The 223671-nt window shown below is 68.5% G+C and carries 218 protein-coding genes, 6 tRNA genes, 1 other RNA gene and 2 pseudogenes (2 of these 227 running past the window's edge); 141 read left to right on the forward strand and 86 right to left on the reverse strand.

The window, feature by feature from the left end; translation table 11 throughout:
- The 3 genes in view from ACLFA2_RS13340 to ACLFA2_RS13350 are tightly spaced (at most 9 nt apart) and all read left to right on the forward strand, a layout consistent with a single transcriptional unit that may run on beyond the window.
- Positions 1-76, forward strand: partial view of an ABC transporter permease gene (locus ACLFA2_RS13340; protein WP_426621447.1) — the 3' portion only. Its footprint begins 653 nt before the window's first position; the window shows 76 of its 729 coding nt (coding positions 654-729); its start codon lies beyond the left edge, outside the window; the stop codon is at positions 74-76.
- A complete protein-coding gene (locus ACLFA2_RS13345; RefSeq protein WP_426621448.1) occupies positions 73-819 on the forward strand; it encodes a hypothetical protein in 747 nt (248 codons plus the stop codon). The genes ACLFA2_RS13340 and ACLFA2_RS13345 overlap by 4 nt, the downstream gene beginning before the upstream one ends.
- Before the next feature lie 9 nt (positions 820-828).
- Positions 829-1719 carry a rhodanese-related sulfurtransferase gene (locus tag ACLFA2_RS13350; RefSeq protein ID WP_021199151.1) on the forward strand — a complete coding sequence of 297 codons (891 nt, stop codon included), beginning with the start codon at positions 829-831 and terminating at the stop codon, positions 1717-1719.
- Between the two features lie 4 nt (positions 1720-1723).
- Here the strand turns inward: ACLFA2_RS13350 and ACLFA2_RS13355 are convergent, their stop codons facing one another.
- Genes ACLFA2_RS13355 through ACLFA2_RS13365 form a run of 3 tightly spaced genes read right to left on the reverse strand, consistent with a single transcriptional unit; the run spans position 1724 to position 6169 of the window.
- Positions 1724-3991, reverse strand: a complete 2268-nt coding sequence (locus tag ACLFA2_RS13355) for a transglutaminaseTgpA domain-containing protein (RefSeq protein ID WP_426621449.1) — start codon at positions 3989-3991, stop codon at positions 1724-1726.
- Complete coding sequence (locus tag ACLFA2_RS13360; protein ID WP_021199149.1) at positions 3978-5168, reverse strand: DUF58 domain-containing protein; 1191 nt, start codon at positions 5166-5168, stop codon at positions 3978-3980. The genes ACLFA2_RS13355 and ACLFA2_RS13360 overlap by 14 nt, the downstream gene beginning before the upstream one ends.
- Positions 5169-5179: 11 nt before the next feature.
- Positions 5180-6169, reverse strand: coding sequence for an AAA family ATPase (locus ACLFA2_RS13365; protein ID WP_021199148.1), 990 nt, complete (start codon positions 6167-6169; stop codon positions 5180-5182).
- A 143-nt stretch (positions 6170-6312) separates the two neighbouring features.
- Here ACLFA2_RS13365 and ffs point away from each other — a divergent pair.
- The 16 genes from ffs to ACLFA2_RS13445 all read left to right on the forward strand — a co-directional run bounded on the left by ffs (position 6313) and on the right by ACLFA2_RS13445 (position 25718).
- Positions 6313-6409, forward strand: an RNA gene (ffs, locus tag ACLFA2_RS13370) — signal recognition particle sRNA small type.
- 83 nt (positions 6410-6492) lie between these two features.
- Positions 6493-7104, forward strand: coding sequence for a rhomboid family intramembrane serine protease (locus ACLFA2_RS13375; RefSeq protein WP_426621450.1), 612 nt, complete (start codon positions 6493-6495; stop codon positions 7102-7104).
- Positions 7101-7823, forward strand: coding sequence for a hypothetical protein (locus ACLFA2_RS13380; protein WP_426621451.1), 723 nt, complete (start codon positions 7101-7103; stop codon positions 7821-7823). Before ACLFA2_RS13375 ends, ACLFA2_RS13380 begins: the two co-directional genes overlap by 4 nt.
- A gap of 65 nt (positions 7824-7888) precedes the next feature.
- On the forward strand, positions 7889-10021 hold the full coding sequence (gene pta / locus ACLFA2_RS13385; RefSeq protein ID WP_426621452.1) for a phosphate acetyltransferase: 2133 nt from the start codon (positions 7889-7891) through the stop codon (positions 10019-10021).
- Complete coding sequence (locus ACLFA2_RS13390; RefSeq protein WP_136024961.1) at positions 10018-11238, forward strand: acetate/propionate family kinase; 1221 nt, start codon at positions 10018-10020, stop codon at positions 11236-11238. The genes pta and ACLFA2_RS13390 overlap by 4 nt, the downstream gene beginning before the upstream one ends.
- Positions 11239-11350: 112 nt before the next feature.
- Positions 11351-12109, forward strand: a complete 759-nt coding sequence (locus ACLFA2_RS13395) for an HAD family hydrolase (RefSeq protein WP_021199143.1) — start codon at positions 11351-11353, stop codon at positions 12107-12109.
- The gene (locus tag ACLFA2_RS13400; protein ID WP_426621453.1) at positions 12106-14610 is read left to right on the forward strand and encodes a glycoside hydrolase family 65 protein; all 2505 of its coding nucleotides are present in this window, start codon (positions 12106-12108) and stop codon (positions 14608-14610) included. The genes ACLFA2_RS13395 and ACLFA2_RS13400 overlap by 4 nt, the downstream gene beginning before the upstream one ends.
- Before the next feature lie 45 nt (positions 14611-14655).
- Positions 14656-16983: a DNA polymerase III subunit gamma and tau gene (locus tag ACLFA2_RS13405; RefSeq protein ID WP_426621454.1), complete on the forward strand. Its 2328-nt coding sequence runs from the start codon at positions 14656-14658 to the stop codon at positions 16981-16983.
- Entirely contained in the window at positions 16983-17576 is a 594-nt protein-coding gene (recR, locus tag ACLFA2_RS13410; RefSeq protein ID WP_021199140.1) for a recombination mediator RecR, read from the forward strand. The genes ACLFA2_RS13405 and recR overlap by 1 nt, the downstream gene beginning before the upstream one ends.
- A complete protein-coding gene (locus ACLFA2_RS13415; RefSeq protein WP_031206964.1) occupies positions 17573-18490 on the forward strand; it encodes a DMT family transporter in 918 nt (305 codons plus the stop codon). The genes recR and ACLFA2_RS13415 overlap by 4 nt, the downstream gene beginning before the upstream one ends.
- A 271-nt stretch (positions 18491-18761) precedes the next feature.
- Entirely contained in the window at positions 18762-20042 is a 1281-nt protein-coding gene (locus ACLFA2_RS13420) for an aspartate kinase (RefSeq protein ID WP_029258718.1), read from the forward strand.
- A gap of 180 nt (positions 20043-20222) precedes the next feature.
- Positions 20223-21293 (forward strand): aspartate-semialdehyde dehydrogenase, encoded by a 1071-nt coding sequence (locus tag ACLFA2_RS13425; RefSeq protein ID WP_167255681.1) that lies wholly within the window; start codon positions 20223-20225, stop codon positions 21291-21293.
- A gap of 83 nt (positions 21294-21376) precedes the next feature.
- On the forward strand, positions 21377-22849 hold the full coding sequence (locus ACLFA2_RS13430; protein ID WP_021199136.1) for a malate:quinone oxidoreductase: 1473 nt from the start codon (positions 21377-21379) through the stop codon (positions 22847-22849).
- Between the two features lie 9 nt (positions 22850-22858).
- Positions 22859-23512 carry a thymidine kinase gene (locus ACLFA2_RS13435; RefSeq protein WP_426621455.1) on the forward strand — a complete coding sequence of 218 codons (654 nt, stop codon included), beginning with the start codon at positions 22859-22861 and terminating at the stop codon, positions 23510-23512.
- Between the two features lie 213 nt (positions 23513-23725).
- Positions 23726-24448 (forward strand): FadR/GntR family transcriptional regulator, encoded by a 723-nt coding sequence (locus ACLFA2_RS13440; RefSeq protein ID WP_426621456.1) that lies wholly within the window; start codon positions 23726-23728, stop codon positions 24446-24448.
- A 10-nt stretch (positions 24449-24458) separates the two neighbouring features.
- Positions 24459-25718 (forward strand): alpha-hydroxy acid oxidase, encoded by a 1260-nt coding sequence (locus tag ACLFA2_RS13445; protein ID WP_029258715.1) that lies wholly within the window; start codon positions 24459-24461, stop codon positions 25716-25718.
- A 42-nt stretch (positions 25719-25760) separates the two neighbouring features.
- Here ACLFA2_RS13445 and ACLFA2_RS13450 read toward each other — a convergent pair whose 3' ends face one another.
- From ACLFA2_RS13450 to ACLFA2_RS13475, 6 genes are all read right to left on the reverse strand, one after another.
- Entirely contained in the window at positions 25761-26603 is an 843-nt protein-coding gene (locus ACLFA2_RS13450; protein WP_029267272.1) for a DUF1295 domain-containing protein, read from the reverse strand.
- A gap of 52 nt (positions 26604-26655) precedes the next feature.
- Positions 26656-27411, reverse strand: coding sequence for an HAD-IIB family hydrolase (locus ACLFA2_RS13455; protein WP_029258713.1), 756 nt, complete (start codon positions 27409-27411; stop codon positions 26656-26658).
- Positions 27408-27884, reverse strand: coding sequence for a VanZ family protein (locus ACLFA2_RS13460; RefSeq protein WP_021199130.1), 477 nt, complete (start codon positions 27882-27884; stop codon positions 27408-27410). The genes ACLFA2_RS13455 and ACLFA2_RS13460 overlap by 4 nt, the downstream gene beginning before the upstream one ends.
- Positions 27885-27951: 67 nt before the next feature.
- A tRNA-Pro gene (locus tag ACLFA2_RS13465) sits at positions 27952-28028 on the reverse strand.
- Between the two features lie 56 nt (positions 28029-28084).
- On the reverse strand, positions 28085-29026 hold the full coding sequence (locus ACLFA2_RS13470) for a metallophosphoesterase (RefSeq protein WP_167255690.1): 942 nt from the start codon (positions 29024-29026) through the stop codon (positions 28085-28087).
- Entirely contained in the window at positions 29017-31581 is a 2565-nt protein-coding gene (locus tag ACLFA2_RS13475; protein WP_029258710.1) for a transglycosylase domain-containing protein, read from the reverse strand. The genes ACLFA2_RS13470 and ACLFA2_RS13475 overlap by 10 nt, the downstream gene beginning before the upstream one ends.
- An 89-nt stretch (positions 31582-31670) precedes the next feature.
- On the opposite strand from ACLFA2_RS13475, the gene ACLFA2_RS13480 reads away from it, so the two are divergent.
- Both ACLFA2_RS13480 and ACLFA2_RS13485 read left to right on the forward strand, forming a co-directional pair.
- Positions 31671-31895: a hypothetical protein gene (locus ACLFA2_RS13480; protein ID WP_021199127.1), complete on the forward strand. Its 225-nt coding sequence runs from the start codon at positions 31671-31673 to the stop codon at positions 31893-31895.
- Positions 31892-32350: a RidA family protein gene (locus ACLFA2_RS13485; RefSeq protein WP_426621457.1), complete on the forward strand. Its 459-nt coding sequence runs from the start codon at positions 31892-31894 to the stop codon at positions 32348-32350. Before ACLFA2_RS13480 ends, ACLFA2_RS13485 begins: the two co-directional genes overlap by 4 nt.
- A gap of 85 nt (positions 32351-32435) precedes the next feature.
- Here the strand turns inward: ACLFA2_RS13485 and acs are convergent, their stop codons facing one another.
- Positions 32436-34403, reverse strand: a complete 1968-nt coding sequence (acs, locus tag ACLFA2_RS13490) for an acetate--CoA ligase (protein ID WP_029267269.1) — start codon at positions 34401-34403, stop codon at positions 32436-32438.
- Between the two features lie 401 nt (positions 34404-34804).
- On the opposite strand from acs, the gene ACLFA2_RS13495 reads away from it, so the two are divergent.
- The 22 genes and pseudogenes from ACLFA2_RS13495 to ACLFA2_RS13600 all read left to right on the forward strand — a co-directional run bounded on the left by ACLFA2_RS13495 (position 34805) and on the right by ACLFA2_RS13600 (position 53379).
- Complete coding sequence (locus ACLFA2_RS13495; RefSeq protein ID WP_029258709.1) at positions 34805-35812, forward strand: TadA family conjugal transfer-associated ATPase; 1008 nt, start codon at positions 34805-34807, stop codon at positions 35810-35812.
- Positions 35812-36708, forward strand: a complete 897-nt coding sequence (locus ACLFA2_RS13500) for a type II secretion system F family protein (RefSeq protein WP_426622475.1) — start codon at positions 35812-35814, stop codon at positions 36706-36708. The genes ACLFA2_RS13495 and ACLFA2_RS13500 overlap by 1 nt, the downstream gene beginning before the upstream one ends.
- 57 nt (positions 36709-36765) lie before the next feature.
- Positions 36766-36891 carry a hypothetical protein gene (locus ACLFA2_RS13505; protein ID WP_426621458.1) on the forward strand — a complete coding sequence of 42 codons (126 nt, stop codon included), beginning with the start codon at positions 36766-36768 and terminating at the stop codon, positions 36889-36891.
- Between the two features lie 3 nt (positions 36892-36894).
- A complete protein-coding gene (locus ACLFA2_RS13510) occupies positions 36895-38364 on the forward strand; it encodes a recombinase family protein (RefSeq protein ID WP_426621459.1) in 1470 nt (489 codons plus the stop codon).
- A gap of 776 nt (positions 38365-39140) precedes the next feature.
- Entirely contained in the window at positions 39141-39497 is a 357-nt protein-coding gene (locus ACLFA2_RS13515; protein ID WP_426621460.1) for a hypothetical protein, read from the forward strand.
- On the forward strand, positions 39494-40951 hold the full coding sequence (locus tag ACLFA2_RS13520; RefSeq protein WP_426621461.1) for a DNA primase family protein: 1458 nt from the start codon (positions 39494-39496) through the stop codon (positions 40949-40951). Before ACLFA2_RS13515 ends, ACLFA2_RS13520 begins: the two co-directional genes overlap by 4 nt.
- Positions 40952-40962: 11 nt before the next feature.
- The gene (locus ACLFA2_RS13525) at positions 40963-41589 is read left to right on the forward strand and encodes a hypothetical protein (RefSeq protein ID WP_426621462.1); all 627 of its coding nucleotides are present in this window, start codon (positions 40963-40965) and stop codon (positions 41587-41589) included.
- Positions 41586-42041 (forward strand): hypothetical protein, encoded by a 456-nt coding sequence (locus ACLFA2_RS13530; RefSeq protein ID WP_426621463.1) that lies wholly within the window; start codon positions 41586-41588, stop codon positions 42039-42041. Before ACLFA2_RS13525 ends, ACLFA2_RS13530 begins: the two co-directional genes overlap by 4 nt.
- A gap of 2 nt (positions 42042-42043) precedes the next feature.
- On the forward strand, positions 42044-42229 hold the full coding sequence (locus ACLFA2_RS13535; protein ID WP_426621464.1) for a hypothetical protein: 186 nt from the start codon (positions 42044-42046) through the stop codon (positions 42227-42229).
- Positions 42230-42233: 4 nt separating this feature from the next.
- The gene (locus tag ACLFA2_RS13540) at positions 42234-44165 is read left to right on the forward strand and encodes a phage tail protein (protein ID WP_426621465.1); all 1932 of its coding nucleotides are present in this window, start codon (positions 42234-42236) and stop codon (positions 44163-44165) included.
- A gap of 16 nt (positions 44166-44181) precedes the next feature.
- Positions 44182-44562 (forward strand): hypothetical protein, encoded by a 381-nt coding sequence (locus ACLFA2_RS13545; RefSeq protein ID WP_426621466.1) that lies wholly within the window; start codon positions 44182-44184, stop codon positions 44560-44562.
- Entirely contained in the window at positions 44559-44741 is a 183-nt protein-coding gene (locus tag ACLFA2_RS13550) for a hypothetical protein (RefSeq protein WP_426621467.1), read from the forward strand. The genes ACLFA2_RS13545 and ACLFA2_RS13550 overlap by 4 nt, the downstream gene beginning before the upstream one ends.
- Before the next feature lie 125 nt (positions 44742-44866).
- A pseudogene (locus tag ACLFA2_RS13555) lies at positions 44867-44977 on the forward strand (DUF4244 domain-containing protein); the annotation flags it as partial.
- Positions 44977-45372: a TadE family type IV pilus minor pilin gene (locus ACLFA2_RS13560; RefSeq protein ID WP_021199121.1), complete on the forward strand. Its 396-nt coding sequence runs from the start codon at positions 44977-44979 to the stop codon at positions 45370-45372. The pseudogene ACLFA2_RS13555 and the gene ACLFA2_RS13560, both read left to right, overlap by 1 nt.
- A complete protein-coding gene (locus tag ACLFA2_RS13565; RefSeq protein ID WP_021199120.1) occupies positions 45372-45698 on the forward strand; it encodes a hypothetical protein in 327 nt (108 codons plus the stop codon). Before ACLFA2_RS13560 ends, ACLFA2_RS13565 begins: the two co-directional genes overlap by 1 nt.
- Positions 45699-45778: 80 nt before the next feature.
- Positions 45779-48652: a type I DNA topoisomerase gene (gene topA, locus ACLFA2_RS13570; protein WP_167255708.1), complete on the forward strand. Its 2874-nt coding sequence runs from the start codon at positions 45779-45781 to the stop codon at positions 48650-48652.
- On the forward strand, positions 48649-49278 hold the full coding sequence (gene tmk, locus ACLFA2_RS13575; protein WP_167255710.1) for a dTMP kinase: 630 nt from the start codon (positions 48649-48651) through the stop codon (positions 49276-49278). The genes topA and tmk overlap by 4 nt, the downstream gene beginning before the upstream one ends.
- A gap of 71 nt (positions 49279-49349) precedes the next feature.
- Complete coding sequence (locus ACLFA2_RS13580) at positions 49350-50507, forward strand: DNA polymerase III subunit delta' (RefSeq protein WP_347123270.1); 1158 nt, start codon at positions 49350-49352, stop codon at positions 50505-50507.
- On the forward strand, positions 50504-52057 hold the full coding sequence (locus ACLFA2_RS13585; RefSeq protein ID WP_029258703.1) for an alpha/beta hydrolase: 1554 nt from the start codon (positions 50504-50506) through the stop codon (positions 52055-52057). Before ACLFA2_RS13580 ends, ACLFA2_RS13585 begins: the two co-directional genes overlap by 4 nt.
- A gap of 70 nt (positions 52058-52127) precedes the next feature.
- A tRNA-Thr gene (locus ACLFA2_RS13590) sits at positions 52128-52200 on the forward strand.
- 67 nt (positions 52201-52267) lie between these two features.
- Positions 52268-52849 (forward strand): isochorismatase family protein, encoded by a 582-nt coding sequence (locus ACLFA2_RS13595; RefSeq protein ID WP_029267257.1) that lies wholly within the window; start codon positions 52268-52270, stop codon positions 52847-52849.
- Positions 52846-53379, forward strand: a complete 534-nt coding sequence (locus tag ACLFA2_RS13600) for a DUF1697 domain-containing protein (protein ID WP_426621468.1) — start codon at positions 52846-52848, stop codon at positions 53377-53379. Before ACLFA2_RS13595 ends, ACLFA2_RS13600 begins: the two co-directional genes overlap by 4 nt.
- Here ACLFA2_RS13600 and ACLFA2_RS13605 read toward each other — a convergent pair.
- Complete coding sequence (locus ACLFA2_RS13605) at positions 53360-53584, reverse strand: hypothetical protein (RefSeq protein ID WP_021199113.1); 225 nt, start codon at positions 53582-53584, stop codon at positions 53360-53362. The two genes, ACLFA2_RS13600 and ACLFA2_RS13605, sit on opposite strands and share 20 nt — an antisense overlap.
- 25 nt (positions 53585-53609) lie before the next feature.
- Here ACLFA2_RS13605 and ACLFA2_RS13610 point away from each other — a divergent pair, with 25 nt between their 5' ends.
- Complete coding sequence (locus ACLFA2_RS13610; protein ID WP_021199112.1) at positions 53610-54125, forward strand: CGNR zinc finger domain-containing protein; 516 nt, start codon at positions 53610-53612, stop codon at positions 54123-54125.
- A gap of 15 nt (positions 54126-54140) precedes the next feature.
- Here the strand turns inward: ACLFA2_RS13610 and ACLFA2_RS13615 are convergent, their stop codons facing one another.
- Positions 54141-54686 (reverse strand): type 1 glutamine amidotransferase domain-containing protein, encoded by a 546-nt coding sequence (locus tag ACLFA2_RS13615; protein ID WP_029267250.1) that lies wholly within the window; start codon positions 54684-54686, stop codon positions 54141-54143.
- 170 nt (positions 54687-54856) lie between these two features.
- On the opposite strand from ACLFA2_RS13615, the gene ACLFA2_RS13620 reads away from it, so the two are divergent.
- Positions 54857-55312 carry a hypothetical protein gene (locus ACLFA2_RS13620; protein ID WP_029267248.1) on the forward strand — a complete coding sequence of 152 codons (456 nt, stop codon included), beginning with the start codon at positions 54857-54859 and terminating at the stop codon, positions 55310-55312.
- Positions 55313-55338: 26 nt separating this feature from the next.
- Here the strand turns inward: ACLFA2_RS13620 and ACLFA2_RS13625 are convergent.
- Positions 55339-55411 (reverse strand) — tRNA-Lys (locus tag ACLFA2_RS13625).
- Positions 55412-55548: 137 nt separating this feature from the next.
- Positions 55549-56208 carry a fasciclin domain-containing protein gene (locus tag ACLFA2_RS13630; protein WP_021199109.1) on the reverse strand — a complete coding sequence of 220 codons (660 nt, stop codon included), beginning with the start codon at positions 56206-56208 and terminating at the stop codon, positions 55549-55551.
- A 196-nt stretch (positions 56209-56404) separates the two neighbouring features.
- On the opposite strand from ACLFA2_RS13630, the gene sigK reads away from it, so the two are divergent.
- The 4 genes from sigK (at position 56405) to ACLFA2_RS13650 (ending at position 59533) form a co-directional block, all read left to right on the forward strand.
- Complete coding sequence (sigK, locus tag ACLFA2_RS13635) at positions 56405-57004, forward strand: ECF RNA polymerase sigma factor SigK (RefSeq protein ID WP_029258697.1); 600 nt, start codon at positions 56405-56407, stop codon at positions 57002-57004.
- Complete coding sequence (locus ACLFA2_RS13640; RefSeq protein ID WP_021199107.1) at positions 57001-57792, forward strand: anti-sigma factor; 792 nt, start codon at positions 57001-57003, stop codon at positions 57790-57792. Before sigK ends, ACLFA2_RS13640 begins: the two co-directional genes overlap by 4 nt.
- Positions 57793-57821: 29 nt before the next feature.
- Entirely contained in the window at positions 57822-58451 is a 630-nt protein-coding gene (locus ACLFA2_RS13645; protein ID WP_021199106.1) for a hypothetical protein, read from the forward strand.
- 197 nt (positions 58452-58648) lie between these two features.
- Complete coding sequence (locus tag ACLFA2_RS13650) at positions 58649-59533, forward strand: aminodeoxychorismate lyase (protein ID WP_426621469.1); 885 nt, start codon at positions 58649-58651, stop codon at positions 59531-59533.
- A 217-nt stretch (positions 59534-59750) separates the two neighbouring features.
- On the opposite strand, the gene ACLFA2_RS13655 is transcribed toward ACLFA2_RS13650, so the two are convergent.
- The 8 genes from ACLFA2_RS13655 to ACLFA2_RS13690 all read right to left on the reverse strand — a co-directional run bounded on the left by ACLFA2_RS13655 (position 59751) and on the right by ACLFA2_RS13690 (position 68930).
- A complete protein-coding gene (locus tag ACLFA2_RS13655; RefSeq protein ID WP_426621470.1) occupies positions 59751-60599 on the reverse strand; it encodes a type IV toxin-antitoxin system AbiEi family antitoxin domain-containing protein in 849 nt (282 codons plus the stop codon).
- A gap of 231 nt (positions 60600-60830) precedes the next feature.
- The gene (gene pstB / locus ACLFA2_RS13660; protein WP_017828973.1) at positions 60831-61610 is read right to left on the reverse strand and encodes a phosphate ABC transporter ATP-binding protein PstB; all 780 of its coding nucleotides are present in this window, start codon (positions 61608-61610) and stop codon (positions 60831-60833) included.
- Between the two features lie 28 nt (positions 61611-61638).
- Positions 61639-62742, reverse strand: coding sequence for a phosphate ABC transporter permease PstA (gene pstA / locus ACLFA2_RS13665; protein ID WP_029267231.1), 1104 nt, complete (start codon positions 62740-62742; stop codon positions 61639-61641).
- Between the two features lies 1 nt (position 62743).
- On the reverse strand, positions 62744-63694 hold the full coding sequence (gene pstC, locus ACLFA2_RS13670; protein WP_021199103.1) for a phosphate ABC transporter permease subunit PstC: 951 nt from the start codon (positions 63692-63694) through the stop codon (positions 62744-62746).
- A gap of 92 nt (positions 63695-63786) precedes the next feature.
- Positions 63787-64893: a phosphate ABC transporter substrate-binding protein PstS gene (pstS, locus tag ACLFA2_RS13675; RefSeq protein ID WP_021199102.1), complete on the reverse strand. Its 1107-nt coding sequence runs from the start codon at positions 64891-64893 to the stop codon at positions 63787-63789.
- A gap of 150 nt (positions 64894-65043) precedes the next feature.
- On the reverse strand, positions 65044-66033 hold the full coding sequence (locus ACLFA2_RS13680) for an NUDIX hydrolase (RefSeq protein ID WP_021199101.1): 990 nt from the start codon (positions 66031-66033) through the stop codon (positions 65044-65046).
- Complete coding sequence (locus tag ACLFA2_RS13685) at positions 66030-68195, reverse strand: RNA degradosome polyphosphate kinase (protein ID WP_029258690.1); 2166 nt, start codon at positions 68193-68195, stop codon at positions 66030-66032. Before ACLFA2_RS13685 ends, ACLFA2_RS13680 begins: the two co-directional genes overlap by 4 nt.
- 51 nt (positions 68196-68246) lie before the next feature.
- A complete protein-coding gene (locus ACLFA2_RS13690; protein WP_426621471.1) occupies positions 68247-68930 on the reverse strand; it encodes a winged helix-turn-helix transcriptional regulator in 684 nt (227 codons plus the stop codon).
- Between the two features lie 71 nt (positions 68931-69001).
- Here ACLFA2_RS13690 and ACLFA2_RS13695 point away from each other — a divergent pair, with 71 nt between their 5' ends.
- The 3 genes from ACLFA2_RS13695 (at position 69002) to ACLFA2_RS13705 (ending at position 71183) form a co-directional block, all read left to right on the forward strand.
- Entirely contained in the window at positions 69002-69292 is a 291-nt protein-coding gene (locus ACLFA2_RS13695; protein ID WP_021199098.1) for a hypothetical protein, read from the forward strand.
- A 150-nt stretch (positions 69293-69442) separates the two neighbouring features.
- Entirely contained in the window at positions 69443-70045 is a 603-nt protein-coding gene (locus tag ACLFA2_RS13700; RefSeq protein ID WP_426621472.1) for an FABP family protein, read from the forward strand.
- Between the two features lies 1 nt (position 70046).
- Positions 70047-71183, forward strand: coding sequence for a YgfZ/GcvT domain-containing protein (locus tag ACLFA2_RS13705; protein WP_426621473.1), 1137 nt, complete (start codon positions 70047-70049; stop codon positions 71181-71183).
- A 2-nt stretch (positions 71184-71185) separates the two neighbouring features.
- Here ACLFA2_RS13705 and ACLFA2_RS13710 read toward each other — a convergent pair whose 3' ends face one another.
- On the reverse strand, positions 71186-72013 hold the full coding sequence (locus tag ACLFA2_RS13710; protein ID WP_021199095.1) for a class I SAM-dependent methyltransferase: 828 nt from the start codon (positions 72011-72013) through the stop codon (positions 71186-71188).
- Between the two features lie 59 nt (positions 72014-72072).
- Between ACLFA2_RS13710 and ACLFA2_RS13715 the strand changes: the two genes are divergently transcribed.
- Positions 72073-72822, forward strand: coding sequence for a phosphoglyceromutase (locus ACLFA2_RS13715; RefSeq protein WP_426621474.1), 750 nt, complete (start codon positions 72073-72075; stop codon positions 72820-72822).
- A gap of 72 nt (positions 72823-72894) precedes the next feature.
- On the opposite strand, the gene phoU is transcribed toward ACLFA2_RS13715, so the two are convergent.
- Positions 72895-73605 carry a phosphate signaling complex protein PhoU gene (gene phoU / locus ACLFA2_RS13720; protein ID WP_021199093.1) on the reverse strand — a complete coding sequence of 237 codons (711 nt, stop codon included), beginning with the start codon at positions 73603-73605 and terminating at the stop codon, positions 72895-72897.
- A 216-nt stretch (positions 73606-73821) separates the two neighbouring features.
- Between phoU and ACLFA2_RS13725 the strand changes: the two genes are divergently transcribed.
- Complete coding sequence (locus ACLFA2_RS13725) at positions 73822-75045, forward strand: sensor histidine kinase (RefSeq protein ID WP_021199092.1); 1224 nt, start codon at positions 73822-73824, stop codon at positions 75043-75045.
- The gene (locus ACLFA2_RS13730; protein ID WP_021199091.1) at positions 75042-75725 is read left to right on the forward strand and encodes a response regulator transcription factor; all 684 of its coding nucleotides are present in this window, start codon (positions 75042-75044) and stop codon (positions 75723-75725) included. Before ACLFA2_RS13725 ends, ACLFA2_RS13730 begins: the two co-directional genes overlap by 4 nt.
- Positions 75726-75795: 70 nt before the next feature.
- Here the strand turns inward: ACLFA2_RS13730 and ACLFA2_RS13735 are convergent, their stop codons facing one another.
- Positions 75796-76329, reverse strand: a complete 534-nt coding sequence (locus ACLFA2_RS13735) for a hypothetical protein (protein WP_021199090.1) — start codon at positions 76327-76329, stop codon at positions 75796-75798.
- Positions 76330-76466: 137 nt separating this feature from the next.
- On the opposite strand from ACLFA2_RS13735, the gene ACLFA2_RS13740 reads away from it, so the two are divergent.
- The 5 genes from ACLFA2_RS13740 to ACLFA2_RS13760 all read left to right on the forward strand — a co-directional run bounded on the left by ACLFA2_RS13740 (position 76467) and on the right by ACLFA2_RS13760 (position 81388).
- Positions 76467-76949, forward strand: a complete 483-nt coding sequence (locus tag ACLFA2_RS13740) for a CarD family transcriptional regulator (protein WP_017201416.1) — start codon at positions 76467-76469, stop codon at positions 76947-76949.
- 69 nt (positions 76950-77018) lie between these two features.
- Positions 77019-78215, forward strand: a complete 1197-nt coding sequence (locus ACLFA2_RS13745) for a bifunctional 2-C-methyl-D-erythritol 4-phosphate cytidylyltransferase/2-C-methyl-D-erythritol 2,4-cyclodiphosphate synthase (RefSeq protein ID WP_021199089.1) — start codon at positions 77019-77021, stop codon at positions 78213-78215.
- Positions 78216-78318: 103 nt separating this feature from the next.
- Complete coding sequence (gene cysS / locus ACLFA2_RS13750) at positions 78319-79719, forward strand: cysteine--tRNA ligase (protein ID WP_426621475.1); 1401 nt, start codon at positions 78319-78321, stop codon at positions 79717-79719.
- The gene (gene rlmB / locus ACLFA2_RS13755; protein WP_021199087.1) at positions 79712-80725 is read left to right on the forward strand and encodes a 23S rRNA (guanosine(2251)-2'-O)-methyltransferase RlmB; all 1014 of its coding nucleotides are present in this window, start codon (positions 79712-79714) and stop codon (positions 80723-80725) included. Before cysS ends, rlmB begins: the two co-directional genes overlap by 8 nt.
- A 21-nt stretch (positions 80726-80746) precedes the next feature.
- Positions 80747-81388, forward strand: a complete 642-nt coding sequence (locus tag ACLFA2_RS13760; protein WP_021199086.1) for an NAD(P)-dependent oxidoreductase — start codon at positions 80747-80749, stop codon at positions 81386-81388.
- 179 nt (positions 81389-81567) lie between these two features.
- Here the strand turns inward: ACLFA2_RS13760 and ACLFA2_RS13765 are convergent, their stop codons facing one another.
- Together ACLFA2_RS13765 and ACLFA2_RS13770 are read right to left on the reverse strand one after the other, a co-directional pair.
- Positions 81568-82872, reverse strand: a complete 1305-nt coding sequence (locus ACLFA2_RS13765) for a DUF4032 domain-containing protein (RefSeq protein WP_029258683.1) — start codon at positions 82870-82872, stop codon at positions 81568-81570.
- 83 nt (positions 82873-82955) lie between these two features.
- Positions 82956-84059 (reverse strand): ABC transporter ATP-binding protein, encoded by a 1104-nt coding sequence (locus ACLFA2_RS13770; RefSeq protein ID WP_021199080.1) that lies wholly within the window; start codon positions 84057-84059, stop codon positions 82956-82958.
- A 229-nt stretch (positions 84060-84288) separates the two neighbouring features.
- Here ACLFA2_RS13770 and ACLFA2_RS13775 point away from each other — a divergent pair, with 229 nt between their 5' ends.
- Both ACLFA2_RS13775 and ACLFA2_RS13780 read left to right on the forward strand, forming a co-directional pair.
- Positions 84289-85233, forward strand: a complete 945-nt coding sequence (locus ACLFA2_RS13775) for a DsbA family protein (protein WP_167255734.1) — start codon at positions 84289-84291, stop codon at positions 85231-85233.
- Between the two features lie 45 nt (positions 85234-85278).
- A tRNA-Thr gene (locus ACLFA2_RS13780) sits at positions 85279-85351 on the forward strand.
- A gap of 81 nt (positions 85352-85432) precedes the next feature.
- Here ACLFA2_RS13780 and ACLFA2_RS13785 read toward each other — a convergent pair.
- Positions 85433-85912, reverse strand: coding sequence for a tyrosine-type recombinase/integrase (locus ACLFA2_RS13785; RefSeq protein ID WP_426621476.1), 480 nt, complete (start codon positions 85910-85912; stop codon positions 85433-85435).
- On the opposite strand from ACLFA2_RS13785, the gene ACLFA2_RS13790 reads away from it, so the two are divergent.
- Positions 85907-86269: a hypothetical protein gene (locus tag ACLFA2_RS13790; RefSeq protein ID WP_021199077.1), complete on the forward strand. Its 363-nt coding sequence runs from the start codon at positions 85907-85909 to the stop codon at positions 86267-86269. The two genes, ACLFA2_RS13785 and ACLFA2_RS13790, sit on opposite strands and share 6 nt — an antisense overlap.
- A 58-nt stretch (positions 86270-86327) precedes the next feature.
- Here the strand turns inward: ACLFA2_RS13790 and ACLFA2_RS13795 are convergent, their stop codons facing one another.
- Positions 86328-87140, reverse strand: coding sequence for a M15 family metallopeptidase (locus tag ACLFA2_RS13795; RefSeq protein ID WP_152525867.1), 813 nt, complete (start codon positions 87138-87140; stop codon positions 86328-86330).
- A 128-nt stretch (positions 87141-87268) separates the two neighbouring features.
- Complete coding sequence (locus tag ACLFA2_RS13800) at positions 87269-87394, reverse strand: hypothetical protein (protein WP_021199075.1); 126 nt, start codon at positions 87392-87394, stop codon at positions 87269-87271.
- A gap of 504 nt (positions 87395-87898) precedes the next feature.
- Between ACLFA2_RS13800 and ACLFA2_RS13805 the strand changes: the two genes are divergently transcribed.
- Positions 87899-88171 carry a hypothetical protein gene (locus tag ACLFA2_RS13805; protein WP_426621477.1) on the forward strand — a complete coding sequence of 91 codons (273 nt, stop codon included), beginning with the start codon at positions 87899-87901 and terminating at the stop codon, positions 88169-88171.
- A gap of 115 nt (positions 88172-88286) precedes the next feature.
- Here the strand turns inward: ACLFA2_RS13805 and ACLFA2_RS13810 are convergent, their stop codons facing one another.
- Complete coding sequence (locus ACLFA2_RS13810) at positions 88287-88463, reverse strand: hypothetical protein (RefSeq protein WP_426621478.1); 177 nt, start codon at positions 88461-88463, stop codon at positions 88287-88289.
- A gap of 151 nt (positions 88464-88614) precedes the next feature.
- Positions 88615-89442 (reverse strand): M15 family metallopeptidase, encoded by an 828-nt coding sequence (locus tag ACLFA2_RS13815; RefSeq protein ID WP_426621479.1) that lies wholly within the window; start codon positions 89440-89442, stop codon positions 88615-88617.
- 469 nt (positions 89443-89911) lie between these two features.
- Between ACLFA2_RS13815 and ACLFA2_RS13820 the strand changes: the two genes are divergently transcribed.
- A complete protein-coding gene (locus ACLFA2_RS13820) occupies positions 89912-90190 on the forward strand; it encodes a hypothetical protein (protein ID WP_426621480.1) in 279 nt (92 codons plus the stop codon).
- A 31-nt stretch (positions 90191-90221) separates the two neighbouring features.
- On the opposite strand, the gene ACLFA2_RS13825 is transcribed toward ACLFA2_RS13820, so the two are convergent.
- Entirely contained in the window at positions 90222-90560 is a 339-nt protein-coding gene (locus tag ACLFA2_RS13825) for a hypothetical protein (RefSeq protein ID WP_021199067.1), read from the reverse strand.
- A 239-nt stretch (positions 90561-90799) separates the two neighbouring features.
- Between ACLFA2_RS13825 and ppk2 the strand changes: the two genes are divergently transcribed.
- Together ppk2 and ACLFA2_RS13835 are read left to right on the forward strand one after the other, a co-directional pair.
- Entirely contained in the window at positions 90800-91720 is a 921-nt protein-coding gene (gene ppk2, locus ACLFA2_RS13830; protein WP_426621481.1) for a polyphosphate kinase 2, read from the forward strand.
- Positions 91698-92651, forward strand: a complete 954-nt coding sequence (locus ACLFA2_RS13835; protein ID WP_426621482.1) for an aldo/keto reductase — start codon at positions 91698-91700, stop codon at positions 92649-92651. The genes ppk2 and ACLFA2_RS13835 overlap by 23 nt, the downstream gene beginning before the upstream one ends.
- A gap of 10 nt (positions 92652-92661) precedes the next feature.
- Here the strand turns inward: ACLFA2_RS13835 and ACLFA2_RS13840 are convergent, their stop codons facing one another.
- The 5 genes from ACLFA2_RS13840 to ACLFA2_RS13860 all read right to left on the reverse strand — a co-directional run bounded on the left by ACLFA2_RS13840 (position 92662) and on the right by ACLFA2_RS13860 (position 97061).
- The gene (locus ACLFA2_RS13840) at positions 92662-93336 is read right to left on the reverse strand and encodes a response regulator transcription factor (protein WP_021199064.1); all 675 of its coding nucleotides are present in this window, start codon (positions 93334-93336) and stop codon (positions 92662-92664) included.
- Positions 93333-94607 (reverse strand): sensor histidine kinase, encoded by a 1275-nt coding sequence (locus tag ACLFA2_RS13845; RefSeq protein ID WP_426621483.1) that lies wholly within the window; start codon positions 94605-94607, stop codon positions 93333-93335. Before ACLFA2_RS13845 ends, ACLFA2_RS13840 begins: the two co-directional genes overlap by 4 nt.
- A gap of 9 nt (positions 94608-94616) precedes the next feature.
- The gene (locus tag ACLFA2_RS13850; RefSeq protein WP_426621484.1) at positions 94617-95432 is read right to left on the reverse strand and encodes an ABC transporter permease; all 816 of its coding nucleotides are present in this window, start codon (positions 95430-95432) and stop codon (positions 94617-94619) included.
- Entirely contained in the window at positions 95429-96340 is a 912-nt protein-coding gene (locus tag ACLFA2_RS13855; RefSeq protein ID WP_021199061.1) for an ABC transporter ATP-binding protein, read from the reverse strand. Before ACLFA2_RS13855 ends, ACLFA2_RS13850 begins: the two co-directional genes overlap by 4 nt.
- A 94-nt stretch (positions 96341-96434) precedes the next feature.
- Positions 96435-97061 carry an SOS response-associated peptidase family protein gene (locus ACLFA2_RS13860; RefSeq protein ID WP_029267207.1) on the reverse strand — a complete coding sequence of 209 codons (627 nt, stop codon included), beginning with the start codon at positions 97059-97061 and terminating at the stop codon, positions 96435-96437.
- Positions 97062-97162: 101 nt separating this feature from the next.
- Between ACLFA2_RS13860 and ACLFA2_RS13865 the strand changes: the two genes are divergently transcribed.
- Positions 97163-98074: a DMT family transporter gene (locus tag ACLFA2_RS13865; RefSeq protein WP_426622476.1), complete on the forward strand. Its 912-nt coding sequence runs from the start codon at positions 97163-97165 to the stop codon at positions 98072-98074.
- Between the two features lie 4 nt (positions 98075-98078).
- On the opposite strand, the gene ACLFA2_RS13870 is transcribed toward ACLFA2_RS13865, so the two are convergent.
- Positions 98079-98717, reverse strand: coding sequence for a nitroreductase family protein (locus ACLFA2_RS13870; protein ID WP_426621485.1), 639 nt, complete (start codon positions 98715-98717; stop codon positions 98079-98081).
- Positions 98714-99118: a peptide-methionine (R)-S-oxide reductase MsrB gene (msrB, locus tag ACLFA2_RS13875; protein WP_021199057.1), complete on the reverse strand. Its 405-nt coding sequence runs from the start codon at positions 99116-99118 to the stop codon at positions 98714-98716. The genes ACLFA2_RS13870 and msrB overlap by 4 nt, the downstream gene beginning before the upstream one ends.
- 71 nt (positions 99119-99189) lie before the next feature.
- On the opposite strand from msrB, the gene ACLFA2_RS13880 reads away from it, so the two are divergent.
- The 4 genes from ACLFA2_RS13880 to groL all read left to right on the forward strand — a co-directional run bounded on the left by ACLFA2_RS13880 (position 99190) and on the right by groL (position 102853).
- The gene (locus tag ACLFA2_RS13880; protein ID WP_426621486.1) at positions 99190-100182 is read left to right on the forward strand and encodes a DUF2332 family protein; all 993 of its coding nucleotides are present in this window, start codon (positions 99190-99192) and stop codon (positions 100180-100182) included.
- 9 nt (positions 100183-100191) lie between these two features.
- Positions 100192-100449, forward strand: a complete 258-nt coding sequence (locus tag ACLFA2_RS13885) for a DUF3263 domain-containing protein (protein ID WP_021199055.1) — start codon at positions 100192-100194, stop codon at positions 100447-100449.
- A gap of 81 nt (positions 100450-100530) precedes the next feature.
- Positions 100531-101109, forward strand: a complete 579-nt coding sequence (locus ACLFA2_RS13890; protein ID WP_426621487.1) for a LytR C-terminal domain-containing protein — start codon at positions 100531-100533, stop codon at positions 101107-101109.
- A gap of 124 nt (positions 101110-101233) precedes the next feature.
- A complete protein-coding gene (groL, locus tag ACLFA2_RS13895; protein WP_021199053.1) occupies positions 101234-102853 on the forward strand; it encodes a chaperonin GroEL in 1620 nt (539 codons plus the stop codon).
- Positions 102854-102919: 66 nt separating this feature from the next.
- On the opposite strand, the gene ACLFA2_RS13900 is transcribed toward groL, so the two are convergent.
- From ACLFA2_RS13900 to ACLFA2_RS13910, 3 genes are all read right to left on the reverse strand, one after another.
- On the reverse strand, positions 102920-103207 hold the full coding sequence (locus ACLFA2_RS13900) for a WXG100 family type VII secretion target (protein WP_021199052.1): 288 nt from the start codon (positions 103205-103207) through the stop codon (positions 102920-102922).
- Positions 103208-103348: 141 nt separating this feature from the next.
- On the reverse strand, positions 103349-105043 hold the full coding sequence (locus ACLFA2_RS13905) for a sensor histidine kinase (protein WP_021199051.1): 1695 nt from the start codon (positions 105041-105043) through the stop codon (positions 103349-103351).
- Between the two features lie 61 nt (positions 105044-105104).
- Positions 105105-105797 (reverse strand): response regulator transcription factor, encoded by a 693-nt coding sequence (locus ACLFA2_RS13910; protein WP_021199050.1) that lies wholly within the window; start codon positions 105795-105797, stop codon positions 105105-105107.
- Positions 105798-105972: 175 nt separating this feature from the next.
- On the opposite strand from ACLFA2_RS13910, the gene ACLFA2_RS13915 reads away from it, so the two are divergent.
- A complete protein-coding gene (locus ACLFA2_RS13915; protein WP_426621488.1) occupies positions 105973-107022 on the forward strand; it encodes a CPBP family intramembrane glutamic endopeptidase in 1050 nt (349 codons plus the stop codon).
- A 10-nt stretch (positions 107023-107032) separates the two neighbouring features.
- Here the strand turns inward: ACLFA2_RS13915 and ACLFA2_RS13920 are convergent, their stop codons facing one another.
- Genes ACLFA2_RS13920 through ACLFA2_RS13930 form a run of 3 tightly spaced genes read right to left on the reverse strand, consistent with a single transcriptional unit; the run spans position 107033 to position 110705 of the window.
- Positions 107033-108673 carry a DNA repair helicase XPB gene (locus ACLFA2_RS13920; RefSeq protein ID WP_292762336.1) on the reverse strand — a complete coding sequence of 547 codons (1641 nt, stop codon included), beginning with the start codon at positions 108671-108673 and terminating at the stop codon, positions 107033-107035.
- Positions 108674-108709: 36 nt separating this feature from the next.
- Positions 108710-110419, reverse strand: a complete 1710-nt coding sequence (locus ACLFA2_RS13925) for a helicase-associated domain-containing protein (protein ID WP_426621489.1) — start codon at positions 110417-110419, stop codon at positions 108710-108712.
- Between the two features lie 10 nt (positions 110420-110429).
- A complete protein-coding gene (locus ACLFA2_RS13930; RefSeq protein ID WP_021200011.1) occupies positions 110430-110705 on the reverse strand; it encodes a hypothetical protein in 276 nt (91 codons plus the stop codon).
- Positions 110706-110822: 117 nt separating this feature from the next.
- On the opposite strand from ACLFA2_RS13930, the gene ACLFA2_RS13935 reads away from it, so the two are divergent.
- Positions 110823-111203 (forward strand): cold-shock protein, encoded by a 381-nt coding sequence (locus ACLFA2_RS13935; protein ID WP_021200010.1) that lies wholly within the window; start codon positions 110823-110825, stop codon positions 111201-111203.
- A complete protein-coding gene (locus tag ACLFA2_RS13940; protein WP_426621490.1) occupies positions 111187-111786 on the forward strand; it encodes a DUF3027 domain-containing protein in 600 nt (199 codons plus the stop codon). Before ACLFA2_RS13935 ends, ACLFA2_RS13940 begins: the two co-directional genes overlap by 17 nt.
- A 10-nt stretch (positions 111787-111796) precedes the next feature.
- Here the strand turns inward: ACLFA2_RS13940 and serC are convergent, their stop codons facing one another.
- Positions 111797-112909, reverse strand: a complete 1113-nt coding sequence (gene serC / locus ACLFA2_RS13945) for a phosphoserine transaminase (RefSeq protein ID WP_426621491.1) — start codon at positions 112907-112909, stop codon at positions 111797-111799.
- 100 nt (positions 112910-113009) lie between these two features.
- Between serC and ACLFA2_RS13950 the strand changes: the two genes are divergently transcribed.
- From ACLFA2_RS13950 to ACLFA2_RS13960, 3 genes are all read left to right on the forward strand, one after another.
- Positions 113010-113711, forward strand: coding sequence for a metal-dependent transcriptional regulator (locus ACLFA2_RS13950; protein ID WP_021200007.1), 702 nt, complete (start codon positions 113010-113012; stop codon positions 113709-113711).
- Positions 113712-114072: 361 nt separating this feature from the next.
- Positions 114073-114819 carry a M23 family metallopeptidase gene (locus tag ACLFA2_RS13955; protein ID WP_036271506.1) on the forward strand — a complete coding sequence of 249 codons (747 nt, stop codon included), beginning with the start codon at positions 114073-114075 and terminating at the stop codon, positions 114817-114819.
- Positions 114820-115128: 309 nt separating this feature from the next.
- Positions 115129-115626 carry an HNH endonuclease gene (locus ACLFA2_RS13960; protein ID WP_029258662.1) on the forward strand — a complete coding sequence of 166 codons (498 nt, stop codon included), beginning with the start codon at positions 115129-115131 and terminating at the stop codon, positions 115624-115626.
- 46 nt (positions 115627-115672) lie between these two features.
- On the opposite strand, the gene ACLFA2_RS13965 is transcribed toward ACLFA2_RS13960, so the two are convergent.
- The 9 genes and pseudogenes from ACLFA2_RS13965 to idi all read right to left on the reverse strand — a co-directional run bounded on the left by ACLFA2_RS13965 (position 115673) and on the right by idi (position 123685).
- A tRNA-Arg gene (locus tag ACLFA2_RS13965) sits at positions 115673-115745 on the reverse strand.
- A 40-nt stretch (positions 115746-115785) separates the two neighbouring features.
- Positions 115786-117972, reverse strand: a complete 2187-nt coding sequence (locus ACLFA2_RS13970; RefSeq protein ID WP_167255755.1) for an MMPL family transporter — start codon at positions 117970-117972, stop codon at positions 115786-115788.
- 27 nt (positions 117973-117999) lie between these two features.
- A complete protein-coding gene (locus tag ACLFA2_RS13975) occupies positions 118000-118893 on the reverse strand; it encodes a prenyltransferase (protein ID WP_021200003.1) in 894 nt (297 codons plus the stop codon).
- Positions 118890-119234, reverse strand: a complete 345-nt coding sequence (locus tag ACLFA2_RS13980) for a lycopene cyclase domain-containing protein (RefSeq protein ID WP_021200002.1) — start codon at positions 119232-119234, stop codon at positions 118890-118892. Before ACLFA2_RS13980 ends, ACLFA2_RS13975 begins: the two co-directional genes overlap by 4 nt.
- Positions 119231-119578, reverse strand: coding sequence for a lycopene cyclase domain-containing protein (locus ACLFA2_RS13985; RefSeq protein ID WP_021200001.1), 348 nt, complete (start codon positions 119576-119578; stop codon positions 119231-119233). The genes ACLFA2_RS13980 and ACLFA2_RS13985 overlap by 4 nt, the downstream gene beginning before the upstream one ends.
- Positions 119578-121254 (reverse strand): annotated as a pseudogene (gene crtI, locus ACLFA2_RS13990) (phytoene desaturase family protein); the annotation flags it as partial. The gene ACLFA2_RS13985 and the pseudogene crtI, both read right to left, overlap by 1 nt.
- Complete coding sequence (locus tag ACLFA2_RS13995) at positions 121176-122084, reverse strand: phytoene/squalene synthase family protein (RefSeq protein WP_167255757.1); 909 nt, start codon at positions 122082-122084, stop codon at positions 121176-121178. The gene ACLFA2_RS13995 and the pseudogene crtI, both read right to left, overlap by 79 nt.
- A complete protein-coding gene (locus ACLFA2_RS14000; protein WP_426621492.1) occupies positions 122081-123160 on the reverse strand; it encodes a polyprenyl synthetase family protein in 1080 nt (359 codons plus the stop codon). The genes ACLFA2_RS13995 and ACLFA2_RS14000 overlap by 4 nt, the downstream gene beginning before the upstream one ends.
- A gap of 3 nt (positions 123161-123163) precedes the next feature.
- Entirely contained in the window at positions 123164-123685 is a 522-nt protein-coding gene (gene idi / locus ACLFA2_RS14005) for an isopentenyl-diphosphate Delta-isomerase (protein ID WP_029258655.1), read from the reverse strand.
- Between the two features lie 88 nt (positions 123686-123773).
- On the opposite strand from idi, the gene ACLFA2_RS14010 reads away from it, so the two are divergent.
- Positions 123774-124421, forward strand: coding sequence for a MarR family winged helix-turn-helix transcriptional regulator (locus tag ACLFA2_RS14010; RefSeq protein ID WP_021199996.1), 648 nt, complete (start codon positions 123774-123776; stop codon positions 124419-124421).
- A 45-nt stretch (positions 124422-124466) separates the two neighbouring features.
- Here the strand turns inward: ACLFA2_RS14010 and ACLFA2_RS14015 are convergent, their stop codons facing one another.
- The 3 genes from ACLFA2_RS14015 to ACLFA2_RS14025 all read right to left on the reverse strand — a co-directional run bounded on the left by ACLFA2_RS14015 (position 124467) and on the right by ACLFA2_RS14025 (position 126447).
- Positions 124467-124952, reverse strand: a complete 486-nt coding sequence (locus tag ACLFA2_RS14015) for an Lsr2 family protein (protein ID WP_346380868.1) — start codon at positions 124950-124952, stop codon at positions 124467-124469.
- Entirely contained in the window at positions 124909-125766 is an 858-nt protein-coding gene (locus ACLFA2_RS14020) for a LuxR C-terminal-related transcriptional regulator (RefSeq protein ID WP_021199994.1), read from the reverse strand. Before ACLFA2_RS14020 ends, ACLFA2_RS14015 begins: the two co-directional genes overlap by 44 nt.
- A gap of 168 nt (positions 125767-125934) precedes the next feature.
- Entirely contained in the window at positions 125935-126447 is a 513-nt protein-coding gene (locus ACLFA2_RS14025; protein WP_426621493.1) for a methylated-DNA--[protein]-cysteine S-methyltransferase, read from the reverse strand.
- A 239-nt stretch (positions 126448-126686) separates the two neighbouring features.
- On the opposite strand from ACLFA2_RS14025, the gene ACLFA2_RS14030 reads away from it, so the two are divergent.
- Both ACLFA2_RS14030 and ACLFA2_RS14035 read left to right on the forward strand, forming a co-directional pair.
- Positions 126687-130355 carry an AAA family ATPase gene (locus ACLFA2_RS14030; RefSeq protein ID WP_426622477.1) on the forward strand — a complete coding sequence of 1223 codons (3669 nt, stop codon included), beginning with the start codon at positions 126687-126689 and terminating at the stop codon, positions 130353-130355.
- On the forward strand, positions 130348-130551 hold the full coding sequence (locus ACLFA2_RS14035) for a hypothetical protein (protein WP_021199991.1): 204 nt from the start codon (positions 130348-130350) through the stop codon (positions 130549-130551). The genes ACLFA2_RS14030 and ACLFA2_RS14035 overlap by 8 nt, the downstream gene beginning before the upstream one ends.
- Before the next feature lie 136 nt (positions 130552-130687).
- On the opposite strand, the gene mscL is transcribed toward ACLFA2_RS14035, so the two are convergent.
- Genes mscL through ACLFA2_RS14050 form a run of 3 tightly spaced genes read right to left on the reverse strand, consistent with a single transcriptional unit; the run spans position 130688 to position 132018 of the window.
- Positions 130688-131110 (reverse strand): large conductance mechanosensitive channel protein MscL, encoded by a 423-nt coding sequence (gene mscL / locus ACLFA2_RS14040; protein WP_021199990.1) that lies wholly within the window; start codon positions 131108-131110, stop codon positions 130688-130690.
- 24 nt (positions 131111-131134) lie between these two features.
- Positions 131135-131407 carry an FmdB family zinc ribbon protein gene (locus ACLFA2_RS14045; RefSeq protein WP_021199989.1) on the reverse strand — a complete coding sequence of 91 codons (273 nt, stop codon included), beginning with the start codon at positions 131405-131407 and terminating at the stop codon, positions 131135-131137.
- 14 nt (positions 131408-131421) lie between these two features.
- On the reverse strand, positions 131422-132018 hold the full coding sequence (locus ACLFA2_RS14050) for a 5-formyltetrahydrofolate cyclo-ligase (protein WP_167255761.1): 597 nt from the start codon (positions 132016-132018) through the stop codon (positions 131422-131424).
- 41 nt (positions 132019-132059) lie between these two features.
- Here ACLFA2_RS14050 and galU point away from each other — a divergent pair, with 41 nt between their 5' ends.
- The 7 genes from galU (at position 132060) to ACLFA2_RS14085 (ending at position 140206) form a co-directional block, all read left to right on the forward strand.
- Positions 132060-132947 (forward strand): UTP--glucose-1-phosphate uridylyltransferase GalU, encoded by an 888-nt coding sequence (gene galU, locus ACLFA2_RS14055; protein ID WP_021199987.1) that lies wholly within the window; start codon positions 132060-132062, stop codon positions 132945-132947.
- 43 nt (positions 132948-132990) lie between these two features.
- The gene (locus ACLFA2_RS14060; RefSeq protein ID WP_021199986.1) at positions 132991-133602 is read left to right on the forward strand and encodes a GNAT family N-acetyltransferase; all 612 of its coding nucleotides are present in this window, start codon (positions 132991-132993) and stop codon (positions 133600-133602) included.
- A 92-nt stretch (positions 133603-133694) separates the two neighbouring features.
- Positions 133695-134540 (forward strand): hypothetical protein, encoded by an 846-nt coding sequence (locus tag ACLFA2_RS14065; protein ID WP_167255763.1) that lies wholly within the window; start codon positions 133695-133697, stop codon positions 134538-134540.
- A 52-nt stretch (positions 134541-134592) separates the two neighbouring features.
- Positions 134593-134665: transfer RNA gene (locus ACLFA2_RS14070), tRNA-Ala, on the forward strand.
- A 142-nt stretch (positions 134666-134807) separates the two neighbouring features.
- Positions 134808-135521: a GntR family transcriptional regulator gene (locus ACLFA2_RS14075; RefSeq protein ID WP_426621494.1), complete on the forward strand. Its 714-nt coding sequence runs from the start codon at positions 134808-134810 to the stop codon at positions 135519-135521.
- Positions 135522-135680: 159 nt separating this feature from the next.
- Positions 135681-138812, forward strand: coding sequence for a LamG-like jellyroll fold domain-containing protein (locus ACLFA2_RS14080; RefSeq protein ID WP_426621495.1), 3132 nt, complete (start codon positions 135681-135683; stop codon positions 138810-138812).
- Positions 138809-140206 (forward strand): HupE/UreJ family protein, encoded by a 1398-nt coding sequence (locus tag ACLFA2_RS14085; protein ID WP_426621496.1) that lies wholly within the window; start codon positions 138809-138811, stop codon positions 140204-140206. Before ACLFA2_RS14080 ends, ACLFA2_RS14085 begins: the two co-directional genes overlap by 4 nt.
- Before the next feature lie 45 nt (positions 140207-140251).
- Here the strand turns inward: ACLFA2_RS14085 and ACLFA2_RS14090 are convergent, their stop codons facing one another.
- Positions 140252-141184 (reverse strand): arginase family protein, encoded by a 933-nt coding sequence (locus ACLFA2_RS14090; RefSeq protein WP_347123196.1) that lies wholly within the window; start codon positions 141182-141184, stop codon positions 140252-140254.
- Positions 141185-141186: 2 nt separating this feature from the next.
- Complete coding sequence (locus tag ACLFA2_RS14095) at positions 141187-142464, reverse strand: DUF445 domain-containing protein (RefSeq protein ID WP_347123194.1); 1278 nt, start codon at positions 142462-142464, stop codon at positions 141187-141189.
- A gap of 105 nt (positions 142465-142569) precedes the next feature.
- Here ACLFA2_RS14095 and ACLFA2_RS14100 point away from each other — a divergent pair, with 105 nt between their 5' ends.
- A complete protein-coding gene (locus ACLFA2_RS14100) occupies positions 142570-142842 on the forward strand; it encodes a metal-sensitive transcriptional regulator (RefSeq protein WP_021199979.1) in 273 nt (90 codons plus the stop codon).
- A gap of 63 nt (positions 142843-142905) precedes the next feature.
- Here ACLFA2_RS14100 and ACLFA2_RS14105 read toward each other — a convergent pair whose 3' ends face one another.
- On the reverse strand, positions 142906-144456 hold the full coding sequence (locus ACLFA2_RS14105; protein ID WP_021199978.1) for an amino acid permease: 1551 nt from the start codon (positions 144454-144456) through the stop codon (positions 142906-142908).
- 156 nt (positions 144457-144612) lie between these two features.
- Between ACLFA2_RS14105 and ACLFA2_RS14110 the strand changes: the two genes are divergently transcribed.
- The 12 genes from ACLFA2_RS14110 to ACLFA2_RS14165 all read left to right on the forward strand — a co-directional run bounded on the left by ACLFA2_RS14110 (position 144613) and on the right by ACLFA2_RS14165 (position 157002).
- On the forward strand, positions 144613-145968 hold the full coding sequence (locus tag ACLFA2_RS14110) for a glutamine synthetase family protein (protein ID WP_426621497.1): 1356 nt from the start codon (positions 144613-144615) through the stop codon (positions 145966-145968).
- Positions 145949-146701: a gamma-glutamyl-gamma-aminobutyrate hydrolase family protein gene (locus tag ACLFA2_RS14115; protein ID WP_426621498.1), complete on the forward strand. Its 753-nt coding sequence runs from the start codon at positions 145949-145951 to the stop codon at positions 146699-146701. The genes ACLFA2_RS14110 and ACLFA2_RS14115 overlap by 20 nt, the downstream gene beginning before the upstream one ends.
- A complete protein-coding gene (locus tag ACLFA2_RS14120; protein WP_426621499.1) occupies positions 146698-148059 on the forward strand; it encodes an aldehyde dehydrogenase family protein in 1362 nt (453 codons plus the stop codon). Before ACLFA2_RS14115 ends, ACLFA2_RS14120 begins: the two co-directional genes overlap by 4 nt.
- A 39-nt stretch (positions 148060-148098) precedes the next feature.
- Positions 148099-148878, forward strand: a complete 780-nt coding sequence (locus ACLFA2_RS14125; protein ID WP_021199974.1) for a 3-oxoacyl-ACP reductase — start codon at positions 148099-148101, stop codon at positions 148876-148878.
- Positions 148879-148911: 33 nt separating this feature from the next.
- Positions 148912-149640, forward strand: a complete 729-nt coding sequence (locus ACLFA2_RS14130) for a FadR/GntR family transcriptional regulator (RefSeq protein ID WP_136024173.1) — start codon at positions 148912-148914, stop codon at positions 149638-149640.
- A 137-nt stretch (positions 149641-149777) separates the two neighbouring features.
- Complete coding sequence (locus ACLFA2_RS14135; protein WP_021199972.1) at positions 149778-150938, forward strand: ABC transporter ATP-binding protein; 1161 nt, start codon at positions 149778-149780, stop codon at positions 150936-150938.
- Complete coding sequence (locus tag ACLFA2_RS14140) at positions 150935-152113, forward strand: polyamine ABC transporter substrate-binding protein (RefSeq protein ID WP_426621500.1); 1179 nt, start codon at positions 150935-150937, stop codon at positions 152111-152113. Before ACLFA2_RS14135 ends, ACLFA2_RS14140 begins: the two co-directional genes overlap by 4 nt.
- Positions 152106-152990, forward strand: a complete 885-nt coding sequence (locus ACLFA2_RS14145; RefSeq protein WP_426621501.1) for an ABC transporter permease — start codon at positions 152106-152108, stop codon at positions 152988-152990. The genes ACLFA2_RS14140 and ACLFA2_RS14145 overlap by 8 nt, the downstream gene beginning before the upstream one ends.
- On the forward strand, positions 152987-153862 hold the full coding sequence (locus ACLFA2_RS14150) for an ABC transporter permease (protein ID WP_021199969.1): 876 nt from the start codon (positions 152987-152989) through the stop codon (positions 153860-153862). The genes ACLFA2_RS14145 and ACLFA2_RS14150 overlap by 4 nt, the downstream gene beginning before the upstream one ends.
- A 2-nt stretch (positions 153863-153864) precedes the next feature.
- Positions 153865-155529 carry an amidohydrolase gene (locus ACLFA2_RS14155; RefSeq protein WP_426621502.1) on the forward strand — a complete coding sequence of 555 codons (1665 nt, stop codon included), beginning with the start codon at positions 153865-153867 and terminating at the stop codon, positions 155527-155529.
- Between the two features lie 448 nt (positions 155530-155977).
- On the forward strand, positions 155978-156748 hold the full coding sequence (locus ACLFA2_RS14160; protein WP_426621503.1) for a hypothetical protein: 771 nt from the start codon (positions 155978-155980) through the stop codon (positions 156746-156748).
- Between the two features lie 20 nt (positions 156749-156768).
- Positions 156769-157002 (forward strand): hypothetical protein, encoded by a 234-nt coding sequence (locus ACLFA2_RS14165; protein ID WP_021199966.1) that lies wholly within the window; start codon positions 156769-156771, stop codon positions 157000-157002.
- A gap of 138 nt (positions 157003-157140) precedes the next feature.
- Here ACLFA2_RS14165 and ACLFA2_RS14170 read toward each other — a convergent pair whose 3' ends face one another.
- Positions 157141-158544 (reverse strand): aspartate aminotransferase family protein, encoded by a 1404-nt coding sequence (locus tag ACLFA2_RS14170; RefSeq protein WP_426621504.1) that lies wholly within the window; start codon positions 158542-158544, stop codon positions 157141-157143.
- A gap of 15 nt (positions 158545-158559) precedes the next feature.
- Positions 158560-160044: a CoA-acylating methylmalonate-semialdehyde dehydrogenase gene (locus ACLFA2_RS14175; RefSeq protein ID WP_021199964.1), complete on the reverse strand. Its 1485-nt coding sequence runs from the start codon at positions 160042-160044 to the stop codon at positions 158560-158562.
- A 170-nt stretch (positions 160045-160214) separates the two neighbouring features.
- Between ACLFA2_RS14175 and ACLFA2_RS14180 the strand changes: the two genes are divergently transcribed.
- Complete coding sequence (locus ACLFA2_RS14180; RefSeq protein ID WP_426621505.1) at positions 160215-161687, forward strand: PucR family transcriptional regulator ligand-binding domain-containing protein; 1473 nt, start codon at positions 160215-160217, stop codon at positions 161685-161687.
- 31 nt (positions 161688-161718) lie between these two features.
- Here the strand turns inward: ACLFA2_RS14180 and ACLFA2_RS14185 are convergent, their stop codons facing one another.
- From ACLFA2_RS14185 to ACLFA2_RS14210, 6 genes are all read right to left on the reverse strand, one after another.
- Positions 161719-163113, reverse strand: a complete 1395-nt coding sequence (locus ACLFA2_RS14185) for an aspartate aminotransferase family protein (protein ID WP_021199962.1) — start codon at positions 163111-163113, stop codon at positions 161719-161721.
- Positions 163110-163577 (reverse strand): Lrp/AsnC family transcriptional regulator, encoded by a 468-nt coding sequence (locus tag ACLFA2_RS14190; protein ID WP_426621506.1) that lies wholly within the window; start codon positions 163575-163577, stop codon positions 163110-163112. Before ACLFA2_RS14190 ends, ACLFA2_RS14185 begins: the two co-directional genes overlap by 4 nt.
- Positions 163578-163660: 83 nt before the next feature.
- Complete coding sequence (locus ACLFA2_RS14195; RefSeq protein WP_021199960.1) at positions 163661-164818, reverse strand: acyl-CoA dehydrogenase family protein; 1158 nt, start codon at positions 164816-164818, stop codon at positions 163661-163663.
- Complete coding sequence (locus tag ACLFA2_RS14200) at positions 164815-165573, reverse strand: alpha/beta fold hydrolase (protein ID WP_021199959.1); 759 nt, start codon at positions 165571-165573, stop codon at positions 164815-164817. Before ACLFA2_RS14200 ends, ACLFA2_RS14195 begins: the two co-directional genes overlap by 4 nt.
- Positions 165574-165626: 53 nt before the next feature.
- Positions 165627-166547 (reverse strand): sugar kinase, encoded by a 921-nt coding sequence (locus tag ACLFA2_RS14205; protein ID WP_029267133.1) that lies wholly within the window; start codon positions 166545-166547, stop codon positions 165627-165629.
- Entirely contained in the window at positions 166544-167707 is a 1164-nt protein-coding gene (locus ACLFA2_RS14210) for an MFS transporter (RefSeq protein ID WP_051668061.1), read from the reverse strand. The genes ACLFA2_RS14205 and ACLFA2_RS14210 overlap by 4 nt, the downstream gene beginning before the upstream one ends.
- A 436-nt stretch (positions 167708-168143) precedes the next feature.
- Between ACLFA2_RS14210 and nrdH the strand changes: the two genes are divergently transcribed.
- From nrdH to ACLFA2_RS14255, 9 genes are all read left to right on the forward strand, one after another.
- Entirely contained in the window at positions 168144-168377 is a 234-nt protein-coding gene (nrdH, locus tag ACLFA2_RS14215; protein ID WP_017828869.1) for a glutaredoxin-like protein NrdH, read from the forward strand.
- Between the two features lie 6 nt (positions 168378-168383).
- Positions 168384-168818, forward strand: a complete 435-nt coding sequence (nrdI, locus tag ACLFA2_RS14220; protein WP_021199956.1) for a class Ib ribonucleoside-diphosphate reductase assembly flavoprotein NrdI — start codon at positions 168384-168386, stop codon at positions 168816-168818.
- 65 nt (positions 168819-168883) lie between these two features.
- Positions 168884-170959 carry a class 1b ribonucleoside-diphosphate reductase subunit alpha gene (gene nrdE, locus ACLFA2_RS14225; RefSeq protein WP_208323943.1) on the forward strand — a complete coding sequence of 692 codons (2076 nt, stop codon included), beginning with the start codon at positions 168884-168886 and terminating at the stop codon, positions 170957-170959.
- A 54-nt stretch (positions 170960-171013) separates the two neighbouring features.
- Positions 171014-171991, forward strand: coding sequence for a class 1b ribonucleoside-diphosphate reductase subunit beta (nrdF, locus tag ACLFA2_RS14230; RefSeq protein WP_017828866.1), 978 nt, complete (start codon positions 171014-171016; stop codon positions 171989-171991).
- A 277-nt stretch (positions 171992-172268) separates the two neighbouring features.
- On the forward strand, positions 172269-173291 hold the full coding sequence (locus ACLFA2_RS14235) for a LacI family DNA-binding transcriptional regulator (protein ID WP_167256050.1): 1023 nt from the start codon (positions 172269-172271) through the stop codon (positions 173289-173291).
- A 106-nt stretch (positions 173292-173397) separates the two neighbouring features.
- Positions 173398-174774, forward strand: a complete 1377-nt coding sequence (locus ACLFA2_RS14240; protein WP_426621507.1) for a glutamate decarboxylase — start codon at positions 173398-173400, stop codon at positions 174772-174774.
- Positions 174775-174785: 11 nt separating this feature from the next.
- Positions 174786-176306: an amino acid permease gene (locus tag ACLFA2_RS14245; RefSeq protein WP_426621508.1), complete on the forward strand. Its 1521-nt coding sequence runs from the start codon at positions 174786-174788 to the stop codon at positions 176304-176306.
- Positions 176307-176362: 56 nt separating this feature from the next.
- Positions 176363-177403, forward strand: coding sequence for a hypothetical protein (locus ACLFA2_RS14250; RefSeq protein WP_426621509.1), 1041 nt, complete (start codon positions 176363-176365; stop codon positions 177401-177403).
- Between the two features lie 83 nt (positions 177404-177486).
- On the forward strand, positions 177487-177987 hold the full coding sequence (locus tag ACLFA2_RS14255; RefSeq protein WP_426621510.1) for a GNAT family N-acetyltransferase: 501 nt from the start codon (positions 177487-177489) through the stop codon (positions 177985-177987).
- Positions 177988-177993: 6 nt separating this feature from the next.
- On the opposite strand, the gene ACLFA2_RS14260 is transcribed toward ACLFA2_RS14255, so the two are convergent.
- Entirely contained in the window at positions 177994-178605 is a 612-nt protein-coding gene (locus tag ACLFA2_RS14260) for a flavodoxin family protein (RefSeq protein WP_426621511.1), read from the reverse strand.
- Between the two features lie 90 nt (positions 178606-178695).
- On the opposite strand from ACLFA2_RS14260, the gene ACLFA2_RS14265 reads away from it, so the two are divergent.
- Positions 178696-178899: a hypothetical protein gene (locus ACLFA2_RS14265; RefSeq protein WP_136024181.1), complete on the forward strand. Its 204-nt coding sequence runs from the start codon at positions 178696-178698 to the stop codon at positions 178897-178899.
- A gap of 56 nt (positions 178900-178955) precedes the next feature.
- Here ACLFA2_RS14265 and ACLFA2_RS14270 read toward each other — a convergent pair whose 3' ends face one another.
- From ACLFA2_RS14270 to ACLFA2_RS14280, 3 genes are read right to left on the reverse strand one after another with little or no spacing between them, the layout of a single operon-like run.
- Positions 178956-179558 (reverse strand): GNAT family N-acetyltransferase, encoded by a 603-nt coding sequence (locus tag ACLFA2_RS14270; RefSeq protein WP_426621512.1) that lies wholly within the window; start codon positions 179556-179558, stop codon positions 178956-178958.
- An 8-nt stretch (positions 179559-179566) separates the two neighbouring features.
- Positions 179567-179956: an ImmA/IrrE family metallo-endopeptidase gene (locus ACLFA2_RS14275; protein ID WP_021199946.1), complete on the reverse strand. Its 390-nt coding sequence runs from the start codon at positions 179954-179956 to the stop codon at positions 179567-179569.
- A 45-nt stretch (positions 179957-180001) separates the two neighbouring features.
- Entirely contained in the window at positions 180002-180376 is a 375-nt protein-coding gene (locus tag ACLFA2_RS14280; protein WP_426621513.1) for a helix-turn-helix domain-containing protein, read from the reverse strand.
- 115 nt (positions 180377-180491) lie between these two features.
- Here ACLFA2_RS14280 and ACLFA2_RS14285 point away from each other — a divergent pair, with 115 nt between their 5' ends.
- Genes ACLFA2_RS14285 through ACLFA2_RS14295 form a run of 3 tightly spaced genes read left to right on the forward strand, consistent with a single transcriptional unit; the run spans position 180492 to position 182091 of the window.
- The gene (locus tag ACLFA2_RS14285; protein ID WP_426621514.1) at positions 180492-180701 is read left to right on the forward strand and encodes a helix-turn-helix domain-containing protein; all 210 of its coding nucleotides are present in this window, start codon (positions 180492-180494) and stop codon (positions 180699-180701) included.
- A 32-nt stretch (positions 180702-180733) separates the two neighbouring features.
- Positions 180734-181663 carry an aldo/keto reductase gene (locus ACLFA2_RS14290; protein ID WP_081860142.1) on the forward strand — a complete coding sequence of 310 codons (930 nt, stop codon included), beginning with the start codon at positions 180734-180736 and terminating at the stop codon, positions 181661-181663.
- 38 nt (positions 181664-181701) lie between these two features.
- Complete coding sequence (locus tag ACLFA2_RS14295) at positions 181702-182091, forward strand: PLDc N-terminal domain-containing protein (protein ID WP_021199942.1); 390 nt, start codon at positions 181702-181704, stop codon at positions 182089-182091.
- Here the strand turns inward: ACLFA2_RS14295 and ACLFA2_RS14300 are convergent.
- The 3 genes from ACLFA2_RS14300 to ACLFA2_RS14310 are packed head-to-tail and all read right to left on the reverse strand — an operon-like array spanning position 182088 to position 184353.
- Entirely contained in the window at positions 182088-183056 is a 969-nt protein-coding gene (locus ACLFA2_RS14300) for an epimerase (RefSeq protein WP_426621515.1), read from the reverse strand. The two genes, ACLFA2_RS14295 and ACLFA2_RS14300, sit on opposite strands and share 4 nt — an antisense overlap.
- Positions 183053-183685: a DUF4166 domain-containing protein gene (locus tag ACLFA2_RS14305; RefSeq protein WP_021199940.1), complete on the reverse strand. Its 633-nt coding sequence runs from the start codon at positions 183683-183685 to the stop codon at positions 183053-183055. Before ACLFA2_RS14305 ends, ACLFA2_RS14300 begins: the two co-directional genes overlap by 4 nt.
- A gap of 50 nt (positions 183686-183735) precedes the next feature.
- Entirely contained in the window at positions 183736-184353 is a 618-nt protein-coding gene (locus ACLFA2_RS14310) for a TetR/AcrR family transcriptional regulator (RefSeq protein ID WP_021199939.1), read from the reverse strand.
- Positions 184354-184461: 108 nt separating this feature from the next.
- Between ACLFA2_RS14310 and ACLFA2_RS14315 the strand changes: the two genes are divergently transcribed.
- Positions 184462-185268, forward strand: coding sequence for a sugar phosphate isomerase/epimerase family protein (locus tag ACLFA2_RS14315; RefSeq protein ID WP_426621516.1), 807 nt, complete (start codon positions 184462-184464; stop codon positions 185266-185268).
- Complete coding sequence (locus ACLFA2_RS14320) at positions 185268-186422, forward strand: Gfo/Idh/MocA family protein (RefSeq protein WP_426621517.1); 1155 nt, start codon at positions 185268-185270, stop codon at positions 186420-186422. Before ACLFA2_RS14315 ends, ACLFA2_RS14320 begins: the two co-directional genes overlap by 1 nt.
- A 105-nt stretch (positions 186423-186527) precedes the next feature.
- Here the strand turns inward: ACLFA2_RS14320 and ACLFA2_RS14325 are convergent, their stop codons facing one another.
- Together ACLFA2_RS14325 and ACLFA2_RS14330 are read right to left on the reverse strand one after the other, a co-directional pair.
- On the reverse strand, positions 186528-187499 hold the full coding sequence (locus tag ACLFA2_RS14325; protein WP_136024188.1) for an NYN domain-containing protein: 972 nt from the start codon (positions 187497-187499) through the stop codon (positions 186528-186530).
- 2 nt (positions 187500-187501) lie between these two features.
- The gene (locus ACLFA2_RS14330) at positions 187502-188488 is read right to left on the reverse strand and encodes a Gfo/Idh/MocA family protein (protein WP_426621518.1); all 987 of its coding nucleotides are present in this window, start codon (positions 188486-188488) and stop codon (positions 187502-187504) included.
- Between the two features lie 105 nt (positions 188489-188593).
- On the opposite strand from ACLFA2_RS14330, the gene ACLFA2_RS14335 reads away from it, so the two are divergent.
- From ACLFA2_RS14335 to ACLFA2_RS14370, 8 genes are all read left to right on the forward strand, one after another.
- Positions 188594-190006: an NtaA/DmoA family FMN-dependent monooxygenase gene (locus ACLFA2_RS14335; protein WP_029267109.1), complete on the forward strand. Its 1413-nt coding sequence runs from the start codon at positions 188594-188596 to the stop codon at positions 190004-190006.
- Positions 190007-190149: 143 nt separating this feature from the next.
- Positions 190150-191784 carry a TIGR04028 family ABC transporter substrate-binding protein gene (locus ACLFA2_RS14340; protein ID WP_347123126.1) on the forward strand — a complete coding sequence of 545 codons (1635 nt, stop codon included), beginning with the start codon at positions 190150-190152 and terminating at the stop codon, positions 191782-191784.
- A 16-nt stretch (positions 191785-191800) separates the two neighbouring features.
- Positions 191801-192790, forward strand: coding sequence for an ABC transporter permease (locus ACLFA2_RS14345; RefSeq protein ID WP_167256068.1), 990 nt, complete (start codon positions 191801-191803; stop codon positions 192788-192790).
- Positions 192787-193683: an ABC transporter permease gene (locus ACLFA2_RS14350; RefSeq protein ID WP_426621519.1), complete on the forward strand. Its 897-nt coding sequence runs from the start codon at positions 192787-192789 to the stop codon at positions 193681-193683. The genes ACLFA2_RS14345 and ACLFA2_RS14350 overlap by 4 nt, the downstream gene beginning before the upstream one ends.
- Positions 193680-195296, forward strand: coding sequence for a dipeptide ABC transporter ATP-binding protein (locus tag ACLFA2_RS14355; RefSeq protein ID WP_021199930.1), 1617 nt, complete (start codon positions 193680-193682; stop codon positions 195294-195296). The genes ACLFA2_RS14350 and ACLFA2_RS14355 overlap by 4 nt, the downstream gene beginning before the upstream one ends.
- The gene (locus ACLFA2_RS14360) at positions 195293-196333 is read left to right on the forward strand and encodes a putative FMN-dependent luciferase-like monooxygenase (protein WP_426621520.1); all 1041 of its coding nucleotides are present in this window, start codon (positions 195293-195295) and stop codon (positions 196331-196333) included. The genes ACLFA2_RS14355 and ACLFA2_RS14360 overlap by 4 nt, the downstream gene beginning before the upstream one ends.
- Positions 196330-196962: a CMD domain protein gene (locus tag ACLFA2_RS14365; RefSeq protein ID WP_167256074.1), complete on the forward strand. Its 633-nt coding sequence runs from the start codon at positions 196330-196332 to the stop codon at positions 196960-196962. The genes ACLFA2_RS14360 and ACLFA2_RS14365 overlap by 4 nt, the downstream gene beginning before the upstream one ends.
- The gene (locus ACLFA2_RS14370) at positions 196959-197567 is read left to right on the forward strand and encodes an alkylhydroperoxidase domain protein (protein WP_426621521.1); all 609 of its coding nucleotides are present in this window, start codon (positions 196959-196961) and stop codon (positions 197565-197567) included. Before ACLFA2_RS14365 ends, ACLFA2_RS14370 begins: the two co-directional genes overlap by 4 nt.
- Before the next feature lie 14 nt (positions 197568-197581).
- On the opposite strand, the gene ACLFA2_RS14375 is transcribed toward ACLFA2_RS14370, so the two are convergent.
- Both ACLFA2_RS14375 and hrpA read right to left on the reverse strand, forming a co-directional pair.
- Positions 197582-198526 (reverse strand): quinone oxidoreductase family protein, encoded by a 945-nt coding sequence (locus ACLFA2_RS14375; protein ID WP_426621522.1) that lies wholly within the window; start codon positions 198524-198526, stop codon positions 197582-197584.
- A gap of 38 nt (positions 198527-198564) precedes the next feature.
- Complete coding sequence (gene hrpA / locus ACLFA2_RS14380) at positions 198565-202515, reverse strand: ATP-dependent RNA helicase HrpA (protein ID WP_426621523.1); 3951 nt, start codon at positions 202513-202515, stop codon at positions 198565-198567.
- A gap of 63 nt (positions 202516-202578) precedes the next feature.
- On the opposite strand from hrpA, the gene ACLFA2_RS14385 reads away from it, so the two are divergent.
- Both ACLFA2_RS14385 and ACLFA2_RS14390 read left to right on the forward strand, forming a co-directional pair.
- Positions 202579-203781, forward strand: a complete 1203-nt coding sequence (locus ACLFA2_RS14385; RefSeq protein WP_426621524.1) for a heparan-alpha-glucosaminide N-acetyltransferase domain-containing protein — start codon at positions 202579-202581, stop codon at positions 203779-203781.
- 311 nt (positions 203782-204092) lie between these two features.
- The gene (locus tag ACLFA2_RS14390; RefSeq protein ID WP_426621525.1) at positions 204093-207302 is read left to right on the forward strand and encodes a LamG-like jellyroll fold domain-containing protein; all 3210 of its coding nucleotides are present in this window, start codon (positions 204093-204095) and stop codon (positions 207300-207302) included.
- Between the two features lie 57 nt (positions 207303-207359).
- Here ACLFA2_RS14390 and ACLFA2_RS14395 read toward each other — a convergent pair whose 3' ends face one another.
- A complete protein-coding gene (locus ACLFA2_RS14395; protein ID WP_315071255.1) occupies positions 207360-208145 on the reverse strand; it encodes an SDR family oxidoreductase in 786 nt (261 codons plus the stop codon).
- A 150-nt stretch (positions 208146-208295) separates the two neighbouring features.
- On the opposite strand from ACLFA2_RS14395, the gene ACLFA2_RS14400 reads away from it, so the two are divergent.
- The 9 genes from ACLFA2_RS14400 (at position 208296) to ACLFA2_RS14440 (ending at position 217150) form a co-directional block, all read left to right on the forward strand.
- The gene (locus ACLFA2_RS14400) at positions 208296-208904 is read left to right on the forward strand and encodes a TetR/AcrR family transcriptional regulator (RefSeq protein ID WP_426621526.1); all 609 of its coding nucleotides are present in this window, start codon (positions 208296-208298) and stop codon (positions 208902-208904) included.
- Positions 208905-208958: 54 nt separating this feature from the next.
- Positions 208959-209795, forward strand: coding sequence for an aldo/keto reductase (locus ACLFA2_RS14405; RefSeq protein WP_029267081.1), 837 nt, complete (start codon positions 208959-208961; stop codon positions 209793-209795).
- Positions 209796-209885: 90 nt separating this feature from the next.
- Complete coding sequence (msuE, locus tag ACLFA2_RS14410; RefSeq protein WP_029259601.1) at positions 209886-210455, forward strand: FMN reductase; 570 nt, start codon at positions 209886-209888, stop codon at positions 210453-210455.
- A 33-nt stretch (positions 210456-210488) separates the two neighbouring features.
- The gene (locus tag ACLFA2_RS14415; RefSeq protein ID WP_426621527.1) at positions 210489-212291 is read left to right on the forward strand and encodes a thioredoxin domain-containing protein; all 1803 of its coding nucleotides are present in this window, start codon (positions 210489-210491) and stop codon (positions 212289-212291) included.
- A gap of 68 nt (positions 212292-212359) precedes the next feature.
- The gene (locus ACLFA2_RS14420; RefSeq protein WP_426621528.1) at positions 212360-213103 is read left to right on the forward strand and encodes a formylglycine-generating enzyme family protein; all 744 of its coding nucleotides are present in this window, start codon (positions 212360-212362) and stop codon (positions 213101-213103) included.
- 140 nt (positions 213104-213243) lie between these two features.
- Positions 213244-214362: a histidinol-phosphate transaminase gene (gene hisC, locus ACLFA2_RS14425; RefSeq protein WP_426621529.1), complete on the forward strand. Its 1119-nt coding sequence runs from the start codon at positions 213244-213246 to the stop codon at positions 214360-214362.
- Positions 214363-214373: 11 nt separating this feature from the next.
- Positions 214374-215762, forward strand: coding sequence for an amino acid permease (locus ACLFA2_RS14430; RefSeq protein WP_231494457.1), 1389 nt, complete (start codon positions 214374-214376; stop codon positions 215760-215762).
- A gap of 2 nt (positions 215763-215764) precedes the next feature.
- Entirely contained in the window at positions 215765-216247 is a 483-nt protein-coding gene (locus ACLFA2_RS14435; RefSeq protein WP_426621530.1) for an Lrp/AsnC family transcriptional regulator, read from the forward strand.
- A 30-nt stretch (positions 216248-216277) separates the two neighbouring features.
- Positions 216278-217150, forward strand: a complete 873-nt coding sequence (locus ACLFA2_RS14440) for a hypothetical protein (RefSeq protein ID WP_426621531.1) — start codon at positions 216278-216280, stop codon at positions 217148-217150.
- Positions 217151-217176: 26 nt separating this feature from the next.
- Here ACLFA2_RS14440 and ACLFA2_RS14445 read toward each other — a convergent pair whose 3' ends face one another.
- Positions 217177-218730 (reverse strand): dolichyl-phosphate-mannose--protein mannosyltransferase, encoded by a 1554-nt coding sequence (locus ACLFA2_RS14445; RefSeq protein ID WP_029259606.1) that lies wholly within the window; start codon positions 218728-218730, stop codon positions 217177-217179.
- Positions 218731-218792: 62 nt separating this feature from the next.
- Between ACLFA2_RS14445 and rsmI the strand changes: the two genes are divergently transcribed.
- From rsmI to ACLFA2_RS14470, 5 genes are all read left to right on the forward strand, one after another.
- Entirely contained in the window at positions 218793-219620 is an 828-nt protein-coding gene (rsmI, locus tag ACLFA2_RS14450) for a 16S rRNA (cytidine(1402)-2'-O)-methyltransferase (protein ID WP_292766550.1), read from the forward strand.
- On the forward strand, positions 219617-220729 hold the full coding sequence (locus ACLFA2_RS14455) for a LacI family DNA-binding transcriptional regulator (protein WP_297556303.1): 1113 nt from the start codon (positions 219617-219619) through the stop codon (positions 220727-220729). Before rsmI ends, ACLFA2_RS14455 begins: the two co-directional genes overlap by 4 nt.
- 207 nt (positions 220730-220936) lie before the next feature.
- On the forward strand, positions 220937-222586 hold the full coding sequence (locus ACLFA2_RS14460) for an ABC transporter substrate-binding protein (RefSeq protein WP_021199909.1): 1650 nt from the start codon (positions 220937-220939) through the stop codon (positions 222584-222586).
- Positions 222583-223563 carry an ABC transporter permease gene (locus ACLFA2_RS14465; RefSeq protein ID WP_021199908.1) on the forward strand — a complete coding sequence of 327 codons (981 nt, stop codon included), beginning with the start codon at positions 222583-222585 and terminating at the stop codon, positions 223561-223563. Before ACLFA2_RS14460 ends, ACLFA2_RS14465 begins: the two co-directional genes overlap by 4 nt.
- Positions 223560-223671 carry the beginning of an ABC transporter permease gene (locus ACLFA2_RS14470; RefSeq protein WP_021199907.1) on the forward strand. It continues 803 nt past the right edge of the window, so the window shows 112 of its 915 coding nt (coding positions 1-112); it begins with the start codon at positions 223560-223562; its stop codon lies off the right edge, out of view. The genes ACLFA2_RS14465 and ACLFA2_RS14470 overlap by 4 nt, the downstream gene beginning before the upstream one ends.

Below are 223671 nucleotides of genomic sequence, written 5' to 3' on the forward strand. Positions count from 1 at the left end.
ACTCGGCGTCGGGCTCGTCTGGGCCGCAGCTCTCGTCGTGATCGCCTGGTTCAGGGGACGTCGGGGAGCCGCGTGATCGGCCGGGCGCTTCGCGCGCAGGCGCGCAGCTTCGCCGGTGACGTGGTCCTCCTCGGGATGGTGGCAGCGGCGCTGCTGATGTCGCTCGCCGTGGCGACGAGTATTCCGCCCGACCTCGCGGAGGCCCCGGCGGGCGTCCGATCCGTGTTCGCCGAGTCCTTCACCGTCGTGCTCGCGACGTACGGAGCGGTGCTCGCGGCGGTCTACGGCTCCTTCCGATACACGATCGACCGCCGGGACGGTGTCATCGCGCAACGTCTGATGATGCTGCCCCGGTGGACGATCTTCGTCGCCAGGATGCCGACCGCCGCTCTGGGAGGGGCGATCGTGGCGCTCACCGTCGTCGTCGTCGGGCAGATCGCGCTGAACGTGTCCCGGGGCGGTGCGACCCTCGATGGAGCGACTGTGGCATCGACTCTCGCCCTCGGGGCGGTCGCCGGATTCTGGGGGATGGGGCTGGGAGTCGTCGTACAGGTTCATCTCGTCGCTCTCTTCGTGGTGTCGATGTCGATGGGCGGGGCGCTGCTTCTCACGATGTTCTGGAGCTCCGGCGCCGGCTATCTCCCGCCCTTCGTGATGCTCCGAGCCCTCGGATTCGACGTGTCAGCCATGGGCATCCCGCCGAACGATCTTCTCGAGAGATCCCTGGCGCTCTGGGCGACTGCAGGCTGGGTGCTCGCCGCGCTCCTCGCCGGGGGAGCGGCTTTCATGAAGCGTGATGTCGGCGCGGAGACGACGTAGGATCCCTAGGTGGCAACACCCAAGATCGTCCTCTTCTACGCCTTCACTCCTCTTGCCGATCCCGATGCCATCCGCGTCTGGCAGCGAGACCTCGGTGAGGCGCTCGGACTGCGCGGACGTCTGCTCATCTCGAAGGACGGCATCAACGGCACCCTCGGCGGAGACATCGGCGCGCTGAAGAAATGGCTGCGCTCGTTCCGCTCGTACCGTCCGTTCGCCGACGCCGACATCAAATGGAGCGAGGGGACCGGTGTGGACGCCGAGGGACGCAGCCTCGACTTCCCCAAGCTCAGCGTCAAGGTGCGCGACGAGATCGTGTCGTTCGGTGCGCCGGGTGAGCTCCGCGTCGACGAGAACGGCGTCGTCGGCGGCGGCACGCGTCTGACGCCCGAAGAACTGCACGGTCTGATCGACGAACGTGGCGACGATGTGGTGTTCTTCGACGGTCGGAACGCGCTCGAAGCGCAGATCGGACGCTTCCGTGGCGCGGTCGTCCCCGACACCGAGACGACCAGGGATTTCGTCGAGCTTCTCGATTCGGGCGTCTACGACGACCTCAAGGGCAAGCCCGTGGTCACGTACTGCACCGGCGGCATCCGCTGCGAGGTGCTGTCGAGTCTGATGACCGCCCGCGGGTTCGGTGAGGTCTACCAGCTCGAGGGCGGCATCGTCCGATACGGCGAGAAGTACGGCGACGACGGCCTGTGGGACGGATCGCTCTACGTCTTCGACGGCCGGGGCTCCGTGGACTTCTCCGACCATGCCGCGGTCATCGGAGAATGCGTCGGATGCGGGGCGGCGACCAAGCGCACCGCGAACTGCCCCGATCTCTCGTGCCGATCGCAGTTCGTGGTGTGCGAGGAGTGCGGCGCTGTGCCCTGCACCTCCCACGCCGCCTGACGGGTCAGATCGTCACACCGGGCTCGGCGGCTCTCGGGGCGTAAAGGGAACGCGGCATCAGCACGGCCCGCACCCTGGTGGCCCGATCGGCGCTCTGCCGCAGGCTCGTGAGAACGTCGCCCAACGGCTCTGCGAGATCGTCGGATGCATCGACGGAGCGGGCGTAGTTCGAGCGCTCGACCGCATCGGTGAGGTGTCGTATCGCCTCGGCCCCCACGCCGTTCTGCCGCACCAGTCCTGCCGCGCGCGTGCGTGGCGTGTCGGCGTCGGACACCGGGATCTGCAGGTCGATCAGGGTGTCCCGGAGTTCCGCCCATGCCGCAGCGGAATCTCCTCGACGTGCCCTGTTCAGCCGCGCTCGGCGTTCCACGAGCCGGATCAGTGCGGGAAGCAGGAGCAGCACGACGATGCCGACGGCTGTGAAGACCACCGGCGTCGGGTCGAGGCGGCGCAGGTCGTCGCCGCTGGCCGCGTCGCCGCCGGCATCGTTGCGGTCGATCTCGGGACCCGAGGTCTGCTCGGCCTGCGGTGCCGTGGTCGGGGCCGGGGCGGACGGGCTTCCGGCACCTCCACCCTGAGTCGCTCCGGGGCGGAAGGCGGTGGGCACACCCAGAGACGCGGTGGGCTCGAACGGAACCCATCCGATACCGGGGAACAGCACCTCCGGCCAGGAGTGCAGCCGGTCGCTGGTCACGGAGAACACCGACTCGCTGCCGCGCTTCTCGTCGGTCAGCGAACCGGGAAGGTATCCGACGACGATGCGCACCTGCATGCCCAGGCTCTCCGCCATCAACGCGAACGCCCCCGCGAAATGGACGCAGTATCCCGACCGCGCCTCGAGGAACTCCGCGACGGCTTCCGCCCCGGTGCCGTCGAAGCCTTCCTCCACCGGGGTCTCCAGCGAGTAGGCGAACTGCGAGCGGAACCAGTTCTGCAGCGCGATGAGCCGGTCGTAGTCGGTGCTCGCCGCCGCGGTCACGTCTTCCGCGAGCTCACCGATGATCCCGGGGAGCTCGACCGGTTCGGCATCGGGATCGACGACGGGGGCGGCGGCATCGATCGCGCGGATCTGCTCGAGGGTGGGGATCAATCTCGACGACGTGACCGTGTAGTCGTTCCCGACGGCGTCCGCGCCGCGGGAGTACAGCGTGCGATTCTCGGGGGCGATCCTCCAGGCATTGCTGAGTCCCTGCACAGCGGTGGCGGGATAGGGCACCGGGAGCCAGGAACTCGACATCCGCAGCACGCGGATGGAGGTGTTCTGTTCTTCCGTCGCGATGTCCTCGCCCCATTCCGGGGGGCCGAATCCGTCGTTCTGCGCCTGCAGGTCGCCGTCGTCTGGCTGCCAGACGCGGCCGTCGAAGCGCGAGAGCGTGGTCAGACGCAGGTACGGTGCCGTGTCGCCTTTCGCGGCAACGGTGAGGACTTCGACCGGATTGGGCTGGCGCAGGTCGTCTCCGAGACGCAGCGAGGCGTCGACCGTGACGCCGACCCCGTTGCCGGCGAGGCTCGCGGTGACGGGCATCATCGGGGCGATGGCCACTGTCGTCGCCAGCGCGGCGGCTCCGAGCGCGACGGCCAACGACGTCGACGAGCGGCGCGGGGATTCCGGATGCCGGCGTGCGGTGTAGCGGAGGAGGAGCAGGGCGACCACGCCGAAGAGCAGGAACCAGGCCACGTTCGTGTCGCCGAGCGTGACGATCATCGGCACGGCGCCGATGACGCCGGTCAAGAGGACGGCCAGCACGGCCGAACGATGCGCGACGAGATGGTCGAGGAGGATCGCGACGACCGCGAAGCCGATGCCCATCACCGCCGCGAGGCCGGGGGAGGGATCCAACGGCGCGGATCCGAACACCACGGCCTCGACGGCGGAGGCCCCGAGCACGCCGAACAGCGTCAGCGTCGCCGATGTCGGGACGATCCCGAAGATGGCGGTGTCGCCGGCCACGAGCAGCGTCACGACGGCGATGGCGACCACGATCTGCACGGCGAAGGTGACGATGTCCTGCGCCCACGCCGCTCGTCGCCGCAGCAGGTGTCGCGTCAGCATCCCGGTGCCCGCCACGGCGACGATCACGGCGATCACGGTGAAGGACCACGCCCCGGGGCCGATCACCGAGGTGAACGGCCACATCGCCGTGAGCGCCGCCGTCGCCGCGAGTGCGCCGGGGCCGACGAAGCCGGCCGGCTCCTCGTGGTCGCGGTGCCAGAAGGCCGGCCTGCGCGTGGCGACGGTCGGCGCCGGCGGGGCCTGCTCAGCGCGGAACATCGCCGACCCCGATCCGGGCCGAGACGGCGTCTTCCCACGCCGCGGGGATGTCGTCCCCGAGCGGGGCCACCGTCCATCCATGGCGGACGGAGGCCTCGGTGGCGCCGGGGAGCAGCTCTGTGCTGAACAGCATCGGTGCAGCGGCACCTGCTGAACGCAGCAGGGCCGCATCCTCCTCGTCGAGGCGGCCCGTGATGTAGACGAGCGGACCGGGCGGGGTGCCGCCGACGAGCGCCATCAGGTCACGGCTCTCTCCGCGCGGGGTGACCGTCGCGAGCGCAGCGAGCAGACCGTCGCGATCGTCTTCATGCCCGCGAAGCGCGCCGAGCAGCGTTCCTGCGCTGTCGAGAACGTCGACGCTGTACCCCTCCGATGCGAGGTGCACGGCCGCGGAGGCGCACAGGGAGACCGCTGCTTCGAAGGCGGGATCCTCGTCGGTGCCCGGTGCGTCCCAACGGCGCCCGCTGCGGTCGAGCACGACCACTGCGTCGGGGCTGGACTCCTCCTCTTCCTGACGCACCATCAACTGACCGCGATGCGCGGTCGCCCGCCAGTGGATACGGCGCATCGAGTCGCCCGGGATGTATCCGCGGGGCGAGAGGTTGTCGCTTCCCTGCCCGAGCCGGGTGGAGGAGGTGTGGGCGGTGCCGCCGGCGGCACCGACACGCACGGCCAGCGGGGCGAGCGCGAACACCTCGGGAACGACCGTCACGCTCCTCGTCTCGCCGAATGCCTGCTCGCGCTGCGCCAGACCGAACGGGTCGACTGTGCGCAGCATCAGCGGCCCGAGGGGCCAGACGCCGCGTCGAACACCGGTGATGAGGTACGTCAGCTGGCCGGTCTCGGGGGGATACTCACCGCCGGAGTCTCCGGAGACCGCGTCGGGGAGCACATCGTGCCAGAGCCCCCGCGGCACCCGGATCGCTCGCAGCGAGAACCGCACCGTCACTCGTGACGTCTCGGACACGGTCAGCAGATCGGTCGAGATCTGGCGGGTGACCGTTCCGGATCGTCGTGGCAATCGCACCGCGATGAGGGAGAAGAGCGTGACGGCCGCGAGCAGCACGCCGATGTAGAGCAGGACGCGCGTGCCGAGGAGGTTCGCGGCGATCATGCAGCCGAGCGCGGCGACGAGCGCTCCGGCACCGCGGCCGGTGAGGGATCGACGTCTTCGCATGATGAGGTCTGTCAGGAACGCGTCGCGACGGGGACACGCACCCGCTCGACGATCTGGGTGAGGGCGGCCTCGACCGGCTGCGCGCCGGCGCGATGTGCGCCCCTGGCCGGGAGCAGGCGGTGCGCCAGCACAGGGATGAGCAGCGCGGTGATGTCGTCGGGGATCACGTACTCGCGTCCGTCGAGAGCAGCCCACACCTTCGCGGCCCTGACCAGCTGCAGGGTGGCCCGAGGGCTCGCACCGAGATGCAGGTTCGGGTCGGAGCGGGTGGCTTGGGCGAGCGCGACAGCGTACTCCTCGAGCGCGGGGGCCACGTGCACCGAGCGCGCCCAGGCGATGAGGTGGGCGATGGACGCCGCGTCGGCGACGGGCGACACGGCCGCGAGGGGGCTGACGACATCACGCTGGCGCAGCATGAGAGCCTCGGCGGCGGCATCCGGATACCCCATCGAGATCCGCATCATGAACCGATCGCGCTGCGCTTCGGGCAGGGCGTAGGTCCCCTCCATCTCCAGCGGGTTCTGGGTCGCGACGACCAGGAACGGCTGGGGCAGCAGGTGCGTAGAGCCGTCGACGGTGACCTGCCCCTCCTCCATCGCCTCCAGCAGAGCGGACTGCGTCTTGGGGGAGGAGCGGTTGATCTCGTCGGCGATCACGATGTGCGCGAACACCGCGCCGCGCTTGAATTCGAATTCGCGATCCACGGGGTTGTAGACGGACACCCCCGTGACGTCGCCGGGCAGCAGATCGGGCGTGAACTGGATGCGGCGCACCGTCGCATCCACGCTCGCGGCGAGGGCCCTGGCGAGCATGGTCTTGCCGACCCCTGGAACGTCTTCGATCAGCAGGTGCCCCTCGGCGAGGAGGCATACGAGAGCGCTGCGCACCGCGTCCGGCTTGCCGTCGATGACCTGGCCGATCGAGCCGAGGATCGCAGACGTCTGTGCGGCGAACCTCTCGGCATCCATCGATACCGGGGTCAGGGGGGCGTTCTCTGGCATGCGTTCCCTCTCACGTCGGCGCTGCGGTGCGCGTGACTCGATCGTAACCCTGCACGGGGTGCGCCGCTCTGGCAGGTTCCCCTGAGGATGCACGTGGAGACGTGCGCGGTTCGGACCATCGCGCCGGTCGGGTTAGGATGGTTGACGGCTCTCCGCGTGGCGGCATCCAGGCCAATTCCCCCAGGGCGGAAACGCAGCAAGGGTAACCGGGCTCTGCTGGGTGCGCGGAGAGTCATTTTCTTTGTGCGGGCGTCTCGTTCGTGTGCGGGCGTCTCGCCCCGGGCGCACAGCCCTCTCGTGGCTGCACCTGCGACAATCGTCCGGTGACCGTCACCCCGCCGCCGCAGACGCAGCATCCGCTCGGCCGATTCGCCTCGCCGGTGCTGCTGCTCGTCGCGATGTGGGTCGTGCAGTTCGCCGACGCGATCCTCCCCGGCTCGTTCACCGGATTCGGGCTGCGGTCCTGGGACGTCTCCGGACTCGGCGGCATCGTGCTCGGGCCGCTCCTGCACGCGAACTGGCAGCATCTCATCGCGAACTCCGTCCCGTTCCTGGTGCTCGGCTGTCTCGTCGCGGTCGAGGGCACGCGACGGTTCTGGACCGTCACCGCGATCGTCGCCGTCGTCGGGGGCATCGGCACCTGGGTGTTCAACGCTCCCGGCACTCTGACGGTCGGGGCGTCGGGGCTGGTCTTCGGCTACTTCGGGTATGTCGTGATGCGGGTGTTCGCCCCCGGCCGTGTGGCGCACCGCATCCTGTACGCCGTGATCGCGATCGTCGTGATCGTGCTGTACGGCGGCTCGATGCTGGCGGGCGTCTTCGGTGTGGCCGACGGCATCTCCTGGCAGGGGCATCTGTTCGGGGCCATCGGAGGTGGCATCGCCGCCCTCGCCGGTCGCCGGCCGCGAACCGCCGGCGGAGCCCTCGCGCCATGAGCGCCGCACCGGCATCGCGGGCCGGACGCAGGCCGGCGACGAAGAAGCCGGCAACCAGAGGCACGCGCACGAAGAGCACGACGAACACCAAGAAGACCAGGAAACGCCGCGGTCCCGGCGCGCGACGGCAGGCGGCGAATCGCCTGCGCCGGCGGAAGATCCTGCAGCGCATCCTGATCTCCGGGGGCGCCGTCGTCGTCGCCGTCGGTCTGTTCGTGCTCATCCCCCTGGGGCTCGCGCGCGATCCCGCGCCGATCTGCATCGACCGCCCGCAGACGTTTCCTGCGGAGGGCATCGAGGGATGGAGTGGTGAGCAGCTCGAGAACGCGGCGACCATCATCCGCACCGCCGCGGTTCTCGGCTACGCGCGTGAGGGGCAGATCCTCGGGGTGATGACGGCGATGGGGGAGAGCAGCCTGCGCAACATCGACTACGGCGACTGGGAGACGCGCGGATTCACCAACCCCAATGGAACCCGGACGACCAGCATCGGACTCTTCCAGCAGCAGGAGTGGTGGGGAAGCGTGGAGCAGCGGATGGATCCGGCGACCGCGACGACGCTGTTCTTCGATCGCCTCGGACGGCTCCCGGACTGGCAGACGATGGAGCCCTCCCACGCGATCCACCGGGTGCAGATCAACACCGACCGCGACTACTACTCGCGGTTCCAGGCGGATGCCACGGCGGTCGTCGATGCGATGTCCGGACCGTGCGAGTGACGTCGCGGCATTTGACCCGGTGAGACGCTCGGTGCGTTCATGGATGCCGCGCCTAAGCTGAAGTCGTGGCGCAGAGCATCTACATCACCTCGGCCGAAGGCCATACCGGAAAGTCGACGATCGCCCTCGGGGCGCTCGACGCTCTGATGCGCGTCTCGCCGCGGGTGGGCGTGTTCCGTCCGATCGCCCGCTCGGTCACCGCGCGCGACGAGATCCTCGAACTGATGCTCGCGCACGACGGGGTGAACCTCGACTACGAGGACTGCATCGGCGTCACCTACGACGATGTGAGGGCCGACCCGGAGGGCGCCCTGTCGACCATCGTCGCGCGGTTCAAGGCGGTCGAGGCCCAGTGCGATGCCGTCGTCGTCATCGGCAGCGACTACACCGATGTGGCCAGCCCTGCGGAGCTCGGTTTCAACGCCAGGATCGCCGCCAACCTCGGAGCCCCGGTGCTCCTCGTTCTCAGCGGTCGCGACCAGCAGCGCCAGGCCGAGCAGTTGGGCACCACCACGGCGCGGTCGGCCGCCGCGATCGCGCAGATCGCGGCGCTCGCCCTGTCCGAGTTGACGGAGGAGCGGGCGGAGCTGTTCGCCGTCGCGGTCAACCGCGCCGACCCGGAGGCGCTCGACGCCATCATCGAGGCGGTGCATGCCGCGCTCCCCGCGGAGAGCACGCCGGTATGGGCGATCCCCGAGGACCGTGCTCTCGTCGCGCCGTCGATCCGAGGCATCCTCGCGGCCGTCGACGGCACGCTGCTCAAGGGCGACGACGATCGTCTCACGAGGGAGGCGCTGACGATCGTCGTCGCGGGCATGTCGATGGTGAACGTGCTGCCCCGACTGACCGAGGAGGCGGTCGTGGTGATCCCCGCCGACCGCACCGAGGTGCTGCTGGCTGCGCTGCTCGCCGATTCGTCCGGCACCTTCCCCCGCATCGCCGGCATCATCCTGAACGGGCCGTTCCCACTGCCGGAGCCGATCGTGCGACTGCTCGACGGCTTTGCCTCGTCGGTGCCGATCATCACGACGGATCTCGGCACCTATGACACGGCGGTGCGCGTGATGAGCACCCGCGGACGCATCTCCGCCGATTCGCGCAGCCGCTATGACCGTGCGCTCGGCCTCTTCCAGGCGCATGTCGACATCGCCGAGCTCACCGAGCAGCTCGGTCTCGCCGAGGCTCACGTGGTGACGCCGCTGATGTTCCAGTACGGACTCATCGAACGCGCACGCGGGGACCGCCGCCGCATCGTGCTGCCGGAGGGGGACGACGATCGCATCCTGCGCGCCGCGGCCACGCTGCTCGCGAGAGAGGTCGCCGACCTGACGATCCTCGGCGACGAGGCAAGCATCCGCGCCCGCGCCGTCGAACTCGGCATCGACATCACGGCGGCCCAGGTGCTCAGCCCGACTGATCCCGAGCTGGTCGAGCGTTTCGCCGCGGAGTACGCCCGACTACGGGCCCACAAGGGCATCACGCTCGCCCAGGCGGCGGACACGGTGACCGACGTGTCGTACTTCGGCACGATGATGGTGCACCTCGGCCTCGCCGACGGGATGGTGTCGGGCGCCGCGCACACCACCGCTCACACGATCCGCCCGTCCTTCGAGATCATCAAGACCAAGCCGGGAGTGAACGTGGTCTCCAGCGTGTTCCTGATGGCGCTCGCCGACCGCGTGCTCGTCTACGGCGACTGCGCCGTGATCCCCGACCCGACCAGCGAGCAGCTCGCCGACATCGCGATCTCCTCCGCGACGACCGCCCGGCAGTTCGGCATCGATCCGCGCGTGGCGATGCTGTCGTACTCGACGGGGGAGTCCGGATCCGGTGCGGACGTCGACAAGGTGCGCGCCGCCACCGCCCTCGTGCGCGAACGGGCGCCCGAGCTCCCGGTCGAGGGGCCGATCCAGTACGACGCCGCCGCGGATGCGGCGGTGGCCAAGGCCAAGCTCCCCGGCTCCGCTGTGGCCGGACGGGCGACCGTGTTCGTCTTCCCCGACCTGAACACCGGCAACAACACCTACAAGGCCGTGCAGCGCTCAGCCGGCGCCGTCGCGATCGGCCCGGTGCTGCAGGGGCTCAACAAGCCGATCAACGACCTCTCCCGCGGTGCGCTCGTCGACGATATCGTCAACACGGTGGCGATCACGGCGATCCAGGCGCAGGGAGCCGAGCAGGCGGGAGAGGCGGCATGAGCGCCATCCTGGTCATCAACAGCGGCTCCTCCTCGTTGAAGTACAGCCTGATCGACATCGAGCAGGAGAATCTGCTCGCGAGCGGGCTGATCGAGCGCATCGGTCAGGAGATCAGCCCGGTCGCGCACACGGTGCGCCCCGCGGTCGACGGCGACGCCGTGCCGACCATGCTCGACGCCACCTACCGCAGTGAGAGGCCGATCGCCGATCACGCCGCCGCCTTCGAGGTGATGCGCGAGCAGTTCGTCACGCACGGTCCCTCACTCGACGAGCATCGCCCCGTCGCTGTCGGGCACCGCGTGGTCCACGGCGGCGCCCGCTTCTACGCCCCCACGCTGATCGATGCCGACGTGGAGCGGCAGATCGACGAGCTCGCGGTGCTCGCACCGTTGCACAACCCCGCGAACCTCGCCGGCATCCTCGCCGCGCGCGCCGTGTTCGACGGCGTTCCGCACGTCGCGGTGTTCGACACGGCCTTCCATCAGACGCTCCCTCCCGCCGCCTACACCTACGCGATCGATGCGGCGCTCGCCGCGGAGCACCGGGTGCGCCGCTACGGCTTCCACGGCACGAGTCACCAGTACGTCAGCGAGTCCGCCGCCGCGTTCCTCGGTCGTGACCTCGGGGATCTCCGGCAGCTGGTGTTCCACCTCGGCAACGGGGCCTCGGTGACCGCGATCGACGGCGGCCGCTCGGTGGAGACCTCGATGGGGCTCACCCCTCTCGAGGGGCTCGTCATGGGCACGCGCTCGGGCGACATCGATCCGGCCGCGCTCGTGCACCTGTCGCGCCGCGCCGGGCTGTCGATCGACGACCTCGATTCTCTGCTGAACACCCGCAGCGGACTCGCCGGTCTCGCCGGGCGCAGCGACATGCGCGACATCCTCGCGGGCGTCGAGGCAGGGGAGGACGCGGCGATGCTCGCGTTCGACGTGTACGTGCACCGGCTGCGCGCCTACGCCGGCGCCTACATCGCACAGCTGGGGGGAGTGGACGTCATCTCCTTCACCGCCGGCGTGGGCGAGAACGCCGCGCCGGTGCGTGCCGGTGCGATGGCGACGCTCGGCTTCGCCGGTGTGGAGATCGACCCCGCCAGGAATGCGGCACGAGAGCGCGGCATCCGCCGGATCTCCACGGATGCCTCTCCGGTGACGGTCCTCGTCGTGCCGACCGACGAGGAGCTGCAGATCGCGCGGCAGACGGCGGAGCTGCTCTGATCGCTGCGCCGATCCTCCCGCAGGGGTTACCCCGCGGTGCGCGACCGCATTACGCTTGCACAGTGGCACGGAGAGGTGCCGGCCCGACGATCGCCCTTCTCCTGGAGGCTCTGTGCCTGAAGCACTGCCCGACCTGTTCCACGCCGACGGCGTGCTCTTCGACCTCGACGGCGTGCTCACCCCGACGGCCGAGGTGCACATGCGCGCCTGGAAGGCCGTGTTCGACGATGTGTTCGCGCGATGGGGGATCACTCCGCCGTACACCGATGCCGACTACTACGACTACGTCGACGGCAAGAAGCGCTACGACGGCGTCGCGAGCCTGATGCACAGTCGCAACGTCGAGCTGCCGTGGGGCGACGTCGACGACGACCCCTCGGCCGAGACCGTGTGCGGTATCGGCAACCGCAAGAACGCCGCGTTCGCCGCATCGCTGCGCGGCCAGGGGATCGCGCCGTATCCCGGCTCGCTCGCACTCGTCGAGAGCCTGCATTCCGCCGGAGTCCCGCTCGGCGTGGTGTCGAGCTCCAAGAACGCCGAAGAGGTCCTGGGGGCCGCGGGCCTGCGCTCCTTCTTCCGGATCGTCGTCGACGGCGTCGTGGCCGAACGCGACGGACTCGCCTCCAAACCCGCCGCCGACATGTTCGCCGCCGGTGCCGTCGCCCTCGGGATCGACCCCGCCCGTGCGGTCGCCGTGGAGGACGCCACGTCCGGCGCCGCCTCCGCTGCCGCGGCCGGCTTCGCAACCGTGGTCGGCGTCGACCGTGGCACGGGTGCCGACGCCTTGCGCGCGGCCGGTGCCACCGTCGTGGTCGACGACCTCGCCGTCCTCCTTCCCTCTTCCCGCACCGACATCCCGGAGACCGCATGATCGACCGCGACCGCTTCCCCGTCGACCCGTGGCGTCTGATCGACACTCACTACTCGGAGGAGGGCGTCGGAGAGACGCTGTTCTCCGTCGGCAACGGCTATCTCGGCCTGCGCGGCAACCACATCGAGGGTCGCGGCGCGCAGGAGCACGGCACGTTCATCAACGGTCTGCACGAGACCTGGCCGATCCGTCACGCCGAGCAGGCCTACGGCTTCGCAGAGGTCGGGCAGACGATCGTCAACGCGCCGGATGCCAAGGTCATGCGCGTGTACGTCGACGATGAGCCGGTCTCGCTGGACGACGCCGATGTGCGCGAGTACCGGCGCACACTCGACCTGCGCACCGGCGTGCTGGAGCGCCACGTGGTCTGGGAGACGCCCTCGGGCAAGCGCGTGCGCATGCGCGACGAGCGCATCGTCAGCTTCGAGGAGCGGCACCTCGCGGTCCTGCGGCTCGAGGTCGTGGTGGAGAACGCCGACGCGCCCGTGACGATCAGCTGCCAGCTGCTCAACAGGCAGGACGGTGCGGGCGTCTACGCGGGCACACCGATCGGCACGAAGGCCGCGGCGTTCGACCCCCGCAAGGCCGAGAAGATCGCCGACCGCGTGCTGGAGCCGGCCGAGCACTGGCAGGACGGGCTGCGATCCGCGCTCTCCTATCGTGTCGCCGATTCGGGCATGACCGTCGCCGTGGTCGCCGATCACGTCGTCGAGACCGAGAACGAGTACAACGCCCGCACGCTGGTGGAACCGGACATCGCCAAGAACGTGTTCCGTGTGCAGGCGAAGGCCGGCGTGCCGATCACCTTGACCAAGCTCGTCAGCTACCACACGTCGCGAGGCGTGCCCCCGCGCGAGCTCGTCGACCGCTGCCGTCGCTCGCTCGACCGGGCGGCGGACGAGGGCGTCGAGACCGTGTTCCGTCGGCAGCGGGAATGGCTCGACGCGTTCTGGGAGCGCAGCGACGTGCAGATCGGCGGGCGCGACGACCTGCAGCAGGCCACCCGCTGGTGCCTGTTCCAGCTCGCCCAGGCCTCGGCGCGTGCCGACGGCGCCGGAGTCCCCGCCAAGGGCGTCTCCGGCTCGGGATACAGCGGGCACTACTTCTGGGACACCGAGATCTACGTGCTCCCGTTCCTCACATACACCTCGCCACGCTGGGCGTACAACGCGCTGCGCGCCCGTGTGCGCATGCTCCCGGCCGCACGTCGTCGGGCCGCGCAGCTCAACGAGGCGGGGGCGCTCTTCCCCTGGCGCACGATCAACGGTGAGGAGGCCTCGGCCTACTACGCGGCCGGCACGGCGCAGTACCACATCAACGCCGACATCAGCTTCGCCCTGGGCAAGTACGTGCGTGCGACGGGGGACGAGGAGTTCCTGCGTCGGGAAGGCGCCGACATCGCGATCGAGACCGCCCGGTTGTGGGCGACTCTCGGCTTCTGGCGTGCCTCCCGGTTGATCGAAGGCATGCCGGGGGAGGGGACCGAGACGTTCCACATCCACGGCGTCACCGGCCCCGACGAGTACACGACGGTCGTGAACGACAACCTCTACACGAACGTCATGGCGCGCTACAACCTCCGCTACGCGGCCAAGATCGTGCGCGAGATCAGGGAGAGCTATCCCGAGGACTACGTGAAGCTGGTCGACCGCACCGGCCTCGGCCCCGGCGAGGCCGAAGCCTGGGATCGCGCCGCAGAGGCCATGTACATCCCCTACAGCGAGGGACTCGGCATCCACCCGCAGGATTCGCTGTTCCTCGAGCGTGAGGTGTGGGACCTCGCCAATACGCCCGCCGATCAGCGTCCGCTCCTGCTGCACTTCCACCCCCTCGTGATCTACCGGTTCCAGGTGCTCAAGCAGGCCGACGTCGTGCTGGCGCTCTTCCTGCAGGGCAATCACTTCACGCCAGAGGAGAAGAAGGCGGACTTCGACTACTACGACCCGCTGACCACCGGCGACTCGACTCTCTCGGCCGTCGTGCAGTCGATCCTCGCCGCCGAGGTGGGGTATCAGGACCTCGCGCAGAAGTACTTCGAGCAGTCGCTGTTCGTCGACCTGCACGACCTGCACCACAACGCGGCGGACGGCGTGCACGTCGCTTCCGCCGGCGGGGTGTGGACGGCTCTGGTGTGCGGTTTCGGCGGGATGCGCGACTATGCCGGCGAACTGAGCTTCGACCCGCGGCTTCCGGCGAGCTGGCCGTCGCTGTCGTTCCCGCTGCAGTGGCAGGGATCGACGCTGCACGTGACGGTGACCGCGGCCGAGCTGCGCGTGCAGGTGAGGAACGGACCCCCCGTTCCCTTCAGCGTGCGAGAGACCGCGTACATCGCGACCGTCGACGACGAGGTCGTCGTGCCGCTCGCGGATCAGGGTCCCCTGCTCCCCGGTCGTCCGACGCTCCGACAGTTCGCCGACGCTCGACGCGAGGACGGCACGCGCATGTCGGCATCCGTTCCCGTGATCACGACGACGATCCCGGTGATCGAGACGATCGACTGATGCTCGGGCCCGCCGAAGGTCGGTGGCACGCCGTAGGCTGTTGAGGTGACCACAGCCCTCTACCGCCGCTACCGACCCGAGACGTTCGGCGAGATGATCGGGCAGTCCCAGGTGACCGATCCGCTCATGACGGCGTTGCGCGGTGACCGGGTCGGCCACGCCTATCTGTTCTCCGGCCCCCGCGGGTGCGGCAAGACCACGTCCGCGCGCATCCTGGCGCGGTGCCTGAACTGCGCCGAGGGGCCGACCGACGTGCCCTGCGGCGTCTGCCCGAGCTGTGTGGAGCTGTCGCGGGCCGGCGGCGGATCACTCGATGTCGTCGAGATCGACGCGGCGAGCCACAACGGCGTCGACGACGCGCGCGACCTGCGCGAGCGGGCGACATTCGCCCCCAGCCGCGACCGGTACAAGATCTTCATCCTCGACGAGGCGCACATGGTGACGCCCCAGGGCTTCAACGCGCTGCTCAAGCTCGTCGAAGAGCCGCCGGAGCACGTGAAGTTCATCTTCGCGACCACCGAGCCCGAGAAGGTGCTGGGCACGATCCGCTCGCGCACCCACCACTACCCGTTCCGACTCGTCCCGCCGGCCGCGATGCTCGAGTACGTCGCCAAGCTGTGCGCCGAAGAGGGCGTGATCGTCGAACAGGGTGTCCTCCCGCTCGTGGTCCGCGCCGGCGGCGGATCGCCCCGTGACACGCTCTCGCTGCTCGACCAGCTGATCGCCGGCTCCGACGCCCCCGCTGGTTCGGAGACGGTCACCGTCGGCTATGCGCGCGCCGTCTCCCTGCTCGGGTACACGCATGCCGCCCTCCTCGACGAGATCGTCGACGCGCTCGCCGCGGGCGACGCGGCGACCGCGTTCCCCGCGATCGACCGGGTCGTGCAGACCGGGCAGGACCCCCGTCGCTTCGTCGACGATCTGCTCGAGCGTCTGCGCGATCTCATCGTGATCGCGGCGGTCGGTGCCGGCGCATCCGCCGTCCTGCGCGGTATCGCCGAAGACGACCTGGAGCGCATGCGCGCCCAGGCCGCAGAATTCGGCTCCGCACGCCTCTCGCGCACGGCCGACGTGGTGAGTGCGGCACTCGACGACATGTCGGGAGCCACATCTCCGCGCCTGCATCTCGAGCTCATGGTCGCACGGGTGCTCGCGGGAGCGACGGATGCCGCCGTGGCTGCGCCCGCGCCGGCGGGGGAGCGTACCGCGGCTCCCGCCCGACAGGTCGCGACCCCGGCAGCGCCGGCGCCTTCCGCGTCATCCACGATCGCGGCTTCGGCGGGTTCATCGGCTCCCGCGGCCCCGGCGTCTGTGGCCCCGGCGGCTCCCGTCAGCCCGACCGCCTCCACGCACACGCCGGAGCCGGTCGTCGTCGAATCCGCTCCTGCTTCCGCTGCCCAGACTCGGGTCGTCGAGGAGGCAGCGAGCGAGAGCGTCGGTGCGGTATCCGACGGTGCCGCACCGGAACCCGCGGCTCCTGCGGAACCCGCGGCTCCTGCGGAACCCGCGGCTCCTGCGGCATCGCAGGGACCGGTCACGTTCGAGCGCATCCGCGCCGCGTGGCCCGCCGTGCTGACGCGGCTCGAGAGCATCAGCCGCACGTCCTGGCTGCTGGCCACGGCCGTGCAGCCCCTGGCGTACGTCACCGAGACCGAGGTGCTCACGCTCGGATTCACCAGCCAGCACGATGTCGCCAAGTTCAAGGGCACGACCCCGGGCTCAGGGCCTTCCGACCACCTGCGTTCCGCGATCCAGAACGAGCTCGGCGTCCGCGTGAAGTACCTCCCCGCCCCGATGCCGACCGGGGGTGCCCCGCGCCAGCCGGCGTCGTCCGGATCCTCGGCACCGACTGATTCCGCTCCCGCATCGGAGCCTGCGTCAGCGCGTTCCCCTCGTTCGCAGGTCCGTGGCGCGTCCGCATCGTCGGTGACGGAGTGGGCCGTCGCGTCGATTCCGACCGCGAACGAGGAGTCGGTGCGCGACGCTCCGATACCGTCCGCGCCGCTCCCCGTCGACGATGAGCCCGAAGAGGTCGAGGCAGCGGCCTCGGCACCGGTTCCCCCGTCCGACGGTGTCATCGATCGCGACGAACCGCCGCTGCCCGGCGACGATGAGGCTCCGGCCTACGACGATGAGCCTCCGTACGACCCCTCGTACGAGCCGCCGGCCGACCCGTCCGTGTCGCGCGGGGCTGCTCCTGACCGGTCGGCGCCGCAGACGCAGCGCACCGCCGTCGCCACTCCGCCGGTCGTCATCGAGCGTTCCCCCTCCGTCGGAGGAGTGCAGCGCTACGGTGAGGCCGTGATCCGCCAGGTGCTCGGCGCGACATTCCTGCGCGAAGAGCCCTACGAGCCCCCGACGAGGTTCTCCTGATGTACGACGGCATCGTTCAGGAGTTGATCGACGAGTTCGGTCGGCTCCCCGGCATCGGCCCGAAGTCCGCGCAGCGGATCGCGTTCCATATCCTGCAGACGCCGACGTTCGACGTCGCCCGTCTCGCTGAGCTGCTTAGTGAGATCCGTCTCCGCGTGCGGTTCTGCGAGATCTGCGGCAACGTCGCCGAGCAGGAGCGTTGCGCCATCTGCCGCGACCCGCGTCGCAGCCAGGCGCTGATCTGTGTGGTCGAAGACGCCAAAGACGTCGCCGCCATCGAGCGCACCAGGGAGTTCCGGGGCCTCTACCACGTCCTCGGCGGAGCGATCAGCCCCATCGCCGGCATCGGACCGGACGACCTGCGCATCGCCCAGCTCATGACCCGCCTCGCCGACGGCACCGTGCAGGAGGTCATCCTCGCCACCAACCCCAATCTCGAGGGGGAGGCGACCGCGAGCTACCTCAGCCGCCTGCTGACGACGATGCAGATCACGGTCTCCCGTCTCGCTTCGGGCCTGCCCGTCGGCGGCGACCTCGAGTACGCCGACGAGGTCACCCTCGGCCGCGCCTTCGAAGGCCGGCGCATCCTGTGAGCCCCCACACGGGCTTCTCACGTCGTGGCTGGCTCCTCTTCGGTGCCATGGCGCTGCTGTGGGGAGTTCCGTATCTGTTCATCAGCGTCGCGGTCGAGTCGTTCTCGCCACCGGCGATCGTGGCGGGGCGCACGCTCATCGCGGCTCTGCTGCTGCTGCCGTTCGCCCTCCGCAGCGGTGCGCTGCGTGCCGCTCTGAAGCACTGGCCGTGGGTGCTCGCGTTCGGCGTCGTCGAGATGGCGGGCCCCTTCCTGTTGCTCGGGCACGCCGAGATGACGCTGCCCTCCGGCATGACGGGCCTGCTGGTGGCGACCGTGCCGCTGTTCGCCGCTCTCATCGCCCTCGGCGGTGGCGACCGTGGCGTGCTGCGGCCGGCTCGCGGGATCGGTCTACTCGTCGGGTTCGTCGGTGTCGCGGTGGTGGTCGCGGGCCCCGGGCTCTTCGGTGGTGAGGTCAGTCTTCTCGCGGCCGGCGAGGTGCTGCTGGTCGCGGTGCTGTATGCGACCGCGCCCTTCATCGTCGCTCGCAAGCTCAACGATGTGCCGTCCCTCGGCACCATCACCCTCTCTCTTCTCATGATCGGGATCTTCTACCTTCCGATCGGGCTGCTCACTCAGCACGAGGTGCCCACTCTGCCGTCGATCGTCGCGCTGCTCGCGCTCGCCGTGATCTGCACGGCGGTGGCCTTCCTGGCCTTCTTCGCACTCATCCGCGAAGTCGGTCCGGTGCGCGCGCCACTGTTCACCTATGTGAATCCGGTGGTCGCGATCGTCCTCGGAGCCCTCGTCCTCGCCGAGCCGTTGACGCCCGGCCTGCTGCTGGGCTTCCCGCTGATCATCGTCGGGTGCTGGTTCGCCGCCACAGGCGGTCGACTGCGGCCGGTCTCTCCCCAGGCTCTCCCGCCCTCCCTCTGAGCCGCGCCCCGCACCTCCTGCCGTGCGCCGCGCCGCGCACCTCCCACTCCGAGTCGTCGAGTGCACGGCTTGCCGCCGAGTGCACGGCTTGCTCACGCGAACATCCTGTGCACTCGGCGACATCCCGTGCACTCGATGCACCGCGACGCGACTCACCGCGACGCGACGCACCGCGACGCGACGCACGCGGCCTGACACATGCGCAACGGGGCATACGCGCCGATCGTAGAATGAGCGTGGGCGGATCCGCCCGTCATCCCAGGGAGTGATCGTGGCCCTCATCGTGCAGAAGTACGGCGGCTCGTCCGTCGCCGACGCAGAGAGCATCAAGCGCGTCGCCAAGCGCATCGTCGATACGCGTCGTGCCGGGCACGACGTGGTCGTCGCCGTGAGCGCCATGGGCGACACCACCGACGAGCTGCTCGATCTCGCCAACGAGGTCGCACCGATTCCCGCGCCCCGTGAACTCGACATGCTCCTCTCCAGCGGAGAGCGCATCTCGATGGCGCTGCTGGCCATGGCGATCCACTCCATGGGCTTCGAGGCGCGGTCGTTCACGGGCAGCCAGGCGGGCATGATCACCGACTCGCAGCACGGTGCCGCCCGCATCGTCGATGTCACGCCCGTGCGTCTGCGCGAAGCTCTGGACGAGGGCGCGATCGTGATCGTCGCCGGGTTCCAGGGCTTCAACCGCGACACCCGTGACATCACCACGCTCGGTCGCGGCGGGTCCGATACCACCGCCGTCGCCCTCGCCGCCGCGCTCGACGCCGATGTCTGCGAGATCTACAGCGACGTCGACGGCATCTTCACCGCCGATCCGCGCGTGATCCCGAAGGCACAGAAGCTCGATCATGTCTCGAGCGAGGAGATGCTGGAGCTCGCCGCCAACGGGGCCAAGGTGCTGTACATCCGCGCCGTCGAGTACGCACGCCGTCACGGCGTCCTGATTCACGCTCGGTCGACGTTCTCGTCGGCCGAGGGCACATACGTTCTGGGCGAGGGTATGAAGAACCCCCGCGAAGCCGAGGGAGCAGTCATGGAAGAACCGATCGTCGCCGGCGTCGCCACCGACTTCAGCCAGGCCAAGATCACGGTCGCGGGCGTGCCCGATGTGCCGGGCAAGGCCGCCGAGATCTTCAAGATCGTCGCGAAGTCGGGCGCGAACGTCGACATGATCGTGCAGAACGTCTCGGCCACCGGGCGCACCGATATCTCCTTCACCGTCCCCAAGGCGGATGCGGCGGCCGCCCTCAAGGCCCTCGCCGGGGAGCAGACCGAGGTCGGGTTCCAGAACCTGATCCACGACGACCAGATCGGCAAGCTGTCGGTCGTCGGTGCGGGCATGCGCACGCACTCGGGTGTCTCCGCCACCCTCTTCGAGGCGCTGTCGGCCGGGGGGATCAACATCGAGATGATCTCGACCTCGGAGATCCGCATCTCGGTCGTGCTGCGCGACACCGACCTCACCGAGGCCGCGCGCACCGTGCACACCGCCTACGGACTCGACGGTGACGCCGAAGCCACGGTCCACGCCGGCACCGGCCGCTGATCTCCGCCGTTCATCGCCGTTTTCCTGCCGACTCCGTGCCCCCTCGGGACGCAGCGCCGGCAGTTCGTGAGACCACGGTAGACTCGCCGAAACCCTGACACCGGCGCCAGGCGCAGCTTCATCACCCCGACGCCGCGCCCGAAGCCTCGTACGCAGCACCGCACGACGCCAAGGAACATCATGACCCGCATCTCCGATTCAGGACTCTCCGTCGCCATCGTCGGCGCCACCGGCCAGGTGGGCACCGTGATGCGCGAGATTCTCGCCGAGCGGTCGTTCCCGATCCGCGACCTGCGCCTGTTCTCCTCGGCGCGCTCGGCCGGCACGGCAATCGAGTTCGGTGGAGCGACGGTCATCGTCGAAGACGTCGAGACGGCGGATGTCGCGGGTATCGACATCGCCCTGTTCTCGGCCGGAGCCACCGCGAGCCGCGCTTATGCGCCCCGCTTCGCCGCCGCCGGTGCCGTGGTCGTCGACAATTCCAGCGCCTGGCGCATGGACCCCGAGGTCCCGCTCGTGGTCAGCGAGGTCAACCCGCACGCGATCGACGAGCGCCCCAAGGGCATCATCGCGAACCCGAACTGCACCACGATGGCCGCGATGCCGGTGCTGAAGGCCCTGCACGCCGAGGCCGGTCTCGAGCGTCTGATCGTGTCGACCTACCAGGCTGTCTCCGGCTCCGGCCTCGCCGGTGCCCAGGAGCTCCTCGGCCAGGTCGAGGGCGTGCTCGCACAGGGCGACACCCTCCGCCTCGTGCACGACGGGTCGGCGCTCGACTTCCCCGAGCCCGAGAAGTACATCGCGCCGATCGCGTTCGACGTGATCCCGTTCGCCGGCAACCTCGTCGACGACGGCGACAACGAGACCGACGAGGAGAAGAAGCTCCGCAACGAGAGCCGCAAGATCCTCGAACTCCCGGACCTCCGTGTCGCGGGCACCTGCGTGCGGGTGCCGGTCTTCACGGGGCACTCGCTGTCGATCAACGTCGAGTTCGCCGGCGACATCACGCCCGAGCGTGCGCGCGAGGTGCTGAGCGTCGCTCCCGGTGTCGTGCTCGACGAGGTTCCCACCCCGCTGCAGGCCGCGGGGAAGGACCCGAGCTTCGTCGGTCGCATCCGCGCCGACCAGTCCGCCCCCGAGGGCAAGGGGCTCGTGCTGTTCCTCAGCAACGACAACCTGCGCAAGGGGGCGGCGCTGAACGCCGTGCAGATCGCCGAGATCCTGGCAGAGCGCCTGGCGGTCATAGCCTGACGGTATCCCCGCGATGTGGAAGCGGTCTGACCGGGCCGTGCCGCATGGTCGGCGGTGGCGTGCCCGCGAACTAGACTGGTTCGGTGACTGAAAACGTCGATGTCGTCCTGATCGGCGGTGGCATCATGAGCGCCACCCTGGGTACTCTCCTGCACGAGCTGCAGCCGGAGTGGAAGATCGTCGCCTTCGAGCGACTCTCCGAGGTGGCTCAGGAGAGCTCGAACCCGTGGAACAACGCCGGCACGGGGCACGCCGCACTGTGCGAGCTGAACTACATGCCGCAGCAGGGTGATGCCCCGCTCGACCCCGCCAAGGCGGTCTCGATCAACGAGCAGTTCCAGCAGAGCCGGCAGTTCTGGTCGTCGCTGGTGGAGAAGGGCGTGCTCGATGCGCCGTCGACCTTCATCAACGCGACGCCGCACATGACGTTCGTGCGCGGTGAGAAGGATGTCGCGTACCTCAAGAACCGGTACGAGGTACTCAAGAAGCAGCCGCTGTTCGCGGGCATCGAGTACAGCGAGGATTCCCGCGTCATCAACAAGTGGGCGCCGCTCCTCATGCAGCAGCGGGTGAAGGGCGAGCCGTTCGCCGCGACCCGCGTTCCCGCGGGCACCGACGTCGATTTCGGCGCCCTCACGCACCAGCTGTTCGACCACCTGACCGACTCCGGCGTCACGCTGCGCACCAACCACGAGGTACGCAGTCTGAAGAAGCAGAAGGACGGTACCTGGCTGGTCAAGTACCGCAACAGCATCGGTCACACCCCGAGCGAGGTCAAGGCGCGCTTCGTGTTCGTCGGGGCCGGCGGCTGGGCTCTCAAGCTGCTGCAGAATTCCGGCATCCCGGAGATCAAGGGCTACGGCGTCTTCCCGATCGGCGGCCAGTTCCTCAAGACCACCAACCCGACGATCGTCGCCCAGCACAAGGCGAAGGTGTACTCGCAGGCGTCGGTGGGTGCTCCGCCCATGTCGGTCCCGCACCTCGACACGCGTGTCGTCGACGGCGAGGCCTCGCTCATGTTCGGGCCGTTCGCGACCTTCAGTCCGAAGTTCCTGAAGAACGGGTCGATGCTCGACATCGTCTCGCAGGTGCGCGCGCACAACCTGCTGCCGATGCTGCAGGTGGCGGTGAAGAACCCCGATCTCATCACGTATCTCATCAGCGAGCTGCTGAAGAACCACGCCAAGAAGGTCGACAGCCTGCGTACGTTCATGCCGACCGCGAAGGACGAGGACTGGACGCTCATCGACGCCGGCCAGCGCGCCCAGGTCATGAAGAAGGACCCGAAGAAGGGTGGCATCCTGCAGTTCGGCACCGAGGTCGTCGCGGCGGCCGACGGGTCGATCGCGGGCCTGCTCGGAGCTTCTCCGGGAGCCTCGACCGCCGTGCCGATCATGCTCGATCTGCTCAAGAAGTGCTTCCCCGCGGAGTACCCGGGTTGGGAGCCCGAGCTGCGCGCGCTGATCCCCACGTTCGGTGAGAAGCTGAACGAGAATCCGGAACTCGCCGAGAAGTCGACCGCAGCGACCGCAGCCGCACTCGGCATCAACGTCTGAGGTCGCACCGTGGCGAAGCTCTACTTCCGCTACGGCGCGATGAACTCCGGAAAATCGACCGCCCTGCTGCAGGCCGCCTACAACTACGAGGAGCGCGGGCAGCACGTACTGCTCGCGAAGCCGGCGATCGACACCAAGGGGGCATCCGAGATCGAGAGTCGGCTCGGGGTCACCCGTCGGGTCGACTTCCTGATCGATCCCGATGACGATGCGCGCGCGATCTTCGCCGCACATCGCGGGCGCATGCAGCATACGTCGGATGATGAGCTGCTGCCGGAAGGGCCGAGCGACGTCGCCTGCCTGTTGATCGACGAGGCGCAGTTCCTCACGCCGACCCAGGTCGATGATCTCTTCCGCGTCGCGGTGGTCGACGGAATCCCGGTCATCGCCTACGGCATCCGCAACGACTTCCTCACTCATGCCTTCCCCGGATCCGCGCGACTGCTCGCGATCGCGCACTCGCTGGAGGAGCTCAAGACCATCTGCCGCTGTGGGCGGAAGGCCGTGTTCAACGGTCGCGTCGTCGGCGGACGGTTCGTGTTCGACGGCGACCAGGTCGCTATCGACGAGGGCGCGACCGGATCGGCCTCGCCGGAGCTGACCACCTATGAGTCGCTCTGCGGTACCTGCTACCTCGAAGAGTCCGGTGGTCGCCTGGGCTGAGGCCGGCCCGATCCGTCGAGGCGCCCGTCGGCCGCTGCCGTCGCGCAGCCGTGAACAATCCAGGAAGACAGTCGGCCCCGTGCCGCGGTGAGCCGTCTGCGACGCACGTCGTCGTCTTCTTCCTGAGGTGCGCACGCGGGGCGGGGATCGAGCGTGCCTGTTTGCGTGGTCTGACCACACGCGATACTCTGTGGTCAGACCACAGGAGGTTCGATGACCGACCAGCCGGCGCGCGCATGGCGACTCGTGCTCGAGCACATCGAACGCGACCTCCTCGACGGCCGTCTCGGCCCGGGTGATCGTCTCCCGTCCGAGCGTGATCTGGCATCCGACCTCGGCGTCGGACGCTCGAGCGTGCGCGAGGCGTTCCGGGTGCTCGAAGTGATGGGGCTCATCCGCACAGCGACCGGCTCGGGCCCGCAATCGGGCGCCATCGTCATCGCCACGCCCACCGGTGGCATGTCAGCGCTGCTGCGGCTCCAGGTGGCGGCGCAAGGCTTCCCGCTCGACGACGTCGTGCGCACGCGTCTGGTGCTCGAAGACGCGGTCGTCGCCGCGATGGCAGGCGCCCCTGAGCGCGACACGGACCGCGCCCATGAACTGCTCGCCGCGATGGACGCCCCGGGCCTCGCCCCGTCGGAGTTCCTCGCCCTCGACGCGCAGCTGCACCTCTCGCTCGCCGAGGCCAGCGGAAACACGGTCATCGCCGCGATGATGGCGGGTCTTCGTTCCTCGATCGAGTCCTATGTGCAGGCGGGCGTCTCCGCGATCGCCGATTGGGGGGCGATGGCGACGCGGCTTCGCGCCGAGCACCACGCACTCGTCGCGGCGATCGATGCCGCCGACGTCGAGACAGCGCGTTCCCTGGTCCACACGCACATCACCGGCTACTACACGTCCGCGGGCCTGACCCGTGAGATCCACCCCCAGATCTGAGAGGCACATCATGGTGCAGCGCCAATTCCCCAACCCCGTCGAGCTCCTCGAGCTGATGAAGTTCAAGAAGCCCGAACTCGACGGTCGCAAGCGACGGTTGGAGGGTGCTCTCACGATCGATGATCTTCGCCTGATCGCCAAGCGCCGCACGCCGAAGGCCGCGTTCGACTACACCGACGGCGCCGCCGAGGGCGAGCTGTCGCTCACGCGCGCACGTCAGGCGTTCCAGGACGTGGAGTTCCACCCCGGGATCCTGCGACCGGCGCCGACCGTCGACACCAGCGTCGAGATCCTCGGCGGTCCGTCCGCTCTGCCGTTCGGAATCGCCCCGACCGGGTTCACCCGTCTGATGCAGACCGAGGGGGAGACGGCGGGCGCGGGCGCCGCGGCCGCCGCCGGGATCCCGTTCACGCTCTCGACCCTCGGCACCACTTCGATCGAGGGCGTGAAGGCCGCCAACCCGCACGGACGCAACTGGTTCCAGCTCTACGTCATGCGCGACCGTGAGATCTCCTACGAGCTCACCCGTCGCGCCGCCGCCTCGGGGTTCGACACCCTGCAGTTCACGGTGGACACCCCGGTCGCGGGAGCGCGTCTGCGCGATAAGCGCAACGGGTTCAGCATCCCGCCGCAGCTGACCCTCGGCACGATCATCAACGCGATCCCGCGCCCATGGTGGTGGTATGACTTCCTCACCACCCCGAAGCTCGAGTTCGCCTCGCTCAGCACGACCGGAGGGACCGTGGGCGAGCTGCTGGACGCCGCGATGGACCCCACGATCAGCTATGACGATCTCGCCGTCATCCGCGATATCTGGCCAGGCAAGATCGTGATCAAGGGCGTGCAGAACGTCGAGGACTCGGTGCGTCTGCGCGATGCCGGAGTCGACGGGATCGTCCTCTCGAACCACGGTGGCCGCCAGCTCGACCGTGCACCGATCCCGTTCCACCTGCTTCCCGAGGTGCGCAAGGCCGTGGGCGACGACTTCACGGTGATGATCGACACCGGCATCATGAACGGTGCGGACATCGTCGCCGCGGTGGCGCTTGGAGCGGACTTCACGCTGATCGGACGGGCGTACCTCTACGGTCTGATGGCGGGCGGACGTCAGGGTGTCGACCGCACGATCGCGATCCTGCGCAGCGAGATCGAACGCACGATGCGCCTGCTGGGTGTCGCCTCGCTCGCCGAGCTCGAGCCCGCGCACGTGACCCAGTTGACCCGCTTGGTTCCCGTGGCCCGCGCCGCCGCGGAAGCCCGCGTGCACTGAGCCCTGCTCGTCCGGATCTGACCGGGAGGTGGCCACGTCGTCTCAGGACTGCGTGGCCACCGCCCTGGTGCGTGGGGGCCACGGCACCAGCATCGACGTGGTCTTGCGGTACTGGGCGTACGCCGGATACTTCGACGCGGTGATCGACTCGGTGAAGATCGTCGAGCCGATGAAGAGCACGGTCAGCAGAGCCGGACCGACGATCGTCGGATTCAGCACCCCGCCGATGACGCCGGCTCCGCCGGTGACCGCAGCCGTCGCTCCGATCGCGTAGAAGGCCCACCACTGCGCCTGCTCGAAGAAGAAGTTCGGGTGCCGGCTGTATCGGAAGAGGCCCGTCGTGGCGAATCCCGGTGCGAGCGTGCCACCCGCCTGCTTCTTCCGCTGATGGAACACCCACTGCTGCTGATCGGCGATCGTCTCTCCGACGAGGAAGGCGACGAATGCGGCGATGAACAGCGCGTCCCACCCGGTGAGGGCCGAAGGGTGCTGTGCGGCGACCAGCGTCGGCAGCGTGATGAGCACGAGCAGCGCCATCTGATAGCAGATGATGAACAGCGCGTTGAAGATCTGGAACTGCCAGGGCCGCATCCGCCCACGCAGGATGGCCCAGCGGTAGTCCTCCATCCCGGTGTAGCCACCCTTGCGGGCGAAGTTGAAGGTCAGGCGTGCGCCCCACGCGGTGGCGAGCACACCCATCACGACCACACGCGCCGACCCGTCACCGTTCACGAAAGCGCCGGCGACGAAGATCCAGACGTAGGCCACCGGCACGATCGACCACGCGCGGTCGACCCAGGAGGTGTCGCGGGTGATCAGGGAGAGCACCCAGCAGACGGCGCTGGTGGCCGCGGCGACGACGATGACGATCAGCAGGGCATCCATGACGCCATGCTAGGACTCTCGCGTAGGGTCGCGCAGCGCGACACCGCGAAGGTCAGAGCGTCAGCAGAAGCGCGTCGAGCTTGTCTGCGGTGTCTTCCCAGCCGTCGACGGCGATGGCGGGAACACCGATCGCGAGCACGGGGTAGTCGTTGCCCCCCTCATCGAGCCGGTCGCCGTAGAACAGCATCTCGGTGAGGGCGATGCCGGTGTGCGCGGCGAGTTGCCGCATCCCGAAGGCCTTGTCGATACCGGCTTGGGTGATGTCGATCGAGGTCGAACCGCCCGAGCGCACCTCGAGACCGGGAAGGCGTGCGGCGACCGCATCCCGCAGCGCAGCCCGCTTGGCGCCCGTCGGGTCCCAGTCGTGCTTCGCCTCGCGCGGCGCACGCTGACCGAGCGCCGAGAAGGTGATCTGCGATCCGCGGTCCTCGAGGATGTCGCCCCACGGCTCGGCCTCCCAGAGTCCGAGGCGCTCGGCCTCTTCGCGCAGAGCCGTGAGGGCCGCCTGCTTGTCGGCCTCGCTGAGATCGTGGGCGTAGACCGGGGCGAAGTCCGTGCCGTCGTGGCGGAGGTAGCGGGTGCCGCAGGTGGGCAGGAGGTGCAGCCGGGCGAGATCGGAGGGGTCAGCGTCTCCGAGCTGTGCGATCACCTGCGAGCGGAACTGCGCCTCGTTCCCTCCGGAGATGATGGCGACGTCGACGGTGCGCAGCAGAGTGCGGAGCAGCGCGGCGATCCGCGGGTCGATCAGGCCCTTGGAGGGGGCGAGCGTGTCATCGAGATCGAAGGCGACGAGTGTGGGCGCGGTCATGATGTCTCCAGCCTAGAAGGTGGACGCTGGGAGGATCTCGGGGCGATCAGCAGGGTGAAGGCGACCGCGACGGCGACGCCGATGATGGCGCCCGTCGAGTTGGCGACGACATCGTTCACGGTGGCCGCGCGGTGGGGGAGAGCCACACGTTGGGCGATCTCGATCATCGCTGACAGCAGCGGCCCCACCAGCACAGCGAGGAACCAGATACGACGGGGGAGGAGTAGGAAGGCGAGGATGCCGACCGGCACGAAGACGAGCACGTTCGCGATGATCTCGAGCCGGGTGAAGTCGAGCCACTCCCAGCCGAGACGGTGAGCTGTGGCGAGCACGAGGTCGAGCAGATTCGGCATCGACTCCTCGACCTTCGACGGCGTGAGGGTGAGAGCGGCGAGGCCGATCAGGAAGGGGACACCGAGGGCGATCGCCCAGGCCCGGGTGAAACGGCGCGGCGGCGGGAGCAGAGAGTTCATGCGTTCCCTTTCGTGCACGGTCCCGGTACAGAGAAGGCCGCCCCTGAGGGCGGCCTTCCGGTGTTACTGGTCGGGGTGACAGGATTTGAACCTGCGACCTCTTCGTCCCGAACGAAGCGCGCTACCAAGCTGCGCCACACCCCGTTTTGCAACCCTCCGAGTCTACAGGGAAATGTTCCCTGCGCCGAATCGAGGCCGGATCACACCTGTGCGGTCAGAGTGAGCAGCGTCGCCTCGGGGCGGCAGGCGAACCGGACCGGCGCGTAGATGGAGTGTCCACACCCCGCGCTGACGTTGAGCGGCACAGTGCGGCCGCCGTGCGACCAGGTGCTGAGCCCCTTGGCCTGCTTGAGCGGGATGTCGCAGTTCGCCACGAGAGCCCCGTACCCGGGAATGCACACCTGACCGCCGTGCGTGTGGCCACCGAGGATCGCATCGGCACCGAGATCGATGAAGCCGTTGAGCACCCGCTGATACGGCGCGTGCGTGACGCCGAGGACGGGCGTCGCTGCGTCGCGGGCACCGAGAGCCGCGATGGCATCGGGAAGCTCATCCAGACGGTCCCAATCGCGGTGAGCGTCGTCGACACCGAAGAGATCGACGTCGCTGCCCGCGATGTTCAGCCGCGCCGCAGAGTTGTTGAGCTCGGTCCAGCCCAGCTCGTCCGCGAAGTACCGATCCATCGCGTCCGTGTCGAGAAGCTCCGGCTTGTGGTGCTTCTTGGACGGTCCGAGGAAGTAGCGGAAAGGGTTCCGCGGAGACGGCGCGGCGACGTCGTTCGAGCCGTGCACGAACACGCCGGGGATGCCGGCGAACGGAGCGAAAGCGCGCCGGATGCCGTCGAGTCCGTTCTCGTGGCCGAGATTGTCCCCGGTGTTCACGATGAGGTCGGGCTTCAGCTCGGCGAGGGAGGCGAGCCAGTCCTGCTTGCGATGCTGCCACGGCGCCATGTGCGCATCGGAGATGTGCAGGATACGCAGCGGTGCGGCACCGGGCGGGAGAGCCACTATTGAGGCCTCGCGCACGGTGAACAGGTACCGCTCGATCCCGATCCCCCAGATGGCGGCGCCGGCACCCACGGCCCCCACCGCGCCGAGCGCGATGAGGGCCGGGTGTGCGCCGCGACGGGCCGCTACTGGCACGTCACACGCACGGCGGTGGACTTGCTGGCCGCGGTGCCGGGCGCAGGGTCGGATCCGCCGACGACGGAGGTCGGTGGATTGCAGGAGTTGTCGAATTCGATATTCGTGAATCCTGCGGCACCGAGCGCGGCAGAGGCTTGGGCTCTCGACATCCCGACGAGATTCGCCGGGACGGTCGTGCCCTGTCCGTTGCTGGTCGTGAGGGTCACCGTCGCGCCAGTGGCCGCCTCTCCGGTCGGATCCTGGCCGGCGACCAGGCCGACGGCGAGGTCGCTGTCCACTGCTCCTCCGACAGAGACCTGGAAGCCGGCGTCCGTCAGGATCGCGGTCGCTTCCTCGACGGACTTGCCCACGACACTCGGAACCGTCGTCAGCTGCTGTCGGGTGAGCTTGCCATCGGGCTTCGGGAAGGCGTCTCCACCGTACGCAGCGTTCGCTGCGGCCTGCGCGGCCTGCGCCACCGGGTAACGCATGTCGTTGAGGTTCCAGCCGTTGGCCCTCTTGCGGTAGATGTTCTCCTGGCCCTGCCAGCGGCCGGCCCAGACCGCCGTGGCGACCTTGGTGCTGGACTCGATCATCATCGTCGACCAGGTGTCGTGCGTTCCGGTCTTGCCGATCAGCGGCGTGCCGTCGTTGGGGTTCGCCCGGGAACCGGTGCCGCCGCCACCCATGACGCTCTGCAACGCGAAGGCGGCCGTCGCGGCGACCTCGGGAGAGATCACTCCGTCGGTGCACGACGATGCCGGCAGTTCGCGGTCCTGACCGTCGGGGCCGACGACGCGATCGATCGCGCGCGGTGTGCAGTACTTCCCACCGCTCGCGACGGTCGCGTAGGCGTTCGCCATCGCGAGGGGGGAGATGTTCTTCGGGCCGAGCACGTCGAAGGGCACGTTCTCGTCGGTGACCTTGTCGCCGTTCGCCAGCGTGACACCCATACGGTCGGCGACCTTGTTGATGTCGCAGATATCGAGCTTCGACGCCATCGCGAAGTAACCACTGTTGAGCGAGTTCTTCGTGAAGCTCAGCACGGATCCGGTTCCACCGCCACCGCCACCGAAGTTGCCGATCTCCTTGGTGTTGGCGTTCTGCTTGGCTCCGCAGACGGGGATCTTCAGGTTCGTCTGCACGCTTCCGTTGAGAACCTCGTTGACGGAGTGGCCCTTCTCGAGCCAGTCGATCAGCGTGAAGAGCTTGTAGGTCGAGCCGACCTGGAAGCCACCCGAGTTCCCGTGGTTCTTATCGCCCGCGAACACCAGGGAGGAGTAGGCCTGATCATCGGTGGGAGTCTCGGTGAAGGTCGTGTTCTGCGTCATGGAGAGGATTCGGCCGGTGCCGACCTCGACCGAGACGCCGGCCGCCCCGAAGTACTGGTTGTCGGCGTTGGCGGGAACAACCTCGGCCATCTTCTCGGCGGCAGGGTTCTGGATGCGGTAGTCCAGCGTCGTGTAGATCTTGAGGCCACCGCGGCGGAGCAGATCCGTCCGCTCCTGCTGGGTCTTGCCGAAGGCCTCGTCGTTCAGCACGATCGACTTCACGTACTGGCAGAAGTAGGCGCTCGTGCCTGCGGAGGCGCATCCCTGCGTCGGTGGGTTCAGCGCGGGGGCGATCTCCGAGGCATCGGCTTCGTCGTACTGCGCCTGCGTGATCTTGCCGTCCGTGAGCATGCGCCCGAGCACGTAGTGTCGGCGGTCCTTCGTGAGCGAGTATCCGTCCGCCGCAGTGTTCAGGGCGACGCCCTCGGCGTTGGTGGTCGTGCCCTGTTCGGCCTTGTCGATGCGATACGTGTTGGGGTTCTGCACGATGCCCGCGAGAGTCGCCGACTGCGCGACCGTGAGGTTCGCCGCGGTCGTCGAGAAGTAGTAGTTCGCGGCGGCCTCGATGCCGTACACAGTGCCACCGAAGTTGGCGATGTTCAGGTAGCCGAGCAGGATGTCGTTCTTCGAGAAGTCCTTCTCGATCTGGATCGCGTAGCGCATCTCCTGCAGCTTGCGCTCGATGCCCTTGGCCCCGGTCGCGTTGGTCGCATCCTTCCAGCACTGCTGGAGGTCCTCAGAGTAGGTGTCGGACGTGGTGTCGACCTCCTGCTCGCACTTCTGGATGAGGACGTTCTTCACGTACTGCTGGCTGATGGTCGACGCACCACGGCTGGACGTGCCGCGTACGTTGTCCACCAGAGCCTTCACCGTGGCGCCGATGTTGACGCCGCCGTGGCTGTAGAAGTTCTTGTCCTCACTCGAGAGGATCGCGTCGTACAGGTTCGGGGAGACCTGTTCGTACGTCACGGGGACACGGTTCTGCTCGTAGAACGACGCGAGTTCGACCTGGGATCCGTCGGGGGCGGTCGCGTAGATGGTCGACTGCTCCATCGGCGTGCTCGGGTCGAGGCTCTCGGGGAGCTGATCGAAGAGCGTGAGGGCCTGGGTGCCTGCGAGACCGGTCATCGCGAGGACCGGAGTGACGCTGGCCGTGACGAGGAGACCGGCGACGGCGCTCAGGCCGACGAGCCCGACGAGACCGCCGAGCACGCCTCTCACCGTGCGATTCTTTTGGGGCATACGCTTGATCGTAGGGGAGTTCCCTGAATACCGCCTTTGACGAGCCCGCCCCGGATCTCGGGTGTCGTGCCCCGATCGACAGGAGTGCCATGACCACGTGGGAGTACCTCACCACGCCGCTGCTGATCCACAACACCGCAGCCATCCTCAACAACTGGGGCAAGCAGGGCTGGGAGCTCGTCCAGGTCGTGCAGGGCCCCGAGGGCGGGCTCGTCGCCTACTTGAAGCGCCCCGTGACGTCGGACGCGTCGACGAACGCCGGTCTCGCAGCCGCAGAACAGGCCGCCCGTCAGTTCGAGGGAGGCCAGGCATGAGCGTCTCCGCCCGTCTTGCCGAACTCGGCATCGAGCACCCGGCCGTCGCTGCCCCGGTCGCCGCCTACGTCCCGGCGGTCGTGCACGGCGGTCTCGTCTACACCTCCGGGCAGCTTCCGTTCGTCGACGGTGCGCTTCCGGCCGTCGGCAAGGTCGGCGGCGAGGTCTCCGCCGAGGACGCCAAGTCCTACGCCCGCACCTGCGCGCTCAACGCCCTCGCCGCGGCAGCGGATGCGGCCGGCGGGATCGATCGCATCGTCGGTGTGCTCCGCGTCGGCGGCTTCGTCGCCTCGGCGGAGGGCTTCACCGGTCAGCCCGGCGTCATCAACGGCTCGAGCGAGGTACTCGGTGAGATCTTCGGCGATGCCGGGCGTCACGCCCGCGCGGCCGTCGGCGTCGCCGAGCTTCCGCTCGGCAGCCCGGTCGAGGTCGAGGTCGCCTTCCTGCTGGCCTGACACCCGGCGCGGCATCCAGCCGCCGGTGAACAAGAAACGCGCCTCCCCGTCGGGGGAGGCGCGTTTCTGTCTCGTCCGGGTGGCTCTACTTGACCTGCGCCGAGATGATGCTCATCACCGCGGTGTCGGCGAGGGTCGTCGTGTCACCCACCTCGCGGCCCTCGGCGACGTCGCGGAGCAGGCGCCGCATGATCTTCCCGGAGCGGGTCTTCGGCAGCTCACCCACGATGTAGACATCGCGCGGGCGGGCGATCGCGCCGATCTGCTCTCCCACCCAGAGGCGCAGCTGCTGGGCGAGGCCGGCAGGCTCGTGCGCGGCGAGATAGCTCTCCTTGATGATGACGAAGGCCACCACTGCCTGACCGGTCGTCTCGTCCGAGGCACCGACCACGGCGGCCTCGGCCGTCGCTTCGTGCGCGACCAACGACGATTCGATCTCCGCGGTCGACAGGCGATGTCCGGAGACGTTCATGACGTCGTCGACGCGACCCAGCAGCCACAGGTCGCCGTCGTCGTCGAGGCGCGCGCCATCCCCGGCGAAGTAGTAGCCCTGGTCTTCGAACTTCTCCCAATAGGTCTCCCGGTAGCGCTCGGGGTCGCCCCAGATGCCGCGCAGCATGCTGGGCCAGGGTTCGGTGATCACGAGGAGGCCGCCGCTGCCGTTGCCGACCTCGACGCCGCTCTCGTCGACGACGTCGATAGAGATCCCGGGCAGAGGCACCTGCGCGGAACCGGGCTTGGTCTCGGTGACTCCCGGAAGAGCGGACACCATGATCGCGCCGGTCTCGGTCTGCCACCAGGTGTCGACGATCGGGGTCTTGTTCGCCCCGATGACCTCGCGGTACCACATCCACGCCTCGGGGTTGATGGGCTCTCCCACCGAGCCGAGCAGTCGCAGCGACGACAGATCGAACTTCGCGGGGACGCTGCGCCCGATCTTCATGAACGAGCGGATCGCGGTCGGCGCGGTGTAGAAGATCGACACCTTATACTTCTCGATGATCTCCCACCAGCGGCCGGGGTGCGGGGCATCCGGTGTGCCTTCGTAGAGCACCTGGGTCGCACCGTTGGCGAGGGGGCCGTACGTGACGTAGCTGTGTCCGGTGATCCAGCCGATGTCGGCCGTGCACCAGAACACATCGGTCTCCGGGTGCAGGTCGAAGACGTACTTGTGCGAGTACGCCGCCTGGGTCAGGTACCCGCCTGAGGTGTGCAGGATGCCCTTGGGCTTGCCCGTCGTGCCCGAGGTATAGAGGATGAAGAGCGGATTCTCGGCGGGGAACGCCTGTGCCGTGTGCTCCGCGGAGGCGGCAGGGACGGCGTCGTGCCACCAGATGTCGCGGCCGTCGATCCAGTCGACCTCGTTCTCGCCACGGCGGACGACGAGGACGTGCTCGACGGTCTGCTGCTCACCGTCGCCGCGGTCGGCGAGGGCCTGGTCGACGGCCGGCTTCAGCGCCGAGACGCGGCCCTTGCGGTAGCCGCCGTCGGCGGTGATGACGAGCTTGGCGCCGGCGTCGTCGATGCGCGAACGCAGGCTGTCGGCGCTGAAGCCGCCGAACACGACGGAGTGGATCGCTCCCAGGCGAGCGACCGCGAGCATCGAGGCGATCGCTTCGGGGATCATCGGCAGGTAGATCGCGACGCGGTCGCCCTGGCCGATGCCGAGACCTTCGAGCACGTTGGCGACGCGCTTGACCTCGTCCGTGAGCTCGGCGTACGTGATGCGGCGGGAGTCGCCCGGCTCGCCTTCCCAGTGCAGGGCGACGCGATCGCCGTTGCCTGCTTCGACATGACGGTCGAGGCAGTTGTAGGCGACGTTCAGCTCGCCGTCCTCGAACCACTTCGCGAAGGGCGGGTTGCTCCAGTCGAGCACCTGGGTGAACGGCTTGTGCCAGTGCACCAGCTCTCGGGACTGCTCACCCCAGAAGGATTCGCGATCGGCGGCGGCACGCTCGTACAGCTCGGGCGAGGAGATGGTGTGGGCGACGAAGTCCTCCGACGGCGGGAACTTCCGGGTCTCGTCGAGAAGATGATCGATCTGGCTGCTCATCGGCAGGCGCTCCTTTGCGGCATACGGGTCTTACGAGCATGGTCGTGGGGGTGGCGACCAGGTCATGGCGAATCTATCTCCGCGGCCTCCTGTCGCATACTGCCGAAAGTCGGTAGTGCGGCCGGTTTTGTCAGGACGGTCGCCTTGCGTACACTCGACGACAGCCGAATTCTCATTCCGGCCTTGGCGTGCCCGATTCCCCCAATCGTGGTTCGTCGTGGGCGGCATCTCATTCCCCCCGTGAGATGCCGCCCATTCCTTTGGGAGCGCTCCCTGCCGTGCCGGGTTCCGCCGGAGGCGTCGCCTGCACCGTGGGCGGATGAGTGGTCTTATTCACAGGCGCTGAGCCGACCCGCGCCTCACGCCTTTCCCACACGACGGCCGCGCATAGCGTCGCGTCCATGCCTGATTCCTTCGTCATCCAGCCCAGGGGAGTTCGTTCGGCTGCGCCCGAAGGGGAAGCCCCGCCCGAGACCCGTCGCCTGGATCCGGCGTTCGGGCCGCTTCTCACCCACCTCGACGATGCCGTCACCGATGTGTTCGTGAACGGGGCGAGCGGGCTGTTCGTCGACCGCGGGAGTGGAGCAGAGCCCGCACCGGGGTGGAGGGCTTCGGAGCGGGAGGTCCGCGACCTCGCCGTCGCACTGGTCGGTCTCGGGGGACGCCATATCGACGACCAGGCGCCCTGCGTCGACGTCCGTCTCGATTCCGGCGTCCGGGTTCATGCGGTCCTCGCACCGGTATCGACCACCGGAACCGCCCTCTCGATACGCATTCCCCGCGTACGTGTCGCGGATCTCGACGCGCTCGCCGCTCTCGGTGCCTTCGATGCGCGCCAGCATGCCTGGCTGCTCGGGCTGGTGGCCGAGCGGGCGAACATCCTCATCACCGGGGGAACCGGAACGGGCAAGACGACGCTGCTGTCGGCGCTGCTGTCGGAGGTGTCGTCGACGGAGCGCATCGTCACGATCGAAGACGTCGCCGAGCTGCGTCCGCGTCACCCGCATCACGTCGCCCTCGAAGCGCGGCAGTCGAACCTCGAGGGCGCGGGCGGCATCTCTCTGGCGCGACTGGTGCGCGAGTCGTTGCGGATGCGTCCCGATCGGCTGGTGGTCGGGGAGTGCCGCGGTGAAGAGGTCCGGGAGCTGCTCACCGCCCTCAACACCGGTCACGACGGGGGTGCGGGCACTCTGCACGCGAGCGGGCTCCGCGACGTCCCCGCGCGGCTCGAAGCCCTCGGCGCCCTCGCCGGGATGGACGCGATCGCTCTCGCGCGGCAGGCGGTCAGCGCGTTCACGATCGTCCTCCACCTCGACCGCGCCCCCGGGGGCACCCGTCGCATCCGGCAGGCGGGGCGTCTCGTGATCGTCGGGGATCGTCTCGATGTCGAGGAAGTGCAGCCGTGGTGATGCGGTGGGGCCGTGTGGGGCGACGAGGGTCGACCGGCGCGACGGATGCCGCGACCTCGGTGCAGACGCTGGCCGTGCTGCTGCAGGCGGGGGCTGCGCCGGTCATCGCGTGGCGCCACCTGGCCGAGGCCGATGATCCGCAGGCGCGGGCTGTCGTCGACCGCCTCGATCGTGGTGTGCCGCTTCTCGAGGCCATCGAGGCTGAGGGCGGGGCGTGGATCGATCTGGCCGCCGCCTGGGAGATCGCGACGACGGTGGGGGCGCCGCTCGCCGAGGTTCTCCGCATGATCGCGGAGACGCTGCGAGACTCCGAGGCCGCGGCTGACGATGTGCGCATCGCACTCGCCGAACCCGCAGGAACCGCACGGCTGCTGCTGTGGATGCCGTTCGCCGGGGTGCTCCTCGGGTTCGCACTCGGGTTCGACACCATCGGAGTGATCTTCGGGAACGTGCTCGGCGCCGCCTGCGTCACCGTCGGCCTGCTCCTCGTCGCCGCGGCGCATCTGTGGACGACGCGCCTGCTGCGGCGGGCACGACCGGCGCCCGGCACCCCCGGGATGCACGCAGAGCTCGTCGCGGTCGCACTGTCGGGCGGGGCCTCGATCGATCGTGCGCATCAGCTGGTCTCGCAGGCGTCCCCCTCGGAGACCGGCGATGAACGCGTTCGCTCCGTGCTCGAGCTCTCTCGCGCCGCGGGGGTGCCGGCAGTCGAGCTGCTCCGGGCATCCGCGGCCCAGGACCGACACGCCGCCAGAGTGCAGGGGCGGCTCCGTGCCGCGAAGCTCTCGACACGCCTGTTGTTCCCGCTCGGGGTCTGCACGCTGCCGGCTTTCCTCCTTCTCGGTGTGGCGCCGCTCCTGCTCAGCGTCCTCGTATCCGCGCCGATGCCGCTGTGACGTTCCCGAACACCCGTACACCCCGATGCCCTGCATCCCACAGAAAGAAGGAACACGATGAAGAACATTCCCCTGCTGGATCGACGGCGCGCCGAGGCGTTGTTCGGCGACGACACCGGAGCCGCCACGGCCGAGTACGCGATCACGACGATGGCCATTGTTGTGAACATAGAGCAGACTTGATGCATGACCCCGAAACGCACCAAGGCCCTGCGCGCTGCGCTCTACGCCCGCCAGTCTGTCGCTGAGCCTGAGGGCATCGCCCGGCAGGTCGAGGCGTGCCAACAACTTGCGGATGCGCGCGACTACCTCGTCGTCGAGACCTACACCGACGACGCCGTCAGCGGATACAAGGCGCGCGGCGAGGGCACGGCGTTCGCCCGCATGCTCGAGGATGCTCGGGCGGGGCTGTTCGACGTGCTCATCGTGCGCAAGCTCGACCGCCTCGGGCGCTCGCTGTCAGCCCTCGAGGCGCTCAACGCGGCGCGGGTGCAACTCGTGACCACCGATGGCGCGGTCGACCTGACGAGCGCCTCGGGGCGCCTCATCGCCAACGTGCTCACCTCGGTCGCCCGAGCCGAGAGCGAGGTCAAGGCTGAGCGGCGAGTGTTCGCCAACGCCGACCGGCGCGGGCGCGGCATCCCGACCTCGGGGCGGGTGCCCTATGGCTACAAGTGGGTCACCACGGCCGAACGCCGCGAGCGCGGCACCATCGAGGCGTATGAGCTTGATGGCGAGCGAGCGCCCGACGTGCGCCGTATCTATGACGAGTTCCTCGCGGGCGTGCCCCTCGGCTCGATAGCGCGCGACCTGACCGTCGATGGCAGGCGCACCGCACCCACCAAGCGCCACCCCGAGGGGGTGCCGTTCACGCCCACCACCTTGCGGCGCATGCTGATGAGCCCTTACTACGCGGCGCTGTTGCCCCTGCCGGGCGACGACGGGGCGGTGTACGACCAGCGCGCCATCACCCGCGACACGTGCGAGCCCGGGGCGTGGCCTGCCATCGTCACGGCCGATGAGTGGGCTGAGGCCAAGACCCGGCTCGAGCACCCCGAGCGCAAGACCTCACCGGGGCCCACGCGCAAGTGGCTCTTGTCGGGCATCGCGCTGTGCGGGGTGTGCAAGCAACCCATCAGGGCAGGCGGGGGCGAGGCAGGCATCCACAGCTACAGGTGCGGGTCGATGGCCCATTTCATGCGCCGCGGGGTGCCCCTCGATGACTTCGTCGAGCGCCTCATCGTGGCTCGCCTCGAGCGCGATGACGCCGTCGACCTGCTCGTCGATCGAGAGCGCCCCGATGTCGATGCCCTGAGGGCTGAGCGGCGCCGCCTCGAGGTCAGCATCAGGCAGGCCGGTGACGACGAGCAGGACGGGCTCATCACGCGCCCCGAGCGGGTGCGCCTCACCAAGCGCGCCAACGCCCGCATCGCCGAGCTCGACGGCAAGCTACAGGCCGGCGCGAACGTCGAGCCGTTGCGCGACCTCGTCGGTGCGGCTGACGTACGGGGCGCGTGGGATGCGCTGCCCCTCGGTCGCAAGCGTGCTGTGCTCGAGGCGCTCATGACCATCGAGGTGCACAGCGTGGGGCAGGGCAACAGGCGCAATATGCCGGATGAGGCGATGGCCCGCACGCTCACCATCACCTGGCACTGAGGCGTCACTAGCTCGGGCCTGTAGATAGGGCTCGAGCTAAGAGCCCTCGGATGCGCCCTGTTAGCGACCGCGCCCGCTGTTGCTAACAGGGCATATTCCGAGGCCCTTAGCGCCGGCCACTCTTGTGCACCTGCCGCCCTGCGCTGAGCAGGCGCTCACCACCCGCGTCGCCCGTGCGATTCTCACCAACAACAGGCGCAGGTGCGCGCTGAGAGTAAGGCGATAACCCGCGTGATTCCGGGCATCGACCCCGCCCACCACCTGCCGCGCCTCGCGTGAGACAAGACCGCGTGACAGGCCCGTGTCTCACACCCTCGAGCCGAGCTAACGCGCCCTCGCAAGGCCCTCGTTAGGGCCAGCATGGCGGACATGGCGGATGGTTCCGGTAACCAGCTAGAAGCACTCATATAAGGGTAAGCAGAAGTATCCGCCATGTCCGCCATGCTCGGTGCGCCGAGGTGTCCCTAGAAACTTTTTCTGCGTGTATTTGCACGCAGCTTGGTAGTGGTTCGCCACTATCCCTACGCTTGAATCAGGCCCCGAGGTTCGCCTCGGTCAAGGTCTCCGCTGTTCCCCTCACCCATCGGGTGCGGGTCGCATGTGAGATTCGGGAATCCCTGGCCTAGATGAGCCCGAGGTCACTCCGCATTACCGGAGTGACCGACCATGACTGAGACCACGGGCGACAACACCATCGCCGACCTTGTCGCGTCTGCCCCGCCCCTGAGCGAGGGCGTGCGTGCCACCATCGCCGCCCTTTTCACGGTGGGTGCGCGATGAGCTTTGACAACCGCGACAAGGCCCGTGCGGCCGGCCTCAAGGGCAACGCATCACGCACCCCCGAGCAGGCCAGCGCCATCGGTAAGGCGGCCGCTCTCGCCCGCTGGGCCGGACACGACAAGGTCCGCGCCAGCTACCCGCTGCTGAGCGGCGCCGAGCTCGACCACTGGGTGTTGCAGATTCCGCTTGCTCAGCGCAGTGAGATGTCGCGCCCCCAGATTCGTCGCCGCGCCACCCTGCTCGCCCGTCAGGCGGCAGCGCAGGCCGCCGTCGAGGCCGCCAAGCCCCCGACCGACACCCCGTTCGCCCTGCTGCGCGATGAACTCGAGCGCCGAAAGGCGGGCAAGCGATGAGCCGCGAGGTGGTCGCCACCGAGCGCCACATGCTCGACGCGCTCAACGACACCGCCCGCGCCGACGAGGCCGCCGAGACCCTGCGTCACGGCCTTGTGAGCGAGAACGGCACGCAGTGGCTCGAGTGGGATGGCAAGCGCTGGCTCGAGGTGCCCGATGCCCGGGCGCTCGAGGTCGTGCGGCAGTGGCACTACGACTACAGCCGCGACGTGCTCGGCAACCTGCCGGCCAAAGACATCGGCCGCTTTCTCGGCATCGGGGCCATCAGCGCCACGCTCAAGCTACTGGCGGGCATCCTGATGCGCCGCGCTGACGAGTTCGACGCTCACCCCCACCTGCTCAACGTCGCCAACGGCGTGCTCGACCTGCGCACGGGCGAGCTGAGCCGCCACGACCCTCACCTGCTGCTCACCCGGCTCGCCCCGGTCGACTACAAGCCCGGCGCGACGCACAAAGACTGGCAGGCGGCACTCACCGCTCTGCCCAAGTCGGCGCGCGGCTACGCCCGCATGAGGTTCGGGCAGGCCATCACGGGGCACACGCCCGACGACGACACGCAGGTATTCCTCATCGGCGGCGGATCGAACGGCAAGAGCACGATGCTCGACGCGGTACGGCACGCCCTCGGCGACTACGCGACCGTCGTGCCCGACGAGGTGCTGCTCGCCCGCCCCGGCGACCACCCCGCCAGCCTCATGACGCTCAAGGGTGTGCGGCTCGCCGTCGCCGAGGAGCTGCCTGACGGGCACCGCATCAACGTCAAGCGCCTCAAGGACATCACCGGCACCGAGGTCATCACCGCGCGACGCATGCGGCAGGATTTCGTGAGCTTCCCCGCCACTCATTCGCTGTTCGTCAGCACCAACTACCTGCCCATCGTCAGCGAGACCGACCACGGCACCTGGCGCCGCCTCGTACCGCTGACGTTCCCCCGTGAGTTTGTCAGGGGCACCCCGGCTCGCAAGGGGCAGCGCAAGGGTGACAGGCACCTGCGCACACGCCTGCGCCGGGGCACTGGCGGGCGCTCCGAGGCCGTGCTCGCCTGGCTTGTCGCGGGTGCTCGGGAGTGGTTCGACGACGGCATGCGCCTGCCGCTGCCGCCCCAGCGCGTCGAGGATGATGCCCGCGCGTGGCGCAAGGAAACCGATGTCATCATGCGATTCGTCGACGACGCGCTCGCCATCGAGTCTGAGGCGTTCACGCTCTCGAGCGAGCTGTACGGGCTGTTCAGCGGATGGCAGGCGGTCAACGGCCTCGGCAAGTGGTCGATGCAGACATTCAGCGCACGCCTCGCTCAGCACGACGACCTCGCCGGCCGTGTCGAACTCACCAAGACCTACGCCGGCCGCGGCTGGCGAGGCATCGCCCTGCGCGACGACGCCCGCGTCAACGTCGAGTTCGCCCGACAGGTCGCGCACCTGACCCCCGCACCCACCACCATCACCACCGATTGAAAGGCACGACCATGACCGAAAAGACCCTGTACACCGAGCGCGTCAACGGCAAGCTGATCGCGCTGCCCGACCCCGTCGCACAGCCCGACATCGCGGCCGCGCTCGACAAGCTCAAGGCCATCAGCGCCGCACGCCGCGAGGCCCTCGTCGTCCGCGACTCGGCGAGCGCGAACCTCGCTCAGGCGATGACCAGCGAGCGCGACGACATCGCCAAGGCGATGCTCGACGACCTGTCGTTCGTGCCCGAGGGGGTCGCCGAGACCACCCTCGACGCGCAGACCGTGGCACGCACCGCACAGACCCGCCTCAGCGGTCTCGTCGAGGCGCGCAGGCTGGCCGTGGATGAGCTCGAGGCGGCCGTCGCGGCCAACGGCAAGGCGTGGGGCAAGTCGATGCGCGAGCGGGCCGCCAGCGCCGTGCTGACGCTCACCACCGCTCTCGACATGGCGGTCAAGGCACGACTCGAGCTCGACGAGGCGGTCGGCGTGCTCAAGATGCTCGAGGCCCGCAAGACCGGCGACGAGCCCGCCCTCAACCTGTCGATGCGGGGCGGCAACCACGCCATCGCCATCGGCACCGCCATCGACAACCTGCGCGAGGCGCTCGTGTCGGCTCAGCGAGAGGTCGAGGGGCTGTGAGCGAGGCGCGCATCGTCAGCGAGTGGCTGGCGGCAGGTCTCGCCGCCGAGGCCGCCGAGGATGAGGCCATCGCCGCTCGGCTCAGGGCTGTGCCCGACCCCGACCCGTTCGACGACGATTTCGGCACCAACGACCCGCACGAGCGCGTCATGTACGGGCTCATCACGGGCGAGCGGGCGGCCACGGCCGCCGAGGAACTCGAGCTAGACCTCGTCGAGCTCGAGGAGTTCAAGCGCCAGGCAATCGAGCGACGGGCGGCTGAGCTGCCTACCGTCACCGCGGCGTACGCGGTCATCGAGGCAGGCCTCACCGAGGTCACGCGCCGCGCCTACCTCGGGCTCGGCGAGGCGATGCCGGGCGAGCGTTCCGACCTGCTCAACGTGCTCGTCGGCATCTACCGCCTGCGCCTCGACGCACTGCCGTACCACCCCACCACCACGCGAAAGGCATGACCATGACCACCAAGACCCCCGCCCAGCTCCGGGCCCGTGAGGCCGCCCTCGTCGCCGAACTCGAGCGCCGCAAGACCTCGAGCGAGCGCCAGGCTGACGCCCTGCTCGGTGCTGAGGTCGACGACGACTACGACCCCAGCGTCGACACCAGCAAGCAGCAGGGCAACCACCTGCTCGGCGAGAGCTAGACCAATGGCGCTCACCATCGCTGAGGCTGAGGTCGACTTGACAGTCGACGCCTCAACTATGCCGGCCGGCGTATCCGACAAGCTCGAGGTCGCCGCGACCCCGGTGATGCACGGCACGGGCCTCGGGCTCGCCACCAAGCTCATCGGCGGATTCCTCGCGTTCAAGGGTGTGCAGGTCGTCGGCGATTGGCTGATGACAGCGGTGGATGGCGGCAGCGACCTCAATGAGGCGTTGAACAAGAGCACCGCGGTGTTCGGTGCCGAGGCTCGCACTGTCGAGCGGTGGGCGGGCTCAGCGGCTCTCAACGTCGGCATGACCGAGGGCGCCGCCCTGACGGCCGCCTCATCGCTGGGTGACATGTTCACACAGCTCGGGTTCACCTCGATCGCCGCGAGCGACATGAGCACCGCGACGGTGCAGGCGGCCGCCGACCTCGGCTCATTCAACAACCTCGAGACCGCTGATGTCGCCGACCGCATCAGCGCCGCGCTGAGGGGCGAATACGACAGCCTGCAATCGGTCATCCCCGGCATCAACGCGGCGCGCGTCGAGGCTGAGGCGATGGCGGCATCCGGCAAGACACTGGCGGGCGACCTGACCGCACAGGAGCGCGCGCAGGCAGTGCTCGCCATCGTCCACAAGGATGGCGCGGCCGCGATGGGTGATTTCGCCCGCACGAGCGACGACTACGCGAACAGCACCAAGATCGCGCAGGCACAGCTCAGCGACCTGCAAACCGAGGTCGGCACCGCGCTGCTCCCCACCGCCACCGATTTCATGACCCTCGTGCGTGATCGCATCATCCCCGCCTTTCAGGGCGCGGCTGGCTGGCTCACGGGCCAGCGGGACAACATCACGGGGTGGGGCATCGCGGCGGCCGCCAGCGTGGCGACGTTCACGACGCTCAACGCGCTCTATCCGCCCCTCAACGCCGCGTGGCAGGCGTACCGGCAGGGCACGCTCATCGCCACCACGGCGCAGTGGGCACTCAACGTCGCGGCATCCGTCAATCCGTTCGTGCTCATCATCACCGGCATCGCGCTGCTCGTCGGCGGGCTCGTCTGGCTCGCCACTCAGACGACGGTGTTTCAGGATGCCTGGGTGGCGGTCACAGGCTGGCTCGGCGAGGCGTTCACCTGGCTGTGGGCCAACGCCCTCGAGCCGGCCATCGCGGGCATCGGCGCCGCGTTCACCTGGGTCTACGAGAGCATCATCATGCCCGTGGTCACCGCCATCATGGTCTACATCGGGCTGTGGGCGGCCGCCGTCACCTGGCTGTGGGGCTCGGTGCTCTCGCCTGTGTTCGCCGCCATCGGCGAGGCGTTCACCTGGGTGTGGGGCAACGTCATTCAGCCCGTCATCGGCTACGTCACGCTAGCCCTGCAAGGGTGGGGCCTCATCGCCTCGTGGCTCTACGAGGCCGTCGTGCGCCCCGTGGTGGATGGCATGCGCACATCGTTCGAGTGGGTGCAGCGTTCCATCATCGCGCCGCTGGCATCGTTCCTGACGACCTCGATGTCGACGGTGGGAGACACGTTCCGCTCGGTGTTCGAGGGTGTGGCGGGTTTCTTCCGCACCGCCATTCTCATGGTGCTCGACGCCGTGCGCGCTCCCGTCAACGGCATCATCGGCATGGCCAACAGCGCCATCGACGGCCTCAACAGCATGAGCGTCGAGGTTCCCGACTGGGTGCCCATCGTCGGCGGCTCGACGTGGGGTCTCAACCTCGACAAGCTGCCGATGCTCGCCCGCGGCTCGCACTACGCGCCCGATGCGTTCATCGCAGGCGAGGCAGGCCCTGAGCTCGTCACCCGCCAGCCGCTCACCCTGGGCCCGACCATCACCGATGACGAGCCCATCAGGTTGCCCGAAGTCGTCACCGACGACCCCGAACTGGCAGGCCGCAAGCTCGCGCGCCTGTTCCTCGTCGCATAACGAAAGTGAGACCGCCATGCCTATCGACCCCCGCACCCCAGTCGGTGACTACGACCGCATCGCCCTCGAGCTCAAGGGCCTCAAGGATCGGCTCAGCGACCTCGAGGCACCGAACGGCACCCAGTTGTTCAAGACCGTCGCCAAGCTCGAGCTGCTCGTCAACGACATTCAGGCCCAGCTAGCCGAGTTCATCGCCAACGATGTCGAGGCCATCGTCGACCAGCGGGTCGCCATCGCGCTCGCCTCGTGGTTCTCGGGCTCGGTGTCGATCGGCGGCAACCTGTTCGTCAACGGCACGGTCACGGTGCCGGGCGCTCGGGCCACACCACTCAGCACGGCACCCAACCGTGTCGCCGCCTGGATCGCGGGCGACGGTCGACTCGGGCACACGTCATGAGTTACGCACTCGACGGGCACGTCACCCGCACGGATCGGTCATCCGACACCGGCACCCTCGTCGTGTGCACCTGTGGCGCGACGCTCGGGCCGATGATGAACCATGACACGGCCCTCAGCGTCGCTCGAGAGCACCGAGGGATGCACCGCGTGCACGGGCAGCGCCCCGCTGACCCGTAGACCCCCGGGCGGCCGGCCTTTCGGAGTGTTGCGACGGCCGCCCGGTTCCGCGTTTCGACGCGATGAGAGAGCCCCCTTAGCGAGTGGAACGCCGAGGGGGCTCTCGCCTTATCCGCCCTATCTGCGCAACAGTTGCTGCTGTGGCTTTCGCAGGACTCCTCGTCGTCATCATGCGATCGGACGAAGTGCGTGGCATTCTCACCGATCTCGTGCGCCGGGCGCTGACGGTGTCGTGATGAAGATCACGAGACGATCCCGGAACGCCCGTGGCGTCGGCGAGGTGTCGCCGGCGCCGCGACACGCGGGCGACCGCGGATCCGTCTCGGCGGAGTTGGCCCTCGCTCTTCCCGCGGTGGTGCTGGTGTTCCTGCTCGGCGCGGGAGCCCTCGGCACGGCATCCCGCCAGGTGGCGCTGCAGGATGCCTCTGCCGACGCGGCGCGCCTGCTCGGACGCGGCGAAGAACAGGGCACCGCGAAGCGCGTGGTGCAGTCCGCAGTCCCGGGAGCGGGGATGACATCCTCGCTCTCGGGCGACCTCGTCTGCGTCAGCGCGTCGCTCGACGTTTCCGTCGGATCGGTGCTCCGTCTGCCTCTTCGTGCCAGGAGTTGCGCGCTCGACGGGGGACTCTGATGGCAGGTTCGGCGCTCGCGGCGGGAGTTCTCGCCGTCGCGGCGACGCTGTCCCTCGGCCTCGCCGCTGTCGGCGGGGCTGCGGTGACAGCACAGCGGGCGGCGGGTGCCGCTGATGCCGCGGCGCTCGCCGTCGCGGACGCCGCGAGCGGTGCCGTGCCGACCGACGAGCAGCCCTGTGAACTCGGAGCGAGGGTCGCGCGGGCGTCGGATGCCGTGCTCACCGGCTGTGTCCTCAGGGGCTTCGTGGCGACCGTGGAGGTGCAGGCGGCGTACGCTGGACTCGCAGCCGTCTCCCGAGCCCGTGCCGGGCCACCCGAGGGATAGCGACGGCAGCGCGACCTCGCTCACTGTGAACGACCCCGCACAGTGGTGTGTATGGTGTGCTTCGAAGAAAGGACGCACCCTTGGCTGAAGGCAAGAAGCTCGTCATCGTCGAGTCCCCGACGAAGATGCGGTCTATTCAGGGATACCTCGGCGACGGCTACGAGGTGCTCAGCTCCGTCGGCCACATCCGCGACCTCGCTGACAAGAAGGACATCCCGGCTGCGGACAAGCAGGCCTACGGGAAGTACTCCATCGACATCGACAACGGATTCGACCCGTACTACGTCGTCTCCGATCGGAAGACCAAGACGGTCGCCGAACTCAAGCGCGCGCTGAAAAGCGCCGACGAACTCCTGCTCGCCACTGATGAGGACCGCGAGGGCGAGGCGATCGCCTGGCATCTGCTCGAGACCCTCAAGCCCAAGGTGCCCGTGAAGCGGATGGTGTTCCACGAGATCACCAAGGATGCGATCCAGGCCGCAGTCGGCAACACACGCGAACTCGACCACGACCTCGTCGATGCACAGGAGACCCGACGCATCCTCGACCGTCTGTACGGCTGGGACGTCTCGCCCGTGCTCTGGTACAAGGTGAAGACAGGCATCTCGGCCGGACGCGTGCAGTCCGCTGCGACCCGCCTGATCGTCGACCGGGAGCGCGAGCGCATGGCGTTCACCTCCGCCGAGTACTGGGACGTCGATGCGGCGGCTGCCGCGACCGGCACCTCGTTCAAGATCCGTCTGGTGCGCGTCGACGGTGGCCAGCTCGCTCGCGGTAGCGACTTCGATGACGACGGCAAGCTCAAGAAGGCCGTCGTCATCCTCGATGAGGCCGCAGCGTCTGCCCTGGCGAAGGCCGTCGACGCCGTGGGCGCCGGCACCGTCACCAAGGTCGAGGCGAAGCCCGGCACCCGCAGCCCCTACGCTCCCTTCACGACATCCACGATGCAGCAGGAAGCCGGGCGCAAGCTCTCGATGGGCGCGAAGCAGGCGATGGGTGTCGCCCAGCGCCTGTACGAGAAGGGCTACATCACCTATATGCGTACCGACTCCACGTCGCTGAGCACCCAGGCGGTGCAGGCGGCGCGGAGCCAGGCGGTGGCCCTCTACGGCGACGCCGCGGTGCCGCTGAAGCCGCGGGTGTACAAGTCCAAGAGCAAGAACGCACAGGAGGCCCACGAGGCCATCCGTCCGTCCGGTGACAACTTCCGCACGCCGGCCTCGCTGTCGTCGGAACTCGATCGCGACGAGCAGCGCCTCTACGACCTCATCTGGAAGCGCACCGTCGCCAGCCAGATGGCCGATGCCAAGTACGAGACCACCACGGTCACGATCGCCGTCGACGCCGCGGGCAAGAAGGCCGAGTTCACGGCCTCCGGGACCGTGTACACCTTCAAGGGCTTCCTGGAGGCGTACGAAGAGGGTCGCGATGAGAAGCGCGGCGACGCGGACGCCGCGGAGAACCAGTCGCTCCCCGCTGTCGCGGTCGGCGATCAGCTCGCGGTGTCGGATGCGGAGGCCAAGGGGCACCGCACCACCCCGAAGCCGCGATACACCGAGGCTTCGCTCGTGAAGGTGCTCGAGGAGAAGGGCATCGGTCGCCCCTCGACGTTCGCCTCGATCCCCGAGACGATCCTCGATCGTGGGTACGCGGTCAAACGTGGGCAGGCCCTCGTGCCGACCTGGCTCGCGTTCAGTGTCGTGCGCCTGCTCGAAGAGCACTTCGCCGAACTCGTCGACTACGACTTCACGGCTGCGCTCGAAGACGACCTCGACACGATCGCCCGCGGCGAGCAGAACCGGGTCGAGTGGCTCAAGTCCTTCTACTTCGGATCCGACAACCACGTGGGTCTGCGCCAGGTCGTCGACAACCTCGGTGAGATCGACGCTCGTGCACTGAACTCCACGCGCATCACCGACACGGCCACACTTCGCTTCGGCAAGTACGGCCCGTATCTCGAAGTGGCCGACCCCGCGAACCCCGAGGCCAAGCCGCGCATCGTCAACGTGCCGGAAGACCTCGCACCCGACGAGCTGACCGCTGAGAAGGCTCAGGAGCTCATCGACGCTCCCGTCGCCGGCGACCGCGTGCTGGGGGAGAACCCCGAGAACGGCAAGATCATCGTGGTGAAGGACGGCCGGTTCGGGCCGTACGTGCAGGAGAACGACCCCGTGTCGGAAGACGCGGCGGTCGACGAGACCACGGGCGAGGTCGTCGAGGCTCCGAAGCCGAAGCGCGGTTCGAAGAAAGAGGCTGCCCCGAAGCCCCGCACTGCATCGCTCTTCCGCTCGATGTCGGTCGACGAGATCGATCTCGACACCGCGCTGAAGCTGCTCAGCCTTCCCCGCATCGTGGGCGTCGACCCGGAATCCGGCGACGAGATCACGGCGCAGAACGGCAGGTTCGGGCCGTACCTGAAGAAGGGCACCGACTCGCGTTCGCTCGAGTCCGAGTCGCAGATCTTCGACGTGACGCTCGAACAGGCACTCGAGATCTACGCGCAGCCGAAGTACGGCGCAGGCCGTCGGGCCTCCAGCGCGCTCGCCGAATTCGAGGCCGACCCTGTCAGCGGGAAGCCGATCCGCATCCGCGACGGCCGTTTCGGCGCGTATGTGACCGATGGCGAGACGAACGTGACGATCCCGCGCGGTCAGACCGTCGACGACATCACCTTCGAGGTTGCGGTCCAGATGCTCGCCGACAAGCGTGCCAAGGGCCCGGCCCCCAAGCGCGGAGCGGCCAAGAAGGCTCCTGCCAAGAAGCCTGCAGCCAAGAAGACCGCCGCCAAGCCAGCTGCCAAGACGACCGCCGCCAAGAAGGCCCCTGCGAAGAAGCCGGCAGCGAAGAAGACCACCGCTGCCGCGTCCGCCGCTCGTTCGGCCGCGGCCAAGAAGGCCGCGGCGACGCGTGCGGCCAATGCGGCAGCGAAGGCGGCGGAGAAGGCGGACTCGTGACCTCAGGGCACGGGGTATGGATCACGTTCGAGGGCGGCGACGGCTCGGGGAAGACCACGCAGTCGAATCTGCTCGCCGAGTGGCTCGAAGGAGCCGGACGCACGGTGGTCCGCACGCGTGAACCCGGGGGTTCCGAGGTGGGACAGCTGATCCGAGACATCGTGCTGCACCATCGGGGCGACATCGCGCCCCGAGCGGAGGCACTGCTGTACGCCGCGGATCGGGCTCACCATGTCGCCACCGTCGTGCGACCAGCGCTCGAGCGGGGCGACATCGTGCTGCAGGATCGCTACCTCGATTCGTCCGTGGCGTATCAGGGTGCCGGCCGCGTGCTCGACGCGGCCGAGATCCGAGACCTGTCGCTCTGGGCGGCGGAAGGCGCGCTTCCGGACCTCACGATCCTGCTCGACCTCGACCCTGCGGCGGCGCGCACCCGTCTGGACTCCGCCGACAAGCCCTTCGACCGGCTCGAAGCCGAGAAGGCGGAGTTCCACGAACGCGTGCGCGACGCCTTCCTCACACTCGCGGAGGAAGAAGAGGAGCGGTTCCTCGTCGTCGATGCCTCCTCCGCGCCGGAGATCATCGCGGAACGGATCCGTGCGGGAGTCGACGCCCTTCTCGACTGAGCCGACCTGGCCGGTCGGCTCGACCACGATCTCGTGCGGTGGGCGTCGGTGGTCGCGATTAGGCTGAGTGCATGCCCCAGACCGTTCCCGCCCCTTTTCCCTGGGCGGATGTGTGGGGGCAGGACGCCGCCGTCGACACTCTCCGCGCCGCCGCATCCGATCCGTCCGCGCTCTCGCACGCCTGGTTGATCACGGGCCCGCCGGGCTCCGGGCGCTCCACCCTCGCGTACGCGTTCGCCGCGGCGTTGATCGCCGACCGACCTGACGACGAGAATGCGATGCGGCAGGTGCTCGCCGGTACTCACCCCGACGTCACGGCACTGCGTACCGACAAGGTCATCATCACGATCGCCGAAGCGCGCGGTCTGGTTGAACGCTCGTACTTCGCGCCCTCTGCGGGGCGCTATCGGGTCATCGTGGTCGAAGACGCCGACCGCATGGTCGAGCGCACCTCCAACGTGCTCCTGAAGGCGCTCGAAGAGCCGCCGGAACAGACGGTGTGGATCCTGTGCGCGCCGAGCGAGGCCGATCTGCTCCCCACGATCCGATCGCGCGTGCGGTCGTTGCGGTTGCGGGAACCCGATGTCGCCGATGTCGCCCGGCTCATCGGTCTTCGCACGGGCGTCGATGCGGGCGTCGCAGAGCAGGCGGCACGGCACGCCCAGCGCCACATCGGCATGGCTCAGCGACTGGCCACCGACGATGCGGCTCGGCGTCGGCGAGACGAGACCCTCCGCTCCGTCCTCGGCGTCAGGGGAGTCGGCGGTGCCGTCGAGGTCGCCGGGCGCATCATCCAGGCGGCGACGGAGGATGCGAAGGCGCTCACGGCCGAACGCGACGCTCAGGAGCGCGCTTCGCTGCTGCGTACCATCGGCATCGCCGAGGGGCAGGCGGTGCCGCCGGCGCTGCGCACGCAGCTCTCCGCACTCGAAGACGATCAGAAGAAGCGGGCCACGCGGAGCCTCCGCGACGGGATCGACCGTGTTCTCACCGATCTGCAGTCGCTGTTCCGCGATGTGGTTATGGTGCAGTTCGGACAGGGCCACGACCTCATCAACAGCGAGTTGCGCACCGAGCTGTCCGACCTCGCTTCCGCCTGGTCCGAGACCCGTACTCTTGTCGTACTTGACCACCTTGCCGAGACGCGGCAGTCGTTGGAGCGCAATGTCGCTCCTCTGCTCGCCCTGGAAAGCTTGCTCGTGACGATCACGAGCGGGAGGAAACCGTGAACAACCGATCGACTTCCCGCTGGCGTCGAGCCGCCGCGATCATCGCAGGGCTCGCAGCCGCATCCGTCGCACTCTCGGGGTGCCTGTACGCGATGATTCCCGAACAGTCCTCGCGGCCGGCGACGTCCAGCGAACCCGACACCGAGGGCGTCGCGGAGGATCTGCTGCCCTTCTACTCGCAGGATCTCACCTGGACCGAGTGTGGCGTTGGCTTCGACTGCACCGACGTGACGGCCCCTCTCGACTGGGAGGACCCGGGCAAGGGTGAGATCACCCTCTCGGTGGTCCGGCACCGTGCCGAGGGCACTCCCGTCGGTTCGCTGCTGACGAATCCGGGCGGCCCCGGGGCCAGCGGCGTCGACCTGATCCTCAACAGCCTCGACTTCGCGGTCGGCGCCGACCTCATCGAGAACTTCGATGTGATCGGCTTCGATCCGCGCGGAGTCGGTGACTCGACCGCGGTGAAGTGCTACGACGCCCCGCAGATGGACGACTACCTCTACGGCATTCCTTCCGCTGCCCGTGGGACGGCCGAGTGGGAGGCCGAGCTGCTCGACTCCCACAAGGCCTTCGCCGAGGCGTGTGATGCGAACAGCAACGGCATCCTGCCCTACATCACGACCGTCAACGCGGCCCGGGACATGGATCTGATCCGGGCGGTGCTGGGCGACAAGCAGCTGAACTACCTCGGCTACTCGTACGGCACGTTCCTCGGTGCGACCTACGCGAAGCTGTACCCCGAGAAGGCAGGCCGCCTGGTGCTCGACGGCGCCATCGATCCGGCCGTCCCCGGGCTCGAGGTCGGGGCGACCCAGGCACTCGGGTTCGAATCCGCGTTGCGCGCCTACATGCAGGACTGCCTCGACTCGGGGGAATGCCCGTTCAACGGCACCGTGGACGAGGCGATGGCCGATCTGGGCGCACTGCTGGCGAGCGTCGACAGCACGCCTCTGAAAAGCGGAGACGGCCGCATGCTGGGTGCCGACTCGCTGATGACGGCCATCATCGCCGCGCTCTACTCGCAGGACAGCTGGGGCTACCTCACGCAGGCGCTCGACGAGGCTCTTCAGGGCGACCCGACCTCGGCACTGTTCCTCGCCGACTTCTACAACGGCCGAGAGAACGGCACCTACACCGACAACTCCGCCGAGGCGTTCCGTGCCTACAACTGCATGGACTACCCGGTGGAAGACGACCCGGCCGCGGAAGCGGCGACGAACGCGAAGATCGCCGAGGGCGCCCCGACGATCGCGCCGTACTGGACGGGCCCCGACTCCTGCGCGGTCTGGCCCTACCCGCCCACGGGCACGCGGGGTGAGATCAAGGCCGAAGGCGCCGGTCCCATCCTCGTGATCGGCACCACGAACGACCCGGCCACCCCCTACGAGTGGTCGGAGTCGCTCGCGAAGCAGCTCGAAGAAGGCATCCTCATCACGCGCGTCGGCGAGGGCCACACCGGCTACAACAAGGGCAACGCCTGCGTCGATGATGCGGTCGAGGCGTTCCTGCTCGACGACGTCGTGCCGGAAGACGGTCTCCGCTGCGAGTGATCGCGGTCTCGATTCGCGAGTGAGCGCGAGACAGGGTAATATCGGTGATCGCGCCGCTCACGCGTCGCACGCCGCTTTAGCTCAGTCGGCAGAGCATTTCACTCGTAATGAAAAGGTCGTCAGTTCGATTCTGACAAGCGGCTCCGAAGGCCCCGTGATGCGAAGAACATCACGGGGCCTTTCCCGTTCCGCACCGCGTACCCTCGAAGCATGAGCAGAGCGCTTCTCATCGTCGATGTGCAGAATGACTTCACCGAAGACGGCGCCCTCGCCGTCGCGGGCGGCGATGCGGTGGCCGCAGCCGTCACGGCATTCCTCGCCGCCCACACGGGCGACTACGCGGTGATCATCGCCTCGAGGGATTGGCACGATGCCGACGGCGACAACGGCGGACATTTCGCCGACGGCCCCGACTACGTCGACTCCTGGCCTGTGCATTGCGTCGCGGGGACCACGGGGGCGGCGTACGACCCGCTGCTCGCGACCGATGCCGTGACGCACCACGTCCTCAAAGGGCAGGGGAGGCCGGCGTATTCGATGTTCGAGGGGCAGACAGAGGCCGGGGAGACGGTCGGCGCCATCCTGACCGCAGCAGGTGTGCTCAGCGCCGACGTGGTGGGCCTCGCGACAGATCACTGCGTCAGGGCGAGCGCCCTCGACGCCATTGCGCACGGCGTGCGGGTCCGCATCCTCACCGACCTCGTCGCCGGTGTCGCCGCGGAGACCAGTGATGCCGCACTCGCCGAACTCGTCCACGCGGGGGCGGAGCTGGTCGAGAGCGCCGACGCGTGAGCCGCAGCGTCCTGCTCCTGCGGGCGGTCAACGTCAGCGGCCGCAACAGGGTGCCGATGTCGCGCCTCCGCGAGCTGCTCACGGCAGAGACCGAGCTGAACGACGTCTCCACCTACATCGCGAGCGGCAACATCATCTGCGAAACACCGGAGCATCCGGCTGCCACGTGTGCGGCCGTCCGCATGGCCATCCACGATGAGTTCGGCGTCGACACCCCGGTCATCCACCGCACTCATGCGCAGCTGGTCTCTTCGGAATCCGCCCAGCCGTTTCCCGAAGGCGACGTGAAGTCCGTGCACGCGATGTTCCTGGAGGGTGCGCCCTCGGGCGACGGGATCGAGGCGTTGCAGCAGCGTCTCCGCGACACCGAGCGGATCGCGCTGATCGGCGACGACCTGTGGATCGATTACGGTGCGGGCGGCGTGCACTCCACGAAGCTCACCAAGACGGTGCTCGATCGCGCGCTCGGAGTGGCTGGAACGGCGCGTAACCTGCGGACGACGCGCACGCTCATCGAACTGACGGCGTGACGCCGCCCAGTTCGCCGCTCAGCGCTGCCGGAGGCGTCTGCGAATGCGCCTGCACGTCGACCCGGCGCGTGTCACAGGCGGTGCACCGCACGTAGAGCACGACGCCCTCGCTCGTCGGATGCCGGGACTCCACGAGCCAGGCGTGCTCGTGCGCCTCGGCGGCGGGGCGGATGCGGGGGACGGGAAGGGTGTTCAGCGAGGTCATGCTTCCAGCGTGATGTAATGGTCTTATGCATCTCAACCCTTACGGTGAGTACGCGGTGCTGCTCGCCGCGTCGCTGGCCAACGACTGGCCGGAGACCCGCGCTGGGATCGAGGAGCGCACCCTGGAGCTCGGGATGACGCAGACGTTCCCGCCCGCCGCCGACGACCACGAGAAGGTCAGAGCCGTCATCGACGACTGGCTGGCGATCGTGGATCAACCCGACCCCGACGCGCGGGCGGTGCTACTCAACGCACAACTCGCCGCCGCAGCCGCCTATCCGAGATTGACGAACCACGACGGCGAGGGGTGGCACCTGCACTACCGCGACGACGTCCCGTCCCTGCCCTACGTGCTCCGGGCGATCATCAGCCTCGGCACGTCGCTGCACCTGGTCACCCGGGGAATGAGCCGGCTCGGCCGATGCCAGGCCACGCCGTGCACGAACGTCGTCGCGGACGTGACCCGCAACGGCCGCCAGCGCTTCTGCTCCGTGCGCTGCGCGAACCGTGCGGCCGTGCGTCGGCACCGTGCGCGAGCCTGAGCCTGAGCCTGACCGTCAGGCGGTCTGTCCGGCGTGCTTCCCTTCGCCGATCTCCTCGACGAGCTTCGCGTTGAAAGCCGGCAGGTCGTCGGGAGTGCGGCTGGAGACCAGGCCCTCATCGACCACCACCTCCTCATCCACCCACGTCGCTCCGGCGTTGCGCAGATCGGTGGTCAGGCTCGGATAGCTGGTGAGCGTGCGTCCGTCGACGACACCGGCTTCGATCAGGATCCACGCACCGTGGCAGATCACGCCTACCGGCTTGTGCTGCTCGAAGAATGCTCGTGCCAGGTCGATCGAAGCCTTGTCCATGCGCAGGTGATCGGCGTTGACGACGCCGCCGGGGAGTACCAGCGCGTCGAAATCGTCCGCACTGGTCTCGGTTGCGCGCAGATCGACGGCTTGCTCATGGCCGTTCTTGCCGGTGATGGCAGCGCCGTCCGGAGCGATCAAGGTCGCGCTCGCGCCTTCTGCCGTCACGGCATCCCAGGGACTCGTGAGCTCACTGTCTTCGAATCCGTCTGTCGCGAGGAATGCCACGCGGCTGCCGCTGAGAGTCATCGTCCGTCCTTTCCTGGAGAGTCGTCCGCCGTTCGGGGACGACTCGACGATCTCCCGGATCGGGGGAGGAGGGAAGGGGGTGGCCGAGGTGATGAGCCGGTGATAAGGGGGAACGGTCTTCCACGGAGCGCTCGTCACAGGTGCGCGAGTCCCGGCAGTACGATCCAGATATGCGCGTCCGTCCTGCACTCGTCCTCCTCCCGGTACTCATCCTGCTCGCGGGGTGTGCCCCCGAGCCGGCGTCGAGCCCTTCGCCCTCCGCATCGAGGACCTCTTCACCCACGCCCACCCCGACCCCCTCGGCGATCGAGACCACGGAACCGCCGGCGACGGGAACGGAGTTCACCACGACTGCGCTCGTCGATCTCTGCACCGAGAGGACCCGAGCTCTCGCACCGGATGCCACGTATTTCGGAGACATGGCGACCACCGAATGGCTCGCGTCGTCGTCGCTCTGGTTCGTGGTCATCCCCAAGTCGCTCGACGGTGCGGACAGCGTCGCGGTGTGCGGCATCGGGGGAAGCCAGGAAGCGCCGGTCTTCGCTCTCGAAGGGGAGTCGCTGCCGGACGGTGTGGCCGACATCCGAGCGGAGCTGTTGTCGGGCGCGCCCGGCGGCGAGTCCTGAGACAGTCGCCGAGCGGCGACCTGCGGTGGGCCCCGTGGGGCTCGAACCCACGACCCGCGGATTAAAAGTCCGATGCTCTGCCAACTGAGCTAGAGGCCCCTCATCAAAGTCTAGTGCGCACGACGAGGGGCCGTCGGCGACACAGCACCGCCGACGGCCCCTTTTCCCTCTCGGGATCCTCCCCCTGCTTCCGAGAGGGCGTGTGCCGGGCGTCCTCCCACCCGGCGATCCCTGGCTCAGGAAGCCGGGGGCATCAGAACCGTGTCGATGAGGTACACGGTCGCGTTCGCGGTCTTGACTCCACCGCAGATCACCTTGGCGTCGTTGACCATCAGGTCGTCACCGCTGCCCGTGACCTCGAGCTCGGCGCCCTGCACGGTCTTGTGCATGCCGTCGATGTCGGCCGGGTCGATCTGGCCGGGAACCACGTGGTACGTCAGGATCGAGCTCAGCGTGGCGCTGTCGGTCTTGAGGGCCTCGATGGTGGCCGGGTCGATCTTCGCGAACGCGTCGTCGACCGGTGCGAAGACCGTGAACTCGCTGCCGTTCAGGGTGTCGACGAGGTCGACGTCGGGGTTGAGCTGTCCGCTCACCGCCGAGACCAGCGTGGTCAGCAGCGGGTTGTTCGAGGCCGCGACCGCGACCGGGTCCTGCGACATTCCCTCGACGGAACCCGCGCCGTCCGGCACAGCGTCGGCGTATGCCGCGCAGCCGGGGCCGACCAGGTTGGCTGCCGGGTCCATCTCCATCGGCGTCGACTCCGACGTCTCCGGTGCCTTCGGCTCGGAAGACGAGTCCGAGGTGCTGCCGCTGCCCATGGAACAGGCGGAGAGCAGGAACGCGCTCGCCAGGCCGAGGGTGATTGCCGCGGTGACCTTCTTCTTGGTGCTGAACATGTCGAGCTCCTTCAGAAAACTGAGCCACGGCCTCTCCGTGGCGTCGAGTGCTGTTCGGAGCCCGTTCGGGATCGGATGGGAAGAATCTCAGAAATCTTGGAAACAGCTCCGACGACGGCGCCGGAGCGCACGATTCGCGAGGTCGATTCCTTCACATTCGGGTGACGTCTGCACGTGATCGGGGAGGAGATGCGGCATGCTTATGGGGATGGTCATCGATGGGTTCGACGTTCCCGAGGACGGAGCGACGCAGGATGCTGTCGCCGACCTCCTCGTCCGCGTCGCCTCCGGTGATCAGGCTGCCTTCGCCACGCTCTATGACACGCTGTCCTCCCGCGTGTTCGGCCTCATCCTCCGCGTCCTAATCAATCGCGCGCAGAGCGAAGAGGTGCTCCAGGAGGTTTTTCTCGAGATCTGGCAATCCGCTTCCCGCTTCGCTCCGAACAGAGGTCAGGGACGAGCGTGGGTCATGACGATCGCTCATCGCCGGGCCGTCGACCGAGTGCGGGCATCGCAATCGAGCGCGGACCGGGACGTACGAGCAGGATTCAAGGACATCGGCGTCGCGCACGACAGTGTGGCGGAGCAGGTCGAATTGGGGATCGAGGGAGGGAAGGTCGTCGAGGCGCTTTCGGGGCTTCCGGAAGCTCAGCGCGAAGCACTCGTCCTCGCGTATTACGGCGGTTACAGTCAGAACGAGATCGCGGCCCTCGTGGGGGCGCCGCTGGGGACAATCAAGACACGGATGCGAGACGGACTCAGCCGTCTGCGTACGGCGATGGGGGTGACGGCATGAACGAGAAGGACTTCGAGCAACTCGCGGCAGGTGCCGCGCTGCACTCGCTCTCCGCTGACGACGAGCGTCGATACCGTTCAGCCCTCGCGGAGCACCCGGAATGGGAGGACACGGTGGATGCGGATATCGCGACGGCCGCGTCGCTCGCAGACCCTGTCGAGCCCGTCGCCGCTCCCGCACACATCCGATCCGCGCTGCTCGCGCAGATCGCGGACATGCCCCAGAACGGTGGATCGCGGACCGACACCGACGTCTCGTCATCGCACGAGGAACGTCCCGCAGTCGTCGACGTGTCCCACACCGAGCCTCAGCCCGAGCCGAAGAAGCAGCGTCGCTGGACCCGCACCGTCTTCGCCCTGGCGGCGTGCCTCGCCGTGCTGGTGGGCGTCGGCATCGGCGCGGTCGCCCTCAATCAGCAGCTGAACCCGCCCGCGAGTGTCATCGCGCTGCAGGAGATCGAAGCAGCCGACGACGCCCAGCAGGCGACGGTGACGCTCGACGACGGAGGAAGCGCGACAGCGCACTGGTCGGCTTCCACCGGCAAGGCCGTGCTCGTGGCCGATGGTCTCCCGAGTGCGGGTGAAGGCCAGACGTATGAGCTGTGGTTCGTGCGCGGTGACGCTCCCGTCTCCGCCGGAGTCTTCGATGTGGACGGTGGGGACGCCACCGCCCTCCTCGCCGGTGATATGCAGGCGGGTGACGCGATCGCGGTGACCGTGGAGCAGGCCGGCGGATCTCCGTCGGGCCAGCCGACGACCGATCCGGTGATCGTCATCCCCACGGCGTGAGCCGCACTGATCGCGCGTACCCTGGAGGGATGCCCGAGCAGTATCATCGCCCCGTGCGCCGCCCGACGAGCGCCTTCGACAACATCGTCGGCGCACACGACCCCGCCGAGGAGACGCGTATCGCGCATGCCACGGCATCCGCTCTGCTGACCCGCGTCCGCGCCGACGAGAGCGGAGCGAGCGCCGAAAGACTCGTCGCCTTCACCGCCGAACACGGAATCGACGAGATCGCGGAGCTGTGGTCGAAAGCACCCTCACGGACTCTCCCCGGCGCCCTGTGGCGCCTCTACGTGCTGCAGCTCGCGATCCACGGCGACCCGCAGACCGCTGCCCTCCTCTACGACCGCGGGCGCGTCGAATTGCCGTCGGCGGATGCGGCGATCGCCGGTGCGCCGGTGCCGGCGAGTCCGGACGAGCTGGTCGCTCTGATCGACACGATCCTGCGGGGGGCATTCCGTGGCGACTTCGCCGTGGCGCTCGACCGCGCCGCGGCCTTCTGCCGAGTGCAGGCCTCCGGGGCGACGCACACGGCTGACGACTACGAACCGACCGAGCCCGCACGATCCAGCGAACTGACCACGCGAGCGCTGCGACTGAGCAGTTACGGACAGGATCTGGCCGCATCCGCCGTGCTGTGGCGGATGGATGCGCTCGCCTGACGAGCATCGGGTGGCCCGATGGGAAGGCGATCCGGATGAGCGAAACCGCTCCGGGCAAGAAAAGACCGGGCCGCAAGAACGCCTCTCGGCGGAAGGCCGCTCGCAGCGGCAAAAATTGGAGCCCGGGGTTATGCGGCCCGGCCACTCTATTGTAACGCGATGCGGCGGACGGTATTCCCGCCCTCTAGGCTCGGATCATGACCGGGCGCTTCGCACTCATGATCGATCCCGTCGCCGCCGACGAACAGCGCAGCGACTTCTCCGAGACCTTCACGCAGGTGGACGCCGCCGCCCCCGCGCTCAGTGTGGGGGAGCTGAGCACACAGCGCGGTGACGGGGTGTTCGAGTCGATCGGCGTGATCGACGGGCACGCGCAGGAGGTCGTCCCGCACCTGGAACGCCTCGCCCACTCGGCACGGCTGTGCGACCTTCCGGTCCCGAATCTCATGCAATGGCGGCAGGCGGTCGATCAGGCGGCTGCGCAGCTCGGAGCGGGCGAGTCCGTCATCAAGCTCATCCTCAGCCGGGGAGTCGAGCACGGGCCCACCCCGACGGCATGGGTGACCGCGGCCCCGGCCACCGACTTCTCCACCGTGCGAGAGCATGGTGTGCGCGTCGTGACGCTCGACCGCGGGTACGACCTGGGTGCAGCGGAGCGGGCTCCGTGGCTGCTGCTGGGAGCGAAGACGCTGTCGTACGCCGTGAACATGGCGGCCCTGCGCGAGGCGCACCGGCGTGGTGCGGACGATGCGATCTTCCTCTCGAGCGACGGCTTCGTGCTGGAGGCTCCGACGGCTTCCCTGATCCTCCGCTTCGGCGACCGTTTCGTGACGCCGGCTCCGACGGGTGGCATCCTGCACGGTACGACGCAGCTCAGCGTGTACGAGCACCTCGCCGCCCAGGGTTTCGACGTCGGGTACGACCGCATCCCGGCAACCGACCTTCCGCAGGCGGACGCCGCGTGGCTCGTGTCGAGCGTGCGCCTCGCCGCGGCGATCACCGCCGTCGATGGCGTCTCCCTTCCGGTCGACCGCACGCTCACGGCCGCGCTGAACCGCTACCTGCTCTCGCCGCGCGACTGATCCCACCCGCCCACCCATTCCACTCCCGCCCGCCTGCCCTCCCGCCTGCCAACCTGCCAACCTGCCCGCCCGCCTGCCAAAACGGAGGGCGCCCGTCGGCGGCACGGCGCGTCTGGCCGCGACACGCCCCGGCTCTCGCTCCTGATCTCCGTTTTGGCGAGTGCCGACCAGGGCTGAGGCTGGCGAGTGCAGACGAGGGCGAGGGTTCGCGGAGTCATCACACCGGCGCGAGGTGAGCCCTGCGTGCGACAGCGCCGCGGATCGCGGCCTCGACGAGAGGCCAGTCGTCGACGATCAGCTCATACGTGAATCGCAGAGTCGTGTATCCGGCGGCCGCAGCAGCTGCGTCACGCCGCAGATCTTTGCTCCGCTCCTTCTCCCTGGCATGGTTCTCACGGCCATCGGCCTCGACGATCAGGAAGTCGCCGATGACGATGTCGACCTCCCCGACACCGGAGACGGGCACCTGGGTCCTGACCGCGATCCCGATCCGGTGCAGCCGAAGCCGGATGAGTGACTCGAGTCCGCTGTCGGCATCTGCACGAGCGAACGCGACGAGCCACCGCATCGACGTCGGAAGATGGCGGCAAAGCCAGTTCAGCCCCGCGGGGGAGAGCAGTGATCGACGCAAGGCCGATTCGAGCGCGGCGAAGAACGTGTCCTCGCCACAGCACCCCGCGATCTGAAGGAGCGCATTCGGGACAGGGGCAGCCTCGCCGACGCGCGCACGACCCTCATCCCAGTGCAGCACGCAGGCGTCGCACGTCGATCGTGGAGTTCCCGCGGCTCCCATCCAGACGTGATTCGACGAAGGAAGACGGAGCACCCAGAGCCCCTGCTCCGCTGCAGCTTGCGCACAGCCGATCGTGCCGCCGTGAGACGCCGCATGCACCCAGGCCTCCGTGGCGTCGGGGAGCGCATAGACGCCCTGGCGAGGTCGCAGCACTTCGCCGGAACGCACCGCGCGCGAGAGCTCTTCGCGGCTCACTCCCCGTCGTCGAAGCTCCGACGTCCGTGCCATCCGCCCGAGCGCACTCAGCACAGAAGCGGCGCGCACGAAGGACATCGCCTGATACTGCCCTGAGCGCGCCGTCGGTCGAGGCCGAAACCGTACGAGCTATGGACAACACGCGGCACCCCGCGACCGTGCAGGAGAAGTGCGCCTCGTTCGGGGAGGCCAAGACCCAGACCGCCGAACGACCGGACGGCGTGTCAACAGGTGACACGCCGTCGGCGACTCAAGTGATCTGGGTTTTGGCGAAGAAGCAGCAGGGGTGCAGCAGCAGGGACCCAGCGCTCAACCGAAGCGGCCGGAGACGTAGTCCTCGGTGGCCTGCACCGACGGTGTCGTGAAGATCGAGGTCGTGTCGTCGTATTCGATCAGCTTTCCGGGCTTGCCGGTGCCCGCGATGTTGAAGAACGCGGTCTTGTCCGACACGCGGCTCGCCTGCTGCATGTTGTGCGTCACGATCACGATCGTGAACTCGTTCTTCAGCTCGCCGATCAGCTCCTCGATCGCGTACGTCGAGATGGGGTCGAGAGCCGAGCAGGGCTCGTCCATCAGCAGCACCTGCGGCGAGACGGCGATCGCACGGGCGATGCACAGACGCTGCTGCTGACCGCCGGAGAGGCCGGAACCGGGCTTGTCGAGGCGGTCCTTGACCTCGTTCCACAGATTCGCACCGGTGAGCGACTTCTCGACCAGGGCATCCTGATCGCTCTTCGACATGCGGCTGTTGTTGAGCTTCACGCCGGCGAGGACGTTCTCCTTGATCGACATCGTGGGGAACGGATTCGGACGCTGGAAGACCATGCCCACCTGGCGCCGGACGAGCACCGGGTCGATGCCGGGGCCGTAGAGGTCCTTGCCGTCGAGCAGCACCTCGCCCTCGACGCGGGCACCGGGGATGACCTCGTGCATGCGGTTGAGCGTGCGCAGGAAGGTGGACTTGCCGCAGCCGGAGGGGCCGATGAACGCGGTGACGCTGCGCGGCTGGATGTCGAGGGAGACGCCCTCTACGGCGAGGAAGTCGCCGTAGTAGACGTTCAGGTCGTTGACTTCAATGCTCTTGGACACTGCAGTTCCTTGCTTGTCGGGTCGAGGCTCAGCGGCCGGTCTTGGGTGCGAAGATCTTCGCGACGAGGCGCGCGATCAGGTTGAGCAGCATGACGATGATGATGAGCGTCAGGGCTGCGGCCCAGGCCCGCTCCACGTATGCCTCAGCGGGGATGCCCTGGTACGCGTACTGCGAGTACGTGAACACCGGGAGCGTCTGCATGCGTCCGCTGAACAGGTTGTAGTTCATCGCGTCGGTGAAGCCGGCCGTCAGCAGCAGGGGCGCGGTCTCTCCGATCACGCGCGAGATGGCGAGCATGACACCCGTGGTGATGCCGGCGATCGAGGTCGGGAGGACCACCTTGACGATCGTGAGCCATTTCGGCACCCCGAGCGCGTACGACGCTTCGCGCAGCTCGTTCGGCACCAGTCGCAGCATCTCCTCGGTGGAGCGCACGACGACGGGGATCATGAGCACGGCCAACGCGACCGAGCCCGCGATGCCCATGCGCACGCCGGGTCCGAAGATCAGCGCGAAGACGGCGTAGGCGAACAGACCGGCGACGATCGACGGGATTCCCGTCATGACATCGACGAGGAAGGTGATGGTGCGGGCCATCCGGCCGCCCTTGCCGTATTCGACGAGGTAGACGGCCGTCATCAGACCGATCGGGATCGAAATGATCGCGGCGGCGAGGGTGACCAGGAGCGTGCCGATGATGGCGTGCAGGGCGCCGCCGCCTTCACCGAGCACTCCGCGCATCGATGACGAGAAGAACAGTCCGTCGAAACGGGCGACGCCGTTGGCGACCACGGTGATCGCGACGGACACCAGCGGCACCATCGCGATGGCGAACGCCGAGGTCACGATTCCGGTGATCAGGCGGTCCAGCGCCTTCCTGGAGCCTTCGATGATGCGCGACATCACGTAGATGAGCACCAGGTAGATGACCGCGCCGAGAACGACGGAGCCGGCGATGTTGAGGTCGGATCCGCTGGCGAGGGCCTCGAGAGCGAAGGGCGTGAAGCCGATGAGGAGGGAGAGGGCGAGGAGCGCCCACGGCGACCAGCGGGGGAGGTGTCCCGAGCTGAGCGACAGCTGGGTGGGGGCCGCGCTCGCCGTGCGAGACGATTCAGGGGCGGTAACGGTCATGTCAGTTCGCTCCCGAGAATTCCTTGCGGCGGTTCACGAACCAGCGTGCGAGAGCGTTCACCGCGAACGTCACGACGAACAGGATCAGACCGGTCGCGATGAGGATGTTGATGTTGACCTGGTACGCCTCGGGGAACGTCAGCGCGATGTTCGCTGCGATCGTGGAGGGGTTCGTGGAGGTGAGCAGTTCGAAGGTGACGGCCTTGCTCACCGAGAGCACCATCGCGACGGCCATGGTCTCGCCGAGCGCACGGCCGAGGCCGAGCATGGAGGCGGAGACGATGCCGGAACGGCCGAAGGGAAGAACGGCCATCCGCACCATCTCCCAGCGGGTGGCGCCGAGGGCGAGGGCGGCCTCCTCGTGAAGGCGAGGGGTCTGCAGGAAGATCTCGCGGCAGATGGCCGTGATGATCGGGACGACCATGACGGCGAGCACCATCGCGGCGGTCAGGATCGTCCGTCCGGTGGGGGAGACGACGCCGTCGAAGAACGGGATCCAGGAGGCGTTCGTGTTCAGCCAGACGTAGATGGGCTGCACAGCGGGAGCCAGGACGAGGATTCCCCAGAGGCCGAACACGACCGAGGGGACGGCGGCCAGCAGGTCGACCACGTAGCCCAGGCCCTGAGCGAGCCGCCGCGGTGCGTAGTGCGTGATGAACAGGGCGACGCCGAGCGAGAGCGGCACGGCGAGCAGGAGGGCCAGGAAGGCGGCCCAGACCGTGCCGAACAGGAGTGGGCCGACGTAGTCCCAGAAGTTCGTCTTGAGGAGCGAGGCATCCTCGGCTGTCGCGGTGAAGGCCGGAATGGACTGCACGATGAGGAAGATCGCGACCGCGGCCAGCGTGATCATGATCATGGATCCGGCGGCGACCGCCGTTCCGGAGAACCAGAGGTCACCGGCGCGCTTCTTCGCGACGATGCGCGTCGACGCCGGCGAGGTCGTGGCTGTCATGGGAGCTGCTTCCTGCTCAGTGGAGATCGGGTGTCTGACGCGAGCAGACGGTCTCCGGGATGCCGCGCGGCATCCCGGAGACCGTCACTGGCTCACTTGATGAGGTCGATCGCAGCCTGAGCCTGCGTGCGCAGGTCGTCCGAGATCGGGGCGCTGCCGGCGTTGGTCGCGGCGGCGTCCTGGCCCTCGGCGCTGATCGCGGTGGTGAAGAACGCCTTGGTCAGCGCGGCGACGTTCTCGTCCTCGTACTCGGCGCAGCCGATGAGGTAGCTGACGAGGAGCACGGGGTACGCGCCGTCGGCGGTGGTGGTGCGGTCGATCGCGAAGGCGAGGTCGCCGTCGGTGCGGCCTTCCTCGATCTTCGAGGCGTCGAGCGTGGCGGCGGCACCTTCGGCCGAGTGCGGCACGAACTTGTCGCCGACCTTGACGTTCACCGACGCGAAGTCGGCGGCCTGCGAGGAGTCGATGTAGCCGATGAGGCCCTGTCCACCCTTGACGGCGTTGGCGACGCCCGAGGTCTTCTCGGCGGACTCTCCGGCGAGGTCGGCCGGCCACTCCTCGACGCTGCCCGCGGTCCACACGTCGCCGGCGGTCTGCGCCAGGTAGTCGGTGAAGTTGCCCGTGGTGCCCGACTTGTCGGAGCGGTGGACGGGCGTGATGGCGAGATCGGGGAGCTTGGCGTCGGGGTTGTCCTTGGCGATCGCCGGGTCGTTCCAGTTGGTGATCTTGCCGGCGAAGATCGACGCGATGGTCTCGGGGTCGAGGTTCAGCTCGTCCACGCCGTCGAGCGAGAAGACGATGGCGATCGGCGAGATGTATGCGGGGATCTCGATGAGGTCGGAGCCGTCGACGCACGCGCCGAAGCCGCCGGCCGAGATCTCGTCGGTCTTGAACGCGCGGTCCGAGCCGGCGAAGTTGACCGCGCCCTGCTGGAAGGACTCGCGGCCACCGCCCGAGCCCTGCGGGTCGTACTCGACCTGGGCGTCGGGGTTGGTCTTCTGGAACTCGGCGGTCCATGCCTGGATGGCGACCTGCTGCGAGGAGGCGCCCGCGCCGACCAGGGAACCGCTGACGGCGGCGGTGCTGGAGGTGGGCTCGTCGGTGGAACCGGTGCCTGCTTCGTTCGCGGCACAGCCGGCGAGTGCGAGGGCGGCGACGGCGCCGATGGCGCCGATTCGTGCGATTCGGGAGATCTTCACTGTGGATCCTTCGATCTGGAATGGGTGGGGCCCGGTGCAGGGCACACAGTGACGCTATGGGCGACGGTTAACGAGACTCTCCCGAGCAGGTGAACGGCAGGTGAACGACGGGCGACTCTCTGGGGTGCTCCCGCGAGAAATCAGGGGACGTCAGACCTTGGGGATGTGCGTCTCGATCGCGATGATCCCGGATCCGGGGTTCGTGGCCGACAGATGCACGACCGAGAACGCGGCCGGCTCGAGGTCTGCGGCACTGCTGAGATACGACCCCTGGATGGTGCCTGTGGCCAGGGCGATCTCGGAGAGCAGACCCGGAAGCACCGGCCCGTGGCTGCACAGCACTGCAGGCTTGCCGGCGCGGATGCGGCGACCGATGACCGCGCGCAGATCGGACTCGCCGTCCTCCCAAGCGTCCTGGCTGATCTTCTCCGTCTTCACGGGCTTGCGATCGAGTGCGCGAGCGAGAGGAGTGATCGTCTCCACGCACCGCACCGCGTCGCTCGTCACGATCCTGCGCACGCCGAAAGCGCGCAGCGGTCCCACGATCGACTTCGCCTGCTTCCGTCCGCGGTCGGTGAGTGGCCGTGAGGCATCCGACCCGTCCCACTCCGAGCGGGGCGTCGCCTTCGCATGCCGCAGGGCGATCACCGGGAAGGTGCGCAGCACACCGTCGTCGACGAGGTTGGAGAAGAAGTCGAGGATCTCGAGGTCGACGGGGTAGCTCAGGCGCGCTCTCGCCTTCTTCACGCTCACCCACTCGAGCGCAGCGATCTCCCGGTTGGGAACGAACGTCGACTCCCGGATCGCGGCGTCGGTCGCCTCTGCGGCCCAGTAGTGCACGACCTTCTGCTTCTGCGACGCCAGGTGATAGCGGCTCACACCGACCGAGACCCCGAGCGAGACCCGGATGCCGGTCTCCTCCTGCACCTCGCGCACGGCTGTCTCGGCGAGCATCTCCCCAGGATCGACCTTGCCCTTGGGAAGCGTGATGTCGCGGTACTTGGTGCGGTGGATCAGCAGGATGCGCAGCTTGCCCTCGACGAGGCGCCACACCACGGCTCCCGCCGCGTACACGGCCTTGTCCGTCCACTTCGAGTTCGTCGTGGTGCCGACCGGGAGCTGCAGTTGCCGCGTGTTCATCGGACCGCCCGCGCGCGACGGCGCCGCTGGATCAAGCCCATGGTCTTATCCTGCAGGTCGATCAGGGGCTTGCCCTCCGCGTCGACGGCGTGGCGCTCCCAGACCCCTCCTGCACCGAGATGCCACGAGGTCGTGCCGGCATCCATCGCCAGGTCGAAGAACGTTCCGAGTTCCTTGAGGTGGGCGGGGTCGGTGACGCGCACCAGGGCCTCCACGCGGCGGTCGAGGTTGCGGTGCATCATGTCGGCACTGCCGATGTACACCTGAGGATCGCCGCCGTTCTCGAAGGCGAAGATGCGCGAGTGCTCCAGGTATCGACCGAGGATGCTGCGCACCGTGATGTTGTCGCTGATCCCGTCGAGGTCGGTGCGGAGACTGCAGATACCGCGCACCCAGACGTCGACCTTCACACCCGCCGCGCTCGCACGGTAGAGCGCGTCGATGATCTCCTCGTCCACCATCGAGTTCACCTTGATGCGGATGTGCGCGGGAATCCCCGCCTCGGCGTTCTTCCGCTCGGCATCGATCTGGCGGACCAGGCCCTTGCGCAGGTGCAGGGGCGCGACCAGGAGGCGCTTGAACTTCTTCTCGATCGCGTAGCCGCTGAGCTCGTTGAAGAGTCGTGTCAGGTCCTTGCCGACCTGCGCGTCGGCGGTGAACAACCCGAAGTCCTCGTAGATACGGCTGGTCTTCGGGTTGTAGTTTCCGGTGCCGACATGGGAGTAGTGCTGCAGCTTGCCGTCTTCCTCGCGGATGACGAGCGCGAGTTTGCAGTGGGTCTTGAGCCCGACGAGGCCGTAGACCACGTGCACGCCGGCCTTCTCGAGCTTGCGCGCCCAGACGATGTTGTTCGCCTCGTCGAAGCGGGCCTTCACCTCGACGAGGGCCAGCACCTGCTTGCCCGCCTCCGCCGCGTCGATGAGCGCCTGCACGATGGGGCTGTCGCCGGAGGTGCGGTAGAGGGTCTGCTTGATGGCGAGCACGTGCGGGTCACGGGCCGCCTGCTCGAGGAACGCCTGCACGCTCGTGGTGAACGACTCGTACGGGTGGTGCACCAGCACGTCCGACTTGCGGATCGCCTTGAAGATGTCCGCCCGGTTGCTCGATCCCGCGGGCTGGAAGGCCACGGCGGTGGTCGGCAGGTGCGGCGGATACCGCAGGTCGGGGCGATCGATGCGGGACAGGTCGAACAGACCGCGCAGGTCGAGCGGCCCGGGAAGCCGGTAGACCTCGAGGTCGGTGATGTCGAGTTCGCGGACCAGCAGGTCCATCGTGACATCATCCATGTCGTCGGTGATCTCGAGACGGATCGGCGGACCGAAACGTCGACGCAGCAGCTCGGCCTCGAGTGCCTGGATGAGGTTCTCGCTCTCGTCCTCCTCGATCTCCACGTCCTCGTTGCGCGTCAGACGGAACGCGTGGTGGTCGAGCACCTCCATGCCGGGGAACAGATCGCCCAGATGATTGGCGATGAGCTCCTCCAAGCGCAGGAAGCGCTTGATCTCGCCGCCTCCCGGAACCTCGACGAAGCGCGGGAGCATGGGGGGCACCTTGAGCCGAGCGAACTCCTGCCGTCCGGTGCGGGCGTTGCGGATGCGGATCGCGAGGTTCAGCGACAGCCCCGAGATGTAGGGGAACGGATGCGCCGGATCCACGGCGAGCGGCATCAGCACAGGGAAGACCTGGGCTCCGAAGTACTCCGACAGCGCGGAGCGCTCGCCGTCCGTGAGCTCGGACCACTCGGTGATCTCCACGCCGGATTCGGCCAGAGCCGGACGCACGAGCGAGGTCCAGGCATCCGCGTGCCGCAGCTGCAGGGCATGCGCCTCGCGCGAGATGTCGGCGAGCGCGTCGACGGGGGAGCGGCCGATGTTCGTGGGCACCGCGAGACCGGTCATGATGCGGCGCTTGAGGCCCGCGACGCGCACCATGAAGAACTCGTCGAGGTTGCTCGCAAAGATCGCCAGGAAGTTGGCACGTTCGAGTTCGGGAAGCGAGGGATCCTCGGCGAGCTCGAGCACGCGCTGGTTGAAGGCGAGCCAGCTGAGCTCGCGATCCAGGTAGCGGTGGTCCGGGAGCTGGGAGTCGTAGGACTCGATGGCGTCGAAGTCGTCGTCTTCGGCGTCACCCAGCCCGGCGTCGGCGAGTGCGGGATCGATCATGGGGTACATCTAAGCACCGAGAGGTGACGCCCGTGTGAACGGAGTCGATCGTCAGCCCGCGCTGGCGAGGCCCTCATCCTCGTTGACGTTGAAGCGGTAGCCGACGTTGCGCACGGTGCCGATGATCTGCTCCTGGTCGCCGAGCTTCGCCCTGAGCCGTCGTACATGCACGTCGACCGTGCGGGTGCCCCCGAAATAGTCGTACCCCCAGACCTCGCTGAGCAACTGCTCGCGGGTGAACACGCGAGCGGGGTGCGTCGCCAGGAAGTGCAGAAGCTGGAACTCCTTGTAGGTGAGATCCAGAGGCCTGCCGCGCAGTTTGGCGGAGTAGGACTGCTCATCGATCGTGACGCCGGATGCCTGCACGCGCGCGGGCTCGGCGACCTCGTCGCGTCGGGCGAGGGCGAGACGGAGTCGGGCGTCGATCTCCGCGGGCCCCGCCGTGGAGAGCAGGACATCGTCGATGCCCCAGTCTCCCGACAGCGCGCTCATCCCGCCTTCCGTGACGACGAGGAGCAGCGGCGCATCCTGCCCGGCGGTTCGCAGCAGGCGGCACAGCGACTTCGCGGCGACCAGGTCGTGACGGCCATCGACGATCACGACGTCGTACTCGGGGGCGTTGACCAGTTGCGAGGTCTCTGCGGGTATCTGGCGCGCGCGGTGGCTCAGCAGCTCGAGCGCGGGGAGCACCTGCTCGGAGAGCGGAGCGTTGGTCAGAACCAGCACCTGGGCCACGCGCACTCCTCACAGACGCGGATCGACGTCGTGCCGCCATGATACCGGGAGCGATGCGCAACAATGGAGACATGACGGATCCCGCACTCGCACCGCGCAACGCGTTCGTCGGTGTGCTCGTCGTCTGGGCCACCGCGTTCCTCGCCACCGTCGCCATCGGCATCTTCGTGCCGGAGGAATGGCGCGTGTCCTGGCTGCTGGTCGGGTTCGGCGGCGTCGTGCTCCTGTCCTTCGCCGTGCAGCTCTGGTACGGGCGCACGCAGGGTTTCATCTTCCGGGTGGCGGGGAGCGTGATCGGCGGTCTGCTGCTGATGGGCATCATCTCGGTCGGATTCGGTCTCGCGGCGCTGATCCCGTCCTGACACCGGCGCGGCGCGGTAAGGTGGAGCACATGGACCTCATGGCGCTCGAAATCTTCTTCATCGGCCTGCTGGGCCTCGCGAGCCTCGCTATCGTCTTCGTCTCGGCAGTGGTGCTGCGCAACCTCTTCCGCGGCCAGCGCTGACGCGACGATGCTCGAACTGCCCGTCGACCTTCCGGCCGATCTCGTCCCGTTCGCGTGGCTGATCGGCGTCTGGGAGGGAACAGGTGTCATCGACTACCCGGTGGGCGAAGATCGCCTGCAGGGCGAGTTCACGCACCGGGTCAGCTTCAGCCATGACGGGGGTCCGTTCCTGAACTACTCCGGCACGGCCACCTTCCTCACGGAAGAGGGCACCCCCGCGGCGGCGTTGCTGGCCGAGACAGGCTTCTGGCGGCTGGCGCGTCCGGCCACGACTGCGGATCCCGGTCCCGCGCTGCTGCCTCCGACCGCGCCCGCCATCGCACGCACCGTCGACGACGTGGAGGCGCTGCGCGCGCCGAGCGGCGGATTCCCCATCGAGGTCTCGCTCGCGCACGCCGACGGCGCCCTCGAGCTCTACATCGGCGAGATCAACGGTCCGCGCATCGACATCGGCTCGGACGCCGTCGTGCGCAGTGCCGGTGCGAAGGTACACACGGCGTCGTCGCGCATGTACGGTCTCGTCGACGGTCACCTGCTGTGGGCCTGGGACATCGCCGCCCTCGGCACCCCGCTGCGCTCCCATGCGTCGGCTCGACTGGCCAAGGTCTGAGATGTCCGTCTTCGGCGGGATCGACGGTGCCGTCACCGACGGCGATCTGATCGCGCACTTCGGCGATGCGTTCCGTGAGCAGCGGCGTCTCGCCGACGGCGCGGCCCTCGCGCCCCTCGGCGACCGCACCGTGATCGAGGTCGCGGGTCCCGAACGGCTGAGCTGGCTCGATTCGATCACCTCGCAGGCCGTCGGACGGCTCGCCCCCGGAGAAAGCACCGAGCTTCTGGTTCTCGACCCGCAGGGCCGGGTGGAACACGCGGCCGGCGTCATCGACGACGGTGCATCCGCATGGCTCATCGCGGATGCGGGAGACGCCGAGGCGCTCGCCGGCTGGCTGACGCGCATGAAGTTCCGCACCCAGGCCACCGTCGACATCCGCGCCGACCTCGTGCCGGTCGGGTTCATCGACGGCGGTGTCGTCGCTGCGGCGGCCACCGCCGCCGCAGCCTCGCCGCACGGCATCGCTCTCGTCTGGGCCGACCCGTGGCAGCGGATCAGCGTCGGCGGACACCAGTACTCCGAGGTCATCGAGCATCCGGCGGCCGACTATGCGTGGCGGGTGGCGATCCTGTCCGCGGACGGGGCTGAGGCCCTCGCCGCGTCCCTCGATCGGGAGGCGCTCGCCGGTCTCCTCGCTGCCGAGGCACTGCGCGTGGCTGCCTGGCGCCCGCGCTGGACGACAGAGGTCGACGAGCGTTCGCTGCCGCACGAGTCCGACTGGATCCGCAGCGCGGTGCACCTGAACAAGGGCTGCTACCGCGGACAGGAGACGGTCGCGAAGGTGCACAATCTCGGTCACCCGCCCCGCCGTCTGGCCGCCCTCCACCTCGATGGCAGCGATGCGGTGCTTCCCGAGCCGGGCGCGCCGGTGTACGCCGGTGACGACGAGGTCGGGCACCTGACCTCGGTCGCGCGTCACCACGAAGACGGTCCCATCGCTCTCGCGATCCTGTCGCGGCGCGCGCCGGTCGGGGATCTGGTGGTGCGTGCGGACGGCATCGACATCGCCGCCTCGCAGCAGGTGATCGTGCCGGCTGACGCGGGGGCCACCGCAGATATCCCGCGCCTCACCCGTCTGTCTCGCCGACCCACGGCACCGGACCCGCGCGATTCCGTCTCCGGCGCCGGAAGCTGAACTCAGGCGGGGAGCGGGGCGACCGCGGACCAGGGCAGTGTGAGCTCGCCCAGGCGCCACCGAGTGCGTCCGCCGAGCACCGGCCATCCCTGGTCCCGGAGTGCGCCCACGGCGGCGAGGAAGCGCTGCGTGGCGCCGAACGTCGAAAGCGGAGCCGCGCGGTCCCACTCCCGATCGAGATCGACGAGCAGGGAATGGATGCGCTCGCCCGGGACGTTGCGGTGGATCAGCGCCTTCGGCAGACGCTCGGCGACGATGCTCGGGCGCTCCAGATCGGCGAGACGCAGGGAGATCGTGAAGCGCAGCGGCGCAGCGTGCGCATCCACGTCGATCCAGCTCGACACCCGGCCGATCTCGTCACAGGTCCCCTCGAACAGCAGGCCGCCAGGGGCCAGGCGGGAAGCCATCAGGGACCAGGCATCCGCGACGTCCTGCTCGTCGTACTGCCGCAGCACGTTCATGGCGCGGATCACCGCGGCCGTGCGTCCCTCGGGGAGCGGAACCTCGAAGCCGCCGCGCGCGAAGGAGACGGGCAGATCGGGAGCGAACGGCGTTCGCCCCGCACGCACCTCGGCGAGCTGGGAGTCGGCGGTCGCGACGCGCGCGGGGTCGATCTCCAGGCCGCGCACCTCGACGTCGTCGCGCGCCCGGACCAGGCGGGTCGCGAGCTCGAAGGCGGTGACGCCGCTGGCGCCGTAGCCGAGGTCGACGACCAGCGGATCGGATGCCCGCCGCAACGCGGCGCTCGCCGCGATCCAGCGATCGTTGCGTCGCAGTCGGTTGGTCCCCGTGGTGCCGCGGGTCGGCCGACCGAGGGGAGATGACGCCATGTCTCCATCCTCCCAGCATCCGAATCGGGTGCCGTGCCCCGGGCGGATAAACTGACGGCATGACTGCGACGCGCACCCTCATCCTGCTCCGCCACGGCCGGAGCGAGTGGAACGAACTGAACCTGTTCACCGGTTGGGTGGACGTCCGCCTCAACGCGCAGGGCGAGAAGGAGGCCCGCCGCGGTGGTGAGCTGCTGGCCGAGTCCGGCATCCTCCCCGACGTGCTGCACACCTCGCTGCTGAGCCGCGCCATCCAGACCGCGAACATCGCGCTCGATGCCGCCGACCGGCTGTGGATCCCGGTGACCCGCTCGTGGCGCCTCAACGAGCGCCACTACGGTGCGCTCCAGGGCAAGGACAAGGCGCAGACGCTCGAGGAGTTCGGTCCCGAGCAGTTCCAGCTGTGGCGCCGCTCGTTCGACGTGCCGCCGCCCGTGCTCGACGACGAGAGCGAGTTCAGCCAGGTGAACGACGTCCGCTACGCGGGGATCGATGGCGAAGTGCCGCGCACCGAGTCGCTCAAGCTCGTCATCGACCGTCTGCTGCCGTACTGGGAGAGCGCGATCGTCCCCGACCTCGAAGCCGGCAAGACCGTGCTCGTCACAGCGCACGGCAACTCGCTGCGTGGTCTCGTGAAGCACCTCGAGGGCATCAGCGACGACGACATCGCCGAGCTGAACATCCCGACCGGCATCCCGCTGGTCTACGAGCTGGACGAGAACAACGTCCCCACCGGATCCGGCCGTTACCTCGACCCCGAGGCCGCCGCCGCCGGCGCCGCCGCCGTCGCGGCGCAGGGCAAGAAGTAAGAGCTTCCGCTCGGAACGCCGAAGCCCCCGATGCGCACGCATCGGGGGCTTCGGCGTTTCTCGATGTGCGGGTCAGGCGTGGCCGAACTCCTGCTGGCCCAGCTCCTGCTGCTCGACGGCGAGGGGGATGTCCTCCTCCTCGACGGCCCAATCGCCCGTGGCGAGGTAGACGACCTTCTTCGCGACGGCCACCGCGTGGTCCGCGAAGCGCTCGTGGTAGCGGCTGGCGAGCGTGGCATCGACGGTCGCCGTGGCCTCGCCCTTCCAGTTGTCGCTGAGAACCTTCTCGAAGACGGTGGCGTGCAGCTCGTCGACGTCGTCGTCCGCGTTGCGGATGGCGTCGGCGAAGCGCAGGTCCTGGGTGCGCAGCAGCTCGGAGAGCGTGCGGGCGACCTCGACGTCGAGCTCGCCCATCTTCACGAAGGTGCCCTTGAGGCCCTTCGGGATGGCGCGCTCGGGGAAGCGGAGACGGGCGAGCTGGGCGATGTGCTCCGACATGTCGCCCATGCGCTCGAGCGAGGCGCTCACGCGCAGAGCCGTGACCACGATGCGCAGGTCGCGGGCGACCGGCTGCTGGCGGGCGAGGATCTCGATGGCCTGCTCGTCGAGGGCGACGGCCAGCTCGTCGATCTTCGCGTCGTCGGCGATGACCTCCTCGGCCAGGGCCACGTCGCTCGTCGCGAACGCCCTGGTGGCCTTGTCGATCGAGACCGTGACGAGGTCGGCGATCTCGACGAGACGATTCTGAAGGTCCTCGAGGGACTGGTGGAAGACTTCGCGCATGTTGGGGCGCAACCTTTCATTCGGATCTCGGCTGTGTCAGCGCGAGACGGCGGGTCGTCCGCACGAGAGCAGGTCTGTGCTCCCGCACAAGCCCGAAGCGATTGTCTGCTTCGAAGGTTAACGAACGGTGCCCAGCACGTGAATAGTACTTCTCCTGTTCCCGCCAGGGCGCGGAAACCCGCCGGACGGACGGTGAACGCACTCTACGCTTGTGTCATGACCTTGCCGCAGCTCGCGCTGTCTTCGCTCGCCATCGGGCTGGTGATCGGCGTCGGCCTCTCCCTCCTCGTGGTGTGGGCATACCGTGCACGGGCGCGGGTGCAGGAGGAGACGTCGCTGGCGATCCCGGCCGGCATCACCGACGTCCTGCACAGCATGGACGATGCCGCGGCGATCGTCGACACCTCCGGCCTCGTGCTGGCTTCCTCGCAGGCCGCGACGCGTTTCGGCATCGAGGTCGGCTCGACGCTCGACCACCCGGAGCTCCGCCAACTGGTGCGCGGCGTCCGGGAAGCGGGCGGCTCCGTCACCGAGTCGATGCGCATCACACGTGGGGGACTGAGTCTCGACCCCCGTCTGGTCTCGGCCCGTGCCAGCGTGATCGGCACCCGCCTGGTGCTGCTGATCATCCGCGACGTCACCGAGCAGGAACGACTCGACCAGATGCGCCGCGACTTCGTGGCGAACACCAGTCACGAGCTGAAGACCCCCGTGGGCGCCGTGAGCCTTCTCGCCGAGGCCATCGAGTCGGCGGCCGACGATCCCGCGCAGGTGCGCATCTTCGCCGCACGCATCTCCGCCGAGGCCGGAAGACTCGGGCAGCTCACCGGGCGCATCATGAGCCTGTCCCGGCTGCAGGCCGAGGACGGCCTGACGAAGGTCGGTCCCGTCGCGATCGACGAGGTGATCGCCTCCTCGATCGAGGCCCATGTCGTGCAGGCGGATTCCGCCGGCGTCGAGCTCGCCAGAGGCGGGGACCGCGGCGTGTTCGTGCGCGGCGACGCGCAGATCCTGATCGAGGCGGTCGGCAACCTGATCGCCAACGCGATCGTGTACTCGCCCCGCGGCTCCCGCGTCGGAGTCGGCGTGCGGGCGGAGGCGGGCGTGGTCGAGATCGCCGTGTCCGACCAGGGCATCGGTATCGCCGAAGCCGATCGCGAGCGCATCTTCGAACGGTTCTACCGTGCGGATGAAGCCCGCTCCCGGCGCACCGGGGGTACCGGTCTCGGGCTCTCCATCGTCAAGCACGCGACGCAGCGGCACGGCGGAGAGGTGCGGCTGTGGTCCCGTCCGGGCCGGGGCTCCACGTTCACGATCCGTCTTCCCCGGATCGAGGCCCCCGACAACCTCGACGCGGGCAAGAAGAGCAAGAAGAAGCGTGCGCGCAAGGCGGCCAAGGCCGCGTCGTCCGCGCGCGTTCGAAACGGAGAGAGAGCATGACCCGAATCCTTCTCGTCGAAGACGAGCCCGACCTCGCCGACCCGCTCGCGTACCTGCTCCGGCGTGAGGGTTACGAGGTGGAGATCGCCGAGGACGGCCCCGGCGCTCTCGCGGCTTTCCGGGAGCGCGGTGCCGACATCGTGCTGCTCGACCTCATGCTTCCGGGGATGCCGGGCACCGAGGTGTGCCGACAGATCCGGTCCACCTCGGCCGTGCCCATCATCATGCTCACAGCGAAGGACTCCGAGGTGGACATCGTCGTGGGCCTCGAGCTCGGCGCCGACGACTACATCACGAAGCCCTACTCGTCCCGCGAGCTGCTCGCACGCATGCGTGCCGTGCTGCGTCGGGTCGTGCAGGCCGAGGGTGAGCTCGACGAGCGCGTGCTCGACGGCGGGCGGGTCTCGCTCGACATCGACCGGCACACCGTCTCCGTCGCCGGCGCGCAGATCAACATGCCGTTGAAGGAGTTCGAGCTGCTCGAGGTCCTGATGCGCAACTCCGGACGCGTCCTGACCCGCGGACAGCTCATCGACCGGGTCTGGGGGAGTGACTACTTCGGCGACACCAAGACCCTCGACGTGCACATCAAGCGCATCCGCTCGCGCATCGAGGAGAACCCGAGCGAGCCGGTCATGCTCGTCACCGTGCGAGGTCTGGGGTATCGCTTCGAAGGCTGATCCTCAGGCGGAACGGAGAAGAGGCCGGCACCCTGCGGGGGTGCCGGCCTCTTCTCGATGCGGTGACGCGTCAGTTCGCGGGCGCCGGAGCTGCCGTGTCGGTCGGCAGGGGTGTCGGGCGAGGGGTCGACTCCTTCTCGGAGGGGACCAGGTCTGCGTAGTACGGGAGAGTGCCGTCGAGTACGGGCACCTCGGTCTTGACGCCGGTGGAGTCTCCGGACTGGAAGTGCATCTCCACCGTGGCGCCGGGCTTGGTGTCGAGGCCGACGATGCGCAGCGGCTCCTCATCCGCGCCCAGGCTCACCGTGCCCCCTGCGGGGACGGTGACGACGAGCGGATCCAGGCCCTCGACGGTGATCGTCAGGGTCGCCTTCTCCTCGGAGGGGTTCACGATGGCGGCGACGAAGTTTCCGGTCGACCCGTCTTCGGTGGCAACCACGAGGGCGTTGCGCACGTCGATCGGGCCGTCGGCGTCGGACACGTTCACTCCGTCGGACGCGGCGTACTCGGTCTTGGTGGACTGCGGGGTGATGAACGTGCACCCGGTCGCACCGAGCAGAACGAGGGCGCTGAGGGCTGCAGACGCAACAAGGCGCGATTTCACGGGTCCTCCTGAGGTCCGGCGGGGATATCCGCATCCATTCTATGCGTAAGTCGTGAGGGCTCCTGCGGCACCGGAGGCGCGAACCTTAGCGCATGACCCCTGTGGTATCCTTGAGGTTGCCGAAAGGACACGTTTTTATGCTTTTTGAGGTTGGCGAGACCGTCGTCTATCCCCACCATGGCGCTGCGACCATCATCGAGGTCAAAGAGCGCATCATCAAGGGTGAGGCGAAGAAATACCTGAAGCTCAACGTCACCCAGGGCGATCTCATCATTGAGGTCCCCGCGGAGAATGTCGACCTGGTCGGCGTTCGTGACGTCATCGGCAAGGAAGGCCTCGATCATGTTTTCGAGGTGCTGCGAGCACCCTTCACAGAAGAGCCCACGAACTGGTCGCGTCGGTACAAGGCGAACCTCGAGAAGCTCGCCTCCGGCGATGTGATCAAGGTGAGCGAAGTCGTTCGCGACCTGTGGCGTCGTGACCAGGACCGCGGACTCTCCGCGGGTGAGAAGCGGATGCTGGCGAAGGCTCGTCAGATCCTCATCTCCGAGCTGGCGCTCGCCGAGAAGACCGACGAGGACAAGGCGGGCGCACTGCTCGACGAGGTCCTCGCGTCCTGAGCTGTTCCACGACGAAAGGCGGGTGCTTCGGCATCCGCCTTTCGTCGTCTTCGCCGGTAACGTGATGCTGTGACCATCCTCCCCGTCCCGCGTACCGCGATCATCGTCGTCGCCGCCGGCTCAGGCACGCGTCTGGGCGCACGCGCCCCGAAGGCCTTCGTCGGTATCGATGCCCGTCCCATCCTTCGCCATGCGCTCGACGGCGTCTTCGCCGCGGCCCCGGCCCAGGTCATCGTGGTCGCCCCGGAAGGGTGGGAGGGCGACGCCGAGACAGAGCTTCGAGAGGCCGCCGGCGAACGGGCCGACCTCGGGCGTGTGGTCGTGGGCGGTGCGACCAGACAGCAGTCGGTCGCGGCGGGTCTCGCCGCGCTCTGGGGTGACGTCGAGACGGTGCTGGTGCACGATGCGGCGCGCGCTCTCACCCCTCCGACGCAGATCGATGCGGTCGCCGCGTCGGTGACGGCAGATGTCGGCGTGATCCCGGCGCTGCCCGTCGTCGACACCCTCAAGAAGGTCGTGGACGGTGTCGTCGTCGCCGCCGTCGACCGTTCCGAACTCGCCGCGGCGCAGACGCCGCAGGGGTTCCCGAGGACGCTGCTCGAGTCCGCGTACGCCGCGGCACGCGACGGTGGCACCGAGTACACCGACGATGCGGCGCTGTTCGCTGCGGCGGGTCATCCCGTGCGCTACATCGGGGGCTCCGAGCGGGCTTTCAAGATCACCACGCCGGCCGACCTCGAGCGTGCCCGGCATCTGCTCGGCACGAGAGCCGCGGCATCCGGCATCCCCCGCGTGGGCATCGGGACGGATGTCCACGCTTTCGGCGGCGAAGGGAACCTGTGGCTCGCCGGGCTCGAATGGGAGGGGGAGCAGCCGCTGTCCGGTCATTCGGACGGAGACGCCGTCGCTCACGCGATGGTCGACGCGCTCCTCGGGGCCGCGGGTCTCGGCGACATCGGGGAGCACTTCGGCACCTCGCACCCCGAGTACGCCGGCGCGCACGCCGACGTCTTCCTCGCCCGCACCCGCGAGCTCCTTGCTGGAGCCGGATTCGACATCGGCAACGTCTCGGTGCAGTTCCAGGGCAATCGGCCGCGTTTCAGCCCTCGACGGGCAGAGGCCGAGGGCGTTCTGTCCGCTGTCCTCGGTGCCCCGGTGACGGTGACCGCGACGACGACGGACGGGCTCGGATTCCCCGGGCGGGGCGAGGGCATCGCGGTGACGGCCATCGCGTCGGTGATCCCCACCGGTCCCAGAGAAGGCTGACGATCAGGGGAGGAGGCCTCCCGGTCGGTCGCCGAACGTAATATCGGACGGCGAATAACGCTGCGGGGGCTGGCGCTCAGCGGTCGCCGAGTAGGCTTGAGCGGTGACAGTCCGCCTCTACGACACCCGCGCGCAGCAGCTGCGCGACTTCGTGCCTCTCGATCCCGAGAACATCACGATGTACGTGTGTGGACCCACGGTGCAGTCGGGGCCCCACATCGGGCACGTCCGGGCCGCTCTGAGCTTCGATCTGCTGCGCCGCTGGCTGGAGTACCGCCACGGTCGGGTCACGTTCGTGCGCAACGTCACCGACATCGACGACAAGGTGCTCGCCAACGCGACGGACTCCGAGCCGTGGTGGGCATTGGCGTACCGGATGGAGCAGGAGTTCACCGCGGCGTATGCGGGTGTCGGCATCCTGCCGCCGACCTACGAGCCTCGGGCCACGGCGTCCGTGCCGCAGATGCAGGAACTCATCGCGGTGCTGATCGAACGCGGCCACGCCTACCCGGCGCCCGACAGCTCCGGCGACGTGTACTTCGACGTGCGCTCCTGGGCGGAGTACGGATCGCTCACCCATCAGTCCCTCGACGCCATGGAGGCCGCAGAGGATGCGGACCCTCGGGGCAAGCGCAACCCGCAGGACTTCGCGCTCTGGAAGGGCAGCAAGCCCGAAGAGCCGGCCGATGCGACCTGGGCGTCGCCGTGGGGATCCGGGCGGCCCGGATGGCACATCGAATGCTCCGCGATGTCGAAGCGCTATCTCGGCGCCGAGTTCGACATCCATGGGGGAGGGCTCGACCTGCGCTTCCCGCACCACGAGAACGAGCTCGCGCAGTCGACGGCAGCAGGTGACGGCTTCGCGCGCTACTGGGTGCACAACGGGCTCGTGACCGTCGACGGCCAGAAGATGTCGAAGTCGTTGGGGAACTTCACGTTGGCGGCCGATGTGCTGGCCGCGCACGATCCACTGGTGGTGCGGTACGCACTCGCCGCCGCCCACTACCGGTCGAGCCTCGACCTCGGCGACTCGTCGTGGGCCGAGGCCGAGGCGGCTCTCAACCGGATCGGCACGTTCCAGCAACGTGCCGCACGTGTTGCCGGAGGGGGCATCGGGTTCCTCCTGTCGCAGAGCCTCCCCGCCGCGTTCGCAGAGGCGATGGATGATGACCTCGGCGTGCCCCAGGCGCTCGCGGTGCTGCACGAGACGGTGCGTGCGGGAAACGCAGCGCTGGACGCGGGGGAGGACACCGCCGCGCTCGACGCGCTGCGTGCCGTGCTGGCGATGACTTCCGTCCTCGGCCTCACACGGACAACCGGGGCGAAGGCCGACGCCTCGCAATCCGCTCTGGACGCCCTCGTCCAGACGATGATCACCCAGCGCGCTCAGGCACGCGCTGACAAGGACTGGGCGGCGGCGGATCGCCTCCGAGATGCGATCGCCGCCGCAGGAATCACGCTGGAGGACACTCCGGCCGGAACTCATTGGAGTATCGATGGCTAAGCCAGGGCGCCCCGGCGCGAGCAAGGGAAACAAGAAGGGCCCGACCAAGGGCACCGGCGGACTCGGGCGCAAGGCGCTCGAGGGGCGGGGACCGACGCCGAAGGCAGAGGACCGCGCCTGGCACCCGGCGGGCAAGCGCAAGGCCGCAGCCGAGCGCTACGCGGCCGCCACGGGCGGCAAGGGACGCCCCGGCGGCAGTCGGCCGGGCTCCGGTGGCGGGGGGAACCGTGCGCCGAAGGCCAAGGCGGGCGACGACACCGAGAATGTCACGGGTCGCAACTCGGTCCTCGAGGCACTGCGGGCGAAGATTCCGGCGACGGCGTTCTACATCGCGCAGCGCGTCGAGATGGACGACCGCGTGAAGGAGATGCTCTCGATCGCCACGCATCGGGGCATCCCCGTGATGGAGGTCACGCGTCCGGAGCTCGACCGTATGGCCGGGTTCGACGGCGTGCACCAGGGTGTCGCGATCAAGGTGCCGCCGTACGAGTACGCGCACCCGCAGGATCTGCTCGAGCAGGTCATCGACCGCGGAGAGGTCCCCCTGTTCGTCGCCCTCGACGGCATCACCGACCCCCGCAACCTGGGCGCCATCATCCGTTCCACCGCGGCGTTCGGCGGGCAGGGCGTCATCCTTCCCCAGCGTCGCTCGGCCGGCGTCAACTCGGCGGCTTGGAAGACCAGCGCCGGAGCCGTCGCCCGAACACCCGTGGCGCTGGCGACCAACCTCACCACGCAGCTCAAGGAGTTCAAGAAGCAGGGCGTGTTCGTGCTCGGTCTCGACGGTGACGGCGACGTGTCGCTCCCCGAGCTGCAGCTCGCCGATCGTCCCGTCGTGATCGTGGTCGGCTCGGAGGGCAAGGGACTGTCGCGCCTGGTGTCCGAGACCTGTGACCAGATCGTCTCGATTCCGATCTCCGCGGCCACCGAGTCGCTGAACGCCGGTATCGCGACATCCGTCGCCCTGTACCAGGTCGCGTCGCTCCGCGCCGCGAAGAAGAACTAGACGTCCGAGGGAAGGCTGACCGTGGCTCGCATCATCGTGATCGGAGGGACCGGGTACGCCGGTCGCCACATCGTCACGGAGGCGGTGAGTCGTGGCCACGCCGTCATCGCGATCTCGCGTTCGGAACCGACCGATCCGGTGGCCGGAGCCGCCTACCTGCAGGGCTCCGCGCTCGACCTGGCGCCCCTCGCGGACGCGTTCGTCGGTGCGGATGCCGTGGTGTCGGCGCTCTCTCCACGCGGCGACATGGAAGACCGTGCGCTCGAGGCGCTGTCGAACGTCGTCGAGCAGATCGCCGGTACGGCGACCCGTCTCGGCGTGGTCGGCGGTGCCGGAGGAAGCCTGGTGGCGCCCGGAGGCCCGCGTCTGTTCGATCAGGACTTCCCCGAGGAGTACAAGCACGAGGCGCAGGTCGGGATCGACTCGCTCGCGCTCCTCGAGGCGACCGACGCGGGACTGGACTGGTTCTTCATCCATCCGGCTGAGGTGTTCGGTCCTTGGGCGGAGGGCGAGCGTACCGGCCGCTATCGCGACGGGGGCGATGTGATCGTCCGCGATGCCGAAGGCAAGTCGTACATCTCCGGGGCCGATTTCGCCGTCGCCGTGGTCGACGAGATCGAGCAGGGCAACCACCACCGCGAGCGTTTCACCGTCGGCTACTGACCCCCACGCTCCGCCCACTCTCTCTCCCCCCCCCACGCCCGCCGGGCCGCGTCGAGATCACGTGAGCTCGCCGAGCGCACGGCTTGCTGGCGTCAACAGGCGGTGCACTCGAAGACAACCCGTGCACTCGACTACCCCCGCACTCGCCGACAACCCGTGCGCGGGGAGCGGAGGGGCGGTCAGACCAGGTCGCGCCAGTCGACGTCCTCATCCTCGTCGGCCACCGGGGTCACGCCGGTGATCACCGGAAGGCTCATCGTCTCGGTGGGCGGCCCCATGATGGTGGCTTCGTCGCGCCGGTGGCGCAGCACCTCGTTGATGTAGCTGGTGAGCACCTCGGCGAGTGGGATCGAGCGTCCTTCCGCCTGAGACAGGTACCAGCGGTGTTCCAGCACCTGGTGGAACACCTCAGCCGGCTCGAGCTTGGCGCGCAGCTCGTAGGGGATCGCGCGAACGACGGGCTCGAACACGCGGGTGAGCCACTCGTGCGCGTACATCTCTTCGTCCGCCCATTGCTTGGTCGAGCGCGCGCGGAACTCGTCGAGGTCGTTGAGCAGCCGTCGTGCCTGGTTCTCCTCCACGTCGAGCCCCGTGAGACGGATGAGGCGCCGCTGATGATGCCCGGCGTCCACGACCTTCGGCTGGATCTCGACGACGGTGCCGTCCGCGGTGGTCGACATCGACATCTCATCGATGTCGAATCCGAGGGCGTTGAGCCGTTCCACGCGCTCGGTGATGCGCCACGTCTCGGCGGCGGAGAAGGACTCCTGTGCGGTGAGCTCGGCCCAGAGCGAGCGGTAGGACGACACGATGCCGTCGGCGATCGCGACCGCATCCACCCCGTGCTCGAGGCGTCCGCCGGCGGCGAGGTCCATGATCTCGCCGGCGATGTTCGTTCGAGCGAGGTCGAGGTCGTAGGCGCGCTGCCCATCGGTCAGACCCTCCTCATGGAGCTCTCCGGTCTCCGCGTCGACGAGATAGGCGGCGAAGGCCCCGGCATCACGACGGAAGAGGGTGTTCGACAGGGAGACGTCGCCCCAGTAGAAGCCCACGTTGTGGAGGCGCACGAGCAGCAGCGCGAGCGCGTCGACCAGACGGTTGGCGGTGTCCGGGCGCAGGACGCGCGTGAACAGCGCACGGTACGGCATCGAGAAGCGCAGGTGCGAGGTGACCAGTGCCGCGGGGAGGGGATCGCCATGGGCATCGGTGCGCCCCGCGATCACAGCGACCCGGTCGACGCACGGTACGTCGAGCCGGGCGAGGTTGCCCAGCATGTCGTACTCGCGCTGTGCCATCTCGGCAGTGGTCTCCTTGACGGCGACGACGCGACCCGAGAGGTCGGCGAACCGGACGAGGTGGCGGGAGAGCCCCTTGGGGAGCGAGACGATGTGCTCGGACGGCCACTTGGCGAGCGTGGTGGACCAGGGGAGGGCGAGCAGTCCCGGATCGACCTTGCTGGCGGTGATCCGCAGCGAATCCTGCATGATGCTCCTGGTGGCGTACGAAGAGGAAAAAGAGACGCGGCGCAGGCGACCGAGGTCAGCCTGCGCCGCGTCTGTGGATCCGATCAGGCGGAGACGACCGGCTTGTCGTTCAGACGGTCACCCGACTCGATGTCGAACGCGTGCACGTGGCCGGCCGAGGCGGCGAGCGTGACGGTCTCGCCGGCGTTCGGGTGGTTGCGACCGTCGACGCGAGCGACGAGGTCGGCGCGCTTGCCGTTGATCTCGGTGTGACCGTAGAGGTAGCCGTCGGCGCCGAGCTCTTCGACGAGGTCGACCGTGACCGAGAGGCCCTTGCCGTCGGCGGGGCCGACGACGATGTCCTCCGGACGCACGCCGACCGTCACCTGCGAACCGTTGGCGCGACCGACGGTGTCGCGGTCGAGCGGGACGACCTCGGTGCCGAAGCGGATGCCGCCCTCGGCGAGGTCGGCCGAGAACAGGTTCATCGCGGGCGAGCCGATGAAGCCGGCGACGAAGACGTTGTTCGGCTTCTCGTACAGGTCGCGGGGCGAGCCGACCTGCTGGAGCAGACCGTCCTTGAGGACCGCGATGCGGTCGCCCATGGTCAGCGCCTCGGTCTGGTCGTGGGTGACGTAGACCGTGGTGACGCCGAGACGACGCTGCAGCGATGCGATCTGGGTACGGGTCTGGACGCGGAGCTTGGCGTCGAGGTTCGACAGCGGCTCGTCCATGAGGAACACCTGCGGCTGACGCACGATCGCACGGCCCATGGCGACACGCTGACGCTGACCACCGGAGAGGGCCTTCGGCTTGCGGGTCAGGTAGGGCTCGAGGTCGAGGAGCTTCGCGGCCTCGAGCACGCGTGCGGCGCGCTCTTCCTTGCCGACGCCGGCGATCTTGAGCGCGAAGCCCATGTTCTCGGCGACGGTCATGTGCGGGTACAGGGCGTAATTCTGGAAGACCATCGCGATGTCGCGGTCCTTCGGCGGGACGTCGGTCACGTCGCGGTCGCCGATGAGGATGCGGCCGGCGTTGACCTCTTCGAGGCCGGCGAGCATACGCAGAGATGTGGACTTACCGCAACCGGAAGGACCGACGAGGACGAGGAACTCTCCGTCACCGACCTCGAGGTTCAGCTTGTCGACGGCCGGACGGGTTCCACCGGGGTACAGGCGGGTGGCTTCGTCGAAAGTCACAGATGCCATTGTGTTTCTCCTTCACCGGCAGGTACGTGCCGGACGATCCGTAGTGATGAAGCGGTGGGATGAGCCACCGTGACCCGTCTTTGGGTCGAGATCAGTATGACATGAACGGCTGTACCTGGGTATTTCTCAGCCTCACTGGTTAGCATCGATCTCGGCCGCGCCCAGCGGCGATCGTCGCTCAGCGGCGGTCGGGGCCAACCCGGACCCCCGCAGACTCACAAGAGGAACGATGTCGAGCGACGAAACGCCGAACGTCCCCACACCTCGCAATTCTCGCGAGGCCGTGCGGGAGAAGGCTCAGAAAGTGCACGCCCAGCAGTCGAGGGCGCGCCTCATGCGACGGATCATCATCGGCGCCGTCGCCGTCGTCGCGGTGGGGGCGATCGGCACCGCCGTGACCCTTGCGGTGTCCGCTCAGGTGTCGAAGCCGAAGCTCACCCCGACGGGGATGGAGTCGGATGGCGTCGTCGTCACCGACATCACCGCCGTTGCCGGATCCGATGAGGTCCCCGCGACGCCCTCGGCAGAGCCGACCGATGCGGGCGCTTCGACTGAGCCGACCCCCAGCGCGACCTCCTCCGACAAGGTCGACATCCACGTCTACGTCGACTACCTCTCGCCGGACGCCGGAAAGTTCGAGCGGGCAAATGCGCGTCAGCTCGCCGGTTGGATCGAGGAGGGGGCGGTCACCGTCAGCTACCACCCGGTCGCCTTGCTCACCGCGAGCTCGAACGGCACCAAGTACTCGTTGCGTTCCGCCGCGGCCGCCGCGTGCGTCGCCACGCACTCGCCTGCGCAGTTCTACGCCTTCAATCACGACCTGCTCGACGACCAGCCCGAGGTCGGCAGTGACGGGATGTCAGACGAGGACCTGGCGAATCTGGCAGCCGCCGTCGGCACCGACAACACCAAGGCCGTCCGGTCGTGCATCGAGAACGGTGACTTCGTCGGTTGGGCGAAGGAGGCGACCACGCGCGCGCTCGACGGACCGCTCGCCGGCTCGAAAGACCTGATGCTCAACACCGCGCCCATGATCGTCGCGAACGGCGAGGCGTACGTCGGTGCGTTCGACGACCCGGCCGAGTTCTCGCAGTTCGTGCTGAGCGTCGCGAGCGATGCCTCCCGTGAGACGCCGTCTCCGACGCCCACGTCGACCACCACGCCCGCCCCGTAGTTCGAACCGGGGTCGATGCCATCGCTAAGCTGATGGATGGCATCCGCCGACTTGGCGCAATTGGTAGCGCACCGTACTTGTAATACGGGGGTTACGGGTTCGAGTCCCGTAGTCGGCTCAAGAAATACCAGTTCAAAACAAAGAAAATCGCCCCGGCTCCTTCGTGGAGTCGGGGCGATTCGTTGTTTATCCATGGTTTTCAGGTGAACAGCTTGGACAGAACAAGTCCGGCCGCGGGGCCGCGGTGCACCTCGTCGGCGTAGTGCAGGCGCGTGGTGCGCTCGTCCTCGTGGCCGAGTTGCTCCTTCGCTGCCTGAATGCCGAGCTCGTCACGCATCACCGTCGCGACGGTCTTCCGGAAGCTCTTCGGCGTCGTGCCCTTCCAAGGCGTATCGCGCAGCGCCTCGCGCCAGGAGGTGCGGTAGTTGTTCGGGTGGCGGAATGTGCCGACTCTCGATGCGAACACGAACGCCGAGTACGACGCGACGCGACGGCGCAGCAGCATGTCGACGACATGGTCGGGCAGCTCCAGCTCGCGATAGCCGGCATCCGACTTCGTGAACTCCTGCACGAAGAACTTGCCATCGCGGTCCTGCGCGATCGTACGGCGGATCGTGACGCGCTTCGCATCGAGGTCGAGCTGATCCCACTGCAGCGGGCCATCAGGACGGCGGTGCAAGTCATCGTCGGCGCCGCAGCCGTCCTCGCGACGATCGTGATCGTCGCGCCACAGATCATCGACGCCGTCGCCGACGTCGTGCCCGGCCCCACCATCGCCTGGGCGACCGCCGCGATCGCGGCCCTCGCCGCGGTCAGCGCTGCAATCGCGCGCGTGATGGCGATCCCCGCTGTCGACGAGTGGCTGCGCAAGTTCGGTGCAGGCTCCGCGCCGGCCGGCGCAGTCGCGTACCGCGGCCAAGACGGCAACTCCACTGGCCTAACCCGCCGGCAGCGGCGCGCGATGCACGACGGCACCGACGATAAGGCGCACCTCCGCTCCGCGATCTCTGACCACAACGATCGCCTCGGGCTCTAAATGAGAGACCCCACCTGGCTTCGGCCGGGTGGGGTCTCCGTGGTTCGAGGACGGTCGGTTACTGGCCTAGGTACCAGCTCTTCCACTGATTGAAGGATCCTTGCGTGAGGAACGCCGCGTTTCCGTGTTGGCCGGCGAGCTGGTTCGCCAGGGCCTGGTCAGTGGTCTCGAGCCAAGCCGCGTTGCCGACTCCGTCACCAGCGAGCGCGAAGGTGGTGACGCCGTTGACGGTCGTGTAGTACAGAGAAGCCATGTTGTTGTTCCTTCGATGGATGTCAAAATCGGGGTTGTCTTCAGGTGTGGGAGTTGTCCCGGTGTAGCTGCCGTTGTACTCCCAATGCCAGTTCTCGATCCGGCTGAAATACCGGCCGGTCCATGACCAGCCGAACGCGAGCGCGTTGGCTTGGAGCCATCGGTGACCAGCGCTCGCGGAGCTGCTGTACACCTCGCCTCCGAAGTCGGCTGCGATCGCCCAACCATGGTTCGAGGTGCCGGGGTATACGGCGAGGTTGCCGCCATTCAGGTAGTCGTTCCATGCTCGCCATTGACCGGCGAGATCGCGATAGCCGTCGTTGAGGATCAGCGTCCTTCCCAATGCGCCCCGATAGGCTGCGCGAAGGGCAACCATTGCGACAGCAGCATCGTTTCGGAAGCGATGGCCGTCGACCGAGGTGAGCTGGTCTAAAGGGATCTGGCCGTTGGCGTACCCTCCCCACGCGGAGGCGGGCTCGGGGTCGAGGACGGACGCCCCGACGAAAGCCGTCGCGGCGACGCCGCCAGCTGCGAGGAGAAGCGAGCGTCGAGTAATCGTTCGACCGCCTCCCTCTAGTTCCGAAGGATTCCTGAAATCGCGTATCAGTGGTGGACTCACGGGTACAACGTATTGAACCTCATGACGAAAGCGCTGTCCCCTCTTTGGCCTACAGACACGTCAGGACTGACCTCGATAGGTTGAGAGACCCCCACCTTGCTTCGGCCGGGTGGGGGTCTTCTGTCGTTTCAGGCCGTGCGCACGGACAGCAGCTGCCAGCCCTCGGGGACCAACGCGATGAGCGCGTCCATGTTCTCCGCTTCGATCTCCCGGAGGCCGTCGCGTCGCTGGAACTTTCCCTCAACGGAGCGCATCGATCGGCTTTCTCCATCGTCGCCATGGCCGACACCAGGTCCCATCCGGCGGGTGCCTGAGCGGTGAGCTACGCGCGCACGTCGGCGAGATCTTCACCCTTGAGCGTCACAGAGTGGGCTTCGACAGGGCGGATGAGTCCGATGAGCATCAGACCAGCCTAGGAGAGTTCGTCATCGGCGAGGGCCACGGCGTTACCCCACACCTGTGAGACTCGGGGCGGCCGATCTGGGATTGGCTGGCAGGGTTGGCGTTGGCCGTTCCTACCGTGTTCGTGACTCACCCCAAACCTGGCCCCTTCGGGTGCCTTCTGCTGGACATGTCCGTACTCGATGGGACGGCCGACGTCGACCCGGCCCACATCGGTGGCTTGATTAGAAGCCTGTCCAACCGATCAAGGTTGTGACCCCTCACAGAGTTGCCCCGAAGTGATTTCCTCCCGGATCAACGCCGGCCGCGTGCGGCCAGCCCTGAATGATCCATCGAGAGGAAAGGAGGCGGCCGCGGTGACTATCGTCGCGCAATCCCGCTCCTATGTCATCGGCGTGGACTGCCACGCCCGCACCCACACTTACGCCATCATCGACCCGCGAACCGGCGAGCAGCTCGGCTGCGAACAGTTCCCGACGACCCCGCCCGGCATCCACCGGGCAATTAGCTGGGCGGCCCGCCGCACGGGCGGCGACGCGTCCACGCTCTGGGCGATCGAGGGGCACAGCAAACGAGAGATCCTCCGCATCATCAAGCGCTACCTCGCCCGCAGGCTATTCGAATGCTGAACACACTCCACGCCGCCCCCGCGCCAGCTTGACATCCATCGAAGCGTCCAACATCGAAACGTCTCCTGCTCAGCACGGAACTCGATGCCAGCGGCGAGGGACTGGAAAGAACGAGCTAGGCGTCGACGCGCACCGCCTCGCGGACGCGGCGCCGCGGTGCATGTGGGTAGATGGCCATAGGCTGCTCACGCACGTCCATCTCGCGGTCGGTGAGCGATTGCAGCGGGCCGTGCTTCTCGGCCTCGAGGATCGATCGCGCCTGCGATTGCATGTCACGGTAAGCGGAGAGCATCACCCCAGGGTTCCCCATCGCCGGCGATTCCTTGATGACCGGATCCGCGCATTGGTGAGGATAGTCCAGGCGGGTAGTGCTGAGGTCGCTCAAACGAAAACGCCCTCACCCGGTCTCTCGCTGGGTGAGGGCGTTCGTCTTCGTGCTGAACCTATGCCGTGGGAGCACCAATGTACTGTGCAAGGAACGTGAAGGTTTCCCACGTCACCCCCGGGACCGCCGAGAGTTCGGGCAGAGGCAACAGGTCGGTCGCTCCGTACTGGCGCAGTGTGTTCACCTGCATGCGGAAGTCGTTGTACTGCTGCTGGCTCCCAAAGTCGGTCTTGCCTCCGTACCGCAGATGCACGATGACGCCGCTCGGGACCTTGACGATAGCTTCCATGCTTCCAACCTCCGGTTGTGCGGGAGACGGCCCCCCGGTGAATGTTCCGTTGAATTCCCAATGCCATGCCTCATCCGGTCCGCCCGGGTCTCCGGGCTCAGCCCATTGAGGATGGATCCATCCGTACGCAGGGCCGTGGGCCTTGAGCCATAGATAGATCGGATGCGAGTAGCCGATCTGTACTCGGCTCGTGTTCGCGACGTCAATCGCGATTGCCCAGCCATGATTCGAAGTGCCTGGTTCGGCGGCCTTGTCGCCGTACTTCTTCTTCGCCCGGACCTGCTCGTCGTAGTCCCGATATCCGTCGTTGATCGTGATGTTATGGCCGAAGCTCGATCGGAATGCCTCGTTCAAGGTCACGAGTGCGGCGCAGGCGTCTCTTCTGAGAATCCGCACAGTGTCCCACGGGATCGGCTCGAGCACGGACGTCGGGATGTTCCCGTTGCTGTACCCGCCCCAAGCGGCGTGGGCCACGTCTCCCTCAAGCAGAGACCCTCCGACTGACGCCGCGATTGCCGCGATCGCCGATGCCGTCAGGAAGCCGCGACGCGATATGGGTGCACGCCGGGGAGGTTCATCTGCTGTCGAGGGGAGCATTCGTGCACCATATCGAGATATTCAGGTTGAGCCAAATTCCACGGATGTCAAAGAAAGGCTCAGGCATCATCACACTGATGACGGTCGGGCTGAAGTCACGATCGTTTTGCGAGTCGGGACCGGGCACGCATCTCAGAGCCCGGAAACCGGCTGGATCGCCTGCTCGAACAGAGAGGTCAGCGCAGGCCCTGCGACGGCCCAAATGAGATCCAAAAGCCCTGTGGAGCTCGTGCTGGTGGGACCGCCCCTCGCCAGCTTGACATTCATAGAAGCGTCCAGCATCGGAACGTCTTCTCTTCCGCGCGGAACTCGACGACGGCGGCGAGGGGAGTGGAGCGCACGATCTGGGCACTGCCCACGGAAGTGCCCACGCTCTGCGCGCGGAAACGGATCAGCTGCAGAATCCGGTTGCCGGCAGCGTGTCCGTGGCCCCGACGGGATCGCGGGTGGAGGGTCGTAGGCTGGTCTGATGCTCCACGGACTGATCCGCCCGCTCGAAGCCCACAGCGTCACCCTCAAAGGCGAAGATCTCGCCGAGGTCCGTGCACAGCTCACCGCCCAGGCGCCTGCGGGATGGGACCTGGTGTCGGCCATGGCGACGATGGAGAAGGCCGGATCGATGCGATCCGTCGAGGGCAAGTTCCTGCGTCGCGACGGCATCCACGAGATCGAGGGTGACGACATGGCCGCGCTCGAGTCCCAGGTGCCGGAAGGATGGCAGCTGCTCTCCGTGTGGCGGGCGAGCTGACGCGCGTCCGCACGTCGCTCATTCGGAGAGTTCAGTCCAGGTGAGGTGAGCCCGCGTCGCCGGTCGGCGGCGCTTCGACCACTTCCTCGATGAGGCTGATCCCGCCCGTGGAGCTCGCCGACTGCATGAGGTCCTGAATCCATTTCGGGTTGAGCTGAGGGGCCTCTGGCTCGTCGAAGGTGAAGCGCAGGGGGATCGATGGGTGCAGCCAGATGGTCGAACGGCCGGGGGCGTCGCCGTCGGGGTGCCGCCACGACAGGGTGAAGCTCTCATTGCGCCGCAATTTCGTGGCGATGACCACTTTGAGATGTGCGAGTGCGCGGTCCTCGATGTGGATCTCGTCACCGCTGCCGTACTGGATCGTTCCCATGAGTGAACGATAGCCGCGACTTCGACCTCGTCGCGTCTCCGGTGACGGGCTGGGTGCGAGAAGTACATTCCGGAGTATCGCGCTACAAGGTGATATGTTACTAAGCGTTGAGTTTCCTGGTGGATTGAACGAGATCACGCCGGGTCGATGACGGCGCAGGTGGCCGACTCCCCGCCGCGGCCACCTGCGCTTTGCCTCATGCGTCGCGCGATCCAGAAGCGCCAGGGGAGGGGGAGGCGATGGGCAGCTCGTCCGAACTCCCGACGGTCACGTCGGAGCGGCAGCCCGGCTACCCCCACGCGCAGGCGCTCACACGGGAGGCATACGCGCGCGAGAAACGACTGCTGCAGATCGAACTCCTCAAACTCCAGGCGCACATCACGCGCTCGTCGGGACGGGTCCTCATCTTGTTCGAGGGGCGGGATGCGGCGGGCGCGGGCGGTGCGATCGCACGCTTCATGGAGCACCTGAACCCCCGCGGCGCTCGTGTCGTCGCGCTCGACAAACCCAGTGATGTCGAGCGGACGCAGTGGTATTTCCAGCGCTACGTCGCGCATCTGCCGTCGGGCGGTGAGATCGTGCTGATGGATCGCTCCTGGTACAACCGAGCGGGCGTCGAACGCGTGATGGGGTACTGCTCGTCGGCGGAGTACGAGGAGTTCATCCAGACCGCGCCGGAGTTCGAGCGCATGCTCGTCGGTTCGGGCATCCGCCTCATCAAGCTGTGGTTCTCGATCGGCGAGGCGGAACAACGGCGCCGGTTCACCCGCCGCGGCGAGGATCCGCTCAAGCAGTGGAAGCTCAGCCCCACCGACCTCACGAGCGTCGACAGATGGGAGGACTACACCGAGGCAGCGGCGGCCATGTTCTTCCACACGGACACCCCGGCCCTCCCGTGGGTCGTCATCTCGTCGAACGACAAGAGGCGCGCGCGGCTGGAAGCGATGAGATGTGTTCTCGCACGGTTCGACTATCCGGGCAAGGACCCGATGGTCGCCCACGCTCCGGATCCGCGGATCGTGGGCCGCCCCTCGCAGATCCACGACGCGGGGGGAGGCATCGCCACCGTGACGTTCATGGAGCGCAACACGGCGTCGTCCGGGAATGCGGGAGGCGGGATCACCGGTTGCTCTCATCATGACCCGCATCGGTACCAGTGATCTTGACGTCCTTCCGCTCTCGCTCGGCGGCAACGTGTTCGGCTGGACAGCCGACCGCGACACGTCCTTCGCCGTCCTCGACACCTTCGTGGACGGAGGCGGAGACTTCATCGACACCGCCGACTCGTACAGCGCCTGGGTGCCGGGAAACGAAGGAGGAGAGAGTGAGACGATCGTCGGCGAGTGGTTGGCCTCGCGCAAACCTGCGGGTGTGGTCGTCGCGACCAAGGTCAGTCAGCACCCGCAGTTCCGCGGCCTCTCCGCCGCGAATGTCCGCAAGGCCGCCGAGGCCTCGCTGAAGCGCCTGGGCATCGATGAGATCGACCTGTACTACGCGCATTTCGATGACGAGACCGTTCCGCTGGAGGAGACCGTCAGCGCATTCGGGCGACTGGTCGAAGACGGCCTGGTCCGGCACATCGCCGTGTCGAACTACTCCGCCGAGCGTATCCGCGAGTGGGTCGAGATCGCCCGTCACCTCGGAGTCGCGCTGCCGGTCGCGGTGCAGCCGCACTACAACCTCGTGCACCGCAACGAGGTCGAGGACACGATCATCCCGGTCGCCGAGGAGTTCGACCTCGGACTCATCCCGTATTACTCCCTGGCCAGTGGCTTCCTCACCGGCAAGTACCGCTCGACGGACGCCGCGGGTCAGACTTCGCCCCGGGCGCAGGGCGCCGCGAAATACGCCACCGAAGCGGGCCTGCGGATCATCGACGCGCTCGAGGAGATCGGCGATGTGCACGGCGCTTCGATCGCCGCGACCTCGCTCGCGTGGCTTCGCGCACAACCGACCGTGGTCGCACCGATCGCGAGCGCGCGAACCGTGGAACAGGTTCCCGACCTGCTCGCCGGGGCGCGTCTGGAGCTCTCGGACGATGAGGTGCAGCGGCTCGACCGCGTCTCGGAATGGGCGCCGTCGCGAGCCTGATGAGATCGGGCTAGTCGCCGACGAGCCCGAGCCGATGCGCCAGGATGACCGCGTGGATCCTGTCCCGCGCGCTGAGCTTCGCCAGCACACGACCGACGTGGGTCTTGACCGTGGACTCGCCGACGTACAGACTCTGAGCGATCTCTGCGTTGGTGAGTCCGCGGCCGATCGCGAGGAAGACGTCCCGCTCACGTTCCGTGAGCGATTCGAGAGCAGCGCTCTCCTCTGCGGCCGGAGTCGCGGGCGCTCCGCCGAGCCGAGGCGTCACGTGCTCCAGCAGCGCTCTCGTCACACGCGGGGACAGCACCGCATCCCCGCGGTGGACGGCGCGCACCGCGGAGATCATCTCGTGGCGCTGGGCATCCTTCAACAGGAATCCGCTCGCGCCCGCGCGGATGGCTCCGAACGCGTATTCGTCGAGATCGAAGGTGGTCAGAACGAGCACCTTGGTCTGCGGACGTTCTCGGACGATGGCCTCGGTGGCGGCGATGCCGTCCAGCTCCGGCATCCGGATGTCCATCAGCACCAGGTCGGGAGCGAGCAGCGCGCTCTGCGTGATCGCCGCTTTCCCGTCGCCGGCTTCGCCGATGACGACGATGTCCTCCTCAGACTCCAGCACCATGCGGAAGCCGAGACGGATCAGCTCCTGGTCATCCACCAGCAGCACTCTGATCGCCTGCGTCATGCGTCGTCCTCCATCGTCTGTCGCGGTGCGGCGGGCCTGCTTCCCGATGTGGGAAGCACCGCCCGCAGAATCCATCGTCCTCCATCCGCAGGTGCGGATCGCACCGTCCCATGCACATGGGCGGCACGCTCAGAGAGCCCGCGCACACCGAATCCGTCTGAGCCGATCTCACCCGAGACGCCGTCGTTGACGATCTCGATCACGACCGTGTCGGCCGTGTACTCCAGCCGCACGGTGATGCTCTTCGCGGTCGGGGCGTGGCGCATGGCGTTGGTCACGCCCTCCTGCACGATCCTGCCGATCGCATGCGCGACGGCGGGGGAGACATCGGCCTGCCCGATGACGGTGAGCGTCGCCGGGTAGCCCGCGCGCTGAGCCGTCTCCACGGTGTCACGCGCGGGTACGGGTTGCATCGGCGCCAGGGGCAGCGGCGATTCGTCGTCGCGCAGCACACCGAGCATCGAACGCATCTCGGTGAGAGCGCCTCTGGCGGTGTCCGCGACGGATACCGCAGCCCTCCGGGCCTGTTCTCGATCGGGGGTGGCGGCCGCCCCTTCGGACAGTGCGACGATCACGGTGAGGGAGTGGGAGACGATATCGTGCATCTCCCGTGCGATGCGGGCGCGTTCCGATGCGGCGGCGAGTTGCGCCTGCTGATCGCGCTCGATCAGGAGTTGACGGGATCGGTCGATGATGGCGAGGAGATAGCGCTTGCGGCCGCCCACATTGACCCCGACGAGCGTGCCGATGAGCCCGAGCGCGACGTAGCCGAGGGCGGTATCGATGCCGACCTGGAACAGGGTCGTGCCGGTCAGCATGAGGATCGTGGTGAGTCCGAGGAACCAAGCGGCACCGATCCCGTAACAGATCCAGGCCAGACGCGCCGATCTGTAGACCGCCACGCCGTAGCAGGCGACGAGCAGGAGGACGATGCCTCCGGACATGCCTGTGAACAGTCCGACGGTCCCCAGGATCACCGCGGCGACGAAGGGACCCAGGGGTGCCCGTCGACGCCAGAGGAGAGTGCTGCATCCGATCGCGACCATCACCAACGTCGCGATGTTGATGGCGATGTATGTGCCCTCCGGGAGCGAGGTGTTGGGGTACGGCGCGGCGGGGGCGAGGGACAGGAACAGGCAGATCAGCGCGAGCAGGATGTCGGCGAACAGCGGATGGCGGGCCCAGAACCGTCGGAACAGGCCCGGGGCGCGCGGAAGCCGCAGCTCCTCGTCCTCGCGGACCGAGTCGCTGCGGCTTCGCGTTCTGCTCACAGGCCGACTTTACGCGTCGCGGGTGCGCAGCACGCCCCACGCGACGGCGGCACCACCCACGACCCAGCAGCCCAGCGTCAGGAACGCAACCGGAGCGTCGAGCGCGGCACCGGCTCCGGGCATGATCGCACTCCGTGCGGCCGCGTCCGGAAGGTAGGCGGCGGCCTGCAGGACCCATGCCCATGTCTCTCCGGCGAAGGAGAAGAAGTTCGCCACGATCGGCAGGACGAACAGCACACCGACGGTCGCGGCGATGGCGCCCGCACCGGAGCGCAGGACGAATCCGAACGCGACGCCGATGAGGGCGAAGACGGCCATCGACAGGGAAGCCACCACGATCGGAAGCACCGACGCTGTCGGGTCCGACCAGTCGATGCCCTGGTCACGCGGGGCGACGATGAGGGAGACAGCCACCGCGGAGACGACGAAGATCACCAGCGACGAGACGAACAGGAACAGTGCCAGCACCGTCGACTTCGCGGCCAGCACCGAACCGCGAATCGGGTTCGCAGTGAGCGTCGAACGGATCATCCCCGTGGAGTACTCGCCGGTGACCGAGATCGCGCCGATGATGCCGGCGAGCAGCATCGTGAACTGGATCGGCATGACCACGGCCTGGATCGGGCTGAAGTCCGGCACGTCGACAGCGAGGGCGATGAGCACGGCGATGCCGACCGTGAGGGCGGCGGTGATGCCGATCGACCACCACGTCGAGCGCAGGGTGGCGAGCTTGATCCACTCGCCGCGCAGTGCGCGCATGAATGTCAGCCGACGACCGGTTTCGACGCGTGTCCGCGTGGGAGCGGGAGCCTGTGTCGTGGTCATGAGATCTCCTTGGTGCGGTACTCGACGGAGTCGCCGGTGAGGGCGAGATAGGCGTCTTCGAGTGATCCGGTGGTCGGGGTGAGTTCGTGGAGCGGGATGCCGCGGTCGGCGGCCAGATCGCCGATCCGCGCGGCGGGCAGCCCCACGATGTCGAGCAGATCGGGAGCCGAGCTCACGATCTCCACCTCCGGCCCTCCGACGGCGGCAGCCAGGTCGGCTGGTCTCGGTGTGCGGACCCGCACCGTGTTCCGAGTCCAGGAGCGCACGAGCTCCGCGAGCGGGGCATCCGCGAGCACCCGACCGCGGCCCATCACGATGACGTGGTCGGCGGTCTGCGCCATCTCACTCATCAGGTGGCTCGAGAGCAGCACGGTGCGCCCCTCTGATGCCACGTGACGGACGAACTGGCGCACCCAGCGCACCCCCTCGGGGTCGAGGCCGTTCACCGGCTCGTCGAGGATCAGCGTGTGCGGGTCGCCGAGCAGCGCCGAAGCGATGCCGAGGCGCTGCCCCATTCCGAGCGAGAATCCGCCCGCGCGTTTACGTGCCACCGACCCGATGCCCGCAAGGTCGATGACCTCATCGACTCGGGAGGAGGGGATGCCGTGTGTCGCGGCCATGGCGCGGAGGTGGTTGCGAGCGGTGCGACCGGTGTGCACCGCCTTGGCGTCGAGGAGGACACCGACTTCGGTGAGAGGTGCGCGGAGCTTGCGGTACTCGCGTCCGGCGATGGTGGCACGCCCCGACGTCGGGCGGTCGAGGCCGACGATCATCCGCATGGTGGTCGACTTCCCGGCGCCGTTCGGGCCGAGGAAGCCGGTGACGCTGCCCGGCTTGACCGTGAACGACACGTCGTCGACGGCGGTCTTGTCTCCGAACCTCTTCGTGAGGCCTTCTGCTGTGATCATGGGCACAACGTTACGGAGCGCCCCGGGTGTCGCGCGTCCCCCTCAGGTACACATCTGACGGCGAAGTGTCCGACCCGCGTGGGACATCAGAGGGTCAGGCGCGAGGGCGAGCCTGCACCCGCGCGGCCATCTCGTCTGAAGCGATGACGGCCTCGTCGATGATCTCCCGCGACGCCGGTGCGGTCAGCCAGTCATGGCTCAGGGTGGACGGGACGAGGAGGGGCATCCGGTCGTGCAGGTCGACGAGGTGAGGGGGAGCGGGACGCATCACGATGGAATAGCACGTGAACCACTCGCCGTCGGCCGTGCGGCCGCGCTGCGTGACCGCAGCCATGCCGAACAGAGTGCCGTCGTCGACGATGAACTCGTTCCACTGCCGAGACGGCTTCTGCATCTCGTACCAGCTCGTCGCGGGGACGATCGCTCTCGACTTCGCCCCGCCCGGACGCTCCTGCAGCCGCTCCGAGCGGGTGTTGATCGAGGGGAACTTAGCCGGCTCGCCGTCGACGAGGAACCCCCACCACGCGGGTTCGAGGGTCGGGGCGGTGTCTGGCTGCACGATCAACGGGTTGAGGTTGCGCAGGTTCTTGCCCGTCGGTCGGACGGTCTCGCCGGCGTTCTCCTGCGCCCACACGCGGAGGCCCTCGAGCACCGCATCGTCGGCGGCGGCGAGGAGTTCGGCATCGGTGAATCGGGGATCGAGTCCGTAGCTCGCGCACATGCCGCCAGCGTAGTCCCGGCCTCGGACATTCACGGGAGAGGAGCGGCCGGCGGCTCGGGTAGGGTCGACAGGTGCCAGAGACCCGTCGACTTCCCGCTCCGCTGGCCCTCGGAGGAGCGGTCGCGATCGGTGTCATGACGGCGATCCAGGCGCGGATCAACGGGGTGCTCGGTGTGCGCGTCGACGATGGGATCGTCGCCGGCTTCCTCTCGTTCTCCGTGGGACTCGTGGCGCTCGCCGTCGTGATCTCCGCCCTCCCGTCGGCTCGGCGAGGCGTCGCACGCCTGTGGAGCGGCATCCGACACCAGACGATCCCCGTCTGGATGCTGCTCGGGGGAGCGTGTGGCGCACTCACCGTCTCGACGCAAGGTCTCACCGCCGGTGTGCTCGGCGTCTCCCTGTTCACCGTCGGTGTGGTGGCGGGGCAGACCGTTCACGGCCTCGTGCTCGATCGGATCGGATTCGGGCCCGCAGGAGTCGTGGCGGTCACGCCAGGGCGGGTGCTCGGGGGGCTGCTCGCGCTCGCCGCGGTCGGCATCTCGCTCTCCGGCGACGTGCTGGCCACCGCGCCGCTGTGGATGCTGCTGCTCCCGTTCGCCGCGGGTGTCGGGATCGCCTGGCAGGCAGCGACCAACGGGCGCCTGGCCCAGCGGGCGCGTTCGCCCCTCGCCGCCACTCTGATGAGCTTCATCGCCGGCACCGTGGTGCTCGCCCTGGCATCCGGGGTGAGCATCGCGTTCCGCGGCGCACCGGCGGGGCTTCCCACCGAGCCCTGGCTGTACCTCGGAGGGTTCCTTGGTGCCTCCTACATCCTCCTCGGCACGTTCATCGTGGCGCAGACCGGGGTGCTGCTCATGGGCCTGGGGCCGGTGCTCGGGCAATTGGTCACGTCGGTCGTGATCGACGTCATGTGGCCGCCCGCGGCCGGACCAGCGCTCTGGCAGGTGCTCGCGATGGTCGTCGTGGCCGTCGCGTCGGTGGTGGTCGCGGTCCCGTGGCCGCGTCGCCGCTGAAGGGTTACTTCTTCTCGGCCTTCTTCGCCTTCTTCGCTTTCTTGGCGTTCTTCACCTTCTTCACCTTCTCGGTGTTCGTCGCCGTCTTCGGGGCATTCTCGGCATTCGCCTGCGGCATGCGCGTGACGAGCGCGCGTGCATCTATGGGCTTGCGTCGACCGGGCTTCTTGTCTTCGGGCTTGCCTCCCACATACAGCCAGCCGAGGAGCTCCTCGTTCTCGGCGAGGCCGTGAGCTCTGGCGACCGCCTTCGCGCGCGTGTAGTGGCCGGTGCGCCAGATGACGCCCCACCCCGCTTCGTCGAGGAGCAGGCTCAGCATGTGGGCGACACCGGAGGCGACGGCCTCCTGTTCCCAACGGGGTACCTTCTCGCTCTTCCGGTAACTGGCGACGACGGCGATGAGCAGAGGGGCACGAAGCGGCTTCGACGAGGGCGAGGAGTCGCCCTGGGCTTCGGCGATCGCCGCGCCCAGCACCTCGCGATCCGCGCCGCGGAGTTCGATCAGCCGCCAGGGGCGCAGAGAAGAATGATCGGCCACACGGCCGGCCGCCGAGATGAACGTGAGAAGTTCGTCGCGAGTCGGGGCGGTGTCTTCGACCTTCGACCAGGACTGCCGTGCCAGGACAGCGTCGAGGGCGCTCACGAGGCTTCGGGAGTGAAGTTCAGTGCGATCGAGTTCATGCAGTAGCGGTCGCCGGTCGGCGTGCCGAATCCGTCGGGGAAGACATGGCCGAGGTGCGATCCGCAGTTGGCGCAGCGCACCTCGGTGCGCACCATCCCGAGGCTGTCGTCCTCGATGAGTTCGACCGCATCGGGGCGGATCGACTCGTAGAAGCTCGGCCATCCGCATCCGGAGTCGAACTTCGTGCCGCTCTTGAAGAGTTCGGCATCGCATGCGCCACAGGTGTACAGGCCCGCCCGCTCCTCATCGAGCAGCTCGCCGGTCCAGGCCCGCTCGGTCGCGGCCTGGCGCAGCACCGCGTACTGCTCTTCGCCGAGCTCCTCGCGCCATTCTTCTTCGGTCTTGTCCACGCTGTACGACATGTGTCCTCCTGAGTCCCGTCCATTCTCCCCCGTGCGACGGGGTATCGGGTGCTCCGGGTCAGAATGGACGCATGACGGATGCCGTGCAGGAACGTTACGCACGATTCGCCCGTGACGAGGCCCCCGGCCGCAGCGCGCTGTACGCGGAATGGGCGGCCGGCGTGGCGGCCGATGTCGAGGTGAGGCGCATCCTGCTGCGGATTCCCGAGACCCGGAGGCAGCCGCCCCTCGTGTTCGCCGTCACCCGTCTGCTTGGGGCCGAGCTCGCCGGTTATCCGCAGTGGCGGGACTTCGTGCTGCGCAACACCGACGAGGTGGTGGCGGAATGCGGCCGTCGCAGCCTGCAGACGAACGAACCGCTGCGCCTCGCCGCGCTGCTTCCCGTGCTGTCCGAGATCGAGGGTCCGATCGCGTTGCTCGAGATCGGAGCCTCCGCCGGGCTGTGTCTCTATCCCGACAGGTACTCGTACCGCTTCGTCGATGAAGAGGGTGCGCTCCGCGTCGGCCTTGATCCCGTGGAGGGACCGTCGACCGTCGTGCTGGAGAGCCGGGTGACCGGCGCGATGCCCCCGCTGCGGATGCCGCAGGTGGCGTGGCGGGCGGGCATCGATCTGGCGCCGCTCGACGCGGCCGACCCACGTGACCGGGGATGGCTGCGGGGACTCGTGTGGCCGGGTGAGGAGGGACGGGAGCAGCGGATCGATGCTGCGCTCGAGATCGCGGCCTCCGATCCCGCACTGCTCCTCGTCGGAGACGCTCTGGAACGCATCGATGCCCTGGCGGCTGCCGCGCCTGGGAATGCCACGCTCGTCATCACCACACCCGGAGTGCTGGTGCACATCCCGCGAGCGCAGCGGAACGCGCTGGTCGCCCGCATAGCCGCGCTGGACGCCCGCTGGATCACGATCGATCCGCCGGGCGCGCTCGACGTCTGGGTGCCGTCGGTGGATGCGGACGGCTGGCCGGGCTTCGTCGTCGCCATCGACGGGAGGGTGCGCGCCGCCGCCGATCCCCTCGGAGGCTGGTGGGAGTGGCGAACGTCTCCCTCGCCCGTCGCGTCCTAACCTGGACTCATGCTCGGAGACCTGACGGAGCGCGATCGCGCGATCCTCGCCATCGAGGTCGCCTGGCCGCGGCACGGCTCAGCCAAGGAAGAAGTCATCCGCGCCCAGCTGGGCATGAGTTCGGCCCGCTATTACCAGCTCCTCGGGCGGCTCATCGAGTCGGAAGCCGCTCTGGAGTACGATCCGATGCTGGTGCGGCGGCTGCGCCGCATCCGGGATTCACGCGCCAGGCAGCGCTCGGCTCGCACACCGGGTTTCGTCGGCTGAGAAGAGCCGTCGGCGGCTTCCCGAATCGGGTGTTCCGCGCCGCGGATCGGAATGCCAGGAAGGTGACGCTAGCATCGAGGGGTGTCCAAGCCCTCCCGCGATCGCTTCGATGACGTTCCCCGTTCCTCCGGACGTGTGGGAGCGCATCGCGCCGAAGCTCCGGGGATGAACGGCTGGGTCGTGCTGCTCTGGTCCTTCGTCGCCGCCCTCGTCCTCATCATCGCCGGGATCTTCGGTTCCCTCGTGGTGATGGGGCGCATCTCGCTCTTTCCCGAGGCGGTGTCCACGCCGGTCCCCACTCCGGTCGAGACGGGTGTGGTGGACACCTCGGTCTCCGTGATGATCCTCAACGGCACGCCGGACGAGGGGCTCGACACGCAGATGCGGGACGTCCTCGTCAACAATGGATGGGCGCCGGACATCGTCTTCGCCGGAGACAGCTCGAGTCAGGACTTCGCCACCACCACCGTCTTCTACGTCAACGATGAGGATGAGCTCGCCGCGATCGGATTGGCGAACCTCCTCGGTGGCGCTGCCGTGCAGCAGAGCGACTATTACTCCGGTCAGACGGAGGACGGTCTGAAGCAGTTCACGGTGGTGATCGGCCTCGATCGATCGAGTTCCGCGCCCGAGACGCCCGGGGAGACCCCGGCCCCCTGACCTCCGCGTGCGCCGCTCCTCCGGCGGCTTGCACTCGAAGGTGTCGAGTGCCAGAATGGCGTTAGCACTCTCTTACTCTGAGTGCTAAACCCAACGTCTACGTCCAGGAGGGACGAAAAAACTCATGGCAAAGATCATTGCTTTCGATGAGGAGGCCCGCCGCGGCCTCGAGCGCGGCCTGAACATCCTCGCCGACGCGGTCAAGGTCACCCTCGGCCCGCGTGGCCGCAACGTCGTTCTCGAGAAGAAGTGGGGAGCCCCCACGATCACGAACGACGGTGTCTCCATCGCCAAGGAGATCGAGCTGGACGACCCGTACGAGAAGATCGGCGCGGAGCTCGTCAAGGAGGTCGCCAAGAAGACCGACGACGTCGCAGGTGATGGCACCACGACCGCCACGGTCCTCGCTCAGGCTCTGGTCCGCGAGGGTCTGCGCAACGTCGCGGCCGGCGCCGACCCCATCTCGCTCAAGCGCGGCATCGAGAAGGCCGTCGCCGCGATCACCGAGGAGCTGCTCGCCAGCGCCAAGGAGATCGACTCGAAGGAGCAGATCGCTGCCACGGCTTCCATCTCCGCTGCTGACCCCGCGATCGGCGAGCTCATCGCCGAGGCGATCGACAAGGTCGGCAAGGAAGGCGTCGTCACCGTCGAGGAGTCGCAGACGTTCGGTACCGAGCTCGAGCTCACCGAGGGCATGCGCTTCGACAAGGGCTACCTGAACCCGTACTTCGTCACGGACCCGGAGCGCCAGGAGGCTGTCTTCGAGGACCCGTACATCCTCATCGCGAACCAGAAGGTCTCCAACATCAAGGACCTCCTGCCCATCGTCGACAAGGTGATCCAGGACGGCAAGGAGCTCGTCATCATCGCCGAGGACGTCGAGGGCGAGGCTCTCGCGACGCTCGTCCTGAACAAGCTCAAGGGCATCTTCAAGTCGGTCGCCGTCAAGGCTCCCGGCTTCGGCGACCGCCGCAAGGCGCAGCTGCAGGACATCGCGATCCTCACCGGTGGACAGGTCATCACCGAAGAGGTCGGCCTCAAGCTCGAGAACGCCACGCTCGACCTGCTGGGTCGTGCGCGCAAGGTCATCGTCACCAAGGACGAGACCACGATCGTCGAGGGTGCCGGTGAGGCAGACCAGATCGAGGGTCGCGTCACGCAGATCCGTCGCGAGATCGAGAACACCGACAGCGACTACGACCGCGAGAAGCTGCAGGAGCGCCTGGCGAAGCTCGCCGGTGGTGTGGCCGTCATCAAGGCCGGAGCCGCGACCGAGGTCGAGCTCAAGGAGCGCAAGCACCGCATCGAGGACGCTGTCCGCAACGCGAAGGCGGCCGTCGAGGAGGGCATCGTCCCCGGTGGTGGCGTCGCGCTCATCCAGTCCGGAACGAAGGCGCTCGACGCGCTCTCGCTCACGGGTGACGAGGCGACCGGCGCGAACATCGTCCGCGTCGCGATCCAGGCTCCGCTGAAGCAGATCGCGCTGAACGCCGGTCTCGAGGCCGGTGTCGTCGCGAACAAGGTCGCCGAGCTCCCCGCGGGCCAGGGCCTGAACGCGGCTACGGGCGAGTACGTCGACATGTTCGGCGCCGGCATCATCGACCCCGCGAAGGTGACCCGCTCGGCGCTGCAGAACGCAGCCTCGATCGCGGCGCTGTTCCTCACCACCGAAGTCGTCGTCGCTGACAAGCCGGAGAAGGCCGCTGCTCCCATGGGTGACCCGTCGGGTGGCATGGACTTCTGATCCTGCTCTCATGACAGAACGCCCCCGGCTTCGGCCGGGGGCGTTCTGCGTCGATATGCGTGTGCGTCAGCGGAACAGGCTGGCCGAGTACTGATCGGCGTCTGCGTACTGGGTCGCGACCGCGCCGAGCGACGTTCCGATCGATTCGAGCACCTGCTCCACATGGAGCTGCGCGCCCTGCCACTGCTCGGCGCACGTCTGGAAAGCATGGGATGCCGTGCCGGACCACGTCGACTGCAGCTGTCGGAGCTGCGCCATCAGAGTTGCGGACTCGCCCTGCAAGCGCTCGATCGTTGCGCGGGTGGCGCCGTGGGCCGCGTAGACGGCCTCGGTGTCGACGGTGAAGACAGACATGGGAACTCCTTCTCGTAGGGGTTCCGAGGCTAAGCGAGCGTCGGCGTCCTTATCCTCTCCGGGTCGCTGTCATCCCGTGCGCTGTGAGCAACGGGGCAGCCGGGCAGGCGGTGCAGAAAGCGCCCGGCGTCGGAACGGCCGCTACGGCAGGTCGAGTCGATCCAGAGGCTGCGTGTCTTCGAGGAGATGCGCAGGCGTGGCGCGCGCCGGTGCGAGCGGGAGAGTCACAGTGAACGTCGCACCCCCACCCGGAGTCTCCGATACATCGACGCCGCCGTGGAGCGCTTTCAGGATCGACGCGACGATCGCGAGTCCGAGGCCGGAGCCTCCGGTCTCCCGCGCGCGGGAGGTGTCGGCACGCCAGAAGCGTTCGAAGATCTGCTCCCGGATCTGCGGCGGGATGCCCTCGCCGTGATCGACGATCGCGATGCTCGCGGTGCCGGCCGCCCGGTCGGAGTCGACCACGATCTCGATCGGCCCGTCCTCGGGGGAGAAGCGGCGCGCATTGCCCAGGAGATTCGTGACGACCTGGCGGACCTTGTTCTCTTCGCCGAGCACGATCGGCGGGGTGCGCACGGGCAGATCGGGAACTTCGGTGAAGTCGATCGCGGGAGTCTGGTCCGGCTGCCGAGGGCGTCGGCGAAGACGCGAGAGCGTGGCTCGGGAGAGGCCTCGCGGCGTCGGCGGCTGCGGTGGTTGGAGCGGTGGGATCTCGTGCAAAGGTACCGCGGTCTTGCTGTCCGCGGTGCGGTCGATCACCGTCACGGTCCGGCCGGGGGCCGCGGCACGCAGATCGAGCGCTGCATCCCGCGCGATCGGCCGTAGGTCGAGGGGGACGATCTCCGGTTCGCGCTCCTCGTCGAGCCGGGCGAGAGCGAGGAGGTCCTCCACCAGGACCCCCATCCTGATCGCTTCCTTCTCGATGCGCTCCATGGCCCGCGCCGTGTCCTCCTCGCCCTTGATCGCGCCCATGCGGTAGAGCTCCGCGTAGCCGCGCACGCTCACCAGGGGGGTGCGCAGCTCGTGGCTCGCATCGCCGATGAAGCGCCGCATGTGCTGCACGGTGCGGTCCCGCTGTGCGAGCGAGCGATCGACCCGGTCGAGCATCGTGTTGATGGCGGTGTTCAGCCGTCCGACCTCGGTGGTCGGCTCGAGGTCGGTCAGCCGCTGCCGGAAGTCGCCGGCCGCGATCGACATGGCGGTGGCCTCGACCTGACCGAGCCTGCGGAACGTGAGGGTCACGAGCCCGCGCGTCAGCAGCGCGGCGATCAGGATCGTGATCAGGGCGATCGAGATGTAGATGCCGAAGTACTGGCTGATGATGCGATCGGCGGGTGCGAGAGGAAGAGCGACCAACTGGATGCGCAGGACACCGCCTTCCGAGGGGACGACGGCGACCGCCGCGTGGAACAGCTCGCCTTCGGCTCCCGTCATCTCGAGCGGGATCTGATCCGTGTTGGCGGTCGCCTTCGCGAGCGAGTACTGCGAGGGGAAGAGAGGCGCCTGGCCTGAAGTGCCTCGTGCCGTGGCGCGGAGTTCACCCGTCGCATCGTAGATCGCGAAGGAGAAGTCTCGAGGCTGCTCATCGCGCGGGCTGTAGGTGGTGACGCCGTCGACCGTCACCGTGTCGAAGTAGCGGTCGACGAGATCGCTCGAGACCAGGGCGGGCAACTGGGCATCGATGTTCGCGACCAGGGCGTTGCGCAGGATCGGCACCGTGCCGATACCCGCGACGAGCAGCCCGAGCGCCAGCACCGCCACCGTGACGCCGGTGACCTTGGCCCGAAGGCTGATGCGCCGCCACCAGCCGGTGACCGCATCGGGCTTGTGCGCCATGCGGTCCTCCCCGGTGCGGCGGCTGCGCCGCGAGGCGGCGTCGTTGGTGGTGCGGTGGTCGTCAGACCGTCTTGCCGACCTTCAGCATGTAGCCGAAGCCGCGCTTGGTCTGGATGAGCGACTCCTCGGTGTGCGGGTCGATCTTGCGACGCAGGTAGGAGATGTAACTCTCGACGATGCCGGCGTCACCGTTGAAGTCGTACTCCCACACGTGGTCGAGGATCTGCGCCTTCGACAGCACGCGGTTGGGGTTGAGCATCAGGTAGCGCAGCAGCTTGAACTCGGTCGGGCTCAGCTCGATCGGTTCCTTGCCGACATGAACGTCGTGCGTGTCCTGGTCCATGGACAGCTCGCCGGCGCGGATGATCGACTCCTCGTCGGCCTGCATCGTACGGCGGAGGATGGCCTGAGCCCTGGCGACGATCTCGTCGAGGCTGAAGGGCTTGGTGACGTAGTCGTCGCCACCGGCGTTGAGTCCCTCGATCTTGTCCTCGGTGCCGTCCTTCGCCGTGAGGAACAGGATGGGCGCCGTGAATCCCGCACCGCGGAGGCGCTTGGTCACGCTGAACCCGTTCATGTCGGGCAGCATGACGTCCAGGATGATGAGGTCGGGTTCCTCTTCGAGGACGGCCGAGATCGTGGCGGCGCCGTTGGCGACCGTCTTCACCTGGAATCCGGCGAAGCTGAGACCCGTGGAGAGCAGGTCGCGGATGTTGGGTTCGTCGTCGACGACCAGGATGCGCGGAGCAGTCATGTCCCCATTATGGTGACTTCGGCCATGGGGATGCTGACTATTGTGCGGAACGGCGTGGAGTCGCCCCTTCGGGAAGCGTGCGCACGCATCCTCCGATGCTGTGTGCACAGTCCGTAGGAGCGAGATCGTCCCGGGGGTGGATGCGCCGCACAGGTGCACGGGGGAGGATCGATGCATGAGCTGGAACGAGGACGTCACCGTCGCCCCCGGAAGCCCTGAAGCCCCCGGAAGCCCCGTCACCCTGCCGGACGCGCCTGATGTCGATCAGGTCGCCTATCATCGGCTGGCGCATCTGCGTCCGCGGTATCGCTGGTGGCGCATGCTGCTGACCGGACTCGTCGGCATCGCCCTCTACGTCGCGATCCTCGTGATCGTGATCGTGCCGTTGGCCATCGTGTCGATGTTCGTCCCCGGGTGGGGTGTCGAATCGCAGACGCTCCTCACCACCTCGCAGTTCTTCGACCTCGACCGGCCGTGGCTGCTCGTCGCACTGGTGCTGCCGCTGATCCTGATGATCCCCGCACTGCTGCTGGCCTCGCGCATGGTGGAGGGTCGCGGTGTGGGGCTGCTGTCGTCGGTCACCGGACGGCTGCGGATGGGGTGGCTCGGAAAGAGCCTGTTGCTGGCGCTCGCCGTGTTCGCCGTCTACTTCGTTGCGGTGCTGGGTTGGTCGGCCCTGAGCGGCGATGCGGTCGTCGCGGACTTCTCCCACCCCGGGCTCTGGACGATGGTGCTGCTCGTGCTGCTGCTCATCCCTTTTCAAGCCGCCGCGGAGGAGTATGTGTTCCGCGGATACCTGATGCAGTTGGTCGGGAGCTGGCTCCGTCATCCCGCCTTCGCGATCCTGCTGCCCGTGCCGCTGTTCGTGCTCGGTCACGGCTACGACATCTGGGGTGCGGCGAGCGTGGGCATGTTCGCGATCGTCGCCGCCTGGCTGACCTGGCGTACGGGGGGACTCGAAGCCGCGATCTCTCTGCACATCGTCAACAACGTGCTCATCTTCCTGCTCGGATCCGTCACGCTGGTCGATGCCAACGCGACTTCGGGGACGGCCGTCGACCTGCTCGCCTCGGCACTGGCCATGGTCGTCTACGCCCTGCTCGCCGACCGCTGGGCTGCAAGGCTCGGGATCGCACGCACGGCCCGGGCCGCATCAGCGCCGGCTGGAGTGCTCGGAACCCATCGACTGGGCGGCGTACTGCACGGCCACACCACCGGAGCATGATCTCCCGAGGTCAGGCGGCGATCGCGTCCGAGTCCATGATCGTGTAGCTGTAGCCCTGCTCGGCCAGGAAGCGCTGACGGTTCTGGGCGTAGTCCTGGTCGATGGTGTCGCGGGCCACGAGGGTGTAGAAGCTCGCGGTGTGGCCCGACTGCTTCGGGCGCAGCAGGCGGCCCAGACGCTGGGCTTCCTCCTGACGCGATCCGAACGACCCGGACACCTGGATCGCGACGGAAGCCTCGGGGAGGTCGATCGAGAAGTTCGCCACCTTCGACACCACGAGCAGCGAGATGTCGCCTTCACGGAACGCACGGTAGAGCTCTTCGCGCTCGTCGACCGGGGTCGCGCCGGTGATCTGCGGGGCGTTCAGAGCCTCGGAGAGCGACTCGAGCTGATCGAGGTACTGCCCGATCACGAGGATGCGTTCGCCCTCGTGCTTCGCGATGAGCTCGCGCACGGCCTGGACCTTCGCCGGGGCGGACGCCGCGAGACGATACCGCTCATCGTCGGTCGCCGCGGCGTACTCGAGCCGGTCGTCCGGCGGCAGATCGACGCGCACCTCGTAGCAGGCGGCGGGGGAGATGAAGCCCTGCGCTTCGATCTGCTTCCAGGGGGCGTCGAAGCGCTTCGGGCCGATCAGGCTGAAGACGTCGCCCTCGCGACCGTCCTCGCGCACGAGGGTGGCGGTGAGGCCGATGCGGCGGCGCGCCTGCAAGTCGGCGGTCAGCTTGAAAACCGGCGCGGGGAGCAGGTGGACCTCGTCGTACACGATGAGCCCCCAGTCGAGCGCGTCGAGCAACGCCAGGTGGGCGTACTCGCCTTTGCGCTTCGCGGTGAGGATCTGGTACGTCGCGATGGTGACGGGCTTGACCTCTTTCGCCTGGCCCGAGTACTCGCCGATCTCCTCGGGGGTCAGACTGGTGCGCTTGAGCAGTTCGTCGCGCCACTGCCGCGCCGACACCGTGTTCGTGACGAGGATCAGCGTCGTCGTCTTGGTCGCGGCCATCGCGCCGGCGCCCACGATCGTCTTGCCGGCACCGCAGGGCAGCACGACCACGCCCGATCCGTCCTTCGCGAAGGCGTCGACGGCATCCTGCTGGTAGGGACGGATGTGCCAGCCGTCCTCGGCGAGGTCGATCTCGTGCGGGGTGCCCGGGGTGTATCCGGCGAGGTCTTCGGCGGGCCAGCCGATCTTCAACAGCTCCTGTTTGATCTGCCCGCGCGCCCAGGCATCGACGACGAACGTCTCCGGTGTCGGGTGCCCGATGAGCAGCGGCTGGATGCGCTTGTTGTTCGCGACCTGCGCCAGCACCGCGGGGTCGGAGGAGCGCAGGATGAGCGTTCCCTCCTCATCGCGTTCGATGACCAGACGCCCGTAACGGTTGACGGTCTCGCGCAGATCGACGGAAACCGAGGGGGGCACCGGGAAGCGCGACCAGCGGTCCAGAGTCTCGAGCATGTCCTCGGCGGTGTGCCCTGCGGCGCGGGCGTTCCACAGACCCAGACGCGTGATCCGGTACGTGTGGATGTGCTCGGGAGCCCGTTCCAGTTCGGCGAAGATCGCCAGTTCATGCCGGGCACTCTCGGCGTCGGCATGGGCGACTTCGAGCAGCACGGTGCGATCGCTCTGGACGATCAGGGGGCCATCAGACATAGCTCACCAGTTTAGCGGTCGTGCGGGGTGCGAGGCCTATGACGCGACGATCGTCGCTGTGAGGATGCTCGACACAGGAAGTGTCCGTTCGACATCGGCTGCACGGTCGCGCCCGCGGAGTCGGCCACCGCCCATCCCGGTCGCTTCCAGGAGGAGCTGTCGGGTGGACCCGTCCGGCATCCCCACCGTGACTTCGAGGACCGACTTCGCCCGCACGGCCGCTTCGAGCTCGCGGTCGAGCCACGCGGCGTCGGCATCGGGCCCCTGGTGGGACCGGAGCCGCGTGATCAGCGGCATGAGGTCTGTGGAGTCTCCGCTCGGAGCGGGGGCAGGGGGAGCGGGGTGGCGCTCCCGCACCAGGAGGGATCCGTCGGGGCCGACGAGCGTCGCGGGGTACCGCGCGTCCGTGAGAGCCCAGTACACCGTGTCGCGTCCGACGCGTGTGGTCAGGGAATCGAGATGCGCCGACAGGGCCAGCGGACGCAGCGACTGGTCCACCGCCATCGCCTGGATGAGGTGAGCGTCGGAGCTCTCGATCCGCGTGCGGCCGGTCTCGTCGTCCGTCGAGACGCGGACCAATCCGTGACGCTGCGCTGTCTGCGCGATCAGGTAGCCGAGGGGCTGCGGGATTCCCGTGAGGGAGACGGAGGTGAGGAAATCGAGGATCGACGCCTCGGTCTCGCCGGCGACGAACGCGTGCGCCACGGACTCGGAGGTGAAACGGTACGACGACGCCTGGGCCGCGGACTCACGGGCGGCGATCGTGCGCAGCCGCACATCCAGCGCCGGCTGCAGCGGACCCGGTGCGATCGCGGTCAGGTCGTTCTGCAGGAAGATGCGATCGACCTCGGCCGGCAGCAGTCGCGCGAGAGCCTCGGCCTCCGCGTCGCCTCCGCGTCGCAGGCTCACCGCCCATGCGGGTTCGGTGCCGTCTTCGGCGATCAGGCCGAGGAGCGCGGCCGCATCCTGCAGGACGTGCGCACGCTCGGCCCAGGTGGGATCCCAGGGGTGGGCGAATGGCCAGGCCTCCGGAGGAACCCATCCGCCGCCTGCGGAACGGACACCACGGGGAAGGGCGTCCCGGAACGCGGTGACCAAGACAGCCCATCGGTCCGCTGCCGACGAACGCAGCCATTCCTCTGCGGACTGGCTCGATCGCAGCCGCCGGTCTGCGGACACGGCGAGCCCGGCCTGGAGGGCGATCACGGCGAGGGTGTCGACGATCTCGGTGGGGACGCCGGCCTCCGCCAGCTGGCGCTTCTCACCCGCGCTGACGCCGCCGCCGGTGAGGAGGGCGAAGGGGCTCTCCCTCGCGATCAGGAGCAGGTCGGCGAGGACGGCGACTGTCGTGAAGGCGCGCTCGGCCGCGTGCGCCGCGGCGGTCTCCGAGGACGGAGACGCCGGTGCCGCGGCGGGCGGGAGGGGGATCGAGCGCCCGGCGATCGCGGTCACGACCGGTGGATAGGGGGTGCCGTCCGGGCGGAGCAGTGCGAGCGCCGTCAGCTGTTCCCGGTCCTGCCCGGCTTCGCCGCCGGACGCGGCGTCGAGCAACGCGCGCGCTTCGGATGCCGTGAGCGCGGGCAGGACACGCGACAGCGACGCCGGATCGAGCAGTGCCTCGGCGGCGTCGAAGAAGTCGTGCCACGGGGCGTCGGCGCGCACGGCCCGTGCCGCGAAGAGGCGGAGGAGGTCTTCGTCGCGCGCCGCCGCCAGCCAATCGGCCAGCGGTCGCGCGTGAGTGCTCATGGGCGTGGCCTCAGGAACGCGACGACGCGCGGCCCTTCCGGATGAAGCTCATCGTCAGGAGCGTGATGATCATGAGGAACGCCACCGGCAGTCCCCAATAGGGGATCGCGGCGATCACGGGCCAGATACCCTCGCCGAATGCGGCCTGCCCCATCCCGAGCGCCGTGCCGATGATGATCGCGAAGAAGCACACCACCGACGCGGCGGCGATTCCGAGCGCGGTGAACGCCAGGATGCGATCCAGCCGGCGGATGGGAACCTCCGGTTCCGAGTTCTGCGTGCTCATCCGCATCAGCCTACTCGCACTGAGGCTTCTGCTCTGCGCGCGCCGCGACCGGTAGGCTGGGGACACGCGCACGAGCGCGTCCACTGTTCTGCATATCGATCTCAGCGAGGTTCTCCCATGCCCACCGGCAAGGTCAGGTTCTACGACGAAGACAAGGGTTTCGGCTTCATCGCCAGCGATGACGGCCAGGACGTCTTCCTGCACGCCTCCGCGATGCCTGCCGGCACCGCGGTGAAGGCCGGTGCGCGCGTGGAGTTCGGCGTGGCCGACGGCAAGCGCGGGCTGCAGGCGCTGTCGGTACGTGTGCTCGAAGCGCCGCCCAGCCTCTCGAAGGCCAAGCGCAAGCCGGCTGACGACATGGCCATCATCGTCGAGGACCTCGTGAAGCTCCTCGACGGCATCGGCGGGGATCTGCGCCGTGGACGCTACCCCTCCTCCGCTCAGGGTCGCAAGATCGCGGCCGTCCTGCGCAAGGTCGCTGATGACCTCGAAGCCTGACGCCGACGCGCGTCTCCTCGACGCCCATGATCTCGCGCTGGCCGCGCTGGCCGAGATCACTCCGGCGTCCACCGTCGGCCCCGCCGCCGGATATCTCGCCGAGGACGACGGGTCGGTGTCGCTGCGCTTCGAGAACCGGCTCGCCGGCTACCCGGGGTGGTACTGGACGGTGACCGTCGCTCGCGTCGAAGGCGAGGAACCGACGGTACTAGAGGTCGAGCTCCTTCCCGGTGACGGCGCTCTCCTGGCCCCGGAGTGGGTGCCGTGGGCCGAGCGTCTCGCCGAGTACCGCGCGCATCAGGTCGAACTCGCCGAGGCGGCCGCCGCCGCCGGGGACGACGCAGCCGGCGAGGAAGCGCTCGACGCCGACGGGGACGGTGTCCTCGAGGACGACGACCTCGACGATGACGATGACGATGACGACGGTGAGGCCGACATCCTGCACGCCGGCGACCTGGACGGCGTCGACATCGACGAACTCGATGAGGGCGCCGCCGACGACGAAGAGTCGGAAGACGAAGAGTCCGACGACGACGCCGACGCCCTCGATGAGGACGCCGGCGAGGTCGACGAGGAGGAGTGACGCCGGGCGCTCAGGCGCCCAGGTTCTCCAGGACATACTCGATCGATCGGGTCAGCTGGCGCACGTCATCCGGCTCGATCGAGACGAACGTCGCCACCCGCAGCTGGTTGCGCCCGAGCTTCCGATACGGCTCCGTGTCGACGATGCCGTTGGCGCGGAGGGCCTTGGCGATCGCCGCGGCGTCGATGCTGTCGTCGAAGTCGATCGTCGCGACCACGGGGGAGCGGTGCGACGCGTCCGTGACGAAGGGCGTGGCGACCGAAGACACCTCGGCCCAGTCGTACAGAACCGAAGACGACTCGGAGGTGCGTGCGGCCGCCCAGCCGAGCCCGCCGTTGTCGAGGATCCAGCGGAGCTGGTTGTCGAGGAGGTGCAGGGTCGTGAGCGCGGGGGTGTTCAGCGTCTGGTTGAGGCGCGAGTTGTCGACCGCGTTCTTCAGGCTCAGGAACTCCGGGATGTAGCGACCCGATGCCGCGATGCGCTCGATGCGCTCGACGGCAGCCGGCGAGACCGCGGCGAACCACAGGCCGCCGTCGGAGCCGAGGTTCTTCTGCGGCGCGAAGTAGTACACGTCGGCCTGAGCGGAGTCGAAGTCGATGCCTCCCGCGGCACTCGTCGCATCGATGACGGTCAGGGCGCCGTCGGCGGCTATGCGCTGGATCGGAGCGGCGACGCCGGTCGAGGTCTCGTTGTGCGGCCAGGCGTACACATCCACGCCCTCCACGACCTCGGCGACGGTGAGCGAACCGGGCTCGGCTTTGCGCACATCGGGCGCCTCGAGCCAGGGGGCGCCTGCGGAAGCGGCGAACTTCCCGCCGAACTCGCCGAAGACGAGGTTCTGGCTGCGCTGCTCGATGAGGCCGAAGGCCGCAGCGTCCCAGAAGGCTGTCGATCCGCCGTTGCCCAGGATGATCTCGTATCCCTCGGGAATGCGGAACAGAGCGGCGAGCTGCTCGCGGATGCTGCCGACGAGGTTCTTCACGGGCGCCTGTCGATGGGATGTCCCCAGGATCGAGGCTCCCGACGTGACCAGCGCCTCGAGCTGCGCAGGGCGCACCTTCGAGGGACCGCAGCCGAAGCGGCCGTCGATGGGCAGGAGGTCACGGGGAATCTCGATCGCCATGCGTCGATTCTAGGGGGCGCCCGGCATGTCTCCGGACCGCAGCGAGTCCGATGTCGGTCCGGGAATGTAGGCTTGCCTAAGAACCTCGGAGGGCCTGCACATGACCGACCTGATCGACACCACGGAGATGTACCTCCGCACCATCCTCGAACTCGAGGAGGAGAACATCGTGCCGCTGCGCGCGCGCATCTCCGAGCGCCTCGGCCACTCGGGGCCGACTGTGTCGCAGACCGTCGGTCGGATGGAGCGCGACGGGCTCGTCATCGTCTCGGAAGACCGCACGCTCGAGCTCACCGACGCCGGCCGTCGCAAGGCGGTCGACGTGATGCGCAAGCACCGTCTCGCCGAGCGTCTGCTCTCCGACGTGATCGGACTCGACTGGGCGTTCGTGCATGAAGAGGCCTGCCGGTGGGAGCACGTGATGAGCGAGCAGGTGGAACGTCGCCTGGTCGAACTGCTCGGACACCCGACGGAATCGCCGTACGGCAACCCGATCCCCGGTCTCGACCAGCTCGGCGACGTGCCGGCGCGCACCTTCGACGAGGGGGTCATCGGTCTCGTCCAGCGTCTCAATGCGGCGGGGGAACCGGTCGAGGGCACGGTCCGTCGTCTCGCCGAGCCCGCGCAGGTCGACCCCGAGCTTCTCGAGCAGCTGCGCGATGCGGGAGTCGTTCCCGGAGCGCACGGCGACTTCCGCTTCAGCGAGGGTTACGTGCTCATCCAGATGGATGGCAAGGAAGACGGCCTCGAGCTCCCGGTGGAGCTGGCGTCGCACATCTTCCTGGTGGGCGAACCGGCCTGATCCCGCGAGGAATCCGGGTGCGACACCGCCACGCAGACGGGGGGTCGCGGGCTTCTGCGAGGATTGCCAGTTTCCCAGGGTGACATGATCGTTATCTTCCGGTAGCCTCGGTCAAGTCGCCAGCGAAGAAGCCCGCTGGAGATGAACCCGCGAAGATCGCCTTCCAGGCTCGTCGTCTTCACGGCAGGAACGCACAAAGTACCCGAGCTACATTCGTGCCACGAGAGCAGAGTGCCGACGAGCCAGCGCTGACCCGAACAGCGTGAGGGCCCAGGAGGACCAAGTTTTGGCCGCAGACATCGAACCGCCCGCGAAGAAGACATCTGAAGACCGCGTACCCGCCCGCCGCACCGGCGCGAGGGTGAGTGCTCGCAAGGCCGTCAAGCCACTCCGATCCATCGCCATCTTCGGGGCCGTCGGCGCACTCGTCGCCGGCATCGCCCTGCCCGCTTTCGCCTCGTCGAAGCCGAGCGAGGCCGCGCCGACGACCGTGCAGCAGCTCGCTGCCGTCGACGCACAGTCGCTCGTCGTCGCCTCCCAGGCCACCGCGGCGCCGCTCGCTCGCGGCACGTTCAGTGCGACGACTCCCGAGGAGATCGCGAAGAAGAAGGCAGAAGAGGCTGCTGCCGCCCGTGCCGCTGCCGCTGCCGCTTCCACCGCATCGACTTCCTCCCGCTTCAACACCGCGGGCTACGCGCTCACGTCGCCGGGATCGGGTGAGGTGCGCTATCCGCTTCCGATGGGATCGTGGAACGTCAGCCGTACCGTGGGCGGTGGGCACAACGGTGCCGACATGCTCGCCCCGGCCGGCACCCCGATCTATGCGGCTGCCGCCGGTGTGGTCCGCGCCTCCGCAGAGAGCATCGGCGGCTACGGCGTGGCCGTGATGCTCGACAGCGTCGTGGGTGGCCAGCGTCTGCAGACCACGTACGGCCACATGCTCTACGGTTCGCGTCAGGTACAGGTCGGCCAGACGGTCTCCGCCGGACAGCTGATCGGCTACGTCGGCAGCACTGGTCGCTCGACCGCGAACCACCTCCACTTCGAGGTCTGGATCAACGGCGGACTCGTCGAGCCGATGTCCTGGCTCTCCGTCAACGCCGGCTGATTTCCGGACACGCCTCTTTCCATTCACCCGCCGTTTCGCCCTGCACCCAGGGGGATGGGTTAGCCTGATCCCGTTGTCGTACAGGTGGGAGAGGCTGATGGAGCGAATACCGACCATCCGAACCATGGATGCCCTCGGTCGTCACGTCCTTCTGCATAGCCCGCAGGGATGCCACGGCGTTGCCGTGCGCGAAAGGCGCTGTCTTTAGACGGCGCCTTTTTTCGTCCCCGCGTTCGATCTGCCTCCTGCACGACCTCGTGTGAGTCGAGAGTGCCGGGAAGCCGTCCCGGCGGATCGAGAGGATGACGAATGCGCACACTGGTCCTGAATGCCGGATACGAACCGCTCGCGATCGTGTCGTTCAAACGAGCCCTGGTGCTGGTGATGAACGACAAGGCGACCGTGATCGAACGTGTGGAGGAAGACCCCGTCTGGGGCACCCACGGCGTCTACGATCGCCCGGCGGTCATCATCCTGGCGCGTTATGTGCGCGTTCCGACGAGCAGGCGGGTGCCGGTCACGCGTCGCGGTGTGCTGCGCCGCGACAACCATCGCTGCGGTTACTGCGGCAAGGCGGCGTCGACGATCGATCACGTGCTGCCGCGTTCGCGCGGGGGAGCGGACTCCTGGGAGAACCTTGTCGCCTGCTGCCTCCGTTGCAACAACGTCAAGAGCGATCGCACACCGCAGGAGATGCGCTGGCAGTTGCGCTTCACTCCGCGTCCTCCGCACGGCACCGCCTGGACGGTGCGGGGGACCGAACGCAGCGATCCACGGTGGGAGCCCTACCTGGCGCTCGCCGCCTGAGACGTCGAAGAGGGGCCACCCTTCGGATGGCCCCTCTTCGACGTCGTGCCCGCGACAGGATTCGAACCTGCGACCTGCCCTTTAGGAGAGGGCTGCTCTATCCCCTGAGCTACGAGGGCGTGCACCCAGTCTAAGCGACCGGATGCACGCCGCTACGTCTCAGTCCTCTCCGCGCCGCCACAGCTTCGACGGCCACCAGATGGCCTTGCCGATGTCGTAGGTCAGGGCGGGAACCAGCAGCGAGCGGACGACGAAGGTGTCGAGGAGCACGCCGAAGGCCACGATGAAGGCCAGCTGCACGAGGAAGAGGATCGGGATCACCGACAGTGCGGCGAAGGTCGCGGCGAGGACGAGACCCGCCGAGGTGATCACCCCGCCCGTGATCGAGAGCCCACGCAGGATGCCCTCCCGCGTCCCGTGCGCCTTCGACTCCTCACGGACGCGCGTCATGAGGAAGATGTTGTAGTCGATGCCGAGCGCGACGAGGAACACGAACCCGAAGAGCGGAACCGCGGGGTCGGCGCCAGGGAACGCGAAGATCCCGTTGAAGACGAGGGCGGAGACCCCCATCGCCGTGCCGAAGGACAGCACCGTCGTGAGGATCAGCAGCACCGGTGCGAGGATCGACCGCAGCAGCAGCATCAGGATGAACATGATCACCACGAGGATCACCGGGATGATGAGGTTCCGGTCGTGGATCGATGCATCGTTCGTGTCGATCGACGTGGCCGTGACACCGCCTACGAGCGCGCCCATGCCGTCGAGTTCGCCACGCAGCTCGCGCACGGTCGACGCGGCGGCGGCGGAGTCGGCGGCATCGGTCAGGGTGCCCTGCAGGAGCACCTCTCCGTCGACCGTCGTCGGCTCGGGTGCGGGCGTGCCGGGTGCTCCGATCGCCGAGATGCCGTCCTCGGTGACGGGGGCGCTGCCGCTGGGCGAATCGGCGGCCGTCACGGAGACCCCGTCGACACCGTCGTTCGCGAGCAGGACGTCAGCCGCATCCTGCAGCCGATCCTCCTTCACCACCACGTATACGGGGCTTCCGGATCCACCGGGGAAGTGCTCGCCGAGCGCGACCTGTCCGTCACGGGCCTCCGACGCGCCGAGCACCAGGTCGGACTGCGGCACGCCATCGGCGTCGAGCTGGGTGATGCCCGCCGCCCCGGCCAGGAGCACGAGCGTCGTCACGATCCAGATCACCCGTGGGCGGCGCTTGATGAGGCCGGCGAGACGTGCCCACAGGCCCGTCGTGCGCATGCCGTGCTCGGCGGCGACGACCTCCGGTTCGAAGCGGGGGCGTCGCGGCCAGAACACCGCGCGGCCGAAGAGCAGCAGCAGCGACGGCAACAGGGTGAGAGCCGAGAGCATCGCGAACACGATGCCGATCGCCGCGACCGGCCCCAGGGTGCTGTTCGACTTCAGATCGCTGAGCAGCAGACAGAGGAGTCCGGCGATCACGGTGCCGCCCGACGCGACGATCGGTTCGACCGAGCCCTTCCATGCCGCCATGACCGCCGTTCCCTTGTCCTGCGCGATGCGCAGCTCCTCGCGGAAACGCGCGACGAACAGCAGCGCGTAATCGGTGGCGGCGCCGATCACGAGGATGAAGAGGATCCCCTGTGTCTGACCGCTGAGCAGCAGCACCTCGAACTTCGCCAGCCACCACACCACGAGCAGAGCGACGCAGAGGGCGAACAGGCTCGTCGACAGCACGACGAGTGGCAGGAGGAACGATCGGTAGACCAGCACCAGGATGACGAGGACCGCGAGGAGGGCGACGCCGAGGAGCAGCCCGTCGATGCCGGCGAAACCGGCCACCAGGTCGGCGCTGAAGCCGGCGGGTCCTGTGATGTACACGGTGACCCCGTCGGGGACCGCGTCGCGCAGTTCCTCGCCGAGAGCCGTCGTCACGTCCGCGAGCTCGGCATCGGCGTCGATCGGGATGAACGCCTGCACCGCCTGCCCGTCATCGGAGGGGAGCGCCGGAGAGACCTCGTCGCCGACGCCTTCCACCTTCGGCGCATTCGCGACGGCGTCGGAGATCGCGTCGATCTCCGACGCCGTGAGCGCGTCGTCGGACGTGAACACGGCGATCGCCGGGATGGAGTCGCTGTCGTTGAACTCCCCGAGAAGCTTCTGCACCTGGGTGGCATCCGCCGATTCGGGGAGGTAGGTCGTCTGCTCGTTGGAGGACACCTCGTCGACCTTGCCGAACAGGGGCCCTCCGAGTGAGGCACCCACCAGCCAGACGAGGATCAGCGCCACGGGGAGGAAGATCCGCACCCAGGAGTGTCGTCGTGAACGCTCCCTCGCGGGCGGGGTCGGCGTGGCATCGGGGCGGGACATCGGGTTCCTTTCGGGCGGAGCTGGGGGTCAGGAGATCCAGGCGAGGATGAGGATCATCGTCGCGAGGAAGCCGGCGAAGTAGTTCAGGGCGATGAAACGTCGCCAGGCGCGGTTCGTGGAGGCGGAGGTCTCGTCGGTCACGTTCCACCACGGCGCCGCGTTGACGATGTAGGGCAGCGCGAGGGCGGCGGCGAGCGTGCCCGGCCAGGGGGTCAGCAGCATCGCCGCCCCCGCGATCACCCACAGCGACACCGACAGTCGCACCGTCGCGCGTGCGCCGATGACCGTCGCGATAGACGAGATCCCGGCTTCCCGGTCAGGGCCGATGTCCTGCACAGCTCCGAAGGCGTGGGCGGCCATGCCCCACAGGAAGAAGGCGCCGAGCGTGATCGCCGCGCCGACGGTCACGGGCGCCTCGGCCAGGGCGAGCCCGACGATGGCGGGGCTCACGAAGTGCGTACTGGAGGTGACGGAATCCAGGAACGGGCGCTCCTTGAATCGGAGGACAGGCGCGGAGTAGGCGATGACCGCGAACACGCTGACCGTCAGCCAGAGCCACGACGCCGGGTTTCCCACCACGACGAGGTAGACCAGGAAAGGGATGTTGGTCGCCGCGGCCGTCCACAGCGTCGCTCGATGGATGCGAGGGGCGAGGAGAGCCCCTTCGATGCCGCCCTTGCGCGGGTTCGCCAGATCGGAGGCGTAGTCGAAGACATCGTTGATCCCGTACATCGCGAGGTTGTAGGGGATCAGGAAGTACAGCGTGCCGATCACGAATGTCAGATCGATCTCGCGGGTGCTGAGGAGGTAGGCGGCGGCGAAGGGGAAGGCGGTGTTGATCCAGCTGATCGGACGCGACGACAGGATGATCTGGGCGATGTCTCGTCCGATGCTGCTCGGCGGAGCTGCGGCGGTGCTCATCGTGAAGTCTCCTCATCGATCGGTCGACGATCGTGCGCCCGCCGCCGGGCACGCATCGCGGTCCACAGGGCCGGGAGGAGCAGCGCCCCCGCGAGCGGATAGGCGAAGTCCTCGATCGGAGCCAGGCCGACGTGCACGCCGAGCAGCGGATCCTGCGCATAGTGGAACAGGCCGCTCGCGATCATCGCGGTATCGAACGCCGCGGTGAGCACGAACAGCACGACCACGGTCAGCAGCACGGCGAGCGGGCGCGGGCCGCGCGTGCGGGAGGCGAGCGCGAGCCCGATTCCGCCCAACGTGGCGACAGCCACGAAGCAGGCGGAGAGCTGGAGGTAGGTCATGATGCCTCCGCCTCGTCGCGCCGCCGCGCTCGGCGTCGGGAGATGACCCGGGCGGATCCGGTGTAGATCACCATGGTGCACACCACGAGGAACACCAGGAACACGGGTTCCTCGATGGGAAGCTCGGGGGCCAGGAGCAGACCCGACGCGATCGCGCCCTCGCCCCGGAAGAAGATCCCGTTGGCGATGCCCGCCACGTCCCAGAGCAGGAAGAAGACGAGGCCGACGGCCGTGACGACCGCGGCCGACACCGCGTCGCGCCAGAAGAAGAGGCGGAACCGCCAATCCAGCAGCAGCATGCAGCTCAGCGACAGGAGGAGGGCCGCCAGATACACGACGCCCATCAGGGCGCCTCCGTCATGGCAGCGGAAGAGCCGGGAACGGGGAGCGGGCCGGGGGAGTGGTCGCCGCGGACGCGCTTGAGGACGATCTCCGCACTGATCAGGCACATCGGGACACCGACGCCGGGCGCGGTGGTGGCCCCCGCGTAGAAGAGGCCCTGCACGCGCCGAGAAGTGTTCTGCGCGCGGAACATCGCGCTCTGCGAGAGGATGTGCGCCGGCCCCAGCATTCCTCCGCGCCAGGAGTGATAGTCGTCGCGGAAGTCTGCGGGACCGGTCGTCTCGCGCACGACGATGCGTTCGCGGAGGTCGGGGATCCCCGCCCACGCCGCGATCTGATCGATCGCCGCATCCGCGGCGCGCTCGATCTCGGGCGATCCCGCTCCGTCGGGTCCGCCGTGTCCGAGACCGACGTCCGCCGGGACCGGGATCAGCACGAATAGGTTCTCGCTGCCGGCAGGGGCCACGTCGGGATCCGTTGCGCTCGGCCGGCACACGTAGATCGATGCCGGCTCGGGAACGGTCGGCGTGGCACCGAAGATCGCGTCGAAGTTCGCGTCCCAGTCGTCGGTGAAGAACAGGGAGTGGTGCGGCAGCTCGGGGAGTGTGCCGCGAACCCCGAGCATCACGAGGATGCCGCCCGGTCCGCTGGTGCGCCGTGCCCACCACGACTCGGGGTAGGTCTGCAGCGAGGGGGGAAGCAGCGCCGTCTCGGTGTGGTGCAGATCGGCCGCCGAGACCACCACATCGGCGCTCTCCGTGTGCGTGGAGCCGGAGGCGTCGACCCAGCCCACGCCGGTCACGTGGGTACCGTCGCCGCCGTCCTGGGTGCGGATTCCGGTGACCTCCGCCCCGGTCTCGATGCGGACCCCCGCGTCGCGCGCCAGCGCCTCGATCCGCTCGATCACCCGCCAGAAGCCGCCCTGCGGATAGCTGACTCCCTGGTCGAGATCGAGGGCGCTCATCAGGTGGTACATCGCCGGCGCGCTTCGCGGGTCGGTGCCGAGGAACACCGCGGGATAGCCCAGGATCTGTCGGACCACGGGGTGCGTGAAGCGCCGGGCCGCGAAGGACTGCAGGCGTGTTCCGAGCAGGGCGGAGAGGCGCGGCAGTGCTCGGAGGACCTCGGGGGCGAGGAGCGAACGCATGCGCGTGAAGGGGTTGTAGAGGAAGTACTTCTGCGCCATCGCTCCGGCATGCTGCGCGGAGTCGAGGTAGGCGTCCAGCGTCGCCGTGGAGCCGGGCTCCAGCGCTTCGAAGAGTCCAGTGACCTGATCGCGTCCTGCGGGGACGGTCACGGGACCGGATCCGCCACCGACCGCATCCGGGTCGCGGAACACCCGGTACCCCGGATCGAGGGGGATGAGATCGAGCTGCGCATCGGTCGTGGTGCCCATCATCTCGAAGAAGTGGTCGAAGACCTCGGGCATCAGATACCAGGACGGCCCGGAGTCGAAACGGAAGCCGTCACGTTCGATCGTCCCGGCGCGGCCACCGACGCGATCGTTCTTCTCGAGGATCACGACCTCGTGCCCGTCCCGGGCGAGCAGTCCCGCGGTCGCGAGACCGGCGACTCCGGCACCGATCACCACAACCCGGCTCATCGGTCCCGCTCCATCGCTGTGACGAACACGGACCGCGCGGCGAGAGCGGCTTTGATCGGATCCGGAACGCGTACCCGGCGTCGGTAGAGGACGTCGGCGGGGGTCTGCGCCACACGGCGGGTCAGAGCGGCGAACAGAGCCAGGGCGCTGCGCACCGCCGCGCGGGCGTCCTTCGGCAGCAGGGGGATAGCGTCACGCGCGTCGGCCAGTTGCCGGAACACGGTCTGCACCCATGCGTCCCGGTCAGCATCGGTCAGACGCGCAGCGCCGCCGAGGTAGCCGCGGTGCAGGCGGTCGGTGTCATCGGCGAGGTCGCGCAGGAAGTTCACGTTCTGGAAGGCCGCACCGAGCTGACGGGCGCCGTGCCGCAGCGTCGCGAGGTCTTCGGGCGCACGTTCGGTATCCCGGAGGAACACCCGCAGGCACATGAGACCGACGACTTCGGCGGAGCCGTAGACGTACGCCGCGTGGGCTTCGACGTCATAGGCGGCGAAGCCGGCGTCTTCGTCGATGTCTGCGCGCATCGAGTCGAAGAACGGCTGCGTCAGGTCCTCGCCGATCCCGCACTCGCGCGCGGTCCGCGCGAACGCATGCAGGATGAGATCGCTGCTGTAGCCGCTGCGCATCGAACGATGCGTCTCCGCGATGTAGGAGTCGAGCGCGGCGGATTGCGCGGTCACGTCCAGACCAGCTTCGGCGGCGACGCCGTCGACGATCTCATCGGCGATGCGCACCATCGCGTAGATGTTGCGGACGTGCTGGCGATGACGGCGTCCGAGAAGACGGGTCGCGAGTCCGAACGACGTCGAATAGCTGCGGATGACATCGGTCGTCGCGATCTCCGCTGTGCGGTTGAAGCGCCGGAGGGCGGTGCTGTCCCGACGATCAGCCGCGTCCGCGTTCATCGACTGCGACTTCCGACTCGGGAGGCGAGGGTGCGCAGTACCTGTCCGGCCGCCGGGGGCAGACCATCGGCTTCCGCTTCGAGGAGTGCGGCGTCCGTGGCATCGAGGTGCTCCTGCACCAAGCCTCGGACGAAGGTCTCCGAGCCGCATTCGCGCAGTCGATCACGGGCAGCGGCACCGTCGGTCGGGCTGAGATCCGGTCTTCCGAAGTGCAGTTCGATGTCGTCCCACTGGCTCGTCATGCGGGCGTAGGCGATGATCGCGGTCTCCTTGCCTTCGCGTAGATCCGAGAACGGGTCCTTGCCGTGCTCTTCCGGGTCTCCGAACACGGAGAGCAGGTCATCCTGCAGCTGATAGGCGAGGCCGAGGTGCAACCCGATCATGGCGAGATACTCCTCGGTCGCAGCCGACGAGGCGGCGAGCACCGCCGCAGCGCGCAGCGGGAGCACGAAGGAGTATGTCGACGTCTTGTATGCGCTCGTGGAGAGGATCGTGCGCAGATCGGGGGCGATGATGCCGTCGCTGAGGGCGACGTCGGCGTGCTCGCCGGCCACCGTCTCGAAGATGGTCTGTTCGAGCAGGCCGAGCAGACGATCGCGGGCTTCGGGCATCACGTCCGCTCGGGCGAAGCCCAGCACCGCCGAAGACAGGAGCAGGTCTCCGAGCAGGATCGCGCTCGATCGGGCCCAGTGCAGGGCGGCTTCGGTCGGTCGCGCCGCGTGCTCGGCGACGAGCGCACCGATCAGATTGGGACGCCGTCGTCGCATCAGATCGCCGTCGATGACATCGTCGTGCAGCAGGAAGGCGAAGTGGAGAAGTTCGACATGGGCCGCGACATCGATGGCCGTGCGCGTCTCATCGGCGGTCAGGGGAGCGGGGGCCAACGCGTGCGTCAGATCCAGGAGGAGCCGGGGGCGGATGAGCTTTCCGCCGAGGGCGTGCTCCTCCGCGGCCCGCCACAGCCCCACGAATTCGTTCCCGTACCGCTCTGCGGCGGCGCTCCTCTCGGAGAATCGATGACGCAGCGCCTGCTCGATCCGCGTCGCGAGCGATTCCTCGGTCGTCGTCACGCTCATGCGTCACACCTCGCCGAGTTGTCGCAGCTGCGGCAGCTGCTCTACGAGCCAGGGGCTGAACGCGAAGGGTGCATGCGTGACAGCCTCGATCAGCGAATCGACTTCGACCCAGATCCATTCCGACACCTCATCGGGATTGGCGGCCGGGTCGCCGTCGAGGATCGTGACGTGCACGGGGCAGATCTCGTTCTCGACGATGCCACTCGCATCCACCGCGCGATAGCGGTAGTCGGGGAGTGCCATGCGGATCTCGGTGAGGTGGATGCCGAGCTCGCCGACGCCATGTCGGCGCACGGCCTCGTCCATCGTCTCGTCCGGTCGTGGATGACCGCAGAAGCTGTTCGTCCAGACGCCCGGCCACGTCTTCTTCGCGAGCGCTCGACGAGTGAGGAGCAGCCGCCCCTCCCTGTCGAGGACATAGCAGGAGAAGGCGAGATGCAGGGGAGTGTCTCTCGTGTGGACTTCGCTCTTCGGGAGCGTGCCGAGAGCTGTCCCGTCTTCGGCGAGGAGGGTCACGTCGTCCATGGCATCTCCCAGATCTCGAGCGTTCATATTTAGCTAACTTGGTGAGTAGTCAACTTAGCATGAAACTGTTGGTGTGTAACATGATCGCATGACCACGGAGCCCGGCACCAGCCCGCACGCGGGCGCGGAGGATTCGCTCCCCGTCGGCGACGGCGGATCGCGAACGTCCGCGGATACGCCTGACGGGCTCGTCCATTCGGCGATCTACGACGTCGAGGCAAGTGATCCCCGCAGCGTCCTGATCGATCGCAGCGGTGTTCCGCCGGAGGAGTTGAAGCAGATCGCCCGGGTGATGGAGTCGCTCGCCGGACTGCGCGAAGCCGAGCAGGCGCTGTCCCAGGCGTCACGTCGATACATGCGTCTGAATGAGACGGACATGCGTGCGTTGCACTATCTGATCGTGTGCGCGAACCGGAACCTGGTGGCGACGCCGGGGGGAATCGCGCACCACCTCGGTGTCTCGACCGCGGCGACCACGAAGCTCCTCGATCGCCTGGAGCAGGGAGGGCACATCACGCGTGCCCCCCACCCCACCGACCGCAGGGCACTGCAGATCTCCATCACCGCGGAGACGCGACGTGCAGCGATGGAGACGGTCGGGCGTCAGCAGGCGAAGCGCTTCTATTCTGCCGCCCGCCTGAGTCCCGCTGAAAGGGAAACCGTGATCCGATTCCTCACGGATATGACGGAGGAGATCACGCTCCGCGACGAAGCCTGGGTGCAGGAAGGGGCGTAAAGTTCCCCCGCTTCAGCAGGGGAACTCGACGATCTCGGTCTGCGATCAGTGCGCCGCGTTGTACGCGTCGACGATCTGCGCGGGAATGCGGCCACGCTCGGAGAGCTTGTGTCCGTTCTCGTTCGCCCACGCGCGGATGGCCGCGACCTCAGGGTTTCGTGCAGGTCGCTTGCGAGTCGATGTCGCGCGCGGAGAATTCGACGAGCCGGCCTTTCGGCCTGCTGCCACATAAGGCGCCAATGCCGAACGCAATTCATCCGCATGCGCGGCATTCAGATCGATCTCGTATGCCGTGCCGTTGAGCGAGAAATGCACCGTCTCGCCTTCGCCCACTTCCAGGACGCTGCCATCGATGTCGTCGACCAGCTGATGCACAATTCTTCTCGCCATGATCGCGACCTTACTCGCTCCGAGGAAATGCGACAAGTTGCGAATAGCGAGCCGCGGTAATGTGACGCGCAATACGCAATAAATCAATTCTGTGTGGTCAGGGGAGAAGTCCGGCGCGGCGAGCCCTCGCCACGGCGGCATGACGAGTCGAGGCGTCGAGTTTCGACATCGCCGTGCCGAGGTAGGCCTTGACGGTCCCCTCGCGCAGACCGAGCTGCGCGGCGATCTCGGCATTCGTCGAACCGAGAGCCGCGCATGCGAGCACATCGGTCTCTCGCGGAGACAGGTGGACGGTGGGGATGGGGCTCGTCGCGGGTGATGCGATGTCGCCGGCGAGGGTCATGAGGCGTCGTTCGACCTGCGCGATCCGGTCGCGGACATCCGCGTCTTCCACGGAGGCGGCGATACTCCGCAGCTCTGCGAAGCTCTGCCTCAGCTCCTCGCGCTGTGCCGGCGCCACGACCTCGTCGCCGCGCGTGGTCTCCTGCAGACGGCGCTGCACCTCGTCGCGGATGCGCAGCTCATCGGCGACAGCCTGCGCGACCTGCATGGCGGGTGCCGTGGTCACACCGCCCACCCGCTCCTCATCCCATCCGCCGGCGTACAGCACTCCGCGGGAACGGCCGTGGACCACGATCGGCAGCGCGAGAAGGGTGCGCAGGCCCTCGCCGAGGACGAACACGTCGTAGTCGTGCGTGATCTGCTGTGACGACCCGTAGTCGCTCGTCATCCGGGGGCGGAGCTCCATCATGGCCCGCCCGCCGAGCCCGCGCTCGGGTCGCACCCGGAGCCCGTCCAGCGACCGCGTGCGCGCACCGACGATGCTCGTGACGCTCACGACGCCTTCTTCGATGAGACCGCCGAACGCGACGGGGAAGCGCGTCCGCCTGGCGAGCTCGCGCACGGCGTTCGCGACGAGATCCGCCTCGGATTCGCGGGTGACGGGTGAGGACACGACTACCTACTTCCGGGGTGACGCTGTTCCCCGTTTCGTAGCGTCGACGATATCACCCGTGTCATCGTCACCGTCGTCGTCGCGGACGGCGTCGGATCCATCGGCTCCCAGGGGAAGCGTGTGGACCCGGCGGCCTACTCGCCGGGTCCACGACGTGGCCTGTCGACCTCAGTGCGCCTCGAGGTCGAGCAGGAACCGCTTGCGTTCGGGGTGCGCTCCGTACTGCCCTGCGCTGCCGTCGGAGCGCACCACCCGATGCACCGGCACGATGATCGAGAAGGGGGTGATGCGGCACGCGGTGCCGACGGCGCGCGCAGCCCCGGGGTGACCCGCGAGGATCGCCACCTCCCCGTAGCTCATGGTCTGGCCCCACTCGATGCTGCAGATGGTCTGCAGCGCGGCGAGGGCGAACCCGTCGACGAGCCGCCAGTCGAGGCGGATGCGCCTGTCGAAACGCACCGGCTCGCCGTCGAAGTAGTCGGACAGGAGATGAGCGAGTTCGTCGGCGGCTCCGGGGTCGGGCTCTGGCACTGCTCTCAACTGATGGGACACGCCTTCGAGCAGCCAGGGCACGCGCGGGTCCTCGGACTCGGAGAGGTCGAATCGCACGATGCCCTCGTCGGAGAACACCGCGAGAGCATCCCCGAACGGCGTCGGGGCGAAGTCGTAGCGGAACGTCATGCCCCCATCCTGTCCGCTCGGCTCGACGCGGAATCGCATACTTGACGTTCCGAGTGGAGAACGCGACCCGGGTTCACATCGGGCAGGAGAAGTGCGCCACCCCCTACGCAGCGCAGAATCGCCGGAAATTCGGCGGAAACCCGCCTGGGATACCCCGTCTCCGCAGGTCGCACGCCTAGGGTGTCAGTGTGTGGCGACGTGAAGACAAGTCTGCGGACGACACAGCGGTGGATGCTGCTGTGTCGATCAGCGATCTGCACGGAACCACGACAGGCCTCGACATCGCACACGCCGCAGAGGCCGAGCGGACGCGTCTGAGGGCCGAGGCAGCCGATCTCGGTGGCCCTTCGCCGCTCGTGAGCTTCCGTGACAGCCCGGAGTCGGGCATCGATATCTCCAAGGCGCACCCGGGGAGCTTGCCGCAGTTCATCACCGGCAAGTCGACTCTCCTCTCGAATCTCTTCCGCGACGAGGTCGGGCTGCGGACAGCTCGGCTCGCCGCGGAGCGCATCACCGCGAAGAACACCGAGCTCCGTACCGTCCGCGGCATCGAAGCCGTGCACCTCGCCGTCGGAGTCGCCCGGTGGCGCATCGGGGGAGCGGGTTTCGCGGCCCCCGTGCTGCTGCGTCCGCTGGCGATCCGCCGCCACCACTCCGATTTCGAGTTGAAGCTGCAGGGCACCTTCGAGGTGAATCCCGAACTCGTGCGGATCGCTCGCGACCACTTCGGCCTCACGATCGATGCCACCGCGCTCGCCTCGTTGGCCTACGACGGCGGCATCTTCAAGCCGCAACCCGTGATCGACAGTCTGCGCGCGATGACGCGTTCGATCGACACGTTCTCGGTCGAACCGCGTCTGGTGGTCTCGACGTTCGCCGATGTGTCAGGACTGATGTCCCGCGACGGGGGCAGCCTCGATCATCCGGTGCTGAACGCCCTGGCCGGTCACGTGGGAGACCGCGAGCGCGTCACCGCTCCGCGAGCCATCCCGCATCACATCGGCCCGGATGATCGCGCACCGGCCTCGGACAACCTCCTCCTGGATGCGGACGCGGAGCAGGAAGCAGTGCTGGCCCGTATCGCGGCAGGGCATTCCCTCACCGTCGCGACCCTTCCCGGAACCGGGGGGACCCAGACCGTGATCAACGCGCTGGGTGAACTGGTGCGCGGCGGCAAGCGCGTGCTCGTCGTCTCCGCGCGGCGCTCCACCTTGGACGGGGTGCGTCACCGACTCGCCGGGATCGGCCTCGACAGCCTGGCGATCTCGCCGGCGAGCGTGCGGCGCGATCTGGTCAGGGCCATCGGACGCAATGAGAAGGCCACGGCGCCCAAGGTCAGCGAGGTCGACGATGCACTCGTGCGTCTGCGGACCGTCCTGCGCGACTACCGTCAGGCGCTCAGCGCACCCGTCGCCGGCCTGGACGCCTCGGTGCTCGACGCCACCCGTCAGCTGACACGGCTGGCGTCGCTTCCCGTGCCGCCGTCGACCACTGCTCGACTCGGCCCCGATGCCCTGCGTCGACTCGCCGCCGATCGCACCGAGGCCGCCGAGGCGCTCGCCCAGGCGGCCCGTCTCGGGGAGTTCCGCTTCGGCCCGAACGACTCGCCGTGGTACGGCGTCACCTTCTCCAGCACCGAGGCCGCTCGTGCCGCCCATGAGCTCGCCGGTCGACTGCACGCGAACAGTGTTCCCGCCCTTCTCGAGCGCGGCTACGAGCTGATCGCTCAGACCCACATGCGGCCGTTCTCGACCATCGACGAACTGGGTGAGTACCTGCGTCTGCTGCAGGGGATCCGCGACTCGCTGGACCGGTTCAGCCCGACGGTGTTCGAGCGTCCGCTGGGCGAGCTCATCCAGGCCCACGGTTCACGCCGCGACGCTCCCGGGTTGTCCGGGGCGAACAGACGTCGGCTGCGGCGTCTCGCGAAGGAGTACGTCCGTCCGGGCGTGCACGTCACCGAGATGCACGAGGCGCTGCTGCGCATCCAGGCGCAGCGCACGCAGTGGCAGCGGTGCGTCGAGGCGGGTGTCGCGCCCGAGATCCCCCTCGGTCTCGCCGACGTGTACGTGGCCTGGCAGCGGGTGGAGGCCGAGCTCGCCGAGCTCGACGCCGCACTCGGACGACGCGAGCCATTGGCGTCGCTCCCGGTGGCGCGACTCGTGCGCACGCTCGCGGGGCTGGCCGCCAAGTCCGATGTCTTCGAGAACCTCGTCGAACGCGCCCAGTTGCGCGACCGACTCGCTCTGCTCGGGCTGGAGCCGCTGCTCGCCGAGCTCTCCGTGCGCCATGTCTCCGAGTCCCAGGTGGGGGAAGAACTCGAGTTCGCGTGGTGGCAGTCCCTCCTCGAGCGCGCGTTGCAGGACAACCGCGCCCTCCTCGGCGCGAACACCGCAGTCGTCGATCGGCTCGAACGCGACTTCCGGCTGGTCGATGAGGCGCATGCCGCCATGGCCGGACCGCTGCTCGCCTGGCAGCTGGCCAACCAGTGGCGGATCGCGATCGTCGACGAGCCGCAGCAGTCGCAGCACCTGCGCCGTGCGCTGACGCAGTCGGCGACCACGACCGCGCAGGTCGTCAGCGCCGCGCCCACCCTTGTCGACGTGCTCGCCCCGGTCTGGATCTCGTCGCCGTACCTGGTGCCGGAGATTCCCGACTCGGTGGAGTTCGACACGGTGATCCTGGTCGATGCCGCAGCGATCAACCTCGCAGAGGCCGCCCCGGCGATCCGGCGCGCGCGCCAGATCGTCGCGTTCGGCGACCCGGTGACGCAGCGTCCTACGCCGTTCCGCATCGCGGTGGACCCGGAGGAGTCGTGGGAGGCCGAGGTACCGTTCGACGACGTCTCGGCCTTCGAGCGGCTCTCCGGGCTCCTGCCGGTGATGACGCTCACCCGCAGCTACCGTGCGGGCGGCGAAGACCTCGCGGAGCTCATCAACGACGCGTTCTACGGCGGCGAGATCGTGTCGCTTCCCTGGGCGGGCTCGTATCTCGGTCGCGGCAGCCTCACGGTCGACTACGTGGAGGGCGGCACGGGAACACCGGACCCGATCTCCGGCGCCGTCGAGAGTCCGGACGCCGAAGTGGCGAGGGTCGTGACGCTCGTGGTCGAGCACGCCGTGCATCGTCCTGCCGAATCGCTCATGGTCGTGACCGCGAGCGCGCGCCATGCCGAGCGCGTACGCGCCGCCGTCACCTCGGCGTTCGCCGGGCGCTCCGACGTCGCGGACTTCGTCGGACGCGACACGGTCGAGCCGTTCGCGGTGCTGACGCTCGAGGAGTCGGTCGCCGAGAGCCGTGACCGCGTCATCTTCTCGCTCGGCTTCGGACTCACCAAGCACGGTCGGGTGCTGAGCGACTTCGGCGATCTCTCCACTCCCGACGGAGAGCGACTCCTCACTGTCGGGATGACGCGCGCGCGCCGCTCGATGGTGCTCGTCTCCTCGATCCGTCCCTCCTCCTTCGACGACGGACGCCTGGAGCATGGAGCGGCGACGCTGATGTCGATCCTCGGCGGACTGGCCGCCCGCAGCCGAGACGCGCGCCTGGAAGACCTTGCCGATCCTCTCACCCTCGCCCTCGCGCGGGAGTTGCGGCGTCTGGGCGCCTCGGTGGACGTCGACTATCGCGGATTGCTGCCCCTGGTGGCCCAGCACGGCGGCAAGGCGGTCGTGATCGAGTCCGATCCGGAGACGCGGGGCGAGTCTCTGCGGGAGACGCTGCGGCTGCGACCGCACGTGCTGCGTCGTCTGGGCTGGCACTATGTGCGCGTGCACGCCTTCGATCTCTACAGCGACCCCGTGACCGCCGCGACGCGGATCGCCGCGGTTCTCGGCATCTCGGAGTCGACGCCGCGCGCGGAGAACGACACGCAGCCGATCGACATCGTCGACACCCGCGATGACTGACCAGTCCGACACCCCGACGCCGCGCCAGCGCGTGGTGCGGGTCACCGGTTCACGGCGTGCCCGCCTGACCCCGGTGCCGGGGAGCGACCCGGCACCGGAGTCCGGCCCCGCCGAAGTGCCTCCGCGGTCGCGGCCGAAGGGCGCCAAGGGGCCGAACGACGACCAGCTGATCCAGGATGTGCCGCCGCACTACTGAGGCGCCGGAAGAACGGAGTCGCCGGATGACGGGGCAGTGCTGTCGCTGAACGCCGTGTCCGGTCGTCCGGGCAACGGAACCAGAAACGCACGGCCCTCCGAAGAGGACCGTGCGTCTCGGGTGCGAGCGGAGGCGGTCAGGCTCCGCGTTGTGCCTTGAGCAGGTCGCGGATCTCGACGAGCAGCTCGGACTCGGTCGAGGCGGCCGGCTCCTCCTCGGGCTCCTCGGCCGGAGTGCCCTTGCGGGCCTCGACGCGGGCCTTGAACGTGTTCATCGGCAGCACGAAGACGAAGTAGACGACGGCGGCGACGGCGAGGAAGCTGATGATCGCCGAGATCAGCTCGCCGATGGGGAACGTGACGGTCTCGCCGTAGATGTTCGTCACGGGGATGCCGAACTGACCGGCGGCATCCGCCTTCAGGAAGAGCGCGATGAGCGGGTTGATGATGCTGTTCACGACGGCCGTGACGATCGCGGTGAAAGCCGTACCGATGACGACAGCGACGGCCAGGTCGATGACGTTGCCGCGGAGCAGGAAGTCCTTGAAACCTTTGAGCATGGGATCCCCCAACAGATCGGGGCCTCAGGAAGAGGCCGGAGTCGACGCAGCCGCCGGTTTGGCGCTCGTCGTCGATTCCGTCTTCGATGATGCCGAACCATCCTTCGATCCACCGGATTTGGCGCGCGAGTCCGTGCGATAGAAGCCGGAGCCGTTGAAGGTCACGCCGATCGAGCCGTACTGCTTGCGCAACGCGCCACCGCATTCGGGGCACACGGTGAGAGCGTCGTCGGCGAAGCTCTGCACGGCGTCGAACTTGTGTCCGCACGAGGTGCAGGCATAGGCGTAGGTGGGCATGGGGGTCCTTGCGATCAGCGTCGCCGCGGCGACAGGGTGAGGGTCTGCGACGGGGTCACGACGCCATTCACGGGCTGGTCGTGCACCTCGCGCGGAAGTTCGTCGAGTACCTCGGAATCATAGATCACGGCATAGACGGGCGGGCACTTCTCCATCGAGCCGATGGTCTTGTCGAAGTAGCCGCGTCCCCAGCCCATGCGCATCCCGGTGCGATCGACAGCGGCAGCGGGGACGATCATGAGATCGACGTCGTTGACGGCGATCGGGCCCAGCACCTCGCCTGTGGGCTCGGGCAGACCGAACAGCCCCTCGCTGACCTCGTCGTCGTCGGTCGCCACGGCCCAGTCCAGCAGCCCATCGGCGCGAGTGACGGGGAGGAGCACGCGGATGCCGCGCCGCACGGCCCTGGTCACGAATTCACGGGTGCCCGGCTCGGTGGTGGTGGACAGGAAGCACGAGATGGAGCGGGCGCCGAGCTCGTCGATCAGGGCGTCGAGGCGTTCGCCGATGGCCGTGGCCGCGGCGTCGCGCTGCGTGTCGGAGAGGAGCTGGCGTCGTTCGCGGAGTTCGGCGCGGAGTGCACGCTTCGCATGTTCGACGTCGTTCGACATGGCTCCGAGTCTACGTCGGCGCTCACCACTAGGCTGGCAAGATGGCTGACCACAAGATCAAAGCCGTCATTCCCGCCGCAGGCCTGGGGACGCGATTCCTCCCTGCGACGAAGGCGATGCCCAAAGAGATGCTGCCCGTCGTCGACAAGCCGGCGATCCAATACGTCGTCGAAGAGGCGGCGAACGCCGGCATCGACGACATCCTCGTCATCATCGGCCGCAACAAGAACGCCATCTCCAACCACTTCGACTCCGTGCCGGAGCTCGAGGTGAAGCTCATGGAGAAGGGCGATACCGGTCGTCTCGAGCGCGTGATGAAGTCGAGCGATCTCGCCGACATCCACTTCGTCCGCCAGGGCGAGCCGAAGGGGCTCGGTCACGCGGTCCTGCGTGCGCGCACCCACGTCGGCGACAGCTCTTTCGCCGTGCTCCTCGGAGACGACCTCATCGACGAGCGCGACCCGCTCCTCACCGACATGATCGCCGAGCACGAGCGTTCGGGCGCGGCCGTGATCGCGCTTATGGAGGTCGACCCCGCGAACATCCACATGTACGGTGCGGCCGCCGTCGAGCCGCTCGAGGGGTCCGACGCCGTCCAGGTGACCGGTCTCGTCGAGAAGCCCGCGCAGGAAGACGCGCCGTCCAACCTGGCCATCATCGGCCGCTACGTGCTCCCGGCGTCGGTTTTCGACATCCTCGAGCACACCGAGCCGGGCAAGGGCGGAGAGATCCAGCTCACCGACGCGCTACAGGTGCTCGCGACCGATCCCGACGGCCCCGGCGTGGTCGGCGTCGTCTTCGGTGGACGCCGTTACGACACCGGCGACCGCGTCGACTACATCAAGGCGATCGTGCAGCTCGCCGCGGACCGCGATGACCTCGGGCCCGAGCTGCGTCCCTGGCTCAAGGAGTTCGCGGAACGCCTCTAGGCGACTCTGCGGGCGTCGGTGCGGCATGGATCTGGCGACGGGAATGCGACACGGACCCATAGAACTGCGGCTCGTCCGTGCGAAGGATGCGCGACCGCTGCAGCATGAACTGCTCGCCAACAGGTCGTGGCTCCAGCCGTGGGAGGCGACCGTCCCCTACGGCTCGGTGTCGTTCGACATGAGGCTCAGCATCCGACGCCTGCTCCAGCAGTATCGTGACGGCTCGGGCTATCCGTTCGTCATGGAGTACGACGGCGAGGTCGCGGGACAGCTCAACGTGTGGGGAGTGTCCCGCGGCTCGCTGTGCTCGGCCACGATCGGGTACTGGGTGAGCGAGCGGTTCGCCGGCCGGGGGATCACTCCGACTGCCGTGGCGATGGCCACGGACGCGTGCTTCACGGAGTACGGACTGCACCGCATGGAGATCTGCATCCGGCCGGAGAACGCGGCGAGTCTGCGCATCGTGCAGAAGCTGGGGTTCCGGTACGAGGGGCTGCGTCGTCGTTACATCCATATCGACGGCGACTGGCGCGACCACTATGCGTTCGCCCTGACGAAGGAAGATGTGCCGCAAGGGGTGCTCGCACGCTGGCTCAGCGGTCAGGTGCCGCCCGACGCCGCAACGGTGCCCCCCTCCGACCGCATTTCGCAGTGAAAAGGGTCATCTGGTCCTGATCCGGACGGACACGCCGCGACACGCGCCTTACTGTACGGCCCAGCCAGCTTCCAGCCCTTAGCGTTGTCGGTATGGACGGGCCGGTGCTGAGCGGGGGAGTGATCGTGCTCGTCGCCGTGCTGCTCTGGATGCTCTATCTGCTGCCATCCTGGCGGGGGCGATTCCAATACAACGCCGCTGAACGCAACGCGGTGCGGCTGAACCAGGCCCTGCGTGTGCTCGCCGAGACGAGCGAGACTCCCGGTGAAGTGCGCTTCGAGTTGAACGCGCGCACCGCGCTGGCCCAGCAGAAGCTGGCCAAGCGGGTGCAGTCCGAACGTGAGGCTGCCGAACTCGAGTCCCTTCGTGAGCAACTCGCGGCGACCAGGGCCGATCCCGTGATCCGACGGGCACGGGCACGTCGACGTGTCCGTGTCGCCGCGACCAGCACCCTCCTCGTCGGACTCGTCATCGCCGGGCTCGGCGTCTGGCAGCTCCTGGCTGCCGGGAGCTCGGCGCTGCTGTGGATCGGTGGCGCCGCCGTCGTCGTCGCCGGCATCGCCCTGCAGCGCATGGCCGCGGTCGCCGGCCGTGTCGCACGCGCCACGCACGTGGTGGCCACGCCGGCCGCCCCGCGCGTCGCCCCCGAGCTGCACGATCAGGGTCGGGCGACCTGGACACCGCGTCCGCTGCCGGAGCCCCTGGTATCGGTGGCCGGATCTCGGGCGCAGGCCGCGCAAGCTCAGCTGGAGGCGCAGGAACAGCGTCGCAAGGCCGCGCGCGTCGCCGCCCTGCGCGAACGCGCCGAGCAGATGGCGCCCGAGGCGCCGGTGCCCCTTCCTGCGGCCTCGTCGCCGTATGCGCGGATGGGCTTCGTCGACGACGCCGAGATCGAAGCGCACGTGCGCGAGTTGCTCTCGCGCCGCGCCGCCGGATGACCGTCCGCGGCGCGAACAGCTTCTCCGTCGTGATAGCGTAGATGTCGTTCACGGGCCTATGGCGCAGTTGGTAGCGCGCCTCGTTCGCATCGAGGAGGTCAGGGGTTCGAATCCCCTTAGGTCCACCGAACACTGAAGCCCCCAGGCACATGCCCGGGGGCTTCAGTCATCTCCGGGGTGCCGGCGCATGGGCGTTAGAGTGAGCTGTGCCGTCGCAACCCGGGAGCGCTCCGCTCGACAACACCGTGATGCGATCGCATGCGGCCGATGAGTGAGGTGCTCGCGCTCCTTCGCGCGCAGATCCTCGACGGCACCTACGCCGGGGGTGCAGGGCTTCCCAGCGAGATGGAGCTGGCCGCCCTCCACGGGGTCTCTCGACGGACGATCCGCACCGTGCTCGCCACCCTGGCGCGCCAGGGCCTGGTCGAGTCGCACCGGGGCTCCGGGTGGTTCGTGCAACCCAGCCAGCCGCAGGGGTTCGACCGGATGCGCTCGTTCACCCAGTGGGCGCGTGGCCGCGGGCGCACCCCCGGTGGACGCATCGTGGCCCGCACGACGCGGAAGGCCACGGCGCGAGAAGCGCGACTGCTCGGGATCCGCACGGACGCAGACGTCCTGACCTTCACCCGTGTGCGGACACTCGACCAGCGCCCCGTGATGGTGGAGCGCTCGACCTGGGCGCCCTGGGTGGTGCCGCATGTGACCGGCGTCCCCGACGATGTCGTCTCCACGACACGAGTGCTCGCAGACGCCGGGATCGTGGTCTCGTCGGGAAACCACCGGATCGAAGCGGTGGCTGCGGCGACCGAGGATGCGCGTCTGCTCGGTGTGCGGAGATCCAGTCCGCTCCTGCAGGTGCGACGCGAAACCTTCGCCTCGAACGGCCGACCCGTCGAATGCGCCGAGGATCGCTACGTTCCGCACACGATCTCCTTCGAAGCGCAGGCCTTCGGAGCGGCCGCGCTCCCCGGCGAGGACTGAACGGGTCGCGCGACTGCGCCCACTGTGCGCACCGGGTCGCCCGGATCGCCGCGCGGGCGGCCGATGACACGTCTGCGTCGGCCGGTGTTCACCCCGGCGTCATCTTGCGGCGGTCGATTGGGGAAGTCCGATTTCTTCTCGTCTCACAGAGGATGCTCCGTGTCTCGTCGTAAACCGCCCGCCCCCGATCCGTCCCTTTCCCGCCGCGGATTCGCGCGGCTCCTCCGCCCCGCATCGCTCGTCGCCGTCGCCGCCTGTATCGCGGGGCCTGTGCTCCCGGCTGCTGCGTCCGTGGCCGCACCGGTCGTCACCACGTCGAACGCGAGCCTCGCCGTGACCGATCCCGAAGACGTGTCGCCCGCCACCGAGACGGGCGGCACCATCATCCGCCTCGAGCGCGAGGCACCGACCAGCGGTCGGGTCGGGAGTGCTGTGCTGCTTCCTTCGGCCTCCGCGGCCGATGTCGACGGCTCCGCGAGCGAGCTCGTCGTCACGGTGGAAGACCCTTCCGGTGTCGTCACGATGGTCATGCCGGAGGAGTCCGGCGGGTATCGATTCACCCCGACCGTCCCCGGTGATTACGTCGTCGGCTACTCGATCAGCGATGCCGCAGGCGGCGTGAGCACGGAGACCCGCACGATCACGGTGACCGGGGCTCCGGATGCGGCCGTGGCTGCGGCTCCGAGCGTCGCAGCGGCGCCGGCGGTCGAGGCCGGAGGACCGGACGTGCGCTTCGCGGCGATCGGGGACATCCACGTCAACTGGGACGAGCTCGCCGAGGCCTACGACTTCTGGGCACAGGAAAACGTCCAGACCGCCCTGTTCGTCGGCGACCTCACCAACAGTGCGACGCCGGGCGAATTCGCCGGACTCAAGCAGACGATGGATTCCAAGGCAGGCCTCGGTATCCCGGCGATCGCGTCGCTCGGAAACCACGACGTCTCGGGTATCTCCTCGTACGACCTGTTCACGCAGGCGACGGGCGGCCAGAAGCCGAACGCCGACTACACCGTGAACGGCTACCACGTCATCACGGTGTCGCCGGGCAGTGGCACCATCGACCCCGACACGGGCAAGCCCTCGGGAGCGAGCGGTGGCAACTACGCCTACGCCCAGTCCTGGCTGCAGCAGAGGCTGGCCGCCGCCACCGCCGAAGACCCGAACAAGCCCGTCATGGTGCTGGTGCATCACCCGCTCCAGTGCACGCACTACGTCTCGAACGAGTGGTACGGCACGGGCCTGTCCAGCGGCTGCGGCGACGGCTTTCAGTCCGTGTTCGACGACTTCCCCCAGGCGGTCGTCTGGGGCGGCCACATCCACACGCCGCAGAACATCCCGACCTCGATCTGGCAGGGCCAGGAGAACCGGTCCGGCGATCGGTCGACTCAGGGCTTCACCACCGTGAACGCGCCTCCGCTGGCGTACTACGAGTTCGAGTCGGGCGTCGTGAACTCGAGCCCGACCAGCCGCGGCAACGACACCACGCCGGATGACGCGGGCAACAACCGCCAGACGGCCATCGTCGAGATCACCGGCACCACCGTCACCATCAAGAACTACGACCTGCTCGCCGATCAGTGGATCGACCAGACCTGGACCTGGGACGTGGCCGACTCGGTCGATGAGACCAAGTCCTATGACGAGCGTTTCCCGTTCAACAACTCTCACCGCGCAGCGCAGTCCGCCGGCCCGATCTGGCCGGAGGGTGCGGCCGTGACCGTGGCCGACATCGCGAGCACGAAGGCGATGGCCTCCTTCCCGCAGGCCGTGCCCGCGCCGAACTCCGTCGGCGACATCGTGCACAAATACCGCTACTCGACGGTCGACGTCGCCACCGGCGAGGAGGTGAACTCGTTCCTGCAGTGGTCGGGGTTCTACAACCTGCCGATGCCGGTCGACCGCAGCCACGAGGTGTGGAACCTGCTCCCCGGACGGGAGTACGAGGTGCGGGTCACCCCGATCAACGCCTGGGGCAAGGAGGGTGCCGCGCTGACGACGCGGTTCACCAGCACCGAAGGCAGCGGCGGTGAGGGGCCCTTCGACCCCAGCAGTCTGACCTTCGACGACCTCCGCGCCGCCCTGCCCACGGCTGATCTCCTGGATGTCGGCTTCGCGGGCGGCACGGCGAGCGACTCCTCTCCGGCCGCGCGTCCGCTCACCGCAGGCGCCGATGCCCGGATCGAGAACGATCCCGGCGTGGGATCCGATGTCGTGATCGGCGCGGAGGGAGCTGCCACCGGCATCCGCACTCCGAAGTGGACGGACGCGGAGTATGCAGCGCTGCAGGATGGTTTCACCCTCGATGCGACCTTCCGTCTCGACGCGATCGCCGGCGGATACGTCGACGTGTTCGGCGGCATGCAGAGCGGGGGCATCGGTCTCGAGGCCGTCGGCACCAGCGCGACGACGTACGAGCTGCAGTTCTGGTACGCCTCGCCTCGTCCGGCGGTCAGCCTGAAGTACGGCCAGTGGTACCACGTGACCGCCTGGTATGACGGCCAGGATGCACGGCTGTACGTCGACGGTGTCCGAAAGGCCGAGTCCGAAGGAGTGTCGTTCTCCGTCAAGCCCAGCGCGGCCGACGCGCGCTACATGGTGATCGGCGGCGACGCGAACACGTCGGGCGCGCTCGACGACGCCACCATGGACGGACGGATCGCCGGAGTCGAGGTCTACAGCGCTCCGCTCTCCGACAAGGACGTGTACCGGGTGGCGACGCGGGAGCTCACCGCACTCGACACCATGCCGCCGCTCGTGCGCGTCGCCCCGGAACCTGCGGGTGAGGCCACGGTCGGAACCGCCTACACCGCCCCGCGCGCCGAGGCCGTGGACAACTCGGGACGCGTGAGCACGATGCTCGAGGTGACCGACCCGTCGGGTGCCCCCGTGGCGGTCGACGACCCGGCGTCCGGCCTGCGGGCGCTCGCCGCGGCTGCCGGAGACGGATACACGTTCACCCCGACCGCGACCGGCACCTACACCCTGAAGTACATCGCGACCGACGCGGCCGCCCGGCAGAACCAGGTCACGTTCACCGTGACCTCGACAGCCGGCTCCGACGGCGGCAACCCCGGCGGCAACCCCGGCGGCACCCCCGGTGGCACCCCCGGTGGCACCCCCGGTGGCGGCGCGAACCAGGGCGGCGGTTCCGCCGGCGGACAGTCCGATCCACTGGCGGCGACCGGTGGCCCGGCCCCGACGATGCTCGCCTTCGCCGGACTGCTGCTGCTCGCCGGAGGCGGCGTTCTGCTCCGCCGACGGATGCTGCGCCACCCGGAGGGACAGGAATGAGGAACCGGCGTCGGCATCCGGGTGCGCGTCAGCGCCCCCGACTGGCGATCCGCACCCTGGTCGCCGGAGTCGTCGCCCTCACCGGGGTCGCCGTCAGCGTGATGCTGACGGCGGCCCCGGCCGCGGCGCACAGCTATGCGGCGACGGTCTTCGCCGATGTGTCCGAACCCGAGCGCGGCGTCGTGCGCACCGTGCTCGACATCGAGTACGTCCTGCTCGCGACCGACGGAGCGCGGGCGATGGGCGACACGGCCTTGGAGCAGGAGGCCTACGCCGACGTGCAGGCGAGCGGCCGGGATCCGGAGAAGCTCACGCCCGCGGTGCTCGACGATCATGCCGACTCCGTCGAGGGATACGTGCTGCCTCGGTTCTCGGTGAGCGTGGCGCAGGACGAGGAACCGTCGCTGGCGTGCCCCAACGCCGTGGTGGCGCCCTACGAGATCGTCATCCGGGACGGCGTACCGCATGCGCGCCTGGTGATCGAAGCCGACTGCACGGCGCAGGTAGAGGCGATGCCCGTGCCGTATCGGATCACGACCGAGCTGTTTCCCGGAACGGCTCCCGGGGGCATGACGACGACGATCGTCGACTACGACGTGCGTTCGGGGGCGGGTGTGGCCAGCCTCGACACCGACACGAACCCCTCGATGGTCACCACGACCGACTGGGGCTCTCGGATGGGTGAGTTCCTCGTGCTGGGGGCGGAGCATCTGCTGCTCGGCCCCGACCACCTGCTGTTCCTGCTGGCGCTGATCATCGGATCTCGACGGCTCCGGGATATCGTGCTGGCGGCGACGGCGTTCACGGTCGCGCACTCGGCGACCTTCATCCTCGCCGCCCTCGGGGTGGTGAGCATCCCCGCCTGGATCGTCGAGCCGGCCATCGCCCTGTCGATCGCCGTCGTCGCGCTCTGGGAGATGCGGCGGTTCCGGCGTGCCGGACAGGCGGATGCGATAGGGGTGGGCGGGACGCTTCGGCCCTTGTCCGGGAAGGCCCAGGGTCCTCTCGACGAGCAGCCGCTCGTCGGAGGCGGCGGGAGCGCTGTCGCCGTGCGGGAGCAGATCCTCGCGGCGCCGGCATCCGCACCGGCGGTCGACGGCTTCACCCGAGGGGATCTGCTGCGCATCGGCGTGGTCTTCGCCTTCGGGCTGATGCACGGCGTGGGCTTCGCCGGAGCGTTGGGAATCGACGAACCGTTCTCGTGGGATCTGCTCGGGGCGCTCCTCGTCTTCAACGTGGGTATCGAGCTGGCGCAGCTCCTGGTGATCGCGGTGGTGTTCCCGCTGTTTGTGCTGCTGCGCCGTCGGCTGCCGTCGGCGGGCTTCTGGATCGCGGCTGTGGTCGCCGCGATCGGGCTGTTCTGGTTCGCCGAGAGGCTGATCGCCGGAGTCTGATCCGCGTGCGCCCGCCTCCGACACGGGGGTGGGCGCACGGTGGTCTCAGCCGCGAGCGGCGAGCCCGGTGAGCAGTTCCAGCACGCACAGCGCCGCGAGCCGCACGGTGCGGGCATCGTCGGCGTCGGCGGTCGCATCGACCTCCGCGAGGTCGGCACTCACGACGCGGGCGTCCGCAGCCACGGCACGTGTGAGGGCCCGAAGCTCCCATGCCTGCAGGCCGCCGGGAACGCTCGCGGGGCACCCGGGCGCGACGGAGCGGTCGCACACGTCCACATCGATGTCGAGATGGACGCGCGGATCGGCTCCGGCGCCGGCGACCTCCACCGCCTCCGCGACCACGTCGTCGATGCCGCGGCGGCGCAGTTCGTCGAGTGTGATGACGCGGATGCCCCAGTCGGCGGCGCGCCGGGCGTAGGCGGCCGAGTTCGCGAAGTCGGCGATCCCGATCTGCACGATCCTCGTCGGGTCGATCCGAGACGTGTGCAGCGAGGATGAGCCGGGGACGTCCTCCACCAGACGCCGCACGGGCGTGCCGTTGGAGACGCCGTCGCGCAGGTCGAAGTGCGCGTCGAAGGTGATCAGTCCCGTCGCCTCGGCGCCGAGTGCCACGGGATATGTGAGCGAGTTGTCGCCGCCGAGTGCGATCACGAGTCTCGTGGCCGCGGCGAGATCGCGCACGCGGGAGATGACCCTCGCTTCGCCGGCGGAACCGTCCGGGTCGGCGACGTCACCGGCGTCGGCGATGCGCAGCACGTCATCGAGCTCGACCATGGGAGGCCCCATCACAGTCGTCCCGTAGCGGGGGAGGGCGTCGCGGATGGCGGCCGGAGTCGCGTGGGCTCCGGTCGGTGAGAGCGAGGTGCGCCAGGTGGGTACGCCGAGCAGCACGGCGTCGGCGGCGGTGTCGAAGGCGGCCCAGGATCCGGCGCGCGGCCAGAGCGGGTCGTGACTCAGCTGTCGGGAGGAGGGGGACATGGTCAGACTCCGGGGATCAGGGCGTGGGCGATGGAGAAGATGGCGAGACCGGCCAGGGCGCCGACGAACGTGCCGTTCAGGCGGATGTACTGCAGGTCGCGGCCGACCATGAGCTCGATCTTCTCGGTGGTCTCGGCCGGATCCCAGCGCTCGACGGTGTCGGTGATGATCGAGGCGATGTCGTGCCGGTAGCGGTCGACGAGGAAGACCGCGGCGTCGGATACCCACGTGTCGACCCGATTCTGCAACGCGGTATCGGTCGTGAGGCGCTCGCCGACCTCCTGCAGTGCCTGCACGGCGCGGCGGCGCAGACCGCTCTGCGGATCGGCGAGGGCCGTGAGCAGGCCGTTCTTCGCGGTGTTCCAGGCCTCGGCGGCCAGGGCGCCGACACGGGGGCTGTCGAACAGCGAGGCCTTGGCGTTCTCGAGCTTCGCGCGCGTGGCCGGATCGTTCTGCAGGCTGTCCGCCAGACGCGCCAGGTAGCCGTCGACGGCGAGACGAGCCGGATGGCGCGGGTCGGCCTGCACGGCGTGCACGAACTTGACGGCCTCGTGATAGACGGTGTCGTCGATGAACCGGTGCGCGAGCTTCGGCACCCACCCGGGGAGGCGTCGGGAGACGAGGCCGCTGAACGACTCGGCATTCGCGTCGAGCCAGCGCGCGATGCTGTCGGCGGCGAGGTCGACAGCGCCATGATGGGCATCCGCCTCGACGATCTTCTCCAGCCACGCTCCGGCGGGCGGACCCCATTCGGGATCGACCAGGTGCTCGCGGGCGAGGTCGGTGATCAGGTCGCGTACGTCGTCGTCGCTCAGCGCATTGAGCACGGCCGTGGCGATCGTCGCCCCCTCGGTGCCCACCCGCTCGGCGTGCGGGGCCTCGCGCAGCCATTCACCGGCGCGGAGCGCGATCCGCGTGCTCGACAGCTTGGTGCGCACCACGTCGGCTGCGAGGAAGTTCGTCTCCACGAACTCCCCGAGGGAGCGGCCGATCTCGTCCTTGCGGTTCGGGATGATCGCGGTGTGCGGGATGGGCAGCCCGAGCGGACGGCGGAAGAGCGCCGTCACCGCGAACCAGTCTGCGAGGGCACCCACCATGCCGCCCTCGGCCGCAGCGCGCACATAGGCGAGCCCGTCGAACCGCTGTTGGAACGCGAAGGCGAACACGAACACGACGGCCATGAACACCAGAGCCCCGAGGGCGACGGCCTTCATGCGTCGGAGCGCGCGGAGGCGTTCCTGGTCGGCGGGCGAGAGCTGCGTCATCGGTGTTCGCGGCATGACGTCATCCTTTCACGGTGCTGCCCCGACGGTCCCGACCGGCGACGGTGCGGTGTCTCGGTGCGCAGACAGCCGCACACCCGGAGAGACGAGTACCCTCAAGGGGTGATCGAAGACATCAAGAAGCGTGCGCTGCACCGCACCAGCATCCTCGAGGGGCAGATGCGCGGCGTCGCGCGGATGATCGAGAACGAGGACTACTGCATGGACATCATCACGCAGTCCCGTGCGATCCAGCGCTCGTTGGAGTCGCTGAACCGGCTGCTGCTGGAGAACCACCTCCGTACGCACGTGACGCACATGTTCGACGAGGGCGGCGAGGAGCGCGACAAGGCCGTCGTCGAGCTGCTCAAGGCCTTCGACTTCGACCGCAAGTAGAGCGCTCCGGGGTCGGGCACGACACAGCGCCCCGACCGACTCGTCGAGGCGCTGTGCGCGGACTCACCGGCCGCTGTCGTCGAACACCTCACCCTCCATGGCGTCATAGCCCTCGGTCTGCGGATCGCCGTGCGAGCCGCCCGAGATCGCGTACTCCTCCTCCGGGGAGAGCACCAGACGGTGGCGGAAGAAGAGCCCGAACCCGAGCAGGATCACGACGTACACGATCGCGATCGCGATGATCGCCGGTCCGAACGTCGGATTCAGCAGGAATCCGACGAAGATGAGCGCGGCGATCACCAGCGCGACGGCCGCACCGGGGATGCCCCACGGGCTGCGGTACGGGCGGTCGACGTTCGGATACTTCTTCCGCAGGATCATGAACGACACCAGCTGCAGGCCGTAGGCGAGCACGGCACCCCAGACCGCGATGTTCAGCACGATCGCACCGGCGACCGAACCCGCGCCCTCGGCGTCGACGGCCGCGAGCACATCGAGCACGATGAGGGCGACGAAGCCGATCGCCGCACCCACGACGAGAGCCACCCAGGGGGTCTGTCGTTTGCCGGTGAGGGACAGGAACCGCGGGTAGTAGCCCGCACGGGACAGTGAGTACATGTTGCGGCCGTAGGCGAACATGATGCCCTGCAGGGACGCGAGCAGTCCGATCAGGGCGAAGAGGGCGAGCACCGCGGCGAGCTGGTCGCCGACGATCGCGCGGAAGCCGTCGAGCAGGGGCTCGCCGGCGGTGCCCGTGGCCTCGGCCCCGATCACGCCCGTGTTCAGGAACAGCACGAGCAGACCCGTGACGATGAGGGTGCCGCGAGCCCAGAATCCGGCCTTGGGGATGTCGCGGGTGGGATTGTGCGATTCCTCCGCGGCCAGGGGCAGCTCTTCGATGCCGAGGAAGAACCACATCGCGAACGGGAGGGCGAACAGGATCGGCAGCACCCCGTGTGGCAGGAACTCGGTCTGGCCCGGATCGGGCGCGATGTTCCAGAGAGCGTCCCAGCTGAAGGCGCCGGAGAAGATGGCCATCAGGGAGAAGACCAGGATGATGCCGATCGAGATGATCGACACGACGATCGCGAAGCGGAAGGAGATCGCCGCGCCCGCGGAGTTCAGCGCGATGAAGACGACGTAGAGGATCAGGTACCAGAGCCACCCCGGCAGTTCCAGCCCCAGCAGCTCGCTCGTGATGCCGTTCGCATACGACGCCGAGAAGTAGACGATCACCGCCGTGGTCGCCACGTACTCGATGGTCTCGGCGGCGCCGGTCACCAGGCCGCCCCACGGGCCCATCGCGGAACGGGCGAACGAGTAGGCGCCGCCGGTGTGCGGCATCATCGCGGCCATCTCGCCGATCGCGAAGATCATGCCGTAGTACATGAGGACGAGGATCACGAAGGCGATCAGCATCCCGCCGAAGCCCGCGAAGTCGATACCGAAGTTCCATCCGGAGAAGTCGCCGGAGATGACGGCTGCGACCGCGAGCCCCCACAGTCCCCAGACGCCGGCGGATCTCTTCAGCGTCCGTTTCTCGAAGTACTCGCTTCCGGCACGTGTATAGGTCGCCCCAGCGACCTTGCGGGACTCACTGCTCTGCTCAGACATCCCCTCTCCGTTCGCATGCACACAGGCGCCGGGTGCACCTTGCGGATGATTGTGGCAGTCAATGGTGGTTTCGTCTACCTTTAGACGCCGAGGTGATCTACTCTGAGGGCGAAGCCGGTCGGCCGATCGCTTCACCACGACGACGGGAGCGAGAAGATGTCGGGAAACCTGAGCATCGAGCAGCTGGATGCCGGCATCGCCGCCGGCGAGATCGACACGGTGATCGTCGCCTTCGCCGATGCGCAGGGACGGCTGGTCGGCAAACGGGTCTCCGCGAGGCTGTTCCAGGAGGACATCCTGCATCACGGCGCCGAAGCCTGCGACTACCTGCTGTCGGTCGATGTCGACATGAACACGGTCGACGGCTACGCGATGTCGGGATGGGATCGCGGGTACGGCGACATGGTGCTGCGGCCCGACGTCGCGACCCTCCGCCGCATCCCGTGGCTCGATGGAACCGCGCTCGTGATCGCCGATCTGGTGTGGGGGAACGGTGAACCGGTGGGGCCCTCACCGAGAGCCATCCTCGATCGGCAGCGCGACCGTCTCGCCGAGCGGGGCTGGACAGCGTTCTCGGGCACCGAGCTCGAGTTCATCGTCTTCGACGACACCTATCGCGAAGCCTGGGCCCGCAAGTACGAGGGGCTCACACCGTCGACCGATTACAACGTCGACTACAACCTGCTCGCCTCCACGCGCCTCGAACCCCTGCTGCGCGACATCCGCAACAGCATGGACGGCGCGGGACTGTACTGCGAGGGCGTGAAGGGGGAGTGCAACCTGGGGCAGCAGGAGATCGCGTTCCGCTACGCCGAGGTGCGCGAGACCGCCGACCAGCATGCGCTCTACAAGAACGGCGCGAAGGAGATCGCGGAGCAGCACGGACAGGCACTCACCTTCATGGCCAAGTTCAACGAGCGCGAGGGCAACAGCTGCCACATCCATCTCTCCCTACGTGCCGCCGACGGCACCCCGGTCATGGCGGGGGACGGCGAGCATGGGTTCAGCCCGATCATGGAGCACTGGATCGCCGGCATCCTCGCGACCCTGCGCGAATTCACCCTGCTCTACGCGCCCAACATCAACTCGTACAAGCGGTTCGCGAAGGGCAGCTTCGCCCCGACCGGCGTCGCCTGGGGCATCGACAACCGCACCTGCGCGCTGCGCGTGATCGGCTCCGGCTCCGGCCTGCGGGTCGAGAACCGGGTGCCGGGCGGCGACGTGAACCCCTACCTCGGCATCTCGGCGATCATCGCCGGGGGCCTGTACGGCATCGAGAACGAGCTGCCGTTGCCCGAGTGCTTCACAGGCAACGCCTACGAAGCCGGCGTCGAGCACCTGCCCACCACCCTCCGAGAGGCGGCGCAGCTGTTCAGCGAATCATCCATCGCCCGCGCGGCGTTCGGCGACGACGTCGTGGACCACTACCTGAACCAGGCGCGCATCGAGGTCGAGGCCTACGACGCCGCCGTCACCGACTGGGAGCGCATCCGTGGTTTCGAGCGGCTCTGACCTGGCCCCGCTGATCGGTGTCACGACCTATCTCGAGCGGGCGCAGCAGGGGGTGTGGGATGTGCGGGCGGCGTTCCTGCCCGAGCAGTATCTGACCGGGGTGACGGATGCCGGCGGCATCGCGCTGCTGCTGCCGCCGCAGGACCCGGCGTCGGCGGAGGCCGCCATCGCCGGCATGGACGGCCTGATCCTCTCCGGAGGCGCGGATGTCGCCCCCGAGCTCTACGGCGAGGAGCGGCATCCGCTCACCGATCCCGCACGCGTCGACCGCGACGCGTGGGAGCTGGCGCTGTTCCGTGCGGCCGAGCGACGACGCATCCCGGTGCTCGCGATCTGCCGAGGGCTGCAGCTCGTCAACGTGGCACGGGGAGGCACACTCCAGCAGCATCTGCCCGAATCGCTCGGCACCGAGCGGTACCGCCTCGGCGGCGGCGTCTTCGCCGAGAACGACATCGAGGTCTCGGACGACACCGCGCTCGCCGAGGTGCTCGGTGCGGGCGGCGTGCGCGTGCACAGCTACCACCACCAGGGCATCGATCGCCTCGGGGAAGGGCTGGTCGCGGCTGCGCACTCCGACGACGGACTCGTGCAGGCGTTCGTCGACACCTCGGCCGGCCACATCGTCGGCATCCAATGGCATCCGGAGGAGAACGCCGACGACCGGCGCCTCTTCGCCGATCTCGTCTCAGAGGCTCGTGCGCTCGCCGCGCGGCGGAAGGAGGGCGCCCGATGAGCGCGTTCACAGTCATCAACCCGTCGACCGGGAAAGCGATCCGCGACGTCGCCCGTGCCGATGCCGCCGAGACCGATGCCGCGATCGCCCGCGCCGTCGCTGCTCAGCGCCGATGGGCGGCGCTCGCCCCGGTCGCGCGGGCCGATGCCCTCCGGTCGTTCGCCCGTGCGGTCGAGGGCGCGGCCGAGGAACTGGCGCAGCTCGAGGTACTCAACTCCGGGCATCCGATCGGCTCCGCCCGCTGGGAAGCCGGCCACGTGGCCCAGGTGCTCAACTACTACTCCGCCGACCCGGAGCGGCTGTCCGGGCATCAGATCCCGGTGGCCGGTGGCCTCGACGTCACCTTCCACGACCCCTACGGCGTGATCGGCGTCATCGTGCCGTGGAACTTCCCCATGACGATCGCGTCCTGGGCGTTCGCGCCGGCGCTCGCCGCGGGCAATGCCGTGGTGCTGAAGCCGGCCGAGCTCACACCGCTCACCGCGATCCGCCTGGGCGAGCTCGCGCTCGAGGCGGGGCTCCCCGAGGGGCTGTTCCAGGTCGTCACGGGCTCGGGCTCCGTCGTCGGTCAGCGCCTGGTCGAGCATCCGGATGTGCGCAAGGTGGTCTTCACGGGCTCGACTGGGGTCGGGATCGAGGTCGCCGCCGGATGCGCCAGGGCGCTCAAGCCCGTGACGCTCGAGCTCGGCGGCAAGAGCGCGAACATCGTCTTCGCCGATGCCGACCTCGAGCGGGCGGCGGCGGGAGTCCCGGGCTCGGTGTTCGACAACGCCGGCCAGGACTGCTGCGCACGCAGTCGGCTCCTGGTGCAGCGCTCGGTGTACGACCGCTTCCTCGAGCTGCTCGAACCGGCCGTGACCGCGTGGCGCGTGGGCGACCCCGCGCGTGAGGACACCGACATGGGGCCGCTCATCTCGGCGGGGCACCGCGACACCGTCGCCTCGTTCCTCGACGGCGCCGACATCGCGTTCCGCGGGAGCGCGCCCGAGGGAGACGGCTTCTGGTTCGCGCCGGCCGTCGTGCTCGCGGCTTCCGCCGACCGCATCGCCCAGCAGGAGGTGTTCGGTCCCGTCCTCGCGGTGATGCCCTTCGAAGACGAGGCCGACGCGATCCGCCTGGCGAACGACACGGCCTATGGTCTCGCCGGCTCGGTGTGGACCGAGAGCCTCGGGCGCGGGGTGCGTGTCGCGCGTGGTGTGCGCAGCGGCGTGCTGTCGGTGAACTCTCACTCCTCGGTGCGGTACTCCACGCCCTTCGGCGGCATGAAGGCGTCGGGGCTGGGGCGCGAGCTCGGGCCGGACGCCGCGGAGCACTTCACCGAGACCAAGAACGTCTTCTTCGCGACCGATGAATCCTGATCGTCGTGCAACCCACCCCATCCGGAACGGAGAACCCACATGAGCATCGATCTGACCCAGCGACTGAAGGACCGCGTCGCCATCATCACCGGTGGCGCGAGCGGAATCGGGTTCGCCACCGCGCAGCGCTTCGCAGCGGAGGGTGCGTTCGTCGTGATCGCCGACGTCGATCCGGCCACGGGCGAGACGGCGGCTGCCGAGGTGGGTGGGGTGTTCCGCCGGGTCGACGTCGCCGACGAAGACCTGGTAAATGCGCTGTTCGACGGCGTCGCCGAGGAGTTCGGACGTATCGACATCGCCTTCAACAACGCGGGCATCTCACCGGCGGACGACGATTCGATCGAGACGACCGAGCTCCCGGCGTGGGATCGGGTGCAGGACGTGAACCTCAAGAGCGTGTACCTGTGCAGCCGCGCCGCGCTGCGGCACATGGTGCCGGCGGGACGCGGGTCGATCATCAACACCGCCTCCTTCGTCGCGCTGCTCGGTTCGGCGACCTCGCAGATCAGCTACACCGCGTCGAAGGGCGGCGTGCTGGCGATGTCCCGCGAGCTGGGGGTGCAGTTCGCGCGCCAAGGAGTGCGGGTGAACGCGCTGTGCCCCGGACCGGTGAACACCCCGCTGCTGCAGGAGCTGTTCGCGAAGGATCCGGAGCGGGCGCAGCGGCGCCTCGTGCATGTGCCGATGGGACGCTTCGCCGAGCCGACGGAACTCGCAGCGGCGGTCGCCTTCCTCGCCTCGGACGACTCGTCGTTCATCACGGCGAGCGCCTTCGTCGTCGACGGCGGGATCACGAACGCCTACGTCACCCCGCTGTGAGCGCCCCTCACCTCGCTGTGACAGGGTGAAGGCATGAGCGAGCACCCCCACGACGGCGACCTCGTCGAGGTGCGCAGAGCGGTCTACCGGCCGTTGCGGCGCGGCAACGCCCTGGAGGACACGGTCGCCCGGCTCGTGCAGACGATCCGTCTCGGCGTCGTCGCTCCGGGGGAATCGCTGCCGCCCGAGCGCGAGCTCGCGGCATCGTTCGGGGTCAGTCGCGACACCGTGCGCGAGGCGATCCGCGAACTCGCGGACACCGGCTACCTGCTCCCACGGCGCGGCCGGTACGGAGGGACGTTCGTCGCCGATCCGCTGCCGCACCCGACCGTGTCGGGCACCGTGACCGCGGAGGAGATCGACGATGTGCTCGGGCTGCGCCTGGTGCTCGAGACCGGTGCCGTGCGTGCCGCGGCGAGCCGATCGCTCGACGCCGCGACGCGCGCCGACCTCTGGGCGCGGCACGAGGCGGCTCTGCCGGCCGGGCCGGATGAATACCGGCGCCTGGACACTTTGCTGCACCTGTCGATCGCCGAGGCCGCGGGCATCCCCTCGCTCGTCGCTCTGGTCGCCGAGAACAGGGCGGATGTGAACGCCTGGCTCGACACCTTCCCGCTGATGCCGCGCAATATCCAGCACTCGGGCGCGCAGCACGAGGGCATCGTCTCGGCGATCCTCGCCGGACGCCCGGATGCGGCCGAGGCCGCAATGCGCGATCACCTCGCCGGATCCGAGGCGTTGTTGCGCGGCTTCCTCATCTGATCAGCGCTAATCGGTCGCGACTTCGACGATTCGCAACGGATATCGTTGCGAATCGATCAAGAGACTTCCGATTTCGCTATACCTGGCGACTTTCCTGTGTCAGACTCGCGGCAAGCGAATCTCAATGGGGAGGCTCCATGCCCGACACCACCCGAACGTCGACGGCGACACTCGACGCCCCCACCGTCACCGGTGCGGTCCGCATCGATGGCGTGACCAAGCGGTACGGCACCGCCATCGCGGTCGACGACCTGAGTCTCGACGTGCAACCGGGCGAGTTCCTCTCGCTCCTCGGTCCGTCGGGCTGTGGGAAGACGACCACGCTGCGTATGATCGCGGGCTTCGAGTATCCGGATGCCGGGGACATCCTCATCTCCGGCCGCAGTGTCCTGAACCTGCCGCCCTATCGGCGCGAGGTCAACACCGTCTTCCAGGCCTACGCCCTGTTCCCGCACCTCACGGTCGCCGAGAACGTCGCCTACGGTCTGCAGCAACGGCGCGTTCCCAAAGCCGAGCAGCGGGAGCGGGTGAGTGAAGCGCTCGACATGGTGCAGCTGCGGGCGTTCGCCGATCGCAAGCCGACGCAGCTCTCCGGCGGCCAGCAGCAGCGGATCGCGCTGTCGCGGGCGCTCATCAACCGGCCGAGCGTGCTCCTGCTGGATGAGCCGCTCGCGGCGCTGGACCGTCAGCTGCGCGAGGAGATGCAGCTCGAGCTCAAGCTTCTGCAGGCCCGCCTCGGTACGACTTTCGTGTTCGTCACGCACGATCAGGCCGAGGCGCTGTCGATGAGCGATCGGATCGCGGTGATGCGCGCGGGACGGATCGAGCAGCTCGATGCGCCCGCGGCCATCTATGCGGAGCCCGCGTCGGCCTACGTCGCCTCGTTCATCGGGCAGCAGAACTTCGTGCACGGCACGGTGCGTGCCGACGGTGAGGCCGTCGACACGGCGATCGGCGTGATCGCCGGTCGCTGGGGTGGCGAGCGGGTCGCCGCCGGTCAGCCGGCGGTCGCTGCGATCCGGCCCGAGTACGTCCGCCTGGAACAGGGCGAGGGTGCAGGGGTCCGCGGTCGTGTGCTCGGGGTCTCGCATCTCGGCGAGACACTGCAGGTCGCGGTGCGCATCGGCGAGGATGCCACGTTCCTCTCGCGCATGCCGGCGCCCACCGCGCCGGAGGTCGGAGTCGACGACGAGGTCCGTTGCGTCTGGAATCCCGCGGATGCACGGCTGTTCGCCGCGGACGGCATCCCCACGACGGCGACGCACGTGATCACCCTGCCCAAGGACGGCGGCCGGTGACCGGTACGCCTCCGGTGCGGGTGCTCGCGCACCGGAGCGCCGCGCGGGTGATCCGCACCGAGCTGACCAGGCGCGGCTTCCTCGCCACCGCCATCATGGCGGGCGGCGCGGTCGTGCTCAGCGCGTGCGCACCGGGCCAGAACGCCGCGGCCGTGCACGCCAAGGGGGGACCGCTCGAGGACAAGCTCTCGATCTACAGCTGGGGCGACTACGACGCGCCGGAAGTGCTCGAGCAGTTCACAGCCGAGAGCGGCCCGCGCATCGTGCTCGACGCCTTCAACTCGAACGAAGAGCTGATCGCCAAGCTCGTCGCGGCGCGGGGCACCTCGGGCTACGACATCGTGGTGCCGACCGGCGTCTTCGTCGGACCGATGGCCGAGAACGGCCTCCTGCAGAAGTTCAACCTCGACCTGTTGCCGAACATGAAGCACGTGGCGCCGGAGTTCCGCGGGCGCTCGTGGGATCCGGGCAACGAGTACTCCGTGTGCAAGGCATGGGGGACGACCGGTTTCGTGTACGACAAGAGGGTGATCTCCCGAGAGCTCACGACCTGGAACGACTTCATCGACGCCGCACAGAACGAGGCCTCCGGTTCGACCTCGGTGCTCGACGATCCGGCGCCGCTGCTCGGCATCTACTTCTGGGCGAACGGTATCGACTGGACCACCACGGACCCGGACGACCTCGACGCCGTCGAGAGGTTCCTGGTGAAGGACCTCGCGCCGCACATCTCGGCGTTCGACTCGTACCCGGGAGGTTCGTCGATCCCGCAGGCCTCGCACGCGCTGCTGCAGTCCTACAACGGCGACGCGAGGCTCGGCATCTTCGAGTCCGACGACCCCGATCGGTGGCAGTGGGTGCTGGGGAGCCCCGCGACCGAGCTGTGGATGGACAACTGGGCGATCGCCGCCGGTGCCCCGCACCCGGAGGCGGCACACGCATTCATCGACTTCGTGCTGCAGCCTGACGTGCAGCTCGCACAGGTCGACTACATCGGCTACGACACCGGCATCTCGGGGATCCGGGAGGAGGCGGAGGCCGCGGGGCTGGAACGGCTCGACATGGTGTTCTTCGACGAGGAGCAGGTGGCCACGATGCACGAGGGCAAGCTGACGGACGCACAGGACCGCGTCGTCTCGATCTGGAACTCGATGAAGGCGGCTGCCGGTGCCTAAGCTCAAGTTCGGTCTCGCCATCCCGGCCTGGGCGTGGTTGCTCGTCTTCTTCGTCGCCCCGATCTTCATGGTGATCGTGTTCAGCTTCGGATACAAGCCGAGCATCTTCGCCACGCATGCGCTCGACCACCTCTCGTTCGACCGCTACCTCGAGGCGCTCTCGCCGACCTTCTTCAGCACGTTCCTGAACACGCTGTGGATCGGCATCCTGGGCACGGCCCTGTGCCTCGTGATCGGCGGACCGGTCGCCTACTGGATCGCGGTGAAGGCACCGCCCTCGAAGCGGGGGTTGCTTCTCGCGCTGGTGATGGTGCCGTTCTGGACCAACTTCCTGGTGCGTACCATCGGCTGGCAGGTGATCCTCGCGCCCGAGGGCTGGCTCTCGCAGCTGCTGCAGGGGATCGGGGTCATTCCCGGTCCGCTCGACCTGCTGTACTCGCGCGGCGCCGTGCTCCTCGGCGTCGTCTACAACTACCTGCCGCTGATGATCCTGCCGCTGTTCGTCGCCTTCGACCGGGTGTCGGGGCCGCTGCGCGAGGCGAGCAAGGATCTGGGTGCGAACAGCATCACGACCTTCCTGCGGGTGACGGTGCCGCTGGCCCGACCCGGCATCATCGCCGGCGTGCTCCTGGTGTACATCCCGCTGATGGGCGACTACATCACCGCCACCGTGCTGGGCGGAGCGAAGGGCAACATGATCGGGCAGGTGGTGGCGAGCCAGTTCCAGACCGCGCAGAACTGGGCATTGGGCTCGGCGATGGCCGTGCTGCTGATCATCGTCATCATGCTCTCGATCGCGGTCGCGGCCGGACTCCTCTGGCTCGTGACCCTGCCGCTCAGACAACGCAACCGACTCGTCCTGGGGGAGGGATCATGACCGATACGAAGACCGCCATGACGGCACCGCGCGTGCGCCGCGGCGCAGGACGCTTCGTGCTGCCGATCTGGGCGGCGCTGGTGTTCCTGTTCCTGTTCCTGCCGATTCTCGTGATCATCGCGTACTCGTTCAACGTCGGGCGCCTGCTGGTGTCCTGGGACCACTTCGGCTTCGACTCGTTCCTCGCGATCGTGAACAAGCCCGCGATCCGCGATGCCGTGCTCGTGTCGGTGCGCACCGGTCTGCTTGCGGCTCTGCTCGCCACCGCGCTGGGCACGCTGGCGGGCATCGCGATGGCACGCAATCCCGGCAGGTGGGTGTGGTGGTTCCTCGGGCTTCTGCTGCTCGTGTCGGTCACGCCCGAGATCGTCGACGCGGTCGCGCTGCTGCCGTGGCTGGTGTTCCTCGGGCAGGATGCCGGGATAGGCATCTTCAACGACGGCACGATGAGACTCGTGGTGGGGCAGTCGCTGTTCTCGATCGCCATCGTGTCGTACATCGTGCGGGCGCGGCTGGTCGGGCTCGACGCCCGCCTGGAGGAGGCATCGGCCGACCTCTACGCGCCGCCCGTGCGCACGTTCCTCAAGATCACGCTGCCGCTCGCGATGCCGGCCGTGCTCGCCGGGTTCCTGCTCTCGTTCACGCTGAGCCTCGACAACACGGTCGTGTCGGCGTTCGTGCAGGTGTCGGGAACGACGCCGTGGCCCGTCTACGTGCTCAGCGCGCTGCGCAGCGGCTTGCGTCCGGAGATCGCCGCGGTGTCGACGATCATGCTCGTACTCACGCTGTTGGCGCTCGCGCTGGTGGCCGTGGTTCTGAAGAGGGCGGGGGACTCGGCGACCGAGATCGCCCGCACGATGGCAGGGGGTTGAGCGTGGGATACGCAGATCTGGTCTTCACGGGTGGCGTGCGCGGAGGGCGGGTGTTCCTTGCCGATGCCGCGCGCACCACGGCGCACGCGGTCGCCGTGACGGACGGGTTCATCAGCGCGGTGGGGCACGACGTCGCGGCGCTGATCGGGCCGGAGACCGAGGTGATCGACCTCGCCGGCGGACTGCTGGTGCCCGGATTCCAGGACGCGCACGTGCACCCGGTGTGGGGCGGGTTGGACATGCTCCGCTGCGATCTGTCCGCTCTGGCCACCCGCGAGGAGTACCTCGACCGGATCGCCCGGTATGCGGCCGCGCACCCGGACGACGAGTGGATCCTCGGGGGCGGATGGCAGATGTCGGCGTTCCCCGGAGGCACACCGACGGCAGAAGACCTCGACTCCGTCGTGCCCGATCGCCCGGCGTTCCTGCCGAACCGTGACGGACACGGTGCCTGGGTCAACTCCCGTGCGCTCGCGCTCGCCGGCATCACCCGCGAGACGGCCGACCCCGCGGACGGGCGGATCGAGCGCGATGAGACCGGTGCCCCCAGCGGCACGCTGCACGAGGGCGCGATGGGCCTGGTCAACCGGCTCCTGCCGACCGAGGCGCCCGAGCGACTCGTGGAGGCGCTCCTGCAGGGGCAGCGCCACCTGCACTCCTACGGGGTGACGGCCTGGCAGGACGCGATCGTCGGCACCGAGTACGGCGATGCGGGCGATCCGCTCCCGGCCTATCGGACCGCCGCCGCATCCGGGGCGCTCACCGGTCGCGTCGTCGGCTCCCTGTGGTGGGATCGATCACGGGGCCTGGAGCAGATCGATGACATCGTGCGCCGTCGGGACGAGAGCACGGTCGGGCGCTTCCGGGCGCGCAGCGTGAAGATCATGCAGGACGGCGTCGCCGAGAACTTCACGGCCGCGATGCTGGAACCGTACTGCGACGGCCACGGGCACCCGCGCGAGGATTCGGGGATCTCCTTCGTCGAACCGGAGCTGCTCAAAGAAGCCGCGACCCGGCTCGACGCCCTCGGCTTCACGCTGCACTTCCACGCGATCGGCGACCGCGCCGTGCGCGAGTGCCTCGATGCGGTCGAGGCCGCGCTCGTGCAGAACGGTCCGCGCGGCAACCGGCACCACATCTCCCACATCCAGGTCGTGCACCCCGACGACATCCCGCGGTTCCGGGCGCTCGACGTCACCGCCAACATGCAGATGCTGTGGGCGACGCTCGAGCCGCAGATGGTCGACCTCACCATCCCGTTCCTCGGAGCGCAGCGCAGCGCGTGGCAGTACCCGTTCGGCGACCTGTTGCGTTCCGGTGCCGCGCTCGCGGCGGGCAGCGACTGGTCGGTCAGCACGCCGAACCCGATGGCGGCGATCCACGTGGCCGTCAACCGCCGTTCCGCGCCGACCGAGTGGGAGGGCGACTACGAACCGTTCCTCCCGGAGCAGGCGATCGACCTCGCCACGGCCCTCGTCGCCTACACGGCGGGATCGGCGCGGGTGAACCACCTCGACGACACCGGGACGATCGCGGTGGGGATGCGGGCCGACCTCGCCCTGCTCGACCGGGATCCGTTCGAGCATCCGGCGGAGGAGATCGGTCTGACCGAGGTGCGCGGCACCTGGGTCGGGGGAGAGCGGGTGTTCGACTCCGTGGGCGACTGAGTGACACCACACCGACAATTACGCCGAGGGAAATCGGGGGGAGTAGCTCAGGGCCCCTCGGTCGCTCACCGCCCCCCGGACCAGGTGCGTTGCGATCTCCTCGGCGGCCGCCGGACGCACAACGATCTGCGTGCGAAAGGTGGGGCCGGCGTAGACCTCGGGAAGCCACCAGTCGAACACATCGACGTGAGAGTGGAGTTTGCCGCCTAATCGTATATCGGTCGCTCTTCGCGATGTGGTGCGGGTTTCGCTGGTCCGTCCCCCGAATGGTGGACAGACAGGTTCTGCTGGAGTGCGGGATGCTTGTGCGCGCGGCGGGTCGAGTGATCGGAGAAACACAGTGAGATATCGAACAAAGGTTTCGGCTGGGGCGGTGGTGGCCTCCCTGGCTCTGATCTGTACGTGGGTGGGTCCGGCATATGCGTCCGAGGATGTTGACACGGTTTCGGTGGCAGACGTTGAGCGGGCTCTTGCCGGAGTGAGGGCAGGTTTGGTTGAGGATGCGGCGGCGTCTTCGCGTACAGATGATGCGGTGGCGGTGCTCGATGTCGGAGGAAGCACGGTTACCGTGCCGCGGGATGCGTCCGAGGGAGTGAAGCTCGCCGTCGGGGATGCTGTGGTGGGCATCAGCCTTCCTGCTTCGGAAGGGGGTGAAGCGGGCGTCTCATTGGAATCGGGGGCTGTCGCATACCCCTCGGATAACGGTGTGGCTAACACGGTCGTGCCATTTTCAGATGGTGTGCAGATGCTCACCACGATCGCTTCATCGAAAGCTCCCGAGCGCTTCGCCTACGGAATCGACGTTCCTGTCGGCGGTTCGGTGATGTTGGTCGAGGACGGATCAGCGGTGGTTGCGGATCGAGATGGCATCACGGTGATCACAACGAATGTGCCATGGGCGGTCGATGCGAACGGCGCTGCAGTTCCGACTCGATACGAAGTTGATGGCACTCAGCTCGTGCAGGTCGTTGAACACACTGCCCGCGATGTGGCCTATCCGGTCGTCGCCGATCCGACCTATTGGTGGGGAGGGAAAACGTGGATCCCCGCGAACAAGGTCTCGATCAGTCAAACTGCGTCCATCCTGTACGCACTGATTCCAGGATTTGTTGGCCCGGTAGCTCTCTACAACGTGGGGCTGGGGCTATGCAACCAGACCGGTAAGGGCATCTGGGTGTACTGGACCTGGGCGGGTCACATCTGGTGTACAGGACCGTAAGGAGATAAGGAGCTTCAACCATGGTCTCTCTCAATGAACTTGGCCCTATGGCGAAACGGAAGCGCAGTCTTCTCATCATCAGCTGGGTGGCGCCTGTCCTCGCGCTGGTCGCAGCCATCGTTTTCTGGAATGACCCTCCAATGCTGAGCGCGATCGCTGCAGCGATCTTGCTGCTCATGATGACGGCGCTCTATCTTGTAGAAAGAAGATTCTCCAGAGCCCTTATCGCGGCTCTGAGGCGTCAACAAACATGAAGTGACGAACGAGAAGGGGTGAGAGCGGCTGCGCTCACCCCTCCGCTGTTCCGGACTAGCGGCTAGTGCCCTCGTTGAGGTTCGCGTGGGTCGTAGCGAGGGCTGTAGTCGGGCTCGTAGTACGAGGGTCGAAGGTCGTCATCTGAAAACCCGTGTTCTCGCGGCGGCCTCGTCGGCCACGGAGAGCGCTTCGTCGAGCACGGTGAGTCCGCGCACCAGGTCTTCTTCGCTGATCACCAGCGGCGGGGCCACGTGCATGCGGTTGAAATGCGTGAACGGCCAGACGCCGGCCTTCTTGGCGGCAGCGGCGAAGGCGCCCATCGGAGCGGCATCCGCGCCGGAGGCGTTGAACGGCACGAGGGGCTCGCGCGTCTCCTGGTCACGGACCAGCTCGACCGCCCAGAACAGTCCGAGGCCGCGCACATCGCCGACGCTCGGGTGCTTCTCGGCCCAGGAGCGCACGGTCGGACCGACCACGCGTTCGCCGAGGTCGCGCACGCGCTCGAGGATGCCGTCGCGACGGAACACCTCGAACGTCGCGACACCCGCCGCACAGGCCAGCGGGTGCCCCGAGTAGGTCAGCCCGCCGGCGAAGGGCATCGTGTCGAAGGCGCTCGCGATGCGGTCGGAGATCACCACGCCGCCGAGGGGCACGTAGCCCGAGTTCACGCCCTTCGCGAAGGTGATCAGGTCGGGGCTGGCGTCGAACGCGTCGATGCCGAACCATTCGCCCAGTCGCCCGAATCCCACCATGACCTCGTCGGCGATGTAGACGATGCCGTAGCGGTCGCACAGCGCGCGCACGCCCTGCAGGTATCCGGGCGGCGGCACGAGCACGCCGTTGGTGCCGACGACCGTCTCGATGATGATCGCCGCGATCGTCTGCGGCCCTTCGAGCTGGATCGTCTGCTCGAGATGCGCGAGTGCTCGTTCGGACTCCTGCTCCGGGGTCTCGGCGTGGAACGGCGAGCGGTACAGGTACGGTCCGAAGAAGCGCACGGCGCCGGAGTCGACGGTGTCGTTCGCCCAACGCCGCGGGTCGCCGGTGAGCGAGATCGCGGTCGATGTGGAGCCGTGGTAGCTGCGGTACATCGACAGCACCTTGCGACGGCCGGTGAACTGGCGGGCCATGCGCACCGCGTACTCGTTGGCCTCGGCGCCGCCGTTGGTGAAGAACACCTTCTCCAGGCCCTCCGGCGCGACCTCGGCGATCAGTCGCGCGAGTTCCCCGCGCACGTCGTTGGCGATCGCGGGCTGGATCGTCGCGAGACGCCCGGCCTGCTCTTGGATCGCCGCGACCAGGTCGGGATGCTGGTGCCCCAGGTTCAGGTTCACGAGTTGGCTCGAGAAGTCGAGGTACGCATTGCCCTGGTAGTCCCAGAACGTCGAGCCCTCGCCCGCGGCGACGGGATGCGGATCGATCAGGCCCTGCGCGCTCCAGGAATGGAACACGTGGCCGCGGTCGTCCGCACGCACCTGCGCTTCGGCCTCGGGCGCGGGGAGCGGGTGCGAGACGCCGTGGCGGTCGGTGAAGTTCGTCATCGTGGTCGCTCCTCGTCAGTGGTTGCTCGGGAAGCCCAGGTCGACCTGGGAGGGCGTGTGGTCGGGCCACCGGGTGGTGACGACCTTGGAGCGTGTGTAGAAGTGCACCGACTCGGGACCGTAGATGTGGGAGTCTCCGAACAGCGAGTCCTTCCATCCGCCGAACGAGTAGGCGCCGATCGGCACCGGGATCGGCACGTTGACGCCGACCATGCCGACCTCGATGTCGAACTCGTACTGCCGGGCCGTGCCGCCGTCGCGCGTGAAGATCGCGGTGCCGTTGCCGTAGGCGTTGGCGTTGACCAGCTCGACCGCCTCGGCGTAGGTCTCGACGCGCACGACCGACAGCACCGGGCCGAAGATCTCGTCGTCGTAGACCTTCATGCCGGGCGCGACCTCGTCGATCAAGCTGACGCCCAGGAAGAAGCCCTCCGAGTCGAACTGCTTCTGCGTGCCGTCGACGACGACCTTCGCGCCCTCGCCCTCGGCGCCCGTCACGTACGAGGCGACCTTGTCGCGGTGCTCGCGGGTGATGAGCGGACCCATCTCGCTCGCGGCATCCGTGCCGGCACCGATCGTGAGGCCGCCGATGCGATCGGCGATCGCGGTGACGAGGTCATCGGCGATGTCGCCGACGGCGACCAGCACCGAGACGGCCATGCAGCGCTCGCCGGCGGAGCCGTAGGCGGCGGAGACCGCTGCGTCGGCAGCCGCGTCGATGTCGGCATCGGGCATGACGACCATGTGGTTCTTCGCGCCGCCGAGCGCCTGCACCCGCTTGCCGGCGGCCGAGGCGCGCTGGTAGATCGAGCGGGCGATGGGGGTCGAGCCGACGAAGCTCACGGCATCGACCCGGGGCGACTCCAGGATCGCGTCGACGGCCTCCTTGTCGCCGTGGACCACGTTGAGCACGCCGTCGGGCAGCCCGGCCTCGGCGAAGAGCTTCGCGAGCCACACGGAAGCCGACGGATCCTTCTCGCTCGGCTTGAGCACGACCGTGTTGCCGCAAGCGATCGCCGAGGCGACCATCCACAACGGCACCATGACCGGGAAGTTGAACGGTGTGATCGCCGCGACGACGCCGACCGGCTGCTTGACCGAGTGCACGTCGACACCGCGCGACACCTGCTCGCTGCGTTCACCCTTGAGCAGATGCACGAGTCCCGCCGCGAACTCGACGTTCTCGATGCCGCGCGACACCTCGCCGGCAGCGTCCGAGAGCACCTTGCCGTGCTCGGAGGTGACGATCGCGGCGAGTTCGGGTGTGCGCTCCTTGAGCAGCTGCCGCAAGCGGAAGAAGACGTCGGCGCGCTTGATCAGGCTCGTCTCGCGCCAGGCGGGGAGCGCGGCCGCCGCCGCGGCGATGGCGGAGTCGACCTCGGCGGTCGAGGCGAATGCGACCTGCTTCGACACCTGGCCGGTGGCGGGGTCGAAGACCTGGCCGGTGCGGGCCGCTTCTGCGGCCTCCACTCCGTTGATGACGTGACGGACGATGTCCACGATGTTCCTCCGAGGCTGAAGAATACGGATTCGAACACTCTGACTGAACGTTCGATACGCTGATGTTCCTCAATGATCACAGAGCGGAAGAGCGTCGAGTGGTGTCAGAACGTCAGGACTTGAGCCCGCATCGGACAGATCGTCCGAGTCGGGCAGGGGGTGTGCTCACGGTGGCCGACGTTCTCGCCGATTCTGTGCTGCAGGCGGGCGCACCGGACGTGGTCGTGGGCGGCGCCGCTCTCGATGCCGACGTGCGCTGGGTGCATGTCTCCGACAGCGCAGGAGTCGCCCGACTGCTCGACGGCGGCGAGCTGCTGCTCAGCACCGGGGCGGGATGGCCGACGGCTCCGGACGAGCTGCGCGACTTCGCGAGAGCCCTGCACCGTGCGGGGATCGCGGGCATCGTCGTGGAGCTCGGGTCCGGCCAATCGCAGATCCCCGATGCCGTGACCGAGGTGTGCCGGGACGTCGGTCTCGCCCTGATCGCCCTGACCAGCGAGATCAAGTTCGTCGCGGTGACGGAGTCGGTGCACAGATCGCTCATCGCCGCTCAGACGGATGCGCTGCACGAACGCCAGCGCCTGCACGAGCTCTTCACCGCGTTGAGCCTGCAGGGCGCTCCAGCCGACGTCGTGGTCGCCGAGACCGCGCGAGCGCTCGGTGCGCCCGTCGTGTTGGAGAACCTCGCGCACGAGGTGATCGCGCTCGAGACCCTGCGGATGCCGGTCGCGCAGGCGCTCGGACAGCTCGACGCGGCCGATCGCATCCCGGTGCAGGCGCGGGGCGTGCGGTGGGGAACCCTGCTCGCCCTTCCGGGCCCCGTGCACCCGGCGGGCCGGCACACGGTGCTCGAACAGGGGGCGACGGCACTGGCCTTCGGCTGCCTGGCGGACGGGGGCGACACCGAGTGGTCGCTGCTCGCGCAGCGGGGCATCATCGACGATCTGCTCGGCGCGCGGTTCGCGAACCCGGCCGACATCGCCGCCCTTCTGGCTTCGGGCGGGTTCGCTCTTTCGGGTCGGCATTGCCACGGCTTCGTCGCCCGCGGGGCGGAGTCGGCGGCCGAGCTCGCCTACCGGGCTCGGCAGGCCGGGGCCGCCGTGGTCGCCGCCCGCGTGGGAGAGGATGACGTCGCCCTGCTGTCGCTCCCCGAGTCCGCGCTGCTCACCGATGCTCTCGCCGTGCGCATCGCCGGGCCCGCGCGCACGGTCTTCGTCGGCCCTCCCGCCGAAGATGTCCTGGGGCTGCTCGCCTCATTGCGCGCGGCGAGAGACCTCGCGGCGAGCGACCGCTCCGAATCCGGCCCGCGCGTGCGACGCGTCGACGACCGTCCGCTCGAGCGCTTCGTCGCCTCGTTGCGTGACGATCAGCGCCTGCTCGCGCACAGCGAGCGGATGCTCGCCCCGGTCGTGGCGTACGACCGCGACCGGCGCGGAGACCTGCTCGACGTGCTCGCGGCGCTCGTCACCCACCCCGGAAATCGCTCCGCGGCGGCGGCCGCGAGCCACCTCTCGAGATCCGTCTTCTACCAGCGGCTCACCCTGATCGGTGATCTGCTCGACGTCGACCTCGACGACGGGGAGACGCTCGCCGCGCTCCACCTCGCGCTGCTGGCGAAGCGGAGCGCGGTGCCGGTGGCCTGACCCGTATCCGCCCGATCGGTGCGCGCGAGGGTCAGAGCACCGACTGCGCGCGTGTCAGCACGTCGCGCAGGATCTGCTCGATCTCGCGGAATTCCGAAGGCCCGACGGTGAGCGGCGGCGCGAGCTGGATCACGGGGTCGCCGCGGTCGTCGGCGCGGCAATACAGACCGGCCTCGAACAGGGCGGGGGAGAGGAAGCCGCGCAGCAGCCGCTCGGACTCGTCGTCGTCGAAGGTCTCCTTGGTCGACTTGTCCTTCACGAGCTCGATGCCGAAGAAGTAACCGTCGCCCCGCACGTCGCCCACCAGCGGCAGGTCGAGCAGCTTCTCGAGCTCGGTGCGGAACAGCGGGGAATTCTCGCGCACGTGCGCGTTCAGCCCCTCCTCGTCGAAGATCGCCAGGTTCTCCAGAGCGACAGCGGCCGACACCGGGTGTCCGCCGAACGTGTAGCCGTGCGGGAAGGACAGATCGCCCTTCGAGAAGGGCTCGTAGATACGGTCGCTGACGATGGTCGCGCCGATGGGGGAGTAGCCGCTCGTCATGCCCTTGGCGCACGTGATCATGTCGGGCACGTAGCCCAGGCCCGTGCAGGCGAAGGTGTGACCGAGGCGGCCGAAGGCGCAGATGACCTCGTCCGAGACGAGCAGCACGTCGTGGCGGTCGCAGATCTCGCGGACGCGGGCGAAGTAGCCGGGAGGGGGCGGGAAGCATCCGCCGGAGTTCTGCACCGGCTCGAGGAACACGGCGGCCACGGTGTCAGCGCCTTCGAAGAGGATCATCTCCTCGATGCGGTCGGCCGCCCAGCGTCCGAACGCCTCGAGGTCGTCGGCGGGTCCACCCATCTCGGCCGCGCGGTAGAAGTTGGTGTTGGGCACGCGGAAGCCGCCGGGGGTGACGGGCTCGAACATCGACTTCATCGCCGGGATGCCCGTGATCGCCAGCGCGCCCTGCGGGGTGCCGTGATACGCGACGGCGCGGGAGATCACCTTGTGCTTGGCGGGCTTGCCCTGCAGCTTCCAGTAGTGCTTCGCGAGCTTGAATGCGGTCTCGACCGCCTCGCCGCCCCCGGTGGAGAAGAAGACCTTGTTGAGGTCGCCCGGCGCCTCGTCGGCGAGACGGTCGGCCAGCTCGATCGCTGCCGGGTGCGCATACGACCAGAGGGGGAAGAAAGCCAGCTCGGAGGCCTGCGCCGCCGCGGCCTCGGCCAGCCGACGCCGACCGTGGCCGGCGTTCACGACGAAGAGTCCGGCCAGGCCGTCGAAGTACTCCTTGCCCTTGGCATCCCAGATACGATGCCCGTCTCCCTTGACGATGATGGGCACACCCGACTCCGCCATCGTCGACTGCCGGGTGAAGTGCATCCAGAGATGGTCCTTCGCCATCGTCTGCAGTGCGGACTCGGAAGGGATGGTGCGTGCGGTGCTCATCTGGTCCCCCAGTTGTAGAGCTGCTTCTGCAGCTTGGCGTAGATGAAGGTTTCGGTGGAGAGGACGCCATCGATCGGGCGGATGACGTCGTTGATCAGCGCGAGCAGGTCGTCGTCGTCCTCGCAGACGACCTCGGCGAGGACGTCGAACGAGCCGATCGTGATGACCACGTAGTCGACGGACTCGATCGCGGCGATGGCCTCGGCGACACGGCGCGCGTCGCCGGACACGCGGACGCCGATCATGGCCTGGCGGTGGAAGCCCAGCTGCATCGGGTCGGTGACGGCGACGATCTGCATCACGCCCGACTCGGTGAGCCGCTGCACCCTCTGGCGCACCGCGGCTTCGCTCATCCCGACGGTGCGGCCGATCTCCGAATACGAACGACGGCCGTCCTCTTGGAGCAGCTCGACGATCGTCTTCGAGACCGCATCGAGGGAAGGGTGCTTCTTCGCCGGACTCATGGTGCGATCTTCGCACTCCGCAATGCGCTCGGCAACCGATTTCGCAGAATCTGGCGATTCGTCCAGCGGAATCGGCAGGAAATTCAGCTCTCGAGCGGACCCAGCCAGGCGTTCGCCGCCGTCGAATGCGCGGATTCGGGGTCGGAGGGGTGGAACGCCCCGGCCAGCACGTCACGGTAGAGACGCGAGAGCTCGTTGGCGGAGAAGTACGACCCGCCGCCGGCCACGAGCATCGCCTCGTCGACAACGTGCTTGGCCATCGTGATCGCCCGGTGCTTGACGCCGGAGAGCTGCGGGAACCAGCGCGCGCCGTGATCGACGCCGTCGTCCACATCACGGGCGAGGGAGGCGATCTGCGGCGGCAGGGCGTCGTAGGCGATGGCCATGTCGGCGATGCGCCAGCGGATGTCGGGGTCCTGGCTGTAGGCGAGGCCGGTCTTCTTCGAGTGCCGCTTCTGCGCCGTCGTCACGGCGAGCTCGAGCGCTCGCCGGGCGATGCCGGTGTAGACGGAGGCGAGCAGGATCTCGAACACCGAGAAGATGCCGAACACGATCGGATCGGGGCTGGGCCCGGGGTCGATGCGCCGCACCACGTGCGCGGCATCGGCCACGGCGCCGTTCAGCCGGGTGGTGCGGCTCTGCGTGCCCCGCATGCCGAGGGTGTCCCAGTCGTCGGACGTCGTGACGGCGTGCGTCCGCTCCACGAAGGCGAACACGAGCTTCGGCCCATCGGGGCTGGTGGTGTCGAGGCCGTGCAGCCCCAGCCGCGTCCAGACCGGAGCGAGGGAGGTGAAGATCTTGGTCCCGGTGAACGCGTAGCCGCCGTCGCCGTCGGGCACGGCCGCGGTGTCGCTGCCGAACAGCACCAGGTCGTTGCCGCCCTCGCTGATGCCGAAGGCGAAGACCTCGCCTGCCGCAGCGCCGTCCTGCACGAACTCGAGGCCGGGGACGCCTCTGTCGGAGAAGACCTTCGCCACGCCGGTCCACACGAGATGCATGTTGATGGCCAGCGCCGTCGCCGGCGCGGCACCGGCGAGACGCTGCTGCAGGATCGCGGCCTCGGCGAGTCCGAGCCCCGCCCCTCCGCGCTCCTTCGGCACCAGGATCGACAGGTAGCCGGCCGCGCGCAACTCGTCGAGGTCCTGCTGGGGGAAGGTGTTCTCGCGGTCGTGGATCGGTGCGCGCTCGCGGATGCGCTCGAGAAGGTCGTCGGGCAGGAGCGTCGCAGGGTCGAATGTCATGCCAGAGCCTCCAGAAGCTGACGGACGGATTCCTCCGGGCGGTCGCGGTGCAGGGAGTGTCCTGCACCCTCGACGACGGAGAGGGTGATCAGGGGGTTCGCCGCGAGGACCTCGTCGGCGAGTTCTCCCGTGAAGATGCTGTAGACCGCGGGGTCGGCGCCGATCACATGCGTGGGCACGGTCAGACGCGCAGCCTCTGCCCGTACGTCCCAGGGCTGATTCTGGGTACTGGTCTGCTCCACCGCCCACGCGCTCGCACGCAGCACCGCGTCGACCTTGAGCTCCTGATCCTGCGGATGCCAGTGCGGATGCTCCGCCTGCACCACTTCGAGGCGGGTGTCGGCGAATGCGCGCTCCTGGCTCCGTCGCACGATCGCCGCATCGCGCCCGCCCACATGGATCGCGGGGTCGATCAGCACCAGCCGTCGAGTCCATTCCGGGGTCGATGCCGCCGCGACCGTGCTGGATGCGCCGCCGAGCGAATGGCCGATGACCGCGTCCCACGCGCCGCCGCCGTCCGGGAGGGTGGCGGCGAGATCGGCACCGTACGCGGCCACCGAGTAGTCGAGAGCGCGCGGTGCATCGCCGTGACCCCGCAGGTCGACGGCGGTCGCGTGCCATCCCGCTGCGGCGAGAGCGTCTCCGAGACGCCACATCAGTGCTCCTGAGGAACCGAGACCGTGGACGAGGAGAGCGCGACGGGATGCCGACGGGGAGCCCCACGAGATACGGGGCAGGGTGAGCGGGGCGGGCATGGCACCAGCCTACGACCGGTGGTGTTCAGGCGGCCGGGATCACCCGAGCCGCGTCAGGCGAGCGGCACCAGCGGTGGGAGGTCGGCGGCGATCGTCAGCACGCGCTCCGCGGCCGCGTGGCCGGCGGAGAGGCGCGCGGCGAGGTCGGCTCCGTCGAGGGTCGCCGCCAGGAAGCCGGATGCGAACGCATCTCCCGCGCCGACCGGCTCGACGACGTCGACCACGGGAGCGGGCACGAAGATCGGCTCGTCGTCGCCATGGAAGGCGGTGGCGCCGACATCGCCGTCCTTGACGACCAGCAGCGCGCAGTTCGGGAGGAAGGCGCGGATCTCGGCGGGTGTCGCGGTACCCCAGATGCGTTCAGCCTCGTCTCGGCCGACGAAGGAGATGTCCGCGGTGTCGGCCAGGCGGGCGAGCGTCTCTGCGGCCTCCTCCCTGCTCCACAGTGGACGCCGGTCGTTCACGTCGAACGACACGAGGGCTCCCGCGGTGCGGGCGTCGGAGAAGAGCTGGTCGACCGTCTCGCGGCACGACGCGGACAGCGCGGGGGTGATCCCGGTGGTGTGCACGATCCGCACCCCGTCGAGACGCCGCGCGGTCAGGAACCCCGGCTCCATGCGGGAGGCAGCGGATCCCCGACGGTAGTAGTAGACGGAGGAGGATTCGGCGCCCGGGTCCTTGAACATCACTCCGGTGGGTGCGGCATCGTCGCGCTCGACCCACAACTCCACACCCCGCCGCTCGAGCTCTGAGGCGACCCTGTCGCCGAGCGGGTCGTCGCCCAGGCGCGACGCCCAGGCGACGCGGTGTCCGGAGGAGGCGACGCCGGCGGCCACGTTGGACTCGGCGCCGGCCAGGCCGATCGACGCCTGCGCGGCGTCGGCGAGCGGGGCATCCGTCGGAGTGATCAGCGCCATCGTCTCGCCGATGCAGACGATCTCGGGGGCAGAGGTCGAAGAGATGGGGGAGCTCATGAGGGGGTGACCGCCAAGGGTTCGGTGTCGGGATGCGGGCTCGCGTCGCGGTGACGCAGATCGGGGAAGGAACGGACGAAGACGACGGCCACGAGCAGTCCCACCGCGGCGAAGATCGTGGCGGCGAGGTAGGCGCCGCGCCAGTCGCCGACATCGACGAGAAAGCCGGCGACCGCGGATCCGGCGGCGGCGCCGATGAGCTGGCCGGTGCCGGCCCAGCCGAAGGCCTCAGCGGTCTCGCTGAACTTCACACTGGCCGAGGTGATCGCGAAGAGCACGGCGAGAGCCGGAGCGATGCCGATGCCGGCGAGGATCAGGGTGCCGCCGAGCCAGAACACGTTGAGCATGACCATCGTCAGGCCGAGGCCGATCGTGACGATCAGCAGACGGCGCGCCATGGCCCACGGCCCGATGGGGATGTGACCGAAGGCCAGACCGCCGGCGAGGCTTCCCGCCGAGAACACGGCGAGCACGAGACCGGCCGCGAGGCTTCCGTGCTCGAACGTCGCGACGACTCCCACCTCCACAGCCGCACAGGCTCCGATCAGGAGGAAGCCGATCACGGTCGCCAGCAGTACGGGCGGCTTGAGCACGACCTTGCCCAGAGCGTTGCGGCTCCGGGGGATGCGGACCCGTCCGACCTCGGGGGAGAGGATGAACCAGGCGCCGCCGCCGACGAGGATGATCGCCACCAGCAGCAGGCCCTCCGGCGTGCCGATCTGGGTCGAGACGAGCGTGATCACGACGGGGGCCAGCACCCAGATGATCTCCTGCAGCGACGCGTCGAGGGAGAACAGCGGCGTGAGGTTCGAGGAGTTGACGAGCTTCGGGTAGATGGTGCGCACCGCGGCCTGGACGGGCGGGGTGGAGAGTCCGGCGACCATGCCGAGAGCCATGTAGCCCGGTACCTCGAGCGGCAACAGTGCGAGGCACAGCACCGCCACGACGCACACCGACAGTGTGAGCGTGAGCACGCGTCGCATGCCCCAGACGCCCATCCAGCGGCTGGTGATGGGACCGGCGATCGCCTGGCCCACACTGGTCGCGGCGAGGACCAGGCCTGCCGATCCGTACGACCCGGTCTGCTGCTCGACGTGCAGCAGGATCGCCAGCGACATCATTCCGTTGGGGAAGCGTGCGGTCAGCTGAGCAGCGATCATGCGCGCCACTCCCGGCGTGCGAAGAAGATCCCGATATCCCGCCACCAGACCACGGTACCGGGCCGCGGGGTCGGCCGCCGAAGAGGTCGATCCGCGACACGCCCGCGACACGCCGAAGGTCGATTTCCACAGGAATCCGAATGTCGGTGGGGCGTCGTAACGTCCCCCCTGTGGATGGATCGCTCACAGGGGCTTCCCAGCCGCGATTTCACGCGGTTCGAGTGCCTCCGGACGAGGGCTCGGCCTGTGGAAGAAACGGTGGAGAACCTGTGTTGTATCTGTAGAGAACGGTGGATAACTACACGGATGTAACTACTACCCCTTGTGGTCGCCCCCAATGTCGGTCCCCATATGTAGTATTGAAGTCCCGGCAGGGGGTCTACCGGGAAACAGCCTGATGAGAAGCGGGCCAGAGATTTGAGGGGTTACGAAAAAGATGTCGATCACGGTCTACACAAAGCCTTCCTGCGTTCAGTGCAACGCCACCTACCGTGCCCTCGATGCCAAGGGCATCGAGTACGAGATCCTCGACCTGTCGGAAGACCCGACGGCGCTCGAGCAGGTCAAGGCGCTCGGCTACATGCAGGCACCCGTCGTCGTCACCGACGAGGGTCACTGGTCGGGTTTCCGTCCCGACAAGATCGACGAACTCGCCTCCCGTCTGGCGTGACGCCGCATGAGCGCCGTCGCGACCGCAGCGCCGCTCCTGATCTACTTCTCGAGCGTCTCGGGTAACACCGCGCGGTTCATCGAGAAGCTCGGACTCCCGTCCCGACGCATCCCCCTCCACCGACACGAAGAAGACCTCGTCATCGACGAGCCCTTCGTGCTGGTCACCCCCACCTACGGCGGGGGAGCGGGGCGCGGCGTCGAGAAGGGCGCCGTTCCGAAACAGGTGATCCGGTTCCTCAACGATGAGCGCAACCGGCGCCACATCCGCGGCGTGATCTCCGCGGGCAACACCAACTTCGGCGACGCCTTCTGCCTCGCCGGTGACATCATCAGCCGCAAGTGCAACGTGCCTCACTTGTATCGGCTCGAGATCTTCGGCACACAAGACGATGTGGATCGCGTGAGCGACGGATTGGAACGACGGTGGCAGCTTCAGTGACCGAGACAGTGGCATTCAAGGCGAATCCCTCTTACGAGGGTCTCGACTATCACGCCCTCAACGCGATGCTCAACCTGTACGACGCGAACGGGAAGATCCAGTTCGACGCCGACAAGCGCGCCGCGCGGGAGTACTTCCTGCAGCACGTGAACCAGAACACGGTGTTCTTCCACTCGCTCAAGGAGCGTCTGGACTACCTCGTGGAGAAGGAGTACTACGAGGGCGCCGTCATCGAGAAGTACTCGATGGAGTTCATCCAGAAGCTCAACGACCTCGCCTACGGCAAGAAGTTCCGTTTCGAGACGTTCCTCGGCGCGTTCAAGTACTACACGAGCTACACGCTGAAGACGTTCGACGGCAAGCGCTACCTCGAGCGCTTCGAGGACCGCGTCGTGATGACCGCCCTCGGCCTCGCCGACGGCGATGAGAAGCTCGCGGTCGCGCTCGTCGAGGAGATCATCTCCGGTCGCTTCCAGCCGGCCACCCCGACATTCCTCAACGCCGGCAAGGCGCAGCGCGGCGAACTCGTCAGCTGCTTCCTGCTGCGCATCGAAGACAACATGGAGTCGATCGCCCGCGGCATCAACTCGGCCCTGCAGCTCTCCAAGCGCGGCGGCGGCGTCGCCCTGCTGCTGTCGAACATCCGCGAGTCGGGTGCGCCGATCAAGCAGATCGAGAACCAGTCCTCCGGCATCATCCCCGTGATGAAGCTCCTCGAAGACAGCTTCAGCTACGCCAACCAGCTCGGTGCGCGTCAGGGCGCCGGTGCGGTGTACCTCAACGCCCACCACCCCGACATCATGCGCTTCCTCGACACCAAGCGTGAGAACGCCGACGAGAAGATCCGCATCAAGACGCTGTCGCTGGGCGTCGTGGTTCCGGACATCACGTTCGAACTCGCCAAGAACGACGAGGACATGTACCTGTTCTCGCCGTACGACGTCGAGAAGGTCTACGGCGTTCCGTTCGGCGACATCTCGGTCACCGAGAAGTACCGCGAGATGGTCGACGACCCGCGCATCAAGAAGACCAAGATCAACGCGCGCGAGTTCTTCCAGACCGTCGCCGAGATCCAGTTCGAGTCCGGCTACCCGTACGTCATGTTCGAAGACACGGTGAACAAGGCCAACCCGATCAAGGGTCGGATCAACATGTCCAACCTCTGCAGCGAGATCCTGCAGGTGAACACGCCGACCACGTACAACGACGACCTGTCGTACGACAACATCGGCAAGGACATCTCCTGCAACCTCGGCTCGATGAACATCGCGCTGTCGATGGATGCCGATGACCTGGGGCAGACCGTCGAGACGGCGATCCGCGCCCTCACCGCGGTGAGCGACCAGAGCCACATCGGCTCGGTGCGGTCGATCGAGGACGGCAACGACCGCTCGCACGCGATCGGCCTCGGCCAGATGAACCTGCACGGATACCTTGCCCGCGAGCATGTGTACTACGGCTCCGAAGAGGGCATCGACTTCACGAACATCTACTTCTACACGGTGCTGTTCCACGCCCTGCGGGCGTCCAACAACCTCGCGATCGAGCGCGGCACGACGTTCGACGGGTTCGAGGACTCGAAGTATGCGTCGGGGGAGTTCTTCGACAAGTACATCGACCAGGCGTGGGTTCCCGCGACCGAGAAGGTCAAGGAGCTCTTCGCCGGCAAGCACATCCCGACCCAGGACGACTGGGCCGAGCTGAAGGCGTCGATCCAGAAGCACGGCATCTACAACCAGAACCTTCAGGCCGTCCCGCCGACCGGCTCGATCTCGTACATCAACAACTCCACGTCGTCGATCCACCCGATCGCGTCGAAGATCGAGATCCGCAAGGAAGGCAAGCTCGGTCGCGTCTACTACCCGGCGGCGTTCATGACGAACGACAACCTGGAGTACTACCAGGACGCGTACGAGATCGGCTACGAGAAGGTCATCGACACCTACGCGGCCGCCACGCAGCACGTCGACCAGGGTCTGTCTCTGACCCTGTTCTTCAAGGACACCGCCACCACGCGTGACATCAACAAGGCGCAGATCTACGCATGGCGCAAGGGCATCAAGACGATCTACTACATCCGTCTGCGTCAGCTGGCGCTCGAGGGCACCGACATGGCCGAGTGCGTCTCGTGCATGCTCTGACCTGACAAACTGTCGACCCGAGAACGCGGCTGAAACCCGAGAAACGACGAAGAAATGACTCCCGAAAGACTCAAGCTGGTCTCCAGCGTGCAGGCGATCAACTGGAACCGCATCCAGGACGACAAGGACCTCGAGGTCTGGAACCGTCTGGTGAACAACTTCTGGCTGCCCGAGAAGGTGCCGCTGTCGAACGACGTGCAGTCGTGGAACACGCTCACCCCCGACGAGCAGCTGCTCACCATGCGGGTGTTCACCGGTCTCACGCTGCTCGACACGATCCAGGGCACCGTGGGCGCGGTGTCGCTGATCCCCGACGCGATCACCCCTCACGAAGAGGCCGTATACACGAACATCGCGTTCATGGAGTCGGTGCACGCGAAGAGCTACTCCTCGATCTTCTCGACCCTCGCGTCGACGAAGGAGATCGACGAGGCGTTCCGCTGGTCCACCGAGAACCCGAACCTTCAGAAGAAGGCTCAGATCATCATGGACTACTACCAGGGCGACGACCCGCTCAAGCGCAAGGTGGCCTCCACCCTTCTGGAGTCGTTCCTCTTCTACTCGGGCTTCTACCTGCCGATCTATTGGTCCTCGAAGGCGAAGCTGACGAACACGGCCGACCTGATCCGCCTCATCATCCGCGACGAGGCCGTGCACGGGTACTACATCGGCTACAAGTTCCAGAAGGGCCTCGAGAACGAGACCCAGGAGCGCCGCGATGAGCTCAAGGACTACACGTTCTCGCTCATGTACGAGCTCTACGACAACGAGGTGCAGTACACGCAGGACCTCTACGACGGTGTCGGTCTGACCGAAGACGTGAAGAAGTTCCTGCACTACAACGCCAACAAGGCCCTCATGAACCTGGGCTACGAGGCGATGTTCCCCTCCAGCGTCACGAACGTGAACCCGGCGATCCTGTCGGCACTCTCGCCGAACGCCGACGAGAACCACGACTTCTTCTCGGGGTCGGGCTCGTCGTACGTCATCGGCAAGGCCGAGGCCACGGAAGACGACGACTGGGACTTCTGAGAAGTCAGGGACGACGCCCGAGCTTCGGGCGCAGCCGGATCACCAGCGGGTGAGAGGGCCTCGGGATCATTCGATCCCGAGGCCCTCTCTGCATCGTCGAATCCCTTCGCTCATCCATGCACGGGTGCGGGATCGTGGCCCACTGCGCCCACGAGGCCGGGCGCGGTCGTCGTTCTTCGTTCGTGTGCTCGGCACGCGCGTGGCGCGGCGGCGCCGGGCTGCGTCAATGCGTGACAGAAGCGGCACCAGACCGTGATTAAACGATTATGCTGAGGGGATGCCCGAACCTTCCGCACAACGCGTTCGCATCAGGGACGTCGCTCTCGCCGCAGGTGTCTCGGCGGCCACCGTCTCGCACGTCTACAACGGGCGAGGGAGAGTGTCCGAGCGCACGCGCGCCCGTGTGAAGGCGATCGGCGACCGGCTCGGCTACCAGCCGAATCAGACGGGTCAGGCACTGCGACTCGGGCGGACGAACGTGATCGCGGTCGTGGCGAGCTTCCGCGATCCGCGCGTCACGGAAGCCTCGTTCATGCCGTGCTTCCGGAACATCCTCGCGGGGGCGGCGTTGGAGGCCGGCGCGATGGGTTTGGCGGTCACGGCAGGCCGCGCGGGGGTCGACGGTCAGATCACGACCACGCTCTCGTATGACGGGATCATCGTGGTCGACCCCATGCCCAGCGACCCCGTGGTGGAGCGCGCGCTGAGTCTCGGTCGACCGGTCGTCGCCGTCGGCGGATACGACGAGCGTCCGACGGCTCGCATCCAGCAGATTCGGCTGGGCATACGGGATGCGCTTCCGGCCTACCTCGACACAATCGCAGATGGTGACGAAGAAGTCCGGCCTGCGATCTTCGTCGGGGCGCGACTGGATCACTTCACCAACGATGCCATCGCCGGGTTTCAGCGCTGGTGTGCGCGGCGGGGGATCACGCCGCGGGGAGGGGCGTTGGAGCCGGGGGAGTCGCTGGACGACGCTGCCACGAGGATGCTCTCGGGCGCACTGCCGCCCACGGTGGTGCACTGCATGAACGAGTCATTCAGCGCAGCCATCCTCCGAGCGGCCGAACGGGCTGGGCTCGATGTGCCCGGTCAGTTGCGTGTGACGACGGTCGGTGATCCCGGCGGGCTCGCTGCGCAGCATGGCGTGGACTATTTCGCCACCGATCCGTTCCGGAACGGCTCCCTCGCGGTGAAGGCCATGGCCGAGCTCGTAAGCGGCGAGACCCCTGCTGACCTCCTTCTCGAGCTGCCTTCGGTGGCGGTTTCCGCCTCGCCTTCGTCGTACAGGCTTGCGTGATCCCCTGAGGACGTCTTACCTTGTTTCCATCGACCCAGGTGGCGGTTAACCGATTTTGCAGGTCGGTTCCATGTGCCGCCGCGATGCACGCAAGCAAGGAGACGACATGACTGATCACGAGACCTCCAGCCCGGCAACACCGATGTTCGCGAGGCCGGCTGAAGCTGCCGGCGCCGCACGTCATGTCATCCCTGCCGGTGAGTCGCTTCCGGACACGGCGAAGCAGATCGTGGAGGACGAGACGATCCTCGACGGGAACGCGCGGCTGAACCTCGCGACGTTCGTGAGCACCTGGATGGACGATGACGCGAAGCAGGTGTACGCCGCGTCGTTCGACAAGAACATGATCGACAAGGACGAGTACCCGCAGACGGCGGCGATCGAGGACAACTGCTGGCACATGCTGGCGAACCTGTGGAACGCGCCCGATGCGGAGAAGAGCATCGGCACCTCGACGATCGGCTCGTCCGAGGCGTGCATGCTGGGCGGTCTCGCCTTCAAGCGGCGGTGGCAGCAGGCCAGGCGTGCAGCGGGCAAGGACACCTCGACGCCGAACCTCGTGATGTCCTCCGCCGTGCAGGTGTGCTGGGAGAAGTTCTGCAACTACTTCGACGTCGAGCCCCGCTACGTGCCGATCAGTTCGGAGCACAAGACGCTCGACGGGCATGACCTGGCGAAGTACGTCGATGAGAACACGATCGGCGTCGTCGCCATCATGGGTGTCACCTACACCGGCATGTACGAACCCGTCGCCGAGATCGCCGCGGCGTTGGACGAGATCCAGAAGAACACCGGCCTCGACATCCCGATCCATGTCGACGGTGCCTCCGGCGCGATGATCGCGCCGTTCCTGCAGCCGGATCTGGTCTGGGACTTCCGTCTCGAGCGTGTGCACTCGATCAGCACCTCGGGTCACAAGTACGGTCTCGTGTACCCGGGGCTCGGGTGGGTGGTCTGGCGTGACGCCCAGTGGCTGCCGGAGGACCTGGTGTTCCAGGTCAGTTACCTCGGTGGGGAGATGCCGACCTTCGCGCTGAACTTCTCGAGGCCCGGCGCCCAGGTGGTGTTGCAGTACTACCTGTTCCTGCGCTTGGGATTCGAGGGATACCGGGCCGTGCAGCAGGCCTCGCAGGACGTCGCGAAGTACCTCTCCGCGGGGATCGCGAAGCTCGACGCGTTCGAACTCTGGAACGACGGCAGCGACATCCCGGTGTTCGCCTGGCGCCTCAAGGACGGGCACACGAAGAACTGGACTCTCTACCATCTGCAGGACCGGTTGCGGATGAAGGGCTGGTTGATCCCCGCCTATCCGATGCCCGCCGACCTCGAGCAGATCACGGTGCAGCGCATCGTCGTCCGCAACGGGCTGAGCATGGACCTCGCGATCGAACTGCTGCAGGCGATCGAGACCGAAGTCGCGTACCTCGACGCGCTCGAGTCGCCGATGCCGATCGAGAAGCCGCAGTCGGCCTTCCACCACTGAGAGAAGCCGCCATGTCCTCGCCTCAGAGTTCCGCTCCGTCGCCGGCACCGGCCGAGTCGTCCGCGACCGCATCGAACCATCCGCTCGCACCCCGTTCCGCGGTGACCTCCTTCCTGGGAGTGGGGCAGCTCGCCCTCCTCACCCTGGTCGTGGTCGCGAGCCTGCGATCGCTCCCGGCGATGGCCGTGTTCGGCCTCGGCAGCATCACGCTCTACATCATCCCCGCGATCCTGTTCCTCGTGCCGACAGCGCTGGTCGCCGCCGAGCTCGCGACCGGCTGGAAGGGAGGCGTGTACATCTGGATCAGGGAGGCGATGGGCAACCGCTGGGGGTTCACCGCCGTGTGGTTGCAGTGGATCCAGAACGTGGTCTGGTACCCCACCCAGCTCGCCTTCATCGCCGGAGCGCTCGCGTTCGTCTTCTTCGACCCCTCCCTGTCGAGTTCCGGCTTCTTCACGGCCGTGGTCATCCTGGTCCTCTACTGGGGATCCACTCTCATCGCGTTGCGAGGCGGCAACCTCTTCGCCAAGCTCGGCTCGTGGGGCGGCATTCTCGGCACCCTGCTCCCCGCAGCCCTCCTCATCGTGTTCGGAGCGATCTGGGTGTTCAGCGGAGAGAAGAGCGAGGTACCTCTCACGCCCGATGCAGTGATTCCCCCCTTCACCGGCATCGCATCGATCGTGCTGATCGTGTCGAACTTCCTCGCCTACGCCGGCATGGAGGTCAACGCCGTCCACGTGAACCAGATGAAGGACCCGGGCCGGGGCTTTCCTCGCTCCATCTTCATCTCCGCGGTCCTCATCCTCATCGTGTTCATCCTGCCGACGATCGCCATCGCCGTGGCGGTCCCGCAGAAGGAGCTGGGCCTGACCAACGGCATCATGCTCGCGTTCCAGGAGTACTTCTCGCACTGGGGTGTGGGTCAGTGGGCGACGGCGGCGGTGTCCGCGCTGATCGCCGCCGGCGCACTGGCGTCCGTGATCACCTGGATCGTCGGACCGTCCAAGGGCGTTCTCGCCGCGGCGGAGACGGGGCTGCTGCCTCCACTGCTCCAGAAGAAGAACAAGGCCGGTGTGCAGTCCGGAATCCTGATGCTGCAGGGCACGATCGTCACCGCCCTGGCGGCGATCTTCATCATCGTCCCCAACGTCAGTGCGGCGTTCGTCGCCCTGATCGACATGGCCGCAGCCCTGTACCTCATCATGTACATGATGATGTTCGCCTCGGCGATGGTCCTGCGGCGGACGCAGGCGAGCGTGAAGAGGGCCTACCGTGTTCCTGCGATCAACCTCGTGGCGGGCATCGGATTCCTGGCGAGCCTCGCGGCCTTCGTGTTCGCCTTCATCCCGCCGGAAGGGTTCACGGCGTTCCCGCCGGCCCTGTATCCCTGGATCGTGGCGGCGGTGATCGTCGTGCTCGGCGCTCCGCCGCTCGTCTTCTACGCGGTTCGCAAGCCCGCCTGGGACATGCGCACCGAGGAGCAGAAGAATGCCCACGGGACCCACGAAGAAGACGAGCACGCGCAGACGTAGGCGAGCGCGCGTGCTCCGGAGCACGTCGACACGCGCCCGGACCTAGAATCGACCCGATGATCGACGAGACCGCCACCGAGACGCGCGTGCGCGCGAAGGTGAACCGGACGTTCGTGCGCGAGCCGATCGTCGTGGGCACGGTGCTGCTGATCGCAGCCATCGGGTTCACGCTCGCGGGTGATGACCTCAGTTTCTTCCCGTTCCTGCTCATGCTGGTCGGGGGCTGGTGCTTCGGCTTCGCGTTCGTGAACGTCACCCTGGGCATGGTGCCGGCGCGCAACGGGGCGATCCTGCACCTCGGTGTCGCCATCGTGCTCGGGGCCGTCCTGGTTCTCATGGTGGAGTTCGGGGGAGACCTGCTCGACCGCTTCCCCGAGGCGGTGCGCGGGGTCGCCGTCGTCCTGCAGCTCGCGGGGATACCGGCGACCGGGTGGATCTGGCTCGGACTCCTCAGTCGCGTCACCGATCTCTTCGCCCGCCGGGACGCGAAGAAGAAGCCGCTGCCGGTGACGCCGGACTGGGAACGGGAGGAAGGCGGCGACGGGTCGATCGTGCGCTTCCCCGCCATCGAGCTGCGGATGCGCACGCTCACGCAGGCGATCGTCGGGATCGTCGTGGTCGTCGGACTCCTCGGCGTCGCGCTGCTGATCGGACTCGACGACATCGTGATGCGGATGGGGCCGCGGATCGCGATCGTCCTCATGGGAATCGTGCTGGGGCTTCCCGTGTACCTCCTGTTCATGGCGATCCTGCGCCGACGCACAGCGCAGTGCGCGGTCGCCTTCGGGAACGACGAGTTGCGTGTACGGGTAGGCGATCAGCTCCACACGATCCCGTTCCGGAGGCTCGAATTCCTGCGCTGGCGGTGCCGCAGCGACTACGCGCGGATCGAGGTCCGTGGCGCCGGTGTCGACCTGTCGCTCTTCGCCGGGCTCGCCACGCCGCCGCGCGGCTTCTCCGCCGAGCTTCCCGCAGTGCCTCGGCGGGTTTTTCGACGACTCGAGCTGGCGGGACTCATCCTCGAGAAGGCTCGGCGGGACGAGGTCGTCACGTTCCGGAGTGCGTCGGAGCCGGCGTCACGCGCACCCGCACACTGAGCGCACCCGACGCTGAGCACACACGACGCGGAGCCCACCTTCACATTGAACGCGGTGTCGGAGGCCTGTGGCAGCATCCGAGCATGGAAGACCTGAGACTCCGGATCTGGTCCGAGAACGACCTCGGACTGCTGCACGCGGCCAACACCCCGGAGATGACGGCGCACATCAACGGCCCGGAGAGCGTCGACCAGATCATCGAGCGGCACGCCCGTTACCTGCGGCTGGTCGCCTCCGGGGAAGCACGGATGTTCGTCATCGAAGACGAGGGAGCGCGAGCACTCGGATCGATCGGGTACTGGCACGTCGAATGGCGTGAGGAGCCGGCCCTCGAGACCGGATGGTTCGTCCTGCCCGAGGCGCAGGGGCGCGGCGCGGCATCGGCTGCCCTCGCTCTTCTCATCGACGACGCCCGTGCGCATCGCGAGGGACGACGTTTCCTGACCGCATTTCCCGGGGTCGAGAACCCGGCATCGAACGGGGTGTGCCGCCGCAACGGATTCACCCTGGCGGGGAGCTTCACAGAGGAGTTCCGCGGTGCCGAGCTGACCGTGAACGAATGGGCACTCGACCTCACGGAGTGACCGAGATCACTCCGCGGGATACTCCTGCGCCTTGAGCAGTCGGGCCAGGTGTGCGGCGTTCCTCGTCGCCGTCCCGATGGCCGACGCGACCTTCTCGGGTGTCTCATCGAGATCCTTGTAGTCGACGGTGTGCATCGCCTCGCCGTTCCAATAGACCGAGCCCTGTGCGGCGACCGTGTATCCCACGTCGTTCAGCGACTGGAAGAGGATCGCCGCGATGTGGTGCGCGCCGTCTTCATTCCCGACGACGCCCGCGATGGCCACCTTGTCGAACAGGGTGGGGCGGCCGCGGGCGTCCGTCTCGCCGAGCTCCGCATCGAGGCGTTCGAGCACGCGCTGTGCGACGCTCGAATGCTGCCCCATCCACGTGGGGGTGACGAGGACGAGGATGTCGGCGTCCAGCACTCGCCGACGGATCTGGGGCCATTCGTCGTCGCCACCCATGTCCTTCTCGACACCGGGGCTGAGGGAGAGGTCGACGGCGCGGACCACGTCACCGGTGACGCCGTTGTCGGCGAGGCCGTCGAGCAGCTGCGTCGCGAGGAGATCGGAGCTGGAGGGCGCGGGCGACGGCTTGAGTGTGCAGGAGATGGCGACGGCGGTCAGTGGTGTCTTCATGCTCCGAGCAGACCAGACGAGGAAGAACATGCACAGGGGGTTTCCGAGTCCGGGCTATCCTGGTAGACGGCACCGACGACAGGAGATCCCGTGATCCTCAGCTTCCTCTTCTTCATGATCCTCTTCATCGGAGGGATCCTGCTGATGGGCATCTCGTTCGGGCTGCCGGCGTTCCAGGCTCTCGCCTTCTGCGGTGGGCTCCTGCTGGTGACCCTGGCCATGGCCTTCATCTTCCGCCAGGGCGGCTCGGCCACCCGCCGGTCGAACAACTGGTCGGGCAACGCCACCGAGTGACTCCCCGCGGTCCGCGGGTCGTCAGGCGTGGCGGCTGACCGCCGACGGTCGACGGTTCACCGTGGTCTGGCGAGCCTCGCTTCGAGGTTCGCCCTGACAGCGGGCCACTCCGGCTCGATGATGGAATACTCCACGCTGTCGCGCAGCGCGCCGTTGCGGTAGCGGCTCATGGCCCGCATGACGCCGTCCTGCTTGGCGCCGAGCCGCTCGATCGCCGTGCGCGACTGGAAGTTCACCCATTGCGTGGTCAGGCCCACGCGGAAGACTCCCAGCGTCTCGAACGCGTGCCGGAGCAGCAGCAGCTTGGACTCGGCATTCGTGCCCGTGCCGTGTGCCGACGGTCGGTTCCACGTGAAGCCGATGTGCAGCCGGGGAACGTCGGCGACGATGTCGTAGTACGACGTGAGTCCCAGGATGCGACCAGTGGCGTCGAACGTCGTGAAAGGGACCATCTCGCCCTTCTCGACGAGCCCGAGCCGGCGCTCGACCTCCGCGGCGACACCATCGGGTGCGGGTACCGAGGTGTACCAGGCCGTCTTCCACAGGTCGCCCTCCTCCACGGCCTCGATCAGTCCATCGACATGGGCGCGTTCGAGGGGACGGAGTTCGACGAGTTCGCCGGTCAGGGTGACAGGGGAGGGCGTGACGAGGAAGGGCATGACGATATTCAACCAGCGACGAGGATCGTCTGACGCAGCAGCCGCTGGTAGGCCGTGACGAGCTCGATCGTGACCTCCAGCTCGAAGGCCAAGCTCGCGAGATGCGGACCTCGAACCGCTTCTGCTTCCGCGTAGGCGCGCGGCGTGATGAGCTGCGACGCCGCCCATTCATCCGCCTGGCGCTCCTGCTGGGCGCGGATGGCGGGGGTCGGGGCGGGAACGTGGCCGAGAGCGGCGTGTCCGAGCTCGTGCGCGAGCACGCTGCGAGTGGTGCGGACGCTCATGCCGGGGCTGAGGCGGATCGTGCGAGTCGCGGGGTCGTAGCCCCCGCGCGTTCGACCGGTCCGCTCGACGACGCGAACCCGCTGTTCATCGGCGAGCCGGAGAAGGTGGTGCATGGTCACTCCTCCCGTGCCGATCTCGCGCCGGGAGCGGTGCCCGGCCTAGTCGTAGAGGTCGTCGGTGTCGGCGTCGTGGCGGACACCGGATTCGAAGGCGACCTCTCGGGTATCTTCGCGCGGGCCGGCGACATCGGGCGCGCGTCGGATCGGCGTGATGCGCGCGACGGCCTCTCCGTCGGCGCGGAGACGTTCTTCCGCGCGTGCCAGCAGCACGTGGGGTTCGACACCGAGATCGGCGCACACCGCGTAGACGACGGGGACCGGGATCGCACGCTTGCCCGTCACGTAGTTGTCCAGTGCGCTGCGCGCGATCCCGATGGTGCGCGCCATGGCGGCGATGCTGCTGCGCGACGCGGCGATCTCGGCACGCATCTGGCGCCCGACAGCGTCGTTGAAATCCTCGGCAGGTGTCTTCACCCGGCTCACCATAGCAGCGAGACGACGCCAAAATGCTGCCATTCTGGTCCATTCGACCGCCATGCGGGTTCGTTCGTGGCGGTAGTGTAGGCGTATGGGGACAGAATTGCGTCATTTGCTGGCATCCGAAGTCGACGGGGCCCGCTTCCACGCCGGAGTGTCCTTCTCCGAGCTCTCCGCGCGCTCGGGCATCGACCCCGATGCCCTGGGGAATCTGCTCGACGGCATGGAGGACTTCACGGTGGTCGACCTCGCGCGCATCGCCGGAGTCCTCGGCGTTCCGGTCACGGCGCTGATTCCCGGCGCCGCGACCGACGATTCCTGACGACGTCGGTGCGGGGCGGTAGCGTGATGCGCATGAAGACAGTGCCGTTCGGATCAGCCACCGCCCCCGCCGTGATCGCCGGCATGATGCGCATCGACGACAAGGACGATGCTCACATCCGCACGCTGTACGGCACCGCGCGGACGGCGGGCATCGACTTCTTCGACCACGCCGACATCTACGGCGGCAGCATGCACCATTGCGAGGCGCGGTTCGCCGACGCGTTGCAGCTCACCCCATCCGAGCGTGACGAGATCGTGCTGCAGACGAAGTGCGGCATCGTGCCCTCGCAGGGGATGTTCGACTTCTCGTACGCGCACATCCTGGCGCAGGTGGAGGGCTCGCTCGCGGCGCTGCGCACGGACCGCCTCGACGTGCTCCTGCTCCACCGCCCCGACGCGCTCGTCGAGCCCGACGAGGTGGCGCGCGCGTTCGACGACCTGGAGCGCGCGGGCAAGGTCAGGGCGTTCGGCGTCTCGAACCACACGCCTCGCCAGATCGACCTCCTCCGCACGGCGGTCCGGCAGCCGCTGGTCGCGAATCAGCTGCAGCTGTCGATCACGCACGCGCCGATCATCGCGCAGCCGGTCGCAGCCAACATGGCCGGGCAGGAGCAGAGCGTGGTGCGCGACGGCGGTGGCATCGTGGAGTACTGCCGCATCAACGACATCACGATCCAGGCCTGGTCGCCGTTCCAGGACGGGTTCTCCCACGGGGTGTTCCTCGGCAACCCCGAATACGCGGAACTGAACGCCGTGATCGATCGCCTCGCAGCGGCGTACGACGTCGCGCCGATCGCCATCGCGACCGCGTGGATCACTCGCCACCCCGCCGGTATGCAGGTCGTGCTCGGTACCACCACACCCCAGCGGGTGCAGGACGCGGCGGCCGGAGCCGACATCACGCTCACGCGGCCCGAGTGGTACGAACTGTTCCGCGCCGGCGGGCATCTGCTGCCGTAGCCCGAGCGGCACGGCGCGGCGTCGTCTACCCTGAACTCATGTCGTTCCTGTTCTCGCTCCTCGTCATCGCGCTGATGATCGGTGCACTGATCGACATCATCACGCGGGACAGCTCGCTGGTGAAGTTCCTGCCGAAGCTGGCGTGGATCATCATCGTGATCCTGCTGCCGTTGATCGGTGGCCTGCTGTGGTTCGGGCTCGGGCGTGACTACGGCGAGTCCGGCATCCAGATGCCGCGGATGCGGAGAGCCGAGCGACCCGCGACGCCGACCGATGTGCGTCCGGCGCCACCCAGGGACACCCGCACGACGGAGCAGCAGATCGCCGACCTCGACCGTGAGATCGAGGAGTGGCGATTGCGCCAGGAGATCGAGAAGAAGCGCGGCACCGACGGCGAGGGGCCCGCCGGGGCGGCGAACGCCGGCTAAGCAGCGGGTTCGCGGTCGAACGACTCGCGGATCGCCTCTTCGAGGGTCGGGTATCGGAACTCGAATCCGGCCGTGGTGAGCTTCTCCGGCAACACCCACCGACTCTTCAAGATCAGCTCGGTCTCGGTGCGCATGCCGATCGCTCCGAGTTCCAGCATCCACCGCGGCATCGGCACACCGATGCGCGCGCCCAGCACCCGACGCACCGTCGCCATGAATTCGACGTTGTCGACCGGGTGCGGAGATGCGGCGTTGACGGGCCCTTCGAGGGAAGGCGTCTGCTCGAGGAACTCGATGATGCGGGCCACGTCTTCGATGTGCACCCAGCTGAAGCGCTGGCGGCCGCGACGGGCGCCGGGGAAGTGGCCGGTGCCTGCGGCCCGACGCGCAGCGCTGACCGGCCATCGTCCGTCGTACTGGGGTCCGCCGAGCCCGAGCCGGGCGAGGTCTTTCACCGGACCGAGGACACCGCCGTGGCCGAGGACGATGGCGCTGCGCAGCGCGACGCGTCGCGTGGAGGGGAGGTCGTCGGCGAACAGGGCCTTCTCCCAGGCCTTGGCGACCTCGACCGAGAACCCGGTGCCGATCTCGCCGGTCGACTCGGTCATGGCACGGTCTTCCGCATGACGGTAGATGGTCGCGGTCGAGGAGTTCACCCAGAGCGCCGGCGGCGTCGAGGCGCGGGCGATCGCGGTGCTCAAGGATGTCGTCGTGTCGAGGCGTGAGCGGAAGATCTCCGCGCGATTCTCCGGTGTGTAACGACAGTTCACGCTCTTGCCGGCCAGGCCGACCACGAGGGCCGCGCCATCGACGGCGCGGTCGATCTCGACCTGGTCGCCCCAGCGGATGTCGGCGCCCGAACGGGAGATCGTGACGACTTCACGGCCCTCGGCGCGGAACCGCGGCAGCAGGAATCTGCCCATGAAACCCGTGGACCCGCCGACCACGACCCGTCCTGCGCTCATGCCATCTGCTCCGTCTCGGAATGGTGGATGCGATAAGTGAAGTCGCCTCGATACTCGTACACGCGGCCCAGCAGCGGCGCGTCGACGGTCAGCGACATGCGCTGACGGTCGAGGGCGTCGTCGAAGCGTTCGGTGAGGCGGATCACGGGGGTGACCGCACGCGGGAGGCGCACCCGAAGGCGTCCGAGACGCAGGCCGACCGCGCGACTGGTGAGGTGCAGGGCCCCGTGGTGGACGTCCACATCGAAGCAGGCGGCGAGGAGGGCGGGCTCTCCGAGCTCGTCGACCACGCGACCGTGTCGCGTGAGTGCGGCCGCGTCGCGCATGGTCCACGCGCCGTGACGAAACTGGAAGGTGCGCTCTCCGATGGCCCTCGACGCGATGGTCCGATTCTCCACGCGGAACGGCACATCGCGCTCCCACCCTGCGGCGACCACCCCGCGGCGCTCGAGCAGCCGGAGCAACGGCCACAGCCATCGCCGCGGGGTGCCGACGCGCCCGAACACCCCATCGCCGATGCCGACGGCGCCGTCGGGGATCGCCTCGAAGTACGTGCGAAGCCGGGGATGCAGCTCATCGATGCGCTCGCCGAGCGCCCGGGCGTAGGGAGACTGCGGCACGGGCGTCACGTTTCGAGCCTAGCCCGGTCGTCGGGGTCCCGATCCGCGCCCCGTCCTGTTCAGGATGCGGGTCTCAGCAGTCGATCGAGGAGCGCGAGCGCTTCGTGCTGCGGTGCGGTCTCATCGAGCAGCCACTGCGTCTGCAAGCCGTCGGACGCCGCGACGACGAGGGCGGCGACCGCATCCGGGTCGATGTCGTCGCGGATCCGGCCGTCCTCCTGCTGGCGTCGGACGACGTCGGCGAGTCGGGCGCGGAGGCGGCTGAAGCGACCGGTGGCGAACGTGCGGGCCGCCGGGTGTCCCTCTTCGAGAGCGGTGGCGACGAGGGTCGAGTAGAGCTGGACGAGGCCGGGGATCGCGCGGTTGGTCCGCGCGGATTCGATCATCATCTCGACCGGTGTCGCATCCTCCGGGGGAGAGCCGGACTGCCGGGACGGGGCCGTGCTCTCCTCGTAGACGGCGACGAGGAGCTCTTCCAGCGAGCCGAAGTAGTGCGTGAGCGCCGCATGGGTGACCCCGACCTCGCGAGCGATCGCCCGCAGGCTCGTGCGGTCGGCGCCGCGCTCGGCGAAGACCTCGATCGCGCGATCGAGGATCTCCTGTCGTCGAGCGATCCCCTTGGCGTACGCGCCGCGTGGGCGGGGAGGATCGGCGTGATCGGACGTGTCGGGGGGCATGTGGCGAGTCTAGTCAATCACAACTTCCGCATGGAGGTATTTGGTGATAGCGTGCCTGCACGGGACACCGGTCCCGCCACGTCACCGATGACCGAAGGAGCACGACCGATGACGATTCGGACTTCCCTGCAGCTGTTCACGATCAAGGACGAGCTGGAGGCCGACCTCGAATCCTCCCTGGCGGCGGTCGCCGCCCGCGGATTCACCGCCGTGGAGCCCTATGACTTCGTCCGCCGCGCCGAGCCCCTCGCTGCCGCACTGTCCACCGCCGGGTTGGTCGCCCCGTCCGGCCACGCCTTCCTGGCGTCGGAGTCGTTCGTGAACCCCGACGGCAGCGGCACCACGGTGCCGGTGCCGTCGCCCGCAGAGGTCTTCGCCGCAGCGAAGGTGCTCGGCATGGACACGGTCATCGATCCGTACACCGAGCCCGCGCGCTGGGAGTCGGTCGAGCAGATCGAGCAGACCGCGCGACTGCTGAACGAGGCGGCGGAGATCGGTGCGACCGTGGGCGTGCGCGTCGGATACCACAACCACGCACACGAGCTGGAGGCCGTGTTCGACGGCGTCACCGGATTGGAGGTCCTCGCGGGCCTCCTCGACGAGCGCGTCGTGCTCGAGGTCGACCTGTACTGGGTCGCCCGCGGCGGCGTCGACCCCGTCGCGCTGCTCGAGCGTCTGGGCAGCCGCGTCGTGGCCGTGCACGCCAAGGACGGCACGCTCGACCCCGCGCTCGCCGGCGCCTACCCGCCCGCCGACCAGGTGGCCGCGGGCGAAGGATCCGTTCCGCTCGTCGAGGCCATCGCCGCGGCTCCGGCCCTCGAGCTCGCGATCGTGGAGTTCGACCACTACAAGGGCGACCTGTTCGACGCCATCGAGCGCAGCCGGGTGTACCTCGACGAGAAGGTCGCCGGCTGATGGCGGGCGCCACCCGTTCGTTCGAGGACGGCCCCGTCGGCGTCGGCATCATCGGCGCCGGGAACATCAGCGATCAGTACCTGTCGAACCTCACGACGTTCCCGGATGTGCGCGTCCTCGCGATCGGCGACCTGCTCGAGGACCGCGCGCAGGCGCAAGCCGAGAAATACGGCGTCCCGCGCTCCGGAGGCGTCGACGCGGTGCTCGCCGATCCGGAGATCGACATCGTCGTGAACCTCACGATCCCTGCCGTGCACGTCGAGGTGTCCGAGGCGATCATCGCGGCGGGCAAGCATGTCTGGACCGAGAAGCCGATCGGCGTGAGCCGTGAGGAGTCCCGCCGACTGCTGGAGAAGGCGGATGCGGCCGGTCTCCGCATCGGAGTCGCCCCCGATACCGTGCTCGGACCGGGTGTGCAGACGGCGAAGCGGGCGATCGCGCGCGGCGACATCGGCCGTCCGCTGTTCGCGCAGACCACGTTCCAGTGGTCGGGGCCGGAGATCTTCCACCCGAACCCCGCATTCCTGTACGCCAAGGGCGCGGGCCCGCTGCTCGACATGGGCCCCTACTATGTATCGGCCCTCGTGCACGTCTTCGGCCCGGTCGCCTCGGTCGCGGCCCTCGGGCTGCAGGGGACGCCGACGCGGCGTGTGCAGGTCGGCGAGTTGGCCGGTCAGGAGTTCCCGGTCGAGATCCCGTCGACCCTGAGCGTGCTGATGGACTTCGAGCAGGGAGGCCAGGCGCAGAGCGTCTACAGCACCGACTCGCCCGTCATCCGGCAGGGGATCGTCGAGATCACCGGCACCGAGGGCACCATCGTGATCCCCGACCCGAACACCTTCGGCGGCGCGATCTCGATCACCCGACCGCTCACGCGTCTGTTCATCCCACCGGAGCCCGTCCAGCAGGACATCATCGACGTCGAGCAGGAGGGTGTGCTCTCCGGCCGCGGCGTGGGGCTGCTCGACATGGCACGCTCGATCGCCGCCGGTCGCCCGCACGTGGCGACGGGGGAGTTCGGCTACCACGTGCTCGACACGCTCCTGTCGATCGAGGAGGCCGCCGAATCGCGCAGCTTCGTCGAGGTCGAGAGCACGCTCGATCAGGTCGGTTCGATCGCCTCTGACTTCGACCCGTTCGAAGCGACGCTCTGATCGCAGCCGGTGGCGGTGGCGGCGGAGGTTCGGATCACCGAGCCTTCGTCGCCACCGACCGGATCAGGGGGCAGGTTCGCGCGTGCTGATCAGGCAGCGCGTCGATCAGGCGGCGGGCTCGCGCAGACGGACGAGTCGCTCGTGCCCGGTCTCCTCGAGTTCGGCGATGTCGTCGCGCGACTTGAGGAAATCGGAGAACGAGCGGTAGCCGAGGGCCTTCTCGCTGAAGGACGGATCCATGCGGCGCATGTGCGTCTTGACCGCTGAGCTGTGCAGCCACTCGTCGGCGTCGGCCTTGTCGTGGCCGAGACGCAGCGCGCGCTCGAGCAACTGGGTCGCCTCGCCCTGCTCGTCGAGCTTGGGCTCCTCGACCTTGGGTGCGGCCGCCTTCGACTTCGCCCGGCGCGGGGTCTTCGCCTTGACCGCGTCTGCGACATCGGGCACAGCCTCGGGCGCGGGCTCCGCGACGGCCTCGGCCTTCGCGGCGACGGCGGGCGCCGCCTTCACGGGGCGGACCACACCGGGAAGCGAGTCGTAGGATTCGAACTCGTCGCACGCGGCGGCCAGCGACTTGGCTGTGGAGCCCGACACTCCGACGCCGATCACGTAGCGTCCGAGACGCTTGCACCGCTGAGCCAGCGGCACGTAGTCGCTGTCGCCCGCCACGATCACGACGTGCGTGAGGTCGGGCAACCGGAACATGTCCTCGACCGCATCGACGGCGAGGCGGATGTCGGCGCCGTTCTTGGCGTAGGCGGCTGCCGGGAACAGCTGCACGAGGTCGACGGCGCGCGCCACGAGCTGCGAACGGTACTCGGCGTTCACGGGAGACGACCAGTCGGCGTAGGCCCTCGTGAGCACCAGTGTGCCGAACGAGGCCGCGTAGTCGATGATGGCGCCGACCTCGATCATCGCGCGACTCAGTCGGTCGGTGACCTCGGGATCGTTCGGGTTCTCGCTGATCCGCTGACGGTCCTTGCCGTAGGCGTTGCGTCCGTGCACGCGGTCGTACCAGGAGATGACGATGTTGTCGAAATCGAGGTAGACGGCCACGCGGGCATCGGTGGTCTCGGCCATGATCAGACCTCCTCACGGGGATAGCGGACGCCGATCTGCGCTCTGATCTCGTCGAGAGCGCCCAAGATGGCGACGCTCTCGGCGATGGGCAGGATGTCGCCCTCGAGGATGCCGTCGCGGACGAGCCGCTCGGCGGCGAGTGCCTGGTACTGCATCCCGCGGCCCTCGACCTCGGACGTGTAGGTCTCGTGAACGGTGCCGTCGGGGAGGACGACCCGGAACGTGGTCGGGCTGTACCAGACCGCATCGATGTCGATGCGGGCGGCCGTGCCGATGATGCTCGCGACGTTGGGTCCGGCGGCGCGCGATGACGACAGACTGGTCGAGATCGCTCCGCCCTCGTGCGTCATGACGGTCGCGACCTCGGAGTCGGCTCCGGTCTCCACGAGCCGGCCGACGGCGTGGAGCGTGGTCGGTGCGCCGAGGATGTCCCAGATGAAGGAGATCGGGTAGATCCCGAGGTCGAGGAGCGCGCCGCCGCCGAGCTCGAGGGCATTGAGGCGGTGGGTGGGGTCGGAGGGCAGCAGTTGCGTGTGGTCGGCGTTCACTGCGCGGATCTCGCCGAGGACGCCGTCGGCGATGAGCTCGCGGATGCGGACCATGTGCGGCAGGTAGCGGGTCCACATCGCCTCCATGACGAGCAGGCCGCGTTCGGCCGCAAGCGCCTGCAGATCCTCCGCCTCCGCGCGGTTCAGCGTGAACGCCTTCTCGGCGAGCACGTGCTTGCCGTTCTCGAGCGCGAGCCGGGCGTTCTCGTGATGCATGGGGTGCGGCGTCGACACGTAGATGATGTCGACGTCTGGATCGGACACCAGCGCCTCGTACGAGGGGTGCGCGCGGGGGATGTCGAAGCGGGCGGCGAACGCGTCCGCCGACTCCTGCGAGCGGGACCCGACGGCCACGAGGTCGAGCCCCGCGGTTCTCAGATCGGACGCGAATGCGCCGGCGATACCGCCGGTCGCGAGGATTCCCCACCGAAGACCTGTCATGGTCTCAGCGTAGGGGGTGTGCCGGCTGTGACGGACTGTTACATCCCGTGACGCCCGGCATCGGCGCCCTGGCAGCGGAGGCTCGACGGCTCCTACCGTGACGCCATGACCGAACCCCTCATCATCGGCGCCATGGTGCGCACCCTGGGCGCGTACCCCTCGGGCTGGCGGCAGCCCGGCGCGCATCGTGATCCCGCGTCCGACGCCGACATCCTGCGGCACATCGCGCGGGAGGGGGAGGACGCCGGCCTCGACTACCTCTTCTTCGGGGACTGGCTCGCCACCGGCCCGGATCTGGAGTTCCGCGACCCATACCTGCTGGCCCGCATCGATCCCGTGAGCGCCGTGCTCTTCCTCGCGGGGGTGACCTCGCGGATCGGCCTGATCGCCACGGTCAACACCACGTACGCCGACCCGTACACGACGGCACGCTCGCTGGCGTCCCTCGACGTGCTCACCCGAGGCCGTGCCGGGATCAACCTCGTCACCGGCGCCGAGCCGCGTGCAGCGGGCAACCACGGCCGCGAGGAGCACGCCGACAACGAGTCCCGCTACGACCGGGCGGAGGAGTTCGTCGAGGCACTGCGCCGACTGTGGGACTCGTGGGGCGAGGACGCCTGGATCGCCGACGCCGACCGCGGGGTGCTGATCGACCCGGAGGCACTCCGCGCCGCCGACCTGCGGGGAACGCAGGTGCGCGTCACGGGACCGCTCAACGTCGCCCGCCCGCCGCAGGGACAGATCCCGATCGTGCACGCGGGGACGTCGCCGCGCTCCAGGGCGCTCGCGGCCACCGAAGCCGATCTCGCGCTGACGGCCGCGCCCACGCTGGCCGATGCGATCGCGACCCGTCGACTGCTGCGTGACATCGCGGCGGAATCCGGACGATCGCCGGATGCGCTGAAGGTGATCGCCCCGGTGCTTCCCGTCGTCGCGGACACGGATGCCGACGCGCGACGCATCGTGGAGCGGCTGCTCGCCCTGGTGCCGCTGGCCGAGGGGCACCAGGCGGCCAGAACGGCGTTCCCGTCGAATCGCACCGTCGCCGCGCTCGCCGATGCATTCGACGTCCCGCTCGACGACCCGCTGCGCACCTCGACCTTCGACGCCCCCGTGACCTCTGCGGAGGCCCTGCGGCTGGGAGAGCGCGGCGCCGCGCTGATCGAGCGCCTCGGCATCATCGCCGGGCTGCGCGTCTCCGCATCGAAGGTCTCGGGATCGGGCATCGGGAACGGCGATCCGCTCACATGGCGGCACCTGGTCGCCGCGCATGCGGTGCCGGCGGCGTTCGTCGTGGGAGACGCGGCGACGATCGCCGATCATTTCGAGACCTGGCGTGAGGAGGGCGCCGCGGACGGGTTCAACGTGCTGTCGGCGTTCCAGCCCGCGCAGTTCGAGGCTTTCACGCGACAGGCGGCTCCCGAGCTGCGTCGTCGCGGCCTGCTGCGAGACGCGCAGGAGAGCACCCGAGCGACCCTCCGCGACCGTCTGCGCATTTCCTCGTATGTCGACGCGTGACCACGCGTGTCGCCACGCGACATCCGGAGTCGGCCACCTCGCGCCGGAGGAACCGCGATTCCTACGGTGAAGTCACCTCACCACAGCACCAGAAGCACACCACAGCACCCGAAGCACCGCACCCGAATCCTGGAGGCCCACCCATGAACCGTCGTCTCATCCGCGCCGCTGCCATCGCGCTGCCGCTCGTCCTCGCGGGCAGCCTCGCCGCCTGCGCGTCGACGCCCGCACCGGCGAACTCGCCTGCCGAAGGCGGCGACCCCGTCACGGGAGGAACGCTCACCTACCTCGAGCACCAGGCGTACACGAACCTCTACCCGCCGCAGGCCGGCTTCTACCCGAACGGCGGCATCGTGAACAACATCGCGGCCCGTCTCACCTGGCAGAATCCGGAAACGCTCGAGATCGAGCCCTGGATCGCCTCCGACTGGACCGTGAACGACGACGCCACCGAGTACACGTTCAACCTGAACCCCGACGTCACGTTCTCGGACGGCACGGTGCTCGACGCCGCGGCCGTGAAGAAGAACTTCGATACCTACGGGCTGGGCGATGCCGAGCGGGGACTCACTGTCTCCGAGGCGATCAACAACTACGCCAGCAGTGAGGTGGTCGACGAGGACACCGTCACATTCCATTTCTCGGCGCCGTCGCCCGGGTTCCTGCAGGCGACCTCGACGATCAACTCGGGCCTCCTGTCGCCTGCGACCCTCGACGGCACGATCGAGGACTTCGGTGCGGGCAACGCGGCCGAGATCATCGGCTCGGGGCCGTTCACCGTCACGGGAGAGAAGCTCGGCACCGAGTACACGCTCACCGCCCGCGACGACTACGACTGGGGCCCCGACAGCGTCGACAACGACGGCCGCCCCTACCTGGATGCCGTGCACGTGCTGATCACGCCGGAGGACTCGGTGCGCATCGGCTCGCTGCTCGCCGGCCAGGCCGACTACGTCCGCTACGTGCAGGCGTTCGACGAGGACCGCGTCGAGGCGGCCGGCTTCACGCTCTACGCCCCGCAGACCCGCGGGGTGAACAACTCGATCGCCCTCCGCCCCGAGAACCCGCTGCTCTCCGACATCCGCGTCCGGCAGGCGATCATCTCCGCCGTGGATGCGCAGGAGGTCGTGGACACGCTCTTCACCGAGAACTACCCGGTGGCGACCTCGGTGCTGTCCTCTCAGGCCCTCGGCTACAAGGACGAATCAGAGCACTACGAGTACGACCCGAAGAAGGCCGAGAAGCTGCTCGACGAGGCCGGATGGAAGCCCGGTGCCGACGGCATCCGCGAGAAGGACGGAGAGCGTCTCGCGATCACGGTCTACGAGGCCAAGCCGCAGCCCCTGTCGAAGCAGACCCTCGAACTCGTCGCGCAGCAGCTGGCGAAGGTGGGTGTCGAGCTCTCGGTCAAGCCCGGCGACGCCGGCAGCTACGCCGAAGACACCCGTGACCCGCTGAAGACCGGCTTCTACCACTCGATGGTCGGCCGGGCGGATCTCGACGTGATCAAGAGCCAGTACTTCACGAAGAACCGCGACGTGCTCATCTCGAAGGATGCGAAGCTCGACGAGCTGCTCCTCGCGGTGGCCTCCGAGCCCGACGCCGACAAGCGCGTCGCTGCGTCGCAGGCCGTGCAGGACTACATCGCCGAGCAGGCCTACGTCATCCCGCTGTTCGAGGAGCCGCAGGTGTACGGCACGGCGACATATGTGCACGGCGTCGCGTTCGAGTCGGTGGGGCGCCCGACGTTCTCCGGCGTCTGGCTCTCCGAGCACTGATCGGCATGGTGCGTCGATGAATTTCGTCCTCCGACGAGCCGGGCAGGCCGCGATCGTTCTGATCGCGGCCTTCACGGCCACCTTCTTCCTGCTGCAGCTGTTGCCGGGCGATGCGATCCTGATCAAGTTCTCCGACCCCAGCCTCGGGCTGTCGCCGGATCAGCTCGACAGCATCCGCGCCACGTACGGTGCCGACCTGCCCTGGTGGCAGCAGTACGTGCACGCAGGGCTCGGCTTCCTCGCCGGGGACTTCGGATTCTCGACGCAGTTCGGCACGCCGGTGCTGGCGATGCTCGCCGAGGCGCTGCCGGCGACACTGCTGCTCGCGTCGCTCGGACTCCTCGTCGCGCTGCTGCTGGCGGTCCTGATCGCGGGGCTCTCGTCCCTCGCGCCGTTCGCCTGGCTGCGTGATGGTCTGCGCCAGATCCCCGGCCTCTTCGTCGCCGTGCCGGTGTTCTGGCTGGGCATCCTGCTCATCCAGGTGTTCTCTTTCGGACTCGGCTGGGTGCCGATCGTCGGGGCCGACCCGGCGAGCGGCCTCATCCTCCCCGTGCTGACCCTCGCGGTGCCGATCTCGGCGCCCTTGGCGCAGGTGCTGGTCAGGGCGATCGATCAGGTGCAGGCGCAGCCGTTCGTCACGGTGGTGCGCGCGAAGGGCGCGCCGCCGCTCTGGGTGCTCACGCGCTCGGTCGCCCGCAACGCCGCGGTGCCGACGTTGACCATCGCCGGCGTGCTGTTCGGAGAGCTCGTCGGGGGAGCGGTCGTGACCGAGACCGTGTTCGGTCGCACGGGCGTGGGCAGGCTCACGGAGCAAGCCGTCACGAACCAGGACATCCCGGTGCTGCAGGGCGTCGTGCTGCTCTCCGCTCTCGGTTTCGTGGTCATCAGCTTCGCGGTCGACCTCGTCACCCCGCTCATCGACCCGCGCCAGCGGACGCTCACGCGCTCCCGCCCATCCGCCGCGTTCGCCGCCTCGAAGCCCGCACCTCAGGAGGTGTCTGCATGACCGCTCCCGTGATCGCCGAGACGAGCGTCGAGCCCGGAGCCGTGCCGGCACCGATCCCGCAGGAGCAAGCGCCGGCACCTCGGCGGCGTGGTCGTCTGCGCGGCCGCGCCTGGGGCCTGTATCTGGCGCTCGCCGTCGTGGCGCTCGCCGTGCTCTGGGCAGTCATCCCCGGGGTGTTCGCCCCCGGCGACCCGCTCACCGGGGTACCGGCCGACAAGCTGCTGCCGCCGAGCGCCGCCCACTGGTTCGGAACCGACACCCTCGGACGCGACCTGTTCGGACGCGTCGTCCATGGCGCGGTGCATTCGCTCTCCGGCGCGCTGATCGCGGTCACGGTCGGCCTCGCGCTCGGCACGGTGCTGGGCGCGATCGCCGGGGCCGTGGTCGGTGTGGTCGATGACGTGCTCATGCGCGTCGTCGACGTGCTCCTCGCGATCCCCGGCCTCCTGCTGTCGCTGTCGGTCATCATCCTGCTCGGATTCGGCACCGTCAATGCCGCCATCGCGGTCGGTCTCGGCAGCGTCGCCGCCTTCGCCCGGCTGATGCGCGCCGAGGTCGCCCGCGTGCGGCGCACCGAGTACGTCGAGGCGGCCTTCGGCAGCGGCGCCACCTTCTTCGCGGTGCTGCGTCGGCATGTGCTGCCCAATTCGCTCACACCCATCGTGGCGCTCGCTGCGCTGCAGTTCGGCACCGCGATCCTGGCGATCTCGACTCTCGGCTTCCTCGGCTACGGCGCCCCGCCGCCCACCCCGGAATGGGGGCTGCTGATCGCCGAAGGACGCAACTACGTGGGGACCGCCTGGTGGCTCACGGCACTTCCCGGTCTCGTCGTCGTCGCGGTCGTGCTCAGCGCCAACCGCATCAGCCACCGCATCGGAAGGGGGACGCGATGAGCGTTCTGGCTGCGACGGATCTGCGGATCTCCTACGGGGGTCGCGAAGTCGTGCACGGCATCTCGTTCGAGATCGAGGAGGGCGAGACCCTCGCGCTCGTCGGCGAGTCGGGATCGGGCAAGTCCACGACCGCTCATGCGCTCCTCGGTCTGCTTCCGGCCGGCGGGAAGGTCGATGGCGGGACCGTGGCACTCGGAGACCTCGACATCTCCGGATGGACCGATCGCGCGCTGCGGGGCATCCGCGGCGCGGAGATCGGCCTCGTGCCGCAGGACCCCACGACCTCGCTCGATCCGGTGCGTCCGATCGGCGCGCAGGTCGAGGAGATCCTGCGCCTGCACGGACACCGGGACAGGCGTTCGCGTCGCGCGCGTGCGATCGAGCTGCTCGACCGCGTCGGCATCGACGATCCGGACCTGCGGGCGCGCCAGTACCCGCACGAGCTCTCCGGCGGTATGCGGCAGCGCGTGCTGATCGCGACCGCGATCGCCCTGCAGCCGCGCCTGCTGATCGCGGACGAACCGACCAGCGCCCTCGATGCCACGGTGCAGCGCAAGGTGCTCGACCTGCTCGACGAGCTGCAACGTGAGGAGGGCACCAGCATCCTGCTCGTGACCCACGACCTCGGTGTGGCCGCCGATCGCGCGGAAAGGCTGGTCGTGCTCAAAGACGGCCGGATCGTGGAGCAGGGCCCGAGCGCAGCGGTGCTCGCTGCGCCGTCCGACCCGTACACGCGGCAGCTGCTCGCCGATGCTCCTGCATTCACGACCGGATTCCGCCGCCCGGAGGCGCCGCCGTTCCTGCGGGACGCGGCGGCCGTCGCCGCGGAGAACCCCTATGCGATCGTGGCCGAGGGGCTCGTGAAGGAGTTCCGCGTCGCGGGGCGCGAGCGCTTCCGCGCGGTCGACGACGTCTCGTTCCGCGTGCGTCGGGGCACCACTCACGCTCTCGTCGGGGAGTCCGGGTCAGGCAAGACGACCACGGCGCGGCTGGTCACGCGCTTCCATCAGCCCGACGCCGGCACGATCGAGGTCGACGGCGAAGACGTGACCCACGCGAAGCGCGAACAGCTGCGCGCGCTGCGCCGACGCGTGCAACTCGTCTACCAGAACCCGTTCGCCTCGTTGGATCCTCGTCAGCACATCATCGACATCGTGGCGGAGCCGCTGCAGAACTTCCGCGTCGGATCGAGCGCCGAGCGCCGAGAACGGGCGCTGGCCCTCCTCGACCGGGTCTCGCTCCCGGCCGACGTCGCGAGGCGCACTCCGCGCGAGCTCTCGGGCGGCCAGCGACAGCGCGTCGCGATCGCCAGGGCGCTCGCGATCGATCCGGAGGTCGTGGTGCTCGACGAGGCGGTGTCAGCGCTGGACGTGACCGTGCAGGCGCGCATCCTCGAGCTGCTCACCTCGCTGCAGTCCGAGCTCGGACTCACGTACCTGTTCATCTCGCACGACCTCGCGGTGGTGCGCAGGATCAGCCACACGGTCTCGGTGATGCGTCGTGGCCGGATCGTCGAGGAAGGGCAGACGGAGGAACTCTTCCGCGACCCGCAGCACGACTACACCCGGGAGCTGCTCGCCGCTGTCCCCGGACGAACGGAGACCGTCGTATGACCACCGCACCCACCGTCGCCTTCTTCACCCGCCTGCTCGACGACGCTGCACCTGTCGAGAGGTATGCGCTCGCGACCGCGCAGATCCAGCAGGCCGAGCGGCACGGGATCGGGCGGGCCTGGGTCGCCCAACACCACTTCCACGCGGCCGAGGGCGGGCTGCCGTCCCCTCTGGTGTTCCTCGCCCACGTGGCCGCCGTGACCCGCGGCATCCGGCTCGGAACCGGGGTCATCACCCTGCCGCTGGAGGATCCGGTGCGGGTGGCCGAAGATGCCGTGGTCGCTGATCTGCTCTCCGGGGGGCGCGTGGATCTGGGACTCGGCAGCGGGGGGACACCGTCGTCGTTCGTGCCCTTCGGGGAGGACGTGCGCGACAAGGCACCGACCTACGACCGCAAGCTGCGCACGCTGCTCGACGGGCTGGCGGGTTGCGACATCGGGGCGGGCAACACGCTCTACCCGGATGCCGGAGATCTCGCCGACCGCATCTGGCAGGCCACCTTCTCGGCGCCCGGTGGGCACCGCGCCGGGGTGCACGGGCACGGACTGCTGCTCTCGCGCACGCAGCCTCGCCGCGCCGACCGACAGCACGCACCGCTCTCCGAACTGCAAGATCCGATCATCGACGCGTACCTCGAGGCGCTTCCGGCCGGGGTGGAGCCGAGGATCACCGCGTCGCGGACCGTGTTCGTCGCGGACGACCGCGCCGAGGCACTGCGGTTCGCCGAGGTCGGGCTGCGCCGGGGGGCGGAGGGCTTCCGCCGACAGGGGCAGACCATCCCCGGAGACAGCATTGACGAGTTGATCGCCGCTCTCGACACGCACCTCGGCACGCCGGAGGAGGTGGCGGAGTCGCTCGCCGCCGACGCCACCCTCGCCCGCGCGACCGAAGTGGCCTTCCAGGTGCACTCGGTCGACGCCCCGCACGAGCACGTGCTGCGATCCATCGCCCTCTTCGCCGATGAGGTCGCGCCGGCCCTCGGCTACGCACTCAGCCCTTCCGCCCCAGACACCCTCACCCTCAAGGAGAACGCATGACCGACGACATCGTGGACCGCATCGTGGAGGTGACGCCGGAGCTGGATGCGCTGCGCCGTCGCCGGCCGGTCACCCGAGAGCAGTTGCAGGCGAGCTTCGACGCACTCTTCCGACCGGTCACGGTCGAACACGTCTCGCAGGCGGAGCGCGAGCTCGTCGCCGCCTTCGCGACGGGGCTCGCCGGAGCGGATGACGCGACCGCGGTGTTCTATGCCGACCGCGCACAGGACGCGGATCCGGAGACCGCGAGCGTCGTGCTCACCGAGGCCGCCGGCGCGGCCGTCAGCGGACCCTTCGGCGCGTACACCGAGCTGGGGCTGCAGGAGGAGAACACGGAGGGGGAGCGGTACGTCCCCTCCGACGCGGTCACCGCGGTCATCGGTGAGCGCCTCGCCGCCGCCCTCGCACACACGCACCTGCTCGTGTTCCGGCCCCGCGAGGCCTCGGGAGCCGACCTCGGGCGGCTGCTCGACGCCGGGTGGTCGACCGACGGGATCGTGACGCTGTCGCAGCTGGTGTCGTTCCTCGCCTTCCAGCAGCGCGTCGTCACCGGACTCCGCGTGCTCGGGGCCGCGGGGCTGGCGACCGCTCCCGCTACCGCCGTCTCCGAGGAAGAGGAAGCCGCATGACCATCGAACAGACCGTGCTCCGTCACGACGACGCTCCGCACCCGCACGCCTTCACCCGCGGGGAGGTCGGCTGGGTCCCGCACCTGGACCCCCTCGCGGAAGACGAGCTGACCGCGCGGCACTACGATGGTCTCGTCGACGCCGCACGGGCGAAGAACGACTACTTCCGACTGCTCGCCCGCGACCCCGAGGTGCTCAGGGCGCGGACCCTCGTCGACAAGGACATCTTCTACAACGCGGGCGAAGGGCTCCCGCGTGCCGACCGCGAGCTGGCGGCCACGGCGGCATCCCGCCGCAACGGCTGCGTGTTCTGCGCGTCGGTGCACTCGCGGTTCGCCGCACACCACAGCAAGCGCGTCGACGATGTCGACCTGCTGCTCGACGAGGGCGTCGATGCGGACCTGGGCGAGCGGTGGAACGCGATCGTCGCGGCATCCGTCGCGCTCACCGATACCCCCAGCGCATTCGGCGAGGAGGAGATCGGGCGGCTGCGCGCGGCAGGGCTCGACGATCTGGAGGTCGCCGACGTGATCCACGGTGCCGCGTTCTTCAACTGGGCGAACCGGCTGATGCTGTCGATCGGACGGCCGGTGGCGCCGGCCTGACCCGGAGCCCTGCGCTATGGCAGCAGGATGATCTTGCCCGAGGCGGCGCCGGATTCCATGAGCTCATGGGCCTGCGCCGCTTCGGCGAGCGGCAGCTGCGGTCCGAGCTCGATCGTGAAGTCGCCGGTGTCCAGGAGGGCGATCGTCTCGGCGAGGGCCTCGGCACGCCAGGCGAGTTCCTGGTCGGTCAGCGGCACCGGCGATCCACCGGAGAAGGCACGGATGCCGAAGGATGCGGCATCCGGCCCCCGCACGATCGTCGCGATGCGGTCGCGGTCGGACACCAGGGCGAGCGAGGTCTCGATCGCCTCGTCGGTTCCCGCGCAGTCGAGTACCACTGTGACGGCGGAGGGAGCCGCCTCGCGGACCCGCTCGAGCAGGCCGTCGCCGTACGCCACCGGGATCGCGCCCAGCTCGCGCAGCTGATCGTGGCGGGCGGGGCTCCCGGTCGCGATCACGGCCGCACCCCAGGCGACGGCGAACTGCACGGCTGCCTGCCCGACGGCTCCGGAGCCGCCGTGCACGAGCAGCACGTCGCCCTCAGCCACCCCGAGCGAGCGCAGCGCCTGGTAGGCGGTTCCGGCGGGGATGCCGATGCCGGCGCCCTCTGCGGTGGTGACCGAGTCGGGGAGCTTCGCGAGGTTCTCGGCCGGGACGGCGAGCGCCGAAGCGTAGGTGCCGTGCCCATCGCGGATCGCCACCCGGTCGCCGACCGCGAAGTCGTCGACGCCTTCGCCGAGCGCTTCGACGACACCGGCACCGTCGAAGCCGACCGGACGCGGTTCGGTGATCGGCGGCGACGGGCGCTTGCCGCCGCGCAGCTTCGCATCGATCGGGTTCGCCCCCGCCGCCTCGATGCGGACGACGACCTCGCCGCGGCCCGCCACGGGGTCGGGGATCTCGATCAGATGCAGGACAGCGGGGGAGCCGATTTCGGTGTACACGATCGCGCGAGCCATGCATTCAGGCTACCTGCGCCGACAGTGGCGGTCACGGATCAGCGCCCGGACAGCACCTTCATGATGCGCTGCGGCGACACCGGCTGCGCGGTGCCCAGACGCTGCGCGAACACGCTCACGCGGTACTCCTCGAGCAGCCAGCGCGCCTCGACGAGCGCCGGCGAGGCGTCGGCCGCGAGCGGGATCGTGCCACCGGCGTCTTCGAAGGCCTTCGCCATCCGCTCGTACTCGGTCATGCGTGCACGGTCCTTGCCGGGCTCGCTGGACAGGGTCTTCAACCGGTCGAGCATCCCCTCCAGGTACCGGGGGAAGTGCGCGAGGCGGTCGACACCGGCGGTGGAGACGAACCCGGGGTGCAGCAGTCCGCTCAACTGGGTGCGGATGTCGTTCAGCGGGCCGAGCAGGGCGAGCGAGTTCTGCGACTTGATGCCGCGCTCCACGTCGCGTGACTTCGTGAGGATGCGTGCGACCAGGGAGACGCAGGCGAACAGTTCGTCGACGAGGACGGCGGAGACCGCGTCGCGCACGCGGGCGAAACCCGCCTCGTCGCGCACGATGCCATCCGGCACGATGCCTTCGATGACTGTGCGGGCGACCGCCGCACGCGAGTCCTCGATGAGGGCGGCGGCCGACGGATAGGGCGAGGCGGCGAGAGCGAGCTTCTCCTGGCTCGTCAGGTGCTCCTGCACGTACGAGGAGGGCGAGGGCACACCCAGAAGAACGAGGCGCAGCACGCCCTCGCGGGTGGCGGCCGCCGCGGCATCCGGGGTCGATTCGACGCGCACCGACACGCTCTTGCCCTGGTCGACGATGGCCGGGTACCCCCGCACGACGCCGCCGGCGACGCGGGTGTCGAGCACCTCGGGCAGTTCTCCGAACGTCCACGCCGTGAGGCCGGTCTGCTCGAGGGGCGCGGACGCGATGCGTTCGATCCCCCCGCGTTCGGTGCCGCGTCTCGCTCCCGTCCCCCCGGAGCGGGGAGGAGCTGCGATCGAGCGGGCGACGCTGCTGCGGGCGCGGTCCGAGAGCTGGGTCTGCAGCGCCCGCAGGTCGCGTCCGGAGCCGACGATCCTGCCGCGTTCGTCGACGGCGCGGAAGTTCATGCGCAGGTGCGGGGGCACGCGCTCGTCGTCGAAGTCGGCGGCGGAGACCAGCTGGTTCGCGAGGGGCTGGATGCGGCGGGCGAGCGCCTCCTTGAGCGTGCGCGGAGGCAGGCCGCCGTGCGACTCCGGCCCCTCCTCGACGAGCTCGGCACCGAACTTCTCGGCCCAGTCGGCGGCGGGAACCACGTGGCGACGGATCGCCTTGGGGAGGGCGCGCAGCAGGCCCGTCACCAGCTCGGCACGCAGGCCGGGAACCTGCCAGTCGAAGCCGCGGTCCTCGATCTGCGCGAGGAGCGGCAGCGGCACGACCACGCTCACGCCGTCGTCGTCGGCGCCCGGCTCGAACCGATACGCGAGGCCGAGCACCTGGTCGCCCTGGGCCCACCGGGTCGGGAACTCGCGCTGATCCGCACGCTCCTCGTCGTCGATCAGGTCGCTCTCGCGCATCACGAGCAGCTTCGGTGTCGTCGCCATGGCCTCTCGCCACCAGCTCTCGAACGACCGCACGTCGAACACCTCGGCGGGGATGCGCTCGTCGTAGAAGCGGAACACGGCTTCGTCGCCGGCGAGGATGTCGCGGCGACGCTCGCGCTCCTCGAGCTTCTCGAGGCGCTTGCGCAGTTCGGCGTTGCTGCGCCAGAACGCGCTCACCCGCTTGTCGATCCGTGTCGGATCCCACTCGCCCTCGACGAGAGCGTGCCGCACGAACAGCTCGCGTGAAGCGGCGCGGTCGATGCGGGCGAACTGCACGCGCCGACGGGGGATGATCTCGAGGCCGAACAGGGTCACCTTCTCGAAGGCGACCGCCGCACCGGCATCCTTCGACCAGTGCGGCTCGGTGACCTGACGCTTGGCGAGGTCACCGGCGAGGGGCTCGGCCCAGGCGGGGTCGATCGCGGCGACCGTGCGGGCGAACGTGCGGGAGGTCTCGACGATCTCGGCGGCGATCACCGCCCGCGGACTCTTCTTGCGCAGACCGGAGCCGGGGAAGATCGAGAAGCGGATGCCGCGCGCCCCGCGGTACTCGGCGATGCGACGGCCTTTCGGTTCCTTCGCAGGGGAGTGCGCCTTGCCTGCGGGGGCGGTGCGCTCGTCGAGGATGCCGATCTGCGAGAGCAGGCCCGACAGCAGTGCACGGTGGATGGCATCAGGATCGCTGGTGCCGCCGTCGTCGCCCGCTCTCCGGTCGTCGCGGGGGCGGTCGGGCGTCTTCACCAGCGTGCGCAGCTGGCGATGCACGTCGAACCACTCGCGCACCCGCACGTAGTTGAGGTGCTCGGAACGGCACAGGCGGCGGAACGCGCTCGAGCCGAGCTCGCGCTGCTGCTCACGCAGGTGGTTCCAGAGGTTCAGCAGGGTGAGGAAGTCACTGGTCGGGTCGACGAAACGCGCGTGCAGGCGGTCGGCCTCGTCCCGGCGCTCCTCCGGCCGCTCCCGCACGTCCTGGATGGTCATGCCCGAGACGATCGCGAGCACGTCACGCGTCACGGTGCCGCCGGAGTCCGCCTTCCCGGCCTCGATCAACATGCGTGCGAACCGGGGATCGATCGGCATGCGCGAGATGTCGCGACCCGTGCGGGTGAGGTGCGGAGCGCCGTCGCGGCGGGACGGCTCGACCGCGCCGAGCTCGGTGAGCAGGTCGAACGCGGCCTTCACACCCCGGGAGTCGGGCGGGGTGAGGAAGGGGAACGCCGTGATGTCGCCGAATCCGAGCGACAGCATCTGCAGGATGACCGAGGCCAGCGAGGTGCGCAGGATCTCGGGCTCGGTGTACTCCGGGCGCTTGTCGTAGTCCTCCTCCGAGTAGAGGCGGATCGCGATGCCGTCGCTGGTGCGGCCCGCACGGCCGGAACGCTGATTCGCCGACGCCTGGGAGACGGCCTCGATGGGCAGGCGCTGCACCTTGGAGCGGTTGCTGTACCGGGAGATGCGGGCGGTGCCGGTGTCGATGACGTACTTGATGCCGGGAACCGTGAGGCTGGTCTCGGCGACGTTCGTGGCGAGGATCACCCGGCGGCGCACACCGGCCACCCGGCTGCGCTCGAACACCCGATGCTGGTCGGCGGCGGAGAGGCGTCCGAACAGGGGCAGCACCTCGGTGGGGGCGCGGTCGTTCGCGTAGGCGCCGCGCACGGCATCGGCGGCGTCGCGGATCTCGGCCTCGCCGGGGAGGAAGACGAGCACATCGCCCGGTGCTTCGCGGTCGAGCTCGCGCAGGGCCGTGACGATCGCCGAGACCTCGTCCTCCGGCTCGGACGGCGCGTCCTGCTCGTCCGTATCCTCGACCGGCCCGCGGTAGCGGATCTCCACCGGATACGTGCGTCCGGAGACCTCGATGATCGGCGCCGGGGTGCCATCCGGCGCGGCGAAGTGCTTCGCGAAGCTCTCCGGATCGATCGTCGCCGAGGTGATGATCACCTTCAGGTCGGGGCGCTCCGGGAGGATGCGGGCGAGGTAGCCGAGCAGGAAGTCGACGTTGAGGGAGCGCTCGTGCGCCTCGTCGATGATGATCGTGTCGTAGCGCGTGAGCAGCCGGTCGCGGTGGATCTCGTTGAGCAGGATGCCGTCGGTCATCAGGGCGATGCGCGTGACGTCCGACACCTTGTCGGTGAACCGCACCTTGTATCCGACGAGCGTGCCCAGCTCGACGTGGAGCTCTTCGGCGACGCGCTCGGCGATCGTGCGGGCGGCGAGGCGTCGCGGTTGCGTGTGGGCGATGCGCTCCCGACCGAGTTCCAGGGCGATCTTCGGCAGCTGGGTGGTCTTTCCCGATCCGGTCGCACCGGCGACGATCACGACCTGGTGGTCGCGGATGGCGTCGGCGATCTCAGCCCTGGCGGCACTGACCGGCAGCTCCGGGGGAAAGGAGATCACGGGGGAAGACATAGCCCTCCATCGTATGCCGGGATCGGTCCTCCACGCACCGAAGCCGGCCTCTACGATCAGGGGGTGATCACTGCTCTCGCCCCCGTCCGGTGGTTCCACGAGTTCGGACGACCTCCGCGCATCCTCGGGCTCGACGTCGCCCGAGGACTGGCGATCCTCGGCATGGCCGGAGCGCACATCGGCGAGACCGAGCCGTTCGACTGGTTCGACCCGTCGACGTGGACCGACCTGGTGCATGGACGCTCGTCGATCCTGTTCGCGGTGCTCGCGGGCATCTCGATCGCCCTCATGACGGGACGCAGCGCGCTGCCCGAACGTGAGCGCATCCCCGGCATCCGCCTGAACCTCATCGGCCGGGGCGCGGTGATCTTCGTGATCGGGCTGGCCCTCGAGATGTTGAACACCCCGATCGCCGTGATCCTCACGCTCTACGGTCTGCTCTACGTCGCGGTCATCCCGTTCCTGCGCTGGAGGCCCTGGCAGCTGCTGACGGGGGCGGCGGTGCTCGCACTCCTCGGTCCGGCGCTGCTCGCGTTCCTGAACGCGGTGATGCTGAACCCCTACGGTTCCGGCATCGGGTTCGTGCTGTACGGCACGTACCCCATCACGGTCTGGATGTCACTGGTGCTGGCCGGCATGGCCCTCGGACGCCTGCGCGTCGAGCGGATGCGCACCGCGGCGGTCGCGCTCGGCGTCGGATTCGCGCTCGTGGTGGTCGGGTACGGTCTGGGCGGGGTCGGCCACGCCGCCGGTCTCGCCGGCGACGTCGGGAGCGGCTCATCGGGGACGGAGGTCTCGTCGGGCAGCTCGATCGTCGACCCCGGCTTCGTCGACATGGGCACGGCTCCCACCGGGTGGGAGGCCTACCCGCAGGCGTTCGCCGAGACCGACCCGCTCCGTGCCGTGCTCACGGCGGTCTTCGCCGTCGATCCGCACAGTGGAGGTACGGCCGAGATCCTCGGTTCCGGCGGGTTCGCCCTCGTCGTCATCGCCCTGTGCCTGCTGCTGAGCACACCTCTGCGCTGGGCGCTGCTCCCGCTGGGTGCGCTCGGTTCCATGCCGCTCTCGGCATACAGCGCGCATGTGCTCTCGATCATGCTGGTCGGTGGACCGGGGTCGTTCTTCACCAGCAACACGTTCTGGGCCGCGACCGCGATCGGTCTGCTCCTGCTGACCACGCTCTGGTCGATGTTCTTCGGCCGCGGACCGCTCGAACGCCTGGTCGGTCGGGGAGCGACGGCGATGGCGTCGGTGCCCCGGAGCTGACTCCGTCGATGCCGACCACGTCGCCGACCATAGGGCCGACCACGTCGCCGACCACGACGAGGGCCGAGAAGACGATGTGCTAGCGTGGAACGGCGACGCTTTCTGGCGTCCGCGACCGACCCCGATCTCGGGTCGGACTGGGGAGTTTCGAACTGGGGAGTTCACACCACCGCGTTGCGGCGATCCATTCGCCGTCTCGATGTCGTCGAGTGCGCGGGGGATGACGCCTGCGCGTTCGGAACGGCATCGACTGGGGAGTCACGGTGGGGAACACGAGTTTCGGGCGACGGGCACGCGGTGCCGTCGCATCAATGCTGACGGCCGGCCTGCTGATCGCGGGTCTGTCCGGTGTGGGAGCGACGGCGGCCGCTGCAGCCGACGTGCCGCCGACGACGCCGCCGCAGCTGCAGCGCGACGAGAACGTGGTGACGTCGGATCCGATTCCGACCGTCCAGATCGACAACGGATACGTGTGGGCGCAGACCACGATCGGCACCACCGTGTACGCGGTCGGCAAGTTCGACAACGCGCGTGAGCCGAAGGCCGCGCCCGGCACGGCCCTCACCGCACGCTCGAACGTGCTGGCGTACGACATCGTCTCCGGCGCGCTGTCGTCGTTCGCCCCGAAGGTCAACGGCGTGATCAAGGCCGTCGCGGCATCGCCCGACGGCACGCGCATCTACATCGGCGGATCCTTCAACAGTGTGAACGGCAAGGACCGGTGGAACTTCGCGGCGCTCGATGCGAAGACCGGCGAGCTGGTCCCGCAGTTCGCGCCGTCGATCGGCGGCAGTGGCGTGTACGCGATCACCACCGACGGATCGAACATCTACCTCGGGGGTCTGTTCACTCAGGCCAACGGCGTCGCCCGGAAGAACCTCGCCGCCTTCGACCAGAAGAACGGTGCGCTGCTGAGCTGGGCTCCCCAGGCCGACCGCCAGGTCGATGCCCTGGTGATGGATCCGGCCGGCACGAACGTCATCGTCGGAGGGCGCTTCTCGACGGTCAACGGCAGCAGTCTCCGTGGCTCGGCCGCTGTGGACAAATCCACCGGTGCAGCGGACACCTCCTGGGGCATCTCCCAGGTCGTGAAGAACAGCGGGAGCAGCAGCAACTCCGGTATCTTCGCCCTCGCCACCGACGCGAACTCGGTCTACGGCACCGGGTGGAGCTGGGCCGGCGGGGGCAACCTCGAGGGCACGTTCGCCGCAGAGGCGGGAACCGGAGCGGTGCGCTGGATCGCGGATTGCCACGGCGATCACTACGGCGTGTACTCGACCGGCAAAGTTGTCTACACGACGAGCCACATGCACTCCTGCAACACGATGGGCCTGCAGCCGCAGAAGAACCCGGCGGTCTACCAGTACGCCGAGGCGTACACGGCCGATGCGCGCGGCACCCTCTCCGCGAACACCTACTCGGGGTACGCCAACTGGGCGGGAACCCCTGCGCCGTCGCCCTACCAGTGGGCACCGGACTGGTCGGTGGGCACCACCACCGGACTCGGCCAGGCGGGCCTGTCCATCACCGGCGCGGGCGACATGATCTCGATCGGCGGCGAGTTCCGATCCGTCAACGGCGGTCAGTTCGAGGGACTGGTCCGGTTCTCCACCAACCCGCCTGGCGGCGCCAAGGACGGTCCCCGTGTCGCCGCTGCGGACTGGAAGCCCACGGCGGGCACATCGCCCGTCCCCGGGCGCGCTCGCGTGACGATCCAGACGAACTGGGATCGGGATGACCTGACCCTCACCTACGAGCTGTACCGAGCCGGAACCGCTGAACCTGTGGCGAGCACGACTGCGGACGGCACCTGGTGGAAGCGCGCGACGGTCACGCTCGATGACCCGACGGCGACGTCGGGCGCGACGCAGAGCTACACCGTGGTCGCGAAGGACGCCGCCGGGAACACCGCGACCAGTGCGAGCGTGAACGCGAAGGCGAACGCGGGGACCGTCTCGGCATACACGGCCAAGGTCCTCGCGGACGGTCCCTCGCTGTACTACCCGATGGGAAACATCTCGAAGGATTGGGCGGGCGCTAACACCCCGGTGAACGGGTCGGGCGCCACGGTCTCGTCGGCCGGCATCGAGAACAGCGGCACGGGATCGACCGCCTTCAACGGCACCACGACCGGCCGGGTCTCGTCCGACGCCAAGGCGGCGGTGTCGAAGGATTTCTCCTCGGAGATCTGGTTCCAGACGACCACGAAGACCGGCGGCATGCTCATCGGCTCCGGAGCCGCCAAGACGGGAAGCTCCGCGACCGTCGACCGACAGCTCTACATGACGAACAGCGGCACTCTGACCTTCGGCGTCTTCGCCGGTCAGACGCGCGCCACGGTGGCAGGGGACAAGGCGCTGAACGACGGAACGTGGCATCACGCGGTCGTCTCGCAGAACGCGGAGGGGATGAAACTCTACGTCGACGGTGAGCTCGTCGCCTCGGATCCCGCGGTGACGACGTCCAGGACCGACTCCGCCTACCTCCGCATCGGCGGCGATGCCCTCGCGGGCTGGCCGTCGGCTCCCTCGTCGAACTACTTCAAGGGTGCGCTGGACGAGGCCGCGGTGTACCCGTTCGCGTTGAACGCGGATCAGGTGCGGTCGCACTTCCAGCTGGGGAAGGGCATGAAGGCTCCGACGGCGGCATTCACGGCGCAGTCGACCGATCTGAGCGTGGCGGTCGACGCGTCGGGCTCGTCCGCGGACGGCGGAGCATCGATTGGTGCTTACGCCTGGGACTTCGGCGACGGTTCGACGGCCACGGGCGCGACCGCGACGCACGAATACGCTGCAGCGGGAACCTACACGGTGCGCGTGACGGTGACGGACAGTCGTGGACTGTCGGCATCGAGCGAGAAGCAGGTCGTGGTCACGGCCCCCGTCGTCGCCGATGTCGTCGTGGCATCGGACGGGTTCGATCGTGCGGTCGATTCCGGCTGGGGCACCGCTGATGTCGGTGGTCTGTGGACGCCGATGCAGGGCAAGTCGACCGCGCTCTCCGTGGCAGAGGGTGCCGGGGTGATCGACCTCGCCGCAGGGCAGACGCGCGAGATGCTGCTGGACGATGCATCGGTGCGGGATTCCGCCACGACGATGTCCTACACGCTCTCGGCCGGTCCGGAGTCCGGCACGGCGTACGTCGGTGCGGGTTCTCGTCGCGCCGGCGACAGCGGGTTCCGAGCCCTGGCCTGGCATCGCGCCGATGGGGCGGTCTGGGTGGTGATCCAGCGCAACGGGACGGCGATCGCCAGCGCGGCGGTCCCCGGTCTGACCTGGAGTGCCGGGACGATGTTCCACCTGTCGACGGAGACGTCGGGTTCACCGTCGACGACCATCCGCGCCAAGGTGTGGGCCGACGGCCAGCCCGAGCCGGCGGCGTGGCAGGTGTCCGCGACGGATACGACGTCGACGCTCCAGGGCGAGGGATCGCCGTCGGTGTTCTCGTATCGGGCCGGCAGCGCGACCGGCACGAACATCGTGCGGGTGCACGAGGTCAAGGCCATCCGCTCGGGCGAGTGAGCTCAGGAACGAGTGCGCGGGTGGGGGCACCGGATCGGGTGCCCCCACCGGTGTCTCTCAGAAGTGCGTGCCGCCGTCGATGCGCACCTCGGTGCCGGTGATGAAGGCACCGTCCTCGCTCGCGAGCATCGCCACGACGCCGGCGACCGACTCCGGTCCGGCGAAACCCTGACCGATCGCGGGCGCGAGCTTCATGAACAGGCTCATGTCGGCGTCGGCGGGCAGGCCCGGACCGTTGCTCTGGTTGCTCCGGCCGGATCCGTCGGTCATGCCGGACGAGATCGACCCGGGCTGCACCGCGGTGAAGCGGATCCCGCTCTTCGCGTATTCGGCGGCGAGCGCGTGGGTCATCGACTGCACGCCGCCCTTGCTGGCCGCGTAGGCAGCCATGTAGGGGTGCGCGAAGCCGGCTGAGGTCGAGCTGAAGTTCACCACGGCGGACGACGAGCCGTCGAGCAGTGCGGGGATCGCCGCGCGGATCACGAGGAACGTGCCGACCAGGTTGATCCGGATGACCTGCTCGAACTGGTCGAGCGTCGTCTCGTGGGTGTGCGAGGAGCGCAGGATTCCGGCGGCGTTCACGAGCACGTCGAGTCCGCCCAGAGCAGCGACGGCCTCGGCGACGCCGGCAGCCACGGAGGCTTCGTCGGCGATGTTCATCGTGACGGTCGTGAGGCGTTCGGCGAGTGCGCCGGCCTGGGCGACCGTGTCTTCGAGACCCGCGGTGCTGACGTCGGCGGCGACGACGCTGCCGCCTTCGCGGAGCATACGCAGCACGGTGGCCTGACCGATGCCCGACCCTCCGCCGGTGACGAGCGCCCGACGTCCTTCGTAGCGGTTCATGATCTTCCCTTTCGTGGTGAATGTCGTGGTGGATGCGGTGATGGTGTCGCGAGGCGACGTTCCGTTGTAGGCAGACTATGCCTGTATGGCAGAACGTGCCACATAGACCCAACCTGCCGCGGCGTTCGCCTATTCCCGTACGCTGTGACGGTGGAGACCTCGACCCTCACCGAACGCCGCCGGGCCGCGACCGAGCGGGACATCGCGGCCGCCGCCGCCGCGCTGTTCGCCGAGCAGAGCGTGGTGGGGGTCACCGCCGAGCGGATCGCGGCGCGCGCGGGTGTCTCGGTGCGTACGTTCTACCGGTACTTCGCCCGGAAGGAAGACGCGATCACGCCCATCCTCAGCGTCGGCGCCCAGCGCTGGCAGGAGGCATTCGCGCAGGTGGGGGAGCTTTCGCTGCGGGAGCGGATCCCCGCCGTGATCCACGCCCAGCTCGCCGAGGACGGGTCAGGGGAGCGGTCATCCGAGGGGCTCGAACTCGACACGATGCTCGGCGTGCTCCGGGGCCTCGACGACGACACGGCGATGCGCGACGTCTGGCTGCGCGTCAACGACGACTCCGAGCGTCGACTGCGAGCGATCCTCCGGGAGCGGGGGATCGCGGTGTGGGATGCGGCTCTGCTCGCCGCTGTCGCGACGGCCTCCATCCGCGTCGGTCTCGAGCAGTGGGCGGCGGATCCCGACGGTGCTCGTCCCGCGGAGCGCGCTGTCGAGGCCTTCCAGGCCATGTCGCAGGGGCTCGACGGGCTCGACTGACTTCTTTCGTCACCGGCCGGTCCGACCTGTCATCACAGGTCATAGGCTGGAGGCATGACGATTCCTGCACTCGAACTGAACGACGGCAACTCCATCCCACAGCTCGGCTACGGCGTCTTCAAGGTGCCGCCGGCAGAGACCGAGCGGGCGGTGAGCGAGGCGCTCGAGATCGGCTACCGCCACATCGACACCGCCGCCATCTACGGCAACGAAGAGGGCGTCGGCGCCGCCATCGCCGCCTCCGGCATCCCGCGCGACGAGCTGTTCGTCACGACGAAGCTCTGGAACGACCGTCACCACGACGACGAGCCGCGCGCCGCCATCGGCGAGAGCCTCGAGAAGCTCGGACTCGACGAGGTCGACCTCTACCTCGTGCACTGGCCGACCCCGGCCAAGGACGACTATGTGCACGCGTTCGCGAAGCTCATCGAGCTCCGCGAGGCGGGTCTCACCCGCAGCATCGGCGTCTCGAACTTCCTGGTCCCGCACCTGGAGCGCACGGTCAAGGAGACCGGCGTCGTCCCGGCCGTGAACCAGATCGAGCTGCACCCGGCGTACCAGCGCCGCGAAGAGGTCGCCTGGGCCGACGCGAACGGCGTCCGCATCGAGGCGTGGGGTCCTCTCGGCCAGGGCAAGTACGACCTCTTCGGCATCCCGGCGGTGGCAGATGCCGCCGCAGCGCACGGCGTCACCCCGGCACAGGCGGTGCTCCGCTGGCACCTGCAGAAGGGCATCATCGTGTTCCCGAAGTCGGTGCGCGCCGAGCGGCTGCGTGAGAACCTCGACGTGTTCGGCTTCGAACTGACCGACGCCGAGATCGCGGCGATCGACGCCCTCGACCCGCTCGACGGCTCCGGCCGCGTCGGCTCGCACCCGGACGAGGTCAACTGACCCCGCTCCCGTGGGACGGAGCCTCGGGCTCACATGACGCCCCGTGTCGCATCGCGCGACACGGGGCGCCGTCGTGAGTACCGTCGAGGCATGACAGCTCCGTTCCGCGTCGTCGCCGTGTCGGGATCCCTGCACGAGCCCAGCAAGACGACCGCCCTCGTCCGCGCGATCACCGCCGCCATCGCCGAGCGCGCCGAGGTCGAGTCGCAGCTCATCGAACTGACGCAGATCGGTCCGGGACTGGCCGGCGCGCTGCAGCGCGATCAGCTGCCGCCGGAGGTCGAGGCGCAGCTGCAGGCGATCGAATCGGCCGACCTGCTGATCGTGGGCAGCCCCGTCTACCGGGCGTCGTTCACGGGGCTCTTCAAGCACCTGTTCGATTTCGTCGGCCAGTACGACCTGGTGGGCAAGCCGGTGCTGCTCGCCGCGACCGGTGGCGGCGAGAAGCACGCGCTGATCATCGAGCACCAGCTGCGTCCGCTGTTCGCGTTCTTCCAGGCGCTCACCCTTCCGCTCGGCGTCTACGCGAGCAACACCGACTTCGACGGCTACGAGATCGCCTCCGAGGTGCTCGAGGCCCGCATCGCGTTGGCTGCCGAGCGCGCCCTTCCGCTGGTGGGGTATGCGGCATCGCGTCCGATCGAGCTGCTCGTCGGCTGACCGCACCCGCTCCGCGCGGCGTAGCGTGAAGGCATGACCAATCGGCTCGCCGACACTCTCAGCCCGTATCTCCGCGCGCACGCCGACAACCCCGTCGACTGGTACCCGTGGGGCGAGGAGGCATTCGACGAGGCGCGGCGGCGGGATGTGCCGCTCCTGATCTCGATCGGCTACTCGACCTGCCACTGGTGCCATGTGATGGCTCGGGAGTCGTTCGCCGACCCGGCCACCGCCGCGCTCATCAACGACGGGTTCGTGGCCGTCAAAGTCGACCGTGAGGAGCACCCGCAGGTGGACGGCGCCTACATGGCCGCGGCCTCCGCCTTCACGCAGAACCTCGGCTGGCCGCTCACCGTGTTCGCCACACCGCGTGGGCGCACCTTCTATGCCGGCACCTACTGGCCACCGGAAGCCCGGCCGCCGATGCCCGCATTCCGCGACGTGCTCGCGGCGGTGCGGGAGGCGTGGACGCTGCGTCGTGCGCAGGCGGAGGAGTCGGCGGATGCCGTGACCGACGCGCTCGCCCGGGCGGCGGAATCCACACCATCCGACCTGCCGGACATGGTGGCGATCGCCGCGGCGGCCGCGTCCATCGCGCAGCGCGAGGATCGGCAGTTCGGCGGCTTCGGAGGTGCGCCCAAGTTCCCCGTCGCCACGACGCTGCGATTCCTGCAGCATCCGCTCGTGCGAGAAGGCGCGCCCGAGGCGGCGGCCGCGGCGGCACGCGCGCTCGCGGCGATGGCGGGTTCGGACCTGCGCGACGCCGATGGAGGATTCTTCCGTTATGCGACACAGCGTGACTGGACCGTGCCGCACTACGAGCGGATGCTGACCGACAACGCGCAGCTGCTCGAGATCGCGCGCGACGCGGGAGACGAGCAGACCGTGCGGGGCATCGCCTCCTTCCTGATCGACGTGCTCCAGCGCGACGGCGGGGGATTCGGTGCGGCGCAGGACTCGGAGTCGACGATCGACGGCGTGCGCAACGAGGGCGGGTACTACCTTCGCGCCCTCGCCGACCGTACGGGTCTGGAGGTGCCGGCCGTCGACGGGAAGGTGATCACCGGTTGGAACGGACTCGCGATCGCCGCCCTCGCCCGGGCGGGGGCGGCCTTCGGGGAGCAGGGCTGGATCGACGCGGCCGTCTCCGCTGCGGAACAGGTGCTCCGGATCAACCAGGATGCCGACGGTGCCCTGGTACGTGCTTCCCTCGACGGGCGGGCATCCGCCGCGGTCGCGACCGCCGCCGACCTCGGGCTGCTCGCCGACGGTCTGTTCGCGCTCGCCCTGGCGACGGGCGACGCGGGGTGGGCGGTCGAGGCGCGCGTCGTCCTCGACGAGGCTCTCGAGGGGGCGGCCGGTGACGACCCGCTCCTGTCGGCCCAGGGCATCGCGACGTCGCCTGATCAGACCGATGGCGACCTGCCCTCAGACGCGGCGGCCGTCGCCGGTGCCGCCCTGACGGCCTGGTGGCTGGGGGCGGGGGAGCGATATCGCGAAGCGACCGTCTCGACGGTGCGCGCGCTCGCCGAGCGCTCTCGGGAGCAGCCGTTCGCCCACGGCACGCTGCTGCGGGTGGCCGCAGGACTCGCCGTTCCACCTCGCCAGCTCGTCGTGGTCACCGAGGCACGTGGCAGCGCCCTGGCCGTGGCGGGGAGGGGTGCGGACGCCGAGGTGGTCGCCGTGGTCAGCGCCGAGCAGGCGCGATCGTTCGCGGATGCGGGATTCGCCCTGTTCCAGGGCAAGGATGCGACGACGGAACGCGCCTACGACTGCCGGGCGTTCGTGTGCCGACTGCCGGTGAGCGATCCCGCCGAGGTGTCGGTCGGGCGCTGACGGTCGGCCCGCGCTCCCGCCGGGGGCTCCTACGCTGGGAACGAACCGGTTTCGAGGGAGGAACGGGCATGACCGTGCAGCACATCGAGTGGGTCGACATCCCGGCGGGGACACTGCAGCGGGGAACGCCGCTCGATCAGATCGATGCCCTCACCGTCCGGTATGCCGCCACCGGTGTTCCGCCCGCCTGGTATCGGAAGGAGACGCCGCGCACGCCGGTCGCCGTCCCGGCGTTCCGACTCGCCCGCACCCCGGTGACGGTCGCGCAGTGGGCGGCGTACGCGGAGGCGACCGGCGCCCGCGCCACCTCCGGGATCGACGAGCATCCGGTGGTCGGGGTCTCGTGGGACGAGGCCACCGCCTACGCCGCATGGATCGGCTCGCAGCTCGGCGTGGACGCCCGCCTGCCGACCGAAGACGAGTGGGAGCGGGCGGCGCGCGGCGACGACACCCGCGAGTTCCCGTGGGGTGACGAGTACGTCACGGGCCGGGCGAACCTGTTCGATCTGGGACTCGGCACCACCACACCCGTCGGTGCGTTCCCCGAGGGCGCCAGTCCGTTCGGGGTGCTCGACATGGCGGGCAACGTCGACGAGTGGACCTCGACCCTGTACGCGCCGTATCCGGGCGCGCCCGATGACGTCCCTGCCGTCGAGGACTGGGCGGCCGACCCGCACATCACACGCGGCGGAGCGTTCCGCCACGACGTGGATCTGGCCCGCTGCGCCCGCCGACACGGGGCGTACGAGGAGGACCTCGTCGCTGTGGGCATCGGGCTCCGGCTTGCGGCGTCCGCGATCGCGACAGCGTGACTGTGCAATCTGACTAACCGTCGCCCCAGGAGTGGCGGTCGGTTGCGCGAGATGCGCAGCTTCCGGTGCGCCGATTGCCCAGTGGATGCGATCCGTTCTACTGTTGCGCGACAGCAGGCGGTGCCGCTCGGGGGCCGCCCATGGATCACAGCAAGGACGCTCTGACGATGCCCCTCCCCACCCGCGCCGGACTCGACGCCGTTCCCGCGTACCGTCAGGGGCGCTCCGCCCCGGCCGGTGCTTCGAAGCTCTCCTCGAACGAGTCCCCGCATCCGCCGCTGCCCTCGGTCGTCGCGGCCGTGCGCGACCGCCTCGACGGCATCCACCGCTACCCGGACATGAGCGCTGCCGCCCTGCGCGAACGGCTGGCCGACCGCTACGGCGTCGATCCGTCGGAGGTCACGGTCGGTGCGGGGTCGGTCGAGATCGCCGCTCAGCTCATCCACGCGGTCGCCGGCGATGGTGACGAGGTGGTCTTCGCGTGGCGGTCGTTCGAGGCGTACCCGTCCCTGGTTCGCATCGCGGGTGCCACGCCCGTCCCGGTGCCGCTCGACGCAGACCACGGACACGACCTCGACGCGATGCTCGCGGCGATCACCCCGCGCACCCGCCTGATCTTCGTGTGCAACCCGAACAACCCGACGGGCACCGTGGTCGGCGCCGACGAGCTCGAGCGCTTCGTCGCCGCGGTGCCGCACGACGTGCTCGTGGTGATCGACGAGGCCTATGTGCACTTCGATCGCACCGAGAATCGAGGTGCCGGCATCGAGCTGTTCCGGCGGCACCCGCATGTGGCGGTGCTGCACACGTTCTCCAAGGCCTACGGCCTCGCGGGCCTGCGCATCGGCTATGCGATCGCCCCGGCCGCCGTCGCCGAGAACCAGCGCAAGGTCGCCGTGCCGTTCGGCGTGACCGACCTCGCGCAGACCGCGGCGCTCGCCTCGCTGGACGCCGAGGACGAGCTCGCGACACGCATCGACGAGGTCGTCGTGCAGCGCGACCGGCTCCATGCCGTGCTCGTGGCGGCCGGATGGCCCGCCGTCCGGTCCCAGGCGAACTTCGTGTGGGTGCCGTCCGCCGACCGCACCGCGGAGCTCGAGCACCTGCTGCAGGCGGGCGGCGTGATCGCGCGCGCCTTCGCCGGGGAGGGCATCCGCATCTCCTCGGGCTCTGTGGAGGACATCGACCGGGTGGAGGCCGCGCTCGCAGGCGCCGCCCGGGAACGCGGTGCCGCTGAGCGTGTGGAGGTCGGCGCATGACCGATGACCGCATGACCGAGATCCCCCCGACCACCACGACCACCAAGGGTCTGCACCCGGGCCTGACCCGCCGCCAGATCTCGATGATGGGGCTGGGCGGTGCGATCGGCGCCGGGCTGTTCGTCGGATCAGGTCAGGCGATCAGCATCGCGGGGCCCGCCGTGCTGGTGTCGTACCTGGTCGCGGGCGGCATCGTCGTGCTCGTGATGGCGATGCTGGCCGAGATGGTCGCCGCCCGGCCCAGCTCCGGGGCTTTCAGCTCATATGCCCAGAAGGCGATGGGACGCAGCGCCGGCAGCGCGGTCGGCTGGCTCTACTGGATCCAGCTGGTCGTGGTGATCGCCGCGGAGGCGACCGGTGCCGGTGCGATCGTGGCCAACTGGACACCGGGCATCCCGGCCTGGGTGTGGGTGCTGATCTTCGTCGTCGCGCTCACCGCGGTGAATCTGTTCGGGGTGCGCAACTACGGCCGCTTCGAGTTCTGGTTCGCGGCAATCAAGGTCGCGGCGATCATCGCCTTCCTCGTGGTGGGGGTGTGCGCGATCGTCGGGCTGATCCCCGGTGTGCCGGCGACCGGCATCGCGAACCTGGTCGACAACGGCGGCTTCGCACCGAACGGCATCGCCGGGATCGCCGGCGCCCTGCTGATCGTCGTCTTCGCGTTCGGAGGTACCGAGGTCGTCGCGATCGCCGCCGCGGAGTCGAACGATCCCGCGCACAACATCCGCCGCATCGTGCGGGAGGTGCTCGTGCGCATCCTCGTCTTCTACGTCGGATCGATCTTCGTGATCGTGGCTGTGCTGCCCTGGAACGACCCCGCCGTGAAGGCGGGGCCCTTCTCGGCGGTGCTCGAGACGCTGAACGTGCCCGGCGTCGGTCTGGTGATGGACCTCATCGTGATCATCGCGCTGCTGTCGGCCATGAACGCCAACATCTACGGCGCCTCGCGCATGGCGTATTCGCTGGGGGAGCGCGGGCTCGCCCCGCTGGCCGCGACCCGCACGAGCCTCAAGGGCGTGCCGTTCGTCGCCGTGCTGGCCTCCGTGGCGTTCGGGTTCGTCACGGTCGGGCTCAACTGGGCCTTCCCTGACGTGGTGCTGCCCGCCCTGCTCAACGTGGTCGGCTCGACGCTGCTCGTGATCTGGACCGCCACCGCGGTGGCGCAGATCATCCTCCGCCGTCGCGCGGATCGTGCCGGCGAGGCGATGCCGATGCGTATGTGGGGCTTCCCCTGGCTGTCGTGGCTGTGCCTGGTGCTGCTCGCCGCGGTGATCGCCCTCGCGATGATCGATGAGGCCGCGCGCATCCAGCTGCTGCTCACGCTGGGTCTCACCGCCGTCCTCCTCCTCGTCGCCCGGGCGACCAGGAGCGTGGCCCGGCCCGGCGTCCCACGGGAGTAGCGATGCGCATCGATCGCCTCGACGCCCAGCTCATCCGCCTGCTCACGGAGTCGCCGCAGCTACCGATCCTGGAGTGCGCACGGCGACTCGGGATCGCGCGCGGCACCGCGACGAGCCGGCTCGCGCGCCTGCACGAGGGCGGGGTGATCGAGGCGATCGTGCCGCGGATCGATCCGGCGGGTTTCGGCTACGGCGTCGTCGCGTTCTGCCTGGTCGAGATCGATCAGAAGGTGGGGCACGACGACGTCGCCACGGCTCTTGCGGATGCCGTCCCCGAGATCGTCGACATGCACACCGTCACGGGGGCCAGCGACATGCAGCTGCGGCTGGTGGCGCGCGATGCCACGCGGCTGCAGGAGGTGCTCGATCGGGTCGCCCTGGTGCCGGGAGTCGCGCGCACCGCCTCGTCGATCGCGATGCGCACGCATCTCTCGGGCCGTGTGCTCCCGCTGGTCGAGGACGTCGCCGCGGACGAGGTGCTCTAGGGCGACGGTGATCCCGCTAGCATCGTCGTCATGGTCGCCGCTCCTGTGCTCGTGGACCTCGACCGTGACAGCGTCGCGATGGGCGACGACATGTCCTCCCATGCGCGCCGCCTGTCGTTTCCGGGCGGCATGCGCCTGGCAGATCTGCTCGAGGCGACGCATCCGGAGATCGAGAACCGCGGATGGTCGTGGGTCGCCGTCGTCGACGGCACCGTGTCGGCGGTGTGGTCGGTGGACCACGGTGTGCGTCTGCTGGTCAGGAACCGCCGACTGCGAGGGTCGGCGTCCCCGATCCCGGTCGTCTTCCGCTACTTCCTGCAGCTCGATCCGCAGTGGCTGCACGGGCGACTGGCGGCGGGCGCTGCGGCGAATCGGGATGCCCTGAGCGTGGAGTACGCGCCGCTCGCGGCCGAGCGCCTGGAGGCGGAACAGCGCCGCCGCGAGCGGGAGGTTCCGGAGAAGCTGCTCTCCGCAGCGGCCGTCGGCGCGCTCGCGCGGCTCGGCGCGACGATCGACCTGCACTCCGACGCGCGCTGTCGGTTCCTCGCCGCGGGGGAGCGATGGGTCGTCGGGCGCTCCGACTCCATGACGGTCGTCTACCGCGGGGAGACCCCCGCACCGATCGCGTCGCTGCGTCCCCGCGCCTTCGCCGAGCTCTGGCTCGCGACGGCTGTGGGGGCGCGTGGACGGCAGGCGCACGGCCTTCCTCCGTTGCCGCCATCCGCGTCGACGGAGGTTCCGCAGCCGGAGACCATGGCGTCCTGGCCCCCAGGCACCTCGCGATGGTCGTTCAGCGGCGAGGACGGTCACGTCGCTCAGCTCTCCGGCGAGGACGCCCTGGACTGGTACCGCTTCGCGTTCGGGCGCACGCTCGACGAGATCGTGGAGTCACTCGCGGTCTGAGGGACGCCGTGGTGCGTCGGGCGGGCTCACACCCAGCCGGGCAGCCAGTTGTGCACCAGCCAGAACTCGTATGGCACGCTCATCCCCGTCCACAGGGGAAGGAAGAACGCCGACACGAGCACCACGAACGCGAGGAAGATCATCACGGTGCGCTCGCCGGACTGCCGGCGGTGCAGCGGATCCTCGCGTCGCCCGGCGATGATCCGCAGCGTCATCGCCAGCGCGAGCACGAGGAACGGCATCATCACGACGGTGTAGAACTGGAAGATCGTGCGGTCGGGGAACATCAGCCACGGCACGTAGGTGACGGCGAGGCCGACCAGGGGGATGCTCAGCTCCGGGCCGACGGGCTGCCGGGTGATCCAGCCGCGCACCAGGCGGTAGAGCAGGTAGATCGCTGCGGCCACGCCCGCGTACCAGATGAGCGGATTCGGGATCGCCGAGATCACGCCGATGCAGTGATCCGTCCCGCAGCCCGCGGGGTCGGAGTCGACCCAGACCGCCGTGGGGCGCAGCAGGAACGGCCACTCCCAGGCGGGACTCGCGTAGGGGTGGCCGCGAGTGAGGCCGACGTGGAAGCCGAGCATCGACTCGTGGTACTTCCACAGCGCGATCAGCGGGTTCGGGTCGCTCTGGCGGTCATAGCCCCCTGCCGTCACCAGCCAGCCGGTCCAGCTGATCAGGTACACCGCCAGGGCGGGGAAGACGAGCAGCACGAACGAGACCGGCCCCTGTCGGAACGCGGCCGCGGTCGGCCACAGCACCACTCCCGCGCGACGGCGGGCGAGCGCATCCGTGACGACGACGTACAGGCCGAAGCCCGCCAGCACGTACAGCCCCGACCACTTCACGGCCGACGCCGCGCCGAGGGCGGCTCCCGCGGCGATCAGCCACGGACGACGCCAGAGCACCGGACCCCAGAACGGATCCGGGGTGTCGGGATCGCGCTTCTCGAGCACGGGGATCGTCCGCTGCCGGTCGATGATCACGAAGAGCACACCCAGCAGGACGAAGAACGTCAGGATGCCGTCGAGCAGGGCGATGCGACTCATCACGATGCTGAGACCGTCGATCGCGAGCAGCGTCCCGGCCACGCTCGCGACGATCACGGAACCGCTGAGCCGTCGCGCGATCAGGTAGACCAGGAGCACCGAGGCGCTGCCGAGCACCGCGGTCGCGAGTCGCCAGCCGGCGCTGTTGTCCGGCCCGCCGATCGCCATGCCGAGCGCGATGAGCCACTTGCCGAGCGGCGGATGCACGATGAACGCGCCCTGTTCGGACAGCGGCAGCTGCTGCAGCGTGACGAAGGCGTCGTTGGCGTTCTCGCCCCAGGTGCCCTCGTAGCCGAGCGTCCACAGCGACCAGGCGTCTTTGACGTAGTACGTCTCGTCGAAAGCGAGCTGATGCGGATGGGCGACGTTGATCAGCCGGAGGAGGGCAGCGATCGCGGTGATGACGAGGGGTGCGAGCCACCGGATCGCGCGTCCCCAGTCTGGGGCGTTGAGCAGGCGGTCACGCAGTCGCCCGTAGCGCGTCAACCGCTCATCGGGAGCGGGAAGCAGGGGCACGGGCGCGGTCACCGCTCCAGCCTAGACAACCGGCCTTCTCGGCCGGCTGCATCCGGCCCGCCTAAGCTGGGCGGGTGATCATCCTCGCCGCCACTCCGATCGGAAATCTCGGCGACGCGTCGCGCCGTCTCGTGGAGGTCTTGGAGAACGCCGAGGTCGTCGTGGCCGAAGACACCCGCACCACGCAACGTCTGCTGAAGGCCCTGCAGATCGAGAACCGCCCGCGCCTGATCGCCCTGCACGACCACAACGAGAAGCAGAAGGCCGCCGAGCTGGCGGCTCTCGCGGCCGAGACCGACATCGTGGTGATGAGCGATGCCGGGATGCCCACCGTGAGCGACCCCGGCTACGGGCTGGTCGCCGAAGCGGTCGCTCAGGGCGTCACGGTGACCGCGATCCCCGGGCCGAGCGCGGTGCTGATGGCACTCGCGATCTCGGGCCTGCCCACCGACCGCTTCACGTTCGAGGGGTTCCTGCCGCGCAAGCCGGGGGAGCGGCGTTCGACTCTGCGCGCGCTGGCGGCCGAACCCCGCACCATGGTCTTCTTCGAATCGCCCGCCCGCCTCGCGAGCTCCCTCGCCGACATGGGGGCGGCATTCGGCGACGACCGGCGGATCGCGGTGTGCCGAGAGCTGACGAAACTGTACGAGGAGGTGCGCCGCGGCACAGCATCGGAACTCGTCGCCTGGGCCGAGGACGGCGTGAAGGGTGAGATCGTCGTCGTGGTCGAAGGGGCGGCGCACCGCGATGCCTCCCCGGAAGACGCTCTCGCGCAGGTGCAGAAGCTCGTCGCCGACGGCATCCGGTTGAAGGACGCCGCCTCCGAGGTCGCCGGCCTCACGGGTCTCTCCTCCCGCGACCTCTATCAGGCCGCCCTCGCCGCCCGCTCCGGAGGAGCGTGACCGTGAGCAAGGCGGCGACCGTGTACGACGTGGCCGATCGGGCCGGCGTCTCGATCGCCACGGTCTCGCGTGTGCTGCGCTCGCCGGATGCGGTGCGCCCGGTCACCCGTGAGCGCGTGCTCGACGCCGTCGCCGCGCTGGGGTACGTGCCCAGCGGCAGCGCCCGCGGACTCGCCGAGCGTCGAACCGGGGTGCTCGGGCTGTACTTCCCGGGGTTCGACGCCGCCGAGGATGCTCCGCCCCTCGACGCGCTCTCCGCCGCCGACGCCGACGCACCGCCGTTCGCGATCGTCCGCGACGAGGTGGAATCCGACGGCCGGCACACCTCGATGCTGTTCCTCGACGAGGTGCTGCGCGGTGCGGAGCTGGAGGCCTGGAAGCAGGGTTTCGTGCTGATGGTCGGCGTCGGGCGGGACGACCCTGACCGCTCCACCGTGCGCGACATGGCGGGCCGTGTGGACGGGCTCATGGTCCTCGCGAGCAGCGTGCCGGACGACGTGCTGGCCCGGCTGGCGCGGCGCATCCCCGTGGTGGTGCTCTCGGGTCCTCCCCGCGGCGATCACTACGACCACGTCACGGTGAGCAACGCCGAGGCGATGGGTGAGCTGACCAGGCACGTGCTGGCGCAGGTGGGAGACGGGCGGCTCGCGTTCCTCGCGGGGCCCGCGGATTCGCCGGACGGCCTGCAGCGCTGGGAGGGGTTCGCGGCCGCCGTGACGGCTGCCGGTGGTGGGCTCGACGACGTGACCGTGCTGCGCGGCGACTTCACCCGCGCATCGGGGCGCCGCGCGGCCGAGGAGCTTCTCGCCGCGGGGGTGCCGGCCGCGCTGATCGCCGCGAACGATCAGATGGCGCTCGGAGCGCTCGACGTGCTCCGAGGCGCCGGTATCCGCGTGCCGGACGACGTCCTGGTGACGGGCTTCGACGGGATCGAGGCCGCCGCGCTGTCGCAGCCTCCGCTGACCACGATCCGTCAGCCGATGATCGACCTCGGCCGGGCGGCCGTTCAGGTGCTCGCCCGGCGGCTGGAGAACGCGGAAGCCGACCCGGTGGTCGCCCGGCTGCCCCTCCAGATCCTGCTGCGCGAGAGCTCTCAGCGCCCCGTCTGAACGGCGCGGCCATGGTCGGCGCGCCCGTGTCAAGGGGTTGCGATCGCAAAATGTATGCGCTTACAATCACTGAGGCGGTGCACACCGCCCTGAGACGGCGCAGGCCGTGCGGGTGTTCCGAAGTTCCGGTGGTCCGGCAGGGGCGCCCTTCATGACAGAGACGACATGAGGTGGCAGATGTCAGGTGGCAGAACACCGGGACGGCGCATGATGCAGCGCTGGCGCCGAGCGACGATCGTGGGCCTCGCGGCCGTGGCGGTCGCCCTCAGCGGCTGCAGCATCCAGATCACATCCCAACCCGATCCGTCGATCGGCGCCGACACGATGCTGATCAATGCCGACAAGGGCAACCCGTTCTTCACGAAGAACTTCAACCCGTACCTCACCAACACGCGCACCGCGTCGCGGTGGATCTACGAGCCGCTGATCCTGATCAATCCGCTCGACGGCACGCAGAACCCGTGGCTCGCCTCCGAATGGAGTCAGCCCGACGCGCGCACGATCGTCATGACGATCCGCGACGACGTGAAGTGGAGCGACGGCGAAGACCTGACACCCGAGGACGTGGCCTTCACGTTCCAGCTGCTCAAGGACAACCCGTCGCTCGACATCAAGGGCGCATGGCAGCACCTCGACAGCGTCGAGACCGAGGGCAGCGACGTGATCCTGCACCTCAAGACCGAGGACGCGCCGTCGCTGGCGATCCTCGGACAGACCATGATCGTCCCCGAGCACCTCTGGTCCGACGTGAAGGACCCCGGCACGTATCGCAACGAGGATCCGGTCGGAACCGGGCCGTTCGTGCTCGGCAACTACAACGACCAGCAGTACTCGATGGACAAGAACCCCGACTACTGGCAGGCCGACTCGATCGAGATCGAGCACATCATCCTTCCCGCCACGAACTCGCAGCTCGACACCGTCACCCGCGGTTACGACTGGGCCTACTCCTTCATCTCCGACGTCGAGGGCACCTGGGGCGCGGCGAGCGAGCACAACGCGTGGTGGTTCCCGCCCGGCGGCGTGATCGCGTTGATGCCGAACCTCGAGGTCGCGCCCTTCGACGACGTGAACGTGCGACGCGGCATCGCGCTCTCCCTCGATCGTGAGGAGATCGCAGAGACCGCCTCCGAGGGATACATGAAGCCGGCGGGTCAGACCGGTCTCATCCTTCCGAACCAGGAGCAGTACCTGGATCCGAGCATCCCCGATCAGGGCATGATCACGCAGGACGAGGATGCCGCTCTCGCCGCCTTCGCCGACGCGGGCTACACCCTCGACGGCGACCGTCTCGTCGACGCGAACGGCGAGCAGCTCGAGTTCGCGCTGACCACGGCGAACGGGTATTCCGACTGGACCAGGGCGGCGCAGACCGTGCGCAGCCAGCTCGCCGACGTCGGCGTGAAGGTCACCCTCAAGCTTCCGCAGCCCGCGGGATATCAGAGCGCGATCAGCAACGGCGACTTCGAGATGGCGATCGGCGGCATGGGCAACGGCGACGTGTACCAGGCCTACAACAACCTGCTTTCCAGCGAGTTCTACGTGCCGTCGGGAAAGCCGACCGCGAACAACTTCGAGCGCTACAAGTCGGACAAGGTCGACGCACTGCTCGCCGAGTATCGCGAGACCGTCGACGCCGCCCGCCAGGCCGAGATCGTGAAGGAGCTGCAGGGCGTCGTCTACGACGAGATGCCTGTGATCGGCCTCTACTACGGCGGCATCTGGGGCCTGTTCAGCGACGCCAAGTTCACCGGCTGGCCGAGTGAGGAAGACCCGTACATGATCCCGCAGAACTACGACTCCGCGCCGCTGGGCATCTTCACCCGGCTCGAGCGCGTGAAGGAGGACGACAAGTGAAGTACGTGCTCCAGAAGTTCGGCCTGTTCGTGCTCACCCTGTGGGCCGCGGTCACCCTGAACTTCTTCCTCCCGCGCATGATGCCCGGTTCCCCGGCGGATGCCGCCATCGCCAAGCTGTCCCAGAACGGGCCGGTGTCGGACGCCACGCGCGCCGCCATCGAGGCGCAGCTGGGTGTTCCGACCGGATCGCTGTGGGACCAGTACATCGCCTATCTCGGCCAGGTCGTCCGGCTCGACTTCGGTGTCTCGTACACGTTCTATCCGCAGTCGGTGTCGAGCATGGTGTCCACGGCGCTGCCGTACACGATCGGGCTCGTCGGCATCGTCACGATCCTCGCGTTCGTGATCGGCACGCTGATCGGCGTCGCCGCCGCCTGGCGTCGCGGCACCTGGCTCGACACCCTCCCGACGCTGACCGGTTCGTTCCTCAGCACGTTCCCGTACTTCTGGACCGCGCTGCTGCTGCTGTTCTTCTTCGGCTACGTGCTGCACTGGTTCCCGACCACCGGCGCCTACTCGGCGACCACGACACCCGGGTTCACCTGGGAGTTCCTCGGAGACCTGCTCAGCCACGCGTTCCTGCCGGCCCTGACGATCCTGCTCACCTCCCTGGGCGGATGGATCATCGGCATGCGCAACGCCATGATCAATACGCTCGGCGAGGACTACATCACGTTCGGCGAGGCGAACGGGCTGCACGGCCGCACGATCGCCCTCCGCTACGCCGCGCGCAACGCGATCCTGCCGAACCTCACCGGCTTCGGGCTCACGCTCGGCGGTGTGGTCGGCGGATCGATCCTGGTGGAACAGGTGTTCGGGTATCCGGGCATCGGCTATCTGCTCTTCAACGCCGTGATCGGGCAGGACTACCCGCTCATGCAGGCGCTCTTCCTGATGATCACCGTGAGCGTGCTCATCGCCAACTTCCTCGTTGACATCCTGTACGGGGTACTCGACCCAAGGACCCGCCGATGACTTCCACCATGAACGTCAAGATCCCCGCCGAGCGCATCGCTGCGCCCAGCCCATGGCGCGCCTTCGGGCGCATGGTCGCCACCCTCTGGAGCAATGGCAAGGCACGGC

It is taken from the genome of Microbacterium sp. As-52, assembly GCF_049949185.1.
Taxonomy (GTDB): domain Bacteria; phylum Actinomycetota; class Actinomycetes; order Actinomycetales; family Microbacteriaceae; genus Microbacterium; species Microbacterium maritypicum_A.

Bases quoted from the DNA above. Each gene is read 5' to 3' on its own strand.
- ACLFA2_RS13355 (WP_426621449.1), bottom strand. From the start codon at position 3,991: ATGTTCCGCGCTGAGCAGGCCCCGCCGGCGCCGACCGTCGCCACGCGC.
- ACLFA2_RS13360 (WP_021199149.1), bottom strand. From the start codon at position 5,168: ATGCGAAGACGTCGATCCCTCACCGGCCGCGGTGCCGGAGCGCTCGTC.
- ACLFA2_RS13365 (WP_021199148.1), bottom strand. From the start codon at position 6,169: ATGCCAGAGAACGCCCCCCTGACCCCGGTATCGATGGATGCCGAGAGG.
- ACLFA2_RS13380 (WP_426621451.1), top strand. From the start codon at position 7,101: ATGAGCGCCGCACCGGCATCGCGGGCCGGACGCAGGCCGGCGACGAAG.
- ACLFA2_RS13390 (WP_136024961.1), top strand. From the start codon at position 10,018: ATGAGCGCCATCCTGGTCATCAACAGCGGCTCCTCCTCGTTGAAGTAC.
- ACLFA2_RS13400 (WP_426621453.1), top strand. From the start codon at position 12,106: ATGATCGACCGCGACCGCTTCCCCGTCGACCCGTGGCGTCTGATCGAC.
- recR (WP_021199140.1), top strand. From the start codon at position 16,983: ATGTACGACGGCATCGTTCAGGAGTTGATCGACGAGTTCGGTCGGCTC.
- ACLFA2_RS13425 (WP_167255681.1), top strand. From the start codon at position 20,223: ATGACCCGCATCTCCGATTCAGGACTCTCCGTCGCCATCGTCGGCGCC.
- ACLFA2_RS13440 (WP_426621456.1), top strand. From the start codon at position 23,726: ATGACCGACCAGCCGGCGCGCGCATGGCGACTCGTGCTCGAGCACATC.
- ACLFA2_RS13445 (WP_029258715.1), top strand. From the start codon at position 24,459: ATGGTGCAGCGCCAATTCCCCAACCCCGTCGAGCTCCTCGAGCTGATG.
- ACLFA2_RS13450 (WP_029267272.1), bottom strand. From the start codon at position 26,603: ATGGATGCCCTGCTGATCGTCATCGTCGTCGCCGCGGCCACCAGCGCC.
- ACLFA2_RS13455 (WP_029258713.1), bottom strand. From the start codon at position 27,411: ATGACCGCGCCCACACTCGTCGCCTTCGATCTCGATGACACGCTCGCC.
- ACLFA2_RS13460 (WP_021199130.1), bottom strand. From the start codon at position 27,884: ATGAACTCTCTGCTCCCGCCGCCGCGCCGTTTCACCCGGGCCTGGGCG.
- ACLFA2_RS13475 (WP_029258710.1), bottom strand. From the start codon at position 31,581: ATGCCCCAAAAGAATCGCACGGTGAGAGGCGTGCTCGGCGGTCTCGTC.
- ACLFA2_RS13480 (WP_021199127.1), top strand. From the start codon at position 31,671: ATGACCACGTGGGAGTACCTCACCACGCCGCTGCTGATCCACAACACC.
- ACLFA2_RS13485 (WP_426621457.1), top strand. From the start codon at position 31,892: ATGAGCGTCTCCGCCCGTCTTGCCGAACTCGGCATCGAGCACCCGGCC.
- acs (WP_029267269.1), bottom strand. From the start codon at position 34,403: ATGAGCAGCCAGATCGATCATCTTCTCGACGAGACCCGGAAGTTCCCG.
- ACLFA2_RS13495 (WP_029258709.1), top strand. From the start codon at position 34,805: ATGCCTGATTCCTTCGTCATCCAGCCCAGGGGAGTTCGTTCGGCTGCG.
- ACLFA2_RS13500 (WP_426622475.1), top strand. From the start codon at position 35,812: ATGCGGTGGGGCCGTGTGGGGCGACGAGGGTCGACCGGCGCGACGGAT.
- ACLFA2_RS13505 (WP_426621458.1), top strand. From the start codon at position 36,766: ATGAAGAACATTCCCCTGCTGGATCGACGGCGCGCCGAGGCGTTGTTC.
- ACLFA2_RS13510 (WP_426621459.1), top strand. From the start codon at position 36,895: ATGACCCCGAAACGCACCAAGGCCCTGCGCGCTGCGCTCTACGCCCGC.
- ACLFA2_RS13515 (WP_426621460.1), top strand. From the start codon at position 39,141: ATGAGCTTTGACAACCGCGACAAGGCCCGTGCGGCCGGCCTCAAGGGC.
- ACLFA2_RS13520 (WP_426621461.1), top strand. From the start codon at position 39,494: ATGAGCCGCGAGGTGGTCGCCACCGAGCGCCACATGCTCGACGCGCTC.
- ACLFA2_RS13525 (WP_426621462.1), top strand. From the start codon at position 40,963: ATGACCGAAAAGACCCTGTACACCGAGCGCGTCAACGGCAAGCTGATC.
- ACLFA2_RS13535 (WP_426621464.1), top strand. From the start codon at position 42,044: ATGACCACCAAGACCCCCGCCCAGCTCCGGGCCCGTGAGGCCGCCCTC.
- ACLFA2_RS13540 (WP_426621465.1), top strand. From the start codon at position 42,234: ATGGCGCTCACCATCGCTGAGGCTGAGGTCGACTTGACAGTCGACGCC.
- ACLFA2_RS13545 (WP_426621466.1), top strand. From the start codon at position 44,182: ATGCCTATCGACCCCCGCACCCCAGTCGGTGACTACGACCGCATCGCC.
- ACLFA2_RS13550 (WP_426621467.1), top strand. From the start codon at position 44,559: ATGAGTTACGCACTCGACGGGCACGTCACCCGCACGGATCGGTCATCC.
- ACLFA2_RS13560 (WP_021199121.1), top strand. From the start codon at position 44,977: ATGAAGATCACGAGACGATCCCGGAACGCCCGTGGCGTCGGCGAGGTG.
- ACLFA2_RS13565 (WP_021199120.1), top strand. From the start codon at position 45,372: ATGGCAGGTTCGGCGCTCGCGGCGGGAGTTCTCGCCGTCGCGGCGACG.
- ACLFA2_RS13580 (WP_347123270.1), top strand. From the start codon at position 49,350: ATGCCCCAGACCGTTCCCGCCCCTTTTCCCTGGGCGGATGTGTGGGGG.
- ACLFA2_RS13595 (WP_029267257.1), top strand. From the start codon at position 52,268: ATGAGCAGAGCGCTTCTCATCGTCGATGTGCAGAATGACTTCACCGAA.
- ACLFA2_RS13605 (WP_021199113.1), bottom strand. From the start codon at position 53,584: ATGACCTCGCTGAACACCCTTCCCGTCCCCCGCATCCGCCCCGCCGCC.
- ACLFA2_RS13610 (WP_021199112.1), top strand. From the start codon at position 53,610: ATGCATCTCAACCCTTACGGTGAGTACGCGGTGCTGCTCGCCGCGTCG.
- ACLFA2_RS13615 (WP_029267250.1), bottom strand. From the start codon at position 54,686: ATGACTCTCAGCGGCAGCCGCGTGGCATTCCTCGCGACAGACGGATTC.
- ACLFA2_RS13620 (WP_029267248.1), top strand. From the start codon at position 54,857: ATGCGCGTCCGTCCTGCACTCGTCCTCCTCCCGGTACTCATCCTGCTC.
- ACLFA2_RS13630 (WP_021199109.1), bottom strand. From the start codon at position 56,208: ATGTTCAGCACCAAGAAGAAGGTCACCGCGGCAATCACCCTCGGCCTG.
- sigK (WP_029258697.1), top strand. From the start codon at position 56,405: ATGCTTATGGGGATGGTCATCGATGGGTTCGACGTTCCCGAGGACGGA.
- ACLFA2_RS13640 (WP_021199107.1), top strand. From the start codon at position 57,001: ATGAACGAGAAGGACTTCGAGCAACTCGCGGCAGGTGCCGCGCTGCAC.
- ACLFA2_RS13645 (WP_021199106.1), top strand. From the start codon at position 57,822: ATGCCCGAGCAGTATCATCGCCCCGTGCGCCGCCCGACGAGCGCCTTC.
- ACLFA2_RS13650 (WP_426621469.1), top strand. From the start codon at position 58,649: ATGACCGGGCGCTTCGCACTCATGATCGATCCCGTCGCCGCCGACGAA.
- ACLFA2_RS13655 (WP_426621470.1), bottom strand. From the start codon at position 60,599: ATGTCCTTCGTGCGCGCCGCTTCTGTGCTGAGTGCGCTCGGGCGGATG.
- pstA (WP_029267231.1), bottom strand. From the start codon at position 62,742: ATGACCGTTACCGCCCCTGAATCGTCTCGCACGGCGAGCGCGGCCCCC.
- pstC (WP_021199103.1), bottom strand. From the start codon at position 63,694: ATGACAGCCACGACCTCGCCGGCGTCGACGCGCATCGTCGCGAAGAAG.
- ACLFA2_RS13680 (WP_021199101.1), bottom strand. From the start codon at position 66,033: ATGAACACGCGGCAACTGCAGCTCCCGGTCGGCACCACGACGAACTCG.
- ACLFA2_RS13685 (WP_029258690.1), bottom strand. From the start codon at position 68,195: ATGATCGATCCCGCACTCGCCGACGCCGGGCTGGGTGACGCCGAAGAC.
- ACLFA2_RS13695 (WP_021199098.1), top strand. From the start codon at position 69,002: ATGACGGATCCCGCACTCGCACCGCGCAACGCGTTCGTCGGTGTGCTC.
- ACLFA2_RS13700 (WP_426621472.1), top strand. From the start codon at position 69,443: ATGCTCGAACTGCCCGTCGACCTTCCGGCCGATCTCGTCCCGTTCGCG.
- ACLFA2_RS13705 (WP_426621473.1), top strand. From the start codon at position 70,047: ATGTCCGTCTTCGGCGGGATCGACGGTGCCGTCACCGACGGCGATCTG.
- ACLFA2_RS13710 (WP_021199095.1), bottom strand. From the start codon at position 72,013: ATGGCGTCATCTCCCCTCGGTCGGCCGACCCGCGGCACCACGGGGACC.
- ACLFA2_RS13715 (WP_426621474.1), top strand. From the start codon at position 72,073: ATGACTGCGACGCGCACCCTCATCCTGCTCCGCCACGGCCGGAGCGAG.
- phoU (WP_021199093.1), bottom strand. From the start codon at position 73,605: ATGCGCGAAGTCTTCCACCAGTCCCTCGAGGACCTTCAGAATCGTCTC.
- ACLFA2_RS13725 (WP_021199092.1), top strand. From the start codon at position 73,822: ATGACCTTGCCGCAGCTCGCGCTGTCTTCGCTCGCCATCGGGCTGGTG.
- ACLFA2_RS13730 (WP_021199091.1), top strand. From the start codon at position 75,042: ATGACCCGAATCCTTCTCGTCGAAGACGAGCCCGACCTCGCCGACCCG.
- ACLFA2_RS13740 (WP_017201416.1), top strand. From the start codon at position 76,467: ATGCTTTTTGAGGTTGGCGAGACCGTCGTCTATCCCCACCATGGCGCT.
- rlmB (WP_021199087.1), top strand. From the start codon at position 79,712: ATGGCTAAGCCAGGGCGCCCCGGCGCGAGCAAGGGAAACAAGAAGGGC.
- ACLFA2_RS13765 (WP_029258683.1), bottom strand. From the start codon at position 82,872: ATGCAGGATTCGCTGCGGATCACCGCCAGCAAGGTCGATCCGGGACTG.
- ACLFA2_RS13770 (WP_021199080.1), bottom strand. From the start codon at position 84,059: ATGGCATCTGTGACTTTCGACGAAGCCACCCGCCTGTACCCCGGTGGA.
- ACLFA2_RS13775 (WP_167255734.1), top strand. From the start codon at position 84,289: ATGTCGAGCGACGAAACGCCGAACGTCCCCACACCTCGCAATTCTCGC.
- ACLFA2_RS13800 (WP_021199075.1), bottom strand. From the start codon at position 87,394: ATGCGCTCCGTTGAGGGAAAGTTCCAGCGACGCGACGGCCTCCGGGAG.
- ACLFA2_RS13810 (WP_426621478.1), bottom strand. From the start codon at position 88,463: ATGCTCTCCGCTTACCGTGACATGCAATCGCAGGCGCGATCGATCCTC.
- ACLFA2_RS13815 (WP_426621479.1), bottom strand. From the start codon at position 89,442: ATGCTCCCCTCGACAGCAGATGAACCTCCCCGGCGTGCACCCATATCG.
- ACLFA2_RS13820 (WP_426621480.1), top strand. From the start codon at position 89,912: ATGCTCCACGGACTGATCCGCCCGCTCGAAGCCCACAGCGTCACCCTC.
- ACLFA2_RS13825 (WP_021199067.1), bottom strand. From the start codon at position 90,560: ATGGGAACGATCCAGTACGGCAGCGGTGACGAGATCCACATCGAGGAC.
- ppk2 (WP_426621481.1), top strand. From the start codon at position 90,800: ATGGGCAGCTCGTCCGAACTCCCGACGGTCACGTCGGAGCGGCAGCCC.
- ACLFA2_RS13835 (WP_426621482.1), top strand. From the start codon at position 91,698: ATGACCCGCATCGGTACCAGTGATCTTGACGTCCTTCCGCTCTCGCTC.
- ACLFA2_RS13840 (WP_021199064.1), bottom strand. From the start codon at position 93,336: ATGACGCAGGCGATCAGAGTGCTGCTGGTGGATGACCAGGAGCTGATC.
- ACLFA2_RS13850 (WP_426621484.1), bottom strand. From the start codon at position 95,432: ATGACCACGACACAGGCTCCCGCTCCCACGCGGACACGCGTCGAAACC.
- ACLFA2_RS13855 (WP_021199061.1), bottom strand. From the start codon at position 96,340: ATGATCACAGCAGAAGGCCTCACGAAGAGGTTCGGAGACAAGACCGCC.
- ACLFA2_RS13860 (WP_029267207.1), bottom strand. From the start codon at position 97,061: ATGTGCGCGAGCTACGGACTCGATCCCCGATTCACCGATGCCGAACTC.
- msrB (WP_021199057.1), bottom strand. From the start codon at position 99,118: ATGTCGTACAGCGTGGACAAGACCGAAGAAGAATGGCGCGAGGAGCTC.
- ACLFA2_RS13880 (WP_426621486.1), top strand. From the start codon at position 99,190: ATGACGGATGCCGTGCAGGAACGTTACGCACGATTCGCCCGTGACGAG.
- ACLFA2_RS13885 (WP_021199055.1), top strand. From the start codon at position 100,192: ATGCTCGGAGACCTGACGGAGCGCGATCGCGCGATCCTCGCCATCGAG.
- groL (WP_021199053.1), top strand. From the start codon at position 101,234: ATGGCAAAGATCATTGCTTTCGATGAGGAGGCCCGCCGCGGCCTCGAG.
- ACLFA2_RS13900 (WP_021199052.1), bottom strand. From the start codon at position 103,207: ATGTCTGTCTTCACCGTCGACACCGAGGCCGTCTACGCGGCCCACGGC.
- ACLFA2_RS13905 (WP_021199051.1), bottom strand. From the start codon at position 105,043: ATGGCGCACAAGCCCGATGCGGTCACCGGCTGGTGGCGGCGCATCAGC.
- ACLFA2_RS13910 (WP_021199050.1), bottom strand. From the start codon at position 105,797: ATGACTGCTCCGCGCATCCTGGTCGTCGACGACGAACCCAACATCCGC.
- ACLFA2_RS13915 (WP_426621488.1), top strand. From the start codon at position 105,973: ATGAGCTGGAACGAGGACGTCACCGTCGCCCCCGGAAGCCCTGAAGCC.
- ACLFA2_RS13920 (WP_292762336.1), bottom strand. From the start codon at position 108,673: ATGTCTGATGGCCCCCTGATCGTCCAGAGCGATCGCACCGTGCTGCTC.
- ACLFA2_RS13925 (WP_426621489.1), bottom strand. From the start codon at position 110,419: ATGAGCACTCACGCGCGACCGCTGGCCGATTGGCTGGCGGCGGCGCGC.
- ACLFA2_RS13930 (WP_021200011.1), bottom strand. From the start codon at position 110,705: ATGAGCACGCAGAACTCGGAACCGGAGGTTCCCATCCGCCGGCTGGAT.
- ACLFA2_RS13935 (WP_021200010.1), top strand. From the start codon at position 110,823: ATGCCCACCGGCAAGGTCAGGTTCTACGACGAAGACAAGGGTTTCGGC.
- ACLFA2_RS13940 (WP_426621490.1), top strand. From the start codon at position 111,187: ATGACCTCGAAGCCTGACGCCGACGCGCGTCTCCTCGACGCCCATGAT.
- serC (WP_426621491.1), bottom strand. From the start codon at position 112,909: ATGGCGATCGAGATTCCCCGTGACCTCCTGCCCATCGACGGCCGCTTC.
- ACLFA2_RS13950 (WP_021200007.1), top strand. From the start codon at position 113,010: ATGACCGACCTGATCGACACCACGGAGATGTACCTCCGCACCATCCTC.
- ACLFA2_RS13960 (WP_029258662.1), top strand. From the start codon at position 115,129: ATGCGCACACTGGTCCTGAATGCCGGATACGAACCGCTCGCGATCGTG.
- ACLFA2_RS13970 (WP_167255755.1), bottom strand. From the start codon at position 117,972: ATGTCCCGCCCCGATGCCACGCCGACCCCGCCCGCGAGGGAGCGTTCA.
- ACLFA2_RS13975 (WP_021200003.1), bottom strand. From the start codon at position 118,893: ATGAGCACCGCCGCAGCTCCGCCGAGCAGCATCGGACGAGACATCGCC.
- ACLFA2_RS13980 (WP_021200002.1), bottom strand. From the start codon at position 119,234: ATGACCTACCTCCAGCTCTCCGCCTGCTTCGTGGCTGTCGCCACGTTG.
- ACLFA2_RS13985 (WP_021200001.1), bottom strand. From the start codon at position 119,578: ATGGGCGTCGTGTATCTGGCGGCCCTCCTCCTGTCGCTGAGCTGCATG.
- ACLFA2_RS13995 (WP_167255757.1), bottom strand. From the start codon at position 122,084: ATGAACGCGGACGCGGCTGATCGTCGGGACAGCACCGCCCTCCGGCGC.
- ACLFA2_RS14000 (WP_426621492.1), bottom strand. From the start codon at position 123,160: ATGAGCGTGACGACGACCGAGGAATCGCTCGCGACGCGGATCGAGCAG.
- idi (WP_029258655.1), bottom strand. From the start codon at position 123,685: ATGGACGACGTGACCCTCCTCGCCGAAGACGGGACAGCTCTCGGCACG.
- ACLFA2_RS14010 (WP_021199996.1), top strand. From the start codon at position 123,774: ATGACCACGGAGCCCGGCACCAGCCCGCACGCGGGCGCGGAGGATTCG.
- ACLFA2_RS14015 (WP_346380868.1), bottom strand. From the start codon at position 124,952: ATGCCGCCGTGGCGAGGGCTCGCCGCGCCGGACTTCTCCCCTGACCAC.
- ACLFA2_RS14025 (WP_426621493.1), bottom strand. From the start codon at position 126,447: ATGACGTTCCGCTACGACTTCGCCCCGACGCCGTTCGGGGATGCTCTC.
- ACLFA2_RS14035 (WP_021199991.1), top strand. From the start codon at position 130,348: ATGACTGACCAGTCCGACACCCCGACGCCGCGCCAGCGCGTGGTGCGG.
- mscL (WP_021199990.1), bottom strand. From the start codon at position 131,110: ATGCTCAAAGGTTTCAAGGACTTCCTGCTCCGCGGCAACGTCATCGAC.
- ACLFA2_RS14045 (WP_021199989.1), bottom strand. From the start codon at position 131,407: ATGCCCACCTACGCCTATGCCTGCACCTCGTGCGGACACAAGTTCGAC.
- ACLFA2_RS14050 (WP_167255761.1), bottom strand. From the start codon at position 132,018: ATGTCGAACGACGTCGAACATGCGAAGCGTGCACTCCGCGCCGAACTC.
- galU (WP_021199987.1), top strand. From the start codon at position 132,060: ATGGCTGACCACAAGATCAAAGCCGTCATTCCCGCCGCAGGCCTGGGG.
- ACLFA2_RS14060 (WP_021199986.1), top strand. From the start codon at position 132,991: ATGCGACACGGACCCATAGAACTGCGGCTCGTCCGTGCGAAGGATGCG.
- ACLFA2_RS14065 (WP_167255763.1), top strand. From the start codon at position 133,695: ATGGACGGGCCGGTGCTGAGCGGGGGAGTGATCGTGCTCGTCGCCGTG.
- ACLFA2_RS14075 (WP_426621494.1), top strand. From the start codon at position 134,808: ATGAGTGAGGTGCTCGCGCTCCTTCGCGCGCAGATCCTCGACGGCACC.
- ACLFA2_RS14085 (WP_426621496.1), top strand. From the start codon at position 138,809: ATGAGGAACCGGCGTCGGCATCCGGGTGCGCGTCAGCGCCCCCGACTG.
- ACLFA2_RS14090 (WP_347123196.1), bottom strand. From the start codon at position 141,184: ATGTCCCCCTCCTCCCGACAGCTGAGTCACGACCCGCTCTGGCCGCGC.
- ACLFA2_RS14095 (WP_347123194.1), bottom strand. From the start codon at position 142,464: ATGCCGCGAACACCGATGACGCAGCTCTCGCCCGCCGACCAGGAACGC.
- ACLFA2_RS14105 (WP_021199978.1), bottom strand. From the start codon at position 144,456: ATGTCTGAGCAGAGCAGTGAGTCCCGCAAGGTCGCTGGGGCGACCTAT.
- ACLFA2_RS14110 (WP_426621497.1), top strand. From the start codon at position 144,613: ATGTCGGGAAACCTGAGCATCGAGCAGCTGGATGCCGGCATCGCCGCC.
- ACLFA2_RS14120 (WP_426621499.1), top strand. From the start codon at position 146,698: ATGAGCGCGTTCACAGTCATCAACCCGTCGACCGGGAAAGCGATCCGC.
- ACLFA2_RS14125 (WP_021199974.1), top strand. From the start codon at position 148,099: ATGAGCATCGATCTGACCCAGCGACTGAAGGACCGCGTCGCCATCATC.
- ACLFA2_RS14130 (WP_136024173.1), top strand. From the start codon at position 148,912: ATGAGCGAGCACCCCCACGACGGCGACCTCGTCGAGGTGCGCAGAGCG.
- ACLFA2_RS14135 (WP_021199972.1), top strand. From the start codon at position 149,778: ATGCCCGACACCACCCGAACGTCGACGGCGACACTCGACGCCCCCACC.
- ACLFA2_RS14150 (WP_021199969.1), top strand. From the start codon at position 152,987: ATGACCGATACGAAGACCGCCATGACGGCACCGCGCGTGCGCCGCGGC.
- ACLFA2_RS14165 (WP_021199966.1), top strand. From the start codon at position 156,769: ATGGTCTCTCTCAATGAACTTGGCCCTATGGCGAAACGGAAGCGCAGT.
- ACLFA2_RS14170 (WP_426621504.1), bottom strand. From the start codon at position 158,544: ATGACGAACTTCACCGACCGCCACGGCGTCTCGCACCCGCTCCCCGCG.
- ACLFA2_RS14185 (WP_021199962.1), bottom strand. From the start codon at position 163,113: ATGAGCACCGCACGCACCATCCCTTCCGAGTCCGCACTGCAGACGATG.
- ACLFA2_RS14190 (WP_426621506.1), bottom strand. From the start codon at position 163,577: ATGAGTCCGGCGAAGAAGCACCCTTCCCTCGATGCGGTCTCGAAGACG.
- ACLFA2_RS14195 (WP_021199960.1), bottom strand. From the start codon at position 164,818: ATGACATTCGACCCTGCGACGCTCCTGCCCGACGACCTTCTCGAGCGC.
- ACLFA2_RS14200 (WP_021199959.1), bottom strand. From the start codon at position 165,573: ATGCCCGCCCCGCTCACCCTGCCCCGTATCTCGTGGGGCTCCCCGTCG.
- ACLFA2_RS14205 (WP_029267133.1), bottom strand. From the start codon at position 166,547: ATGAGCTCCCCCATCTCTTCGACCTCTGCCCCCGAGATCGTCTGCATC.
- ACLFA2_RS14210 (WP_051668061.1), bottom strand. From the start codon at position 167,707: ATGATCGCTGCTCAGCTGACCGCACGCTTCCCCAACGGAATGATGTCG.
- nrdH (WP_017828869.1), top strand. From the start codon at position 168,144: ATGTCGATCACGGTCTACACAAAGCCTTCCTGCGTTCAGTGCAACGCC.
- nrdI (WP_021199956.1), top strand. From the start codon at position 168,384: ATGAGCGCCGTCGCGACCGCAGCGCCGCTCCTGATCTACTTCTCGAGC.
- nrdE (WP_208323943.1), top strand. From the start codon at position 168,884: ATGCTCAACCTGTACGACGCGAACGGGAAGATCCAGTTCGACGCCGAC.
- nrdF (WP_017828866.1), top strand. From the start codon at position 171,014: ATGACTCCCGAAAGACTCAAGCTGGTCTCCAGCGTGCAGGCGATCAAC.
- ACLFA2_RS14235 (WP_167256050.1), top strand. From the start codon at position 172,269: ATGCCCGAACCTTCCGCACAACGCGTTCGCATCAGGGACGTCGCTCTC.
- ACLFA2_RS14240 (WP_426621507.1), top strand. From the start codon at position 173,398: ATGACTGATCACGAGACCTCCAGCCCGGCAACACCGATGTTCGCGAGG.
- ACLFA2_RS14245 (WP_426621508.1), top strand. From the start codon at position 174,786: ATGTCCTCGCCTCAGAGTTCCGCTCCGTCGCCGGCACCGGCCGAGTCG.
- ACLFA2_RS14250 (WP_426621509.1), top strand. From the start codon at position 176,363: ATGATCGACGAGACCGCCACCGAGACGCGCGTGCGCGCGAAGGTGAAC.
- ACLFA2_RS14255 (WP_426621510.1), top strand. From the start codon at position 177,487: ATGGAAGACCTGAGACTCCGGATCTGGTCCGAGAACGACCTCGGACTG.
- ACLFA2_RS14260 (WP_426621511.1), bottom strand. From the start codon at position 178,605: ATGAAGACACCACTGACCGCCGTCGCCATCTCCTGCACACTCAAGCCG.
- ACLFA2_RS14270 (WP_426621512.1), bottom strand. From the start codon at position 179,558: ATGCCCTTCCTCGTCACGCCCTCCCCTGTCACCCTGACCGGCGAACTC.
- ACLFA2_RS14275 (WP_021199946.1), bottom strand. From the start codon at position 179,956: ATGCACCACCTTCTCCGGCTCGCCGATGAACAGCGGGTTCGCGTCGTC.
- ACLFA2_RS14290 (WP_081860142.1), top strand. From the start codon at position 180,734: ATGAAGACAGTGCCGTTCGGATCAGCCACCGCCCCCGCCGTGATCGCC.
- ACLFA2_RS14295 (WP_021199942.1), top strand. From the start codon at position 181,702: ATGTCGTTCCTGTTCTCGCTCCTCGTCATCGCGCTGATGATCGGTGCA.
- ACLFA2_RS14300 (WP_426621515.1), bottom strand. From the start codon at position 183,056: ATGAGCGCAGGACGGGTCGTGGTCGGCGGGTCCACGGGTTTCATGGGC.
- ACLFA2_RS14310 (WP_021199939.1), bottom strand. From the start codon at position 184,353: ATGCCCCCCGACACGTCCGATCACGCCGATCCTCCCCGCCCACGCGGC.
- ACLFA2_RS14315 (WP_426621516.1), top strand. From the start codon at position 184,462: ATGACGATTCGGACTTCCCTGCAGCTGTTCACGATCAAGGACGAGCTG.
- ACLFA2_RS14320 (WP_426621517.1), top strand. From the start codon at position 185,268: ATGGCGGGCGCCACCCGTTCGTTCGAGGACGGCCCCGTCGGCGTCGGC.
- ACLFA2_RS14325 (WP_136024188.1), bottom strand. From the start codon at position 187,499: ATGGCCGAGACCACCGATGCCCGCGTGGCCGTCTACCTCGATTTCGAC.
- ACLFA2_RS14330 (WP_426621518.1), bottom strand. From the start codon at position 188,488: ATGACAGGTCTTCGGTGGGGAATCCTCGCGACCGGCGGTATCGCCGGC.
- ACLFA2_RS14335 (WP_029267109.1), top strand. From the start codon at position 188,594: ATGACCGAACCCCTCATCATCGGCGCCATGGTGCGCACCCTGGGCGCG.
- ACLFA2_RS14340 (WP_347123126.1), top strand. From the start codon at position 190,150: ATGAACCGTCGTCTCATCCGCGCCGCTGCCATCGCGCTGCCGCTCGTC.
- ACLFA2_RS14345 (WP_167256068.1), top strand. From the start codon at position 191,801: ATGAATTTCGTCCTCCGACGAGCCGGGCAGGCCGCGATCGTTCTGATC.
- ACLFA2_RS14350 (WP_426621519.1), top strand. From the start codon at position 192,787: ATGACCGCTCCCGTGATCGCCGAGACGAGCGTCGAGCCCGGAGCCGTG.
- ACLFA2_RS14355 (WP_021199930.1), top strand. From the start codon at position 193,680: ATGAGCGTTCTGGCTGCGACGGATCTGCGGATCTCCTACGGGGGTCGC.
- ACLFA2_RS14360 (WP_426621520.1), top strand. From the start codon at position 195,293: ATGACCACCGCACCCACCGTCGCCTTCTTCACCCGCCTGCTCGACGAC.
- ACLFA2_RS14365 (WP_167256074.1), top strand. From the start codon at position 196,330: ATGACCGACGACATCGTGGACCGCATCGTGGAGGTGACGCCGGAGCTG.
- ACLFA2_RS14370 (WP_426621521.1), top strand. From the start codon at position 196,959: ATGACCATCGAACAGACCGTGCTCCGTCACGACGACGCTCCGCACCCG.
- ACLFA2_RS14375 (WP_426621522.1), bottom strand. From the start codon at position 198,526: ATGGCTCGCGCGATCGTGTACACCGAAATCGGCTCCCCCGCTGTCCTG.
- hrpA (WP_426621523.1), bottom strand. From the start codon at position 202,515: ATGTCTTCCCCCGTGATCTCCTTTCCCCCGGAGCTGCCGGTCAGTGCC.
- ACLFA2_RS14390 (WP_426621525.1), top strand. From the start codon at position 204,093: ATGCTGACGGCCGGCCTGCTGATCGCGGGTCTGTCCGGTGTGGGAGCG.
- ACLFA2_RS14395 (WP_315071255.1), bottom strand. From the start codon at position 208,145: ATGAACCGCTACGAAGGACGTCGGGCGCTCGTCACCGGCGGAGGGTCG.
- ACLFA2_RS14405 (WP_029267081.1), top strand. From the start codon at position 208,959: ATGACGATTCCTGCACTCGAACTGAACGACGGCAACTCCATCCCACAG.
- msuE (WP_029259601.1), top strand. From the start codon at position 209,886: ATGACAGCTCCGTTCCGCGTCGTCGCCGTGTCGGGATCCCTGCACGAG.
- ACLFA2_RS14415 (WP_426621527.1), top strand. From the start codon at position 210,489: ATGACCAATCGGCTCGCCGACACTCTCAGCCCGTATCTCCGCGCGCAC.
- ACLFA2_RS14420 (WP_426621528.1), top strand. From the start codon at position 212,360: ATGACCGTGCAGCACATCGAGTGGGTCGACATCCCGGCGGGGACACTG.
- hisC (WP_426621529.1), top strand. From the start codon at position 213,244: ATGGATCACAGCAAGGACGCTCTGACGATGCCCCTCCCCACCCGCGCC.
- ACLFA2_RS14430 (WP_231494457.1), top strand. From the start codon at position 214,374: ATGACCGAGATCCCCCCGACCACCACGACCACCAAGGGTCTGCACCCG.
- ACLFA2_RS14435 (WP_426621530.1), top strand. From the start codon at position 215,765: ATGCGCATCGATCGCCTCGACGCCCAGCTCATCCGCCTGCTCACGGAG.
- ACLFA2_RS14440 (WP_426621531.1), top strand. From the start codon at position 216,278: ATGGTCGCCGCTCCTGTGCTCGTGGACCTCGACCGTGACAGCGTCGCG.
- ACLFA2_RS14460 (WP_021199909.1), top strand. From the start codon at position 220,937: ATGATGCAGCGCTGGCGCCGAGCGACGATCGTGGGCCTCGCGGCCGTG.